This is a genomic window from Trinickia sp. HAY1-2D (genome assembly GCF_056754935.1).
Genome location: NZ_JBPGWX010000001.1, coordinates 456,604 through 685,081 on the forward strand (window position 1 = coordinate 456,604; position 228,478 = coordinate 685,081).

205 protein-coding genes and 3 pseudogenes (2 of these 208 running past the window's edge) are annotated in these 228,478 nt (G+C 63.0%); 112 read left to right on the forward strand and 96 right to left on the reverse strand.

What is annotated here, in order from left to right:
- A protein-coding gene (locus tag ACR9ZC_RS02000) for a dihydrodipicolinate synthase family protein (RefSeq protein ID WP_481578908.1) crosses the window boundary here: on the reverse strand, positions 1–345 show its start. The gene continues 561 nt to the left of window position 1, outside the view; 345 of the gene's 906 nt are visible here — the first part of the coding sequence; it begins with the start codon at positions 343–345; its stop codon lies beyond the left edge, outside the window.
- Positions 346–548: 203 nt separating this feature from the next.
- Between ACR9ZC_RS02000 and ACR9ZC_RS02005 the strand changes: the two genes are divergently transcribed.
- From ACR9ZC_RS02005 to ACR9ZC_RS02030, 6 genes are all read left to right on the forward strand, one after another.
- On the forward strand, positions 549–1,541 hold the full coding sequence (locus ACR9ZC_RS02005; protein ID WP_481578909.1) for a 4-hydroxyproline epimerase: 993 nt from the start codon (positions 549–551) through the stop codon (positions 1,539–1,541).
- On the forward strand, positions 1,538–2,668 hold the full coding sequence (locus ACR9ZC_RS02010; protein WP_481578910.1) for an NAD(P)/FAD-dependent oxidoreductase: 1,131 nt from the start codon (positions 1,538–1,540) through the stop codon (positions 2,666–2,668). Before ACR9ZC_RS02005 ends, ACR9ZC_RS02010 begins: the two co-directional genes overlap by 4 nt.
- Entirely contained in the window at positions 2,655–2,963 is a 309-nt protein-coding gene (locus tag ACR9ZC_RS02015; protein ID WP_481578911.1) for a (2Fe-2S)-binding protein, read from the forward strand. The genes ACR9ZC_RS02010 and ACR9ZC_RS02015 overlap by 14 nt, the downstream gene beginning before the upstream one ends.
- A complete protein-coding gene (locus tag ACR9ZC_RS02020) occupies positions 2,960–4,237 on the forward strand; it encodes an FAD-dependent oxidoreductase (protein WP_481578912.1) in 1,278 nt (425 codons plus the stop codon). The genes ACR9ZC_RS02015 and ACR9ZC_RS02020 overlap by 4 nt, the downstream gene beginning before the upstream one ends.
- 65 nt (positions 4,238–4,302) lie before the next feature.
- Complete coding sequence (locus ACR9ZC_RS02025) at positions 4,303–5,064, forward strand: helix-turn-helix domain-containing protein (protein ID WP_481578913.1); 762 nt, start codon at positions 4,303–4,305, stop codon at positions 5,062–5,064.
- A 304-nt stretch (positions 5,065–5,368) separates the two neighbouring features.
- Positions 5,369–6,766, forward strand: a complete 1,398-nt coding sequence (locus tag ACR9ZC_RS02030; protein ID WP_481578914.1) for a zinc ribbon domain-containing protein — start codon at positions 5,369–5,371, stop codon at positions 6,764–6,766.
- A gap of 30 nt (positions 6,767–6,796) precedes the next feature.
- Here the strand turns inward: ACR9ZC_RS02030 and ACR9ZC_RS02035 are convergent, their stop codons facing one another.
- Together ACR9ZC_RS02035 and bla are read right to left on the reverse strand one after the other, a co-directional pair.
- Positions 6,797–8,125, reverse strand: a complete 1,329-nt coding sequence (locus ACR9ZC_RS02035) for an NAD(P)/FAD-dependent oxidoreductase (RefSeq protein WP_481579692.1) — start codon at positions 8,123–8,125, stop codon at positions 6,797–6,799.
- A 40-nt stretch (positions 8,126–8,165) separates the two neighbouring features.
- Positions 8,166–9,092, reverse strand: coding sequence for a class A beta-lactamase (bla, locus tag ACR9ZC_RS02040; protein ID WP_481578915.1), 927 nt, complete (start codon positions 9,090–9,092; stop codon positions 8,166–8,168).
- Between the two features lie 106 nt (positions 9,093–9,198).
- Here bla and ACR9ZC_RS02045 point away from each other — a divergent pair, with 106 nt between their 5' ends.
- A complete protein-coding gene (locus ACR9ZC_RS02045; protein ID WP_481578916.1) occupies positions 9,199–10,065 on the forward strand; it encodes a LysR family transcriptional regulator in 867 nt (288 codons plus the stop codon).
- Between the two features lie 41 nt (positions 10,066–10,106).
- Here ACR9ZC_RS02045 and ACR9ZC_RS02050 read toward each other — a convergent pair whose 3' ends face one another.
- Together ACR9ZC_RS02050 and ACR9ZC_RS02055 are read right to left on the reverse strand one after the other, a co-directional pair.
- Positions 10,107–10,961, reverse strand: a complete 855-nt coding sequence (locus tag ACR9ZC_RS02050; protein WP_481578917.1) for a helix-turn-helix domain-containing protein — start codon at positions 10,959–10,961, stop codon at positions 10,107–10,109.
- A 373-nt stretch (positions 10,962–11,334) separates the two neighbouring features.
- On the reverse strand, positions 11,335–12,423 hold the full coding sequence (locus ACR9ZC_RS02055; RefSeq protein WP_481578918.1) for a calcium:cation antiporter: 1,089 nt from the start codon (positions 12,421–12,423) through the stop codon (positions 11,335–11,337).
- An 87-nt stretch (positions 12,424–12,510) separates the two neighbouring features.
- Between ACR9ZC_RS02055 and ACR9ZC_RS02060 the strand changes: the two genes are divergently transcribed.
- Positions 12,511–13,200 (forward strand): DNA-3-methyladenine glycosylase, encoded by a 690-nt coding sequence (locus ACR9ZC_RS02060; RefSeq protein ID WP_481578919.1) that lies wholly within the window; start codon positions 12,511–12,513, stop codon positions 13,198–13,200.
- 27 nt (positions 13,201–13,227) lie between these two features.
- On the opposite strand, the gene ACR9ZC_RS02065 is transcribed toward ACR9ZC_RS02060, so the two are convergent.
- Positions 13,228–13,818, reverse strand: coding sequence for an acyl-homoserine-lactone synthase (locus ACR9ZC_RS02065; RefSeq protein WP_331566191.1), 591 nt, complete (start codon positions 13,816–13,818; stop codon positions 13,228–13,230).
- A 144-nt stretch (positions 13,819–13,962) separates the two neighbouring features.
- On the opposite strand from ACR9ZC_RS02065, the gene ACR9ZC_RS02070 reads away from it, so the two are divergent.
- Positions 13,963–14,292, forward strand: a complete 330-nt coding sequence (locus tag ACR9ZC_RS02070) for a helix-turn-helix domain-containing protein (protein WP_414720140.1) — start codon at positions 13,963–13,965, stop codon at positions 14,290–14,292.
- On the opposite strand, the gene ACR9ZC_RS02075 is transcribed toward ACR9ZC_RS02070, so the two are convergent.
- The gene (locus ACR9ZC_RS02075; protein WP_481579693.1) at positions 14,255–14,959 is read right to left on the reverse strand and encodes an autoinducer binding domain-containing protein; all 705 of its coding nucleotides are present in this window, start codon (positions 14,957–14,959) and stop codon (positions 14,255–14,257) included. The genes ACR9ZC_RS02070 and ACR9ZC_RS02075 overlap by 38 nt on opposite strands.
- 502 nt (positions 14,960–15,461) lie before the next feature.
- Positions 15,462–15,920, reverse strand: coding sequence for a CBS domain-containing protein (locus tag ACR9ZC_RS02080; RefSeq protein ID WP_481578920.1), 459 nt, complete (start codon positions 15,918–15,920; stop codon positions 15,462–15,464).
- Between the two features lie 219 nt (positions 15,921–16,139).
- On the opposite strand from ACR9ZC_RS02080, the gene ribA reads away from it, so the two are divergent.
- Positions 16,140–16,787 (forward strand): GTP cyclohydrolase II, encoded by a 648-nt coding sequence (gene ribA, locus ACR9ZC_RS02085; RefSeq protein WP_331566187.1) that lies wholly within the window; start codon positions 16,140–16,142, stop codon positions 16,785–16,787.
- Between the two features lie 247 nt (positions 16,788–17,034).
- Here the strand turns inward: ribA and ACR9ZC_RS02090 are convergent, their stop codons facing one another.
- Positions 17,035–17,517: a LysR family transcriptional regulator gene (locus tag ACR9ZC_RS02090; RefSeq protein WP_481578921.1), complete on the reverse strand. Its 483-nt coding sequence runs from the start codon at positions 17,515–17,517 to the stop codon at positions 17,035–17,037.
- A gap of 26 nt (positions 17,518–17,543) precedes the next feature.
- The gene (locus ACR9ZC_RS02095; protein ID WP_481578922.1) at positions 17,544–19,226 is read right to left on the reverse strand and encodes an ABC transporter substrate-binding protein; all 1,683 of its coding nucleotides are present in this window, start codon (positions 19,224–19,226) and stop codon (positions 17,544–17,546) included.
- A gap of 197 nt (positions 19,227–19,423) precedes the next feature.
- Between ACR9ZC_RS02095 and ACR9ZC_RS02100 the strand changes: the two genes are divergently transcribed.
- The 3 genes from ACR9ZC_RS02100 to iolG all read left to right on the forward strand — a co-directional run bounded on the left by ACR9ZC_RS02100 (position 19,424) and on the right by iolG (position 22,415).
- Positions 19,424–20,443: a sugar ABC transporter substrate-binding protein gene (locus ACR9ZC_RS02100; RefSeq protein WP_481578923.1), complete on the forward strand. Its 1,020-nt coding sequence runs from the start codon at positions 19,424–19,426 to the stop codon at positions 20,441–20,443.
- A gap of 77 nt (positions 20,444–20,520) precedes the next feature.
- Positions 20,521–21,294: a TIM barrel protein gene (locus ACR9ZC_RS02105; protein WP_481578924.1), complete on the forward strand. Its 774-nt coding sequence runs from the start codon at positions 20,521–20,523 to the stop codon at positions 21,292–21,294.
- Between the two features lie 113 nt (positions 21,295–21,407).
- Complete coding sequence (iolG, locus tag ACR9ZC_RS02110; RefSeq protein ID WP_481578925.1) at positions 21,408–22,415, forward strand: inositol 2-dehydrogenase; 1,008 nt, start codon at positions 21,408–21,410, stop codon at positions 22,413–22,415.
- A gap of 29 nt (positions 22,416–22,444) precedes the next feature.
- Here iolG and ACR9ZC_RS02115 read toward each other — a convergent pair whose 3' ends face one another.
- The 3 genes from ACR9ZC_RS02115 to ACR9ZC_RS02125 all read right to left on the reverse strand — a co-directional run bounded on the left by ACR9ZC_RS02115 (position 22,445) and on the right by ACR9ZC_RS02125 (position 24,583).
- A complete protein-coding gene (locus tag ACR9ZC_RS02115) occupies positions 22,445–23,164 on the reverse strand; it encodes a hypothetical protein (RefSeq protein ID WP_481578926.1) in 720 nt (239 codons plus the stop codon).
- A gap of 104 nt (positions 23,165–23,268) precedes the next feature.
- A complete protein-coding gene (locus ACR9ZC_RS02120; protein ID WP_481578927.1) occupies positions 23,269–23,889 on the reverse strand; it encodes an acyl-homoserine-lactone synthase in 621 nt (206 codons plus the stop codon).
- Between the two features lie 250 nt (positions 23,890–24,139).
- A complete protein-coding gene (locus tag ACR9ZC_RS02125) occupies positions 24,140–24,583 on the reverse strand; it encodes a DUF4902 domain-containing protein (RefSeq protein ID WP_481578928.1) in 444 nt (147 codons plus the stop codon).
- Positions 24,584–24,671: 88 nt separating this feature from the next.
- On the opposite strand from ACR9ZC_RS02125, the gene ACR9ZC_RS02130 reads away from it, so the two are divergent.
- A complete protein-coding gene (locus ACR9ZC_RS02130; RefSeq protein ID WP_440559195.1) occupies positions 24,672–25,391 on the forward strand; it encodes an autoinducer binding domain-containing protein in 720 nt (239 codons plus the stop codon).
- Between the two features lie 56 nt (positions 25,392–25,447).
- Here the strand turns inward: ACR9ZC_RS02130 and ACR9ZC_RS02135 are convergent, their stop codons facing one another.
- The 5 genes from ACR9ZC_RS02135 to ACR9ZC_RS02155 form a co-directional block, all read right to left on the reverse strand.
- The gene (locus tag ACR9ZC_RS02135; RefSeq protein ID WP_481578929.1) at positions 25,448–27,193 is read right to left on the reverse strand and encodes an AMP-binding protein; all 1,746 of its coding nucleotides are present in this window, start codon (positions 27,191–27,193) and stop codon (positions 25,448–25,450) included.
- A 268-nt stretch (positions 27,194–27,461) separates the two neighbouring features.
- A complete protein-coding gene (locus ACR9ZC_RS02140) occupies positions 27,462–27,689 on the reverse strand; it encodes a hypothetical protein (RefSeq protein WP_481579745.1) in 228 nt (75 codons plus the stop codon).
- 101 nt (positions 27,690–27,790) lie between these two features.
- Positions 27,791–28,036 carry a hypothetical protein gene (locus ACR9ZC_RS02145; protein ID WP_331566559.1) on the reverse strand — a complete coding sequence of 82 codons (246 nt, stop codon included), beginning with the start codon at positions 28,034–28,036 and terminating at the stop codon, positions 27,791–27,793.
- 136 nt (positions 28,037–28,172) lie between these two features.
- Positions 28,173–29,183 (reverse strand): threonine ammonia-lyase, encoded by a 1,011-nt coding sequence (locus ACR9ZC_RS02150; protein ID WP_481578930.1) that lies wholly within the window; start codon positions 29,181–29,183, stop codon positions 28,173–28,175.
- Positions 29,184–29,283: 100 nt separating this feature from the next.
- A complete protein-coding gene (locus ACR9ZC_RS02155) occupies positions 29,284–31,173 on the reverse strand; it encodes a bifunctional sugar phosphate isomerase/epimerase/4-hydroxyphenylpyruvate dioxygenase family protein (RefSeq protein ID WP_481578931.1) in 1,890 nt (629 codons plus the stop codon).
- A gap of 228 nt (positions 31,174–31,401) precedes the next feature.
- On the opposite strand from ACR9ZC_RS02155, the gene ACR9ZC_RS02160 reads away from it, so the two are divergent.
- Both ACR9ZC_RS02160 and ACR9ZC_RS02165 read left to right on the forward strand, forming a co-directional pair.
- A complete protein-coding gene (locus ACR9ZC_RS02160; RefSeq protein WP_481578932.1) occupies positions 31,402–32,274 on the forward strand; it encodes a shikimate dehydrogenase in 873 nt (290 codons plus the stop codon).
- Positions 32,275–32,351: 77 nt separating this feature from the next.
- On the forward strand, positions 32,352–33,704 hold the full coding sequence (locus ACR9ZC_RS02165; protein ID WP_331574585.1) for an MFS transporter: 1,353 nt from the start codon (positions 32,352–32,354) through the stop codon (positions 33,702–33,704).
- 82 nt (positions 33,705–33,786) lie between these two features.
- Here the strand turns inward: ACR9ZC_RS02165 and ACR9ZC_RS02170 are convergent, their stop codons facing one another.
- Together ACR9ZC_RS02170 and ACR9ZC_RS02175 are read right to left on the reverse strand one after the other, a co-directional pair.
- Positions 33,787–34,467 (reverse strand): TetR/AcrR family transcriptional regulator, encoded by a 681-nt coding sequence (locus ACR9ZC_RS02170; RefSeq protein WP_481578933.1) that lies wholly within the window; start codon positions 34,465–34,467, stop codon positions 33,787–33,789.
- A 72-nt stretch (positions 34,468–34,539) separates the two neighbouring features.
- The gene (locus ACR9ZC_RS02175; RefSeq protein ID WP_331574581.1) at positions 34,540–35,655 is read right to left on the reverse strand and encodes a 4-hydroxyphenylpyruvate dioxygenase family protein; all 1,116 of its coding nucleotides are present in this window, start codon (positions 35,653–35,655) and stop codon (positions 34,540–34,542) included.
- Positions 35,656–35,974: 319 nt separating this feature from the next.
- On the opposite strand from ACR9ZC_RS02175, the gene shiA reads away from it, so the two are divergent.
- Both shiA and ACR9ZC_RS02185 read left to right on the forward strand, forming a co-directional pair.
- Positions 35,975–37,279, forward strand: coding sequence for a shikimate transporter (gene shiA, locus ACR9ZC_RS02180; RefSeq protein WP_440559080.1), 1,305 nt, complete (start codon positions 35,975–35,977; stop codon positions 37,277–37,279).
- Between the two features lie 76 nt (positions 37,280–37,355).
- On the forward strand, positions 37,356–38,129 hold the full coding sequence (locus ACR9ZC_RS02185; RefSeq protein WP_481578934.1) for an IclR family transcriptional regulator domain-containing protein: 774 nt from the start codon (positions 37,356–37,358) through the stop codon (positions 38,127–38,129).
- Between the two features lie 70 nt (positions 38,130–38,199).
- On the opposite strand, the gene ehuA is transcribed toward ACR9ZC_RS02185, so the two are convergent.
- The 4 genes from ehuA to ehuB form a co-directional block, all read right to left on the reverse strand.
- The gene (ehuA, locus tag ACR9ZC_RS02190) at positions 38,200–39,045 is read right to left on the reverse strand and encodes an ectoine/hydroxyectoine ABC transporter ATP-binding protein EhuA (protein WP_414720361.1); all 846 of its coding nucleotides are present in this window, start codon (positions 39,043–39,045) and stop codon (positions 38,200–38,202) included.
- A 68-nt stretch (positions 39,046–39,113) separates the two neighbouring features.
- Positions 39,114–39,782: an ectoine/hydroxyectoine ABC transporter permease subunit EhuD gene (gene ehuD, locus ACR9ZC_RS02195; protein WP_481578935.1), complete on the reverse strand. Its 669-nt coding sequence runs from the start codon at positions 39,780–39,782 to the stop codon at positions 39,114–39,116.
- On the reverse strand, positions 39,779–40,444 hold the full coding sequence (ehuC, locus tag ACR9ZC_RS02200; RefSeq protein WP_331574573.1) for an ectoine/hydroxyectoine ABC transporter permease subunit EhuC: 666 nt from the start codon (positions 40,442–40,444) through the stop codon (positions 39,779–39,781). Before ehuC ends, ehuD begins: the two co-directional genes overlap by 4 nt.
- A gap of 74 nt (positions 40,445–40,518) precedes the next feature.
- Complete coding sequence (gene ehuB / locus ACR9ZC_RS02205) at positions 40,519–41,385, reverse strand: ectoine/hydroxyectoine ABC transporter substrate-binding protein EhuB (RefSeq protein WP_481578936.1); 867 nt, start codon at positions 41,383–41,385, stop codon at positions 40,519–40,521.
- A gap of 220 nt (positions 41,386–41,605) precedes the next feature.
- Here ehuB and ehuR point away from each other — a divergent pair, with 220 nt between their 5' ends.
- The 9 genes from ehuR (at position 41,606) to ACR9ZC_RS02250 (ending at position 51,653) form a co-directional block, all read left to right on the forward strand.
- Positions 41,606–43,006, forward strand: a complete 1,401-nt coding sequence (gene ehuR, locus ACR9ZC_RS02210; protein WP_440559075.1) for a MocR-like ectoine utilization transcription factor EhuR — start codon at positions 41,606–41,608, stop codon at positions 43,004–43,006.
- Positions 43,007–43,144: 138 nt separating this feature from the next.
- A complete protein-coding gene (eutB, locus tag ACR9ZC_RS02215) occupies positions 43,145–44,152 on the forward strand; it encodes a hydroxyectoine utilization dehydratase EutB (protein ID WP_481578937.1) in 1,008 nt (335 codons plus the stop codon).
- The gene (locus ACR9ZC_RS02220) at positions 44,149–45,141 is read left to right on the forward strand and encodes a cyclodeaminase (RefSeq protein WP_481578938.1); all 993 of its coding nucleotides are present in this window, start codon (positions 44,149–44,151) and stop codon (positions 45,139–45,141) included. The genes eutB and ACR9ZC_RS02220 overlap by 4 nt, the downstream gene beginning before the upstream one ends.
- A gap of 59 nt (positions 45,142–45,200) precedes the next feature.
- Positions 45,201–46,427: an ectoine hydrolase DoeA gene (gene doeA / locus ACR9ZC_RS02225; RefSeq protein ID WP_331574563.1), complete on the forward strand. Its 1,227-nt coding sequence runs from the start codon at positions 45,201–45,203 to the stop codon at positions 46,425–46,427.
- 6 nt (positions 46,428–46,433) lie between these two features.
- Positions 46,434–47,456 carry a N(2)-acetyl-L-2,4-diaminobutanoate deacetylase DoeB gene (doeB, locus tag ACR9ZC_RS02230; RefSeq protein ID WP_481578939.1) on the forward strand — a complete coding sequence of 341 codons (1,023 nt, stop codon included), beginning with the start codon at positions 46,434–46,436 and terminating at the stop codon, positions 47,454–47,456.
- A gap of 33 nt (positions 47,457–47,489) precedes the next feature.
- A complete protein-coding gene (locus tag ACR9ZC_RS02235; RefSeq protein ID WP_481578940.1) occupies positions 47,490–48,002 on the forward strand; it encodes an Lrp/AsnC family transcriptional regulator in 513 nt (170 codons plus the stop codon).
- Between the two features lie 145 nt (positions 48,003–48,147).
- Positions 48,148–49,632, forward strand: a complete 1,485-nt coding sequence (locus tag ACR9ZC_RS02240) for an NAD-dependent succinate-semialdehyde dehydrogenase (RefSeq protein WP_481578941.1) — start codon at positions 48,148–48,150, stop codon at positions 49,630–49,632.
- A 36-nt stretch (positions 49,633–49,668) separates the two neighbouring features.
- On the forward strand, positions 49,669–51,066 hold the full coding sequence (locus tag ACR9ZC_RS02245; RefSeq protein ID WP_481578942.1) for an aminotransferase: 1,398 nt from the start codon (positions 49,669–49,671) through the stop codon (positions 51,064–51,066).
- A 302-nt stretch (positions 51,067–51,368) separates the two neighbouring features.
- Positions 51,369–51,653 (forward strand): H-NS histone family protein, encoded by a 285-nt coding sequence (locus tag ACR9ZC_RS02250; RefSeq protein ID WP_440561178.1) that lies wholly within the window; start codon positions 51,369–51,371, stop codon positions 51,651–51,653.
- Positions 51,654–51,675: 22 nt separating this feature from the next.
- Here the strand turns inward: ACR9ZC_RS02250 and ACR9ZC_RS02255 are convergent, their stop codons facing one another.
- The 3 genes from ACR9ZC_RS02255 to ACR9ZC_RS02265 all read right to left on the reverse strand — a co-directional run bounded on the left by ACR9ZC_RS02255 (position 51,676) and on the right by ACR9ZC_RS02265 (position 56,658).
- On the reverse strand, positions 51,676–52,752 hold the full coding sequence (locus ACR9ZC_RS02255) for a response regulator (protein WP_481578943.1): 1,077 nt from the start codon (positions 52,750–52,752) through the stop codon (positions 51,676–51,678).
- A 56-nt stretch (positions 52,753–52,808) separates the two neighbouring features.
- Positions 52,809–55,823, reverse strand: a complete 3,015-nt coding sequence (locus ACR9ZC_RS02260) for an ATP-binding protein (protein ID WP_481578944.1) — start codon at positions 55,821–55,823, stop codon at positions 52,809–52,811.
- Positions 55,824–55,941: 118 nt separating this feature from the next.
- Positions 55,942–56,658 carry a response regulator transcription factor gene (locus ACR9ZC_RS02265; protein ID WP_481578945.1) on the reverse strand — a complete coding sequence of 239 codons (717 nt, stop codon included), beginning with the start codon at positions 56,656–56,658 and terminating at the stop codon, positions 55,942–55,944.
- 491 nt (positions 56,659–57,149) lie between these two features.
- Here ACR9ZC_RS02265 and ACR9ZC_RS02270 point away from each other — a divergent pair, with 491 nt between their 5' ends.
- The 4 genes from ACR9ZC_RS02270 (at position 57,150) to ACR9ZC_RS02285 (ending at position 63,185) form a co-directional block, all read left to right on the forward strand.
- A complete protein-coding gene (locus tag ACR9ZC_RS02270) occupies positions 57,150–58,445 on the forward strand; it encodes a FecR family protein (protein ID WP_481578946.1) in 1,296 nt (431 codons plus the stop codon).
- Between the two features lie 12 nt (positions 58,446–58,457).
- Positions 58,458–60,881: a CHASE2 domain-containing protein gene (locus tag ACR9ZC_RS02275; protein WP_481578947.1), complete on the forward strand. Its 2,424-nt coding sequence runs from the start codon at positions 58,458–58,460 to the stop codon at positions 60,879–60,881.
- Between the two features lie 81 nt (positions 60,882–60,962).
- Entirely contained in the window at positions 60,963–61,550 is a 588-nt protein-coding gene (locus ACR9ZC_RS02280) for a DUF4136 domain-containing protein (protein ID WP_481578948.1), read from the forward strand.
- Positions 61,551–61,766: 216 nt separating this feature from the next.
- Positions 61,767–63,185, forward strand: coding sequence for a GGDEF domain-containing protein (locus tag ACR9ZC_RS02285; RefSeq protein WP_481578949.1), 1,419 nt, complete (start codon positions 61,767–61,769; stop codon positions 63,183–63,185).
- 61 nt (positions 63,186–63,246) lie between these two features.
- On the opposite strand, the gene ACR9ZC_RS02290 is transcribed toward ACR9ZC_RS02285, so the two are convergent.
- A complete protein-coding gene (locus ACR9ZC_RS02290; protein ID WP_481578950.1) occupies positions 63,247–64,458 on the reverse strand; it encodes an MFS transporter in 1,212 nt (403 codons plus the stop codon).
- Between the two features lie 261 nt (positions 64,459–64,719).
- Here ACR9ZC_RS02290 and ACR9ZC_RS02295 point away from each other — a divergent pair, with 261 nt between their 5' ends.
- From ACR9ZC_RS02295 to ACR9ZC_RS02315, 5 genes are all read left to right on the forward strand, one after another.
- On the forward strand, positions 64,720–65,124 hold the full coding sequence (locus ACR9ZC_RS02295) for a cupin domain-containing protein (RefSeq protein ID WP_481578951.1): 405 nt from the start codon (positions 64,720–64,722) through the stop codon (positions 65,122–65,124).
- Between the two features lie 174 nt (positions 65,125–65,298).
- Positions 65,299–67,575, forward strand: a complete 2,277-nt coding sequence (locus ACR9ZC_RS02300; protein ID WP_481578952.1) for an ankyrin repeat domain-containing protein — start codon at positions 65,299–65,301, stop codon at positions 67,573–67,575.
- Positions 67,576–68,163: 588 nt separating this feature from the next.
- Positions 68,164–69,540 carry a leucine-rich repeat domain-containing protein gene (locus ACR9ZC_RS02305; protein WP_481578953.1) on the forward strand — a complete coding sequence of 459 codons (1,377 nt, stop codon included), beginning with the start codon at positions 68,164–68,166 and terminating at the stop codon, positions 69,538–69,540.
- Between the two features lie 312 nt (positions 69,541–69,852).
- Positions 69,853–70,236 carry a DUF2917 domain-containing protein gene (locus tag ACR9ZC_RS02310; RefSeq protein ID WP_481578954.1) on the forward strand — a complete coding sequence of 128 codons (384 nt, stop codon included), beginning with the start codon at positions 69,853–69,855 and terminating at the stop codon, positions 70,234–70,236.
- A 152-nt stretch (positions 70,237–70,388) separates the two neighbouring features.
- A complete protein-coding gene (locus ACR9ZC_RS02315; protein WP_331574527.1) occupies positions 70,389–70,673 on the forward strand; it encodes a hypothetical protein in 285 nt (94 codons plus the stop codon).
- 24 nt (positions 70,674–70,697) lie between these two features.
- On the opposite strand, the gene ACR9ZC_RS02320 is transcribed toward ACR9ZC_RS02315, so the two are convergent.
- The gene (locus tag ACR9ZC_RS02320) at positions 70,698–71,243 is read right to left on the reverse strand and encodes a hypothetical protein (RefSeq protein ID WP_481578955.1); all 546 of its coding nucleotides are present in this window, start codon (positions 71,241–71,243) and stop codon (positions 70,698–70,700) included.
- A 348-nt stretch (positions 71,244–71,591) separates the two neighbouring features.
- Between ACR9ZC_RS02320 and ACR9ZC_RS02325 the strand changes: the two genes are divergently transcribed.
- The 9 genes from ACR9ZC_RS02325 (at position 71,592) to ACR9ZC_RS02365 (ending at position 83,392) form a co-directional block, all read left to right on the forward strand.
- Positions 71,592–72,416: an isocitrate lyase/PEP mutase family protein gene (locus tag ACR9ZC_RS02325; RefSeq protein WP_481578956.1), complete on the forward strand. Its 825-nt coding sequence runs from the start codon at positions 71,592–71,594 to the stop codon at positions 72,414–72,416.
- Positions 72,417–72,496: 80 nt separating this feature from the next.
- Positions 72,497–72,922, forward strand: a complete 426-nt coding sequence (locus ACR9ZC_RS02330; RefSeq protein ID WP_481578957.1) for a VOC family protein — start codon at positions 72,497–72,499, stop codon at positions 72,920–72,922.
- A 167-nt stretch (positions 72,923–73,089) separates the two neighbouring features.
- Positions 73,090–76,062, forward strand: a complete 2,973-nt coding sequence (locus tag ACR9ZC_RS02335) for a bifunctional diguanylate cyclase/phosphodiesterase (RefSeq protein ID WP_481578958.1) — start codon at positions 73,090–73,092, stop codon at positions 76,060–76,062.
- Positions 76,063–76,214: 152 nt separating this feature from the next.
- Positions 76,215–76,373 carry a hypothetical protein gene (locus ACR9ZC_RS02340; RefSeq protein WP_331574517.1) on the forward strand — a complete coding sequence of 53 codons (159 nt, stop codon included), beginning with the start codon at positions 76,215–76,217 and terminating at the stop codon, positions 76,371–76,373.
- Between the two features lie 183 nt (positions 76,374–76,556).
- Positions 76,557–77,798, forward strand: a complete 1,242-nt coding sequence (locus ACR9ZC_RS02345; RefSeq protein WP_481578959.1) for an MFS transporter — start codon at positions 76,557–76,559, stop codon at positions 77,796–77,798.
- A 248-nt stretch (positions 77,799–78,046) separates the two neighbouring features.
- Complete coding sequence (locus ACR9ZC_RS02350; RefSeq protein ID WP_481578960.1) at positions 78,047–79,300, forward strand: MFS transporter; 1,254 nt, start codon at positions 78,047–78,049, stop codon at positions 79,298–79,300.
- Between the two features lie 72 nt (positions 79,301–79,372).
- Positions 79,373–80,299 carry a LysR family transcriptional regulator gene (locus tag ACR9ZC_RS02355; protein WP_481578961.1) on the forward strand — a complete coding sequence of 309 codons (927 nt, stop codon included), beginning with the start codon at positions 79,373–79,375 and terminating at the stop codon, positions 80,297–80,299.
- 90 nt (positions 80,300–80,389) lie between these two features.
- Positions 80,390–81,919, forward strand: coding sequence for an amidase (locus tag ACR9ZC_RS02360; protein WP_481578962.1), 1,530 nt, complete (start codon positions 80,390–80,392; stop codon positions 81,917–81,919).
- 789 nt (positions 81,920–82,708) lie between these two features.
- Entirely contained in the window at positions 82,709–83,392 is a 684-nt protein-coding gene (locus ACR9ZC_RS02365; protein WP_481578963.1) for a hypothetical protein, read from the forward strand.
- Positions 83,393–83,551: 159 nt separating this feature from the next.
- Here the strand turns inward: ACR9ZC_RS02365 and ACR9ZC_RS02370 are convergent, their stop codons facing one another.
- Genes ACR9ZC_RS02370 through ACR9ZC_RS02385 form a run of 4 tightly spaced genes read right to left on the reverse strand, consistent with a single transcriptional unit; the run spans position 83,552 to position 87,709 of the window.
- Positions 83,552–84,286: a TonB family protein gene (locus ACR9ZC_RS02370; RefSeq protein ID WP_481578964.1), complete on the reverse strand. Its 735-nt coding sequence runs from the start codon at positions 84,284–84,286 to the stop codon at positions 83,552–83,554.
- Complete coding sequence (locus ACR9ZC_RS02375) at positions 84,279–84,677, reverse strand: ExbD/TolR family protein (RefSeq protein WP_440561211.1); 399 nt, start codon at positions 84,675–84,677, stop codon at positions 84,279–84,281. Before ACR9ZC_RS02375 ends, ACR9ZC_RS02370 begins: the two co-directional genes overlap by 8 nt.
- Positions 84,674–85,321, reverse strand: coding sequence for a MotA/TolQ/ExbB proton channel family protein (locus ACR9ZC_RS02380; protein WP_481578965.1), 648 nt, complete (start codon positions 85,319–85,321; stop codon positions 84,674–84,676). Before ACR9ZC_RS02380 ends, ACR9ZC_RS02375 begins: the two co-directional genes overlap by 4 nt.
- 33 nt (positions 85,322–85,354) lie before the next feature.
- The gene (locus ACR9ZC_RS02385; RefSeq protein ID WP_481578966.1) at positions 85,355–87,709 is read right to left on the reverse strand and encodes a TonB-dependent receptor; all 2,355 of its coding nucleotides are present in this window, start codon (positions 87,707–87,709) and stop codon (positions 85,355–85,357) included.
- A 268-nt stretch (positions 87,710–87,977) separates the two neighbouring features.
- On the opposite strand from ACR9ZC_RS02385, the gene ACR9ZC_RS02390 reads away from it, so the two are divergent.
- The gene (locus ACR9ZC_RS02390) at positions 87,978–88,514 is read left to right on the forward strand and encodes a cytochrome b (RefSeq protein WP_481578967.1); all 537 of its coding nucleotides are present in this window, start codon (positions 87,978–87,980) and stop codon (positions 88,512–88,514) included.
- Between the two features lie 162 nt (positions 88,515–88,676).
- On the opposite strand, the gene ACR9ZC_RS02395 is transcribed toward ACR9ZC_RS02390, so the two are convergent.
- From ACR9ZC_RS02395 to ACR9ZC_RS02405, 3 genes are all read right to left on the reverse strand, one after another.
- Positions 88,677–88,832: a hypothetical protein gene (locus ACR9ZC_RS02395; RefSeq protein ID WP_440561218.1), complete on the reverse strand. Its 156-nt coding sequence runs from the start codon at positions 88,830–88,832 to the stop codon at positions 88,677–88,679.
- Positions 88,833–88,896: 64 nt separating this feature from the next.
- A complete protein-coding gene (locus ACR9ZC_RS02400; RefSeq protein WP_481578968.1) occupies positions 88,897–90,063 on the reverse strand; it encodes a DUF4382 domain-containing protein in 1,167 nt (388 codons plus the stop codon).
- A gap of 94 nt (positions 90,064–90,157) precedes the next feature.
- Entirely contained in the window at positions 90,158–90,916 is a 759-nt protein-coding gene (locus tag ACR9ZC_RS02405) for a helix-turn-helix domain-containing protein (protein WP_481578969.1), read from the reverse strand.
- Here ACR9ZC_RS02405 and ACR9ZC_RS02410 point away from each other — a divergent pair.
- Positions 90,915–91,550, forward strand: coding sequence for a peroxiredoxin-like family protein (locus ACR9ZC_RS02410; RefSeq protein ID WP_481578970.1), 636 nt, complete (start codon positions 90,915–90,917; stop codon positions 91,548–91,550). The genes ACR9ZC_RS02405 and ACR9ZC_RS02410 overlap by 2 nt on opposite strands.
- Before the next feature lie 10 nt (positions 91,551–91,560).
- On the opposite strand, the gene ACR9ZC_RS02415 is transcribed toward ACR9ZC_RS02410, so the two are convergent.
- Entirely contained in the window at positions 91,561–93,636 is a 2,076-nt protein-coding gene (locus ACR9ZC_RS02415; RefSeq protein ID WP_481578971.1) for an NAD(+) synthase, read from the reverse strand.
- A 253-nt stretch (positions 93,637–93,889) separates the two neighbouring features.
- Here ACR9ZC_RS02415 and ACR9ZC_RS02420 point away from each other — a divergent pair, with 253 nt between their 5' ends.
- Complete coding sequence (locus ACR9ZC_RS02420) at positions 93,890–94,477, forward strand: TMEM175 family protein (protein ID WP_440560321.1); 588 nt, start codon at positions 93,890–93,892, stop codon at positions 94,475–94,477.
- Between the two features lie 27 nt (positions 94,478–94,504).
- On the opposite strand, the gene araH is transcribed toward ACR9ZC_RS02420, so the two are convergent.
- The 9 genes from araH to ACR9ZC_RS02465 all read right to left on the reverse strand — a co-directional run bounded on the left by araH (position 94,505) and on the right by ACR9ZC_RS02465 (position 104,879).
- Positions 94,505–95,527 (reverse strand): L-arabinose ABC transporter permease AraH, encoded by a 1,023-nt coding sequence (gene araH, locus ACR9ZC_RS02425; RefSeq protein WP_481578972.1) that lies wholly within the window; start codon positions 95,525–95,527, stop codon positions 94,505–94,507.
- A gap of 84 nt (positions 95,528–95,611) precedes the next feature.
- Positions 95,612–97,159: an L-arabinose ABC transporter ATP-binding protein AraG gene (gene araG, locus ACR9ZC_RS02430; RefSeq protein WP_481578973.1), complete on the reverse strand. Its 1,548-nt coding sequence runs from the start codon at positions 97,157–97,159 to the stop codon at positions 95,612–95,614.
- 4 nt (positions 97,160–97,163) lie between these two features.
- A complete protein-coding gene (locus ACR9ZC_RS02435; protein WP_331569430.1) occupies positions 97,164–98,168 on the reverse strand; it encodes an arabinose ABC transporter substrate-binding protein in 1,005 nt (334 codons plus the stop codon).
- A gap of 123 nt (positions 98,169–98,291) precedes the next feature.
- Complete coding sequence (locus ACR9ZC_RS02440) at positions 98,292–99,221, reverse strand: Gfo/Idh/MocA family protein (RefSeq protein WP_481578974.1); 930 nt, start codon at positions 99,219–99,221, stop codon at positions 98,292–98,294.
- Positions 99,222–99,244: 23 nt separating this feature from the next.
- On the reverse strand, positions 99,245–100,171 hold the full coding sequence (locus ACR9ZC_RS02445) for a dihydrodipicolinate synthase family protein (protein WP_481578975.1): 927 nt from the start codon (positions 100,169–100,171) through the stop codon (positions 99,245–99,247).
- Between the two features lie 21 nt (positions 100,172–100,192).
- The gene (gene yjfF / locus ACR9ZC_RS02450) at positions 100,193–101,293 is read right to left on the reverse strand and encodes a galactofuranose ABC transporter, permease protein YjfF (protein ID WP_481578976.1); all 1,101 of its coding nucleotides are present in this window, start codon (positions 101,291–101,293) and stop codon (positions 100,193–100,195) included.
- Entirely contained in the window at positions 101,290–102,342 is a 1,053-nt protein-coding gene (locus ACR9ZC_RS02455; RefSeq protein ID WP_331569436.1) for an ABC transporter permease, read from the reverse strand. The genes yjfF and ACR9ZC_RS02455 overlap by 4 nt, the downstream gene beginning before the upstream one ends.
- Positions 102,339–103,865, reverse strand: a complete 1,527-nt coding sequence (locus tag ACR9ZC_RS02460) for a sugar ABC transporter ATP-binding protein (protein ID WP_331569438.1) — start codon at positions 103,863–103,865, stop codon at positions 102,339–102,341. The genes ACR9ZC_RS02455 and ACR9ZC_RS02460 overlap by 4 nt, the downstream gene beginning before the upstream one ends.
- A gap of 48 nt (positions 103,866–103,913) precedes the next feature.
- Entirely contained in the window at positions 103,914–104,879 is a 966-nt protein-coding gene (locus ACR9ZC_RS02465; protein WP_173259983.1) for an ABC transporter substrate-binding protein, read from the reverse strand.
- A 322-nt stretch (positions 104,880–105,201) separates the two neighbouring features.
- On the opposite strand from ACR9ZC_RS02465, the gene ACR9ZC_RS02470 reads away from it, so the two are divergent.
- Entirely contained in the window at positions 105,202–106,944 is a 1,743-nt protein-coding gene (locus ACR9ZC_RS02470) for an IlvD/Edd family dehydratase (protein WP_481578977.1), read from the forward strand.
- Positions 106,945–107,040: 96 nt separating this feature from the next.
- Here ACR9ZC_RS02470 and ACR9ZC_RS02475 read toward each other — a convergent pair.
- Positions 107,041–107,768 (reverse strand): annotated as a pseudogene (locus ACR9ZC_RS02475) (FadR/GntR family transcriptional regulator).
- 267 nt (positions 107,769–108,035) lie between these two features.
- On the opposite strand from ACR9ZC_RS02475, the gene ACR9ZC_RS02480 reads away from it, so the two are divergent.
- From ACR9ZC_RS02480 to ACR9ZC_RS02510, 7 genes are all read left to right on the forward strand, one after another.
- Positions 108,036–108,185 (forward strand): hypothetical protein, encoded by a 150-nt coding sequence (locus ACR9ZC_RS02480; protein WP_173259980.1) that lies wholly within the window; start codon positions 108,036–108,038, stop codon positions 108,183–108,185.
- Between the two features lie 47 nt (positions 108,186–108,232).
- The gene (locus tag ACR9ZC_RS02485) at positions 108,233–108,754 is read left to right on the forward strand and encodes a sigma-70 family RNA polymerase sigma factor (RefSeq protein WP_331569460.1); all 522 of its coding nucleotides are present in this window, start codon (positions 108,233–108,235) and stop codon (positions 108,752–108,754) included.
- Complete coding sequence (locus tag ACR9ZC_RS02490; protein ID WP_481578978.1) at positions 108,751–109,566, forward strand: anti-sigma factor family protein; 816 nt, start codon at positions 108,751–108,753, stop codon at positions 109,564–109,566. The genes ACR9ZC_RS02485 and ACR9ZC_RS02490 overlap by 4 nt, the downstream gene beginning before the upstream one ends.
- Before the next feature lie 139 nt (positions 109,567–109,705).
- Positions 109,706–110,077: a COG4315 family predicted lipoprotein gene (locus ACR9ZC_RS02495; protein ID WP_481578979.1), complete on the forward strand. Its 372-nt coding sequence runs from the start codon at positions 109,706–109,708 to the stop codon at positions 110,075–110,077.
- A 142-nt stretch (positions 110,078–110,219) separates the two neighbouring features.
- Positions 110,220–110,762, forward strand: a complete 543-nt coding sequence (locus ACR9ZC_RS02500; protein ID WP_331569466.1) for a DUF4142 domain-containing protein — start codon at positions 110,220–110,222, stop codon at positions 110,760–110,762.
- 34 nt (positions 110,763–110,796) lie between these two features.
- A complete protein-coding gene (locus ACR9ZC_RS02505) occupies positions 110,797–111,123 on the forward strand; it encodes a cupredoxin domain-containing protein (RefSeq protein WP_481579694.1) in 327 nt (108 codons plus the stop codon).
- Complete coding sequence (locus ACR9ZC_RS02510) at positions 111,101–111,808, forward strand: RNA polymerase sigma factor (protein WP_481578980.1); 708 nt, start codon at positions 111,101–111,103, stop codon at positions 111,806–111,808. The genes ACR9ZC_RS02505 and ACR9ZC_RS02510 overlap by 23 nt, the downstream gene beginning before the upstream one ends.
- Positions 111,809–112,237: 429 nt before the next feature.
- On the opposite strand, the gene ACR9ZC_RS02515 is transcribed toward ACR9ZC_RS02510, so the two are convergent.
- Positions 112,238–112,426, reverse strand: a complete 189-nt coding sequence (locus ACR9ZC_RS02515) for a copper chaperone (protein WP_481578981.1) — start codon at positions 112,424–112,426, stop codon at positions 112,238–112,240.
- Positions 112,427–112,843: 417 nt separating this feature from the next.
- On the opposite strand from ACR9ZC_RS02515, the gene ACR9ZC_RS02520 reads away from it, so the two are divergent.
- From ACR9ZC_RS02520 to ACR9ZC_RS02530, 3 genes are all read left to right on the forward strand, one after another.
- Positions 112,844–113,869, forward strand: a complete 1,026-nt coding sequence (locus ACR9ZC_RS02520) for a DnaJ C-terminal domain-containing protein (protein WP_481578982.1) — start codon at positions 112,844–112,846, stop codon at positions 113,867–113,869.
- Positions 113,866–114,183, forward strand: a complete 318-nt coding sequence (locus tag ACR9ZC_RS02525; protein ID WP_481578983.1) for a chaperone modulator CbpM — start codon at positions 113,866–113,868, stop codon at positions 114,181–114,183. The genes ACR9ZC_RS02520 and ACR9ZC_RS02525 overlap by 4 nt, the downstream gene beginning before the upstream one ends.
- A gap of 303 nt (positions 114,184–114,486) precedes the next feature.
- On the forward strand, positions 114,487–116,076 hold the full coding sequence (locus tag ACR9ZC_RS02530) for a molybdopterin-dependent oxidoreductase (RefSeq protein WP_481578984.1): 1,590 nt from the start codon (positions 114,487–114,489) through the stop codon (positions 116,074–116,076).
- 43 nt (positions 116,077–116,119) lie between these two features.
- Here the strand turns inward: ACR9ZC_RS02530 and tkt are convergent, their stop codons facing one another.
- The 5 genes from tkt to gnd form a co-directional block, all read right to left on the reverse strand.
- Entirely contained in the window at positions 116,120–118,171 is a 2,052-nt protein-coding gene (tkt, locus tag ACR9ZC_RS02535; protein WP_481579695.1) for a transketolase, read from the reverse strand.
- A 67-nt stretch (positions 118,172–118,238) separates the two neighbouring features.
- Complete coding sequence (gene pgi, locus ACR9ZC_RS02540) at positions 118,239–119,894, reverse strand: glucose-6-phosphate isomerase (RefSeq protein WP_481578985.1); 1,656 nt, start codon at positions 119,892–119,894, stop codon at positions 118,239–118,241.
- Positions 119,891–120,973 (reverse strand): transaldolase, encoded by a 1,083-nt coding sequence (gene tal / locus ACR9ZC_RS02545; protein ID WP_481578986.1) that lies wholly within the window; start codon positions 120,971–120,973, stop codon positions 119,891–119,893. Before tal ends, pgi begins: the two co-directional genes overlap by 4 nt.
- A gap of 34 nt (positions 120,974–121,007) precedes the next feature.
- Positions 121,008–121,700 carry an HAD family hydrolase gene (locus tag ACR9ZC_RS02550; RefSeq protein WP_481578987.1) on the reverse strand — a complete coding sequence of 231 codons (693 nt, stop codon included), beginning with the start codon at positions 121,698–121,700 and terminating at the stop codon, positions 121,008–121,010.
- On the reverse strand, positions 121,697–122,710 hold the full coding sequence (gene gnd / locus ACR9ZC_RS02555) for a phosphogluconate dehydrogenase (NAD(+)-dependent, decarboxylating) (RefSeq protein WP_481578988.1): 1,014 nt from the start codon (positions 122,708–122,710) through the stop codon (positions 121,697–121,699). Before gnd ends, ACR9ZC_RS02550 begins: the two co-directional genes overlap by 4 nt.
- Positions 122,711–123,078: 368 nt before the next feature.
- Here gnd and ACR9ZC_RS02560 point away from each other — a divergent pair, with 368 nt between their 5' ends.
- On the forward strand, positions 123,079–123,843 hold the full coding sequence (locus ACR9ZC_RS02560) for an HAD-IA family hydrolase (RefSeq protein WP_481578989.1): 765 nt from the start codon (positions 123,079–123,081) through the stop codon (positions 123,841–123,843).
- A 202-nt stretch (positions 123,844–124,045) separates the two neighbouring features.
- Entirely contained in the window at positions 124,046–124,495 is a 450-nt protein-coding gene (locus ACR9ZC_RS02565) for a DUF4148 domain-containing protein (RefSeq protein WP_481578990.1), read from the forward strand.
- Positions 124,496–124,531: 36 nt separating this feature from the next.
- Here ACR9ZC_RS02565 and ACR9ZC_RS02570 read toward each other — a convergent pair whose 3' ends face one another.
- Genes ACR9ZC_RS02570 through ACR9ZC_RS02580 form a run of 3 tightly spaced genes read right to left on the reverse strand, consistent with a single transcriptional unit; the run spans position 124,532 to position 127,748 of the window.
- Positions 124,532–125,590 carry a hypothetical protein gene (locus ACR9ZC_RS02570; RefSeq protein ID WP_481578991.1) on the reverse strand — a complete coding sequence of 353 codons (1,059 nt, stop codon included), beginning with the start codon at positions 125,588–125,590 and terminating at the stop codon, positions 124,532–124,534.
- Positions 125,590–126,774, reverse strand: coding sequence for a chromate transporter (locus ACR9ZC_RS02575; RefSeq protein WP_481578992.1), 1,185 nt, complete (start codon positions 126,772–126,774; stop codon positions 125,590–125,592). The genes ACR9ZC_RS02570 and ACR9ZC_RS02575 overlap by 1 nt, the downstream gene beginning before the upstream one ends.
- A complete protein-coding gene (locus ACR9ZC_RS02580; protein ID WP_481578993.1) occupies positions 126,771–127,748 on the reverse strand; it encodes a chromate resistance protein ChrB domain-containing protein in 978 nt (325 codons plus the stop codon). Before ACR9ZC_RS02580 ends, ACR9ZC_RS02575 begins: the two co-directional genes overlap by 4 nt.
- A 140-nt stretch (positions 127,749–127,888) precedes the next feature.
- On the opposite strand from ACR9ZC_RS02580, the gene ACR9ZC_RS02585 reads away from it, so the two are divergent.
- Both ACR9ZC_RS02585 and chrA read left to right on the forward strand, forming a co-directional pair.
- Positions 127,889–128,950 (forward strand): DMT family transporter, encoded by a 1,062-nt coding sequence (locus ACR9ZC_RS02585; RefSeq protein ID WP_481578994.1) that lies wholly within the window; start codon positions 127,889–127,891, stop codon positions 128,948–128,950.
- Positions 128,951–129,010: 60 nt separating this feature from the next.
- Complete coding sequence (chrA, locus tag ACR9ZC_RS02590; protein WP_481578995.1) at positions 129,011–130,246, forward strand: chromate efflux transporter; 1,236 nt, start codon at positions 129,011–129,013, stop codon at positions 130,244–130,246.
- Here the strand turns inward: chrA and ACR9ZC_RS02595 are convergent.
- Positions 130,224–131,138, reverse strand: a complete 915-nt coding sequence (locus tag ACR9ZC_RS02595; protein WP_481578996.1) for a LysR family transcriptional regulator — start codon at positions 131,136–131,138, stop codon at positions 130,224–130,226. The two genes, chrA and ACR9ZC_RS02595, sit on opposite strands and share 23 nt — an antisense overlap.
- Positions 131,139–131,343: 205 nt before the next feature.
- Here ACR9ZC_RS02595 and ACR9ZC_RS02600 point away from each other — a divergent pair, with 205 nt between their 5' ends.
- From ACR9ZC_RS02600 to ACR9ZC_RS02610, 3 genes are all read left to right on the forward strand, one after another.
- On the forward strand, positions 131,344–132,561 hold the full coding sequence (locus ACR9ZC_RS02600) for a CaiB/BaiF CoA transferase family protein (protein ID WP_481578997.1): 1,218 nt from the start codon (positions 131,344–131,346) through the stop codon (positions 132,559–132,561).
- Positions 132,558–133,541 (forward strand): hydroxymethylglutaryl-CoA lyase, encoded by a 984-nt coding sequence (locus ACR9ZC_RS02605; RefSeq protein ID WP_481578998.1) that lies wholly within the window; start codon positions 132,558–132,560, stop codon positions 133,539–133,541. Before ACR9ZC_RS02600 ends, ACR9ZC_RS02605 begins: the two co-directional genes overlap by 4 nt.
- 182 nt (positions 133,542–133,723) lie before the next feature.
- On the forward strand, positions 133,724–135,049 hold the full coding sequence (locus ACR9ZC_RS02610) for an MFS transporter (protein ID WP_481579696.1): 1,326 nt from the start codon (positions 133,724–133,726) through the stop codon (positions 135,047–135,049).
- A 63-nt stretch (positions 135,050–135,112) separates the two neighbouring features.
- Here the strand turns inward: ACR9ZC_RS02610 and ACR9ZC_RS02615 are convergent, their stop codons facing one another.
- The 6 genes from ACR9ZC_RS02615 to kdpF form a co-directional block, all read right to left on the reverse strand.
- Positions 135,113–135,817, reverse strand: coding sequence for a response regulator (locus ACR9ZC_RS02615; protein ID WP_440558944.1), 705 nt, complete (start codon positions 135,815–135,817; stop codon positions 135,113–135,115).
- A 3-nt stretch (positions 135,818–135,820) separates the two neighbouring features.
- Positions 135,821–138,604, reverse strand: a complete 2,784-nt coding sequence (locus ACR9ZC_RS02620; RefSeq protein WP_481578999.1) for a DUF4118 domain-containing protein — start codon at positions 138,602–138,604, stop codon at positions 135,821–135,823.
- Positions 138,605–138,647: 43 nt separating this feature from the next.
- A complete protein-coding gene (kdpC, locus tag ACR9ZC_RS02625) occupies positions 138,648–139,229 on the reverse strand; it encodes a potassium-transporting ATPase subunit KdpC (protein WP_481579000.1) in 582 nt (193 codons plus the stop codon).
- A gap of 28 nt (positions 139,230–139,257) precedes the next feature.
- A complete protein-coding gene (gene kdpB / locus ACR9ZC_RS02630; protein ID WP_481579697.1) occupies positions 139,258–141,384 on the reverse strand; it encodes a potassium-transporting ATPase subunit KdpB in 2,127 nt (708 codons plus the stop codon).
- An 86-nt stretch (positions 141,385–141,470) separates the two neighbouring features.
- A complete protein-coding gene (gene kdpA, locus ACR9ZC_RS02635) occupies positions 141,471–143,279 on the reverse strand; it encodes a potassium-transporting ATPase subunit KdpA (protein ID WP_481579001.1) in 1,809 nt (602 codons plus the stop codon).
- Positions 143,276–143,368, reverse strand: coding sequence for a K(+)-transporting ATPase subunit F (gene kdpF, locus ACR9ZC_RS02640; RefSeq protein ID WP_481579698.1), 93 nt, complete (start codon positions 143,366–143,368; stop codon positions 143,276–143,278). Before kdpF ends, kdpA begins: the two co-directional genes overlap by 4 nt.
- A 291-nt stretch (positions 143,369–143,659) precedes the next feature.
- Between kdpF and ACR9ZC_RS02645 the strand changes: the two genes are divergently transcribed.
- A complete protein-coding gene (locus ACR9ZC_RS02645) occupies positions 143,660–143,905 on the forward strand; it encodes an FAD-dependent oxidoreductase (protein ID WP_481579002.1) in 246 nt (81 codons plus the stop codon).
- Positions 143,906–144,001: 96 nt separating this feature from the next.
- Here ACR9ZC_RS02645 and ACR9ZC_RS02650 read toward each other — a convergent pair whose 3' ends face one another.
- Together ACR9ZC_RS02650 and ACR9ZC_RS02655 are read right to left on the reverse strand one after the other, a co-directional pair.
- Positions 144,002–145,474: an NAD-dependent succinate-semialdehyde dehydrogenase gene (locus ACR9ZC_RS02650; RefSeq protein ID WP_481579003.1), complete on the reverse strand. Its 1,473-nt coding sequence runs from the start codon at positions 145,472–145,474 to the stop codon at positions 144,002–144,004.
- A 13-nt stretch (positions 145,475–145,487) separates the two neighbouring features.
- Complete coding sequence (locus tag ACR9ZC_RS02655) at positions 145,488–146,576, reverse strand: tartrate dehydrogenase (RefSeq protein ID WP_481579004.1); 1,089 nt, start codon at positions 146,574–146,576, stop codon at positions 145,488–145,490.
- A 115-nt stretch (positions 146,577–146,691) separates the two neighbouring features.
- Between ACR9ZC_RS02655 and ACR9ZC_RS02660 the strand changes: the two genes are divergently transcribed.
- Complete coding sequence (locus tag ACR9ZC_RS02660) at positions 146,692–147,645, forward strand: LysR substrate-binding domain-containing protein (protein WP_481579005.1); 954 nt, start codon at positions 146,692–146,694, stop codon at positions 147,643–147,645.
- Here ACR9ZC_RS02660 and ACR9ZC_RS02665 read toward each other — a convergent pair.
- From ACR9ZC_RS02665 to ACR9ZC_RS02675, 3 genes are all read right to left on the reverse strand, one after another.
- A complete protein-coding gene (locus tag ACR9ZC_RS02665) occupies positions 147,642–148,133 on the reverse strand; it encodes an Lrp/AsnC family transcriptional regulator (protein WP_481579006.1) in 492 nt (163 codons plus the stop codon). The genes ACR9ZC_RS02660 and ACR9ZC_RS02665 overlap by 4 nt on opposite strands.
- 110 nt (positions 148,134–148,243) lie before the next feature.
- On the reverse strand, positions 148,244–149,170 hold the full coding sequence (locus ACR9ZC_RS02670) for a 2-hydroxyacid dehydrogenase (RefSeq protein WP_481579007.1): 927 nt from the start codon (positions 149,168–149,170) through the stop codon (positions 148,244–148,246).
- A gap of 8 nt (positions 149,171–149,178) precedes the next feature.
- Positions 149,179–150,006 (reverse strand): GNAT family N-acetyltransferase, encoded by an 828-nt coding sequence (locus tag ACR9ZC_RS02675; RefSeq protein ID WP_481579699.1) that lies wholly within the window; start codon positions 150,004–150,006, stop codon positions 149,179–149,181.
- Positions 150,007–150,276: 270 nt separating this feature from the next.
- On the opposite strand from ACR9ZC_RS02675, the gene ACR9ZC_RS02680 reads away from it, so the two are divergent.
- The 7 genes from ACR9ZC_RS02680 (at position 150,277) to ACR9ZC_RS02710 (ending at position 158,098) form a co-directional block, all read left to right on the forward strand.
- Entirely contained in the window at positions 150,277–151,137 is an 861-nt protein-coding gene (locus ACR9ZC_RS02680; RefSeq protein WP_481579008.1) for an SDR family oxidoreductase, read from the forward strand.
- A gap of 16 nt (positions 151,138–151,153) precedes the next feature.
- Positions 151,154–153,373: a VTT domain-containing protein gene (locus ACR9ZC_RS02685; protein ID WP_481579700.1), complete on the forward strand. Its 2,220-nt coding sequence runs from the start codon at positions 151,154–151,156 to the stop codon at positions 153,371–153,373.
- A 26-nt stretch (positions 153,374–153,399) separates the two neighbouring features.
- Complete coding sequence (locus ACR9ZC_RS02690; RefSeq protein WP_481579701.1) at positions 153,400–154,203, forward strand: endonuclease/exonuclease/phosphatase family protein; 804 nt, start codon at positions 153,400–153,402, stop codon at positions 154,201–154,203.
- Positions 154,181–154,678, forward strand: a complete 498-nt coding sequence (locus ACR9ZC_RS02695; RefSeq protein ID WP_481579009.1) for a phage protein NinX family protein — start codon at positions 154,181–154,183, stop codon at positions 154,676–154,678. Before ACR9ZC_RS02690 ends, ACR9ZC_RS02695 begins: the two co-directional genes overlap by 23 nt.
- A gap of 164 nt (positions 154,679–154,842) precedes the next feature.
- Positions 154,843–156,144: a hypothetical protein gene (locus ACR9ZC_RS02700; RefSeq protein WP_481579010.1), complete on the forward strand. Its 1,302-nt coding sequence runs from the start codon at positions 154,843–154,845 to the stop codon at positions 156,142–156,144.
- A gap of 12 nt (positions 156,145–156,156) precedes the next feature.
- Positions 156,157–157,098 (forward strand): hypothetical protein, encoded by a 942-nt coding sequence (locus ACR9ZC_RS02705; RefSeq protein ID WP_481579011.1) that lies wholly within the window; start codon positions 156,157–156,159, stop codon positions 157,096–157,098.
- A gap of 478 nt (positions 157,099–157,576) precedes the next feature.
- Positions 157,577–158,098 (forward strand): hypothetical protein, encoded by a 522-nt coding sequence (locus ACR9ZC_RS02710; RefSeq protein WP_481579012.1) that lies wholly within the window; start codon positions 157,577–157,579, stop codon positions 158,096–158,098.
- Positions 158,099–158,110: 12 nt separating this feature from the next.
- Here the strand turns inward: ACR9ZC_RS02710 and ACR9ZC_RS02715 are convergent, their stop codons facing one another.
- Entirely contained in the window at positions 158,111–159,211 is a 1,101-nt protein-coding gene (locus ACR9ZC_RS02715; RefSeq protein WP_481579013.1) for a LacI family DNA-binding transcriptional regulator, read from the reverse strand.
- A gap of 292 nt (positions 159,212–159,503) precedes the next feature.
- On the opposite strand from ACR9ZC_RS02715, the gene ACR9ZC_RS02720 reads away from it, so the two are divergent.
- Together ACR9ZC_RS02720 and ACR9ZC_RS02725 are read left to right on the forward strand one after the other, a co-directional pair.
- A complete protein-coding gene (locus ACR9ZC_RS02720; protein ID WP_481579014.1) occupies positions 159,504–160,823 on the forward strand; it encodes an MFS transporter in 1,320 nt (439 codons plus the stop codon).
- Between the two features lie 39 nt (positions 160,824–160,862).
- Positions 160,863–161,813 carry a dihydrodipicolinate synthase family protein gene (locus tag ACR9ZC_RS02725; RefSeq protein WP_481579015.1) on the forward strand — a complete coding sequence of 317 codons (951 nt, stop codon included), beginning with the start codon at positions 160,863–160,865 and terminating at the stop codon, positions 161,811–161,813.
- A 119-nt stretch (positions 161,814–161,932) separates the two neighbouring features.
- On the opposite strand, the gene ACR9ZC_RS02730 is transcribed toward ACR9ZC_RS02725, so the two are convergent.
- The 3 genes from ACR9ZC_RS02730 to ACR9ZC_RS02740 all read right to left on the reverse strand — a co-directional run bounded on the left by ACR9ZC_RS02730 (position 161,933) and on the right by ACR9ZC_RS02740 (position 164,006).
- Positions 161,933–162,259 (reverse strand): hypothetical protein, encoded by a 327-nt coding sequence (locus ACR9ZC_RS02730; RefSeq protein ID WP_481579016.1) that lies wholly within the window; start codon positions 162,257–162,259, stop codon positions 161,933–161,935.
- Between the two features lie 89 nt (positions 162,260–162,348).
- On the reverse strand, positions 162,349–162,987 hold the full coding sequence (locus tag ACR9ZC_RS02735; RefSeq protein ID WP_481579017.1) for a hypothetical protein: 639 nt from the start codon (positions 162,985–162,987) through the stop codon (positions 162,349–162,351).
- 299 nt (positions 162,988–163,286) lie between these two features.
- Complete coding sequence (locus tag ACR9ZC_RS02740; RefSeq protein ID WP_481579018.1) at positions 163,287–164,006, reverse strand: N-acetylmuramoyl-L-alanine amidase family protein; 720 nt, start codon at positions 164,004–164,006, stop codon at positions 163,287–163,289.
- 186 nt (positions 164,007–164,192) lie between these two features.
- On the opposite strand from ACR9ZC_RS02740, the gene ACR9ZC_RS02745 reads away from it, so the two are divergent.
- Positions 164,193–169,076: a hypothetical protein gene (locus tag ACR9ZC_RS02745; protein ID WP_481579019.1), complete on the forward strand. Its 4,884-nt coding sequence runs from the start codon at positions 164,193–164,195 to the stop codon at positions 169,074–169,076.
- Here the strand turns inward: ACR9ZC_RS02745 and ACR9ZC_RS02750 are convergent.
- Positions 169,019–169,990, reverse strand: a complete 972-nt coding sequence (locus ACR9ZC_RS02750) for a LysR family transcriptional regulator (RefSeq protein WP_331568148.1) — start codon at positions 169,988–169,990, stop codon at positions 169,019–169,021. The genes ACR9ZC_RS02745 and ACR9ZC_RS02750 overlap by 58 nt on opposite strands.
- Positions 169,991–170,090: 100 nt before the next feature.
- Between ACR9ZC_RS02750 and ACR9ZC_RS02755 the strand changes: the two genes are divergently transcribed.
- The 6 genes from ACR9ZC_RS02755 (at position 170,091) to ACR9ZC_RS02780 (ending at position 176,487) form a co-directional block, all read left to right on the forward strand.
- The gene (locus ACR9ZC_RS02755) at positions 170,091–171,167 is read left to right on the forward strand and encodes an ABC transporter ATP-binding protein (protein ID WP_481579020.1); all 1,077 of its coding nucleotides are present in this window, start codon (positions 170,091–170,093) and stop codon (positions 171,165–171,167) included.
- 82 nt (positions 171,168–171,249) lie between these two features.
- Complete coding sequence (locus ACR9ZC_RS02760; protein WP_481579021.1) at positions 171,250–171,960, forward strand: HAD-IA family hydrolase; 711 nt, start codon at positions 171,250–171,252, stop codon at positions 171,958–171,960.
- A gap of 2 nt (positions 171,961–171,962) precedes the next feature.
- Complete coding sequence (locus ACR9ZC_RS02765) at positions 171,963–173,297, forward strand: NAD(P)/FAD-dependent oxidoreductase (protein ID WP_481579022.1); 1,335 nt, start codon at positions 171,963–171,965, stop codon at positions 173,295–173,297.
- Positions 173,294–174,205 carry an ABC transporter permease gene (locus tag ACR9ZC_RS02770; protein ID WP_481579023.1) on the forward strand — a complete coding sequence of 304 codons (912 nt, stop codon included), beginning with the start codon at positions 173,294–173,296 and terminating at the stop codon, positions 174,203–174,205. Before ACR9ZC_RS02765 ends, ACR9ZC_RS02770 begins: the two co-directional genes overlap by 4 nt.
- A complete protein-coding gene (locus tag ACR9ZC_RS02775; RefSeq protein WP_481579024.1) occupies positions 174,202–175,005 on the forward strand; it encodes an ABC transporter permease in 804 nt (267 codons plus the stop codon). Before ACR9ZC_RS02770 ends, ACR9ZC_RS02775 begins: the two co-directional genes overlap by 4 nt.
- Positions 175,006–175,041: 36 nt before the next feature.
- The gene (locus ACR9ZC_RS02780; RefSeq protein ID WP_481579025.1) at positions 175,042–176,487 is read left to right on the forward strand and encodes an aldehyde dehydrogenase family protein; all 1,446 of its coding nucleotides are present in this window, start codon (positions 175,042–175,044) and stop codon (positions 176,485–176,487) included.
- Here ACR9ZC_RS02780 and ACR9ZC_RS02785 read toward each other — a convergent pair.
- The 3 genes from ACR9ZC_RS02785 to ACR9ZC_RS02795 all read right to left on the reverse strand — a co-directional run bounded on the left by ACR9ZC_RS02785 (position 176,484) and on the right by ACR9ZC_RS02795 (position 180,589).
- Positions 176,484–178,163, reverse strand: coding sequence for a GMC family oxidoreductase (locus tag ACR9ZC_RS02785; protein WP_481579026.1), 1,680 nt, complete (start codon positions 178,161–178,163; stop codon positions 176,484–176,486). The two genes, ACR9ZC_RS02780 and ACR9ZC_RS02785, sit on opposite strands and share 4 nt — an antisense overlap.
- A 100-nt stretch (positions 178,164–178,263) precedes the next feature.
- Complete coding sequence (locus ACR9ZC_RS02790; RefSeq protein ID WP_481579027.1) at positions 178,264–179,310, reverse strand: ABC transporter substrate-binding protein; 1,047 nt, start codon at positions 179,308–179,310, stop codon at positions 178,264–178,266.
- A gap of 235 nt (positions 179,311–179,545) precedes the next feature.
- A complete protein-coding gene (locus ACR9ZC_RS02795; RefSeq protein WP_481579028.1) occupies positions 179,546–180,589 on the reverse strand; it encodes a LacI family DNA-binding transcriptional regulator in 1,044 nt (347 codons plus the stop codon).
- A 217-nt stretch (positions 180,590–180,806) separates the two neighbouring features.
- Between ACR9ZC_RS02795 and ACR9ZC_RS02800 the strand changes: the two genes are divergently transcribed.
- The 7 genes from ACR9ZC_RS02800 to ACR9ZC_RS02830 all read left to right on the forward strand — a co-directional run bounded on the left by ACR9ZC_RS02800 (position 180,807) and on the right by ACR9ZC_RS02830 (position 188,082).
- Positions 180,807–181,964 carry an ABC transporter ATP-binding protein gene (locus ACR9ZC_RS02800; protein ID WP_481579029.1) on the forward strand — a complete coding sequence of 386 codons (1,158 nt, stop codon included), beginning with the start codon at positions 180,807–180,809 and terminating at the stop codon, positions 181,962–181,964.
- 20 nt (positions 181,965–181,984) lie between these two features.
- Positions 181,985–183,220 (forward strand): ABC transporter substrate-binding protein, encoded by a 1,236-nt coding sequence (locus tag ACR9ZC_RS02805; RefSeq protein ID WP_481579030.1) that lies wholly within the window; start codon positions 181,985–181,987, stop codon positions 183,218–183,220.
- A 16-nt stretch (positions 183,221–183,236) separates the two neighbouring features.
- Complete coding sequence (locus ACR9ZC_RS02810; RefSeq protein WP_481579031.1) at positions 183,237–184,184, forward strand: carbohydrate ABC transporter permease; 948 nt, start codon at positions 183,237–183,239, stop codon at positions 184,182–184,184.
- 14 nt (positions 184,185–184,198) lie between these two features.
- Positions 184,199–185,050, forward strand: a complete 852-nt coding sequence (locus tag ACR9ZC_RS02815; RefSeq protein ID WP_481579032.1) for a carbohydrate ABC transporter permease — start codon at positions 184,199–184,201, stop codon at positions 185,048–185,050.
- An 87-nt stretch (positions 185,051–185,137) separates the two neighbouring features.
- Positions 185,138–187,132 (forward strand): beta-galactosidase, encoded by a 1,995-nt coding sequence (locus tag ACR9ZC_RS02820; protein WP_481579033.1) that lies wholly within the window; start codon positions 185,138–185,140, stop codon positions 187,130–187,132.
- A 286-nt stretch (positions 187,133–187,418) separates the two neighbouring features.
- Positions 187,419–187,619 carry a copper chaperone gene (locus ACR9ZC_RS02825; protein ID WP_481579034.1) on the forward strand — a complete coding sequence of 67 codons (201 nt, stop codon included), beginning with the start codon at positions 187,419–187,421 and terminating at the stop codon, positions 187,617–187,619.
- A 199-nt stretch (positions 187,620–187,818) separates the two neighbouring features.
- Positions 187,819–188,082, forward strand: a complete 264-nt coding sequence (locus tag ACR9ZC_RS02830; RefSeq protein ID WP_481579035.1) for a DUF2249 domain-containing protein — start codon at positions 187,819–187,821, stop codon at positions 188,080–188,082.
- A gap of 82 nt (positions 188,083–188,164) precedes the next feature.
- On the opposite strand, the gene ACR9ZC_RS02835 is transcribed toward ACR9ZC_RS02830, so the two are convergent.
- The 6 genes from ACR9ZC_RS02835 to phnF all read right to left on the reverse strand — a co-directional run bounded on the left by ACR9ZC_RS02835 (position 188,165) and on the right by phnF (position 193,094).
- Positions 188,165–188,821 carry a DapH/DapD/GlmU-related protein gene (locus tag ACR9ZC_RS02835; RefSeq protein WP_481579036.1) on the reverse strand — a complete coding sequence of 219 codons (657 nt, stop codon included), beginning with the start codon at positions 188,819–188,821 and terminating at the stop codon, positions 188,165–188,167.
- A 35-nt stretch (positions 188,822–188,856) separates the two neighbouring features.
- The gene (phnE, locus tag ACR9ZC_RS02840; protein WP_331568131.1) at positions 188,857–189,660 is read right to left on the reverse strand and encodes a phosphonate ABC transporter, permease protein PhnE; all 804 of its coding nucleotides are present in this window, start codon (positions 189,658–189,660) and stop codon (positions 188,857–188,859) included.
- Positions 189,657–190,499, reverse strand: coding sequence for a phosphonate ABC transporter ATP-binding protein (gene phnC, locus ACR9ZC_RS02845; RefSeq protein WP_481579037.1), 843 nt, complete (start codon positions 190,497–190,499; stop codon positions 189,657–189,659). The genes phnE and phnC overlap by 4 nt, the downstream gene beginning before the upstream one ends.
- Positions 190,496–191,395, reverse strand: coding sequence for a phosphate/phosphite/phosphonate ABC transporter substrate-binding protein (locus ACR9ZC_RS02850; RefSeq protein WP_331568129.1), 900 nt, complete (start codon positions 191,393–191,395; stop codon positions 190,496–190,498). The genes phnC and ACR9ZC_RS02850 overlap by 4 nt, the downstream gene beginning before the upstream one ends.
- Before the next feature lie 218 nt (positions 191,396–191,613).
- Positions 191,614–192,351 (reverse strand): DUF1045 domain-containing protein, encoded by a 738-nt coding sequence (locus tag ACR9ZC_RS02855; protein ID WP_481579038.1) that lies wholly within the window; start codon positions 192,349–192,351, stop codon positions 191,614–191,616.
- On the reverse strand, positions 192,348–193,094 hold the full coding sequence (gene phnF / locus ACR9ZC_RS02860; protein ID WP_481579702.1) for a phosphonate metabolism transcriptional regulator PhnF: 747 nt from the start codon (positions 193,092–193,094) through the stop codon (positions 192,348–192,350). Before phnF ends, ACR9ZC_RS02855 begins: the two co-directional genes overlap by 4 nt.
- A 154-nt stretch (positions 193,095–193,248) precedes the next feature.
- Here phnF and phnG point away from each other — a divergent pair, with 154 nt between their 5' ends.
- The 8 genes and pseudogenes from phnG to ACR9ZC_RS02900 all read left to right on the forward strand — a co-directional run bounded on the left by phnG (position 193,249) and on the right by ACR9ZC_RS02900 (position 200,264).
- A complete protein-coding gene (gene phnG, locus ACR9ZC_RS02865; protein ID WP_481579039.1) occupies positions 193,249–193,722 on the forward strand; it encodes a phosphonate C-P lyase system protein PhnG in 474 nt (157 codons plus the stop codon).
- Entirely contained in the window at positions 193,719–194,333 is a 615-nt protein-coding gene (gene phnH, locus ACR9ZC_RS02870; RefSeq protein WP_481579040.1) for a phosphonate C-P lyase system protein PhnH, read from the forward strand. The genes phnG and phnH overlap by 4 nt, the downstream gene beginning before the upstream one ends.
- A complete protein-coding gene (locus ACR9ZC_RS02875) occupies positions 194,333–195,499 on the forward strand; it encodes a carbon-phosphorus lyase complex subunit (protein WP_481579041.1) in 1,167 nt (388 codons plus the stop codon). Before phnH ends, ACR9ZC_RS02875 begins: the two co-directional genes overlap by 1 nt.
- Complete coding sequence (locus tag ACR9ZC_RS02880) at positions 195,496–196,428, forward strand: alpha-D-ribose 1-methylphosphonate 5-phosphate C-P-lyase PhnJ (protein ID WP_481579042.1); 933 nt, start codon at positions 195,496–195,498, stop codon at positions 196,426–196,428. Before ACR9ZC_RS02875 ends, ACR9ZC_RS02880 begins: the two co-directional genes overlap by 4 nt.
- Positions 196,425–197,195, forward strand: a complete 771-nt coding sequence (phnK, locus tag ACR9ZC_RS02885; protein WP_331568124.1) for a phosphonate C-P lyase system protein PhnK — start codon at positions 196,425–196,427, stop codon at positions 197,193–197,195. Before ACR9ZC_RS02880 ends, phnK begins: the two co-directional genes overlap by 4 nt.
- Positions 197,196–197,259: 64 nt before the next feature.
- Positions 197,260–198,012, forward strand: a complete 753-nt coding sequence (phnL, locus tag ACR9ZC_RS02890) for a phosphonate C-P lyase system protein PhnL (protein ID WP_481579043.1) — start codon at positions 197,260–197,262, stop codon at positions 198,010–198,012.
- A gap of 74 nt (positions 198,013–198,086) precedes the next feature.
- Positions 198,087–199,219 (forward strand): annotated as a pseudogene (locus tag ACR9ZC_RS02895) (alpha-D-ribose 1-methylphosphonate 5-triphosphate diphosphatase).
- Between the two features lie 67 nt (positions 199,220–199,286).
- Positions 199,287–200,264 (forward strand): magnesium and cobalt transport protein CorA, encoded by a 978-nt coding sequence (locus ACR9ZC_RS02900; RefSeq protein WP_481579044.1) that lies wholly within the window; start codon positions 199,287–199,289, stop codon positions 200,262–200,264.
- 432 nt (positions 200,265–200,696) lie between these two features.
- Here ACR9ZC_RS02900 and ACR9ZC_RS02905 read toward each other — a convergent pair whose 3' ends face one another.
- Positions 200,697–201,329 carry a helix-turn-helix transcriptional regulator gene (locus tag ACR9ZC_RS02905; protein WP_481579703.1) on the reverse strand — a complete coding sequence of 211 codons (633 nt, stop codon included), beginning with the start codon at positions 201,327–201,329 and terminating at the stop codon, positions 200,697–200,699.
- Positions 201,330–201,577: 248 nt separating this feature from the next.
- Here ACR9ZC_RS02905 and ACR9ZC_RS02910 point away from each other — a divergent pair, with 248 nt between their 5' ends.
- From ACR9ZC_RS02910 to ACR9ZC_RS02930, 5 genes and pseudogenes are all read left to right on the forward strand, one after another.
- Positions 201,578–202,549 carry an ornithine cyclodeaminase family protein gene (locus ACR9ZC_RS02910; RefSeq protein WP_481579045.1) on the forward strand — a complete coding sequence of 324 codons (972 nt, stop codon included), beginning with the start codon at positions 201,578–201,580 and terminating at the stop codon, positions 202,547–202,549.
- A 24-nt stretch (positions 202,550–202,573) separates the two neighbouring features.
- Positions 202,574–203,542 carry a threo-3-hydroxy-L-aspartate ammonia-lyase gene (locus ACR9ZC_RS02915; protein ID WP_481579046.1) on the forward strand — a complete coding sequence of 323 codons (969 nt, stop codon included), beginning with the start codon at positions 202,574–202,576 and terminating at the stop codon, positions 203,540–203,542.
- A gap of 5 nt (positions 203,543–203,547) precedes the next feature.
- Positions 203,548–204,024, forward strand: coding sequence for a YbaK/prolyl-tRNA synthetase associated domain-containing protein (locus tag ACR9ZC_RS02920; protein WP_481579047.1), 477 nt, complete (start codon positions 203,548–203,550; stop codon positions 204,022–204,024).
- Entirely contained in the window at positions 204,015–204,752 is a 738-nt protein-coding gene (locus ACR9ZC_RS02925; RefSeq protein ID WP_481579048.1) for an HAD family hydrolase, read from the forward strand. Before ACR9ZC_RS02920 ends, ACR9ZC_RS02925 begins: the two co-directional genes overlap by 10 nt.
- 204 nt (positions 204,753–204,956) lie before the next feature.
- Positions 204,957–205,385 (forward strand): annotated as a pseudogene (locus ACR9ZC_RS02930) (IS110 family RNA-guided transposase); the annotation flags it as partial.
- 182 nt (positions 205,386–205,567) lie between these two features.
- Here the strand turns inward: ACR9ZC_RS02930 and ACR9ZC_RS02935 are convergent.
- On the reverse strand, positions 205,568–207,823 hold the full coding sequence (locus ACR9ZC_RS02935; RefSeq protein WP_481579049.1) for a hypothetical protein: 2,256 nt from the start codon (positions 207,821–207,823) through the stop codon (positions 205,568–205,570).
- Positions 207,824–208,102: 279 nt separating this feature from the next.
- Here ACR9ZC_RS02935 and ACR9ZC_RS02940 point away from each other — a divergent pair, with 279 nt between their 5' ends.
- Complete coding sequence (locus ACR9ZC_RS02940; RefSeq protein WP_481579746.1) at positions 208,103–208,384, forward strand: hypothetical protein; 282 nt, start codon at positions 208,103–208,105, stop codon at positions 208,382–208,384.
- Positions 208,385–208,594: 210 nt separating this feature from the next.
- On the opposite strand, the gene ACR9ZC_RS02945 is transcribed toward ACR9ZC_RS02940, so the two are convergent.
- From ACR9ZC_RS02945 to ACR9ZC_RS02955, 3 genes are all read right to left on the reverse strand, one after another.
- The gene (locus ACR9ZC_RS02945) at positions 208,595–209,464 is read right to left on the reverse strand and encodes a fatty acid desaturase (protein WP_481579050.1); all 870 of its coding nucleotides are present in this window, start codon (positions 209,462–209,464) and stop codon (positions 208,595–208,597) included.
- A 474-nt stretch (positions 209,465–209,938) separates the two neighbouring features.
- Positions 209,939–211,015 carry a TIGR03118 family protein gene (locus ACR9ZC_RS02950; protein ID WP_481579051.1) on the reverse strand — a complete coding sequence of 359 codons (1,077 nt, stop codon included), beginning with the start codon at positions 211,013–211,015 and terminating at the stop codon, positions 209,939–209,941.
- Positions 211,016–211,262: 247 nt separating this feature from the next.
- A complete protein-coding gene (locus ACR9ZC_RS02955) occupies positions 211,263–211,556 on the reverse strand; it encodes a hypothetical protein (RefSeq protein ID WP_481579052.1) in 294 nt (97 codons plus the stop codon).
- 15 nt (positions 211,557–211,571) lie between these two features.
- Here ACR9ZC_RS02955 and ACR9ZC_RS02960 point away from each other — a divergent pair, with 15 nt between their 5' ends.
- The 6 genes from ACR9ZC_RS02960 (at position 211,572) to pdxR (ending at position 217,333) form a co-directional block, all read left to right on the forward strand.
- Positions 211,572–211,745 carry a hypothetical protein gene (locus ACR9ZC_RS02960; RefSeq protein ID WP_481579053.1) on the forward strand — a complete coding sequence of 58 codons (174 nt, stop codon included), beginning with the start codon at positions 211,572–211,574 and terminating at the stop codon, positions 211,743–211,745.
- A 94-nt stretch (positions 211,746–211,839) separates the two neighbouring features.
- On the forward strand, positions 211,840–212,097 hold the full coding sequence (locus ACR9ZC_RS02965; RefSeq protein WP_481579054.1) for a hypothetical protein: 258 nt from the start codon (positions 211,840–211,842) through the stop codon (positions 212,095–212,097).
- Positions 212,082–213,026 (forward strand): CgnE/CgnB domain-containing protein, encoded by a 945-nt coding sequence (locus tag ACR9ZC_RS02970; RefSeq protein ID WP_481579055.1) that lies wholly within the window; start codon positions 212,082–212,084, stop codon positions 213,024–213,026. The genes ACR9ZC_RS02965 and ACR9ZC_RS02970 overlap by 16 nt, the downstream gene beginning before the upstream one ends.
- Positions 213,016–213,357 (forward strand): hypothetical protein, encoded by a 342-nt coding sequence (locus ACR9ZC_RS02975; protein ID WP_481579056.1) that lies wholly within the window; start codon positions 213,016–213,018, stop codon positions 213,355–213,357. The genes ACR9ZC_RS02970 and ACR9ZC_RS02975 overlap by 11 nt, the downstream gene beginning before the upstream one ends.
- A gap of 385 nt (positions 213,358–213,742) precedes the next feature.
- Positions 213,743–215,410, forward strand: a complete 1,668-nt coding sequence (locus ACR9ZC_RS02980; protein ID WP_481579057.1) for a glycoside hydrolase family 28 protein — start codon at positions 213,743–213,745, stop codon at positions 215,408–215,410.
- 390 nt (positions 215,411–215,800) lie between these two features.
- Positions 215,801–217,333, forward strand: coding sequence for a MocR-like pyridoxine biosynthesis transcription factor PdxR (gene pdxR, locus ACR9ZC_RS02985; RefSeq protein WP_481579058.1), 1,533 nt, complete (start codon positions 215,801–215,803; stop codon positions 217,331–217,333).
- A gap of 12 nt (positions 217,334–217,345) precedes the next feature.
- Here pdxR and ACR9ZC_RS02990 read toward each other — a convergent pair whose 3' ends face one another.
- From ACR9ZC_RS02990 to ACR9ZC_RS03015, 6 genes are all read right to left on the reverse strand, one after another.
- Positions 217,346–218,296 (reverse strand): dimethyl sulfoxide reductase anchor subunit family protein, encoded by a 951-nt coding sequence (locus ACR9ZC_RS02990; protein ID WP_481579059.1) that lies wholly within the window; start codon positions 218,294–218,296, stop codon positions 217,346–217,348.
- A gap of 45 nt (positions 218,297–218,341) precedes the next feature.
- On the reverse strand, positions 218,342–219,085 hold the full coding sequence (locus ACR9ZC_RS02995) for a 4Fe-4S dicluster domain-containing protein (protein WP_481579060.1): 744 nt from the start codon (positions 219,083–219,085) through the stop codon (positions 218,342–218,344).
- Entirely contained in the window at positions 219,082–222,042 is a 2,961-nt protein-coding gene (locus tag ACR9ZC_RS03000) for a molybdopterin oxidoreductase family protein (RefSeq protein WP_481579061.1), read from the reverse strand. The genes ACR9ZC_RS02995 and ACR9ZC_RS03000 overlap by 4 nt, the downstream gene beginning before the upstream one ends.
- A gap of 137 nt (positions 222,043–222,179) precedes the next feature.
- The gene (locus tag ACR9ZC_RS03005) at positions 222,180–223,607 is read right to left on the reverse strand and encodes an amino acid permease (protein ID WP_331570016.1); all 1,428 of its coding nucleotides are present in this window, start codon (positions 223,605–223,607) and stop codon (positions 222,180–222,182) included.
- A 217-nt stretch (positions 223,608–223,824) separates the two neighbouring features.
- Complete coding sequence (locus ACR9ZC_RS03010; protein ID WP_481579062.1) at positions 223,825–225,240, reverse strand: NAD(P)/FAD-dependent oxidoreductase; 1,416 nt, start codon at positions 225,238–225,240, stop codon at positions 223,825–223,827.
- Positions 225,241–225,251: 11 nt separating this feature from the next.
- Complete coding sequence (locus tag ACR9ZC_RS03015) at positions 225,252–225,386, reverse strand: hypothetical protein (RefSeq protein WP_440563237.1); 135 nt, start codon at positions 225,384–225,386, stop codon at positions 225,252–225,254.
- Positions 225,387–225,694: 308 nt separating this feature from the next.
- On the opposite strand from ACR9ZC_RS03015, the gene ACR9ZC_RS03020 reads away from it, so the two are divergent.
- Positions 225,695–226,507, forward strand: coding sequence for an IclR family transcriptional regulator (locus ACR9ZC_RS03020; protein ID WP_481579063.1), 813 nt, complete (start codon positions 225,695–225,697; stop codon positions 226,505–226,507).
- A gap of 98 nt (positions 226,508–226,605) precedes the next feature.
- Here the strand turns inward: ACR9ZC_RS03020 and ACR9ZC_RS03025 are convergent, their stop codons facing one another.
- The 3 genes in view from ACR9ZC_RS03025 to ACR9ZC_RS03035 are tightly spaced (at most 28 nt apart) and all read right to left on the reverse strand, a layout consistent with a single transcriptional unit that may run on beyond the window.
- Complete coding sequence (locus ACR9ZC_RS03025) at positions 226,606–227,343, reverse strand: ABC transporter ATP-binding protein (RefSeq protein WP_481579064.1); 738 nt, start codon at positions 227,341–227,343, stop codon at positions 226,606–226,608.
- 28 nt (positions 227,344–227,371) lie between these two features.
- On the reverse strand, positions 227,372–228,391 hold the full coding sequence (locus ACR9ZC_RS03030; RefSeq protein ID WP_481579065.1) for a taurine ABC transporter substrate-binding protein: 1,020 nt from the start codon (positions 228,389–228,391) through the stop codon (positions 227,372–227,374).
- Between the two features lie 24 nt (positions 228,392–228,415).
- Positions 228,416–228,478: the 3' end of an ABC transporter permease gene (locus tag ACR9ZC_RS03035; protein WP_481579066.1), read on the reverse strand. 798 nt of this gene lie beyond the right edge of the window; the window shows 63 of its 861 coding nt (coding positions 799–861); its start codon lies beyond the right edge, outside the window; its stop codon occupies positions 228,416–228,418.

Here is a 228,478-nt window from a genome sequence, read left to right on the forward strand (position 1 = left end):
CCGGTCGGAGAGGTAACGCAGGCCGGGCAAGACCATATAGCCGGCAGCGCCGTGCGCGGCGGCCCGCTCGACCTGACGGCAGCCGTCGAGCGTGCTGTTTTCGGCGATCGTCAGCAAGACGGGCACGCGGCCGCGTGCGGCCTGAACCGCGATATCGAGCACTTCGAGCTTCTCGTCAAGCGAGAGCGTCGAGGCTTCGCCGAGCGAGCCGCAGACGATGATGCCGTCGACACCGGCGTCGATCTGCGCCTCGATATTCTTCGCCGTCCACGCGCGGTCTATGCTGAAATCCTCGTGAAACTTGGTCGTCACCGCGGGTAATACACCCTTCCATCCTTGTGCCATCTTTTCTCTCCAGAGCGAGGCCGATACAGGGAAACCATTTCGGCAGTGTAAGCAGCGCTCGCCGCCGAGTCTTGCGCGGATCGCGCATTCGCGATGCCGATTTCGGCACAAGGTCCCCAGAGCGCAGGGTATGCCGAAATCGGCATCCGGCACGCGCAACGGTACCAAGACGGACTGCCGCGCAGGTTCCTACCATTTGCCACATGAAGACACTACATATCATCGATTCGCATACCGGTGGCGAGCCCACGCGCCTCGTCGTATCGGACGGCCCGGATCTCGGCAACGGCCCGCTTCACGAGCGGCTCGAGCGGCTGCGCACCCACCACGACGGCTGGCGCGCGAGCATCGTGACGGAACCGCGCGGGTCCGACGTCGTCGTCGGCGCACTGCTATGCGAGCCCCACGACCCGAGTTGTACGGCTGGCGTCATCTTTTTCGACAACGTCGGCTATCTCGGCATGTGCGGCCACGGCACGATCGGGCTCGTTGCATCGCTCGCCTATATGAAGCGGATCGCACCGGGCGCGCATCGCATCGAGACGCCGGTCGGAATCGTGGAGGCGACGCTCAACGCCGATCGCAGCGTCTCGGTGCGCAATGTGCCCGCATACCGGTACCGCCATGCGGTAAGCGTGGACGTGCCCGGCTACGGCCAGTTGACCGGGGATATCGCGTGGGGCGGCAATTGGTTTTTCCTCGTGTCGGATCACGGCCATGAACTTGAACCGGCACGTATCGCGGAGCTGACGGCATTCACGCACGAGGTTCGCGAAGCGCTCGCCGCCGCGGGCATCACCGGCGCGAACGGCGCGTATATCGACCACATCGAGCTTTTCGGACCGGGCTCGCGCGAAGGTATCGATAGCCGGAACTTCGTGCTCTGTCCGGGCGACGCCTATGACCGTTCGCCCTGCGGCACGGGTACGAGTGCCAAACTCGCGTGCCTTGCAGCGGACGGCAAGCTCGCGCCCGGTGCGCGCTGGCGACAGGAAAGCATTATCGGCAGCGTGTTCGAGGGGTCCTATGCGCTCGACGCGAATGACGAAAGTCAGGGCGAAAGCGGCAGCCGCGAGGCGCCCGGCTCGATCGTGCCGACGATCACCGGACGCGCGCACATCATGGCGGACGGCAAACTCTGTTTCGAAGACGACGATCCCTTCGCGGCCGGCATTGCGTTGACTCGGGGCGTATGAGCGCCGATGCGATCGTCATCGGCGCGGGGATCGTCGGCGCCGCGTGTGCCGCGGAGCTGGCGGCGCGAGGAATGACCGTACAGGTGCTCGACGCGGCCGGCATCGGTGGCGGCGCGACCGCAGCCGGCATGGGGCATATCGTCGTCATGAACGATTCCGCGGAGGAGCTTGCGCTTTCGCGCTATTCGCGGGATTTGTGGCTCGAGCTCGCACCGCAGCTGCGCGAGCTCGACGCGTTTCGCCGCTGCGGCACCCTCTGGGTCGCGGCCGACGAGCACGAGTGGCAAGCCGCATGCGCGCTGCAGGCGACGTTCGCGCAGCGCGGCGTGAGCGCCGAACTGCTCGATCGCCATGCGTTGCGCAAGTGCGAGCCCGCCTTATCGCCGGAAATGGCGGGTGGCTTGCTCGTAGCGGACGACAGCATCGTCTATGCGCCACGCGCGGCTCAGTGGTTGCTGACGCAATCGTCAGGAGCACGAACTATCGGCGTGCGCACGGGCGCGGAAGCGATCGGCGTCAGCGCCCAAACGGTCACGCTCGCGAATGGCGAGCGCTTGAGCGCGGCCTGCGTTGTCGTGGCCAATGGCATGCAGGCGCGGCGCCTCGTCCCGTCGTTGCCGATGGAACCGAAGAAAGGGCACTTGCTTGTCACGGATCGCTATCCGGGATTCATCGCACATCAGTTACTCGAGCTCGGCTATATCGACAGTGCGCATCAGGCCAGCGGTACCTCGGTCGCATTCAACGCGCAGCCTCGGCCCACCGGGCAATTGCTGCTGGGCTCGTCGCGTCAGTTTTCGACAACGAGTCCCGAGGTCGAGTTGGACGTGCTCGCGCAGATGCTTGCCCGATGCGCGCGCTATCTGCCCGGGCTGACGCAATTGAACGGGTTACGCGCGTGGACCGGTTTTCGGGCAGCCACGCCCGACGGACTGCCGCTCATTGGAAACGCGGGCCCGGGTGCACCCGGTGTGTGGATCGCGGCGGGGCACGAAGGGTTGGGTGTGACGACTTCGCTTGCCACGGCCAAACTCCTGGCTGCGCAAATACTCGGTACGGAGCCCGCGATCGATTCGTACCCGTACCGCCCCGAACGCTTTAGGGGGAGTGCACATGTTCACGCGTGACAAGCTATCCCCTGCCGCGCATGCACGCGACGACGCGATGGCCGAGTTGAACGTCACGATCGATGGCGTGAACGTCGGCGTCGCACGCTACACGACGGTCGCGGCGGCGCTCGCCATGGCGCAAGGCATCGGAGCCACGCGTGTGTCGGTCGGCGGGATGGCGCGTGCACCGTTTTGCGGGATGGGCGTGTGTCAGGAGTGCCGCGTCACGGTCGATGGGCGCGCCTACGTGCTGGCATGCCAGACGGTTTGCCGCGACGGCATGCGGGTCGAGACGGAGCACGCGCCTCGATGAAATTGGACTTCGATATCGTCGTGGTTGGCGCGGGACCCGCGGGGCTCGCGGCGGCCTGCGAAGCGCTCCGGCTGGGCAAGCGGGTAGCCATCGTCGACGACAACCCCCGCCCAGGCGGCCAGATTTGGCGTCAGGGACCGCACACGCAAGCTTCGCCGCCCATGCGTCGAATGTCGGGCGCGTTGGAGACGGCCCAGAACGCGACGATACTCGCGGCGACGCGTGTCGTTGCGGCGCCGGTACCCCAGGCGCTGCTATTGGAGTCCGACGACGGTACCGCGCGGTATGTTTCATACTCCGACCTGATATTGGCCACGGGCGCACGCGAGCGGTTGCTGCCTTGCGCGGGCTGGACGCTGCCGGGCGTCACGGGGGCGGGTGGCCTGCAGGCGCTCGTCAAAGGTGGGATGCCGGTGCGGGGAGAACGCGTCGTGATCGCCGGCACGGGGCCGCTTCTCATGGCTGCCCTCGCAACGGCGCGCGCGGCCGGTGCGAACGTCGTCGCCGTGGTCGAACAGGCACCGCTCGCTTCGGTTCTGCGCTTTGGGCTGTCGCTCGCCGCAACGCCTTCCAAACTTTGGCAGGCCGTGCGATTGACGCGCGGCTTTGCGGGCCTCGCCTATTGGCCGGGTAGTGTGGTCCGCGAAGTACGCGGAGAAGGCCGCGTCGAAAGCGTCGTCGTGCGCCGGGGCATGCGCGATGTCGTGCTCGAGTGCGATCGGCTTGCTTATGGCTATGGGCTCGTGCCGAATCTGACTTTGGCATTGGCGCTCGAGTGCGATATTCGAGCCGGCGCGATCGCCGTCGACGAGCGTCAGCGCACCAGCATGGCGCACATCTGGGCTGCCGGCGAATGCACGGGTATCGGCGGCGCCGAGCTTGCCTGCGTGGAAGGGCGCATCGCGGGCCTGGCCGCGAGCGGCGTGCCCATACCGCCCGCACTCGTTCGGACGCGCGAGCGATGGCGCCGCTTCGCGGCACGTCTCGACGAAGCATTCGCACTCGGCGAAGCGGCGCGCGAGCAGCCCGCGAACGATACGCTCTTGTGCCGTTGCGAGGATGTGCCGATCGGCGCCGTTGCCGGGTATGCGAATTGGCGCGATGCCAAGTTGCATACCCGGTGCGGGATGGGGCCATGCCAAGGACGCATTTGCGGCACGGCGGCTCAAGTCTATTTCGGCTGGGACAGCGCGCCGCCGAGACCGCCGTTCATACCGGCGCGCATCGGCACGCTGCTCCAGGCCGCGCCGGCGGATCGCGCGCGCACCCTATAATCGGGCGATCTTCGATTGCCGCACGCGACGCGTAAGCGATTCGCCCGAAATGGACGTTGCCGCCGATGCTTTCCCTTCCCGAGATGCCCGCCGCCGCGACGCTAGCGGACATGTTGCCGTTCTTCGCGCAATTGGAGCCTGTCTTCGATGCACTTCCCGATGTCGTGTTCTTCGTCAAGGACGAGCGAACCCGCTATGCGCTCGTGAATCGGACCCTGGCCTCCCGTTGCGGCTGCAAGGAAAAGGGCTCGCTGATCGGAAAGACGACGGAAGAGGTGTTCCCGAGCCGCTTCGCCAGCACTTATATGGCTCAGGATCGTGCGGTCCTCGAAGGTGGGCCGCCAATGATGGATCAGCTCGAACTGCATCTCTATCCGGGCCGTCAACCGGGTTGGTGTCTGAGTTCGAAGGTTCCATTGCGCAACAGCGCCGGCGCGATCGTCGGCCTGGCCGGCATATCGCGGGACCTGAAGGCAAACGAGAAAACGCATCCGGCTTATTCGCGCCTGGCGGCGGTCGTTCAACATATTCAGGAGAACTACGTTCGGCCGTTGAACCTGACGTATCTTGCCGAAATGGCCGGCATGTCGGTGGCGCAACTGGAGCGCTACTTTCACAAGGTGTTTCATCTCACGCCGCGGCAGGTGCTGCTGAAGACCCGGCTCGACGCGGCTACCGCGTTGCTGGTGTCCAACGACAAAGTGACCGACGTGGCCGCGCTGTGCGGCTATACGGACCACAGTGCGTTCACGCGACAGTTCAAGGCTACCGTGGGCGTCACGCCCAGCGAATATCGGACATTGCTCATCAGCGGTGGCGCACGTTGACCGATACAGCCGGCGCGGCTGCCCTTTCATGCAATATTTGCACCGTAATGTGGAAAAACAAAAGGAGTCTGATCCGAATTGCGGCGAGCCGCTAACTTCTGACGGATTCGCGCTGATGCTATTCGGCACCGTCTCTTGACGCTGGCCCGGCCGCTGCCCGATAGTGGGCTATTCCCAGCTTCACGAACTCGGAAAAGATGCCCCTGGTAGCCACCTCGAATTGTTGTCCGGCGCTGATTCAAGAGCGCGTCTTCGAGCCTGAACGTTCGTTGCTCGTTGTAAGGAGTAGGAGTTGACGATGTTGATGAGCGAGACTGCCGCTGAGATTCAATTTCCCGCGACCTGCGCGCGGTGCGGAGTCCGCGTCGCGGAGCGCGTATCGTTCTGCCCGCATTGCGGAACGCACGCTCGACTCGCGTTCGGCAAGAGCGCGCGCGCGCCGCAAAGCTCGCGTGCGCCAGCCCAAGGCGTGCCAGCCCAAGGCGCGCCCGCCCAAGGCGCGCCCGCCCAAGAACGGAAAGAGCCTACGGCGGCGCGGGAAGGCGGCGTTCCACCGTGGACCGCGCGTCCGCAACCGCTGTTCGCAGCAGCCGGGGAGGCCGAGCCGTTTGCAGGCATCGCGGCACCCATTCGAGACTTCGGCGCCGCAGGCGGCCGTCAATGGGGCGTGAAAGCGAGCACGGCAATCACGCTGGCCGCGTTTGTCGCGCTCTTCGGGTCCATCGTGTTGTTGCATCGTCACGACGATGCTTCGCCACACGACGAGCAAGCGCCTGTGCGGACGGTCGAAGGCAGCGTGCAGCCCGGGGCGTCGGTGGCCGGCAAACCTTCGGGTCATGCCAATGACGCGCCGGCCGCGGTGGCAACGCCGCCCGCGGTAGCCGCCGCGCGCGTGCCGCCCAAGCCGGTGCCCGCTGCGCCGCCCCCTGCACCTGCGCGGGCGCCTGCGCAGGAGCAATCCGTGGCGGCCGTGAACGTTCGTCCCGATCCGGCTCAAGCCCCCGTCGCCCCCGCGCCGCCCGCCAAGGGCAATGCGCAGAGCGCTTCGTCGAAAGTCGATGCGGCACCCGAGCGCGGACAATCGAAAGAGGCGCCTGCCGTTGCGCGACGCCAGGAGCGCAACCGCTATGCGTCGAGTGCGCCGAAGGAGGAGGCGGCGCGCCGCAGCGCGAACGCGTATACCGATGCTGCGATACCTCCGCAGCCCGCGGTACCGATGCTGCCCGGTACCGCCCCGCCCAGCGATACGCCTCGGCCCAGCATAGGCAGCTCGTCGTATTCTCTCAACGACACCCCCGCGATCCGAAGCGCAAACGCACAGCGCGAGCCGCACCAGGCCTCGGTCGAGCGCTCGATCGCGCTCGCACAGGCGAGTCTTGCAAAGGCCAATCTCGCGGCGGCGCGCCGCGCGCTCGACGCGGCACGGGCTGCCCAGCCGGGCAACAGCGAGGCGTTCATCCTTCAGCAAGACCTCGTTTCACGCGAAAGGGCGCGCGACTCCGCTTTGAATTCGGCGCGCGTCTGCGCGGTGCAGCAGCAATGGAACTGCGCGTGGCACCAAGCCGGCAGCGCGTTGTCGATCGATGCGGGCAGTGTCGAAGCGAAGGCGCTCGTGCAACGCGCAATGATCGAATCGGGTGCGGCGTTCCGCCCGCCGGGTCCGGGGGCCGATGGCCCCGACGTTCCGCTACTGGCGCAATGACGCGAGCACCGCGCGCTCGACGGCGCGGACTCAGCGTGCGTGCCTGCCCATGCGCAAGCGCGCGACGTGCTCGGCCGCCACGTCGATGCCGATCTTCGCGAGATAGTGGAGTTCCGCGGCGGCCAGGCCGAGCCGGCCGTACGTAGGAACGAGTCCGAACCGCGCGAACGCCGGTGCAATGGCCTCGCGGTTGGCGATAGCGGCCGCGAGTAGTTCGCCGGCGACCGTAGTCGGCGCGACACCGTGGCCGCCGAACCCTATCGCATGCCAGATTCCGTCGGGCGTCCGCCCGATCTGCGGCATCTTGTGCCGCGCATAACTCATCAAGCCGCTCCAGGCGTATTCGATCTCGACTCCACTCAATTGCGGATAGACGCGCAGCATATCGCGTTGCAGTAGCTGCGCGATCCTTCTGGGCGAACGCTCCAAGACGGAGATGCGGCCGCCCCAGAGGAGTCTCGTGTCGGGCAGCGGGCGGTAATAGTCGAAAGCGAAACGCGTGTCGTAGACCGCAGACGCACATTCGATCGCCGTTTTGAGTCGTTCGCCGAGCGGCTCCGTGGCAACGACATAGGTAGCGATCGGTAACATGGCGCGCTCGACCGCGCGGGAGATGCCGCTCGAATAGCCGCCTGCCGCGATGACGACCTCGCGTGCCTCGATCGACCCTACGGGCGTGTCGACGCGCAGGCCCTCCTTTCGATGCTGGATCGAGACGGCGGGGCTGCCTTCATAAATCCGGACACCGGCGGCGGTGAGCGCGCGAACGAGACCCAGCAAATATTTGAGCGGATGAAAATGAAATCCGTGCGGTTCGAGCAGCCCTCCGTGATAGCGCTCCGACTTGAGCCGCTGCCGCAGTTCGATCGCACCGATCGGTAGCCAGTCGACCCCGAAATGCTCGCGCATCGTTTCGCGCAACGCCGCGAGCCGCGCGGGCCGGCCGAACCAGTCGGCCAGGATGACACCCGCATGCACGGCGTCGCAATCGATGTCGTATCGGGTAATGCGTCTTCGAATCAGATCGACGGCGGCCGTCGTCAGTGCGTAGAGCGCATTCGCATCGCGCTCGCCGAGGAGCCGCAACAGTTCGGCGTTCTCGAGGCTGTAGCCGCCGAAGACGAAACCACCGTTGCGGCCCGACGCGCCGAAACCGACTCGTTCGGCTTCGAGGACGACGATATCGCGAAGGCCTCTTTCGACGAGGCCGAGCGCCGTGGCAAGGCCGGCAAAGCCGCCGCCGACGATACATACCTCGGCTTGCTCGGTTCGCGCACCGAGCCGCGGCAACGCGGGGCGCGTGACCGTCGCTTCGTAATAGCTCGATGGGAGCGGGTGTGCGGTATCGGTCCGTTGCATCAGGGTCTGTTTTCGGCGGTCATCCATACGGCCGCAGTCCTTATCCGACGATCGACGCCGCGAGCCGGCCTACCTCGGCGAGCGCCGCGTTGCGTTGTGCCGCCGCGGCCGTCGTCGCCGTCAAATAGGCGGTCACGATGATCGGTCCGCGCCCGGGCGGCCAAACGATGGCGATGTCGTTCGCCGTACCGCGCTCGCCCGTACCGGTTTTATCGCCCACGCGCCAACCTTTCGGCAATCCTGCGCGAATGCGCTCGCCGCCCGTTTGGTTCGCTTCCAGCCACGCGAGCCATCGATCGCGCGAGCTCGGCGAAAGGCGGTTGCCGAGCAACAAAGTCCGTAATGTCGCCCGCATGGCCGCGGGCGAGGTCGTATCGCGCGGATCTCCAGGTAGCGCTTCATTGAGCGTCGGTTCGTTGCGATCGAGACGCGTGACAGTATCGCCCAGGCGCCGCGCGAATGCAGTGAGCCCGGCAGGTCCCCCGATGCTGGCCAGCAGCAAATTGCCGGCGGTGTTGTCGCTGAGCGTGACGGCCGCTTCGCAGAGCTCGGATAGTGTCATGCCTTTGCCGCCCGTGTGCTTGCCGGTTTCGGGCGAATAAGGCACGAGGTCCTCACGGCTGAACACGATGCGCCGCGACAGGTCGTCGAGCTGCTGATCGACGCGTTCCAGCACCGCTGCCGCAGCCAGCGCCTTGAAAGTGCTGCACATGGGGAAGCGCTCGTTTTCGCGATGGCCTGCCGCGAATCCGGAATTCGTATCGAGGATCGATACGCCGAGCCGGCCGGCTACGCGCGTCTCGATTGCCGCGAGCTGCGCTTCGATCGATCGCGCGAGTTCGTTCGGCGAATGCTCTCCGCCTCGAGCCGTCGATTTCGCGTCTGACGCGCGCGCCCCTCCGGGTACAGTCACAAGCCCAGCTATCAGGCCGCTCGCCACCGTGCCGATAAACTGTCGTCTTTGCATTGCCTTGCCTCCTTGGGTTGGAGACGAGAATATCGCCGATGAGGCAGGCTGCCACAATCGACGTTATTTTTTTCCAGACGATAGAAATACTTGTGGGTCGATCCAAATGGGACGTTATTTGCCGTTGAATGCGCTGCGTGCTTTCGAGTCGTCGGCGCGTCATCAGAGCTTCACGCGCGCGGCGCGCGAGCTCAATGTCACGCAGGCTGCCGTGAGCCAGCAAGTCCGTATGCTCGAGGCGCGGCTCGGCACCGCATTGTTCAAGCGGCTGCCGCGCGGCCTCGGGATGACCGATGAGGGCCTGGCGCTGCTGCCCGTGCTCAGCGATGCATTCGATCGCATCGATGCCGTGCTCAGGCAGTTCGAGGGGGGGCATTTCCACGAGGTGCTGACCGTGGGGGTGGTCGGCACATTCGCGGTCGGTTGGCTCATGCCGCGTCTGACGCACTTTCGCGCGGCGCATCCGTTCGTCGAGTTGCGGTTATTGACGCACAACAATCTGGTCGACGTGGCCGCGGAGGGCTTCGATTGCGCGATTCGTTTCGGCGATGGCACCTGGCCGGGCATGCAGACCACCGAGCTGGTGCCGGCGCCGCTGGGTGTGCTTTGCACGCCGGAACTCGCGGCCCGGCTGCGCTCGCCGGAAGACCTCGCCAACGAGACGTTGCTGCGCTCGTACCGGGCCGACGAGTGGGCACGGTGGTTCGAAGCAGCGGGTATGGAGACGCGGGCGCTCCGCGGTCCGGTATTCGACTCCTCGCGGCTGATGGTCGAAGCCGCGATGCAGGGTGCGGGCGTCGCGCTCGCACCCGTGCGGATGTTCGAGCACGAGTTGCACTCCGGCCGCCTCGTGCGCGCGTTCGATATCGAGGTCGACACCGGCAGCTATTGGCTCACCTGGCTGAAATCCAAACGCGTGACGCCGGCCATGCAGGCCTTCACGAATTGGATCGTCGAACGATCGGCGTCTTGATGGTGAGCGCAATGGGGGGCGTGGGCAGCCCTGAAGCACCCTTAATCGCGGCCGAGCCGCTTCGACAAATCGGCGACGAGAATGGCCAGCCGAGCGGGCTTCTCGTAGCAGGCTACGTCGAAACGGCGAATGACCTCGCTGATCTCGCTTTCGCTGGCTTTCCCCGTCAGCAAGTCCCCGGTAAGCAGGAAGATGGGCACGTCGGGTTTTGGCGAGCGGCGGATCGCTTCGATCGTCAGCGCGGCCGACTGATGCCCGAAGCGCCAATCGGTGATGACGGCGTCAAACGTTTGCGCGCGCAGGGCGATTTCGAGCATTTCCAGCCGATCGAGCACAGCCACTGCGAAGCCGTTCTGCTCGAGATAGCCGCGCAGCGCTTCGGCCGCCGCATTATCGCTGTCGACGACGGCGACGGTGGGTCGGATGAGCTCGGCACGCTGCGGGCGAATCTCGATCTTGACGACTTCGCAAGCGTGCGGCTCCGGGGTGCCCTCGCAGTGCACTACGCGCCAGCGGTTGCCTTCGGGATACGCGACGAATTCGCTGCGCCGATGAGCATTGAGCGGGCCGGCGATCCAGGCGGTGCAAGGCCATTGGGCCGCACCGACGCTGAAGACCGCTTCGCGGGGGTGGGCGTCGCCAAGCCCGCTGCCGTCCGCCGCCACGCCGACGAGCTGGGCGGCCGGCTCGTCGAACGCATCGGCGACCTTTCGAATCTGCGCAAGCGTCCAGGGGCTGCTGCCGCGCAACTTGCGGTGCCCTTGGGAAAAGCTCAGCGCAAGGATGCGGCACAGCTCCGTCGTCTGCTGCCGTTTCGCGATGCCGTGCCGGCTCATCAATGCGCGTACGCGCTCAGCGACGGCCAGGGAGTCCGTTGAAGTTGCGTCGTTCGTCATGCTGCTGGGGCGCTGGGTCGTCCGATGGCGATAACGGGGCCAATGGGCCAATGGGTGCCACCGCAGACGAAGGCTGCGTGGCGGCGAAGATGCACTAGGCGGGCCGTATTTTAACGGGCAACGCGCCCCGTTTTTTCGTCAAATGTGTTTCTACAGGTTACGTCTGCAACCATCGGCTGCAAAGCACTTATGTAGTAATCCGAAGTTTTTCCGTTCGATCCGCGCCAGGCGCGTTTCCAGCTTGCCCTGCAGGCTGCAACGCGGCGGGCCGCACCGGTCCTCGCACTGCAATTCGATACATTTGCGGGATTTTTCTTGCGCAATGCGGCGTGACTTTGTGCGCCGCATCGCGGTAGGCGCGCGGGCGCGAAGGTCAGTGCGTGACCGAGAGAAAGAGATATGCGGCGAACAGCACGAGATGGACCGCGCCCTGAAGGATCGTCGTTCGCCCGGTCGCGAGCGTCAACGTACTCACCAGGAGCGTGAGGCTCAGCAGCACCGTCTCCATACCGCCGATGCCAAGCGCCAGCGGCATGCCGTTCAAGACGAACACCGCGGCCACGGTCGGAATGGTCAGGCCAATGCTCGCCAGCGCGGAGCCCAGGGCGAGGTTGAGACTCGTTTGCAATCGATTGGCGTGCGCCGCTCGCGTGGCAGCCACGCCCTCGGGCAGCAGTACGAGGGCGGCGATCACGATCCCGACGACGGCTTCCGGCGCACCTGCCGCCTCGACGGCACGTTCCACAGCGGGAGACAGCCGCTTCGCGAGCAGCACCACAGCAACGAGACAGACGACGAGCGCGATCGCGCTCGTGAGCGTCGTGCGCGTGCTGGGCACCTCCGCATGGACCGATTCGTCTTGCGGCCCCTGGCCGCTCAGAAAGTAATCACGATGCCGGACGGTCTGTATAAAGACGAACACCCCATAGAGCGCCAGCGATGCGACCCCTGCAAAGGCGAGTTGCGATGTCGACAGGACAGGCCCCGGCGCGGCGCTGAGATAGTTCGGCATGACGAGCGTGAGAATGGCGAGCGCGGCGAGTACCGTCAGCGCGGTATTCGCACCGCTCACGCGGAAATCCTGCTCCCCATGGCGCAGGCCGCCAACGAGCAGACAGGTTCCGACGATACCGTTGCAGACGATCATGACGGCCGCGAAGACCGTGTCGCGGGCGAGCCCCGATTTTTCGGCGCCGGCTGAAAGCATGACCGAAACGATCAGGGCGACCTCGATGATCGTGACGGCGATGGCCAGCACGAGCGTGCCGAACGGTTCGCCGATCCGGTGAGCGACCACCTCGGCGTGATGCACCGCGGCGAACACGGCACCGGCGAGCGACAGCGCGACGATGGCGAGCACGAGCGGGTGTCCGCCGGTGAAGGCCGAGACGCCGAGTACGAGCCATGCGAGTGGCGGCAGAATCAAGGTCCAATACGGCAAGGCGTTAGGCGAACGCGACATCGTCATTCCTTTCTTGTCGAGGGCTGGGCACGGTGCACGTCCGTTTATACATGAACTAACATGCCTCATCCGCAGATACCCCCGAATATGCCAACGAACGATCGTTTCCTGGACGCCCCACAGCGCTCACATGATGTATGCGGCCCGTCAGCGGCGGTTGCAGCGCTCACACGGCTCGCGCGCGAGGAACTGCCCGTCGATACGGTGACGCTGGCCCGCTTCATGGTCGGCAAGTATCTCGTGCACGATTCGCCGGAGGGGCGCGTGAGCGGCCGGATCGTCGAAACCGAGGCCTATCCCGTCGGCGACTCCACGAGCCACGCCTACCGGGGGCTGCGGCCCTACAACGGCGCGCTCTTTCGCGCGCCTGGGCACGCGTATGTGCGGCTCGTTTATGGTGCGTCGTACATGATCAATATGTCGAGCGAAGTCGAGGGGGTGGGCGCAGCAGTGCTCCTTCGCGCGGTCGAACCCATCGAGGGCATCGCGCTCATGCAGGCGCGTCGCGCCGGTGCCCGGCATGTGGACCTTGCACGCGGGCCGGGGCGGCTTACCGCTGCGTTCGCGATCGGGCCGGAATGGGATGGAGCCGATCTTTGCGGTGGCGCCGCGCTATGGATTGGCCGCGATGCCGGGGCGGCGGTTGACGACGCCGGCGGCGCGCGCCTCGCCGCGACGAAACGAATCGGACTTTCTCGGGAGATGCACGCGCTGCTGCGGTTTTACGAGTGCGGCAGTCCGTTCGTCAGCGGACCGAAACGATTGCTGGCAACGTGAAGTGATTCCAGCGTTGCCAGCAATCTTTCAGGCGGCTTCGGCGCAGTGCTCGAAGAGCGCATGATGCGTTTGCTCTCCGAGCTCGATCGTGAGCCCGACTGCGTTTTCGACACCGATTCTCATCGGCGGTCCGAAGCGACGCGTCTCGACGCCGGTTTTCCGCAGCAACCGTTCGATCGCCGTCGTCGTGACCGTGACATAGCTGGAAATACCCATCCGATCTGCGAACTTCACGACTTCGCGCATGGCATCCAGGGCGAGGCCCGCGAAGCCGAACCCGGGTGTTTCCGGTGCGACGATCGCAAAGCGGCTCAACTCCCAGACGTCATGCGAGGACGGTGCGGGCTGACCGTGAAGCAACTGCCCGAACGTGTCGCGCAGCATGTAAGGTCCGACAGTCGGCATGATCCGCCAGCAACCGCATAACGTATCGTTCTCGTCCTGCACGAACATGTAATGTGGCGAGAGCGCATCGTAGCCGTCGATCTCCATGCCCGAGAGGATGGCGACTTCCCATCCCATTCGTTCGCCGAACACCTTGGCGCGTAGGCGGTACATCTGCGCGAGCGCATCGAGACCAAAGCTCTGTTGCGACCCAATCGTGATTTTTGCGTTCATGTCGTCTCCATGGGTTGGCCCTACCTAATGCGCATAGACGATATGCACTTTGCGTGCGGTGCGTAACTGTCAAGCAAGATAGGTACAAATGCGCGCCGATAATTGGGATGATTCGCGCACCACGTACGGACCCAGGTGAAACCCATGACGACGATTGGCAGCTATCCAATGGAATCGGACGAATTTGCGCGACCCGTTCGCACCGAAATCGACAGCAACTTTATTCAGGCATATCGACGAAAAATCCGCGAGAGCCAGAAGGTTTTCTGGTCTCGTTTCGGTGTAACGCAATCGAGAGGCAGTCGCTTCGAGCTCGGTGCGAATATTCCGAAGCCCGTCATGATGTTATTGAGGCTTTACTTCGAGGGGCGCATCACGGACGACGATATCGCGAGCGTCAACCTTCGTCGCCCAGCGGCGCATCGTCCGCCGATGTTCAATCGGGATCTATCAAACCCATTCGGGTCGCTTTGACTGCGGCTGCGCTTCGCGAACTCACACCGAACTTCGTTCGGATGTTCGCCATGTGGAAGTTGACGGTGGCTTCCGAGCAGCCGAAGATCTTCGCGATCTCCCAGGTCGATTTGCCTTGCGCGGTCCATTGCAGGCATTCGTATTCACGCGGCGTCAGTTTCGGTATCAAGGACGCCGTGTGGCTTGCGACGAACCGTTGAGCGGTATCGAACGCCACATCGCGCAGCAACGTGAGCATCGGCAGATACCGCCGCACTTGGTTGTCGAGCTCGCGGGCCGACTGGTCGCCGCATACGAAGCACAGCATGCCGACTTCCTGCTTGGGCCCGTGAATCGGCAACGAGATGCCGGTGCATAGCCCGTGGCGTCGCGCTTCTTCGTACATTTCCTGTTGCCCGCGGTCAGTGAAGAGCGACGACGACCAGATCAGCGGCGCCGTCTGAGTCATGCAGTGCGAAACCGTGGGATCGATCCGCACGAAGGCTCGTTCGTCGTAGGTGTCACGCCAGGCGGAGGCGTAATCGCTGCGTAGGTAAACATCGCTGAAGCGCATGCCGGGCCGCGGTATGACGGCGAACAACGTCTGGTCGAAGCCGCATCGCTTGCCCAGGACCGCGAGCGCATCAAACCAGGATTGCTCGTTGGTTGCCCGCCATAACGGCGCCATGGGCTCGATAAATTGACGCGGCATATGTCCTCGATGACGAAAATGTTACTGCTGTTTCACCCGCATAGGTCGGCATTTTATTCTCCGTCCGTCAAGTATTTTCGCTTGCCGGGAAATCAGGATGGCTATCGCCTTATTGATGAGATGCAAGGGTATATCAAAAATAGCGTGTTTGAGTAGGGGCTCGACGCAGGGATACGCGGTATCGATTTCAAATTGAATCACTTCATTTCCGGTGTTTCGTAGTAATTAATTTTATGTAGTCTGTGAATTAGATTTTCGACTAAAGAGCGAATCGCAAATGCGGCAATTGGAATTGCGGCCGGGAGAGCACGGGCGCGGGGTCGCAAAGCGGGTTGGAATCGGTCATGGATGGCTGGTGGCGGCGAGCGGAAAGAGTCGCGCTGCGCTGTCCGCATTGGCGTAGCGCAGCCGTCGGCACGACCTGCCGGTCGGGTTTGCCGCGGTTCGCGAGCGCGTGACGGCGCGTCGCGTTCGGCGCTCAGGTATGGACGCCGGTGATGTAGTGTTCGAGTTGCTGAATGGTGAATTGCTGATCCGAGATAATTGTTTTCACGAGGTCTCCGATCGAAATCATGCCGATCAGTTGCTCGTCGTCGAGCACGGGCAGGTGACGCATGCGATGCGTCGTCATCAGCGCCATGCACTGCTCCGCGGAATCGGCTGGCGTGACGTAGCGGACCTGGCGGGTCATGATGTCGCGCACCGGCGTGGTCTTCGACGAACGGTCCATCAGGACGATTTTCCGGGCGTAATCGCGTTCGGTGACGATGCCTGCGATCTCGTTGCCGTCGAGGACGACGAGCGCACCGATGTGATGCGCGGCCATCATCTTGACCGCTTCGTAGACCGAAGCATCGGCGGTGATCGTGACGACGGACCGATTTTCGCCGGGTTGGGGCTCGGTTTTCGATTTGAGGATTTGCGCAACGCTCGTCATGGCCGGGGTCTCCGCTCTCGTTCAATGGCAGCCGGGCCCCGTTGGCGGATCGAGCGCCCACGGACGCGGCTGACAGAGTGCAGTATAGGCGGTGGAGGCGGCGACCGCCCGAATCGGCCGCCCGCCGGGCCGCGGCGGGCGAATAGCGGTACACTCGCGTTTTGTGCGCGCCATTGTCGGCGCCGGACGTTTTGTCGCATTCCACCCGATTCGAAAGTCATGCCCACGCATTCTGAGCCGCTGCCCGAGGGCGACGGCAGTGAACAACGATGTGTCACGCTCGCCGCCACGGCGACGCTTCCGACCCGCTATGGGACCTTCACGTCATACGCATTCCGTGCGGACGCGGAAAATGCCGAACACCTGGCCCTGGTCATGGGCGATGTGGCGAACCGGCAATCCGTGCTGACGCGGCTTCATTCCGAGTGCCTGACGGGCGACGTGCTCGGCTCCTACCGCTGCGATTGCGGCGAGCAGCTCGACCTGGCGCTACGCTACATCGCGGCGGAGGGGCATGGTGTCCTGCTTTATCTCCGAGGGCACGAAGGGCGGGGTATAGGCTTGTCGAACAAGATTCGGGCGTATGCGCTGCAGGAGCAGGGCCTCGATACCGTCGAAGCCAATCTGGAGCTCGGATTGCCCGACGATGCGCGCGAGTACGATTCAGCCGCTGCGATTTTGCGGATGCTCAAAGTCACTTCCGTGAGGCTCATGAGCAACAACCCGAAGAAGTTCGATACGCTCGCGAAGCACGGCATTCCGGTTTGCGAGCGCGTCGCGCTCGCGATCCCGGCGCGCGACGAAAACGAGCGCTATATCCGGACGAAGCAGGTCAAGTTCGGGCATTACTTCGAAGAGAACGAGTAGCGCGGGATTGGGGCATGTAGAACGTGCCCTGAAGGTAGTTCGTCTTACTGTGTTGACTCTTCACGCTCGCCGGAACCGTATATAACCGTACGACCGAAGAGGAATGGGAAGTCAGTCAAGTTTTCGATCATGCCTGCGCTGATCTCGTCAAAGTCAGTATCGCCGCCGAGGTCGACCCGAAGCGAGCCGGATTCCCGCAAGCGTAAATACGGTGGCGCCGGATTGCGCCGCACGTGCAAGCAACCATTTACGTGATCGGGTTGCGCCATCCCGGTCTGCGCAGAACGTCGAACTCCAGTTCGGGCGGTACGCCTGAATCGGGTGGTGCCAGATGTCGCCGGTAAACAGCGCGCGCTCGCCTGCCGACTCGATTTCGATCGACATGTGCCCAACGCAGTGGCCAGGTGTCGGATGGAATTTGGTTCTCGACAAAACCAATCCGTAGGCTGCCTTCAAGGCCTTCGGAAACACGCCTTGCGGCGCGAGTCGCGGCCGCGAGCGTCGCGAGCACCGCTCGGACCTCCCGTAGAAACAGTTCTCCGGCCGGCGTCAGCGTCACGCCACTCGTTGTGCGCTGAAAAAGTGCGACCCCGGCTTCGGCCTCCAGGTCCTGGATCTGGCGCGTGATAGCCGGTTGCGTCACGTGAATCCGTTCCGCAGCCACGCGGAAACTGCGCCCCTCGGCGACAGCGACGAAATAGCGCAGGTGACGCAATTCCCTTTTTTGCATCCGCTGATGAAGTGAGTGGAATGACGTTACATACTACCGCTGCGCCCTGGCCGCCCTCGCGCGTCGCCCGCTCCGGCAAGGTCATCCTGCAATCGGGCAATGCCCGTTCGCACATCGCCATTGCCATTGCCATCGAACAGCAGCCGTTCGAGATGGCTGCCGAGCACCTCGATCAGATCGTGATAGCGCGGACCCCGCGCGGAGGGAAACGACGCAACCTGTCTTGTCCTTGCGAGTTCATCCATCACTGCGATTACGCGGTTGCGCTGAAGAACGTAACGGTCTTCTGCAACGGAATGGCGTGCGTTTCCGGCTGCGCCGTGCAGCACGAAGTACTTCATGAGTTCGGGCGAGGTCAGCGTCTCGATCGCCCGCCAGGCACGGGTGGTAGCGCGCGCTCCGTTGCGCGAAGGGATCGCGAGCAGCGCTCCGCCAAGCGGCGATATCGGCGTCATGTTCGGCGTTATCGTCGGATGGAACTGCAGTCCGATACGGCCGCCTTTGTGCAACAGCATATGGCTGTCGAGCAGGCCGTAGCGATTCGACCAGTGATAACACATCGCCGCCTTGCCGCCGCCGAACATCTGCGCATTGCGCGTCCAGTCCATGCTGCGCAGATTGGGCGGTGACCAGGGAATCAGCGCGCGCAGATACTCGATCACATTTCGCCCGCTTTCATTGTCGACGAGCAGCACGCCTCGTTCGTCGTAAGTCATCTGTCCTTGCGCGCCGAGAATCTGCAGGAACGATTCGGCAAGCGGTAGGCCCGGCGCTGCATTCCATGTGATGCCCGCGCGTTCGAGGCTTGGGCGGTGCAAACGGCTCGCACAGCGGATCACGTCGTCGAAAGTGCTCGGCGGGTCGAGGCCTTCCGCTTCAAAAAGATCGCGGCGATACCAGAGAAAGTCGAGCGTTGGCTGCAGGGGGATCGCGTACAGCTCCCCGCCGACCCATCCTGCCTGCCAGACGGCATCGTAGAAATCGGCACCTGAGAAGCTTCCTTCCGCCTGTAACGCCTGCAGCTCGCACAGACGGTCGTCTCTGCAAAGCTCCGCTAGCCACGGAAACGGAACCGCGACGAGCATCGGCGCGTTGGCGTCCAACCGGCTAGGGTCGTCGAGCGTGAGATCGAGTGTCCTGCGATAGGCGTGCTGCGGCCAGGTGAGCACCCGAAGGCGATGGCCGAGAAAACGCTCGATATCAGGCCGGTTGCGCTTGATGATCTCGAACACCGGGTCTTCATAAGCGACGAGCGTCAGGTCTATCGCGTCGTTGAAACCCTCCGCGGCGGCACGCGGCCATGCGATTTCCGATGCAGGGGCGAGTGCCGCGGCATCGAAGCGATCGAATGATGAAGAGTCGCTGGCGTCGATGATGAGCCGCACAGTCTGCTCGGTGATTCTATCGAGACATTCGAGAAGCATCGCCGACGGTGTGATGCACGCGCGATTGCCGCTTCCCGGTAGCGCGCGGAATTGCAGCCAGCCTTTGGCCTTCAGCGCGAATACGATCCGGCGCGCGCTCGTGCGTGGCAACCCCGACCGATCGGCGAGCGCCGTGATCGCCGTGTCCTTGCCGTCCAGGTGGTTCTGAAGCAAGGTCGCAAGAACCGGCCACAGCGTTGGGGCGTCCGTCCCGAACTCGGCGCGCAGGATGTCAGCCAGCGTGTTCACGACTGCGAGAGTCGCACGACGGTCACGTGCATGCATGAGAGCCCCTTTCTATCGGCGTCAGTGTAGCAGTGACGGCCGCCGGCACGCGTGCCAATCAAGATGCAAATAATTGATTGAATTGAAAATAACCAGAATGGACATTGAGCGCTGCGGGCGTTTTCCCGGTGCCGGCATACGATGCAGGCACGCTATGCCGTGACGGCGGGCGACGACACCAAAGACAGGAGACATCAATGAAACGACTGTTTCGCCGGATGGCCGCGGCGGCATGGCTGCTGTGCAGTTTCCACGCGCTGGCCGCCGGCCCAAGGTTTGTGGTGGTGACCCATGCCCCCGACGCCGATCCGTTCTGGAACGTCGTGAAGAATGGCATCGCCGACGCGCAGCAGGATTTCGGCGTGACGGTCGATTACCGCAACCCGTCCAACGGCGATCTCGCCGACATGACACGTTTGCTCGAGCAGGCCGGAGCACGTCACTATGACGGCGTCGCGACCACGATCGCCGACTTCGACGTAATCCAGCGGCCAGTAAAAACGATCGTGGAGAAAGGCGATCCCGTCATCACGTTCAATTCCGGAACAGGCGAGCAGAGCCGCCGGCTCGGTGCGCTGCTGCATGTCGGGCAGCCCGAATATGAAGCCGGCAAGGAGGCTGGCGAGCGCGCCAAGGCCGCGGGTGTGAAGACCTTCCTTTGCGTCAACAACAACGCGACCAATCCGGTTTCCTTCGAACGGTGTCGCGGCTTCGCCGACGCAATCGGTGTGGACTTCAAAAAAGCCACGCTCGATTCCGGCAACGATCCGACCGAGGTCGAAAACAAGGTGTTCGCTGCGCTTCATGCGCACCCGGAAACGCAGGCCGTGCTCGCGCTCGGCCCGACGTCGGCGGTGCCTTCGCTGCGCGCGATCCGCAAGCTCGGCCTCGCGGGCAAGGTCTACTTCGCGACGTTCGACCTGACGCCGGAAGTCGATAAAGCGATCGAAGCGGGCACCGCCGCCTTCGCGATCGACCAGCAGCCCTATCTGCAGGGCTATATCCCGGTAGCGCTTCTCGCAATCATGACGCGCGAGCACACGCGCGATGTCGCCAAAGCATGCGCCGCTCTCAAGGCCGACCCGAAATTCGTGCAACGCGTGCGTATGTATGGACTCGCGCCGCATTTTGTCAGCAACGGCGTGGACACGGGCCCGGGATTCGTGACCCGCACGAACGTTGCGCTCGTTGAAAAATACGCCGGCAAGTATCGTTGATCGAATTGCCACCGCGGCCCTCAGCAGGGGACCCGCGCAGTCCTCGCCCTCCATACCGTTTTTCCAAAGGACGTTTTATGTTCCAACTAGCCGTATGCGCCGAAATGGTGTTTCGCGACCTCCCATTTGTCGAGCGCGTTCGCGCAATTGCCGGCCTGGGTTTTCACGTCGAGATTTGGGACTGGACGAAGCACGACATCGACGCGCTCGTCGCGACGGGCGCTGCGTTCTCGTCGATGACAGGCTATGTCAGCGGCGACCTGGTCACGAAGCAGGGCGCGGCGGCATTGCTCGAGACCGCACGGCAGTCGATCGAGGTCGCGAAGCGCTTGCGCTGCCCGCGCCTGAATCTGCATGGCACCGGCCTCGGGCCGCAAGGATTGCCCGTTACGCCGGCCGCGGCAACAACTGGCGAAATGTGGATGGCGGCATACCGCACACTGACTGACGTTGCGCAGCTCGGCCGGCATGCTGGCGTCACGTTTTGCTTTGAGAATCTGAATACGGACCTCGATCATCCGGGGGTGCCGTTCGCCCGCGCCGCGGATACGCTCGCGCTCGTCGCAGCGGTGAACGACCCGCATTTGCGCCTGAACCTCGATCTGTATCACGCGCAGATCGGGGAGGGCAATCTGATCGAACTGGTACGGCGCGCGTTGCCGTATGTCGGCGAAATCCAAGTCGCGGACGTGCCCGGACGCTGCGAGCCCGGGACGGGCGAAATCCATTATCCGGCGATCGCGCGCGCGCTCGACGAAGCCGGCTATCGAGGCACCGTCGCGCTCGAGGCCTGGGCAAGCGGTAGCGACGAGGTTGCGCTACGGCGGTTCAGGGATGCGTTCGCCGTGTGAGGCGCAAGGCGCCGCGCGCGCATGTCGTTCGATGCTGACATTTAGCGCTACTAATCAATCATTCCGGGGCATCGCGACGCCGGTATTTCACAATCATCACCGAGGTTACTCATATGCTGAACACTGCGCTGTTGGGCGCGGGCCGGATCGGCCAGGTTCACGCCCGATCGATCGCTGCCCATCGGGACAGCCAACTCGTTGCCGTAGCCGATGTCGTTGCCGACGCGGCGCTAAAACTTGCCGCCGAATACGGCGCCCAGGCTCGCTCGGTCGACGATATCCTTGCGGATCCCACGATCGACGCCGTGCTGATCGCAACGTCGACGGACACCCATGCCGGTCTAATCGAGCGCGCGTCGGCAGCCGGAAAGGCCGTGCTGTGCGAGAAACCCGTCGACTTGTCGCTCGAGCGCGCGCGCGCGTGCGAGGCGAGCGTGAACCGCACCGGCGCAACAGTCATGATCGGTTTCAATCGACGTTTCGATTCCAACTTCAGTGCGTTGAAAGCCGCGCTCGATGCCGGGGAGATAGGCAAGGCCGAGCTGTTGACGATTACGTCCTTCGATCCGGCGCCGCCACCGCTGTCGTACATCGAGGTATCGGGGGGCCTGTATCGGGACATGATGATCCACGATTTCGACACTGCCTGTTGGCTGATGGGCGGTGCACCCGCGCGAATTTTTGCCAGCGGGGCATCGCTCGTCGATCCGCGGATCGGTTCGGCGGGTGATGTAGATACCGCGGTTGCGACGTTGTTCTGGGCGGACGGGCGGCTCGCCGTGATCAAGAATTCGCGCCGAGCGGGCTACGGCTACGACCAGCGCGTCGAACTGCTCGGCTCGGGCGGGTTACTCGCAGCGCAGAACGTGCTTGAAAATACCGTCGAAAGGATCAGCGACGCGGGGACGTTCTCGGCCAAGCCGGTCTACTTCTTCCTCGAGCGTTATCGGCGTGCATATGAAGCGGAGTGGAATGCTTTCGTCGACGCGGTGCGGGAGGGATCGCGCGCCGCCGTGACTCTGGCGGATGGCGTACTGGCTCTCGCTTGCGCGGAAGCTGCCGCGCGATCGGCGCGGAGCGGCAAAACTGAGCCGATTGCACCGGACTTGCGTGGCGGGTGACATCGCGCGCGTCATTGCCCTCGATCGAACTACGACGCAAGCGTCGTGCGCCGCTGACGGTAGCTCATGGCACTGGCCTGCTGGCGCGTATCCGCGACTTCATAGCGAATGGCGAGGCCGAACAGGCGCTCGAGTTCGGCCGCGACCCATGCGCACGTCTCGCGCGTGGCCGCGTGTGCGGCTTTTCCGTTGAAACGATATTCGAAGCAGACGATCACGTCGGCATTCTCGGTTCGACATGCCATATCGCGGAGTTCCGCGGGCGTCGACGCTGCCCGGGTGCGCGCGACGGCTTCGGCGAAGTGATATTCGAGCCACGCCGCAAAAAAAGCCGCGTCGCCTGCATCGGACAGCACGAATATCGCCTCTCCATCGGCCAGCGCCCGACTCGAGGCAGCCTGCAGCGCGTCGTAGCGCTCATTGCCGAGCGAGTCTCGGCGGGCAATCGGCCCGCCTGCAGCGCTGCGCTGCCGCAGTCGATGAGCATAAAGCGCTTGCCAGAATGCAATGTCGTCATCGCTTCGCGAAGGTTGCAGGACCGTTTCGCGCACGGGGGTTTTCCCTTGCACGGGACAGCGCGCCACGAGACGCGCTTCGCAAAGGGTCTCGCCGCCATACGTGACGCGGGCCTGGCGCGGCAGTCCCTGCGGCGGCAATTGCGCGTCGTCCGTCACGCCGACGGTGAAGCCGCGCCGGTCGATTGCGGCGAGCCGCATACGCTCGTCGGAACCCGCGAATTCGATGGACAACCCGGCTCTCGCGACGAAGGCCTGTATGGAGGATGAACTGGGCGAGGTGCACTGGGGTTGCAAGATGACTCTCCTTCAGGCGGCATGGCTATGAGAGGCGCGACTCAAACCGCGGCCTGCTGCGGCAGCAACGCCGGATCGAGACCGAGGGCCGCGAGCGTTTGCGAATCGATGTCGATCCAGCACGCCACGACCATGCGACCGTCGATGCGTTGAGCGGGCCCGGCCCGGTGAGCATGTACGCCGATGCGGCGGAAAAGCCGCTCCATACTCAGGAAGGTGACGCCGATCAGTTGGCGGGCCCCCAGCTTGGCGGCGCACTCGACGACGGAAGCCAGCATCGGCCGCACGGCCCACGACGTGTTTTCGTCACCCAGCGCGGCGGGATCGACATTTGCCGCACTGGCCGCGAAACGGGATAATTCCCAGACGTCGTCGGATACGGGCGCGGGCATGTCCGTGGCCAGCAGGAATGGGAAGAGATCGCGAAGCAGGTAGGGGCGGGTGGTGGGCAAGAGCCGCGCACAGCCGCAAATCGATCCGGATTCGTCGTGCGCGACGATGTAGATGGTGTCCTGCCGGTCGTACTGGTCACGCTCGAAGCGGTCTTCAACGCACGGCAGCTTCCAGCCGAGCTGCTCGACGAAGACCTGGTGGCGATACCGCGCGAGTGCGTTGTCGAGGTCTTCGGGGAGGCGCCCTTCGCCGTGAACGGAAGTCCGCATGGAGTCCTCGCATATGCTTTTTTGATGGACGCATTACAGCGCGCACCCCGAGGACCGGTAACTGTCAACGTTGACAGGGTTTTTCAGGCAATACGTCTCCCGCGCGGGGGTGGCGGATTCCCCACGCTGGCTGGTGAAAATTCATATCGAGATTGAAAAGAGGGCGTAATTTCCTTATAAATGAGTCCTGTAGAGGAATGATGAGATGATTGCGGGCGGGCTCACGGGCCGCTCGCGTTCCTTTTGTCGCTTATTGCAGTGCGGGCCCGGGTGCGTCGACGCCGGGAGGCGGTGACAGCGCGATGCGTGCAACGGCGTTCGGCCAATTGAGCTGGGCGAGACGGCGCATCAGCAGTTGCGCGGTTCGGGCCATACCGATATCGGTGCCGCGGGTGTCGACGCACATCACGTTGCTGCGCACATCGCCCCAGGCGATGACGAGCGCGCCGGAAGCGCGGTCGACATACCAGTCCCAGCCGACCGTCACATGGGCGCGCCCGGGGGCGCGCGCACGCTGCCATTCGGTGTAGCCGGCGCTCACGGCATCGACGGCGTCGGCACGCAATTCCTGCAACAGGCCTTCGTCGAGGCCGGAATCGACATGGACGAGCTGCAGGTGATCCAGCGCCTGTTCGGGAAGGCGCACGTAGCCGTCACGGGATGGGCCGGCGAGCAGGGTATTAGTTTGTCTCATGGGCCGGACTGTAGCAGTCCGACCCGGCCATGAGACCTGCTAACTATGACAGCATCGGGTGGGTATCGTAGGAACCGCGAGGTACAGGATGGAGTTGCTGCGCTGGCATGATGGCTACGAGAAGCTGAACGAAGCCAAGGACGAACGTCAGCTGTTCGAGCGGATGTCCGCGGTCGCCAAGGAACTGGGGTTCGAGTACTGCTGTTATGGCATCCGGGTCCCGTTGCCGGTATCGAACCCATCGGTCGCGATTTTCGACACCTACCCCGCGGGCTGGATGAAGCACTATCAGGAAAACAACTTCATCGCGATCGATCCCACCGTGCGCGAGGGCATGACGAAGAGCAGCCTGATCGTCTGGCCCGAGGCCACGGTCAGTGCCCCGCGCCTTTGGCAAGACGCGCACGATTTCGGCCTGAAGGTCGGCGTGGCGCATTCGAGCTGGGCGGCGCACGGCGTCTATGGGCTGTTGACGATGGCGCGGCCCGCCGAGATACTCACCCCTGCCGAAACCGATCGGCTGACGCTGCAGGCGAGCTGGTTCGCCAATCTTTCGCACGCTTTGATGAGCGAGTTTCTCGTGCCGAAGCTCGCCCCCGAGGCGAGCGTCGAGCTGACTCCGCGCGAATGCGAGGTGCTCTGCTGGACAGGGGAAGGCAAGACGGCGAACGAGATCGGACAAATCCTCAATATTTCCGAGCGCACGGTCAATTTCCACGTCAATAACGTGCTGTTGAAATTGAACGCGACGAACAAGATTCAGGCGGTCGTCAAGGCAATCGCAATCGGTTTGATCTCGACCGGATAGAGCCGCCCGCCCACCTCGGGCTCGCGCCGGCCGAGCGATGCGATTGCCGCAAGCGCTCAGTTCAGCTCGGGGAAATCCTCTTCCCGATACTCGTTAGGCAGTCGATCGGCCGCGTCGCCTCGCGCCTCTTCCCGGCGGCGCAATTCGACGCGGCGGATCTTGCCGGAAATCGTCTTCGGCAGCTCGAAGAGCTCGAGGCGGCGAATGCGCTTGTAGGGCGACAGCCGCTCGCGCGAGAAGCGAAAGACGCTTTGAGCCAGTTCGGGGCCATACGTGAAGCCGTGACGCAGCGTGACGTAGGCCTTCGGCACGGACAGGCGCAAAGGATCGGGGCTCGGCACGACGGCGGCTTCGGCGATGGCTTCGTGCTCGATCAGCGCGCTCTCGAGTTCGAACGGGCTCAGGCGGTAATCGGCCGATTTGAAGACATCGTCGGCGCGTCCGATATAGATGTAATAGCCATCGGGCCGCCGCAGCGCGATGTCGGACGTGTGGTAGAGCCCCTCGCGCATCACGTGGCGCGTAGCATCGGGGTTGTTCGCATAGCCGGTCATGAGCCCGAGCGGCCCGGCAGGTGCGCGGGCGCCGCCTGGGTCCGCCGCGGCGCCAAGTTCGAGCGCGACCTCGCCTTCGTCACAAACGATGCCGTCGGCATCGACGAGCGTGATCCGGTAGCCCGGCATCGGCCGGCCCATCGATCCGGGAACCACGGACTGGCCCGGCGAGTTGCCGATCACGCAGGTGGTCTCGGTCTGACCGTAGCCGTCGCGTATCGTTATGCCCCAGGCCTGTTTTACCCGTTCGATGATCTCGGGGTTCAGCGGCTCGCCGGCGCCGACGATCTCTCGCAACGAAACGGCGTAGGAGGTCAGCGGTTCTTGAACGAGCATGCGCCAGACCGTCGGCGGTGCGCATAAGGTCGTTACGCGATGCTTGACCACTGCTTCGAGCACCGCGCGGGGATCGAAGCGGGTGTACTGCATTGCGAAGATGCACGCGCCCGCATTCCATGGCGCAAACAAACAGCTCCACGCATGTTTGGCCCAGCCCGGCGAGCTGATGTTCCAGTGCATATCGCCGGGTTGTAGGCCGATCCAGTACATCGTCGACAGGCTGCCGACGGGATAGCTCTCGTGGGTGTGCTCGACGAGCTTCGGTTTCGACGTCGTGCCGGACGTGAAGTAGAGCAGCAGCGGATCGGCGGCCCGCGTCACCCCGTCGGCCGTGAACTCGGCGCTGGAGGTATAGCCTTGCGAGAAATCGAGCCATCCTTCCCCAGCGCTCGTATGAGAAGCCGGCCCGACTGAGATCTTCACGAGCGGTCTGCCGCCGTTTTCGAGCCCGTCGAATTTCGCGCGCTCGGCGGCGTCGACGATGGCGAACGTCGGCTGCGCGATCTGTATGCGCTCGCGCACGTCGGCCGGTGAGAGTTGTGTCGTCGCCGGCAGCAGTACGGCGCCGAGTTTCATGACCGCCAGCATGGCGTCCCAGAGCTCGACGCAATTGGGGAGCATCAGCAGCACGCGATCGCCGCGCGCTACCCCGGCGGCCCGCAGGAAGTTGGCGATGCGCGAGGATCGCTCCGACATTTCGGCGAAGGAGAGCCGGATGTCGAGTTGGGCGCCGTCGACGATCCGCAACGCTGCGGCGCTGTTGCCGCGTGCCATGACGTCGAAGTAATCGAGCGCCCAATTGAATTCATTGAGCACGGGCCACGCAAACTCATCGTAGGCGCGCTGATAGTCGGTTCGATGGCGCAGCAGAAAATCGCGCGCGGCCAAAAAGCGTTGCGATGCTGTCATTGCTGTCTCCTGCGGAGCGCGGGCTCCGATCGGTGCAAAGCGGCGGTTGCCGTCCGGGTCTCTTCGTTTATGGGCGAGCCCGGCGCGCTGCGAGTATCTCGTGCATGGAGACATCGCTGTACGACGGGGCGGCCGAAGCTCGACTGGCTATGATTGGCTTTCCTATTTTGTTCGTTCGAGCCTCCCAACGCCATCTCGGAACATCCCTGCGGCCACCGCAATGCCGGCACTGGGAGAGGATCGCCGCTATGAAAAAAGCTGTCTACGGTTAACTGACGGCGCACAATCCTGGCGTCGTTGCTTGCAAGGATAGGCGCAACGGATCGTGGCTCGGCACGACAGCAGCTTCGGCGATGGCTTCGTGCTCGATCAGCACGCTCTCGAGCACGAACGGACTGAGGTGGTAATCGGACGATTTGAGGACGTCGTCGGCGCGTCGGATGTAGGTGTAATGGCGCCCCGACGCTTCGCGTGTGGCGCGAATGCCTCGCGTCACGATGTGGTGGCCAGCACTCGAGTGGCTATTCTTTTCTTGCCGATTTTGTCGGCTCGGCACCATCTTGCTTCGTCGTCGGTAACGGCCATAGACGCGTCGCCTCAGGAGACACCGAGCCCCCGCAAGACAGCGTTACCATCCTCCGTCAATTGAAAGCGCGTGTCGCCTTGCTCGGTATTGACTTGCTCGATCAGCCCTGCTTCCCTGAGTAACGGGATCTCCGGCTTTGCCGCGAGGTCGACCGGCGCATGCAGCAACAACAGGAGCGTTGCGATCTCATGGTGGCTCAGGATGCGCCGCAGCATGGTGCGTGGCTTTGGCATGGCGCGCTCGGTCGTGTCGTGCATGGCAGGGCCCTTATCCCAAAATTCAGCCGAATCGATGGTGCTCAACTCGGCTTAAGTGACGCTTAAAATCGCGGCCCTGGTTTTGCAACAAGGCATTACGTCGTAATAATCCCGGGCGGCCCGACGAACCGTTCCATTACTCTTGCATCCACGCGTTGAATGAATCGACCAGCACGTTCGCTCCGCAGAGGACCACGGCCACCCGTTTACCTCGATATCGCGAGGGGTCTTCGAGGATTGCCGCGATGCCGAGAGCGGCAGAGGGTTCGACAACGAGGCGAGCGTGCCGGTAGAGCATGCGCATCGCCGTTACGATGCTCGTCTCTTCGACCAGCGGGACGTGGTCGGCAACGGCCAGCAGGTCATGGAGAACCGCTGGAATGGGAAACCTGCCCGCGACGCCGTCTGCGATGGTATCGGTGCGCTCGGTGGTGACGATCGATCCTGCGCGCCATGACATGGCCATCGCGGGGGCGCCTTTGGGCTGGATGCAGACGACGTCCGTCGCCGGCGACAAGGTTTTGAAGACATGGCCCACGCCTGTCGCCAGTGCGCCTCCGCCGAGCGCTAGCGCAATGACATCGATGCGATCGAATCCTTCCACCAGCTCCAGACCGATGGTGCCGGCACCTTCACAGGTATCGAGGTTCTCGCTGTCCTCAACGAGAAATGCATCGCCGTTGGCGGCGATTTCCCGGGCCCGCTCGCGCGCATTCTCGATATCTCCGTCCACGAGTTCGACAGCGGCGCCCAGCCGACGGATTCGATCGATCTTTGCGGCATTGGCACTTGTGCCTGCGATCACCGTAACCGGAATACCGCGCGCCCGGCCGCTATAGGCGAGTGCTTGCCCCAGATTGCCAGCACTGGCGCACACCGCGGCATTCGGCCCTTGGCTCGATGCGAGGCGTGACATGACGACCTCGCTCCCGCGCCCCTTGAAGCACCCTATCGGGTTGGCGGTCTCCAGCTTGACGATCAGCTCGCAGTCCAACAGCTCGCCGAGAGCGGGACATTCGAAGTGGGGCGTGTCGCGAAACACCTTTGAAATTTGGTGTCTGGCGTGCACGATGCGTCGGAAATCCAGCCGCGTGTCTGGCTCCGCGCCTTCGTAGCGTTCTGTGGGCTTTCCACTGATGACCTGCATAGACGACCTCCGAAACGATGGGAAATCATACCAGCGTGTCGGAGTGCCCCCCGTCCTCGTGCGCAATCACGAACCGCTCTGGAGGGCGCCATCTGCCTGGCTAACGCCGCGTCCGCGCTTGCGCGGCAAACCTGACAGCGGCATTGGCCGCGCCATAGCCATCGTACCCGCCGCGCCGCTCGGCGATTTCGATCGAGAAGCGCCCACCGATCTGTTCCGTGTATGCGTGCAAGAACTCGCCGCCGCGCTCGTCGCGGTCGTACAGAATGTGTTGCTCGCGCAGCGTTTCGATGAATTCGTCGGCTAGCGCATAGCGGGCCGAAAGGTCGTCGTAATAGTTGCCCGGTATCCGCAGCATGGGCACGCCGCTCGCGCGGAAGGCGGCCAGCGCGCCGAAGATGTCCGGCGTTTTGAACGCAACGTGGTCCAGCCCGGAGCCGCGATAGGTTTCCAATGCTCTAGCCGCTGCCGTATGCCGGTCGAGCGACGCATTCAGCGCGATGCGCACCGATCCGTCGCGGCTGCGCATCGCCTTGCTGCGCACGAGGCCATAGGGATCGGGAACGAGCCACGCCGGTTCCGCTTCAAAACCGAACGCGGTCCTGAAAAATAAAATCCAGGTATCGAGCGAATCGCCCGGTAGCGAGAGGCTGACGTGATCGATGCCGGTGATCTTCGATTCGTGCGGCGTCGGGCTCGGCGTGAGGACGAAATCGGATTCGAACAGCGTGGGTGCACCCGGCGTCTCGTCGACGAAATATTGAAGGCTGCCATCCGGCGCGAGCACGCTCGGCAGGACGCGCTCGTTCGGGCCCACTCGTCCCGAGAACGGCTTGTAACCGAAGCTTGCCGCGTGCTCGAACGCAGCGCCGGCATCGTCCACGCGAAACGCCGACGCGCAAAGCGACAGGCCATGCCGCGCGTGAAATGCACCGGCGAACGAATCGCGCTCGGCATTGAGCACGAGTGCGGCCGAGCCCTGCTGAAACAGCGTGACGTCCTTCGAGCGGTGCTGGCCGGTACGCGCAAAGCCAAGCTTGCCTAACCAGTCCGTTAATTGTGCAACCGCCGCATCGTCGACGGCGAATTCGAGGAACTGGAACCCGACGTGCGCAGGCGCTGCCGGCGGCGCGAACAGGGCAACACCGGGCGCAGCAGGCGTGTGCGTTTTTTCGAGCAGCGTGCGTGCGCAGTCTTCGAGATAAAGCAGCGAGCGATAGCCGTCCATCGCCGTACTGGCCGGCGGTGCAGCGCGAAATCCATCGTTGAATATCTCGAGCGAAAGCGGCCCCGCATAGCCCGATTCGACGACGCGCGCGGTAAAGCCTGCCACATCGAAGTCCCCCTGGCCGGGAAAGCAGCGGTAATGGCGGCTCCATTCGAGCACGTCCATCGCGAGCTTCGGCGCATCGGCAATTTGCACGAAGGCTATCCGGTGCCCCGGGATCGAGGCGATGCCGTCGATCGGATCGCCGAGCGACAACGTGTGGAAGCTGTCGAGGGCGAGCCCCAGATTCGGATGATCGACCGCATCGACCATCGTCCAGGCTTGTCCGTAGGTCTTGACGTGGCGGCCCCAGGCGAGCGCTTCGTATGCCACCACGATGCCAGCGCTTTGCGCGGCGCATGCCAGCGCGCCCAACTGATCGACGATGAGCGCTTCGTCGCCGATCGCATCGGGCGACACGTTGCTGCAAACGAGCAGACGATCCGAACCGAGCGCATGCATCAGTTCGAACTTGCGCCGCGCACGTTCGAGATTGCGTGCGAAGCGCTCTTCGCTCACGCCCTCGAAGTCGCGAAACGGCTGAAACAGCACGATTTCGAGCCCCAGGTCATTCGCCACGCGTCGGACATCGCCGGGCGTTCCGTCGAAATAGAGCAGATCGTTCTCGAAGATCTCGACGCCGTCGAAACCTGCCTGGCGAATGGCTTGCAGTTTTTCGAGCAGCGTTCCGCTGACGGAGACGGTTGCAATGGAGCGTTTCATGAATGACTCCCGAGCGCGCGGTTTGCGTGCCTGCCGCAGCGGTCGATCAAGGAAAAATGTACGAGTTGATCACAGATTGATGCGCAGGAATGCCCATGCCGCACGTGTTCGATCGATTGTATTCTAGGAACTAACTAGATGGTACAAATTCGTACAAACCCCAACCGACAAGCGCGGGAAAAAGCGCGACACTTGCGTCCGACAGGAATCAGGATCCAGGAGTCAGTCGTGACAAGGACAATCGAACGCTCGTTTCTGGTTGGTTTGATCGGCTCGGGCATAGGCGGATCGCTATCCCCGGCAATGCACGAGGAGGAGGGCCGCCGCCTCGGGCTTACGTACGTGTATCGCCGTATCGACCTCGAAATGCTGCGCCGCGATGTATCCGCATTGCCGAATCTGCTCGAAGCTGCCGAATCGATGGGATTCGATGGCGTGAACGTGACGTATCCGTGCAAGCAGGCCGTCATCGAGCTACTCGATGAGCTTTCCGACGACGCACGCGCGCTCGGGGCCGTCAACACCGTGCAGTTCAAAGACGGGCGCCGCATCGGCCACAACACGGACTGGTCCGGATTTCGCCGCGCCTTCGAGCGCGGCCTACCCGGCGCATCGTGCGAGCGCGTCGTTCAGCTCGGGGCGGGCGGAGCGGGTGCGGCGGTGGCGCACGCTGCGATGACGATGGGCGCGCGCGAGCTCGCGCTCGTCGATGTCGACCCTTCTCGGGCGCGGGCGCTTGCGGCCGAGCTGCAAGTGCGTTTTCCGCAAGCGCGGGTTCATGCGATCGACGGCTCGCCGGCGATGCTGGGGGATGCGCTTGCGGCGGCCGACGGCCTCGTCCACGCGACACCTACCGGAATGGCGAAGCATCCCGGGCTCCCGCTTCCATCGGAATTGCTGCACCCGCGCCTGTGGGTGGCCGATGTCGTCTATTTCCCGATCAAGACCGAGTTGCTGAACGCGGCAGAAGCGCTGGGGTGCCGCACGTTGACCGGCGGCGGCATGGCTGTCTATCAGGCTGTCGAGGCATTCGAGATTTTTACGGGCATCGCGCCGAATGCCGAACGGATGTTCGAGCACTTCCAAACCTTGCTGCGCTGAACATCGGATCCTGGCGCCGCCGCTTTACCGCACTCCCACCACACTTATTCGATCGATACTGACAGGAGACATCAACCATGCGACAGCAGATTCCTTCCGGCGTGCCGGGGCAGCCGCCAGCCGCCGAACGTACGGCCTCGAGCACCATGCGCCGTTCGTCCGCGCGCTACGAGATCCTCGCGCTGCTCGCAATCGGTACGATGATCAACTATCTCGATCGGACGGTGCTGGGCATTGCGGCGCCGCAGCTCACCAAGGAGCTCGGCATCGGCGCCGCGGTGATGGGCATCATGTTTTCCGCTTTTTCGTGGACCTATGCCGCCTCGCAGATCCCGGGCGGGATCTTTCTCGACCGGTTCGGCAGCAAGCTCACGTATTACATCGCGATGACGTTCTGGTCGGTCTTCACCCTTGCGCAAGGTCTTGTACACGGCGTGGGATCGCTGCTCGCGTGCCGGCTCGGACTCGGCGTTTCGGAATCGCCTTGCTTTCCGACCAACAGCCGCGTCGTGGCAACCTGGTTTCCCCAGCGCGAGCGGGCATTGGCCACCGGGACTTATACGGTCGGCGAATACATCGGTCTTGCCTGCTTCAGTCCGTTGCTGTTCGCGTTGATGGGCGCTTACGGATGGCGCTCGTTGTTCTTCGTGGTGGGCGCGGCCGGTATCGTCTTCGGTCTCGTCTGGTGGCTCTTTTATCGCGAACCGCACGAACACCCGCGTGCCAATGCGGCCGAGATCGAATACATCGAGGCGGGCGGTGGTCTCACGCGCGACGAGCGCAACCGTGCACGCGCATCGAGCAGCTTTTCGTGGAGCACGATCGGTGAGTTGCTCAAGCATCGCCAGCTCACGGGGATTTGCCTTGGCCAGTTCGCCGGCAATTCGACGCTGGTCTTCTTCCTGACCTGGTTCCCCACCTATCTGGCCACTGAACGGCATATGGGTTGGCTCAAGATCGGCTTCTTCGCCATTTTGCCGTTCATTGCGGCTTCGATCGGCGTGATGTTCGGAGGGTGGTTGTCCGACTCGCTGCTGCGGCGCGGGAAGTCGGCGAACGTCGCGCGCAAGCTGCCGATCATCACCGGGCTCCTGCTCGCGTCCACGATCGTGCTGGCCAACTATGTGAAGAGCGACACGGTCGTCATTGCGATCATGTCGGTTGCGTTCTTTGCGCAGGGCATGGCCGCGCTGGGCTGGACGCTCGTTTCCGACATCGCGCCCGAGGGCTTGCTCGGTTTGACCGGCGGCATCTTCAACTTCGCGGCGAACCTCGCGGGCATCGTCACGCCACTCGTGATCGGCTTCATCGTCGCGGCAACGGGATCGTTCGTCGGCGCGCTCGTTTTCATCGGCGTAGTCGCGCTGATCGGGGCGCTCTCGTACGTATTCGTCGTCGGCGATATCAAGCGGATTTCGCTGGCGTCATAACCGCCCCCGCTCACCGCGGGACCGGGCCATCTTACGGCGGCGCAATGCCGCCGTAGTCGCTGGTGCGTCTACGCTGATTGCATCACGGTTCGCGAACGAAGCGCAGCACGGCATCGACGATCATGTCCCGATGCCGTGTCCGCAACCGCGGATGCGAGGGGTCGCGGCCGAACGCCGCGCCGAACGTATAACGGTTCGAGATGCGGTGAAAGCAGAACGAACTGATGAGCAGGTGCAGATCGATCGGATCGATATCGGGCCGAAAGCGTCCTTCGGCGGCCCCGCGCGCGAGCAAATCTTCGATCGTATTGACGATGCTGACGTTGCGGCTTTTGAATGCCTTCAGCTGCGTGATGTATTTCGCGCTATGGACGTTCTCGATTGCGATGAGCCGAACGAAATCGCGGTGCTTGTCGTGATAGTCGAACGTGAATTCGACCAGGCGGCGCATGCCTTCCTCGGGCTCCAGTTCTTCGACGTTGAGCGCTTGCTCCAGCGTGCGAATATCGCCGTAGACTTTCTCGAGCACGGCTTCGTAAAGCCCTTCCTTGCTCTCGAAGTAGTAATAGAGCATGCGCTTCGTCGTATTGGTTCGCTCCGCAATCGCGTCGACGCGCGCACCCGAAAGCCCCATCGCGGAGAACTCCTGCGTGGCGACTTCGAGGATATTGCGCTTCGTTTCTTCGGGATCGTATTTGCGGCGGGCTTCGGCGGGTAGCTCATTACCGTTGGACACGGTTGCCTTGACGGGGGCCTTTTTCATTTTGCGCGGGTGCGGCTATGACGGCGCATTCTAGCATGCGCCCGATCACCGGCCGCGCCGCGTCGGCAGGCCTTAGCCCGCCGCGCGGGCATGTTCGAGCGCTTGCAGATTGCCTTCGCCGAAACCATGATGACCGCGCCGCTCGACGACCTCGAAGAAGATTTCGGTGGGCCCGCGCCTGACGAACGTTTGCAGGAAAAGCCGTGGCGCGCCATTTTCCTCGATCGCGCCGTCGACCAGAACGTTACGGCTGCGCAGCGCCTCGATATCGAGGCCATGCCCCGGCAATCGGGCGTCGATTTCCGCGTAGTAGCGCGGCGGCGGTTCGAGAAACTCGAGTCCGTTCGCACGTAGCTTATCCACGCAGCTCAGGATGTCGTTCGTCGCAAGGGCGATGTGCTGCACGCCTTCGCCGGGATGATCGGGCAGATACTCGTGCAAGAGCCGCGTGCGCTGCGTGCCTTCTTCGTAAAGCGGGATCGTGATGCCACCGCAAGGCGACTGCATGACGCGCGAATCTGACGAAACATGCCAGTCGGCGTGCAACTCGTGAATCTCGCGAAAGTCGAGCATCTCCCGATAAAAGTCCAGCCACTCGGAGATTCGCCCCGCACCGACCATCTGCGTGAAGTGATCGACCTGCGACAGGCCGGCGTCGCTGCCGGTTGTTGCGCTGCCGGTCGCAGCGGGGAGCGGGCGAAAGTCGATATCGAAGATGGTCTGGTCGCCGGTCGCGCCGCCGCGGCCGTGCCACCGATCCACGAAGTAGATGTGCGAATTGCCGATGCCTTGAATCGCGGGAATCACGAGTTCCGACTGACCGACGCTTTCGCCTTCGAAGGCCCATGCGCCACGCTCCGTTGCGCGCTCGAACGCGCGTTGCGCATCGTTCACGCGCACCCCGATCGCGCAAATGCCCGCTCCATACTCCTCGGCGTAGCGGGCCGCGAACGAGTCCGGCTCGGCATTGATCAGGAAGTTCATCGTGCCCTGGCGGTAGAGCGTGACGGCCTTGCTGACATGTCGCGCGCGCGCCGTAAAGCCTAGCTGCTCGAAACGCCGCGCAAGCGCGTCGGGCGCGGGCGCCGCGAACTCCACGAATTCGAGTCCGGCGATGCCAAGCGGATTGGATGGCGCGCTGTCACCGACGAGCGGCTTTGCGGACGAATCGGGAAAGTCGGTGATCATTGGGACAGCCTCCTCGGGCTCATGCAGCGCTTGCCGCGACGTGTAATTTTAACCATTCAGTACATCTATCTGCGAGCCTGCCCGCGCGCACAGCGTTTTTCGATCGGTCGGCCGGTCGGTGCAAACCCCGAAAGCGTGCGATCATCGCACGGAACATTGCGATCATCGCACGCCGCCCGCCGGAAATCCGTTGTCTGCGCAAGCTCGCCCGCTTATGCTCCGAGCAACTGTCGCACAGCGCGGTGCTTTGCGGTACCGCAGCCTCGCACGAACAGGCCAGGCGCGTTCGCGTCGATTCGAACAATCCGGAGACATCGTCATGATTCCAGCAGCTCACGCACTCGACAAGGCCGCGATCGATCCGTCGCGAAGCCGCGCGCGAAAAGCCGCGCTCGGCAGCTTCGTCGGCGCCGTCGTCGATTGGTACGATTTTTTGCTTTACGGCATCGTCGCGGCCCTCGTGTTCAATTCGGCGTTTTTCCCGAGCGTGGGACCTGCGATGGGCATGATCGCCGCGTTCGCGACGTTCGGCGTGGGTTTTCTGTTCCGGCCATTGGGCGGTGTCGTTTTCGGACATTTCGGAGACCGTCTCGGCCGCAAGCGCATGCTCGTGTTGACCGTCATGCTGATGGGGCTGTCCACCGCATCGATCGGGCTGTTGCCGACATTTGCCAGCATCGGCTGGTGGGCGCCCGTGCTGCTCGTCGCGCTGCGGGCCATCCAGGGCTTTGCCGTGGGCGGGGAGTGGGGCGGCGCCGCGTTGATGGCCGTTGAAAGCGCGCCGGAAGGCAAGAAAGCGTTCTATAGCAGCGGTGTGCAAGTGGGTTATGGCGTCGGCCTGATTCTTTCGACGGGGATCGTTTCGATCATCAGCCAATCGATCGACAATGCGGCGTTCAAATCCTGGGGATGGCGCCTGCCGTTTCTGTTCAGCGTCGTGCTTGTCGGTGTGGCGCTTTGGATTCGCTCGAGCATGGAAGAGTCGCAGGAGTTCGTCAAGGAAGTCGAGATCGGGCACCACAAGGCGCGCCTGCCGGTGCTCGAAGCGCTGCGCAACCATCCCGGCGGCTTCGCGCTCATCATTGCACTGCGGCTGGCCGAGTTGTTCACGATGTACATCGTGACGACATTCGCGCTCAGTTACTCGACGGCAAACCTCGGTATGTCGCGCGATCTTTTCCTGCATATCGGCTTGATCGTGGGCTCGGTCAGCTGCGTCACGATCCCGTGCTTCGCGTGGCTGGCCGACCGTTTCGGACGGCGGCGCGTTTATTTGACCGGCGCCTTGATCGGCGCGTTGGCGGCCGTGCCGTTTTTCCTCGCGCTCGAATCGCGTGCAACGCTGCCGATCGTCGTCTTCGCGGTGTTGCTTGCCAACATCTCGCACGATATGGTCGTGAGCGTGCAACAGCCGATGTTCACCGAGTTTTTTGGCGCGTCCTATCGCTATAGCGGTGCCGGAGTGGGCTATCAGGTCGCGAGCGTCGTAGGTGGGGGCTTTACGCCATTCATCGCGGCGGCACTCGTTGCCTTTGCCGGCGGTTCGTGGCATCCGGTTGCCGCCTATCTCGTCATCGGCTGTCTGCTTTCGTTCGTCGTGGCATGGCTCATGGGCAAGCGCTGAGCGCGGTGTTGGGCAAAGCCGGGATCGCGGTCGTGCCGAGGGCCCGCTCGTATTCATACTGTCTGCGAGCCGCTCGATGAAGCGGCCGCCGGCCCTCGACAAGCGCGACTGGATCGCCGGGCTCGAGAAGGGGCTCGCCATTCTCGAAGCGTTCGACGACAAACACGCGCGCATGACGGCGACCGAAGCCGGGGTGCGTACCGGCCTCTCCCGTACCGCCGCGCGCCGCTATCTGCTGACGCTCGAGCATCTCGGCTATGTCTATACCGACGGCAAGCTCTACGGCCTGACACCGCGCGTGCTGCGAGTCGGCTGGTCGTATTTCGATTCGGCCCGTCTGCCTCGTCTCGTGCAGCCGTATTTGCAGCAGTTGAGCGCGACGCTGAAGGAATCGGTCTACGTGAGCGTGCTGGACGAATGGGAACTGGTGTTCATCGCGCGTAACGGCGCGTCGCGCGTCATGACCACGGGTTTCGTGCTGGGCGCGCGCGTGCCGGCGCCGCTTGCTTCGCCTGGCGTGGTGCTGCTCGCGCATGAGCCGAATCAGGACGCCATGAACGAATGGCTCGATACGACGGAGCTCGCGCCGTTCACCCCGTTCACGATAACGGACAAGGCGCAGTTGCGCGAGGCGATCCGGCGCTCGCGCGCGGAAGGCTTTGCCGTCGTCGAACAGCAATTGCAGGTCGGCGTGCGAGGTATCGCCGTTGCGCTCAAGAACCGGCAGGGCGTTGCGGTTGCCGCGCTCAGTACCAACATGCCGATCGGCAAGGAAACGACTGAAGCGGCGCTGCAGCGCGTGCTGCCTTATTTGCAGGAAACCGCGCTGGCGATGATGAACGTGCTTTAGGGCGTTTGCGCGCCTGCCGCCTATTGGGCCGGGAGGTGGCGGGGCGCGGCATGGATTGGCTGCGGCGCTCTCAAAGCGCTTCGCGCACCGCGCGCAAAAACTGCTGCGTCCGTTCGTGCTTCGGTGCGGAGAAGAATTCCCTCGGCGGCCCTTGTTCGACGATCTTTCCCTGCGAAAAGAAACAGACGCGGTCCGCGAAGTCCTTCGCGAATCCCATCTGATGCGTGACCATCAGCATCGTCAGGTTGTGCTCCTCGCCGAGCCGGCGAATCACATTGAGTACCTCGCCGCAAAGCTCGGGATCGAGCGCGGACGTGACCTCGTCGAACAGCATGACTTTCGGCCGCATTGCCAGTGCGCGCGCGATCGCGACGCGCTGCTGCTGTCCGCCCGAGAGTTGCGACGGATAGTGATTGCATTTGTCGGCCAGACCGACGAGCGATAGCAGCTCGCGCGCACGTTCGACGGCTTCGTTGCGGGCGAGCCCCAGCGAGTGGATCGGCGCTTCGATCGTGTTTTGCAGCGCGGTCATGTGCGGAAACAGATTGAAGCTCTGAAAGACCATGCCGATCTTGCTGCGTACAGCGCGCAGGTGGCGCGGCGAGGCCGGCACGAGCTTGCCGCCGCTGCGCATGTGTGTGAGGGGTTCTCCGTCGACTTCGATCATGCCGCTCGTCAGCGGATCCAGCGTCATGAGCACACGCAGCAGAGTCGATTTGCCCGAGCCGCTGGGCCCGATGATCGCAACTTTTTCGTTCGGTGCGACATCGAGATCGAGTTCGTCGAGCACCGTCAGGGCGCCATAGCGTTTGGTGACACCGAGAAAGCGCACCATGGGTGCGGCTTGCGCTCGTTGCGGTGTTTGCGCGGCATCCTCGCCGCGCTGGGCGAGGGTGCGTTCGTCGTCTCGCTTCATCGGTTGCTCCATGACGGGCGTTGCGGGAGAGGCGGTTGGATTGGTCGGCGCGTCGGACGAGGTCTTCATCATGGCAGCCTTACCGCGCGTTCGACGCGACGCACGAGTGCGGCGAAGCTCACGCTGATGATCAGAAAGAAAACGCCGGCGAGCGTGATGGGCTCGAGATAGCGGAACGTTTCGGAACCGATATTCTTCGCCTGCTGCATCAACTCGACAACGGTAATCGCCGACAACACAGGCGTGTCCTTGAACATGGCCACGAGATAGTTGCCGAGCGCCGGGATGACGGGACGAATGGCCTGCGGCAGCACGATGCTGCGGTATGTGCGCCAAGGCGATAGCGAAAGCGCGCACGCGGCTTCCCATTGCCCGCGCGCGACGCAGTTCAATCCCGCGCGATAGACCTCGGACGTGTAGCACGCATAGTGCAGCGCAATTCCGATCGTACCGGCCGTCAATGCGGACATCGTGATGCCGTAGACGGGCAGCACGTAGAAGATGACATAAACCTGAATCAGCAACGGTGTGCTGCGGATGAATTCGACGATGAACGTCACCGTATAGGAAACAGGCTTGATGGTGCTGCGTCGCAGTACGGCGAAAACGAGCCCCAGCGCCAGCGCAATGGCGAAACCGACGAGCGTGATGAGGATCGTATAGACCGACGCGTGAAGCAAGGCCGGCAGAATGCGCTCGGCATAGCCGAGATCGAAAAGGCGGTCCGTGCCGTTCATTTGGCGCCTCCCCGCGCGACACCGTAGCCATGGCTGACGCGGCGCTCGAAATAACGCATGACGGTGGCGAGCAATTGAGCGAGCACGAAGTAGATCACGAGTGTCAGCGTGAAGATCTCGGCGGTTTCGAACGTCGCCTGGTCCAGCTGGCGTGCTCTGAACGAGAGATCCGAGAGCGTGATGAGCGAAACGAGCGAGGTGCCTTTGAGCAACTCGATCATCAGGTTGGTGGCGGGCGGCAGCGCGTTGATCATCGCTTGGGGGGCAATGATGCGCCGCAGCCGGGTCAGTGCGGGCAGGTTGAGGGCAAGAGCCGCTTCGTATTGTCCGCCGGGCACGGAGCGCAGCGCGCCGCGCAGGATCTCGGATCCATAAGCACCATAGTGCAGCCCGAGGCCGATGATTGCCACCTGGAACGGCGTCATGCTGATGGAGATCGGCGGCAACGGCAGGACGAAAAAGAACCAGAAAAGTTGCACGAGCAACGAGGTGCCGCGAAACACCTCGACGTACACGTTGCCGATCCAGCGCAGCGGCGCGAACGGCGAGAGTTTCGCCGCAGTCGCGACGCAGGCCATGACGATCGCGAGGAGTGTGCCGAGCGCGGCGATCTGCACCGTGACGAGTGTGCCGCGCAACAGCAAGGGAAGCAATTCCGACATTGGACGTTTCCTCGTGTCCGGATGTTTCGGGAGCGGGCGGCGTTAGCTCGCGGGAATCGGCGGCACGCCGCCGCTCAGCTACCGCTGCAGACCTCGGCCGCGGTTTTGGTCGTCAGATTCGACTTGTCGAAGCCGAACGGTCCAACCGTTTGCAGATGATCGGGGGTGCCGAGCCAGCTGTGCAGCACCTTGTCGACGGCGTCGCGCAAGTCCGTATCCTCCTGGCGAAACGCCAGCGCGCCGTAACCGGTGTGTTTCGGGTCGTCGGTAAAGCTGGTGACGACTTCGACCTGCCCCGGGTCCTTCTTCGCAAGCGCCTTCATCGTGAGACCGGTGCCGACGGCGGCATCGACGCGGCGGGCGCGCACGGCCTGCAGTTGAGCGGTCGTATCGGGTACCTGCAGGAGTTGGTCCGTTTTCACGCCTTCTTGCTGCGAGTAGCCGACCTCGACGGTACCGGACATGACCGCAAGCTTCGCGTCGGGCAGTTTCGCGATGTCCTTGTAGCTTTGCAGCTTCTTCGGGTTGCCTTTTTGCACGAGCAGCGTGTCCTGGATCTGGTATTGCGGATCGGCGAACGCAACCTGCTTGCACCGTTCCGGGGTGATGTACATACCCGCGGCGATGACGTCGAAGCGGCCCGCCTTGAGGCCCGGAATCAGCGAGCCCCATTCCGTCAGCACGGCATCGACTTTCTTGACGCCAAGCTTGGCAAAGACCTTCTTGGCAATCTCAGGAGATTCGCCGGTGACGGTACCGTCGGGGGCAGTGTAGGCGAACGGGGCTTCGTTCGCATAGCCGATGCGGACTTCGCCGGTACGCTGAATGCGTTGCAACGTCGTTTCCGCGAACGCGCTCGGTACGAGCATGACGAAGCCGGCTGCGACAAGGCAACCGGCGATGAGCAATCCTGACAACTGGCTGAATCGATTGGCTTTCATGACATTCCCGAGCGTAGTGGGTGAGTCCGTTCGGCGACGAGCGCGCCGGCCTGATCAGACAAGGCCCGCGATCGGGCCGGCGAGATCGATGCCAAAGCCGTGAAACCTTGTCCTGAGCGCAGGATACAAAGCCATTTTTTTGTTCTCGATTGCTCTAGGACAATAATTCTCCCTGTGGGTTTTGTCACACCATGCGAAATGGGACGAGCGGAGGCAGATAGTGATCCAAGATTGGCGCGATGCGGTACGGGCGGTCCACGGCGTGGAATCGAAGTACAAACGGCTCGTCAAGGCCATCGCGGCGGACATCGAAGCCTCGGTGCTGACGGCCGGCACGCGGCTGCCGCCGCAGCGAGACGTGGCCGGCGAACTGCAAATCAGCGTGCAGACCGTCACCAACGCGTACAAGGAGCTCGAGCGCCAGGGGCTCATTCGCTGCGAGGTCGGGCGGGGCAGCTTCGTCGCCCCGCGCGTCACGGAAAAGATGGCCAACTACATGCTCGATACGGCCGAGCGCTCCGTCATCGATTTTTCGATCGCACGCATCATCCACACGCCGGAGCACGATGCGATGTGGCGCAAGATCTGCGCCAAACTCGCAAAAATCGAAGATCAGCCCTGGATTCGCGCGTTTCGGCCGATCGCCGGTTTCGAGCATCATCGACGCGCGGGTGTGGCCTGGCTCGACGCGCTTCGCATGCCGGCGTCGACCGATACGCTGCTCGTCACGAATGGCGCTGCGCACGGCATTTTTCTCGCGCTCGCATCGCTCGTGCGGCCCGGCGATACCGTTGTCTGCGAGAGCCTGACCGATCACGGCGTGATCGGATCGGCCAACGTACTTGGGTTTACCCTCAAAGGTCTCGAGATCGACGAGTTCGGCATCCACCCCGAGCATTTCGAGGAGCTTTGCGACAGCGAACGCGTGACGGCATTGGTCTGTACGCCCAATCTGAACAATCCGACCGTGGCGCTCATGCCTGAATCCCGGCGGCGCGCGATCGCGAGGATCGCGGAGCGCTATGGTGTTTATGTCATCGAAGACGATGTTTACGGTCCGCTGCTCACGAAGCCCCTGCCGCCGATTTCGAGCCTGATTCCCGAGCTCTCGTTCTATTGCACGAGCATGACGAAATCGGTGCTTGCGGGGCTGCGCATCGGTTATCTGAGCACGCCGCGCCGGCTCGCGTTGCGCACCGAGAGTACGCTGCGCGTTTCGAGCTGGATGGCGACTTCGCCGATGGCGGAGATCGCCACGCGCTGGATCGACGACGGTACGGCTACCCGCCTCGTGCAGATACAGCGCGAGCGCCTCGCGCGCAGGCAGGCGCTCGTCGCGCAGATGCTCGGCAGCTACGTGCAGGGCAGCCATCCCCACGCACTCTCTGTCTGGCTGCGCGTGCCGGAGCACTGGCAGGCCGATCATCTCGTGCGGGCACTGCGCAAGCGCCATATCGCCGTGACATCGCCCGATCCGTTTCTCGTGCGCGGTGTCGAAAGCCGGCCGAATGCGGTGCGGCTGTGCGTGGGGGCGGAAGTGAGCGACGACGTCTTCGCCGAGGCGCTGCAGACCGTACGCGAGGTGTTCGAACAATATCCGCAGGTCCACGCGGTCGATTGACGGTATCGATCGAACGCGTGCGCCGAATCCGAAATGAACTAGGACAATCGAATTCGTTTTTCAGGACATTAGACTGGGCAACACTGATGAGCCGCATGCCCTTGGGGCCGCGCTCGACTTTTATCGGTGTACCCGTCTATGTCAGTCATTTCGCTTGCCGATGTCTACCGTGCGCGGCGTCGCCTTATGGGCCGTGTCGTCCCTACGCCGCTCGTCGAATCCGCGAGCCTTTCCGAGCTCGCCGGTACCCGCGTCTACCTGAAGCTCGAAACCGTGCAGCCGACGGGCAGCTTCAAGATCCGCGGCGCGACGAACGCGCTCGCGCAATTGGCCGAGCGCGGTGTGACGCGCGTCGTTACCGCATCGACGGGCAATCACGGCCGGGCGGTCGCGCATGCCGCGCACGCGCTGGGTCTCGAGGCCACGGTCTGCCTTTCGTCGCGGGTTCCTCAGAACAAGGTGCAAGCCGTGCGGGCGCTCGGCGCGAAGGTATGTCTGGCCGGCAACAGCCAGGACGACGCCGAACGGGAAGCGGCGCGGCTCGCGGTGCAAGAAGGGCTCGCGTATGTGCCGCCCTTCGACGACCTCGATGTCATCGCCGGGCAGGCGACGATCGGGCTCGAAATCATCGAAGCGCTGCCCGCCGCCGCGCAGATCGTGGTGCCGCTGTCAGGCGGCGGCCTTTTTTCCGGTGTTGCATTCGCGGCCCGGCAGTGCTGTCCCGACGTCAAGCTCACGGGCGTCACGATGCGCAGCGGCGCGGCCATGCACGCCAGCCTTGCAGCCGGCAAACCCGTATGCGTCGACGAAATCGCGACATTGGCCGATTCGCTGGGCGGCGGCATCGGTCTTGCGAATCGATACACCTTTTCGATGACGCGATCGTTGATCGACGATGCGCTTTTGGTCGATGAGGAAGCGATCGCACGTGCCATCGTCCATGCGTATCGGCACGAGCGGCTGATCCTGGAGGGCGCCGCCGCGGTCGGCATAGCCGCCGTGCTCGGCGGTGCGGTGTCGGCTTCGACGCGGGCGCGCCGCGGTCCGATCGTTCTCATCGCAAGCGGCGCGAACATCGATATGGATCTGCATCGACGCTTGCTGCTCGAAGCGCCAGACGTCGAACCGGAGCACGTCTTCTCATGAGCGACATTCTCATTGCCGGCGAAGCAACGCTTCGCGAACTCGTGCCGCTCGACCGCGCGGCCATCGATCAAGTGGAGGCGGCGTTCGTCTCTCTGGCGACGGAAGCGATCGCCATGCCGCCGGTTCTTCGATTGGATGTGCCCGCGCATCGCGGCGAGGTCGACGTGAAGACAGCCTATCTGCCGCGTTTCGAGAGCTTCGCGATCAAGGTGAGTCCCGGCTTTTTCGACAATCCGGCGCTCGGGCTACCGAGTCTGAATGGGCTCATGCTCGTGCTGTCGGCGAAGACGGGCCTCACGCAGGCGGTGCTGCTCGACAACGGCTATCTGACCGCGGTGCGAACGGCCGCAGCCGGCGCCGTTGCGGCGCGCTGGCTCGCGCGACCGGATGCGAAGCGGGCAGCGGTCATCGGCGCGGGAGAGCAGGCACGCCTGCAACTCCAGGCACTGATGCTCATTCGCGATATCGAGGCCGTGACCGTCTGGGCGCGCAAGCGGGCCTCGGCCGAGCGGTTGGCGGCCGATGTGCGCGGGACGCTCGGCTTGCCTTGCGAGGTGATGTCGGACGTCGGTGCGGCATTGCGTTGCGCCGATATTGCCATCACGACGACGCCCAGCCGCGAGCCGCTCGTCGGTCCGGGCGATTTGCACCCCGGGCTCCATATCACGGCGATGGGATCGGACGCCGAGCACAAGAACGAGATCGCGCCCGCTGTGTTGGCGCAGGCGCGCTATATCTGCGACCGCCTCAGTCAGACGCGCGTGTTGGGTGAGCTTCGCCACGCGATCGAATCCGGGGTGTGCGAACGGGATGCGGTATTCCCCGAGCTCGGGGCAATCGTTGCGGGCCGTGCCGCGGGACGCACGAGCGCCGACGACGTGACGATATGCGATCTGACAGGCACCGGTGCGCAGGACACGGCGATCGCGGCACTCGCGCTCGAGCGCGTGCGCGCGGCCGGGGCGGGTACCGCGTTTCGTAACGTATGAGAGTTGGAATGCGGTCTGTCGCGGTGCGGAGCAGACCGGGATCGATGCGAGAGGAGCATATGGCGGAAGACATCCGGCAACAATTGAAGGGCGAACCTGTGGCGGCGGCCGTACGTCTGCCGTTCGAGCGGAGCGAATACGACGCGCGTATAGCCAAGGCGCGCCGCGCGATGGCGAACTCGGGAATCGATTTGCTGATCGTCACGGACCCGAGCAATATGGCCTGGCTCACGGGGTACGACGGCTGGTCGTTCTACGTGCATCAATGCGTCGTGCTGGCCCACGACGGAGAGCCGATCTGGTTCGGGCGCGGACAGGACGCGAACGGTGCCAAGCGCACGGTCTTCATGGACCATGCGCAGATCGTCGGCTATCCCGACCACTACGTCCAGTCGCGCGAGCGCCATCCGATGGACTACCTCTCGCGCGAGGTGATCGAGGCGCGCGGGTGGGGTGGGTTGCGCATCGGCGTCGAGCTCGACAACTACTACTTCAGCGCGGCGGCCTTCGCGTCGCTCGCGCGCAACCTGCCCAACGCGAAGTGGGTCGATGCGACAGGGCTCGTCAATTGGCAACGGGCCGTCAAGTCGCCGCGCGAAATCGAATACATGCGGATCGCGGCGCGCATTGTCGAGAAGATGCACGCGCACATCGTCGAGCGTATCGAACCCGGTATGCGCAAAAACGATCTCGTGGCCGAAATTTTTGCAGCGGGCGTGACCGGTGTGGGAGAACACGGCGGCGACTATCCGGCCATCGTGCCGCTTTTGCCGACGGGCGCCGATGCGGCCGCACCGCATCTGACATGGGACGACACCCCGTTCGCCCGCGATGCGGGGACGTTCTTCGAGATTGCCGGATGCTACCGGCGCTACCACTGCCCGCAATCGCGCACCGTCTATCTCGGCAAGCCGCCGAAGCATTTCGTGGAGGGCGAGCGTGCTGTCGTCGAAGGCATCGAAGCGGGCCTGCAGGCCGCGAAACCGGGCAATACCTGCGAGGACATCGCCAACGCATTCTTCGCCGTACTCAGGAAATTCGGCATCGAGAAGAACAGCCGCTGCGGTTATCCGATCGGTGCAAGCTACCCGCCCGATTGGGGCGAGCGCACGATGAGCTTGCGCCCTGGCGACAAGACTGTACTGGAGCCCGGTATGACGTTCCACTTCATGCCGGGGCTGTGGCTCGACGATTGGGGGCTGGAGATCACGGAGAGCATTCTCATCACGGCGAACGGGGTCGAGACGTTTTGCAACACGCCGCGACGGCTCTTCGTGAAGGAGTGAGGGACGATGCGCGCTTCCCCGATTCAACCGACGATCGACTTCGAAGCCGAAGGCGAACAGCACGGTTTTTTGAAGCTGCCCCACTCGCACGATGCCTCCGCGTGGGGGGCGGTCATGATCCCGATCACGGTGATCAAGCGCGGCGCGGGGCCGACGGCGCTCATTACCGGCGGCAATCATGGCGACGAGTATGAAGGACCGATTGCACTGTCGAAGCTGGCTTCGACACTCAAGGCGAGCGAGATCGCCGGGCGCGTGATCGTCGTGCCGTTCATGAACTACCCTGCGTTTCGCGCGGGCACCCGTACCTCGCCGATCGACAAGGGCAACCTCAATCGCAGCTTTCCGGGGCGTCCCGACGGTACGGTGACCGAGAAAATCGCCGACTTTTTTCAGCGCCATCTGCTGCCGCTCGCCGATTACGTGCTCGATATTCACGCGGGCGGCAAGACACTCGACTTCGTACCGTTTGCGGCGGTTCACGTATTGCCGGATGCGCAACAGCAGGCCCGTGCCGACGCCGCGATGCGCGCATTCGGTGCGCCCTATTCGATGCGTATGCTCGAACTCGACAGCGTGGGACTCTTCGATACGGCGGCGGAAGAGGCGGGCAAAGTCTTCGTGACGACCGAACTCGGCGGCGGTGGAAGCGCAAGCGCGTCGAGCGTTCGCATTGCCGAGCGCGGCGTGCGTGGATTTCTGGCTCACGCCGGCATCTGCGATGCCGATGCCGGCACTCGCGCGGCACCGCGCACGACGACGTTGCTCGATATGCCTGATGGGGATTGCTACACGACGAGCGAGCACGATGGCTTGATCGAGATGTGCAAAGACCTCGGCGATACCGTCGAAGCAGGGGAGGTGCTGGCGCGCGTGCACGACATCACACGTACGGGCGCGCGGCCCCGCGAGTACCGCGCGCGCCGCGGCGGCATCTTCGCGGCGCGTCACTTTCCAGGTCTGGTCCGGGTGGGCGATACCGTCGCGGTGGTGGCCGAGGTCGTCGAACGCGGCATCGCGACGCACTGAGCGGCCGGTCGAATTCACGACGAAGAGCACGCGATGAACGGGAACGGATACAAGCTCGACCGCTACGATCTCGCCATCCTGCGCGTGCTGGCGCGCGACGGCCGGATCACCAAGTCGCGTCTCGCGGAGGAAGTGAATCTCTCGATCTCGCCGGTGTGGGAGCGCGTGCGCCGATTGGAGGACATCGGACTCATCCGCGGCTATCGTGCCGAGATCGATTGGGTGGGAGCGTTCAAGGGAAGCCGCATCGTCGTCGAAGTCACGCTCGCGCGCCACACGGCTCACGATATGCGGCGCTTCGAGGAGCGCATCGCGGCGGCGTCCGAGGTCGAGCAGTGCTATGCGACCGGAGGCGGGGTCGACTATGTCATGCATGTCGCTTCGCGCGATATCGATCATTACCAGCGTTTCATCGATTCGCTGCTCACTGACGAGCTCGGAATCGAGCGCTATTTCACCTACATCGTGACCAAGGTCGTCAAGGCTTCGCCAAGCGACGCGCCGCGGTGGGTCGTGGCGGCGGGCGCCGAGTCCCCCGGCAATTGATCCGGTTTTGCTGCGCTCGGAAAAATTCGTGCAACCGGCCGTTCAAACGAAAAAAAGTGCTTGTGCAGCGGCACAAAACCAAAAATGTCGCGGAGCGTCGGCCGATACAGTGAGAGACATGGATCGATCGACGAAGGAGTCTTCCATGTTGCTGGGTCATCCCGTACTAATGAAGTCGCTTTGCTACATCGACGGACGTTGGGTGCATAGTGACGATGCCAAAACGGTCGCCGTGCTGAATCCGGCGGATCAAAGCCTGCTCGGTCATGTGCCGATGCTGACGCACTCGCAGATCGAAAGCGCGATCGCGGCGGCGCAACGCGCATTCGAGCGTTGGCGCTGGACGCCAGTCAACGAACGCGCGGCGGCGCTTTCGCGTTGGCATGAGCTCGTTGCGCGGCATCGCGACGATCTGGCAGCGATCGTTTCTCTCGAGCAGGGCAAGCCGCTCAAAGAGGCGCGTGGCGAAATCGCCTACGCGGCGAGTTTCATCGACTGGTTCGCTCACGAGGCCAAACGCCTGGCCGGACGCAATATCGCCGCACACATCGACGATGCGCACCCCGGCACGGTCATCGAGCCGGTTGGCGTGGCTGCGCTCATCACGCCCTGGAACTTTCCGGTCGCCATGATCACGCGCAAGGCCGCCGCTGCCCTTGGCGCCGGGTGCACCGTCGTGATCAAGCCGGCCCACGAGACACCGTTCTCGGCCCTGGCGCTTGCGCAGCTCGCGGAAGAGGCCGGATTTGCTCCGGGCGTATTCAACGTGGTGCTCGGCGATCCTCAAATGGCAATGGAGACGCTCGTTCGCGACGCGCGCGTGCGAGCCGTGAGCTTCACGGGATCGACACGCGTCGGTGCGCTCGTGACCCGCGCCGCCGCGCGGGCCGGCATCAAAAAGATCGCGCTCGAGCTGGGCGGCAATGCTCCATTCGTCGTCGCGGCAGATGCGAATCTCGAGCAAGCCGTCACGGTCGCCGTTGCGGCGAAGTTTCAGACCTCGGGCCAGGATTGCTGCGCGGCGAACCGGATCCTCGTCGCGCGCGAGCTCTACGACGCATTCGTCGAACGTTATACGCAGGCGGTTCGCGCATTGAAAGTCGGTCCGTCATTCGAAGCCGATGTCGATATCGGTCCGCTCATGCATCAGGCGGCATTTGATGCGACGCTGGCACGCGTGGCCGACGCACGCCACCGCGGCGCGCGCATTACGACGGGCGGCGCGCCGCATCCGTTGGGCGGCTGGTTCTTCGAGCCGACGGTGATCGCCGATGCGGCGCCCGGCATGCGTGTCTACGACGAGGAAAACTTCGCGCCGATCTCGGCCGTCTCTTCGTTCGATTCGCTCGACGAAGCGATACGACGGGCGAACGACACCGACTATGGCCTCGCCGCCTATGTCTGTTCGACGAATGTGAACACCATTTTTCAGCTCATTCGCCGGCTCGACTTCGCCATGGTGTCGGTCAACGGCGCGCGATTCACGGGGGCGCCGATTCCGTTCGGCGGCATGAAGGCTTCGGGCCTCGGCCGGGAAGGCGGGAGCGAGGGCTTCGAACCGTTCGTCGAGACCAAATATTTCTGCCTGGGCCAGCTCGGCCTCCCGGCGAGCGAAGCCGCCGCATTCTGAAAACCTGATGCAGCCCGAACTTTTTTGGAGAATCCCATGACTGAATTCGAACGTCTCTTTGCGGCGGACCGCGCCCACTTCATGCACCCGTCGACGCATGCCCACGATCACGCCGCCGGCGTGCTGCCGGGGCGCATCGTCACCGGGGCAAAGGGAATACGTATCGAGGACCACGAGGGGCGCTCGTATATCGACGCCTTCGCGGGCCTGTATTGCGTCAACATCGGCTACGGGCGCACGGAGGTGGCCGAGGCGATTTACGAACAGGCTAAAAAGCTTGCTTATTACCATACGTACGTCGGCCACTCGACCGACACGGTGATCGAACTGTCCGCACGCATCATCGACTGGGCGCCCCAGGGCATGAAGAAGGTCTATTACGGCATGTCCGGCTCGGACGCGAACGAAACACAGATCAAGCTCGTCTGGTACTACAACAATGTGCTCGGACGCCCCAACAAGAAGAAGATCATTTCTCGCGATCGCGGGTACCACGGTTCCGGCATCGTGACAGGTAGCCTGACCGGTCTGGCGAGCTTTCATCAATGCTTCGATCTGCCGATCGACCGCGTCAAGCATACCGTTTGCCCGCATTGGTACCGCAAGGCGCCGGCCGGCATGAACGAAGCTCAATTCGTCGCCTACTGTGTGGACGAACTCGAAAAACTCATCGCCCGCGAAGGTGCCGATACCATCGCCGCATTCATCGGCGAACCCGTAATGGGTACGGGCGGCATCGTGCCGCCGCCGGCCGGCTATTGGCCCGCCATCCAGCAAGTCTTGAAAAAGCATGACATTTTGCTGATTGCCGACGAGGTGGTATGCGGTTTCGGGCGACTCGGCTCGAAAATGGGCTCCCAGCATTACGGCATTCAGCCCGATCTGATCACGGTCGCGAAAGGACTGACGAGTGCCTATGCACCGCTTTCCGGCGTGATCGTCGGCGAACGTGTCTGGGACGTCATCGACAAAGCCTCTAGCGAGTTCGGCGCGATGGGGCACGGGTGGACCTACTCGGGTCACCCGATTTGCGCGGCGGCGGCGCTCGCCAATCTAGATATTCTCGAGCGCGAGCGCATTGCCGAAAATGCGGCATCGAGCGGAGCCTACCTGCTCGAACGGCTGCATGCGGCGTTCGACGCTCATCCTCTCGTCGGCGAGGTGCGTGGTGCGGGCATGTTGGCCGCGCTCGAGTTCATGGCCGACAAGGACGAGCGGCGTGCGTTCGATGCGGGGCTCAAAGTCGGCCCGCGAGTATCGGCCGCGGCGCTGCGGCGCGGACTCATCGCCCGCGCCATGCCGCACGGCGACATTCTCGGCTTCGCACCGCCGCTCATTACGACGCGTGCCGACGTCGACGAGATCGTGCGCCTCGCGCGTGAAGCGGTTGACGAGGTGGCGTCGGAAGTCGCCGCTGCCGCGGCATCGGCGTAAGGCTGCGCGAGCGCCGTATCCCCGATCTGCCGAGCCCCCTTTTTTGCGCGCCTTTGCGGTCGCGAAGAGGGGGTTTGTCTTTTCTTTTGCTTTTTTTTCCTATATCGACGAACGATTCGCAATAATCGCCGCGGCAATGTGCGAATGAGCGGGCGCGAGCATTGCTAGTGCGCGTGTCGAGCGCAATAACGCATATTCGAACCTGGCCGAATGGATGAATATTTCACCGCGCCATTCCACAATTGCCGCAAGCACCGCTAGAATGCGTTCCGTTTGGCTTCTGATATTGGAGGAAAGAGTCCGTGTCGACCTACAAAGAACTACTTGCGAAAAAGCAGGAATTGGATGCGCAAATCGAAGATGCGCGCCGCGCCGAAGCACAGCATGCGCTGCAACAGATTCGCGAAACGATTGCCGCATTCGGCTTTACGCCCGAAGACGTTTTCGGTACGCGCCGTAAGGCCAAACCAACCAATCGCGTGCCGCAATTTCGCGATCCGGAAACCGGCGAGACCTGGGGCGGCCGGGGACCGCGGCCCCGCTGGCTGAAAGGGAAGGACCCCGAGCAATTCCGCGTCGCGCGCTAAAGCCCGCTCTCGCCGGGGCCGCTCAGACGATGGCGCCGGGCAGGAATGCCTCGAGTTTGTCGATCAGCGTCGAGCGGCAAAACGGCTTCACCATGAAATCGGCTGCGCCTGCTCGAACGCTTTCCAGGACCACGGTGCGCCGGCTTTCGCCGGTCACCATGATGATCGGAATCTGCGCCAGAGGCTCGACGGATTTGAGGCGGCGGGTCAGCTCCATTCCGCTCAGGTCGGGCAAGTCCACGTCCATGAGCACGAGATCCGGGCGGCGAGCCCGGATCGCGCGAAAGGCCTGTGCGCCGCTCGCGGCGCAAGTCAGATCGACGCGCGTACCGGCGAGCAACCGTTCGAGCGTGCAGCGCTGCAGGCCATCGTCGTCGACGGCGAGCACATGCGGGCGCAGGTGGCCCGTGATGGCGTTCATCGCGTGCGCCGCGCGCAATTGCGGCCCGAGCGCACTCGCCAACGCCTGGGCCGCGCGGCAAAGCGCGTCCACCGATTCCCCCAGCCGATCGAAGTGGCTGCGCAACGCGTCGCCGTTGCCCTCGAGGCAAGGCGTTGCCGCGGCCACCGTGTGCGTCACGTCGACTTGCGCGGCGAACGAGCGGGCGTAGCGTTCCAACGCGGGCTCGAGGCTTGCCAGGTGACGCGCATACGCAGCCAGCCGGCCTGCGGCCGGCGCGTCCGATTGGCCGTTCGACAGCAGGTGCAGCGCATGGTCGATGGCCAGCGCGAGGCGCGGGCCGTCATGGGTCGCGGGCCAGAAGACGACGTAGTCGTCGAATGTGCCTTCCTTGCACGCGTCGTAGACCCGCCGAACATCGTCGGGGCCGCACAGCACGATCGTTTTGTGAGCGGTCTCGTGAACGAGCGTGCTTTCGCCGTAAAGCCGATCGCAGCAACGCTTCGCGCCATCGAGCGTATCGAAGGCCAGCACGAGCACGTTCGGGCCATAGGCTTCGAAGTCCGAAGCGATGTCGGCGGGGTTCGTCGAGACGCGCACTGCGGCGAATGTGTCGGCCAGCCTCCGGGCGACGGGCACGGCGTGGTGCACGGTATCGGCTGCAACGAGAATACGCGGATCGTCTCTCAACGGGCTCACCCCTCGGCGCGTCGAGCGCGGGTGCGGCCCCAATGCCTGCCAGCCAACCCTCGTGGCTACGACGGCAAGGCTTGCGAGAGCGCGCGTGCGGCTTCGACGACCTTACTGTAGGCCGCGCCGAATCGAGTGCTCAGTTCGGTAAAAGACATATCCACCGCTTCCCTTGCATCGCTTTCGATGCGCGCGCAGAGCTCGCCGAGGGCGAGCGCGCCGATCGAACGCGATGAAGATTTCAGCTTATGAGCGACGGCAGCAGCCTCAGGGGCGCGTCGCGCGCTCAGATGCTCGAGCAGTTGCTGCGCGAGCCCGGCGGAGCATTCGACGTACTCCGAGAGCAACGCCTGCACCGTTTCGTTGTCGTCGCCGACGATTCCACGCAGGATGCTCAAATCGACGACGGACGAGAAATCGCAGGCTTGCGCCGATTCGACGACGGCGGTCTCTTGCGGCGCGCCGGCTGGCTCGGCGGTGAGGTTATCGGGCGGCGCAGTGTGTTGCGAGGGTGCAAGCCATTGTTCGATAGCCTGCTGCAGGAGTACGAGCTTGAGCGGCTTCGTCAGATAGTCGTCTATGCCGAGCGCTTTTGCGCGGCTCGCCTCCCCATGAATCGCATTGGCCGTCAGTGCCACGATCGGCACGCGCTTGCGTGCAACGCTTGCCTCCTGGGCGCGGATGGTCTGCGCCAGTTCATAGCCGTCGCGATTCGGCATGTGCAAGTCGGTGAGAATGAGGCCATACGGTGCCGCAAGCCACATTTGCAGCGCTTCTTCTCCATCGGTTGCCATATCGGCCGTGTAGCCGAGCAATTCGAGCTGTCGCCCGATGACCTTGCGATTGATCTGGTCGTCTTCCGCGACGAGTATCTTGGGCGCGTTCGGCGCCGCCCTCGCGTGCTGACCTTCGGCAACCGCGGCGTCGCCGCTGGCGCTGCAGTGCGGTGCGCCGCGCCCGGCTGCCAGCGCCAGCGCATCCACGAGTGCGCGTCGGCGCAACGCCTGCGCGCCCGCCACCACGGTGCCGTCGGGTTCCGACTGCAGCACGAGGCTGCGTCCGGAGGAGATCAGGACGCGGCCCTTCGCCGAGATGGCTGCGCTCGGCCGCATCGCTTCGCCGCAGACGAGGAGTGCGGCGCCGCCGGCGATGGCGAGGCGGTGCTGAGCGTCCTCGACATCCTCGGCGAGTTGCACGTTGGCCCCGGCGCTGCGCAGGTAGGCGGCAATATCGTCGGCATTGAATTCGGTTGAGGGCGCAACGATGCAGGCGAGTCCGGACAGATCCTGCTGTACGCGCGCCGGTGCATCGGGAACGCGTTCGAGCGGCAGTCTGACGATGAACGTCGATCCCGCGCCGAGTTCGCTCGTCACCGTGATGTCGCCGCCCATCAGTGCGGCGAGCCGGCGACAGATCGCGAGTCCAAGTCCTGTTCCGCCAAAGCGGCGCGTCGTCGAAGTCTCGGCCTGACTGAAGGGGCGGAACAGTTGGGCTTGCATGTCCTGCGACATGCCGATGCCGTTGTCCGAGATCGCAAAGCGAACCGTCGCGCCATCCGGAGCCTCGGGCTCCACCCGCAGCGATACATGCCCAGCGATACCTTCCCGGCCGCCGGAGAATTTGATTGCGTTGCCAACCAGGTTGTAGAGGATTTCCCGCAGGCGGGTATCGTCGGAGAGCACGAGCGCGGGCAGCGCGGGCGACACATAGGTGCGCAGCGCAACGCCGCGCGCATCGGCCACTGTGGCAAGCGAGGCAGCCAGCCCATCGACGACATCCTCGATCGCAACGGGCACCGACTCGATCTGGAGCTTGCCGGCTTCGATCTTCGAAAAGTCGAGAATGTCGTCGATGATCTGCAAAAGCGCGGACGCGCAATCGCGGATCGTGAATACCATTTCCTTTTGATCGGCTGTCAGCGGCGAGCGCGCGAGCACTTCGGTCATGCCGATGACACCGTTCATCGGCGTGCGAATCTCATGACTCATCGTTGCAAGGAACGCGCTTTTCGCGCGCGAGGCGGCTTCCGCGTCCGAGCGGGCCTGGTCGAGCTGTTCGGCTTTGGCTATCTCGCGCTGATGTGCGGCGGCGAGACTGCGCACGAGACCGCGAGTGCGACGATCGGCGAGAACGATCAAGAGCGACAACAACACTGCCGCGATCAGCAGGAACATGCTGCGCAAACGCCATGGCGCGAGAAATTCCTGGGTGGAGTAGCCGACTGCCACGGCAAGCGGGTAGTCGGCAAGCTTCCGATAGCTGACGATGCGGTCCTGGTCGTCCATGTACGACGGCATGCGCAAGTCGCCGGAACGGTGTTGTTCGAGCGCGCGCCGTAGCAGATTGCCGGGCGGCAAGGTTGCGCCGATCGACTTGGACTGGCCCGTCCGGAGCGCGCGGATCACGTAGTCGCGCGTTCCCACGACCGTCACGATGCCGTCCTTGCCGATGCGCAGACCGTTGTAGAGCTCCGTGAAGTACGAGGGATCCACCGATACGACGACGACACCGAGAAAATGCCCGTCGTGGCTGTTGATTCGCTGCGACAACTGCAATGAAGGTTTGCCGCTTGCACGCCCGACGATGGGCTTGCCGATCACCAGTTCGGTGCTCGCGTTGTGCAGATGGACCTTGAAATGCTCTCGATCGGAAAGATCGATTGGCTTGAAGCCGGGAATCGTCGACGCACGCAGGAAGCCCTGCGAATCGATGACGGCCACTTGCACGAATACGTCGAGCTTCAGCAAGCCCGAATCCACGTAATAGGCAAGGGGGATCGAAACGCCGTCATTTTGAACTTGCCACGAAACGAGCGCGGCGACCTGTTCGGCTTCCCGCATGACGCGCACGGTGTGAGCGGCAAGCGCGTCGGAAAGCGCGGTCGCGCCTGCGCGAGCGTTGCTCATTTCGACATGCTCGTCCCATGCGGTCAAGATGCCGAGCGCAAGCCAGAGCGCTGCAATAAGCAGGTAACTTTGCAGCCGCAGGCTGCGGGTGCGCAAACCGCCCCTGGCATTTGCGCGGCGACGCGGTCGTGCCTGCGGCGTTTCGATATGCGGACCGGTTGTGGCATCCACCATTTGATCGACAATCCCCCGGAAAACCGTCGGCCCGGTGCCAAACGGGCGCGACTATCTCCAATAACGGCGCGACGCCGCAAAAGTTGATACGGGATTGCCGCGGGGGTTGAAGACGGCCCTACACGGCGGGCTTGTCGCCTGTCAGCGGTGCCACGATGTCGAGCCGATAGCCATGCCCATAAACGGGGGTGAGTCGGAACCCATTTTCGGGGCGGAGCTGAAGTTTCGAACGAACTCTGGACATGTGAGTGTCCAGCGTGCGCGAGATGGCATCGGGGGGCTGCCCCCAGACTACGCCGCCGATATGTTCCCGCGACAGGATGCGTCCGATGTACTGAAACATGAGCAGTGCGAGGTCGAACTCACGGCTCGTCAGTTCGATCGGCACGCCTGCGAGAAAACACGTCCGGGTTGCCGCATCGATCCGATAACGACCGACTTCGATGGGTGCGGGCGTCGATGCGGTATGAGGGCGCGCGCGGCGCGCAAGCGCGTCGATGCGCGCGATGAATTCGCCCTCGCGGATGGGCTTGATGATGTAATCGTCGGCGCCGGCACCCAGTGCCGACACGATGTCGCGTTCCTCCGAGCGGCTCGTCATGAATATCACCGGCACGCGCTCTGTCAGGTTTGAGCGTGCCCATTGCAAAACCTGATGTCCCGTTACTCCCGGCACCTGCCAATCGAGCAGCAGCATGTCGAAGGTTTCGCGCTTCAGTTGGCGAATCAGCTGGCTTCCATCGACGAATATCCGGCATTCATGGCCTTTGTCAGACAAAATCTCGCTAACACGTTCAATCTGGCTTTCATCGTCTTCCAGATACGCAATCTTCACTGTCCACTCCCGGTGATCGGGCCAACGGGTTCTCGTCGAAATGTCTTTTTGCAGGGCTCGCGCATTTTAGCGCCGGATGCCGCGACGAGCACTACGCTTCGCCGCGCTCGAGCGAAAAATGGATCGCAGTTAACATTTGTTAAGAGTTCGTGGCATGGGAGGCAAACGTTTGTAGTCGATGCGAGCAGTTACGATCGTCGGAAATCGGCGATGAACGGGATTACCCGTGCCGCAAATGGGGCTAATGGATTGGCTTGTAACACGCAAATCGTTGAAAAAATGAATAGGTCTGCGTAATATCTGGAGACTCCTACTTTTTCCGTCTGATGCCACCGCAACCTCGTCAATATCTGCGTCGCGTAAAATACAGGCCGGCGGCCCATTCAATCGAGCCGTTTGCAGCTCGCATGATGGCGTTGACGGTCTTATTCGCGTGCCTTTCATGTGGGCCGCCCGACGTTTTCGCGCAAGCGCCGGCAAATCAATCGGCGATGATTTCTTATGCGGCGCAGCGCGGCGATACGCTATATACCGTTGCGCAAAGGTACCTGCAAGAAATCGATGATTGGCGCGTAATTGCGCGCATCAATCGGGTGCCGGCTCCCCGGCAACTGAAGCCCGGCACCACGCTGCGCCTTCCCGTCGCGTTGTTGCGGCGCGAGCCGCTCGCTGCGCGTGTCGTTGCCACGAGCGGGAATGCGACTTACGCAATCGGCAACGCCCCGCCGTTGCCGCTCGTGCCGGGCGTCTCGCTGAGCGAGGGCGATTCGATCGCGACGGGTAAAAACGGGTTTGCGACGATCGAGTTCGACGACGGCTCGCATGTCAGTCTCGCCCACGAAACGGTGGTGACGCTCGCGACAATGACTCGCACGCTGCTCGGCGAGGCGAGCGAACGCCGGCTCGAGTTGCGGCGCGGCGAAGTCGAAAGCGAAGTGACGCACGCGAAGAAGCCGCGCGACCGGTTCGAGATACGCGCGGCGCCGATTGTGGCGGGCGTGCGCGGAACCCATTTTCGCGTGAACGGCGGTGAGCAGACGTCGGCGGTCGAAGTGCTCGATGGCGCAGTTGCGGTCGCCCCGGCTGCGGCTGCAGCACCCGCTACCTCGTCGCAAGGCGACGGCACGCTGGGCGTGCCGTCCGCGGGCGCCCAACTGGTGCCGGCCGGCTTCGGCAGCCTGACCCGCGCGGGGCGCGCGGTAGGGACACCGGTCGCGCTGTTGCCTGCACCTGAACTCATGCATCCGGGGCGCATACAGGACGGCGCGGAAGTGGACTTCGAACTCGTGGCGCTCGAGGGGGCGCGCCAATACCGGGTCGAGATCGCACGGGACGCCGGCATGTTGGACCGGTTGAAGGAGGCACGGATCGAAGCAAGCGGCGAAGCACCGCATGCGAGTCTGGGCGAGCTACCGGACGGCAACTATTTCGTTCGCGTTTCCGCCATCGATGACGCCGGCTTGGAGGGAATCGCGCGCGTATACGCACTCGAGCGCCGCCGTATGCAGCTCGCTGCTTCGGCGATGCGTTCGCCGGGCTCGCGCGAATACACTTTTCGCTGGTTCGCGAGCCGCACTGGCGTGCCAACGCGATATCGTTTCATCTTGTCGCGCGACGAAGATCTGCGCGAGCCGCTGGTCGACGAAGTCGACATATCGACGGACCACATCGTCGTTGCGGGGCTGCGCGCGGGCGTTTATTACTGGACCGTCGTAGCTGAACAATTCGAGAACGGCCAATTCTACGAGACGGCATCGCGCGTGCGTTCATTTACGCTCGCCAAGTAAACGAGTTCTCAAATGAGCCATGACTCGGTGCGCGGATCCCCGGCGAGCTCGAGCAATGATGAATCCTCTCGCCGATGGGGCCCGGAGGCGAAACGTTATCTGATCGAGTGGTTGACGATAGGCTTTTTCACGATCCTGATCGTCGTGCTGGCCGTCATGAGGCAGGCGACGGCCGGGCTCGATCGCATGGTGTACGACCACATGCTGTCGTTTTCTTCACGGCCGGTGGTGCCCGACATCGCGATCGTGGAAATGGACGACGAAAGCATTGCCAAATTCGGGCGCTGGCCGTGGCCGCGCGACCTGCAAGCGCGCGTTCTCGACGCCGTGGGAAAAAGCGGCGCGGCGGCTGTGGTCTACGATGTGCTGCTCACGGAGCCGACGCCGAACGACCGGGTCCTGGCCGATGCCATCCGTGCCGTACCGACGTATCTTCCGGTGTTGCTCGCCCATGCGGAAGACCGCGCGTCGGACATCGCCGTCGTGCCCGTCGGGCCGATCGCGAGGGCAGCGGCGGGAATGGGGCATATCGACCTGGACGCCGATCCGGACAGCGTTGTGCGCTCGATCGATCCGGACGAGGGCGGGGATGCGTCGCGCTGGCCATATATCGATATGCTCGTCTACGACGCCATTCGAAGCGGCAAACTTCCGCTGGCGCACGGGCGCTACATTGCGCGCGACGCTGCCGTGGGCATGCTGCCGACGCACCCCGTATTGATCCCGTTCGGTTCGAACGCGTCCGCACGTCTGCGCATCTCGGCAGCCAGACTGTTGAGCGGTGCCGTGGCCCCCGGGGCCTTGCGCGGCAAGGTCGTTTTTGTCGGCGTGACCGCGGAGGGCCTGTCGGGCAACTACGCGACGCCCGTTTCGGGGAGGATCGGCACGTTGTCCGATGTCGAAGTCCACGCTGAAGTGCTGGACGCATTGCTGTCGGACCGCATCATCTCGCCCGTGACGGCCGGCTGGGTCGTGGCGGCCTCGCTGATTCCTTTGGTGGTGCTGCTCGCGGGCGTGTTCGTGCTTTCGCCATGGCGCTCGCTCGTACTGACCCTCGCGCTGGGTGCAGCATCGCTCGCGATGAGCGCGCTGCTGCTGCATGGGGCGCGCGCGTGGATTTCGCCCGTGCCCGCCTTGCTCGGATTGAGCGTGCTCTACCCGTTGTGGAGCTGGCGCCGGCTCGAAATGACGATGTCCCGCTTGCGCCGCGAGCTCAGGCAGCTCGACGCCGAACCACACCTGTTACCGGAGCCGCCGGCGCCGTCGCAACGCTTCGGCGGCGATGTGCTCGAGCGCCAGATCGCGCTCGTCGAACGTGCCGCCCACCGCCTGCAAGATATGAAGCGTTTCGTGTGGGACAGTCTGAACAGCGTGCCCGAACCCGTGATCGTAGCGGATAGACAGGGCATCGTCGTACTTTCCAACAAGGCCGCGCGCTCGCATTTCGTACGTATTGCCAGCCCTGACCCGCGAGGCCGTCCGCTTACCGATGTGCTCGGCAAGTTCACGCTGATCAAGGCGATCGGAACGGGGCTCGAAGAAGAGGCCGAACTGCGCGCGCGTTGGCCGGCGGTGCTTGATCCGAGAGGGCCTCGCGTCGGTATCGTGAAGCGTGGACTCGAGGTGCGCGATCCGTCCGGGCACGACTATCTGCTGCGTTACGCCCGTTGCAGAAGCGAGCAAGGCGAAGAGTCGGGCAGCTGGGTGGCCGGGCTCGTCGAAGTGACGGCGCTTCACGCGGCAGAGCGGGGGCGCGAAGATGCGCTGCGCCTGTTGTCGCACGATATGCGCTCGCGGCATGCATCGATCCTCGCGCTCGTCGAGCTCGAGCGCACGAGCAGCGACTCGGAGCGTACACGCATGTTGCTGGAACGCATCGAACGCCACGCGCACCGCGCACTGAAACTCGCGGACGATTTCGTTCAGCTCGCGCGTGCCGAATCGCAGACCTATTCGCTCGAGCCGACGAATCTCGCCGATATCGTCGCCGACGCCGGCGACGAGTTGTGGCCGCAGGCGCGCACCAAGAGCATAGGCGTCGATATGAATCTCGGTGACAGGGAATACTGGGTAGCGGCCGATCGATCGCTCATGACGCGTGCTATCGCAAACGTCATCGACAACGCGATCAAGTACAGCCCGAACGATACAGTGGTCAAGGTATCCGTGGCCGCCGCGCCGCCGCACCGCGTCCAATGCACGGTTGCCGATGAGGGCTATGGCATCCCGTTGGCGATGCAGCGTCATTTGTTCGAACCGTTTCGGCGGTTCCAGGCACCGGGGCAGCCGGCCTCCGGTGGAGCGGGGCTCGGCATGGCATTCATCAAGACGGTGGTGATGCGGCATGGCGGCGAGGTACGCGTCGAAAGCGAGCCGGGACGCGGCACGACCGTCACGATATGGCTGCCGGCAGCGGACGAGCCGGCTGCCGAATAGCGGTCGGCGGATGGCCAGGGACGCTGACTGCAGCGCCAACAGAAAAGAGGAGATTGAATTTTGAAAGCGGGATGGTTCGCAATGGGGTTTGCCGTGGCGATGCTGGCGGGATGTGCCGGCATCGAATCGGATGTGAGGGCGACGTTACCTGATGCGTCGGCCCTGGACGCGGGGCCGCGCACTTATGTGTTTGCCGATTCGCCCGTGACGCCGGCCAGCGCGGATACCGCTCGGTACGAGTCGGCCATTGCCGATGCGCTTGCGGCGCACGGCTTCGACGCGGCGCCGGCGGCTCGCGCGCGTTTGCGTGTTTCGTTTGCCTATGACACGCATGCTCAGTCGGTGTCGATAGTCGATGACGCCTGCGCGGCGCAAGCGCCATGCGAGCCGCGGCCGCCCGCATGGTCGTTTCGATGGCCTGGCCGCGAACGCTTCGTCCACTCGCTGACGTTGCGCTTTTTCGATCGTGCGTCCGGCCGGGAAGTCTATAAGGTCAGCGCATCGAGCCGCGATGGCGAGGCCGAATCGCCTTCGACCATCACGTACCTCGTGCAAAGCGCATTCGCTCGGATGCCTTATAACGGCAGTTCCCGTTGGCATGTTCGATTGCGCCCCGGCGAGAGCGGAAATATGCCGTCGATCGTATCTATCGCACCCGATTCACGCTGACGCGCATTCGAGGCGGATTCAGACAGAAGGGTTCGAATATCGCGGAACCGGTTTTCAAACGTTTGCGAAATGTCGATTGAAAGAATGCGGCGACGCGAAACCGAATAATCGGCCAAAGGGACCGCAATCTTCCGTAGAATGCAAAAGCGCCGCTGCGAGGCCGTCGTGGTGGCGTCCATTGCCGACTGAGAGACAACGAGAGAGCGGGCCAATACTATGAGCGAAACGACAGGGCTCACGAACGAACGCGACGCACCCGAGCAGCTCGTCCGTGGCGTCACGCGTTGGTACGCCGGTTTCCTGGTGATTGCATTCGCCTTGTTACCGGCTTATTTGATTGCCTACCTGCATTTTTTTCAGGATCCCCGGCTTTTATTCGAAGACCACACGTTCCACGAGATTGCGATTGCACTCGCCACGTTGGAAGGGGTTTTCGTCTGCTACGTGACATGGCAGTGTTACCGGCGCTCGGGCGATCCGATCTTGCGCTGGTTGACACTGGGTTTTGCGGGGTTTGCCATCGTCTATGCGCCGCATGGCGCATTCACTCCGCTCGCACACCACGACATGTGGCTGTTCCTGTTGTATGGCCCGGTTTCACGGCTCGTGATGGCGGTTCTGTTGTTTATCGGCTTGCTTTCGTACCGTGCGGACTCCGAGCCCGATCCGGCCGCGCGACGGCATGACCGCATGTTCTGGGCCGCATGGCTCGTGGGCTTCGTCGTCGTCGATTTGCTCGTTGCGGTGCTCGCCAATACGCCGTTCGCCGGTACGCTTGCGACCCGGCTCATCCTCGAAGGCGGCGCGATGCTCGTATCGCTCGTGAACGTCGGCTGTCTTCTTGCCCGGAGGATCCGCTCGCCGCTGATGCAGATATTTGGAATCTCGGTGATGGCTTTCGCGTTGTCGTCGCTGGCATTCCTGCTTGGCAAGCCCTGGAATCACATGTGGTGGCTTGCCCATGCAATCTTCGCCGGCGGTTTCTTTCTGCTCAGTTATGGAATCGTTCAGGCATTCCATGCGGCCGGCTCGTTTTCCGCCATCTACAGTCGCGAGGAATTGATGGCGCGTTTGCAAGAGTCGATGGCGCGAACGGAAATCGCGCTGCGCGAGCTGCAGCGCAGCAACGTGAAGCTGGAGCAACTCGCCGTGGCGGATCCGCTCACCGGTGCCGTCAACCGCAAGGCGTTCATCAATCGGATCGAACGGGAAATAGAACGGGCCAAGCTGGGCAGCGCGCCGTTTTCGATGCTGGCGCTCGACCTCGACAATTTTCGACGCATCAACGATCGGTTCGGCCGGGATATGGGCGATCAGGTGCTGCGTAACGTGGTCGACATCTGTCTCGATGCGATCCGTCCATTCGAAGGCGTCGCCCGTGTCGCCGGCGAGGAGTTCATGGTGCTGATTCCGCGCGGCGCGCTCGATACCGCGCTGATGGCCGGCGAGCGAATTCGCGCGGCGGTGCAGGCAACGCCGTTCGCGAGCGGTAACGATCGCTTTTCCGTCACGGTCAGCATTGGCATTGCCCAGTTCCCGCACGACGGCACGACGAGCGAGGCGCTCATGCGTGCAGCGGATGAACGGTTGAGTCGCGCAAAGGATCACGGCCGCAATTGCGTGATCGCGGTCTAGCACGGCGGACGCGGCCGCCTCGATGGATCCTCTCGAACCGCTGCGCGCTCGTTGAGCTGTCTCAACGGCGAGGTTCCCCGGCGCGCGCGGCGGGTGCGAAAGCGCACATCGCGAGAGGCGCCGCGGCAAGCGCGGCGCTTGCCCAAAACGTAGCGGGCGCGCCGTATCGTTCCCAAAGCCAGCCGGCCAGTATGCTCGAGAGCAGCATCGATGCGCCGCTGACCAGATTGAAGATGCCGAATGCCGTGCCCCGTAGCGCGGCCGGCGATGCGTCGGCTACCATCGCGGCGAAAATACCTTGGGTAAAACCCATATGCAGCCCCCATAGCGCCACACCGGCAAAGACGAACGGTGCGGACGCTGCGTGGCCCAGCGTCAGGTCCGCGACCATCAGCAACGCAAGGCCGGCAGCCAGGAGGACGCGGCGGTCGAGCCGGTCCGAAAGCTTACCCACAGGGTAGGCCGACAGTGCATAGGTCAGGCTCATGATCGCCATCACAGCAGGCACCCAGGCGAGATCGAAGCCTGCCTGTTGCGCACGCAATACGAGAAATGCCTCGCTGAACCTCGCAAGCGTGAATGCCGCGCCAACGACGACGACGAACCAATAGCGGCCCGGGAACTCCCGCACAGCGCGCCACTCGAGCGGCGAGCGAAACGTCCGGGCGCCGGCCGGGAGCTCGGGTTCTTCGACGCCGAAGAACAGCAGTCCCACGCAAATGAAGGCGGGAGCAACGGCGAACCACAGCACGGTGCGAATACGGTCATCGAAGGCGAACATCAATGCCATGGCCAGCAGCGGGCCCGCAACCGCGCCAACCGTGTCCATCGATTGGCGCAGCCCGAAGCAGGCGCCGCGAATATCGGGTGGCGCCACGTCGGCCACCAGCGCGTCGCGAGGGGCGCCGCGTATGCCTTTGCCCAGCCGATCGACGAGACGCGCAACGGCGACGACGAATGGCGTGGTTGCCAGCGGGAAAAGCGGCTTGGTCAACGCGGCGAGCCCATACCCCACCAGCAGCAAGCCTTTGCGTTTTCCCAGCCAGTCGCTCAATGGCCCGGAAAACACCTTGACGATCATCGTCGTTGCTTCCGCGGCGCCCTCGAGCGCACCGAGGGCAACCACGCTCATGCCCATCGTCGATACCAGAAAGATCGGCAACAAGGCGTGGATCAATTCCGATGACAGGTCCATGAACAGGCTGACGAATCCGAGCGCCCAGACGGTGCGGGGTATGCGGGGGCGGCTCAGTGAAGATCGCGGTGCATTCATCGGCAAGTGTGCTTTCGGTGGGTGGCGTAGGCGCTCGGCCACGGGCAGGTGGACGAGGAACCGATTGTGTCATGAACCCTTCATTCGATAGATGCGAGGCCTGTCATCGCGTGGCTGACGTCGCTTCGCTTTGCTTCGCGTCGCGTTGCGTTTCTTCGCTTCATTGCTTCGGTGTCCCAAACAACCGGGTAGCGTTTCGGAGCGAAGCTGCCGGCGAAAGCTGTTGCGGCAACACCGACGAAGCCAGAATGGAGCACCCGGATGGACGACGACGATATCGTGCTGCTATCGACTGGGGCAGGCGAAAGTGCGGGAGGCCCGCAAGCGGCGTTCTCGTACCATGCGGCCGCGGGACACATGAAGCGCCCGGGTGCATTGTTCATGTACATGGCGGTCATTCAGCCTGGCGAGAACATTCCGGCTCACGCGCACCCCGAAGGAACCGAGACGATCCTCTATGTGCTGGGCGGCAACGTCGAGCATCGGTATGGCCGCCGTATGAACAAATCGATGCTGAATCGGCCGGGCGATTTTGTCTATATACCCGGTGGCGTGCCGCACCAACCCGTCAATCTCAGTTCGTCCGAGCCGGTGAGGGCAATCGTGGCTTGCAATTTCGACCTGGGTATAGAGGGCAATTCGATTCCCTATTCGAACGAAGAATAAACGAAGGGATAAACACGGATTTTTCGGCGGCTGACATGGAAGGGGCGCGCGGATCGATTCGCCCACGGGCGAGTGTTTTCGCCGCGCCATGCGATGTGAATCGCGCAGGCACCGACACAATGCGACGAAGCGCTCACGCTGCGTCCATGTGTCAAGTAGTCAGGTGTCTTGCCGATGAAGAATCCGATTTCCAGCTTTCGCGCCTGGCTCGGCACGTCGACCGTGCCCTCCCATGCGGGCGAGTCCCAACACGCACAGCAGGAACGCGCGGGCTCGAGCCGCAAAATGACTGTCGCGCCGGCACTCGGCGCACTGAAGCGGCAGAACGCGCGGCGGGTGATGCCGGATGCGACTCCGTCTTCATCGCATCGCCCCCCGCCGAGTTCGTCGTCCGACGACGAAGAACTCCGGGAGGCGGTCGCGGCAATCCGCGCGGCGGCGGTCTGGACACCACCGTCCAGCAGAGCCGAGTCGCCGCGTGTCTCGCTGAGCGATCGGTCGCGCTCGTCATCGGCTCGAATCGATGCGTCGCCGGGCCGCGACACGCACAGCCTGCGCACGGAAGGCAGTAGCGGCCATCACCGGGCCGGTTCCCAACCAATCGACGAGGATCGCGAAGCACTGCTCGACATGGCGTGGGACGTCGACTTCCCTTCCGCGCGGATGAACGAGATCCTCGCGCGCTCGCCCGAGCTCGTGGATGCACCTGATCACAGCGGTGCCACGCTGTTGATGAATGCACTGACGGGCGGCAACGTCGAATTTGCGAAAACGTTGATCGACCACGGCGCGGACCCGAATGTGCGCGACGAGCTGGGTAACACGCCACTGCATCTGGCCGCCGGGCGCGGCACGGAAATCATGTCGCAGTTGCTTGCCGCTGGCGCGGATCCGAGTGCAACGAATAATCGTGGTGCGACGGCGTTGTTCGATGCGCGCTCGCCCGACGTCGTCCACCTGCTGCTGCGTGCCGGCACGCCTATCGACGCCCGCGACGAGAGCGGCAATACGGCCATCATGCGGCTTGCGCAGTCGGGTACGCGCCCGACAGTGCTCGCTCTACTCGAACACGATCCGGACATCAGTCTTCGCAACAGGTCGAATCGCACGTTCGCGCAGCTTCTGACAGCGCGCCTGGGCGGCACGGCGGAAGTCATCCCGAAAACGGCGGCTGGGGCCAAGGCGGTTCTCGAGCTGGGCGCACGCGAAACGCCGTTTCTGGGCGATCTGCGCGACCGCAAGCCGGCGTTAGCCGGTACGTTGCGCCCAAGCGCACGGGTGGCTCCGGAGGAAGAGCTTCGTATCCAGCCCGAGCTCAAGATGGCGGCTTCGCCAAACGCGAAGGGGCCAGCGATCAACTCTCTGAAGTCCGGTCCGAAGCTCAGTTTCGTCAACGATCCGAAGCGAGCGTTCGATGAGCTCAGCCATGGTGATGTCGAGGCCTTATCGGAGGCACTCGGCTTCGGCAAGCTGTCGTCGGACCCTGACAAGTACATGCAGAAAAAGGCGGCGGTCCGCGCGACATTCGCGCGATTCAGGGCGGACATCGAACGATTTCTCGCCGACTACGATAACGCCGCACTCGATCATGAAGCGCTGAACGCCCCCCTATCGCGGGAAGAGCGCACCGAGCTCAGGAGCGTAATGGACATCGCCCATTTGCGCGTCGCCGCGGAGCGCGGACCGGGTGGGGGACTTCTGGAGCCGTTGCGTCTGCGCGTTTTCTTCGGCGGTACCCAAAACATGCGGGACTTCAAGCAGGACATCGGTAGTGCGTTCGGCCGGATCGGGGAAGTCGACCGCGCGGCCAAGCGAGCGGGCGAACTGTTCGCGAAGATCCTGTCGCACCCGGACCATGTGCAGCTCGACTTCGTTGGCGGGCATTCGATGGGCGGTGCGATGGCACAAACGTTTCTCGCGACCGTTGAAAGCCGGGTTCTGCTGCCGAAGCAGCCTTCGATGATCCTGATGGACCCGCAACTGCTGAACAATAACCAGGCTCGCCGTGCAACGAAGGGCGGCACGCTCGAAGTCGACTATGCGCAGCCGCGCGGCGTGGCGATCACGCTCGATTACGCGAACGATCCCCGGCGCGGGCTGATGGGAATCATGAAGGGGCCGGGCGGCTATCGTTACCCGGGGCTCGTCCAGCTCAAGCTCGGTCTCACCGATACGGACGGCTACCGCGGTAGCCGTCCCGAGACGAGCGGCCCGCCTGGAATGGGCTATCACGTCGATCCGCAACAGTTTGCGAATGCGCTCTCGCGTTTTTGCGCGGATCGGGAACACGAGATTCTCGACGACCCCGCCCTCGACCATCTGCGCGCACCGAACTGGACGCGGCCTGCGGGACCGGTGCGGACCTCCGATACGCTGCCTGCGATTGCGCGACGCGCACGCAGACCGATGGAGCCGATCGTCGAAGACGAGGAATCGGCACGGGAGACTTAGGGCCGGTGAACGGGCCCTTAGGCAGTGCGCGAATTCGGCGGCATGCGTTTGCATCAATTCGCTGAATTCCTCGCAGTTTCGTTACTCGAACCGAGCCATACCGCGAGGCTCGTTCATTGTTCCGCGATTAGGAAATGGAGCTTGTGAATGGTAACGAGAACTTCGCGGCAGGACATTTCTCAGGCGCCCGCCGAACGCGCTACCGATGGCGCGCAAGGAGATCCGCTGACCGCCCCTCGTGACAGTAATGCCGCTTCTTCGTCGCGCTCGTTGAGCGCGACGGCGTCCGCGGTACTGCGCCATTTTGCTTTGAGAAACAGCGCGGGGTTGTCGAGCGCGGCGCCTGCGCCGCGAGCGCCGGTGCCGCCTCGGGAGACGAGTGCCGCCGAGGCTGGCGATCGAGCCGAACCCGAACCGGTGCCGCGCGAATCGAGCGAAGCCGCCGGAGCGTTTGGAAGCCGCCGCTGGTTCTCCCGCAGGCGCGGCCCCCGGATGCTCACCCCAGGCTGGGTACCGCCCGGGGCAGCCGCGCCCGAACGCGCATCGCCCGAGCTCGTTCGAACCCGAGCGGCTCATCATCGACGAAGCATGTCGGAGGCCGACACGTTGCCGCTGGCCGGAGCCCAAGTCCCGCACTTTCCCGCCGCCGCCTGGGAGGAGGCGTTGCTTCACAACGGGCAAACGGCTCGTTGGGCCATGCGCTCAGTCAACGCACACCTGCGCCGCGCCGCCGAGGCACCGTTGGAAATCCGCTGCAGCGAGGACCTCGCGAGGCTGAAGCGCACGGAGCTGCGGCCGCAAAGCGTGCGCCTGAGCGGCATGTTTTCGGTCGACGATTTGGAGGGGCTACCGCCGTCATTGCGCCATGTCGATCTGAGAGAGTGTCGGGGCAGCGCGATATCGAAGGCCGGACTGGAACATTTGGCCGAGCTGCCGCTGTCATCGCTCAACGCGGCTGGTGCGGGAATCGACGACGAGGGTGCACGAATCCTTGCGAATATGCCGACACTCATCGCGCTCGACTTGAGCGGGAACCGGATCGGCGACAGGGGTGCTCGCGCATTGGCGGCCAACCGCTCGCTCGTCTCGCTCGACGTGAGTCGCAACCGGCTGGGCAGCGAAGGGACGCGTGCGCTGGCGGCGAGTCGAACGCTGAGCGCATTGAACGTCAGCCGTAACGAAATCGGCAGGGACGGTGTGCGGGCGCTCGCGGCGAACCGCTTGCTGAGATCGCTCGATGTGAGCGGCAACCTGATTGGAGATGACGGCGCACATCTGCTGGCAGACAGTTCGTCGCTCACTTCTCTCAACGTGAGCGAGAACGGGCTGAGCGACGCGGCGGCACAGTCGCTTTCGCGAAGCCGCTTGCTGAAGTCCCTCAACGTCAGCCACAACCAGATTGGCGAGCCCGGCGCTCGAGCGCTCGCGCAGAGCGCCTCGCTGATTTCGCTCGATATAGGCTCGAATGCGATGGGTGACGAGGGCGCGCGTGCATTGGCGCACAGTACGTCGCTGGTGTCCGTGGACGCAAGTCATAACGACATCGGTGCGCCCGGTGCGCGTGCATTGGCGGCCGTCGGTTCGCTCGCCACGCTGAGCGTGAGCGGCAACCGAATCGGCGACGAAGGCGCCGAAGCGCTCGCGGCGAGCCGCTCGCTCGCCGCGCTCGACGCGAGCTTGAACGGCATCGGCAGCTCGGGTGCACAGGCACTCGCACTGTGCCGCTCGCTCAGATCGCTCGACGTGAGCGGCAACCGGATCGGCGAGGGTGGCGCCCGCGCATTGGCAGGCAGCGGCACGCTGAGTTCGCTCAGCGCCAGCGGCAACGAACTCGACGACGCGGCCGCGCGCGCATTCGCGGCAAGCGGTTCGCTCACTGCACTCGACGTGCGACTCAACGAATTCGGCGGGCCGGGTGTGCACGCGCTACGAGCCAATGCGCGTCTGACGACGCTTTTGATCTGATTCACGGATGCTCACTACGAATTACCGTAAAACCCAAACTAAGAGCGCACTTGCGTACCGGAATGCCTTTCTCTCGCATATCAAAATTCCGTTGACAGGCGTTGCGCGTCCATGGAAACTCACTGACATGCTTACGCCGACCCATTTCGCCATTTTCATTAACCACCCGATGAACGCCCGCTGGGGCGCATCATCGGGGGCGTACGCGCATTAGCTTTATATCGAATGCACGACAAGGCCCCCCGGAAACGGATGGGGCCTTTTTCTTTTGGTGGCTTCCTCCGTCTGCCGGCTTAATCGACGGAGAGAAAGATGACCGAAAGTACCCCGCAGTTCGATTGCCGCGTTTTACCCGTTGGGCGCTCGCTCGACGCCGCCTGCGAATGGATGGTCGTCGTCCATGCCGCGCTCGCACCCGCCAGCGCCGTATCGTGGCGCATGACGGTCGACACCGAGCTGCGGGCGCAAGGCGCACCGGTCTGGCTCACGCGAGCGGGCCATCTCGACGACTATTGGCTGCGCCCCGGAGACGTCATCCGTCTGTTGCGCGGCGAGCGGGTCTGGCTCAGCGTGGAAGGCGATTCGGCTGCACATGTCACGCTGACGAGCGAATGGCGCGAACGGCGCCCGTTGTTGCAGCGCTGGCTAAGGCGGCTTCAGCTCTTACTGGCGGGTGGGATGCCTCAACGTGCCTGAGTCATGATGGATGGGGGTGGACGAGCTCCGGGCATGAATGGTGGATCGTGAATGAGCGCGAATGGCAGGTGACATCGAGGCTCGCGGCTGAATGCGCTCGTTCGCCGCGTACAATGCCGCTTCGACAACCCTGATTCGCGGAATTCAAAAGCATGGCCATGAAGAAAACCGACCTTGAGAAAAACAAGGCACTGAAGCTCACGCACTCGATGAAACAAGCCCATTCCGAGCGTTTCGGCAAAGCCGCGGCCGATGCGCCGCTCAATCGGCGCGAGCAGCGCAAACTGGATCAAGCCAAAGGGCTCGTCCCGTTTGCATGCAAGCTCGATGGCGAATTGGTCGGCCGTCTCAAGGAGATGGCCGCCACGCATCCGGAAGGAATATCGGGTGTCGTCGACGAGCTGTTGCGGCGTGCGTTGAACGAAAGCCGCGCTTGACGAACGTCGCAGTGAGCGCCGGACCTACCGTACCGGCGCACCATCGCGCGTGACCTCGAGCGCAGTGCCTTCGATGTAATCGACACGGATGTTTTCGCCGACTTGTAGCCCGTCGAGAAAACGATCCGTTGCTGCCTGCAGTGTCATGGGGCCGCTCGGACCGCGCAGCGTCAACAGCCGCCGGCCCCGATCGATGGCGAGCACGGTCGCCACGGCCTGTACGCGATGAACCGTTTTCGTCATGCCCCCCGAGGCGGGAGTGACGGTCTGCGTGTCGAGGCGTTCGCGTATTGCTCCTTCGGCCGCGCGCTCGGCGCTCAGAATCAGGGCACGCGTATAGGTGATCGCAACGTGATCGCCGATGTGCAGTCTGCTGACGTTGCCGACCGTCTTATCGACCACGACGTCGACTAGCGAGCCGTCCTGTTTGCGGAGCGTCAGCGTATTGGTGTCCATGTCGATCTTTTCTATCACAGCGTCCGTGTGGGTTGCGGTGGTGCCAGAAAAGAGGCCGGGCTGCCCCGGCACGCTGGTTTCCTGCGCGCATGCCGTGCCCGCGGAAAACGTCATGGCGGCCGGCAGGATAACGAGGCCAATTAAACCGATACACCGCACTTGCCTTGACACTTCAACCCTCCCATCACTCGAATGCGCTCGACCGCGCTCGACGATCCGTTTGATCGATGCGAGCCGGACGCGTCAGTCTACTCGCGACAAAACTGGCGAAACCGCCATTGATCCGGCACGCAGGCGACACCTCGTTTTATTCATACGAAAGCGCGCGGCGGTGCGGATGCGTTGACGGACAACGCGATGGACATCGATTGCAACAAGTCGTTCCGCGCTGGTCCGGTATCATTTGGCGAAGCCCGTTGCATGGGTATATCGACACTTCCACTGTCCATCGAGGAGTCCTCCATGGTTCCTACCGTCGCGCAAAAGCGCGCTGCGTTTCGTGCCTTACATGCTTCGGGTTGCTTCGTGCTGCCGAATGCCTGGGATATCGGCAGTACGCGATATCTGCAGAGCCTCGGTTTCAAAGCCATTGCAACGACGAGTTCGGGATTCGCCTGGTCCGTCGGTCACGCGGACAATACATTGGCGCTCGAGCGCGTACTCGAGCATCTTCGTAACGTCGTGGCGGCCACCACTCTGCCCGTCAATGCCGATTTCGAAAACGGTTTTGCCGAGGATGCCGCCGGCGTCGCGCGAAACGTCAGGCTCGCACTGGATACAGGCGTGGCGGGCCTGTCGATCGAAGACTCGACGCGAGACCCCAACGCGCCGCTGTTGCCGTTGCCGGTGGCGGTCGAGCGCATGCAAGCTGCACGCCGCGCAATCGACGAGGCGGGTGGCGATGCCCTGCTGATCGGCCGTGCCGAAAACTTCATTGCAGGCGTGCCGAACCTCGATGATGCGATCGCGCGGCTGCGCGCCTATGCCGAGGCCGGCGCGGACTGTCTTTATGCGCCCGGTATCAAGACCCGGGAGCAGATTGCAGCGGTCGTGGCGGCCGTCGCACCGAAACCGGTGAATGTGCTGATTGGTTCAACGTCCGAATTCACGCTCGACGATCTCGCGGCGCTCGGTGTGCGGCGCGTCAGCGTGGGCGGCGCGCTGGCGCGCGCGGCGTGGGGAGGGTTCATGCGGGCGGCGAACTCGTTGGCCGAGGGACGCTTCGATGGGTTCGCCGATGCGGCGTCCGGTGCGCAGCTCGATAGCTTGTTTCGCGATGGTGTTTGAACGCTGTGCACGGTCTATCTTCAACGAGATGTACAGTGCGGCATTCGACGCTGGCTTTAAACCGATATTAGGCGCAAACGATGACTCTTTCCCCGTTTCATTTGGCAATTCCCGTCTACGATCTGCCCGCCGCGCGCGCGTTCTACGGCAAAGTCTTCGGACTCGAGGAGGGGCGCTCGAGCGAGCGATGGGTGGACTTCAACTTCTTCGGCCATCAGTTGGTCATTCACGAACATCCGAAGACGCCGTCGCAGCAGCACGCCCATACCAACCCGGTCGATGGCCACGAGGTGCCGGTCCCTCACTTTGGCGTCGTGCTCGGTTGGGAGGACTGGGAAGCGCTTGCCGAGCGGCTGAAGTCGTTCGGCACCCGTTTCGTGATCGAGCCGTATGTTCGTTTCGAGGGGCAGGTCGGCGAACAGGCAACGATGTTCCTGCTCGATCCCTGCGGCAATGCGTTGGAATTCAAGGCGTTCAAGGACATCGGGCAACTGTTTGCGAAGTAGGCGGGTTGTTTCGCCTTCCGTGTCATACGGGCTTGCGCAGCGGCGAGTGACCGGCCCAAGGCTTCCCTGACGCGGCACCGCCGGCTCGCGAGGGTTTACCTGCATTCATTGTCCGGCGAAGGTGCCCGATAGACGAATAGGGCAACGCCAGCCGCAGGCGATGAAAAATGATGCGCAACAACGGGTCGTGGAAGGCAATATCCGAGAGAAGGCACTGGGTGGCGGTCGGCGTGGGCGTGCCGGCGCTGGCGGCCATGGTCGTCTTCGTTTGCGGGCGCGGCGGCTGGCTGCAGGGGCGAGCGGTCGGCGTCGTGCTGGCCGTATTGCCGGTGGCCTGCGCGGCTCTCGGCGGCTGGTTGCTCGCACGCATCGACATGAAGCGTCATTTGGACCGGCTCGCGGATGCAACCACGAGGCTGCGTACGCGGCAATTCGGTACGTCCGTCTCGGCTCAGGTGCGCGAGGCGCCTTTTGGCCGGATTGCCATCGAATTGGACGAGCTCGGCTCCGAGCTCGCGCGCCATGAACGGCAGTGGCAGGCCTCGTTCCGGCGTGAAGCGGGCCAGATCGAGGTATTGCGGCGAATTGCGCAGAACGATCCTCTCGATGACGCCCTCGTGCTGCTGACTCGCTTTGCCGAACATCAGATAGAGGGGGCGCTCGCCTCCGTCGTCATCGTCGATCCGGCGACACTGCGCGTCACATCGTGCATCGCGCCGAGCTTGCCCGCGTCGTACACCGACGCGCTCGTCGGCTTGCAATGCGCATCGGGCGTGGGGTCATGCGGGACGGCCATTGCGGAGCGGCGCATCGTGGTGGTCGACGACATTGCCGCGGATCCGCTCTGGAAGGACTATCGGGCGCTCGCTTGCGCACACGGATTGGGTGCATGCTGGTCTTATCCGATTATCTCGACAGGCCACCGCGTGCTCGGCTCGTTCGCGCTGTATGCACGCACGGCGCGCGCGCCCTCGACGGAGGATATTCAAATCGGGCAACTGAGCGCGGAGATCGCCGCCCTCAGCATGGAGCGCAACCGCACTGCCCAGGCGCTGATGCAATCGGAAGCCGAGTACCGCTCGCTTTTCGAGCGCAACCCGAATCCTATGTGGGTTTGCGATGCCCGCACGCGCAGATTCCTGGCGGTCAACGACCGTGCAATTGCACACTACGGCTTCACGCGCGAACGTTTCCTTGGAATGTGCGAAGCGGATCTCGAGCTGCACCCGCATGGCCCGTCGCGCGTGCGCGAGCAGGGGGGCGAGCTACCCGATGGCGCCGCACGGCTGCATCGAAATTCGAGCGGCCAGGAGCTCCTGGTCGAAATCGCCTACTTCCCATTGAGCTTTTCGGGCAACGATGCGTCCCTCGCCCTCATCACGGATGTGACGTATCGCCGTTCTCTCTCTCGCACGATCCGCGAACAAAACGAGCTCTTTGCTTCGCTGATGGATTCGACGGTGGAGGCCATCTACGGCCTCGATAGCGAAGGGCGATGCACGTTCGCCAACGGCGCCTGCGAACGTTTGCTCGGGTATCGCGCGGACGAGCTCGTCGGTATGCACATGCATACGCTGATTCATCGTTCGCAGTACGAAGCAAGCGTTCACGGCGCGCGGGAATGCAAGCTGCACGCGCTACAGCAGCCCGGCACACACACCCATCTCGACGACCAGGTCTTCATGACGAAGGCCGGCGCGGTACTGCCGGTCGAATGCTGGGCGTACCCGATGATGAAAGGAGGCGCGGTATGCGGCACCATCGTGACGTTCCTCGATACCACCGAAAGGCGCTTGCAGCAGGATGCGCTGCGTTGTCAGGCCACGCTCGATATGCTCACGGGGCTGCTCAATCGAACGAGTTTCGTCGATTTGCTCGAGCAGCGTGTGCAGAGTTGTTTGCTGAGCGGCGCGCGCCTGTTCGTCGGACTGGTCGATCTCGACGGTTTCAAGGAGATCAACGATTCGCTCGGCCACGAGGCGGGCGACCAATTATTGCGTGAGGTCGGAAGCCGGCTGCTGCTCGAATTGCCCGACGGCGCGGCGCTCGGCAGGCTGGGCGGCGACGAATTCGCGTTCGTGGTCGATACGGGCGACCATGCGGAGTTCGGCGAACTGTTGAAACGCCTCGTGCAGGTCATGCGCGAACCCTTTACGATCGTCGGCATGGACGTGCAGATCAGCGGCAGCATCGGAGCGGCCGCGTTGCCCGACACCGGTAGAGACGTCAAGTCGCTGATGCACAACGCCGATGCGGCCATGTACAGGGCTAAGCGCGAAAGCAGCGGATTCGTCGTCGGCACCGAAATCGAATCGGGCAACGAGCGCAGGCTGCTGATGAGCCGGCTTCGCCATGCGTTGCACAAGCAGGAGTTCGTGCTGTACTTCCAGCCGAAGGTCTCGCTGCGCGGTGCGGCACATTGCGAGATCGAGGCACTGATTCGCTGGATGACGCCCGATCGCGGCATGGTCGCGCCATCCGAATTCATGCCCATCCTGGAGCTGAGCGACCTGATTCATCCGCTCACCCAGTGGGTCATCGAAACCGCTATCGAGGAAGTCCTCGCACTCAGCCGGCACGCGCCCGATCTCACCGTGGCCATCAACATTTCGACTCGAAATTTGCTCGATGTCCGGTTCCCGGAGAAGGTCAAGGATCTGCTCGACAAGCACGGTTTCCCGCCGGAAAAGTTGAAGCTCGAGGTGACGGAGAGCGCGGTGATGGCCGATCCGAACCGATCGCTGAAGGCGCTCACGGAGATTCATGAGCTTGGCGTCGGCCTCGCGATCGACGATTTCGGAACAGGTTATTCGTCGCTGTCGTATCTGCAGCGTTTGCCGGTGGACGAACTGAAGATCGATAGATCGTTCGTGGTGGAAATGGCTGGCAACGATGCGGCTCGAACGATCGTGCAATCGATCGTCGGGCTCGCCCACAGTCTCGGCATTCAGGTGACGGCGGAGGGCATGGAGACAGGCAGCGTGCTCGACCAGCTGCGCAGCCTGGAGTGCGATTACGCGCAGGGTTATTTCATTGCGCGTCCCATGCCGCGCGCCGCGCTGAGCGAATGGCTCGGCCATTCGCCCTGGGCGGCCCCGGCGCGGGCGGCCAGGACGCCGCTCGGCGCGTCGATCCCCTGACGGCACCGATGTTGTAATGCTGCAACGCGGAAAGCGCTTCAACCGCTTCCGGCAAGGGCACCCGAAAAATATTTGTGCGGCGCACTAGACGAAGCTAGGGAAAATACCTAGAATTCTGTCTAGGGAAAACCCTTATTCGATCGGGAGTCGCCATGAGCTTCATTTTTGCCCTGTTCCAAAAGGTCAGCGATTTGTTCGCGTCGCCGCACCTGCCGCTCGACGCCGATTATTCGTTCCAGGCCCGCCACCGCGAGGCCGAGCGCGTGCGTCGTTCCCGCGCGACGTTCCTCGGCGTTCGCCTCGTCGACTGACCCGCGCCTCGCACCGGGCGCGCAAGACGCTGCCCGGTTCGGCCCGTTCCAAGTGATTCGTTCGCACCCGCTGCGCTAGCGGGTGCCGGCGTTGGTTCGACAGCACCGCTCCCGGGGAATACGCGATCGCACCGTAATCGGTACAATCGCCGACTTCCCGCCGACGTATCCCCGAACGATGTCATGCAAATCCAGACCCACATCGAGTCTCGACCTCACGCAGTAAAACATGTCGGGCTGGTGTTGCTCGCGCTCGCGGTAGGTGGATTCGCCATCGGCACGACCGAATTCGCGACGATGAGCCTCTTGCCGCTTTTCGCCGACGGCCTTGGCATCGACGCCCCGACGGCCGGCCATGTGATCAGCGCCTATGCGCTCGGTGTCGTCGTCGGCGCACCCGCGCTGGCCGTACTCGGCGCGCGACTCGACCGACGCCTGCTGCTCATCGTGCTGATGGGAATGTTCGCCCTCGGAAACGGCTTGTCCGCCATCGCACCGAACTACCACTGGATGCTCGTATTCCGCTTCCTGAGCGGCTTGCCCCACGGCGCCTATTTCGGTGCCGCGGCCCTGGTTGCCACGTCGCTCGTGCCCGAAGATCGTCGCACCGTGGCGGTCGGCCGCATGTTTCTTGGGCTGACGTCGGCCACGATCGTCGGTGTTCCGCTATCGAATTGGCTGGGCCATGCAATCGGCTGGCGATGGAGCTTTGCGTTCGCGGGCCTGCTCGGCGTGCTCACGATGACGTGCGTGCGCTTGTTGGCGCCCAAGGCGCCGCCTGCGCCTGGCGCGGGTCCGCTGCGCGAACTGGGCGCGCTCGGGCGTTCGCAGGTATGGCTCACGCTCGGTATCGGGGCGATCGGGTTCGGCGGGCTCTTCGCGGTCTACACCTATCTGGCCGATGTGCTCCATCGCGTGACGCACGTGTCGGTGGCAAGCGCCTCGCTCGTGCTGAGCGTGTTCGGCGTCGGTCTGACCGTCGGTAATCTGGTCATTCCCGTCTTCGCGGATCGCGCATTGATGCGCACGGTGGGGTGGTTGCTCGCCTGGAGCGCGGCGATGCTGCTGTTGTTTCCGTTTGCCGCGTCGAACGTCTGGCTGCTGACCCTCGACGTATTCCTGATCGGCATCGGCGGCGCACTCGGCACGGTACTGCAGACCCGGCTCATGGATGTCGCCGAAGACGCGCAAGGTCTCGCTGCCGCGCTCAATCACTCAGCGTTCAATACCGCGAATGCGCTGGGCCCGTTTCTCGGCGGGCTCGCGATCGCGGCCGGCTTTGGCTGGACCTCTCCGGGGCCGGTAGGCGCGCTGCTCGCCCTGGGCGGCCTCGGCGTTTGGGCGCTGTCCGGTTTCATCGAGCGGCGCACCCTCGCTCGCGCGGTCCCGACGTCGTGCCGTGTATGCGTCGAGTCGGACGCCTGATCGCTCGAAACATTCCGCAGCGCCAGCGGGCAATGACTTCAGCAGTCCGAAGTTCCGTTCGCTCGCGCGCTTGCCGTTACCCGACTCGACCGCGTGCCGCATCGGTTTTCGAGAACGAAGCGTTCGGAATTTGTCACTTGTCCACGGTTTAATGGCTTTTTAGGATCGGCTAGACCCATCGCGAAGCGGGTCACCGGCACCGCCGGTCCGCGCGCGTCGGCCTTTCACGTATTCTTCGGGCTAACACCATGCATGACGTGAACGCGCAGCGGCAGGCGCGCATCTGGGTTTTTGCGCTCCTCTATATCGGCTTTTGCATTTCCTATATCGACCGGGTCGCGATCTCGCTCTCGCTCGTTCATATCGGCAAGGAATTTCATCTGAGCCCGGCCGCGCTCGGCATAGTGCTCAGCGTGTTTTATCTCAGCTACGCGGCGATGCAAATCCCCGGCGGCTGGATCGCCGATCGGTGGGGCAGCAAATTGGTGGTGGTCACATCGATTGCCTTTTGGTCCTTGTTCACGTTGTTGACCGGACTGGCCTGGTCGCTCGCCTCGCTGATCGCCATCCGGCTTCTGTTCGGCTTGTGCGAGGGCGGTTATCCGTCCGCTTCGATCAAAGGCATCGCGGAGATCTACCCGCGCGTGGAACGGCCCAAAATGTCGGCGATGCTAGTCTCGTCGAACTATGTCGGCAGTTTCGTTGCACCGCTCGTCGTAGCGCCCCTGATTCTGACGCTCGGCTGGCGGCACGCGTTCTCGGCGATCGGCATCGCGGGCATTGTCTTCGCGCTGATTTACCTTTTCTTTGTGAAGGCCGTGAAGCCGTCGCGCGAGACGCCGTCCGGCCAACCGCCCACGCAGGCGCTCGCCGCCCGCGACGCGGCCGGCTCCCGTGCATTGCTCAGAATGCCGTTGATGTGGAAGGTACTGACGGTGTGGTTCGGTATGGGTATCGTCAACAAAGGGCTCGATGCGTGGATGCCCGCCTACTTGTTGACGGCTCGACATCTCGATCTCAAAGCCGTCGGCTTGCTGACGCCGTTGCCGTTCATCGCGGCAAGCATTTCGACCGCAATGGGCGGCTGGGTCATGACGCGTTTTTTCGATGGCAAGGAAAAGCGGCTCATGACGGCCTGCTGTGCGGTTACGGGCTTTTTCCTCTACCAAATGTATACGGCACAGACCATCGCCGGCGTTATCGCTTTTCAGGCGATCGTCTATTTTTTCAAATCGTTCGTGTTGGCGGTGGTCATTGCGTTGCCGACCAAGATCCTGCCTCAGCGGCTCGTCGGAACCGGCATCGGCATGGTGAATTTCGGTGGACAGATAGCCGGGTTCGTCGCGCCGGCCGTCATCGGCTTTCTCGTTTCCTACTACGGCACCTATGACGCGGCCTTCGGCTTTCTCATCGCTTCCACCGCGGTCGCGACGCTCGTCAGCCTGACGATCAGCGCAGCCAAAATACGCGGTGTACAGGCGGCCAACGCGCAGGAAGCGTAAGCGCCGCGGAAAATTGGACCGTGGTGTATGGCGCTATGATGTCGCGACTTACTCCGTCGCGCGCTTCGCACCATGAATGCCAGAATTCTGCAGGAGGCGGCCGTCCGCTATTTCCTCGAAGTCGTCAACACGGGTTCGATCAGCGACGCCGCAAGCCGGCTTCACGTTGTGCCGTCGGCAATCAGCCGGCAGATTGGCCGGCTGGAGAGCGAACTCAACGTGACGCTGTTCGAGCGGTGCTCGCGCGGCATGGTGCCGAGCAAGGCGGGTGCGGTGCTCGCCGCGTACGCGCGCCGCTCGCTGCTCGACGCCGAACAGGTCAGCGCGGAGATCGAGGCGTTGCGCTGCGATGCGGCCTTCACGATCCGCATTGCCTGCACGGAGGGTTTCGTAGCCGACTTCCTGCCGCAAGCCATGGCCGATTTCAGATGCCATGAGCCGCGAGTCCAATTCGAGTTGAGCGTCGATTCCGCCGCTGGCGTGACACAACGCGTGCGCCAGGCCGATGCCGACATCGGTTTCACGTTCAGCCTGGGCCCCAGCGCCGATATCGAGGCGGTGTATTCGATGCCCTCGCCGGTGCTCGCGGTGGTTGGTTCGGCGCATCCGCTGGCGAGCGCCGAGCGCGTCTCGTTTCGCGAATTGCTCGCCTATCCGCTTGCCATTCCAGCCGCGAATTCGACGTTGCGCAAGCTCATCGATATCTATTGCTCCCGCGAGGGTGTCGCTTGTAAAAGCGTGCTCATGAGCGAGACGCTCGAAGCGCTGTTGCGCTTCACGGCAGCAAGCGACGCCATCACCTTTTGCGGCGAACTCGTCATTCGCACGCGGCTCGCCGAGGGCAGACTCATCGCGCTGCCGGTGCCGGAACTCAACGTCAGCGATCGATCGATCGAGGTGCAAACACTCGCGCGTCGTCAGATCCCGCCACTGATGCGCGGCTTTCTGGATTTGATCTGCCGCGCGTTGCCGCCGTCGGGCGCGCTTGTCCAAAAGTGACGGGTGCGTTCGATATTCGTCACTGGCCCGGGTTCGGCGCTTGCGCTACATTCGCAACGAATGCCGAAATTTGTCAGGACGTCAGTGCTCATGTCGAATCGAAACGAATGGACCCGTTATAGCGCAGTGGCGCTTGCCGCGTTATTGGACGCGCGCGAGGTATCCGCTCTCGAGTTGCTCGAGGCATGTCTCGAGCGCATCGAGATGTTCAATCCCAAGGTGAACGCTTTTACCGCGACTTCGTTCGATCGTGCGCGGCGTGAAGCGCGCGAGGCCGACGCCGCTTTCGCCAGGGGAGAGCGCAAGGGCATCCTCCAGGGCTTGCCGATCGGCATCAAGGATCTGGAAGAAACCGAGGGGCTTCTGACGACCTATGGCTCGCCGCGTTTTCGCAACTACATTCCCGATGCCGATAATGTGCTCGTGAGACGGTTGAGGCAGGCCGGCGCGATTGTAGTGGGCAAGACCAATGTGCCGGAGCTCGGTGCCGGTGCCAACACGTTCAATCCGGTATGGGGCGCGACCGGCAACCCGTTCAACCCGTTGCTGAACGCGGGGGGCTCGTCGGGCGGGTCGGCGGCCGCGCTGGCGCTCGACATGGTGCCGCTCGCGAGCGGCTCGGATACGGGCGGCTCGCTGCGTATACCCGCGGCCAAGTGCGGCGTGGTCGGTTTGCGTACCTCGCCTGGACTCGTGCCGAGCGATCGAAAGCCGCTTGGATGGACGCCGCTTTCGGTGGTCGGACCGATGGGGCGAACAGTCGAAGATGCTCGTCTGCAATTGCTGGCCACATTGGGCGCCTCCGATACGGATCCGCTCAGCTACGCGATGCCGGCCGCGGCGGGAGCTCGGCAGTGGGCCGATCTGTCCCGGCTGCGAGTGGGTTACACCGAGGACTTCGGCGCGTGCGAGGTGGACCCCGGAATTCGCGCGGTGTTTCGCGAGCGCGTTGCGGCGCTGAAGCACAATTTTGCCTTGTGCGAGCCGCTCGATTTCGATTTTGCGGACGCGCACCGGTGCTTCGATGTATTGCGGGCTGAAGCCTTCGTCGCCGGACTTCAAGAGGCCTACGAAAGCGACCCCGATTCGCTCGGTCCCAACCCGCGCGCCAATTACGAAATGGGCATGCGCCTCTCGCTCACGGATTGTGTCTGGGCGCATGCCGTTCAAACGCGGCTGTTTCGGGCTTTCCAGCGTCTTTTCGATCGATACGATGTGATTCTCGCGCCGACTACCCCCGTGTCGCCATTCCCTTGGCGCGAGCCTTATGCGGCATCGATCAACGGCGTTGCGCTGGACCATTACTATCGTTGGCTGGCGCTGACTTACGTCGTCACGCTGGTCACGAATCCGGCGCTCGCTTTGCCGTGCGGCGTCGATCACGCAGGCATGCCGTTCGGCCTTCAGGTAATCGGGCCGTTCCGCGGCGACTTCGAATTGCTGGACATGGCTCGCGCGTTGGAAGCGGTCTGTCAATCGTCCCCATTGACGCGCCGGCCGGTGCCCGATGTCGCGCGGCTTTGCGAGACCAGCGTCGATCTCAAAGCGATCGTGACGCATCCCCCTTTGATCGATTCCGATCCCGTTCCGAATTCGGCGGTCGCGCGTCCAGCGGTCTGATATTCCCCCGGAAACAGGGCGGCGCGACAACGTTCCATCGCGCTCGAGGCGGCAGACATCGTGAACGGCTTGAAAACAATTACATGCCTAAAATCAGCGCCGGTTACCGCTTAAAACGCCTGTTTATGGCAAATCGGGAATTCTTAAAAATTGTTAAATTAGAAGCCGCCGGATTTTATCCGCTTTAAACGGGGTGGGACCGAGCGATCAGTCGCAAACGGCGTGCACTGGTTGGATTTTAGAAATATTTTGGAATTTACGAGCCATCGGCTTTTCTATCTCCGCATTTATTACATGTTCATCGCTTGACACGGATTGACCTGTTCATTAGATTATGCGTGACGCTCGATTAAACACTCACTCCCTGACTTGCGTCAGGGATGCGTCTCGATTTAATTTTGCGTTCAACATAAAAAAATCCGAGGGCCATTGCCGTGACGACCGTTTGGGACGTCAAAGGGCGGGCCGGTTTTAGAGGTACCCGTGACAGCACACCGCTATCGGACGCACTCGATGCGGCGCGAAGCTGTCCATCCGCTTGGAGACTTCTCATGCACACGCCGCTCCGTCATATCCGACATCACGATCCGTAAGCCGTTCGGCTCCTTGTCCATCGATAGATTGCACACGAACCATTCGCTTGCCGAAGTCGTCGCAGGACTGTCCTGTGCGACGTGTCGGTCAAGGCGGCGGAGCGCTCGTGCATGCGGTCGGAAACGTCCGGCGTCGAGCAGTCACGCCGGAGGCGCAAACTCGCTGCGTTGAAACCATCGGTTTGCCGAAATTAAAATGCTTCAGGCACTAAATGGAGCTGAAATGGATATCGTTTTTTCGCGCGGGGACGCGACGCGGATAATCGAAACAGAAAAAGACGAGACGGTCCGCTATGGCGACCCTGTCGTGTTCCGGAGTTGCGCGAGCCCTACGCCGGTATTTTTAGCGGTCATTCGTCAACCGGACAGCAAGCGCCGTCCGGCTATCCTGCACACGGAGATAGCAGCACCCGGAAAACACGAGGACGCCGACTATATTTGGAGCTTCGTACCTACAGCCGGATCGAAAAAACGATGTGGGGATCCGGTGTCGTTTGCCGACCGCGTCCGAATTCAACTATTCGATTATGTCGGCCAGTATCGTGTTCTTGCAACGAGCGATGCCGCGGAACAGTTCGTGAGAGCGGAAAGGACGCCGGTTGGGCACGACGTGTCGACCTGGTCGGTCGCCTGTGCGGCGCGCTTGAGGCTCGAACCGGGTGGACGGGCGCTGCCGGACGGCGAGTTCCAACCTGTCATGGCGTACGGGACCAACGCCTACACGTCGTTTCTCAACGCAGGTCATTACCTGTGCGGCAGGCACGATCCACGGGGCGGAACGGGAATCGTGACGGGAGTGGCTCCCGATCTTCCTGCTACCGGCATGAGCGTGTGGTGGCGCGTTTATCGGAGCGTGTCCGATGTTCCCATCGTAACTTGATGTCGCATGGGAGAACGGAACTTCCTTGCATCGTCGCGGCGAAGCGCCGGTTGCCGCGAAACGTCTTATTGGGCCGTCGACCGGCGGCACCCGAGAAGGTGCCGGTCGGTCCGTTTCCTCGAGACGCCTCTAGCTGATCGTTAGATGGTGTAGGTCGTGTCAGCTTACGTTGAAATGCACTCGCACGTCGCGCTGACTATCGACTGGATGGCCGTTTTCCATCGCTGGAAAGAAGCGCCATTCGTGAAGCGCTTCGAGCAGGATTTGATTGAGGCGCGGATTCGACGTCGGCTTCACCAGCTGGACTTCCGTGGTGCCGTCCGCGTGAATGGCGAAGCGCGCTACCGCTTCGGCGCGGTAAGCGTCCGCGCGCAGATCGTCAGGCAGCAACGGCAGCGGCTGGGAAAGCAGCCGCGCCTGCGCGGCGCCAACCGATGAGGAAGCCGGCGAGGCGTTCGCGGCACTCGGTCGCACGGATTCAGGCCGAACGGCGCCCCCATCGGCGGAGGGTGCCTCGCGGGCCGGCTCGGCGGACGGCTCGACGCGGGGCGGCGGTGCGCTTCGTTGCTGCTCGCTCTGTCGCTGCGTGGGCTTGGCCGCTTCATGGCGGATAAGCGGCTGCGCTGCACGGCTTCGCCGTTCCGATACTGCATGCCGCATCGGCTCCGGTTGAGTTCGTGCGGCAATCTGAGCTGCAGGCACGCGCGGCGTAATCTCGACCAGCTTCATATCGATCGTTTCCGGCACGGGCCGCGGCCGGTCGTCCTGGGCGAAAAGCCGTGCGAAATGCGCGAGAACCCCTGCCCATGCCATCGTTGCGACCACGCACGCGAACGCGAGGCGAACTTTCGGAGCATCCGCCGCAGTCAACAGGCGCTGCCAACCGCTACTCACGATGTACAGCCACCAGGAAGTGCGCGGCACCCGCGCGCCGAGCCGCGAGCATCGCCTGCACGACGACGCCGTGTGCGGCGCCGTCATCGGCGGCTACGAGGATGTTCCCGTCGCGCGGCAAGTGACGCGCTACCGCTTGCGTCACTTGATCGAGCCGCACGGACTGCCGGTCGATGAAAATCTGATTCGTGCGCGTGACGCTGAGCGTCAACGGTTCGTCGCGGTCCACGCGTTCGGCCATGCCTTGGGGCAGACTCACACGCACCGCGTCGAGCCGCTGCATCGCAAGCGACGTCAGCATGAATGTCGCGAGCAGGAAGAACATCACGTCGATCATGGGGATGATTTCGATGCGGCCACGCCGGGCCGGGCGAGCACGGCGAAGCTTCATGATGCGGTGCCGTCCCGCTCGATGCGTAGGTCTGCCAGCCACCCGTTCGCGAACGATTCGAGTTCGTCCATCAGCGCATCGATACGACGCGAGAAGAAGTTGAACGCGAACAACGCGACGAGGGCGATCACGATTCCGATCGCCGTCGCGATGAGCGCTTGCGCGACGCCACCGGTGATGCCGGCCGGATTCACGAGCCCGGTGCCGATCAGCTTGAACGACTGCATCATTCCGACGATCGTGCCGAGGAGTCCGACGAGCGGAGCCGCCGTTACGATCGTTTCGAGGAGCCACAGTCCGCGGCCGATGTCGCGCTGGATTTGCACGGCCACGGCATCGATCTTCGTTTCGATCCGCCACAGCGGCGCGCTGCGCTCGTCGAATAGGCGCCCCACGCGGTGGAACGCGTGTTGCGACGGCAATCGCTCGAGCGCCGCAAAGCGTTCCTGCGCCGCGACTTCACCGGCGTCATACCCGGCTTGCCCGATCGCATCGGCCAATCCCACCGGCACGCGAGCGAAGCGCCAGAAGGCGTATGCGCGATCGAGCACGATTGCCAGCGCCGCAACGGCCAACACCGTCAGCGGATACACGGCCCAGCCGCACAGCCGTACGGCCTCGGCCAAGTTGATCCATTCGCTCAAGCTGTTCTCCTTTCCATCGATGTGCGCGGAGCGTCAAAACATCTTCGACAGGCCTGCGTAGATCGCGCGCTGCGGGCCGAACTGCGGCGCCTGCACTCCGATGCCCGAGCCGCTGCGCAATTGATAGACACGATTGAACGCATTGACGAGTACAAGACGCGCCGAGAATTTGCCGATGTACGGCTCGTTGAAGCGCTCGATCGCGCCGAGATCGAGCTGTGCGTAAAACGGCTCTTTGTCCGTGTTCGCGAAGCCGCTGCGCAAGCCGCTGCCGACGATCCCGTCGGCGCTCAGCGTTGTGTTGCCGAACGTGTAAGCGCCGCCGAACGAGGCCGTCAAGCGCTGATCGTGGTCGAGAAACACCCAGTTGCCGGCGATATAACCGAGCTCGTCGGGCCCGAAATTGAACTGCGCCGATTGAACATTCTTGCCCTGCGCGCGGCTGTAGGCGATGTTCAGATAGGCCGAGACGTTGTCCTTCTTGTAGCTCGCCGTGACTTCGGCGCCGTACACGCGGCCGTACCGATAATTGAACGGCGTGAAGATCAGTGCGGTACCGAACTGACCCTCGTCGAGCAAGTCATGTGCGATCTTGTAGTACGCATCGAGACCGATCGTCAGGTTTTGGGTGAGCTTCTGCTCGATACCGGCGTCGAAATAGTGAGCGCGCTCGGGTTTCACCGGATCGTTTTGCGTCCCGGCGCTCTGATTGGTCGTGCCGTTGAAGAGGTCGATCGTCGATGGCGACACCAGCTCGAACGACGGCGGCGTGAAGTAGCGTGCGTAGCCGGCGTGCAGCGTCGTCGCGTTGGTGGGTTGATAGACCAGGCCGATGCGCGGGCTCAATTGGCTCGCGTCAACGTACTGGTTCAGCTTGTCGTAGCGCATGCCGTAATTCAGCGTCAGCTTGTCGGTGAGCTTCCACTCGTCTTGCAGATAAGCGCTATACAGGTATCCGCTTTTGCTGCTCGAATCGTTGATGCCGAACGGTACATCCGAGGTCTGGTTGCCGTTCGCGTCGACCGGAAAGACCGATACGCTGTGGTTGAAGTCCGCATGCTCCTGCTGGACCATCACGCCCGCGCGCACAGTATGTTTGTCGTTGAGCCGATAGACGAAATCGGTCTGCAGGCCGTTCGTCTGATCGCTATGGAAGTCCGATGACGCCACGCCGTTGAACGACAGGTCGCCGATCGGATCGGGGTTGAACTGCGTGCGCGAATAGCGCGTGGATAGGGCGATCTGATAGTCGAGCTTGCCGCCATTCGTGCCCTGCAACGCTATTACCGCGAAGTTGTTGAGCTCCGACTGCGTCTCGTTCAGGTTCGTGGAGTCAAACGACGAGACACCTTGCAGCGAGTACTGAATCGGCAGGCCAGCCGTGTTCGGCAGTTGGAACCAGTTGGTCGACGTGCCGAACATCACGCTCACGCGTGTGAGCGGATTGACGATGTAAGACATGTACCCGAAACCGTTGCTTCGTTGCGTGTGATCGAGTGGCGGACTGCCGCTCGCGGTCGGCGACTCGATGCCGAGGTTATTCACGCCGTGCGAGCCGGAAAAGTAGTAGGTGAGCGGTCCCTGCGAGCCGAACACGTCGGCGCTTTGCTGGAGCGTCTGGTGGCTGCCGCCATAGACGTCGATCGATCCCCCTTGCCCGAGGTCGCCCGCCTTCGTCTTGATGTCGACGATACCCGCCGTTCGATAGCCGTACTCCGCGGGCAACGCGCCCGTCACCAGATTGAGTTGGCCGACGATGCGCGAATCGAACGACTGGCCGAAGCCGCTGATCGGCTCCGGAATGAGGATGCCGTTGATACGGTACTGCAGATCCGCGTGATCGCCGCGCACGTGAAGCTGCCCGTAGGAATCGTTGGCGACACCGGGCATTTGCAGCAGAACCTCATTGAGTGGCGTGTTCTGGCCTTGCGGCATGGCGTCGATGTCTGCCTGCGTCACGCGGTAGACGCTCGCGCCGATATCGGGCTGAAAGCCGTTGCGCGCGCGATCGAGCCGCTGCGCATCGATATTCACGTCGAGCGCGCCGCCCTTTTCGAGCGCGATATCGATCTCGAGCGGCTTGCCCGCTTCGATCGTTTCGATGCGCGTGTTGCTGCTGAAATTTTTCGCATCGATGCTCAGCGCGTACGTACCGGACGCGAGGCGACCCACTTCGAACCCCCCGTCAGGACCTGTTTGAGCGTGAGCGATGGTGTTGCCGGCGGCGTCCTGAACAAGCACGTCGGCATGTTCCAGCGCGTGGCCGTGCCGGTCTGTGACGACGCCGTGCAAAGCCGGAGCATTGGGGACGGCAAGTGCGGAGAGCGGAATGCTCAAGGCAATGTGCAGACAGCCCGCACGCCCGATCAGTTTTCTGTGTTTCGTCATTTTTTTCGTTCGAAAGCGGAATCCGCTTGCCGGAAGCGTCTTCACACGGATCAGCACGGAACAGCGGCGAATTGACGGTGTTCCTCGTAAGCTGCCAGCGCCCATCGTTAAGTGGTGAAACGATATAACGTATCACCACGGAATGAGATGATATAACGTATCACACTCGGTTCGCAAGATGCGATCCAGTTGGCGATACGCACCTCTAAGCCCCGGCTAAGGTCCGCTTGGCAAGATGCATTCGTTCCAGGCCTTTCAAGGGGTAACGATGTCCGCCATCGAGCAACATGCCGACGAGACTTACGGGTTCGTCGCGCGCCTTCTTCACTGGCTGGTGGTCGCTCTGGTCGCCGCGCAATTCGTTCTTGGCTGGACGATGCCCGAAGTGCACCGGGATACGCAACCGGTCGGCCTCATTGCGTGGCATCTCGCGCTCGGTGCGGCATTGATCGCAGCCATGGCGGTGCGCATTCTCTGGCGGCTGACGCACCGGCCGCCCCCGAGCGACCTGCCACCGCTGCTCAGTACCGTTTCGCGCGTCACACACTTCGTGCTTTACGCGGCGCTGATCGCAGTTCCCGTGCTTGGCTGGGCCAACGCGTCGTCGCGAGGCTGGTCCGTGAAGCTCCTCGGGGCGCTGCCATTGCCGGCGCTCGCAGCTTCGGGTTCGACCGTGGGGCATGCGATGGGCGACATCCACAGCGCGCTCGCCTGGGTGTTGCTCGTGCTTATCGGCATGCACGTCGGCGCCGCGCTCTTGCATCGCTTCGTGTTCAAGGACAACGTATTGCGACGGATGATGTGATGCTCGGCCAGCCGGCCGGAGCACCAGCTTCGTTCGACCAGGGCGCCGAACCTATCCGGGGCAGAAACAGGAATTACAGATCATTACAAAGCGGCGGAGTTTCGGATCGCGCGGTAAAAAAACGGGCGTTTGCCGCGCCCGTTTTCGTCCGATCGTTGCCGATCAGCAATTGCCTTTCTTCGCCTGGCCCGGTGGGCAGAAACCATTGCCGGGGCCGCCTTGCGGGCGCACTACGACGCCGGGCTGATCGGGTACATAGACAGCGCATCCGCTGAGTACGCCGGCAGCAATAGTCAGGACCACCATCATTTTTTTCATCCGAGAATCCCCGCTATGAGCATAGGGAGGGGCATTCGCCCCTCCGGTGTTTGAATGCAATGTGTCAGAAGCTGAAATTGACGGTCTGGCTGCCGCTCGAGACATTGACGGCGCTCGACTGCGTCGCACCCGAGGCAGCATCCGCCTCGATCGTATATTGACCGGCCGACGTAGTCGCGGCAGTCAGGGAGATCGGCAACGTATTGCTGTAAGCGCCGACCAACGGCGGATTGACCGGCAACGTCATGGTGTACGCTCCCGTCGTCAGATTGGCGTTGGCCGAGGCGATTTCGTAAGTGCCGGAGGTCGTCGTTTGCAGCGCGCGCAGGCTCGCGTCCGCGGACGCGGTGACCGTGCCGCTGACCGTGTTCATCGTGGACGCCGGCAACGAGATGGGCTGAGCGGCAGTCGATACGTGCGTCGTCGCGCCAACGACGACCGGCACCGACGTAATGACGCCGCTCGACACGCCGCTTTGCGCGATCACGACGTCGTAGCTGCCGTTGCTTGCGCTCGCGACGAGCGGGGCGAAAGTGAAATGCCCGGTGCTGTCGGCAACGGTACCGCTGATGACTTTGCCGTTTTGCTCCGCATAGACAGTCGCGCCGGCTTCGGCCGGTGCGACGAAGCCGTCGATCGTACCGCTTACCGTCGTGGGGGTGGCTGTAATGACCGGCTTGAGCGCATAGCCGCCGTTGCCCTGCTGGACCACGGACTTGCACGCGTTGAAGTCGAGCACGAGGTCCACCGTGCTGTTGGGGTCAACGGTAAACGGGCGAATGATTTTCAACCCGCTTTGCGTCGCGCTCGGTGTGGCGAGCGCGACTTCGGTCGTCGTGCCCGAAACGACAACCGAGTTGGCCAATGCGTTGCCCTGGTTCGAAGCGAGCACGAGGCGCACCTGCTGATATTGGCCAGCCGGCAACGTGGTTTGGCCTAGCGTCGTCAACACGCCGTTCGTGAGCGTCAGCAGATCGATCTTCTGCGGCGTCGCAAGCGTGATGTCGCTCCAGCCCCCGTCGTTATCGCCCGCCGCCGAACTCATGTTGACGCGGACCTGATTCACGGTCACATAGACATGATCGAAGCCGCATGCCGGTGCATCGGTCATGTGAACGGCCAAGGTACCCGTTGGCGTGCCGCCGCCTCCTCCGCCGCCGCAGGCGCCAAGTAGGATCGCCGTGCAGGCAAGCGCCGCACCTGAGAGCAGTTTTTGTAGATTAGGGCTCATGGTCACCACCTCTTCTTCGTCACTGGTGCGCGAAGCATATGCGTGAGGTGGTGCAAACTCTTTCTCTATTTGCAACAAACGGTAACTTCTCTCCTCAATTCAGGCGTGCCTGGACAGGCGGGTGTCCGAATCGGCGCGTGTACGCGCGGGAAAACGCGGCTGCGCTGCCAAACCCCACATGCGCGGCAATCGATTTGACACGGTCGCCACGGACGAGCGCCCGGCGCGCAAGCGCAAGGCGCCATTCCGTCAAGTAACTGCTAGGTGTGGTTCCCACGACTTCGCGGAACAGCTCCATGAACCGACTGCGCGAAACGCCGGCAATCGCGGCGAGATCCTCGATTCGCCATGCGTGCGAAGGTTGGTCGTGCATCGCAGCGAGCGCGCGATGCAGGGCGGGGTGGGACAGGCCGGCGAGCAGCCCCGGCTGCGTCGCACCAGCGTCGATCGTGCGCCGCAGCACCATGAGGACGATGACCTCGGCAAGCCGCTCCAGCGCCGTCTGCTTTCCGCACCGCACATCGAGCGCCTCGGCGGTGAATACGCTAGCGAGCGCGCGCAGATCGAGCGCGTCTTCGAGACCGATCTCGATACGCTCGGGCAGCGCGCTCAAAAGCGGGTTCAGCGGACCGCCGAAGCATAACGAAACAGCGGCGAGTACCTCGCTATCGGCCGCGGCGACGGGCGGACCGATCGTCAGAACGAGGCTGCGCGCCGCTTTCGCGGATCCTTTGACCATCAGCGTCGCGTCGCTTGCGCGGTCGTCGGGCGAGAACGCCCTCGCGGTGAAGTCGAAGGCGCGAAAAAACGCGGAAAGTCGGTCTGGCTTCGGGGATATCGGATTTTTAATCATGCAATTCGGACTCCTCATGATCGAGAGTATGGGAATCTTCACGCGTGCCGTCAATCACGGGTTGCCCGGCACATCGATGACCACGGAGGAAAGACAGATGTTGATACCCAGACAGGCCGCACCGGAACTCAGTGTCGCCACGCTCGGCGGCGGCAGATTCGATCTCGCGCACCAAACGCCCGATTATCTGACCTTGATTTGCTTTTATCGGGGCTTGCATTGCCCGATTTGCGCGATGTATCTCCGGGAGCTCGAGCGGCTGACACCCGAATTCGCTCAGCGCGGGGTGACGACTATCGCCATCAGCTCGGACGACGAAGCACGGGCACGAGAGATGGCGGTGAAGATCGGCGCCGATCGATTGACCGTGGGATATGGCTTGCCGCTCGAAAAAGCGCGCGAATGGGGCCTCTACATTTCCTCATCGCGCGGAAAGACGTCGATCGGCATCGAAGAGCCTGCGCTCTTTTCCGAGCCGGGCGTGTTTCTGATCAAGCCCAACAGGACGATTTACTACGCGTCGGTTCAATCGATGCCGTTCGTCCGGCCAAGCTTCGCCGAATTGCTGAAAGCCGTCGATTTCACGATCGAGCATGCATATCCGGCGCGCGGCGAGTACACGGGAGAGGTTTGACGAGCTTGTGTCAGGCGCGCTTGCCGTCCTCGGTGTCCGGTACGGTATCGAGGTCGGTCAGCCATGCGTTTGCGCTCGCGTCGCTCGGCGCGCGGTAGTCGCCGCGCGGCGAAAGCGAACCGCCCGAACCGACCTTCGGTCCGTTCGGCAGGCAACTGCGCTTGAACTGCTGTTGCTCGAAAAAGCGCCGCAGGAATACGGCCAGCCAGCGCTTGATGTCCGCGATGCCGTACTCGTGCCGCTTTTCGTCCGGCAGGTCCGGCCATGCCCCTTGCGTACGGTCGCGCCATGCGGTCCAGGCGAGAAACGCCACTTTCGAAGGGCGGTAGCCGAAACGCAGCAGATAGTAGAGGTTGAAGTCCTGCAACTCGTACGGGCCGACCGCTGCTTCGGTGAGCTGAATCGTCCCGTCCTCGCCCGGCGGAATCAGTTCGGGGCTGATATCGGTCTCGAGCACATCGCGCAAGACCGCGGCGGCGGGCGCATCGAGTCCGCTTTCATCTGCAGTCCACCGAATCAGATATTGGATCAGCGTTTTCGGCACGCTCGCGTTGACGCCATAGTGCGACATGTGATCGCCGACACCGTAGGTGCACCAGCCCAGCGCGAGTTCGCTGAGATCGCCCGTGCCGACTACGAGACCGCCATGCATGTTGGCGATGCGAAAGAGGTGACTCGTCCGCTCGCCCGCCTGCACGTTCTCGAACGTAATGTCATGAACCGCTTCGCCGCGAGCGAATGGGTGCCCCAGGTCTTGAAGCATCTGCATGCAGCTCGGGCGAATATCGATTTCGTTCGTTCGGCAGCCGAACGCGGCGACGAGGCGACGAGCCTGGCCGAGCGTACGTTCGCCGGTGCCGAAGCCGGGAAGAATACAGGCGATGATCGCGCTGCGCGGCAACTGCAGCCGATCGACGGCACGCACGCACACGAGCAACGCGAGTGTCGAATCGAGGCCTCCCGATATGCCGATGACGAGTGTCTTCGTTTTGGCGGCACGCATGCGCGTGACGAGACCTTGCACCTGGATATCGTAGATCTCGCGGCACCGTTCGCCGCGTCGTGCCGGATCCGCCGGCACATACGGGAAACGTTCGTAGCGGCGAGCGAGCGGCAGATGGATGCCGGTCGGCACGGCAGCCGGTACGTCGACAGTGCGGAACCGTGCTGTGGTGTCGCGGTGCAGACGGACCGAATCGCCGAACGTCGTTTGCCGCATCCGTTCCTCGACGAGTCGATCGAGGTCGATATCGGCGCAGATCAGTTGTGCCTTGTCGGCGAAGCGCTCGGTTTCGGCCAGTGCGTTGCCGTTTTCGTAGATCATTCCGTGGCCGTCCCACGCAAGATCCGTCGTGGATTCGCCGACGCCCGCGGCGCTATAGGCGTACGCTGCCAGGCAGCGAGCCGATTGACCGCTCGCGAGCAAGCGCCGGTAATCGGCCTTGCCGACCGTCACGTTCGACGCCGAAAGATTGAGCAGTACCGTTGCACCTGCCAGCGCGGCGAACGAGGAGGGCGGGATCGGTACCCAGAGGTCCTCGCAGATTTCGATGTGAAACGTGAAAAGCGGCTGCCCTTCGATCCGGAAGAGCAGATCGGGCGAGCAAGGAATACCGGTTTGTCCGACGAGATCGATCGACTCGCGGTGCAGGCAGGAGGCCTCGGCGAACTGCCGTCCTTCGTAGAATTCGCGGTAATTCGGCAGGTAGTTTTTCGGTACGATGCCGAGCAGACGGCCCCGATGCACGACGGCGCCGCAGTTGAACAGAAGGCCATCGATCACGAGCGGCAGACCGACGATCGCCGTCGTCGATAATTGACGCGACGCGGCGACGATATCGCTCAGCGCGCTCAGGCAGGCTTCGAGCAGCGCCTGTTGGTGAAACAGGTCGTCGCAGGCGTAACCGGACAAGCCGAGTTCGGGGAACAGCGTGACGAGCGCATGGCGGGCATCGGCCTCTTGCATCAGTGCGATCGTCTCGCGCGCGTTGACGGCAGGGTCCGCGACGCGCACGGGCGGAACGGCGACCGCGAGCCGCGCGAAGTTGTGTCGATAGAGGTTGAAAAAGGCCGGTACTTCGGTCATGGCGAATTCGTTCCTTACGGCGGCGGTATCGGCTGCTTGGCGGGTTCGCCGATATCGGATCGGGAATGGGGCTTCATCGAGCTCAATGTGCAATGTTACGCGATTCTGTCTGCTTGGCTCGGGCACTGCCGAAGCGGGAATCGCCCGCGGTAGGGGTTTGCGCGACGGCGGAGGGCATTTCAGGCCTGCGCCGTATTCGCGTAATATCGCATCGGCGTGAGAGGCCCGTCAGGACAAAGATATCGTCGAATCTATGGAAAAGAACCGGCTCGAAGCATTCAGCGATGGCGTGCTCGCCATCATCATCACGATCATGGTGCTCGAGCTCAAGGTACCGCATAGCGCCGAGCTTGCCGCGCTGGCTCCGCTATGGCCGACGGTGGCAAGCTACGTCCTCAGCTTCATCTACGTCGGCATTTACTGGAATAACCACCACCATATGTTTCAGGCCAGCCGCAGCGTCGATGCCAGCGTGCTCTGGTCGAATCTGCATCTGCTGTTCTGGCTGTCGCTGCTGCCCTTCGCAACCGGCTGGATGGGAGAGAACCACTTCGCCCGTTGGCCGACCGTCTGCTACGGGGTCGACCTTTTTGCCTGCGCGTCGGCGTATCACATCCTGCAAACGCGGCTCGTGCGGCACCACGGCGCCGAGAGCCGATTGGCGCAGGTGATCGGGCGGGACATGAAGGGCAAGGCGTCGGTTGTGCTCTACGCGCTCGGAATCGCGTTGGCGGCGGCCGATTTTCCGCGCGTGGGGGCACTTCTCTATGTCGCGGTCGCGCTCATGTGGTTCATTCCCGACCGACGCATGGAGCGGGCGATTCGGGCGCGCGAGAGCTGACGACTCGCCGCGCGCCGCACCGTGCGCTTAACGCACGCGCCGCGTACGGCGGTAGTGGTCGAACAGCACGGCAAGCAGCAGGATACCGCCGCGAATCAGATACTGGTAGAACGTCGGCACGTTCATGAGGCTCATCGCGTTTTGCACCGAGCCCATGATCAATACGCCGACCAGCACACCGGAGATCGTCGCCACGCCGCCCGTCAGCGAAACGCCGCCGAGCACGCAAGCGGAGATGACACCGAGTTCGAGACCCACCGAAGTCTTCGGATCGCCAAGACTCATCCGGGAGGCCAGCATGACACCGGCAAAGCCCGTGACGAGTCCTTGCAGCACGAACACCGCGACCTTGATGCGCGTGACGGGCAGGCCCGCGAGCGCCGCCGCCTCTGAGTTGCCGCCCACGGCCAGCACGTTCTTGCCGAATACCGTCTTTCTCAGCAAAAAGCCGAACACGATGAAGCCGACGATATTGCTCCAGATCGGATAGGAAATGCCCAGAAACGAGCCGCCGCCAAGATCGAAGAAGCTTTCTTCGGAAATCATGACCGCATCGCCGTTCGAAACGATATAAGCCAACCCGCGCACGACTTCCATCATGGCCAGCGTGACGATGAGCGAATTGATCTTGTAGCGCGCCACGAGCACGCCGTTGACGAGACCGACCGCGCCGCCCGCCAGCACGCCGACCGTGACGCCGAATACGACACTATGCGTGGCCGTGATCAGCATCGAGGCGACGACCCCGGAGAACGCGACGATCGAGGCGACTGAAAGGTCCACTTCGCCGAGCGCCAGTACGAACATCATCGTGACGGCGATGGAGCCGATGAGGGTGACCGAAAGCAGCAGCCCCTGCATGTTGCGGCTCGTCAGGAAGTCCGGTACCGCCAACGCCAGTACCGCGAACAGGATGACGAAGACCATGACGATGCCGGACTTGTTGGCCAGACGCCAGGCTCTCGTCCCGAAAGAAGGCGACTCGTGCGGGGCGGCTTGCGACGACAGGCCCGGCTCGGCGGCGGGGCGGATGCTCGGTGGTTGTTGCATGATGTCTCTCATTCGTGGGTGCCGCCCGGGCTGGATGCTCGGGCGCACGCCGGTTCGAAGCGATTGCTGTACGGTTATTGCGGGTTATTGCGGCAAAGCGAGCTTGATCAACTGATCGGGGGTAGCGTCCGCCTTAGGCAGATCGCCGACCACGCGGCCTTCCTTCATTACGATCACGCGATCGGCCACACCGATGACCTCGGCCAGGTCGCTCGAAACCATGAGCACCGTGCGGCCGGTCTCGGCCAGTTCATAGAGCAACTCGTAGATCTGCGCGCGGGCACCGACGTCGATACCGCGCGTCGGCTCGTCCATGACGAACACGTCGATCTTCTCGGCCAGCCAGCGCGACAGGATGACCTTTTGCTGATTGCCGCCCGAGAGCTTGCCGATCGGGGTATCGCCGTTACGTGTCTTGATCGACAGTTTGGCGATGTAATCGTCGGTGAGCTCGCGCTCGCGCCGCTCGTTCAGCATGAACCGGGCGATGTTGAAGTGCCGGCGCGCGCTGATGTTCAGGTTGTCCGCCACGGAGGCGATCGCCACGATCCCTTCTTGCTTGCGATCCTCGGGGCACAGCGCAATGCCCGCGCGCACCGCATCGCGCGGCGTCGAAAACGAAACGGGCTTGCCATTCAATTCGACATGACCGCCGCTCGGCTTGACGGCCCCGCACACGAGCTTCATGAGTTCGGAGCGTCCGGCGCCGACGAGACCGAAAAAGCCGACGATCTCGCCGCGGCGCGCCGAGAACGAAGCCGGCTCGGAAAGACCTGGCCCCATCAACCCCTTGGCCTCGATCATCACGTCGCCGCTCGGGCGCGGCCGGTAGCCGTAGACGTCGCGAATCGAGCGGCCGATCATGCAGCTGATCAGCCGATCGCGGTCGAGGCCTTCGACGGCATCGAATGTCTCGATCGAATGGCCGTCGCGGAAAACGGTGACGCGATCGCACAGCTCGTAGACTTCGTCCATGCGATGCGTCACATAGATGATGGCGCGACCCTCCGCGCGCAGCCCGTCGATGATCTGAAAGAGCTGTTTGGTTTCGCGCGAAGAAAGCGAGCTCGTCGGTTCGTCGAACGCGATCACGCGAGCGTCGCGCATCAGCGCCTTGCCGATCTCGATCATCTGACGCTGACCGATCGACAGATGCTTGACCTGCGTGTTCGGATCGATCCGTTCGCCGAGCCGCGCGAGCGTGTCGGTGGCGCGTGCCATGAGCGCACGCTCGTCGAGCACGCCCAGCCGGCTCGGCAACTGCCCGAGCATCAGGTTTTCCGCCACCGTCAATTCGGGCACCAGATGCAGTTCCTGGTAGATGATGGCGATGCCGGCATCGATGGCCGCCTTCGTGCCCGAGAAACGCTGCTCGACACCGCCCAAGCGTAACGTCCCGGCCTGCGGATCGTTCACACCCGAAAGAACCTTGAGCAGAGTCGATTTGCCCGCGCCGTTTTCCCCCATGAGCCCGTGAACTTCGCCCGAGCGCACGTTCAACGAAACGCGGTCGAGCGCGAGTACGCCAGGGAAGCTGACCGTGATGCCGTCGAGCTCCAGATAAGGGGAGGCGGCGTCGCCGGGCGCCCTTGCGGGCGCCGCGGCTTCGGCGATGTCGTTCGCGTTATGCATGCCTTTAGATCCCGAGTTCCTTGCGCACGTCTTGCCAGTTATCGCGCGTCATCAGCTTGCCCGTCGTCTGGGTGTCGGCCGGCGGCTGCTTGCCGTTCTTGATCCAGTTCACGAGGTTTTCGGTGCTGTCCTTGCCGTGGTTCGTCGAGCTGACGGCAATCGTGCCGTAAAAGCCCGTCGGTTCCTTCTTCTGGAACTCGGCGAACGCTTCGCCCGCACCGTTGATGCCCACGCCGATCACGTCCTTCGACGGAATATGCACCTGCTCGGTGGCGCGCACGCCGCCCAGCACCGTCTCTTCGTTCAGCGCGTAGATGACCCACTTCTTGATATTCGGATGCTTGGACAGCACCGGCGATGCCGCGTTGAAGCCGCCTTCGTCGTCGGTCGTCTTTTGCGGGGCGTCGAAGATGTTTTCCTTCTTGAAGCCGTTGTCGAGCAGCGTCTTCGTCGCGCCATCCGTGCGCAGCTTAGCCGTCGGCAGTTCATAGTCGGTGATGCGAATCGCGCCGACTTCCTCGGGTTTCCAGCCGCGCTTTTTCATCTCGTCCGAAATCGCCTGGCCGACCTGATTGCCGATCTTGAACGCCGACATGCCGAGGTGGGGCACATCCGCGAGCGGCTTGCCGGCCGAGTCGACGAGCTGATCGTCGACGGTCACGAACTTCATGCCGTACTTCTTGGCGCGGGCCTTGATGGCCGTGCCGAGGCGAACGTCCGGCGCGCAGATCACGAAACCCTTCGCGCCTTGTGCGCCGAGGTTGTCGATGGCGGCCAGTACTTTTTCACCATCGGGCGTGCCGATGTTCACCACCGAAAAGCCGTCTTGCTTGCCGAGCGCCGTGGCAGCCTTTTGTTCGTTGATGAACCATGCCTGCTCGGGCATCTTCACGAGAAAACCGATCTTGAGCGGCTCTTCCGCCTTGACTGCGCTTTGCATGGCGAACGGTGCGGCGAACGTCATCGCCACGGCGGCGCACAACGTGAAGCGGCGAAGCTTGCTGGTCATACTTGTCTCCTTGGTGTCGGTCTCGATAGACCGGTGGTGTGGTAATACGTCGATCAACGCCGCTTGTTGCGGCTTTCCTCAACTCGGTTCGTTGGTTTGGGATTCGGGTTGGCGTTCGTTTATTCAGTCGACGAACGGTTCGACCTCGCGACGCGTGCCGAGCAAGAACGCGTCGGCGACATGGCGTAGCGGACGCACATCGACATCCTCTTCGCCACGCTCGATCAATTGCCGCCAATGTGCGTAAAGCGACGGGTATTCGCGTTCGGGTCCGACGTCGACAGGCTTGCCGTCGATCTCGAGCGTTTTGCCGCCCGCGTCGATGCGCAATCGGCTGACGTTCGTGGTCACCGCAATCTGCCATTGCTCGGTCGCGCCATAGCGCCAGTCGAACTCAGCACGCACGGGCGCACCGTGCTCGTCGGCGAAGAGAAGGCTCGCCGCGATGGGCGTTTGCGTGTTTGACGGAAAGTGCAGCGTCGCGGCGTTGAGCACGATTTCGCGCGGCAAGATGCGCGTTACGATCGACAACGCGTTGATGCCCGGGTCGAATACGCCGAGGCCGCCGGGTTGCCAGATCCATTTTTGTCCAGGGTGCCATTTGCGTACGTCCTCTTTCCAGTTCACAACGACAGCCTGGATCTCGCGCGAGGCGAGCCACGCGCGCGCAGGCTCCACGGCCGGCGCGTGGCGCGAATGCCAGCTCGCGAACAGCGTGCGGCGGGCCTTGCGCGCCAGCTGGCGCAGCACCTCGATCTCGTGCAGGCTCGCGCCGGGCGGCTTTTCGAGCATGACGTGCTTGCCGGCTTCGAGCGCCGCGCGTGCCTGCGCAAAGCGCACCTGCGGCGGCGCGCACAGTGAAACCGCATCGAGATGCGGCTCGTGGGCCAGCATGTCCTCGATGGTCGAATAGTTGTGTACGCCTTCGACTTCGGCATGGCGGCTCGCGCAGGCCACGAGCTCGAAGCCGGCATCCGCGGCAATCGCCGGCAGATGCTGGTCGCGCGCGATCTTTCCGATGCCGACGAGGCCCAACTTCAGTGTGTGACTCATGAATCGTCTCGCCTGTTTGCTTCTTACCGGCCCCAGCGCAGCGCAAGCGGGTTCGCTTCGCGCGCCAGCTCGAGCAGCTCGGCGCGTGTCGCGCCCGCCAACGCTTCGAGCGGATGGCGCACGGCGTCGCTCTTGATCACGCCGCCTTCCATCATCACGGTTTTGGTGGCGCGCAAGCCGCACTGGCGGTTTTCGTAATTGATGAGCGGCAGGATGCGCGCATAGCCTTGACGCGCTTCTTCGCGTCGCCCGGCCCGGAAATCGTCGAAGACTTGCCGGATCAGGTCGGGCAGCAACGCGCTCGACATCGTGCCGGTTGCGCCGGCATCGAGGTCGGGCATCAGCGTGATGGCCTCTTCGCCGTCGAACGGCCCTTCGATGGTATTGCCGCCCGCGGCGATCAATGCGCGCAGCTTGGCCGCCGCTTGCGGCACTTCGATCTTGAAGTAGCGCACGAGCGGCAGCTCGCGTGCGATACGCGCGAGGAACGGCACGCTGAGCGCCACGCCCGAGAGCGGCGCGTCCTGAATCATGACCGGCACGCCTGCCGCTTCGGCGACACGCGCGAAATGCTCAAACATCGCCGCTTCGTCCACGCGCATCGTCGCGCCATGGTAGGGCGGCATGACCATGATGAGGCTCGCGCCCGCCGCTGCGGCACGTCGCGCACGGTCGGCCGCGATGCGCGTCGTGAAGTGGCTGCAGGTGACCATCACGGGCACGCGGTCAGCCGTCTGCTCGAGACAGACGTCGATCAACGTATCGCGCTCGGCGTCGGTCAGCGCATATTGCTCGGAGTAGTTGGCCAGAATGCAGATGCCGTCGACACGCTGGTCGACCATGCAGTCGATCACACGGCGCTGGCCGTCGAGATCGAGGTCGCCCGATTCGGTGAACGGCGTCGGTGCGACAGGAAAGAGACCCGAGAACGGTCGGGAAAAGGTCACCACAATTCGACTCCTGGTTGAAAGCTATCGGATGTTCGCCTGAGCGGGTAGCGCGCGCTCGTTCAGACTCAAGGGCAGGGCGCCTTCGTCCGAGGGGCGTGTTTCGTCGACGGCGGCCGCGTGGCCGCCCAATCCCGAGCCGTTTGCCTTGCGGCGCGCGGCCTGCCGCTCGATGACGCGCTGCAGCAGGCAGAACACGCAAAGCAGCGCGCCGATGACGATGCGGGTCCACCACGAACTGAGCGTACCGTCGAACGTGATCAGCGTTTGAATGGTGCCGAGCACGCCGACACCGAACACCGAACCGATGACATAGCCGACGCCGCCGGTAAGCAGCGTGCCGCCGATGACGGCCGCGGCAATGGCGTCGAGTTCCATGCCTTGCGCCTGCAGGCCGTAGCCCGACAGCACGTAAAGCGTGAAGACGAGACCGCCGAGCGCGGAACACAGTCCGCCGAAAGCGTAGACGCCGATCTTCGTGCGCGCGACGGGCAAACCCATCAGCAGTGCGGACTTTTCGTTGCCGCCGATCGCATAGACGTTGCGGCCGAAGCGAGTGAAGTGCGCCACGTAGATCGCCACTGCCAGCATGGCGAGCGCGATCAACGCACCCGCGTTGAGATCGCCGCTGCCGACCGGTACATGAAAGCTCGCCAACGCATGAAACGATGCTTCATGGATTTCGATCGACTGTGTGGTGATCAGAAAGCACGCGCCGCGGGCGAGGAACATGCCCGCCAGCGTAACGATGAACGCTTGCAGCTTGAAAAAATGGATCAACGCGCCCATCGCGGCACCGTATGCGGCACCGAGCAGGAGCACGAGCGGCGCAATGGCCCAGACGGGCCAATGCAGCCGTTCGGAGAGGATCGCGCAAAGAATCGTCGTGAAGGCCACCACGGCCCCGACGGACAAGTCGATGCCGCCCGAGACGATGACGAACGTCGTGCCGATCGCCACGATCAGCAGGAACGCGTTGTCGACGAGCAGTCCGACGAGGACCTGTAGCGAACCGAAGCCGGTGTACATCGCCGAGCCAAAGCCGAACAGCGCGGCAAAGAGGATGACGGTAACGGCGATCGGCAGCGTGCGCGGATCGATGAGTCGCTGCAATACGGCTCTCATTTGGCCGCCTCGTTGACAGGTTTGACGCGCGCCAGCACGACCGCACGTCCGATGAGCCGGACGATCGTTTCGCGCGCGCTTGCCGATTGAATGATGCTCACGAGCAGCACGACGATCGCCTTGACGACGAGCGTCGCTTCGGGCGGCACGCCGATGGAATAGGTCGTGTAGGTGAGCGTTTGAATGATGAGCGCGCCGAGCACGGTGCCGGCAAGCGAGAATCGGCCGCCGAGCAGCGAGGTTCCGCCCAGCGTGACGGCGAGGATCGCATCGAGTTCGAGCAACAGGCCCGCGTTGTTGCCGTCAGCGCTGCGCACGTTCGAACTCGTGATGACGCCGGCGAGCGCGGCGGCCAGTCCGCAAAACACATAGACGCCGAAGACGATCGCGCTCGCGCGCAATCCGACGAGGCGCGTTGCCACCGGATTGATGCCGATCGCACGAATGAAGAGCCCCAACGCCGTGCGATTGATGAGCAGTGCGGTGGCCGCCGTCGCGCCGGCCGCGATCCACACGGAGCAGGGCACCGCGGCGAGATAGCCGCCGCCGAGCGTCAGATAGCTGTGCGCCGAGATCGGAATGATCTGCCCGCCGGTCAACAACTGGGCGATGCCGCGGCCCGCGACCATGAGGATCAGCGTCGCGATGATCGGCTGCATGCCGACGAACGCGACGAGCAAGCCGTTCCATGCGCCGGCCACGAGCCCGACGCCCAGGGCGGCCGCCACGGCACGGCCGACATGCGTCGGATCGTCGGCCAGCAACATGGCCGCTGTGGCGCCGGCGATGGCGACGACGGTCCCCACGGAAATGTCGACGCCGCGTGTGGCGATGACGAGTGTCATCCCGAGCGACACGATGGCCAACGGGGCCGCACGGTTGAGAATGTCGATGGGTGCGCCGAACAGATGTCCGTCGAGCATCGTGATCGCGAGGAAATCGGCGCGATGCGCGACGTCGAGTGCGAACAGCAGCACGAGCGTGAGCACGGGCCACAGTAGCGGGTGCCGCAAAGCGGCCCGAAGGGCAGTACCGATGCGTGCTGTCATGACGCGTTGCCTCCGGCGATGAGCCGATAGACTTCGTCTTCGTCGAGCTTTTCGCCCGCGAGCTCGGCGACCTTGCGCCGGTCGCGCAGCACGGCGACGCTATGGCTTACGCGCAACACTTCGCTGAGTTCGGATGAGATCAGCAGGATGCCGAGGCCTTTCGCGCACAGGGCAAGAACACGGTCCATGATGTCGAATTTGGCGGCGACGTCGATGCCGCGCGTGGGTTCGTCGAGAATCAGCATGCGCGGCTCGATGGCGAGCCACCGGGCCAGCAGCGCTTTTTGCTGGTTGCCGCCCGAGAGCAATTCGATCGGTTGTTCGGCATCGCGCGCACGGATCCCGAGCGACGCGATGTATTCATTGGCGATGCGCCGCTCTTTCGCGCGCCCGAGCGGGCGCCACCAGCCGCGCCGCGCCTGCAGCGCCAGCACGATGTTTTCGCGGATCGAGAGCGCGGCGACGATGCCTTCCTTCTTGCGATCCTCGGGGCAGTAGCCGATGCCGTGGCGCACCGCATGCCGCGGCGAACCCAGCTTGACGGGTTTGCCGTCGACAGTCACGGTGCCCGTATCGGCGCGCTCGGCGCCGAACAGCAATTGAGCCGTTTCGGTGCGACCCGAGCCGAGCAGGCCCGCGAGACCGACGATCCGTCCCGGCTCGATCGACAGATCGACGGGATGCAGCAGCCCGCGGCGTCCTACGCCCTTCATCTGGAAGCGCGCCACGTCGGCGCTGTCGGCGGGCGCCTGCGTTGCCTGGCGGGCGGCGGCGTTGGCCTGCCGCTCAGCCATGCGCGTGTCGCCGACCATCTTTTCGACGAGCGTATCGACGGGCAGATCCTTCGCCAGATATTCCCCTTCGCGCTCGCCGTTGCGCATGACGGTGATACGGTCCGACACGGCGTAGGTCTGTTCGAGAAAATGCGTGACGAACAGAATGGCCATGCCGGAACGCTTGAGCTTGCGTAGCACGTCGAACAGCCGTGCGACTTCGCTGTCGTCGAGGCTCGACGTCGGCTCGTCGAGAATCAGCACGCGCGCATCGACCGATACTGCGCGTGCGATCGCCACCATCTGTTGCACGGCGATCGGGTACGTGTCGAGCGACTTGGTGACGTCGAGCGACACGTTCAGCTGTGCCAGCGCCGCTTCGGCTCCTTTGCGAATCGCTTTCCAGTCGATGGCGCCGCGGCGCATCGGCTGGCGGCCCGCGAAGATGTTTTCCGCGACCGACAGATTCGGACAAAGGTTGACCTCCTGGTAGAGCGTCCGGATGCCGGCGGCCTCCGCTTCGAGCGGCGCCGCGAAGTCCACGGGACGCCCCTCGATGCGAATTTCACCGGCATCGTGCGGATGCACGCCCGTGAGCACGTTGATCAGCGTCGATTTGCCGGCGCCGTTCTGGCCCATCAGCGTATGAATCTCGCCTGCGTACAGATGCAGATCGACATTGCGCAACGCCTGTACGCCAGGAAACGACTTGGAAAGGCCGACGGTTTCGAGCACGAGAGGGCCGGTCATGGGCATTCGCTTGGGGCTTGGGTTCTCAGGGCCTTGCGGCGCGCCGGATCAGTATTTACGCTGCGGCAGGACCTGCGCCGCGACGTTCATCGGGAACACCGTTTCGTTCGTCACGATGCGCTTGGGCAGTTGCTTGCCCGCAACGATGTCTTTGACGGCCGACATCAACTGGGGTCCGAGCAGCGGGCTGCACTCCACGTCGACGTTGATCTTGCCGGCGATCATCGCCTGGAAGCCGCCCTTGGTGGCATCGAACGACACGACCTTCACGTCGCTGCCGGGTTTGATGCCGGCTTCCTCCATGGCCTGGATCGCGCCGAGCGCCATATCGTCGTTATGCGCATAGACGACGTTGATCTTCTTGCCGTAGGTCTTGGCGAACGCTTCCATCACCTGCTTGCCGCCCGCGAGCGTGAAGTCGCCGCTTTGCGATGCGATGATCTTGAACTTCGGATCCTTCTGGATGATTTCCATCAGGCCGGCGTGGCGATCGTTCGCGGGTGCGGAGCCCACCGTGCCTTGCAGCTCGGCGATGTTGATCGGGCCCGGGTTGTCCTTGTACGTTTCCTCGAGCCAACGGCCGGCGCGACGGCCTTCTTCGAGGAAGTCCGAACCGATCATCGTCACGTACAGATCCTTGTCCTTCACGTCGATGTTGCGGTCCGTGAGCACGACCGGGATATGGGCGCGCTTCGCTTCTTGCAGCACGGGCTCCCAGCCCGATTCGACGACCGGCGAAAACGCGATCACATCGACTTTCTGCGCAATATAGGAACGGATCGCCTTGATCTGGTTCTCCTGCTTTTGCTGCGCATCGGAGAACTTCAGATTGATGCCGGCATCCTTCGCGGCCTGCTTGACCGAGACGGTGTTCGCTGTGCGCCAGGCGCTTTCCGCGCCGACCTGCGCAAAGCCCAGCGTGATTTTCTTGTCTTCCGCATGGCCCGCAACGGCGGCCGTGAGAAGCGTGACGGTAAACAAGGCCTTAAGCGTCTGGCGTACGGTGCGTCTCATCTGTGTCTCCGGTTTCTCTTCGTTTGTCTTTGTTGCTTGCGCCTATCCCCGGCTCGCTTGCGCAGACCCGGAAATAGCCAAACTATAGGCATCGAGTCATGCGGGCGCGATTAGCGTTTTCCCCAGATCACGAAACCCAATAGTCATGCTATTTCTGTGTGGTTGTTGCGAGAGGTTGGCGCGCCAAACGGTGCATTCTCGCGTAAATCGCAGACCGAGGGGCATTGACGGCTCGACCAAAAGTTTGGGTTTCTCAAATAGTGGTCAGCGCTCGGCAGTCCCGATATAGTATTACTACTTACCGAATTTTATCGAACAAGCTATGACCGACAAACGCGCTAAGCTCCGTTCCGCCCAGTGGTTCGGCACGGCCGACAAGAACGGCTTCATGTACCGCAGCTGGATGAAGAACCAGGGCATTCCCGATCATGAATTCCAGGGCAAGCCGATCATCGGCATCTGCAACACGTGGTCGGAGCTGACGCCCTGCAACGCGCACTTTCGCAAGCTGGCGGAGCATGTGAAGCGCGGCGTCTTCGAGGCGGGCGGATTTCCGGTGGAATTTCCCGTCTTCTCGAACGGCGAGTCCAACCTTCGGCCCACGGCGATGTTCACGCGCAACCTGGCGAGCATGGATGTCGAAGAATCGATCCGCGGCAATCCGATCGACGCCGTCGTATTGCTTGCCGGCTGCGACAAGACTACACCGGCGCTGTTGATGGGGGCGGCGAGTTGCGATGTGCCCGCCATTCTCGTGAGCGGCGGCCCGATGCTCAACGGCAAGCACGAAGGGCGGGACATCGGTTCCGGTACGGTCGTTTGGCAATTGAGCGAGCAGGTCAAGGCCGGAAAGATCTCGCTTCACGAATTCATGTCGGCCGAGGCCGGCATGTCGCGTTCGGCCGGTACCTGCAACACGATGGGTACCGCCTCGACGATGGCCTGTATGGCCGAAGCGCTCGGAGTGACGTTGCCGCACAACGCAGCGATCCCGGCTGTCGACTCGCGCCGCTATGTCCTGGCCCATCTATCGGGCATGCGGATCGTCGAAATGGCGCTCGAAGATCTGCGCCTGTCCAAGCTGCTCACACGCGAGGCATTCGAAAACGCCGTGCGCGCGAACGCCGCGATCGGGGGCTCGACCAATGCCGCCATCCATCTGAAGGCCATTGCGGGGCGCATCGGCGTGCCGTTCGAGCTCGATGACTGGACGCGCATCGGGCGTGGCACGCCGACGATCGTCGATCTGCAACCGTCGGGGCGCTTTCTGATGGAGGAGTTCTATTACGCGGGCGGCTTGCCTGCCGTGCTGCGCCGGCTCGGCGATGCGGGCCTGCTGCCGCACCCGGATGCGCTGACGGCCAATGGCCGCTCGATCTGGGAGAACTGTCAGGAAGCGCCGCTCTACAACGCCGAGGTGATCCGGCCGCTCGACAATCCGCTCGTCGCGGACGGCGGTCTTTGTGTGCTGCGCGGCAACCTCGCTCCGCGCGGCGCGGTACTCAAGCCGTCCGCCGCCACGCCTTCACTGTTGAACCATCGCGGCCGCGCCGTCGTATTCGAGAACTTCGACGATTACAAGGCGCGCATCGCCGACCCCGATCTCGATGTCACGGCCGATTCGATTCTGGTGATGAAGAACTGCGGACCGAAGGGTTATCCCGGTATGGCGGAAGTCGGCAATATGGGGCTGCCGCCGAAGATCCTCGCGCAGGGTGTGACCGATATGGTGCGGATATCCGATGCGCGCATGAGCGGCACCGCCTATGGCACCGTAGTTTTGCACGTGGCGCCCGAGGCACGCGCGGGCGGCCCGCTCGCCATCGTACGCAACGGCGACTGGATCGAACTCGATTGCGACGCCGGCCGACTGCACCTCGATATCTCGGCGGCAGAGATGACGGCGCGTCTCGCCGAATGGAGCGAAACGCTTCGCGCGGCGCCTGCCGATGCGAGCGGTTATCGCAACCTCTATGTCGACCACGTATTGCAGGCGGATGAAGGATGCGACTTCGATTTCCTGGTTGGCTGCCGGGGTGCTGAAGTGCCGCCGCATTCGCATTGAAGTGCGGACGGTACGAGGGCAGGGTGTATGACTAAGACGCGGCTTTAAGAAGGCCGGCACGAACGACTGACGTTGTTCGTGCCGGCCTTTTTATCGTCACCGCGAGTTGCGAGCCGCCACTTCGAGAATCGTCTCGGCGTCAGCGCGAGCGTTCTCGAGTTGCACGAGGCTTGCCTGACGTGCGCCGAGCGGATCGCGGTTTTCTATTGCCGTCAAAATGGCCTTGTGACGCGGCAGCGACAGTGCATGCGTGTCCGGGTGGCGGCTCGTCAGCTTGATCGATTCGGAGAGCGCCAGCGACATCATGTTGCCGATGAAGGCAAGCATGTCGTTGTGCGTAGCCGCCATGATCGCGCGATGGAACTCCAGATCGGGATCGAGCAATGCCGACGCCGTTTCCGCGTTCGCCATTTGTTCGAAGGCCCGGCGAATGCGCGTCAGATCGGCTTCCGTGCTTTCGGAGGCCGCCAGCGCGGCCGCGGCCGGCTCGATGATGCGGCGCACTGTCAGCAGCGAGCGAAAGAAATCGCCCTCGGGCGTACTGCTGATGGTCCAGAACAGCACGTCGGGATCGAGCATGTGCCATTCTTCCCGTGGGCGCACGACGCTCCCCACGCGCGGCTTCGATACCACGAGCCCCTTGGCGACCAGCACACGGGTGGCTTCGCGCAGAACCGGCCGGCTCACGCCGTAGGCTTCGCAAAGGCTCGGCTCGGGGGCAGGCGTTCGCCGGGCGCAAATTTGCCGCTGACGATCTCGATGCCGAGTTCCTGCACGATCCGAGCGTGCATGCTCTTGCGATTCTTGAGATGCCGATAGTCCATGGTCTGTTCAATGCGGTGCGCTGACCGCGCGAAGCGAACTCACGCGGGCTGCGTAGCCGCGGAGGGTGTTCGCAGCATAGCATGGGCCAACGCACGAATTATCGAAAAAATGACGCCATCAGGGAATAATCGAGTACCCCAGCCCGTTAAGGAAAGGTGATCGAGTCGCATGGGTGCGGTGAACGCCGTCTCGGTCGCTTGCCGTTCGATGGCCGGGGCGCCGGTATCAGCCAGGCGCGGCCATTACTACCTCAACTGGAGCCCAAGATGAAAATCCGTCAATTTCTCCCCGCAGTCTTCACGATGCTCGTTCTGGCGCTGGCATCCTTGTCGGCCACCGCGTGCTCGACCACCGACGGTTCGATGGGCTCGACCGGCGCGTCGAGCTCGGGCGGCAGCGGTAGCGGCGGTTATTGATCGCCGGTGCACGCCATGAAGACCGCGCGAGACGCGGTGACGCACGCGTGAGCTTCGAAGCCGACGTCATCGGCAAGCTGCCGCAACTGCGCCGCTACGCGCGCGCGTTGACGGGCGATGCCGCATGGGCCGACGATCTGGTGCAAGACGCGGCCGAACGCGCGCTCCTTCGCCGCAAGGCGTTCGAGCCGGGCAGCAACTTGCGCGCGTGGCTCTTCACGATCCTTCGAAACCTGTACATCGACCAGTTGCGTGCGCGGCGCGAGATCGCGGTGGACGACGAAAGCGCGCCCTGGCGCAACCTCGAGGCGCCGCGCGGCGAGGTCGACGGTCTGGTCCTGCGCGATGTCCAGCAGGCGCTCTATCACCTGTCGATGGAGCAAAGAGAAGTGATCCTGCTCGTCGGTGTCGAAGAACTGACGTATCAGGAAGCGTCGAACGTATTGGATATACCGATCGGCACCGTCATGTCCCGGCTTTCGCGTGCGCGGGAGCACATGCGGATGCTGCTCGACGTGGGGCCGGCGCATAAGCCGGCGCCCCTCAAAGTTGTGAGAAACAAGCCATGAACGACGACCATCGCGACTCCGGGCCGGAAGCGGGCAAAGCGGACAAAGCAGGTGAAGCGGGCATCGATTCGCAGATGCTCGGCGCGTTCGTCGACGGGGAGCTGAACGAAACGCATCGTGCAGCGGTGCTGTCGGCACTCGAGCGCGATCCCGAAGCAAAGGCACGCGTGGCCGCATGGCGAGCCCAAAAAGCGGCGCTGCGCGCCCTGTGCAACGCGCCGGAAGAGGGCGCCGCTCCGGTAATCGTGCTGCGCGCGCGCACCGCGTGGCCGCGGCGCATGGCACTTGCCGCGGGCTGGCTGGCCGCAGGGATCGCCATCGGTGTCATGGCCAGTACATTGATGCCCGAGTTGCGACGGCATCAGGAGCCGGCGACGTTCGCGCGTCGTGCCGATATCGCGTATGCCGTCTATGCGCCGGAAGTCCGTCATCCGGTCGAAGTCGGGGCGGGCGACGAGGCGCATCTGATGAGCTGGCTGTCGAAACGGCTCGGCAAGCCGCTGTCCGTGCCGTCGCTCCGGGAGTACGGCTACTCGCTCGTCGGCGGACGTCTGTTGCCGGGCGAAGCGGGGCCGGCCGCACAGTTCATGTACGAGAGCACCTCGGGTGCGCGCCTCACGCTTTACGTCACGCGTATTCCCACTGACGAAACGGCGTTCCGGCTGCTGCGCGACGGCGATCGCCGCACGTTCTATTGGGTCAGCGATCACCTCGGGTACGCATTGTCCGGCCCGATATCCGAGGCGAAGCTGCGCGCGATCGCGATCGAAGTTTGCAGCGCGCTCGGCGGCAAGCCCGAATCGTGGCAATGACCAGGTAAATTGACGGCGCATGGAATAGCGGCGCTATCGAATCCGTTTATCGCATGGATTGCGAACATCGGATGCAGATGATATGCGGCCGGCATTCGCCGATTCCACTCATGAGCTTTGCAATCGAACGGAGAACAACATGATCAAATCCCTCGCCTGCGTTGCCGCCGTGGCATGCGCCATTCCCGTTGCAGCACTTGCCGAACAACCGAAAACAGCCAACGGCATGCTCGTGGACGAAGACGGCATGACGCTTTATACCTTCGACGCGGACGCGAAGGCGGCGGACGGTGCTAGCGCATGCAAAGACCAATGCGCGACCATCTGGCCCGTAGCGAAAGCGGACGACTACGACAAAGCGAGCGGCAACTGGACGCTCGTGAAGACTGCGGACGGCAAGCAACAATGGGCCTACAACGGGCACCGGCTGTATCGCTTCACGAAAGACGCCAAGCCCGGCGACAAGAACGGCGACGGCGTCAAAGGCGTCTGGCATATCGCCAAACCCTGACGCGCGCGTGCCGCCGGCACGCGGGACGGGTCGTCCTCAAAAAAATGGGAACGCGCCGATCGGATAGGACATCTATCGGCGCATGGACGGCGAATCGGCTCATCGAGCCGAATGTCGCTGCCCGCTCACCCGGAGACCCAAGATGAAGCACATCCCATGCGCCGTGGCACTCGCTGTTTTCTCGCTGCTGGCAATCGACGCGCACGCCCAGCAAGCCGCTGCCGCTCCGACGGATCCGCAAATCGCCGCGATCGTCGTGACGGCAAACCAGGTCGATATCGATGCCGGAAAGCTCGCCGGCGCACGAAGCCATAACAAGGACGTCAAAAGCTTTGCGCATCTGATGGTGACCGACCACAGCAGCGTCAATAAATCGGCGGTCGATCTCGTCCACCGGCTCAACGTGACGCCGGAGGACAATTCCACCAGCCGCGCGTTGAAGCAAGGCGGCGACGAAAACCTCACGAAGCTGAAGAAGCTCAAGGGCGCCGCATTCGACAAAGCTTATGTCGATCACGAGGTGGCCTATCACGAGGCGGTGCTCGACGCCATCGACAAGACACTGATTCCCGACGCGCAAAATGCCGACCTGAAGGCGTTGCTCGTCAAGGTTCGGCCAGCCTTCGTCGCTCATCTCGAGCACGCGCGGCAGCTTCAGACCGAGCTGGCGAACAACGGGGAATGACATGTCCTCGAATGCACGGCTCGCTCGCGCCGCAATGTGTGCCGCTGTTTCGGCGTGGGTGTTGCTCGGCGCGCACTCAGCCCTGGCAGCGGAACATATCGTGACGATCGAGGGGATGCAATTTTCGCCTGCGTCGGTCACCGCCGAGGCGGGCGACGAAATCGTATGGGTCAACAAGGATCTCGTCGCGCATACCGCCACCGCCACGGGCCGTTTCGATTCCCGAACGATCGAACCGGGCCATCGGTGGCGCTATGTCGCGCGGGCTCCTGGCACCTATTCTTACAGGTGCACACTTCATCCGACAATGAAAGCGACCCTCATCGTGGAGAAAGGACATGAACGGCGCAACACGAAGTGACGCCGAAACGGTATTGATGTCGGCGCTCGGGAGGCAGCACGATGCCGCGCTCGCGCGGCTGATCGCCGCCGGCGATCGCGCAGCGTTCGTTCAGATGATGCGACACCACAACCGGCGGCTCTACCGTCTCGCGCGAGCCGTCTTGCGCGACGACGCCGAGGCCGAGGATGCGTTGCAGGATGCCTATCTGGCTGCCTACAAGGCAATCGGCGGATATCGCGCGCAGGCGTCGCTTGCAACCTGGCTGTCGCGCCTCGTGCTCAACGAGTGCATGGGACGGCAACGGCGCCAGGCACGCCGGAACAACGTGGCGCCGATGTTCAGCATGACGGACAGCGACGGAACGGAGCATGACATGGCCGACACGGAGGGCGCGGATGCCCCTGACGAAGCATTGCAACGCAGTGAAATCCGCGCACTGCTCGAACGCAAGCTCGACGCGTTGCCACAGGCATATCGCGTCGTTTTCGTGCTGCGCTGCGTGGAGGAACTCAGCGTCGAGGAGACGGCCCAGTACCTGGATCTTCCCGAAGCGACGGTACGTTCGCGCCATTTCCGCGCACGCAGCATGCTGCGCGAATCGCTGGCGAGAGCGCTCGATCTTGCAGAGGGGGAGGTGTTTTCGTTCGGAGGGGCGCACTGCGACCGCGTCGTCGAAGCGGTGCTCGTGAAGATCGATCGCTAATGGGGCCACCAATCGCCGGTATCTCGAGCTCTCACGCGTGCCGCATACGAGACGCGTAGCGCCTTTGGGCCGTGAAGGCGCGACGGTCGCCGGCTTGAGCGATCCCGCCTTCAGACATGATCTATGACGCTGTTCCCGTCGTCTCGATACCGGTTGCCGCGCTCGTCGCGACCGGTGCATGTTCGGGATGAACGGCGGGAGGATCGCTTGCCGGAAAACTCTCCGCCCCTGCCTCATCGATCAGGGCTTCAATGTGATCTGCGCGCTGACGGGCCGCACGCTCAACTTCACGAGAGGTTTGCATGATGGAGCCTCAATGATGGTCTCGACTGCGATTAGGGTCTGAGGATGCGTCTTTCGATGCCCGACGCGTCGTCCTACTTAAGTCGGACAACTCAGCTCATCCGACACTACCCGCCCGGCCCCGGATCAACCTTTGCTGATCCTTGCCTTGTAGCCGGCGTCCTCGAACGCAACCAGGAATTCCTCGGCCATCATCCACGAGTCGATCTTTACGATTCTGGCATCAACGTCGACATCGACCTTCGCGTCAGGATCGACCGCTCCGATGGCCCGGGCGAGCGTCTGTGCGTCGCCATCCCCGGTCATCTTTTCCATTTCGAATTCCATACGTTCGAATTGCATGCGCTGCTCCCTCGGTTCTGATTATCGGCCTGCCCGCGGCTATTCAACCTTCTCTTTTGCATCATGAACTTCGGCAACTCAATTGAATTTAAACTATGTCACAACATGACCTATAGTGAAGCGCACAGGAGCATCAGGAAAATGTGCAGTTGAATGCACGGTAGCGCCGGGCGTCCTCAGGAGTGACAAGACCCAGCATATCGCCATGCACAAAGGTGGCGCGCTAAAAAAGATCGATTCCTGATCGACGTTGACTCCTACCGTACAGACGGGCTCCCGACGAATGTGCAACGTTGTTGCTGCACGCTGGCACGCTGCGCGCATCGACCCTCCAGGGATCGCTTCCAGCGTGGCCCAACGTTACGCCTTACAGCATGATTGGCGGCTTGAATGAAATACAGGGACTACTACGAGGTTCTCGGACTGCCACGCACCGCGACGCAGGACGAGGTCCGGCGCGCGTATCGCAAGCTCGCGCGCAAATATCATCCGGACGTCACCCAGCAGGCTGACGGCGAGGACCGTTTCAAGGAACTGGGCGAGGCCTATCAGGTCCTCAAGGATACGGAGAAGCGCGCAGCCTATGACCGTTTGGGCCGCCAGTGGCAGAACGGCCAGGATTTTCAGCCGCCGCCAGACTGGGACGAGGGCTTCGAGTTCAGCGGCGCAGGCAATGGGGCCAGCGCGAATGCGGATTTCAGCGAATTCTTCGAGGCGATGTTCGGCGGTGCGCGGGCAAGCGGCGAGTCGCGGCAAACGAAAAGGCATGGCGCAGCCCCCGATCGCGGCGCCGCCACCGCGGACGATCTGGAGGATGCCTATCGTGGCACGCAGCGCCCGATCCCCGGACAGGATCATCACGCCAAAGTCGCGATCGATCTGGTGGACACCTATCACGGCGCGCAGCGCTCCATTTCGCTGCAAATGCCTGTCCTCGATGCACAGGGTCATGTCATCCTGCAACAGCGTACGCTGCATGTCAGCATTCCCAAGGGCGTGCGGCCTGGGCAGCACCTGCGCCTTGCCGGTCAGGGCGGCGCCGGCCTGGGACATGGAGCAGCCGGTGACCTGTATCTGGAAATCGCCTTCCGCGAGGATCCGCGTTTTCGTGTCGACGGACGCGATGTTTCGCTCGATGTACCAGTGGCGCCCTGGGAGGCGGCACTCGGCGCCCAGGTAACCGTTCCTACTCCCGATGGCTCGGTCGAACTGACCGTGCCAGCGGGATCGGCCAGCGGCCGGCGGCTGCGGCTCAAGGGGAAGGGCATTCCGGCGAGGACGCCGGGCGACCTGTACGTGATATTGACGATCGTTCTGCCACCGGCCGACAGCGACAGCGCGCGGGCGGCCTACGAAGCGATGCGGCAGGCGTTCCACTTCGATCCGCGCGCGCATTTTACGGGTGGTCGACCATGAAAGAATCGGTGACGGTCTTCGTGGAAGGTGAAATTGTTGAGGAAGACGTCGAGTTCACGCTCGTTGAATTGTGCCGGGCGAGCGGCGCGTCCGAAGAACAGCTGACGTTATGGATCGCAGAAGGCGCCGTCGAGCCGCAAGGCACCGCGCCGCGCGAATGGCGCTTCAGTGGTGCCGCACTGCGCCGCGTGCGAACCGCACGACGGCTCGCACAGGATCTCGAGATCAACGCACCCGGCATTGCGCTCGCGCTCGACCTGCTCGATGAAATCAACGCGTTGCGGGCGCGTTCCAGGCGCTCGTCCGCTCGCTGAGCGTGTTTTTCGCGTTTCTCATCGGCTCAAAGGCGAGCCGGACATCGAGGCCCAGGTTATGCGGCCAAGCCATGGTTGGGCTGGCCGGCTAATCTGAATCACGGCGGTTGAGGCGCGACTGACGGAGCACGGGTTGCGGGACTGCAAGAAGGAGAGGGGATGTCACACATTCACCCGGCACCGCCACATGATCCGGTGGAGGTAAGTCTGAGTCCCGCGGACGACCGGGTTCGCCTGAATCACTGGCTACCGCCGCAAACGGGCGTGGTTCCCCGGATCCGAATCGGTCAGCGCTGGGTCAACGTGCTGTGGGCATTGCCGATTGCTTTCGTACTATCGGTTATCGGCGTGGCTATCGCACAGGCACTGCGGCAAGTCCCGGCGGTGCAGGAATTCCTCGTGCGCTACCCGGGTATCCCGCCATCCGCAGTGGCGGTCGTCACGGGATTCCCCGCCTGGCTCAGGCTGCAGCATTTCCTGAACCTGTTCTTCATGGCGTTCATTATTCGCGCCGGACTCCAGATTCTCGCCGATCATCCACGCTTGTACTGGAAACGCGACTGCACGCCCGGCACGGAATGGTTTCGCTTTCAGAAGGCCGTGCCCGCCGGCCGGGTGTGGACTGCGAAGGACGATTCGGTCACGCTTCCCGCGTGGCTCGGTATTCCTGGAATCCGTCACTCCATCGGCCTCGCCCGATGGTGGCATTTTTCGATCACGCTGTTGTGGATGATCAACGGCATCGTCTTCTACGCGCTGCTGTTCACGACCGGCCAGTGGCAGCGGCTGGTGCCGACAACATGGGAAGTGATTCCCAACGCAGCCTCGACCGCCCTTCAGTACCTGTCGCTCACGTTCCCCGCCGATCACAGCTGGCTGCGCTACAACAGCCTGCAACAAATCACCTATTTCATCACGGTATTCATCGCCGCGCCCACCTCCATCGTGACCGGCTTCATGCAGAGCCCGGCGATCTCCAACCGGCTCGGCTGGGTCGGCCGGGCGTTAAATCGGCAGCGGGCCCGTTCGATCCATTTCATCGCGCTGTGCTGGTTCCTGTTCTACATCCTCGCGCATGTGACGCTGGTGTTCATCACCGATGCCCGGGTTAATCTGAACATGATGTTCGCGGGCGTGAACGGCGACTCCTGGAGCGGCGTGCTGGTCTTCGTCCCGGCCATGGCGCTTGTCGCCGTCACCTGGTGGCTGGCGTCTCCGTTCACGCTCCGTCATGCGCGCCTCGTTCAGCGGATCGGAGCGTTCCTGGCCCGGCCGTTCAATAGCGTGACGCAGTGGTGGGATCCGACGAGCCAGCTTACCGAGCAGGACATTTCGGCGTACTTCTGGCCCAACGGGACGATGCCGGCGTCGTCCGAGTTCGACGAGCTCGTGAAGGACAGTTTTGCGCATTACCGGCTGAGAATCGATGGGCTGGTCGAACAGCCGGCAGAGTTCTCATACGCCGAGCTGAAGGCCATGCCGAAGCAGGAACAGATCACCACGCATTTCTGCATTCAGGGATGGTCCGGGGTCGCCAAGTGGGGCGGGGTTCCGATGCGTCATCTCCTCGATCTGGTGAAACCGACCACCGATGCCTGCTACGCGGTGTTTTATTCATTGGCCGATGGCGGCGACGGTGGACGCTACTACGACGTGCACAGCATCGCCAACATGCGGCACGAGTTGAGCATCCTCGCCTACGAGATGAACGGCGCGCCCCTTAGCGTGCTGCATGGCGCGCCGTTGCGGCTGCGCTGCGAGAACGAACTCGGCTTCAAGATGGTCAAGTGGATTGCAGCGATCGAGTTCGTGCATGATTTCGCCGACCTCGGTGCGGGTGAAGGCGGCTACAACGAGGATCACGAATTCTACGGCTACCGAGTACCGATCTGAGAAATCTGCGTGAACAAATCACATGCGCCGTCGCTTTCCATCGCTAACGGGGCAGCGCCAGCGCGCGTGCACAGACGTTGTCGGCGGTGAAACCATACTCGCGCAACAGGACATCGGCCGGAGCCGACGCGCCGAAACGCTCCATGCCGAGCACCTCGCCGCGTTCGCCGACATAGCGATGCCAACCTTGCGGCACGCCGGCCTCCACCGCCAGCCGCGCGCTTACCGAGGGCGGCAGCACTGCGTCCCGGTACGCTTGTGGCTGGGTATCGAACAGCGTCCAGCAGGGCAGCGAGACCACGCGCACCGCAATGTTCTGCGCCAACAAACGCTCGCGCGCGGCCATTGCAAGCGCGACTTCCGAGCCGGTGGCGATCAGGATCAACGCCGGCTTGCGGTCGGGCGCGTCGGCGAGGATGTAGCCGCCGCGTCGCAGGCCCTCAGCGGCCGTGAACTGGGCGCGGTCGAAAGTCGGCACGTTCTGGCGCGTCAAGACGAGCGCAGTCGGCCGATCTCGCGTTTCCAATGCTACGCGCCAGGCTACGGCCGTTTCGTTGGCGTCGGCGGGGCGAATCACGTTGAGATTCGGCACCGCCCGCAGGCTGGCGAGTTGCTCGACGGGCTGGTGCGTCGAGCCGTCTTCGCCGAGCGCCAGACTGTCGTGCGTGAACACATAGATCACGCGCAGATGCATGAGCGCGGCAAGCCGGATCGGCGGGCGCATGTAGTCCGAAAAAATCAGGAACGTCGCGCCGAACGGTATGGTCCCGCCGTGAGCCGCCAGACCGTTCAGGATCGCACCCATGCCGTGCTCGCGCACGCCGAAGTGCAGATTGCGGCCGGCACGACTCCAGCCGCCTCCCTCCGAACCTTGCCGGTCGCGGGCGCAGGCGCCGGGGGCTTCGAAGTCGCCGAGGCCGGACAGTGCGGTAAACGTGGACGGATCGAGATCCGCGGAGCCACCGATCAGCGACGGCAAATGCGACGCGATCGCGTTCATCACCTTGCCCGATGCGACCCGCGTGGAGATGCCTTTGGCGTCGGCGGGAAAGAGCGGAATGTCCCGGTCCCAGCCGGCCGGCAATTCACCGCGCGTCGCGTTCAGCAATTCTTCCGCGAGTTCGGGAAACGCTTGCGTGTAGGCGGAGAAACGGGTGTTCCACTCAGTCTCTTTGTGCAGTCCCTCTTCCAGCGCGCGACGAAAATGTGCCCGTGCGGGCTCGGGAATATAAAACGCCGGCTCGGTCGGCCAGCCAAGGTTCTGTTTGGTCAGCCGCACCTCTTCGTCGCCGAGAGGCGAGCCGTGTGCCTTGTAGGTGTCCTGCCGGTTCGGCGAACCGTAGCCGAGATGCGTGCGCACCAGGATCAGCGACGGGCGGCGCGTTTGTGCGCGTGCACTATCCAGCGCCTGCTCGATCGCGGCAAGATCGTTGCCGTCGTCGATGGCCTGGATATGCCAGCCATAAGCTTCGAAACGTCGCGCGCGGTCTTCGGAAAACGTGATATCCGTGCCCGCAGAAAGCGTGACCTGATTGTCGTCGTAGAGATAGATCAGCTTGCCGAGCTGCAAATGCCCGGCGAGCGAAGCCGCTTCGGATGCGACGCCTTCCATCAGATCGCCGTCGCTGACGATGCCGTAAGTGTAGTGGTCGACGATGTCGAAGCCCGGGCGATTGTAGCGTGCGGCGAGATGTGTCTCTGCCATCGCCATGCCGACTCCGTTGGCGAAGCCCTGACCGAGCGGCCCGGTGGTTGTTTCGACACCGGGTGTGAGGCCGCGCTCCGGGTGGCCGGGCGTGAGACTTCCCCATTGGCGAAACTGTTTGATCTGTTCGAGCGATAGATCGTAGCCGGTCATGTGCAGCAGGCTATATAGCAGCATCGAGCCGTGGCCAGCGGACAGCACAAAGCGATCGCGGTCGAGCCACGCCGGATTCGCCGGGTTGTGTTTGAGAAAGCGGGTCCATAGCACGTGGGCCATCGGCGCGGCGCCGAGCGGCAGACCGGGATGTCCGCTATCGGCATTCTGCACAGCATCGACGGACAGAAAACGCAGCGTGTCGACACACAGAGCGTCCAGCTTCGCAGCCGTGATTGGGGCGGAAACCGAGGGTCTCGTGCATGCTCTCCTGGTTGCTGGCGAAATGAGGCGCGGTCGGGGCTCATGACGGCTCCTCGCGCAAAGAGCGGTAGCGCCGGATCAGCGCGTTGGTCGAGCTGTCGTGCGCAAACCCGGACTCGTCCGGGCTCTGGAGCTCGGGAGCGATGCGTTGCGCCAGCGCCTTGCCCAGCTCCACACCCCACTGATCGAAAGAGTCGATATTCCATATTGTCCCTTGGGTGAAGACGCTGTGTTCATAAAGCGCGATGAGCTGCCCGAGCGATTCCGGGCTCAGGCGTTCGGCGAGAATAGTGCTGGTCGGGTGATTGCCCTCGAAGACGCGATGCGGCACCAGCCAGCGCGGCGTCCCTTCGGCTTCGACTTCGGCTTGCGTCTTGCCGAACGCCAATGCTTCGGTCTGCGCGAACAGATTCGCCATCAGCAGGTCATGCGTATCGCCGAGCGGGTTCAGGCTCTGGCAGAAGCCGATGAAGTCGCAGGGAATGAAGCGGGTCCCCTGGTGAATGAGCTGGTAGAACGAATGCTGGCCGTTGGTGCCCGGCTCCCCCCAGTAGATGGGGCCTGTCTGATACCTGGTGCGCGCGCCATCGAGCGTGACGTGCTTGCCGTTGCTCTCCATCGTCAACTGCTGCAGATAGGCGGGAAAGCGCTTCAGATATTGCTCGTAGGGCAACACCGCGACCGTCTGTGCGCCGAAGAAATTGATGTGCCAGATCGCAAGCAGCCCCATCAACACCGGCAGGTTGCGCTCGAACGGCGCGGTCCGGAAATGCTGGTCCATCGCATGAAAGCCAGCTAGCATGGCGCGAAAGTGCTGCGGTCCGATCGCGAGCATCGTCGACAGCCCCACCGCGGAATCCATCGAGTAGCGACCGCCCACCCAGTCCCAGAAGCCGAACATGTTGGCGGTGTCGATGCCGAAACTGGCGACGCCCTCGGCGTTCGTGGACACGGCGACGAAGTGCCGGCGTATCGCGCGCTCGTCACCCAGAGTGCGCAGGCTCCAGGCGCGGGCGAGGCGGGCATTGGTCAGCGTCTCCTGCGTCGTGAAGGTTTTCGAACAGACGACAAACAGTGTCTCCTCGGGATCGAGATCGCGCGTGGCTTCGACAAAGTCCGTGCCGTCGACGTTCGAGATGAAGCGCAATGTCATGTCGCGCTGGCTGTAATGACGCAGCGCTTCGTAAGCCATCGCCGGACCGAGGTCGGAGCCTCCGATGCCGATATTGACGACGTTGCGAATGGGCCGATCCGTGTGACCGCGCCAGCGGCCGCTCCTGACGTTTTCGCAGAAAGCGGCCATGCGGCCGAGAACCGCGTGTACGTCGGGCACCACATCGACGCCACCGACCAGAATATGCTCGTTTTCCGGCGCCCGTAGCGCGACATGGAGCGCAGCCCGTCGCTCGGTCACGTTGATCGGTGCGCCGCTGAACATGGCATCGATCCGCTGGGCAAGACCGCATTCGCCGGCCAACTGCACGAGGAGCGCGATCGTCTCGTCGGTCACCCGATTCTTCGAGTAGTCGAGGTAGAGACCGGCGGCTTCGACTTTCAGGCGCTCGCCCCGCAGGGGATCGCCCGCGAAGAGCTGCCGCAGATGGAGATGACGCACCTTCCGGTAATGCTCCGCCAGCGCCTTCCACGCTGGCCGCTCAGTCAACGGCTGAGGCACAGCGGCGCGTTTCGTGATCACGATCGTCCTGCACGCGTTGGATCGCCCTTTCCCAGCATGGTGCTCTTCGCGGCGATTCGGCCAATGAGATCTTTCCACGACTTATCGAACGCTTGCGCTCCTTCACACTGGAGTTGGGCGGCGAGCGCGGCATCGTCGACACCGGCCCGCGCGAATTCTGCGAGCACGTCCTCGGCGTCGCCGCCATCGATCGGCAATACGCTCTTCAGTTCGCCATGATCGGCGAAGGCGTGCAGGGTCTTGTCGGGCATGGTGTTGATCGTATCAGGAGCCGCGAGCGACTCGATATAGAGGGTGTCGACGGCGTCCGGATCCTTGGTGCCGGTACTGGCCCAGAGCAGGCGCTGCGGCCGGGCGCCGGCATTTTCGAGTCGCCGCCAGCGGGGCGAAGCCAGCAACTCGCGGTACGCTTGGTACGCGCGTTTGGCGATGGCAATCCCGAGGCGGTTGCGAAGTAGCGAAGGAATCTTGTCCTGCACCGCGACATCCCAGCGGCTGACGAAAATCGACGCGACGGAAGCGACGCGCGGATCGAGTCCCGCGGCGATCCGCCGCTCGATGCCGCGCATGTACGCATGCGCTGCGGCGACGTATTGTTCGCGCGAAAACAGCAGCGTGACATTCACCGGCACGCCGGCGAAGATCGACGCTTCGATCGCGGGAACGCCTTCGGGCGTGCCCGGAATCTTGATGAACAGATTGGGACGCTGCGCGGCTCGATGCAGTTGCGCTGCCGCGTCGATGGTGCCGGCCGTATCGTGTGCGAGCAAAGGAGACACCTCCAGCGACACCCAGCCGTCCACTCCATCGGTGCTGTCGTGAATGGGACGGAACAGGTCGGCGGCCTCGGTCAAATCCTCGAGCGCCAGTTCAAAAAACAGCGCCTCTCCTGATTTCCCTTCAGCCGTCCGTTGCCGGATGGCAGCGTCATAAAAATCCGCCTCCGTGATGGCTTTATCAAAAATCGTGGGGTTGGACGTCAACCCGGTCACTGAGAGCTCGCTGATATAGCGCTGCAGCGTGCCGTCCGTCAGCAGAGCGCGCGTGATGTTATCGAGCAAGGCTTTGGCCGAGGTCATGCAGTTGTCGGGTCGGCTTCATCGATGCCTCCGGTTATGCGTTGCCCGCAGTGCCGCTGCCGAACAGCGCGGCCAGATCAGCATCGGCCAGCTCGCCGATGCGCTCGATCGTGATGTCGGCCGGCGGATATGCGGCGAGATTCGCCGGGTCCAGCGCGTAACGTCCCTGGCGTGGGAAGACCGTTGTCAGGCGGTCTTTCCATGTCTTTTTCATCGCCGCCAGAATGCGCAATTTGTCGTCGATCATCACGTAGCGCCGGGCCGGATAACGCCGCTCAACCGCATCCAGTTGCATTTCTTTGTGGATATAAATCGACACGCGGCCATCGACAGCCGCCCATAGGCCGGAGCGCTCGATCTTGCGCGGCTGGAATACCACATCGCCGTCGGAAAGAATCACCGTCAACCCCCGGCTCCGAAGATGGCGGATGGCGTCAAGCGCGCCAGGGTAGAGCACACCTGCAAACGGGTAATCGATCAGGAACGAGGACATGAATAGCAGCCGCGTGTCGCTCAGATTTTCCAGCCGAAAGCGTTGCAGCGCGCCCAGGTAGTCCGCGTAACCCAACTCGGCGCGCAGGGTTTCGAAGATCTCCCAGTAACGGTTGCAGTTCACGGAACCAAATTCGTGCGTGAGATGCGCGCGGAGATCCTCCTGTACTCGATCGTTGTCGAGCAGGGTATTGTCACAATCAAATAGAAACACCACTTCATCCGGCGCGCTCATGGAGTCTTTTCCACGTGCCCGCCGAAATCATGCCGCATGGCAGACAACACCTTGTTGGCAAAAACCGCTGCGCCATGCGAACTGAAGCGCTGATAGAGCGCAGCGCTGAGGACCGGTGCCGGCACGCCTTCGTCAAGGGCAGCCGAGAGCGTCCAACGCCCCTCTCCGGAATCCGACACGCGCCCCTCGTAGTTCTTCAGTGCCGGGTCGTTTAGAAGTGTCGTGGCGATAAGATCCAGCAACCATGAGCCGATGACGCTGCCACGGCGCCAGACTTCCGTAATTTCGGACAGGTCCAGTTCGTACTGGTAGTGCTCGGGGCTGCGCAACGGCGTCGTCTCGGCGTCCGCGTCGCGCGCCCGCTTGCCAGCATCGGCATGGCCCAGGATGTTGAGTCCTTCGGCATACGCCGCCATCACGCCGTATTCGATGCCGTTGTGGACCATCTTCACGAAGTGGCCTGCGCCTTGCGGACCACAATGCAGATAGCCCTGCTCGGCAGTGCTGACGCCCTTCTGGCGTCCGGGCGTGGGCGGCGCCGCGTCGACGCCCGGAGCCAGCGTGGCAAAGATAGGCGCAAGATGCCGCACGACATCTACTTCGCCGCCGATCATCAGGCAATAGCCACGATCGAGCCCAGCGACACCGCCGCTCGTCCCGGCATCCACATAGTGAATCCGTTGCGGCGCCAATGCCGCTGCGCGCCGGATGTCGTCCTGGTACCACGAATTGCCGCCATCGATGATCACGTCCCCGGATTCGAGAAGCGGCGTCAATCCCGCTAGCGTCGAATCGACCACCGCCGCCGGCACCATCAACCAGACTGCGCGCGGCTTTGCCAGTCGCGCGGTCAGGTCTTCGAGTGAAGACGCACCGATGACCCCATGCTGCAGAAGCTTCTGGATGGCTGCCGGCTGGGCATCGTAGACGACGCATTCGTGGCCGCCCTTGATCAGGCGCCGCACCATAGCGGATCCCATGCGTCCCAATCCAATCATGCCGAGCTGCATGTTGCCCTCCTGAATGCGATACCTTCGTGAGACGGCGAACCGGGAAACGCCACGTGAAAAAGGCAGTTCGCGCACTCCATCTCGCTTAAATATAGACGACTATGAGCAATGATCATGCACTCTCGCAGATCAGCGTGGCGGTTGTTTCTTCGTTGAAATTTGCCCGTTGACGGCGCACGTCACACGGCTTCGCGGTGAAAGCTTGCGTTTTCCTTATTTAGCCCGCTAGTACGGTCGGCGCCGGCCGGTTTCGCCGATACATTCGGGATTGCTTAACAATGGCCAAAGAAATCGTGAATTCCCTATGAGCGCGTGGCTGTCTATGCTTGGTGGCGTTTATTCGGGCCGGGCCACGACAGGAGACGCACATGGACGCCTTGATTTTCGATGTCGACGGGACGCTTGCCGACACGGAGAACGCTCACCGGGATGCGTTCAATGCCGCGTTTGCCGAGGCTGGGCTCGATTGGTACTGGGACGACGCGCTTTATACGCGGCTGCTCGATGTGGCGGGCGGCAAGGAGCGCATCCTTCGTTATTGGCGCTGCATCGAGCCTGAAGAGGCGAACGGAGCCAAAGCAGCGGAAACCGTAGCAGCCTTGCATGCGCTCAAGACGAAGTACTACGCCGAGCGCGTCGGCCGGGGAGCATTGCCGCTGCGCCCTGGTATCGCGCGGCTGGTCGCTGAGGCGAATGTGGCGGGTGTGCCTGTCGCCATTGCTACGACCACGACGCCTGTGAATATCGATGCATTGCTCGTCGCGCCGTTCGGGGCGAATTGGCGCGAACGGTTTGCTGTCATTTGCGATGGGTCGACTACGCCGGTGAAAAAGCCCGCTCCCGATGTCTATCTCGGGGTGCTCGATGCGCTCGGATTCGATGGGGGCCGGTGTGTCGCGTTCGAGGATTCCGAAAACGGTGCCCGAGCGGCCGCCGCGGCTGGCATACCCACGGTGATCACACCGACAACCTACACTCGCCATCATCGTTTCGTAGACGCATTGGCGGTGGTTTCGCATCTCGGCGAACCAGACGACCCCGTGCCCGAGCCGCTGGCCGATGCGACGCAGCGATATGTCGACTTGGCTCTACTACGGCGATGGCACGAATGCCGGGCGCGGGTTGCGCTTTGAGACTTATTTCACGGCGCGACTGTAACCGCGGCGCATAGGCCGGCGAATTAACAAGCAAGCAGCGCAGTCAAGCCCATAACGCTAGCCGATCGTGGCTGGCGTGCATCTCCCAGAGCCCGAACGCTGCGGGTCGCAGTCCGATCGAAGGACCGCGATGATCCAAACATCATGTCGTCGTTACCACGACGACCGGAGTCCCACCATGAAACCTTCATTTCGCACTGCGTCGCTGCGTTCTGCGCTCGTCGCGCCTATGTTCGCGCTCGGTGCAGCCGTCTTCGCACTACCTGCCGTCGCCCAGAGTAACGACGCGTCGCACGCGCAGATTACCCGCGCGAACGTCAGAGCACAGCTCGAGGAGCTTGTCGGCGCGGGCTACAACCCGCGCGACTGGTACCACTATCCCGACAATTTGCAGGCGGCGCAGCGCGTCGTCGATCAGCGGCATACGACCCTCGCGCAGTCGGATGCTCCGATGAAAGCAATGAGCGGGGATACGCCGACAAACGCGGCAACGTCTGATCAGAGCAGCGACTCCATGGGCGGCGTTGCTGTCGGGAAATCGGAAGCGGGCGCGCCAGCGGATGCCGGCATGACCGCGCGGCGGGCTTGCGCCGTCGGACCGGAGTGCTCGGCCTTTTACGGGCGTTGAATTTCGAGTCGGGCGGATACGATCCGCCCCGGTCGCTTACCGCGCCTCCATGACCCGCAACACGGGGTGTCCGTCGACATTCTTGAGCGGGAAATAGGCGCGGTGGGTCGCCGGATCCACCGCGACGACATGTGCATTCGGTCCGACCCGGCCTTCGCCGATCTTTTTCACTTCGGCGCCTTTCACGCTGAACATCGAGACGACGCCTGCCTCTCCCGCGACGTACAACGTCCTCGATGCCGTGTCGAACGCCAGCACGTCTGGGGCGCTGCCGACGTCGAACGATTGGAGAACGCGCCTTAAACCCATGTCGAAGACCAAAAGCTTGTCGTTTCCCTCGCAAGCGATGAACGCGATGCGATCCTGGGCGTCGATCAATAATCCGTGGTTGCCTTTTGCGCCCGTCAGAGGGAAGCGGGAAATCACGCGATCGATCGCTGGATCGATTTCGACGAGCTCATTGCGTGTCTGTACATTGACGAAGATATGACGCGATATCGGGTCATATTGGCTGTTGCCGACTTCGCCACCGAGCGGGATCGTCGCCACACGCCGTTCGGTCTGAGTGTCGATCACCGTCTCCGTTTCGCCAGTCTCGTCCGACACGTAAAGCTTGTGCGCGTCAGTGGCATAGGCCATGCCGTCGGGGTAGCGACCGCCCGGTATACGCGCGACGATCTTTAGCGCGGCTTCGTCGATTGCGACGATTTCGTTCGTTCCGGTGGCCGAAGCGTACACGCGAGACTGCTCGGGAACGACAAGCACACCGTGTACCGACGAGACGTCGCCAACGCGTCCTTGTACTCGCGATGAAGCGACGTCGAAGACGATCACCTCTCCATCGCCGAGGTGCGCGATAAAAAGCAGGTGCCGGGTGGGATCGTAACTTTCATAATCGAGACGGGTCGTCCGGCCGGGTAGTCGAATGTCAACGACGTGCTCGAGCGGCAGATCGCCCATCGACGGTTTGTCTGCCGCGGCCGAGGTGCTCCCTGCGGGCAGGCCTGCGCCGACCAGCGTCACGCATAGGCCAAAAAGCAGTACGAGGCACCGACGCGCGCCAGCCAGCCAGTTCGTTCGCGCAAGGGGCGGCATCAGAAAGCGTGGGAATGAACGAGCGGATAAACCACAAGACCCAGGAGGGCGGCCGCACCGACCACGACCGGTTCCTGAAGTTTCTTGAAGCGCCATAGCAGGGCGATCGTCGCGAGGCCAATGAGGAGGGTAGGCACATCGACGATCGAACGTTTGGCAATCACGATCACGGAGCCCGTGATGGCGCCGACCGCCGCTGCCGTAATACCGTCCACGAACGCTTTCACGCCGGGCAGGTGGCCGTACTTCTTGAAGTACGGTGCCGGGATCACCGTGAACAGATAGCACGGCAGGAACGTGCCGAATGCCGCGACGAAAGCGCCGGGCAGGCCGGCGACGAGATAACCGATAAAGCCGACCGTGATGACGACCGGCCCCGGTGTGATCATCGCGACGGCGACTGCATCGACGAACTGCTTGTCGTTGAGCCAATGGTGCTCGGTCACGACACCACCGTAAAGGAACGGCACGATCGCAAGGCCCGATCCGAAGACGAACGCGCCGGCCTTCGTGAAAAAGCCCCCGAGCTGCGCAAGCAGTGGCCAATCGAAGCCGGAAACGGCGCTGGCCCCCGCAGGTAGATTCGCCGCTGCGATCGCATGGATACCGCCCTTATGCAACCATTTCGGCGGAGCGCGCCAGAGCCAACCAATCAGTCCGCCGGCGATGAACAGCCACGCGATCTCGGATTCCGTGACGAACGTGACGATGGCGAGCGTCAGAAAGATCGCCCACAGGAGCTTGTCTTTGCCGACCGTCTTCATCGTGAGCTTATAGGCGCTCATGGCGATGATGCCGACGACGGCGGCACCCACGCCATAGAACACCGCCTGCATCCACGATAGGCCGCCAAAGTGCGCGTAGGCCCAGCCCAGCGCCACCACCATCAAAAACGAGGGTAGGACGAATGCACACCCCACGAGCGTTGCGCCGAGAATTCGGTAATGCACATAACCGAGATAAATGGCCAGTTGCGCGGCGAGCGGCCCAGGCGCGAGCTGCGCGAGTGCCAGGCCCTCCTTGTAGTCCGATTCGGTGATCCAGCCGAACCGTTCGACGAGGTCGCGGCGCATGTAACCGGCCAGCGCCACCGGGCCGCCGAAGCCGAGCGTGCCGAGCCGCAACATGTATCTGACGAGTTGGACCAATGTATAGGTCGGTGCTGCAGTGGCCACCGTGCTCACGAACCTCTCCCAATGTCTTTGTCGGCGCTCGCCGCAAAATGCGTATAGAGCGCGTCCAATACCGCCCCCATCTGCTCGAGCAATTGATTGTCGTCGTCCACGCGCTGGCGGGTGCCCGACATCACCGCCTCGAATCCGACTGCTTCCGGGGCGGCCGGCCCGCCCACGTCGAGCGCATGCACGATTTCGCCCAGTCGCAGCAGGGCCGGGTCCTGGTCCAAGCCGAAACTCGCGAGCAGGACCTCGAAGGTGACCCGCTCGCCCACATGCGTGAACGCGGCGCCGTCGAAGTCGAAACCGAGTGCATCGGCCGGGCATTCGTCCGGCGATGTCAGCCATACGAAGCGCGCATCGGAATCGATGAAGCGCCGAATGAGCCAGGCACTGGCTACGCGATCCACCCACATTCGGCGGCGCGTGGCCCAGATGCGGCCCCGGTACTGATCGTGTGACAGGAGACGGATGGGGTGTTCGGCAGGATGCGGCTCACCGGGCGAGAGCACGGTATCGACGAGCGCGACGAGGTCCTGCCACGCCACTTCGGCGCGGGTGGCGGCATCGTCCGGGAAGTAATCGATTGCCCGAATGGTCTCGTAATCTTTGCGCATGCGTCGCAGCAAACGCGTCAATTCAGTAGCCGACTGACCCTCGATGGTTCTGCGCGCCTCCGCCAGCGACTGGATGAACGCGTCGTAGTCGCTTTCGCGGTCGAACAACGCGCGGAACGCCTGTTCCTGAGATGCATCGAGGCCCGGCGCGCGCAGCAGGTGGGCGGTGCCGCCACTCTCGGCGATGGCGTCGGCCAGCTCGCGCAACATGTCTTCGTGGGCATCGCTATAGGGTAAGAGATAGACGCCGTCCCGCAGGACGGCGCAGCCTTTTGCCTTGAGCGCGCGGTAAAAACGCATGCGCGCTGTCGCGTTCTCGGTGGGCAGCGTCAGTATGAGCAGAGACCACATCAGAGGTGTATCCATGTAGAGTATCCTACACAGACGTTAATATTGATACAAGTTAACTCGTGCCCCGGTCCGTAACCCTTGTCGATCCAGCGATCCCGATTCGTTAAACTGCGTGCATAGGCGCCGCGCGCGCCGATTCCAACCACCTCATTCCGATGAATTCAAGACTCAGCGCAGTGTTCGTCGCGCTCGCTGCCGCGGCGCTGTTCGGCGCCGCCACCCCGATCGCCAAAGCGCTTCTTGGTTCGATGTCACCCTTCATGGTGGCGGGTCTCTTTTACCTCGGCAGCGGCGTCGGGCTCGGCATGGGCATCGTCGCCCGCAGTGTCCGACGGTCCGATGCCCAGGCGCGCGCCAGCCATCGAATCCAGAAAGCCGAACTGCCCTGGCTCATGGGCGCGATCGTGACCGGCGGTGTCGCGGGACCCGCGCTGCTCATGCTCGGGCTCGCGAGCACGTCGGCAGCGACCAGTTCGTTGCTACTGAATCTCGAAAGCGTGCTCACCGCCGTCATCGCATGGGTCGTCTTTCGCGAGAACGTCGACATCCAAGTATTCCTCGGGATGGTGGCTATCGTCGCGGGAGGCGTGCTGCTGTCGTGGCACCCGGGTCAGGTAGCGGTTCCCGTCGGGGCGCTGCTCATCGTCGGTGCCTGTTTGTGCTGGGCGATCGACAACAACCTGACACGCAAGGTGTCCGCGAACGATGCGATGGTGATCGCCTGTCTGAAGGGCTTGATCGCGGGCTCCGTGAATCTCGCCATCGCCTTTGCGACGGGAGCGGCACTGCCGGCCGTGGGCATCGTCGGCGCTGCGATGCTCACGGGACTGGCCGGCTACGGCGTGAGCCTCGTCCTGTTCGTCGTTGCGCTCCGCCACCTCGGGACTGCGAGGACAGGAGCGTATTTCTCGGTTGCTCCGCTCTTCGGGGTTGCGCTTTCGCTCGTGCTATGGCCTGAGCTACCTTCCGTATCGTTCTGGCTAGCGGCAGCGCTAATGGCGCTTGGCGTTTGGCTGCACGTGCGCGAGCGCCATGAGCATGAGCATAGCCACGACTTCCTCGAGCACAGTCATCGGCACCGCCACGACGAACACCATCGGCACGAGCACGACTTCCCGTATGCGGGCGACGAACCGCATACCCATCCGCATGTTCATTTGCCCATTACGCACTCGCACGCGCATTTCCCGGACATTCATCACCGCCATCAGCACTAGGCGCTCTCGCGCGGCAGAAAAATCGTCGTCCGTGCGCACGCTCATCACGTCAAAGGGTTTATGGAAGCAGGCATATCGAAGTCGCACGCGAGCCGCGCGGGCTCCGCACTCGAGGTTCTGTCGGTTTTTCTGAGGCTGGGGCTGACCTCGTTCGGCGGCCCTGTCGCCCACATCGGATATTTCCGTCGGGAGTTCGTCGAGCGGCGCCGTTGGCTCGACGATGCGACGTTCGCCGACCTCGTCGGCCTTTGCCAATTTCTTCCGGGGCCCGCGAGCTCTCAGGTGGGATTCTCGATCGGTTTGCTCCGTGCGGGATGGCGCGGCGCCCTTGCCGCATGGTGCGGCTTCACGCTGCCCTCGATCGCGTTGTCGATCGCTTTCGCCCTCGTTGCCCCCTCACTGGGCGGCCCGCTCGGCAGCGGCCTGATCCATGGGCTCAAGCTCGTTGCGGTAGCCGTTGTGGCGCAAGCGGTATGGGACATGGCGCGCCGCCTATGCCCCGACCATCGCCGCGCTGCTGTCGCGTTGATCGCCATGGCGATTCTTGCTGTCCTGAGCACCGCCTATGCGCAGTTGATTGTGATCGTGCTCGGGGCGTGCCTTGGCATGGTGTTGTGCAGAGCTTCCGCCTCGCAGAGCATGGCGGGCATGGGTCGACACGCGCGCGAGTTCCACGTGTCGCGCACCGTAGGGGCGATCGCGCTGATACTGTTTTGTGCGCTTCTTTTCGGGATGCCGGCATGGGCGGCGGCCGATTCGACGCATACCATCCGCATATTCGACGCCTTTTACCGCTCCGGCGCGCTGGTCTTCGGTGGCGGCCACGTGGTGCTTCCGCTACTGCAACACGAAACAGTCGCGACGGGCTGGGTATCGTCGAACGACTTTCTGGCGGGCTATGGCGCCGCTCAGGCCGTCCCGGGCCCGCTCTTCACGTTCGCCGCCTTTCTCGGCTGGATCATGGCCGGCACGCCCGGTCATGGCTGGGGCGCGTTGTTGGCAACGGCCGGCATCTTCTTGCCGGGCTTGCTGCTGGTCCTTTCAGCGTTGCCCTACTGGCAAGCGCTTCGCGCGCATCCGTCGATGGCCGCAGCGCTCGCGGGTGTCAATGCCGCGGTCGTCGGGCTGCTGGCGACCGCGTTGTACTCGCCCGTCTGGACGAGTGCCGTTCATTCGGGGGCCGATTTCGCGATCGCCACGGTTGGCTTCTTTTTGCTGACACGCTGGAAAGTGCCGCCGCTCGTTGTCGTACTACTTTGCGCGGTAGCGGGCGTTATCGAAGTACTCCCGCATTGACGGACCCCGTGAGGTGCGTCACGAGCAACCGAGCTGGCTTGGGCAAGACAGCGAGGTCCCGCGCACAGATGAGCAGTGCACGGTGCGCCCAGTCTTCGGCAAGCTCGATTTTGCGTAACCCCATCGAGCGCAAATACGGCCGCACGGCCGCCGCGGGCAGCACGGCGACGCCGAGCCCGGCCGCGACCATCATGCACATGGCGTCGAAGCTGCGCACGCGAATGCGCAGCTTCAGCCGCCGGCCGATCGATTCGGTGGCGTGTTCGAGCCGTTTGGCCAACGAGGTACCCCGTGAAAGGCTGACGAAGTCGTACTCGAGTGCCTCGTCGAACGAGATCGATCGGTGGGCGGCAAGCGCATGGCCGTTCGGCACGACGAGCACCAACTGATCGCGCCGATAAGGGACGGTCTGCAGGCCCAGCATGGGCGTCGATTCCGCAAGAATGCCAAAGTCCGCTTCACCGTCGAAGACGGCCGTCGCCACGCGGTCGCTGTTCTGCTCTTCGAGTTCGATGCGGATTTGCGGATTGGCCGCCGTGAAAGCGGCGATCTCGGCCGGCAGGAACTGCGTGACCGCCGAGGTATTGGCCCAAAGCCGCACCACGCCGACGACGCCCGCGGCGTAGTCCGAGAGATCCGCGCTCAACACGTCCACATCGTTGAGAATGCGTTGCGCGTGCCGCTGTAACGCGGTGCCCGCCGCCGTCAGTACGATCCCGCGGGAATGACGCTCGAAGAGGGCGACACCCAGCGCGGCTTCGAGGTCCGCGATCCGCTTGCTTGCAGCGCCCACCGCGAGATGCGCCAGTGCCGCGCCCTTGCTGATGCTACCGCTGCGCACCACCAGGCTGAACAGCGAGAGCGAGACGAGATCCAGGCGGTGCAGATTCATGATCGGGCGTAAGTCGGTAACGATTTACCGTGCCGAGCATTATGCAATATCGCTCTTCATCCCCCGATAGCGGTTAGGGAAGACCCTGAATCGGCTTTCGCGTTTCGCGAAAGCTGGATGCGCGACTGTGACATTCCGCCGAGTTGGGCGGGCTCGCATAATCGCCTCCAATCGAAATAGCCAGGACTTCAGGGGAGATAGGCCAATGAGCGGTCAACCATCGACTTCCATTTCACCGGCAGCACTCGATGGCATCCGGGTCATCGAAATGGGACAGTTGATTGCGGGGCCATTCGCCGGCAAAACACTCGGTGAATTCGGCGCAGATGTCATCAAGATCGAACCGCCCGGCGCGGGCGATCCGTTGCGCAACTGGCGCCTCATGAAAGACGGTACGTCGGTCTGGTGGCAGGTGCAATCGCGTAACAAGCGCTCCATTGCACTCGATCTGCGCAGCGCGCAAGGGCAGGAAGTGGCACGCGCGCTGATCGCACAGGCCGACGTGCTCATCGAAAACTTCCGGCCCGGTACGCTCGAGGCCTGGGGCATGGGCTATGAAACGCTTTGCGAGATCAACCCGGGTCTCATCATGCTGCGCATCTCGGGGTACGGCCAAAGCGGACCCTACCGGGACTTGCCGGGCTTCGGCTCGATAGGCGAGGCGATGGGCGGACTGCGGCACCTCACCGGTGAGCCCGGGCGCGTGCCGGTGCGTTGCGGAATCTCGATCGGCGACACGCTGGCGGCATTGCACGGCGTGATCGGCGTTTTGATGGCGCTTTACCATCGCGACGCTCGCGGCGGAAAAGGGCAGGTGATCGACGTAGCGCTGCACGAAGCCGTATTCAACGTCATGGAGAGTCTGATTCCGGAATACAGCGCGTTCGGCGCCGTGCGCGAAGCGGCGGGTAGCGCGTTGCCCGGTATTGCACCATCGAACGCCTATCGGTGCACGGATGGTTATGTGCTCGTCGCCGGTAACGGCGACAGCATTTTTCGGCGCCTGATGAGCGTCATCGGCCGCGACGATCTGGCCGCCGATCCGTCGCTCGCCGACAACGCGGGGCGCGTTGCGCGTGTCGACGAACTCGACGAGGCGATCGGCGCATGGACAGCGTCGCGCACGTCGCAGGAGGTGCTCGATACGCTATCGGCCGCGCGCGTACCGGCCGGCAAAATCTATACGGCCAAGGACATCGCGGAGGATCCCCACTATCGGGCGCGGGAGATGATCCTGCGGCAAACGACGCGGGAAGGCTACGAACTCGCCGTGCCCGGCATCGTGCCGAAACTGACCGGCACGCCGGGCGTAATTCGTTCGGCCGCGCCGCGGCTCGGAGACGACACCGAGACTGTGTTGAGAGAGGCCGGCCTGACCGACGACATGATCCGCACGCTGCGTGAACAAGGGGCGATCGCATGAAGAGCTGGCAAGGGAATCATCGACGCATTCATCTGCACGAGGTCGCGCCGCGCGACGGCTTGCAGTCGGAACGCGCGTTCGTGACAACCGATCGGAAGATCGCGTTGGTCGACGCGCTCTCGCTCACGGGCGTCGCCAAGATCGAAGTCACGGCATTCGTCTCGCCTCGGGCGATTCCCTCGCTTCGCGACGCCGATGCCGTACTGCGGGGCATCGAGCGGCGTCCGGGCGTCGTGTACGTGGCGTTGGTGCCGAACGTGTACGGTGCCGAACGCGCCATCGAGGCGCGGGCCGACGAACTCAACCTCGTCATGTCGGCGAGCGAAAGCCACAACCTCTCGAATCTGCGGATGGCACGCGAGCAATCCTGGCAAGGATTGCTCCAGGTCGCGCGTCTCGCGCACGAGGCTGGGGTGGCCGTCAACGTTTCGCTGTCGTGCGCCTTTGGCTGCCCGATGGAGGGCGATGTGCCCGCGGATACGGTGCTCGAGTGGTCTGGACGCTTCGTCGAGGAAGCCCATGCGCGCAGTGTCACGCTGTGCGACACCACGGGCATGGCCTACCCGAGCCAGGTCGCGGCCTTGACGCAGACGTTCTGTACGCGCTGGCCGGCCACCGAGCTCACGCTGCATTTTCATAACACGCGCGGCATGGGGCTGGCCAACGTTCTTGCCGCCATCGATGCCGGGGCGACACGCTTCGACGCATCGTTGGGCGGAATCGGCGGCTGCCCCTACGCACCGGGCGCGAGCGGCAACGTGTGCAGCGAAGAGATCGTGCATGCGCTCGAACTGATGGGATACGACACCGGCGTCGATCTGGATGCGTTGCTCGCGATTTCGCGTCAACTGCCCGGAATGCTCGGGCATGACACGCCGAGCCAGCTCGTCAAGTCGGGGCAGCGGCTCGATCTGCATCCGCGACCCGCCGATTACGACGCGATCGTTCAGCGCGCGCTCGAACGCGGCACCGGCAGTTGACAGCGCGCTCTCATCGGCGCATCGCGAATGCAGGCGAAACCCTACCGGCGATCCGATCGAGGTCGCCGATGCCCATCCAAATCGGAGGAGACATGAAAAGAGAAGCCACGTTACCTGAGCAGAAGTCCGCGGAAATAGCCGCGCGCTTCGACCGCCTGCCACCTTCGCGTACCGTCTGGACGATGGTGATCCTGATCTCGCTTGGCGGGTTTTTCGAGTTCTACGACTTGTTCTTCACCGGCTATGTCGCGCCGGGGATGGCCCGCTCGGGACTCTTCACGCCCGAATCGCTCGGATTCTTCTCGGCGCTCGGCCCACTGAAGGTTGCCGGGTTCGGGACCTTCGTGTTTTCGACGTTCATGGGGCTCTGGGTCGGCGCGCTCGCGTTCGGACAAGTTGCCGACCGGTGCGGGCGACGGATGATCTTCACGTGGTCCCTCATCTGGTACGTCGTCTGCACGACGATCATGGCGTTCCAGACGACAGGGCTCTGGCTCAACGTCTGGCGCTTTGCCGCGGGTGTCGGACTCGGCATCGAGCTCGTCACCATCGACACCTACATCTCCGAGTTGATCCCGAGCCGGGAGCGCGGCCGCGCCTATGCCGTGAACCAGGTCGTTACGTTTTCCGCCGTGCCGGTGGTCGCGTTTCTCGCGTTCGCGTTGAAGGACATGCGGCCGTTCGGACTCGATTACTGGCGCGTGGTCGTGTTGATCGGCTCGCTCGGTGCGGTGGCGGTCTGGTTCTTGCGGCGCAACATCCCGGAAAGCCCGCGCTGGCTCGCGCGTCATCAGCGCGTCGAAGAAGCGGAGCGGATCGTCGCCGACATCGAACGTCGCGTGGCGGCTGAACGTGGCATCGCGCTAAGCGCCCCGCAACCGGCGCAGCCCGAGAAAGAAGGGCGCGGATCGCTCATGGAAGCGCTGCGGCCTCCCTATCGGAAACGCACGGTGATCATGTCGGTGTTCAACATGGCGCAGGTGATCGGTTTCTATGGATTCGCCGCCTGGGTGCCGACGCTGCTCGTGAGCCGCGGCGTGCACGTGACGTCGAGTCTTGCCTACGCGTTCGTGATCGCGATCGCCAATCCGTTTGGTCCCCTGCTAGGGGTATGGTTTGCAGACAAGTTCGAGCGCAAGACGCAAATCGTGGCGAGCCTTGCAGCGATGGGCGTCGTGATCGTGCTGTTCTCGCAGGCGTCGTCTCCGGCGCTGCTGATCGCGCTCGGCGTGCTGTTCACGCTGGCATCGAACGTCATGTCGTTTGCCTACCATGGCTACCAGGCAGAACTGTATCCGACGCGGATACGCGCGCGTGCGGTCGGCTTCGTCTACTCGTGGAGCCGTCTCGCCGCGGCATTCGCGGGGCTCGCGATCGGAATCCTGCTGCACGGCTACGGCGTGCCCGGCGTCGCGGCGTTCATCGGGACGTCGATGCTCGTCGGGATTGCCGCGATTTTGCTGGGACCTGCGACGCGCGGGCTCGCGCTCGAAAAGATCAGCCATTGACGATATGTCGGCGACGAGCCGCATACGATCTGTCGGTTCGTCGAACGCGAGGCCGAGAAGACGTCAGTTCATTCCCGTGAGCCGGTAGCCGACTCCTGTCTCCGTGATGATGTGCTGAGGTTGCGTCGGATCGCGCTCGAGCTTGTGCCGGAGGTTGCGCATATAAATACGCAAGTAGTGTGCGTTGTCGGTGCGCGCGGGCCCCCAGACTTCCCTCAGCAATTGCTGGTGCGTCAACACACGGCCTGCGTGCCGTATCAGCAAGAGCAGCAAGCGATACTCGATCGGCGTGAGATGCACGGCGGCGCCGTCGCGCTCGACGGTCCGCAACTCCAGATCGACCGTTACGTCGCCGAAGCGCGCTTTGGATGTTTCAGATGCACCATTGGCATTGCGATTATGCCGCCGCAGATGCGCGCGAATGCGCGCCAACAGCTCGGCGGCACCGAACGGCTTCGTCAGAAAATCGTCCGCGCCCGCATCGAGCGCGGCGACTTTCTCCTCCTCGCGCGTACGCGCCGATAACACGATGACCGGCATCGAGGACCATTCCCGCAGCCGCCGGATCACATCGACACCATCGATGTCCGGCAACCCCAGATCGACGATGGCAAGATCCGGCCGCGCGTTCGCCGCGAGCGACAACCCTCGGCGCCCGGACTCGGCGTCGAGCATGCGCATCGCCTCGCTTTCGAGGCACGCCTGTACGAAGCGACGGATGCGGCTGTCGTCTTCGATCAGCAGTACGGTGATGGCGGGTTCCGACATGAGTTATCCGTTCCTATCGCCGGGCGTAGCATCGAAACCTTCGATGGGCAAACTCGCCAGCGGCGTTTCGTTCGCAGGCAACATGAACCAGAACGTCGCACCGAGCACCGCACCGTCCGCCGCGATGCGATTCATGGCGCCGATCTTGCCTGCGTGGGCTTCCACGATCGCGCGGCAGATTGCAAGACCGAGGCCGATGCCCGGCTTCGCGGATTCCTTTTCGCCGCGCGTAAACTTCTCGAATATGCGCGACGCCATGGCCACAGGCAAGCCCGGACCCTCATCCTGGACTTCGACCTTGACGTAACGCCCGTCGCCTTCATGCAGCACCGACGCCACCACGCAGATCGGCGAGCCGGCCGGCGTGTACTTCGAGGCATTCTCGAAGAGGTTGGCGAAGAGCCGCTCCACGAGCACCGCATCGAGCTCGATGAGCGGCAGGTCCGCAGGCACACGCGTGCGGATCGGCCGGCCCGCGAGTATACGCCGGCACGTGGCGAGCGCGGAGCCGATGACTTCCTCGATCGACGACCACTGACGATTGATTTTCATGCTGCCTTCCTGCAGGCGAGCCATGTCGAGCAAATTGGTGACGACGCCCGTCATGCGCAGCGCCTCGTCGTGAATGGCCTCGGCAAGCTCGAACGAACGTGCCTCGCCGATCTTCGCTCTACCGGGCTCTGCGGCCAACATGGACGCAAAGCCGACGATGGACGTCAACGGCGTACGCAGGTCGTGCGAAATGGCCGACAAGAGGGAATTTCGCAATCTTTCGGACTCCATATTGACCAGCGCGTCCTGGGCGATTTCGACGTAGTGCACACGTTCGAGCGCAAGCGCAATTTGAGCGGCGAACGTCTCGATCATCCGCCGCTGCTCGGGGACCTGGAGATCCTCCATGCGCGGCGAAACCAGCGCCATGACGCCCCGCGTGCGCATCGGCGCCTTGAGCGGCAAGTAAAGCGCACTCGTGGCCGGAAGCGTGTCCGTGCCGTGCCCGGCTGGCTTTTGTTGATCGTAGACCCACTGCGCGATGTCCTTGTCGATCTCGGCCTCGGCGAGCGTGACGGCCGGGTCCGGGTTTTCGATCTTGGGCCGCACGCTCTCGTTGCTGTCCGGCAAAAGAATCGCGACGCGTGCCTGGAAGACTTCGGCCACGTGCCGGGAGCCGGTTTCGATGATCTGGACCGTAGCGAGCGCGGCACCGAGTTCCCGCGTCATGGCGAACATCGCGCCCGTGCGGCGCTCGCGCAGGTTCGCGATACGCGCCTGCCCGCGCAAGCTCGCCGTGAGATGACTGATCGTCAGCGAAGTGGCCAGCATGACCGCAAACGTCAGCAGGTATTGTGTATCCGATACGGTGAACGAAAGGCGCGGCGGCACGAAGAAGAAGTCGAACGAGGCGACGCCGAGAAACGAAATCAGCACGCCCGGTCCGCGCCCGAGCCGGGCCGCCGTGAAAATCGTGCCGAGCAGGTAAAGCATGACGAGGTTGGCGAGCGAGACCCGCCCGAGCGCCTGGCTGGCGATGACGGTGATGGCCGCACACAGACCGATCGCGTACAGATACGACGAGGGCTTCGAACGCTTTACCTCGGCATCCGGGCCCGCGAAACGTGCAGCCGACTCGCGACGCTCGGCTTGTTCGCGTACGGCGCCCGAGTTCACGAGTGTCACGTCGATGTCGCGTGCGGCACCGATCAGCCGCTCGCCGGTCGAGCGATGCAGCCATGCGGACCAGCCGGAAGCAGGCGATGCACCCACCACGAGCTTCGACACATTACGCATGCGCGCATAGGCGATCAGCGTTTTCGGCGGGTCTTCTCCCTGCAGCGTTACGGTTTCGGCGCCGAGCTCGGAAGCGAGCTTCAACGCATCGAGCGTTCGCTTGCGAATCGCATTGGGCAGACGCTGCAGTCTTGGCGTTTCGACATAGACGGCAAGCCAGTCCGCCTTGAGACTTGCTGCGAGCCGCGCGGCGGCGCGCACGAGCGTCGCGCTCTCGGGGCCCGCGCCGACACACACGATGATGCGCTCGCGCGCTTGCCAGATACGCTCGATCGATTGATCGGCGCGATATTCGCGCATCTGTGCGTCCACGCGGTCAGCCGTGCGCCGCAAGGCCAGTTCGCGCAGCGCGATCAGGTTGCCCTTGCGGAAGAAATTCCGGACCGCGTGCTCCGCCTGACGGGGCAGGTAGACCTTGCCCTCTTGCAGGCGTTCGAGCAATTCATCCGCCGGCAGATCGACGAGCGTCACGTCGTCGGCGAGATCGAACACGCGGTCCGGCACGGTTTCCCATACACGGATACCGGTGATCTGTCCGACGATATCGTTCAGGCTCTCGAGATGCTGAACATTGACGGTCGTATAGACGTCGATGCCGGCGTCCAGCAGCTCGTACACGTCCTGCCAGCGCTTCATGTGCCGCGAGCCCTGCACGTTGGAATGCGCGAGCTCGTCGACGAGAATCAGCCCGGGCTTGCGCGCGAGCGCCGCATCGAGATCGAACTCGGACAACTGGTGCCCGCGATACTCGATCGTTGCGGGAGGGATGACCTGGAGCCCTTCGATGAGGCCTACCGTTTCCTTGCGGCCGTGCGTCTCCACGACGCCGACGACCACGTCGACACCTTCGTCGCGGCGCCGCCTCGCCGCCTGCAGCATCGCATACGTTTTGCCGACGCCGGCGGAGGCGCCGAAGAATATCTTCAACCGGCCGCGACTGCGCTTTTCTTCGTCCCGCTGAATTTTTTCGAGCAGCGCGTCGGGATCGGGACGTTCCATAGTGCCTCGTTGCAGGAATGGGCCATATGCGAGCTTAGCCTAATCAATGCACGCGTTGAATTCGATCGAGTGCAAGATTCAGCCGTAGTACGTTCACGCGCGGCTCGCCCAGCACGAGGAACTGCCGGCCAGACGTATTCTGCTCGATCGTGCGATACACCTGATCGAGCGTCAGGCCGCGCGCCTTTGCCACCCGGGACGCCTGATATGCCGCGGCTGCCGGCGAGATATCGGGATCGAGACCACTGCCCGACGAGGTGACGAGATCGACGGGAATCGGTGCCGTATTCGTCGGATCGGCTGCATGCAACGCCAGGATCCGTCCCTCCACTTCGTCGGCGAGCGCGGGATTCGTCGGTCCCAGGTTCGAGCCGCCGGAGTTCTGAGCGTTGTAGGGGTTCGGCGTGGTGGCCGATAACCGTCCCCAGAAATAACCGGGTGCATCGAACTGCTGGCCGATCAATTCGGAGCCGACCGGCTTGCCGTTTATCTCGAGGATGCTGCCATTCGCCTGACGAGGAAATACCGCCTGGCCTATCGCCGTGACGATGACCGGATAGGCGATACCCGTGATCAGTGTCATCGCTGCAAATAGCACGAGCGTCGGTCGCAATAGGTTTTTCATGATCGATCGAATAAGAAAGGGATTCGGTTCAGGCCCAGCCCATCGCGGCCAGGAACATGTCGATCAGCTTGATGAACGGGAACGGCAGCATGATGCCGCCGAGCCCGTAGATCAGCAGATTGCGGCGCAGCAGTGCGGCTGCGCCAAGCGCGCGATACGTCACGCCTTTCAGCGCGAGCGGAATCAGGAAAACGATGATGAGCGCATTGAAGATGACGGCGGAGAGAATGGCCGACGCGGGCGACGTCAGATGCATCACGTCGAGCACGCGCAGCTGGGGGTAGGTCGTCGCAAACGCAGCCGGAATGATCGCAAAGTACTTCGCGATGTCGTTCGCGATCGAGAACGTCGTCAGCGAACCGCGGGTCATCAGCATTTGCTTGCCGATTTCGACGATCTCGATCAGCTTCGTCGGATTCGAATCGAGATCGACCATGTTGCCGGCTTCCTTGGCCGCTTGCGTGCCGGTGTTCATCGCCACTGCCACGTCGGCCTGGGCGAGCGCCGGAGCGTCGTTGGTCCCGTCGCCCGTCATCGCGACGAGCCGGCCTTCGGTCTGGTGCGCGCGGATCGTCGCGAGCTTCGTCTCGGGCGTCGCCTCGGCGAGAAAATCGTCGACTCCGGCTTCGGCCGCGATCGCCGCGGCAGTCAACCGGTTGTCGCCGGTCACCATCACGGTCTTGATGCCCATTTTGCGCAATTCGGCAAAACGCTCCTTGATACCGCCTTTGACGATGTCCTTCAACTCGATGACACCGAGCACGCGGGCGGCTCCGCTGGCATCCTCGCCGCCGGTCTTTTCGGCGACCACGAGCGGCGTGCTGCCGCGCCGTGCAATATCGTCGACTGCCTTGCTCACTTCCTGGGCAAACCGGCCGCCGCTTTCCTCCACGTACTTGCGCACCGCATCTGCCGCGCCTTTGCGAATTTCGCGACTGGGCGCCCCGAAGGAAGTCCCATCGGGGGACGCCCCGGCGCGCGTTGTCTTCGGATGCAGATCGACGCCGCTCATCCGCGTTTGCGCCGTGAAGCCGAGAAAGGTCGCCTGCAGTTGGGCCATGTCGCGCTCGCGGATATTGAACCGCTGCTTCGCGAGCACGACGATGCTGCGGCCTTCCGGCGTTTCATCGGCGAGCGATGCAAGCTGTGCCGCATCGGCGAGCTCGTGCTCGGTGATACCCGGCGCCGGCACGAATGCCGATGCTTGCCGGTTGCCGAGTGTGATCGTGCCTGTCTTGTCGAGCAAGAGCACATCGACGTCGCCCGCGGCTTCGACCGCCCGGCCTGACGTCGCGATGACGTTGGCCTGCATCATGCGGCTCATGCCGGCCACGCCAATGGCGGAGAGCAACCCGCCGATCGTCGTCGGAATCAGGCAGACGAGGAGGGCAACGAGCGCAGTGATCGTCACGACGCTGCCCGAGTTCATCGTCGCGACCGAAAAGAGCGAGAACGGCAGGAGCGTCGCCGTGGCAAGCAGCAGCACGAGCGTCAACGCGACGAGCAGAATCGCGAGCGCGATCTCGTTCGGCGTTTTTTGCCGCTTCGCGCCTTCGACCATGGCGATCATCCGGTCGAGGAACGCCTCGCCGGGATTGACGCTGACCCGCACGACGATCCAGTCGGACAGCACGCGCGTGCCGCCCGTCACGGACGAGAAATCGCCACCCGACTCGCGGATGACAGGGGCGGACTCGCCCGTGATCGCGGATTCGTCGACGGAAGCCACGCCGTCGAGGACTTCGCCGTCGGCCGGAATCGTATCGCCGGCCTCGACGAGCACGACGTCGCCCTTACGAAGATCGGTCGACGTCACGATGCGAATGGGCGACTTCGGATGCGGCTCGTTGAGCTTCTTCGCCGTGACGTTGTGCTTCGCGCTACGCAATGACGCGGCTTGCGCCTTCGAGCGTCCCTCCGCGAGCGCTTCGGCGAAGTTGGCGAACAGCACCGTGAACCAGAGCCAGAGTGCGACGGCCAGTATGAAGCCGGCGGGCGCTTCGGCCTGCCCGCCCAGAGCCGCGATCCACAGCACGGTCGTCAGAATGCTACCGACATAGACGCAGAACATCACGGGGTTGCGCAACTGCGTGTGCGGCCCGAGTTTCCTGAACGAATCGACGATGGCCGGCTTGAGTAGCGCGGGATCGAACATCGCGCGCGCGGCCGTGCGCGTTTGCCCCTGATTATCCGGGCGATGCGCAGGCGTTGGATTGATTGTTGTCATGCTTTTCCTCGAGATCAATGGCCCGAAATCATCATCAGATGTTCGACGATAGGGCCCAGCGCCAGCGCGGGCACATAGGTCAGCGCACCGACGAGGACGAGCGTGCCGAGCAACAACACGACGAAGAGCGGCCCATGCGTCGGCAGCGTGCCGGGCGTGACGGCGATGCGTTTCTTGTTGGCGAGGGATCCTGCGATGGCGAGCACGGGCACGATGGTGCCGAAGCGGCCAAACCACATCGAGATCCCGAGCAGCACGTTGTAGAACGGGGTATTGACCGTCAAACCGGCAAACGCGCTGCCATTGTTATTTGCGGCGGAGCTGAACGCGTAGAGCACTTCCGAGAAGCCGTGGGGGCCCGGATTGGCAATCCCGGCCGTACCGAGCGGCGAGAGTATGCCGATGGAAGTGCCGACGAGCACGAGCAACGGGGTGAGCAGGATCGCGATCGCGACCATCTTCATCTCGTACGATTCGATTTTTTTGCCGACGTATTCGGGGGTACGGCCGATCATCAGGCCCGCGACGAATACCGCGAGCAAGGCGAAGACGAGCATGCCGTAGAGCCCGGAGCCGACGCCGCCGTAGACCACTTCGCCAAGGTCGATCAACAGCAGCGGCACGAAGCCGCCGATCGGCGTCAACGAATCGTGGGTGTTGTCGACGGCGCCGCACGACGCGGCGGTCGTCGCCACCGTGAAAATGCCGGATTGAGCGATGCCGAATCGCACCTCCTTGCCTTCCCCGTTGCCGCCTGCCTGGCCATCCGAAGCACGTTGGTCGACCGATAACGTCGAGAAAAGCGGATTGCCGGCCTGCTCCGCACTGATCTCACCCCAGCAGGCGAGCGCGAACGCAATCGTCATGGCCGCGAGCACCGCGACGCCCTGACGGCGATCGCCGATCATCCGGCCGAACACGATAGGCAGTGCGGCGGGAATCACGAGCATTGCGATCAGCTGCACGAAGTTCGATAACGGCGTCGGGTTCTCGTACGGGTGCGCGGAGTTGGCGTTGAAGAATCCACCGCCGTTCGTGCCCAGCATCTTGATCGCTTCTTGCGACGCGGCCGGGCCCATGGCGAGAGTCTGCTTGTCCGCCTGCCGGTCCTGCATGATCGGGTTGCCCTTCGCATCCTTCAGGGCGTTGCCTTGCGCGTCGGTCTTCGGCGCCTGGTAGGTCGTCACCTGCAGGGTCGACACCTCCTCATAGGGCTTGAAGTTCTGTATCGCGCCCTGGCTCACGAATACCAGCGAGACGACGATCGCAAGCGGCGCAAGGATGAAGAGCGTGACGCGCGTGAGGTCGACCCAGAAGTTACCGATGGTCTGCGCCGTGTGCCGTGCAAAACCGCGGATCAGCGCGACCACGACAGCGATGCCGGTTGCCGCCGACAGGAAGTTCTGGACCGTGAGCGCCGCCATCTGGGTCAAGTAACTGGCTGTGGCCTCCGGCGTGTAGTTCTGCCAGTTCGTGTTCGTCACGAAGCTCACGGCCGTATTGAATGCCGCATCGGGCGTCATCGGGCCAAAACCCTGCGGATTTGCGGGCAGCCATGACTGCAACCGCAGGAACGCGTAGACGGCGAGCGCGCCCAGCGCGTTGAAAAGCAGCACGGCCAGCGCATAGCGCTTCCATGACATTTCGGCATCGGCATCGACGCCGGCGAGCTTGAACAACAGGCGTTCGATGGGACGACCGATACGGCGAACGACGATGGACGAACCGTCGAGCACGCCTGTCATGTACCGGCCAAGTGGAAAGGCCAGGGCGATCAGCGTGACGATGAAGAGCGCGGTCTGCAACAGGTCGTTCGCATTCATTCGAGTTCCTCCGCCCTGAGGAGCGCGTACACGAGGTAGGCGAACAACAACGCTGTCGCGGCTGCCGCGAGCCAGATCATCCAGGTCATCATGGCCGGCCTCCCGGTGCGCGGTTACCGAGGCTCTCGCATCCGGCCACGAATCCAACGGTCATTGCCAGAAAAAGGGCAATCCCCGCGATATAGATCAAGTCCATTCTTCTCGTCTCGCTTACGAACCATGACAGCCTTGAAGCGTAGAGGAGGGGGCGTAAAGGCAGGGACAAGACTGGGGGCGGGGACGTAAAAAACGCGTAAAGACGATTCTCCCCTCGCCGAAGAGACCGGCCGGACGTTCGGGCATTTCCGTAGCGAAACCTCGCGGCCTGTTCGAGGGCGTCGATGCATAGCCCGACATCACCGGTTCTGATCGTCGGCGCAGGTCCTGTCGGGCTGACCACCGCATTGCTGCTGGCAAGACAAGGGATCCGTTCGACGGTCCTGCAACGTGGCTCCGACATCCTGCGAACCGCGGGGCACGCGGCATTTCGCATTCTGCCGTCGATACGTCGACTCCGGCCCGTACGCGGTGTCCCAACGTCCGACCACGCAAATCGAATGAAAGGTCGGCCGATGCATATCGCCTAGGCGCTTAGGCGCTTACGCAAGCCCCACGCCAAACGAACAAAAACGGGCGGCTTCTGTATAGCCGCCTCGGTGGAGAGACGATCGGCAGCGATGCCGTTATTGAAGATTGCCCTGGCAGAGGTACTTGATCGACAGATAGTCGTCGAGGCCGTACTTCGAGCCCTCCCGGCCGTATCCCGACTCCTTGATCCCGCCGAACGGCGCCGCTTCGCTCGATAGGGCGCCCTCGTTGATGCCGACGATGCCGGCTTCGAGCGCCCCCGACACGCGCTCGATCCGCTTGATGTCGTTGCTGTAGAAGTAGGCCGCCAGGCCGTAGGGCGTCGCATTGGCGGCTTGCACCGCCTCGCTTTCCGTCTCGAAGCGGAAGAGCGGCACGACCGGCCCGAACGTTTCTTCGCAATAGAGCTGCATACTCGGATCGGCGTCAGCGAGCACCGTCGGCGCGTAGTAGTGGGACCCGAGGCCAGTCAGACGTTTGCCGCCCGTGACGATGCGCGCGCCGCGCGTCAGTGCATCGTCGACATGACGCGCAATCTTGTCGACCGCGCGCGCATTGATCATCGGGCCGATCTGCGAATGCTCGTCGCTTGCCGGGCCAATCTTCAATGCACCGACGCGCTCGCCCAGCAGCGCCGCGAACCGCTCGAACACGCCCGACTGAACATAAACGCGGTTCGGGCATACGCACGTCTGCCCGCCGTTGCGGAACTTGGAGACCATGAGGCCTGCCACCGCAGCTTCGAGATCGGCATCGTCGAACACGATGAACGGTGCGTTGCCGCCGAGTTCGAGCGAAAGCTTCTTGAGCGTATCGGCCGATTCGCGGGCCAGATACTTGCCGACTGCCGTCGAGCCCGTAAACGTGATCTTGCGGACACGCGCATCGTGCAACCAGTCGGCAACGGCCGGCACCGCGCGCTCGCGCGAGGTCGTAATCAGATTGAGCACGCCGGCAGGCACGCCAGCCTCGTGCGCGAGCATGACGAGCGCGCTGGCGGTCAGCGGTGTGTCCTCGGCCGGCTTGCCGACCACGGTACAACCTGCTGCCAGCGCGGGCGCGATCTTGCGCGCGATCATCGCAAGTGGAAAATTCCATGGCGTGATCGCGGCGACGATGCCGATCGGCTCTTTGACGGCGCTCATGCGTTTGCCGCGTTGCTGCTGCGGAATCAGATCGCCGTAGATGCGCGTCGCCTCTTCGGCGAACCAGGCAACATAGGAAGCGCCATAGGCGACCTCGCCACGTCCTTCGGCAAGCGGCTTGCCCTGTTCGCGCGAAATCAATGCGCCGAGCGCATCCTGATTCGCGACGATCAGCGCGTGCCAGCGTCGCAGAATTTCCGCGCGGGTCTTCGGCAACGTCTCGCGCCAGGCGGGTAGGGCGGCCGCGGCGGCATCGGTGGCCGCACGCGCATCGGCGGCCCCGCTATCGGCCACCTGGGCGATGAGTTCGTCCGTGGCAGGATCGGTGACAGCGAAACGCGCGCCGTCCGACGCCGGGACCCAGCGTCCGCCGATGAAGTTGTCCGTGCGAATCAGCTCGGACGGTTCGAATATGCGTGTCATCCGTTGCTCCTTGTCAAACCTGTTCGATGCGCGCGGCAATGGCCGCACCCACGTCGCGCGTGGTGGCGTTGCCGCCGAGGTCGCCCGTGCGCGGCCCTTCCTTGAGCGTCGCTTCGATGGCGGCGAGCATTGCGTCGTGAGCCTGCCTTTCCTTGCCGGCATGCCCGCCGACGAAATCGATCATCATGGCCGCCGACCAGATCATGGCGATCGGATTGGCAATGCCCTTGCCCGCGATGTCGGGCGCGGAACCATGCACCGGCTCGAACAGCGACGGGAACGCACGCTCGGGATTGAGGTTGGCGGACGGCGCAAGGCCGATGGTGCCCGTGCATGCGGGGCCGAGGTCGGAGAGGATGTCGCCGAAGAGATTCGTCGCGACGACAACGTCGAAGCGATCGGGGTTCAGTACGAAGCGGGCACAGAGAATATCGATGTGCTGCTTGTCCCACGCGACGCTCGGGTACTGCGCGGCAACTTCCTCGGCACGCTTGTCCCACCAGGGCATGCTGATCGCGATGCCATTGCTCTTCGTCGCGACGGTGAGCTTCTTGCGCGCGCGCCGCGCGGCCAGATCGAATGCGAACTTGAGCACACGCTCGCTGCCATGCCGCGTGAACACGGCTTGCTGCACGACGAATTCGCGCTCGGTCCCTTCGAACATCACGCCGCCAACCGACGAATACTCGCCTTCGGTATTCTCGCGCACGATCCAGCAATCGATGTCGCCGGCCCGGCGACCCGCGAGCGGAGAGGGGACGCCCTCGAAAAGACGTGCCGGACGCAGGTTGATGTATTGGTCGAATTCACGGCGGAACTTGAGCAGCGAGCCCCACAACGAGATGTGGTCGGGGACTTTCTCAGGCCAGCCGACCGCACCGAACAGAATGGCATCGCAGTGCGACAACTGCGCTTTCCAGTCGTCCGGCATCATCTGGCCGTGCTTTTGGTAGTAGTCGCAGCTCGCCCAGTCGATGTGCTCGTACTCGATCGCTATGTCGAAGCGGCGGCATGCCGCGTCGAGCGCGCGCAGCCCCTCGGGCATGACTTCGGTGCCGATGCCGTCGCCGGGAATGACGGCGATCCGATATGTACGGGCCATGGCGGAGTTCTTCCATGAAAGTTGAATTACAGTCATTTTATTTCGCTCCGTTCGATTTAGAATCGGGGTTTTGGTTAATCGACTGTTCACGAATCGTGTATAAATCAGGCCCCCTATGGATTCCGCCCGTGCGCCGGAGCTGAGCGACCTGCGTGTCTTTTGCACCGTCGCGCGCTGCTCGAGCTTCAGCGCCGCGGCCGACGCGCTCTCCGTTTCCGCGGCCTATGTCAGCAAACGTGTGAGCATTCTCGAGGCGACCCTCGGCACGCGGCTCCTGCATCGTTCGACACGGCGCGTGACGATCACCGAGGCTGGCGAACGGGTCTATGCCTGGGCGGAAAAGATTCTCGACAACGTGGAGCAACTGGTCGAAGACGTCTCCACGACGCGGCGCATCCCGCGCGGCACGCTGCGCATTTCGAGCAGCTTCGGCTTCGGCCGCCACATCCTCGCACCGGCGCTGGCTCGGTTTTCCGAGCGCTATCCCCAGTTGAGCGTACGTCTCGATCTATTTGACCGGCTCGTCGATGTCACGGGCGAAGGATTCGATCTCGACATCCGCATCGGCGACGAGATCGCGCCGCATATGATCGCGAAGCGGTTGGCTTCGAATCATCGCGTGTTGTGCGCATCGCCCGCCTACCTGGAGCGCTATGGCGCGCCGAAGCAACTGAGCGAACTGGCGTCCCACGCTTGCCTGGCGATCAAGGAGCGCGACCATCCATTCGGGGTGTGGCGGCTCGACGTTCGGGGCGAGCGCGTTTCAGTGAAAGTGACCGGGCCGTTGTCGACGAACCATGGCGAAGTGGCTGTGCAATGGGCGTTGGCCGGACGCGGCATCGTGCTGCGCTCCATGTGGGACGTGGGACGTCTCATCGAAGCGGGTTTGCTGCGGCGGGTGCTTCCCGAGGTGACGCAGCCGGCCGACATATGGGCCGTGTATCCCGCACGTCTGACGCAGTCCGCCAAGGTGCGCGCATGTGTCGATTACCTTGCCCAGACCCTTGCGCAGCCGGGTGCCGAGGTGGCCGGGGACGAGGTACGGGGCGGACCCGAATCGCCGGTTTAGCTGTGCGGAAACAAGACTTCGAGCGGATAACTGTTCTTCACGAACGGCGACTTGATGATCACGTAGCTGAAATACTTTTCGATGCCGATATTGCGTTCGAGTAAACCCTCGATCACGCTTTGATAATGGCTGACGCTGCGCGTGACGAACTTGAGCAGGTAGTCATAGCCGCCGCTTGCCAGGTGGCATTCGATGATTTCGTCGACATTGCGAATCGCGGCGACGAAGCGGTCGAAATCTTCACGGCGATGATCGGCGAGCGTCACTTCCGTGAAGACGATCTGCACGTCGCCCAGTTTTTCGAGCTGGATCTGCGCTCCGTAGCCGGCGATGTAGCCGGCTTTTTCGAGGCGCTTGACGCGGATGAGACACGGACTTGGCGAAAGCCCAACCGCATCGGCGAGTTCGACGTTCGTAATGCGCCCTCGCTTCTGGAGTTGAGACAGAATACGCAGATCGATTCGATCCAGCTTGCAATCCCCGGTCATCGTCAGTGGTCGCCTGAAAGCCCGTCGAAAACGTGACGGCTACTTTAGCATGCGCGCGCGCCGAATCCGCAATCGGAAATCGGCAAACGCCGTTTCATGAGGATCGAAGCTCAATAACCACGTTCCCGATCGATCTCACCGATCATGGGCAGACCGGCGCGATAGCGAGCGAGATTCTCGAGGACGGCTTCGACCGCTGTCTCCGGACGCGTCGCGCTCGCGATATGCGGCGTGATGCGCACACGCGGGTGAGCCCAAAGCGGATGACCCGCCGGCAACGGTTCGGGCTCCGTTACATCGAGGAGCGCATAACGCAGGTGGCCTTCGTCGAGCAGCCGCAGCAAATCGTCTTGCCGCAGGTGCGCGCCGCGCCCGGTCTGAATCAGCGACGCCCCGCGCGGCAGTTTGCGAAGCAGATCGGCGTCGAGCAAGCCGTGCGTGGCCGCCGTCAACGGCAGCAGGCATACGAGAATGTCAGTGCGTGCCAGAAAGGCGTCGAGCTGTGCCGCGCCGGCGTAGCAGGCGACGCCCTCCATCGTGTGCTGCGAGCGGCTCCAGCCCGCGCAGTCATAGCCGAACAAGCGCAGACGCTCGAGCACCGAGGTGCCGAGCATGCCGAGCCCGAGCACACCGACGCGGCAGGTCGAGGCGGGCCGCAAAGGGATTTCGCGCCAGACCTGCTGTTGCTGCTGCCGCGCATAGTCGAAAAGATCGCGATGCAGGCTCAACACGCCCTGGCAAACATACTCGATCATTCCCTCGACGATACCGGGCTCCACCATGCGGACGACAGGAACGTGCCGCGGAATGCCGCCCAGATCGAACTGGTCGACTCCCGCGCCCACGGAAAAGACGATTTCGAGGTTCGGCAGGGTACGGGCGGGGTCCTCGGGAGGCTGCCACGCAGCGAGGTAGCGAATCGAGGCCGGGTCCCCGACATCGGGCCATAGACGAAAAGCGAGTTCGGGCGCGCGCTGCGCGAACAGTCGCGCCCAGATTTGGCCTCGAGCCGGATCGGCTTTATAGAGAAATGTCACTGCCGCCCTCAGCCGATTGCCTGATTGATGATGCCGTACTGTGCAAAGCGCTCGTCGCGTGGCCATGCCGAGCCGGCGCCGCGCGCCATCTTGACGACCGTGTCGACACGCGCGAGGCCGAGCGCTTCGAGCCAATCGGTCAGCCCGCTATCGGCAGGGACGTCGATCCGCACGAAGGCACCCGGGCTCGATGCGAGCCAATGACCGATCAGCGCTTGTGCGCGCAACGGATCCGCCGCGTAGGGTGTCACCACAGGGCCGATCGCCTGCCCGCGCCCGAAGCGGCGAAAGAGCGCGAAGCCGATCAACTCCCCGTCGCGCTCGAGCCCGATGCCGTCGGCAGACTCGAGCAGCGCGGGCAGTACGGCCGTCCGATCGAGACCGCTCGCACGCGAAGCAAGCTCGACGAGACGCGGGGTATCGCGCTCGCCGATGGGCCGCAGCCGCTCGTTCGGGGGCAAGCTCGGCAGCGCGGGCACACCGGCATTGCCCTGGTGCTGATCGAGCGCGCCGATCGCCACGAAGCCCAGTTTTTCGTACAACGGACGGCCTGCGGGTGTCGCATGCAGCATAGCTCGCCGCGAGCCGAGCTCCTCGAGCGCGAGCTCGGTCAGGCCCCGGCCGATCCCCATGCCCTGATGCGCGGGCGACACGATGATCATGCCGACGGAGCCTGCCTGAGCACCATACTTCCAACTGAACGCGGTGCCCACCACGCGTCCGTCGCACTCGGCCACGAAGCCGTTGCCGAGTCCGGCGACGAACCGCCAGTCGTCCTCGCGGTGCGGCCATTTGAGTTCTGTCGTCAGAGCGTGAGCGGCGCCGATGTCCGCCATAGCAAAGGGCCGGTAATGGATCCGAGTCGACACGCTTTCCCCTTCGTTGCCTGTAATGATCCGCCCACTTTGGCATGCGCTCGCGCGGGTGACTAGGACGATCTTTTCATGCGCGAAACGCGCTGCTCCGGTCAGTCTGCTCCGGTCAGTTCGCCTGGTTGCGTTCGGACCCTCGGCCCCGGCGCGTCCCCACAAGGCACGCGCATTGCTCGCCTACCTAATAAGCGTCTGGCAACACCGTCTCTGACACCGAATCGAGAGGGAGCGAACATGACTGATCGACCACAGCCGCCACTGCCCGAGCAGCAGCAAAACGAGGTTCCGGGCAGGACAGCGCCGATGCACCCCCAACCCGACCATGGTGAGCAAAGCTACCGCGGACATGGGCGTCTTGCCGGGAAAGCCACACTCGTGACGGGCGGCGACAGCGGGATTGGCCGGGCGGTCGCCATCGCCTTCGCCCGGGAAGGCGCCGACGTTGCGATCGCCTATTTCGACGAACACGACGACGCGCGCGAGACCGCCCGCTGGGTCGAGCAGGCGGGGCGCAAAGCCGTGCTGATCGACGGCGATCTCGCGAACCCCGCCCATTGCCGCGAGGTCGTTTCGCGCACCATTGCGGCGTTCGGGCGCATCGACGTACTCGTGAACAACGCGGCCTATCAGATGGACTACGACTCGATCGAGGAGATCACCGACGACGAGTGGGACCGTACCTTCGATGTGAACATCGGCGCGATGTTTCGCCTCGTGAAGGCCGCGCTGCCGCATATGAAGCGCGGCAGCGCGATCGTCAATACGACGTCCGTGAATGCCGACAAGCCGCGGCCCACGCTGCTGCCGTATGCCACGACGAAGGGCGCGATCCAGAATTTCACGGGCGGCTTGGCCCAATGGCTGGCCGAGCGGGGGATTCGCGCGAACTGCGTCGCCCCGGGCCCGATCTGGACGCCGTTGATTCCCGCGACGATGCCGCCCGAGAACGTCGAATCGTTCGGCAAGCAAACGCCGATGAAGCGTCCCGGGCAGCCGGCGGAGCTGGCGCCGGTTTACGTGATGTTGGCGAGCGACGAGGCGAGCTACGTGTCCGGCGCGACCGTCGCGGTGACGGGCGGCGTGCCGATCATTTGACGAGCCGGTCATGCCGATGACGAGCGATATCGCCGGCAGCAGTGCTCCGGCAATCGATGCGCGCGCACGCGAAATGGACGCGCAGGTGCATGCTGCCACGGCGCCGCACTGCGCGCGGCATGGCCTGCTCGAAGCGGGCCGCAACTGCGCCACGATCCGCCGGGCCGATCGTTTCGCAGTCCTGATCGATGGCGAAGCCTACTTTTCCGTCCTGCGCGAGGCTTTGAAGCGTGCGCGGCATACGATCTTCATCGTGGGCTGGGACATCAACAGCCGCATCAGACTCGTGCCGGACGGGGCCAACGACGGATTTCCAGAGCCGCTTGCGGAATTTCTGCAAACCCTCGGGGCACTCAGGCGCCATTTGCGCATCTACATCCTCGCCTGGGACTTTGCCATGATCTACGCGTTCGAGCGCGAATGGCTGCCCGTCTATCAAACCAGTTGGCGCTCGCATCATGCGCTGTCGTTCAGGCTCGACGGCACGCATCCGCGCGGCGCATCCCATCACCAGAAATACGTCGTGATCGACGACCGTCTGGCATTCGTCGGTGGCATGGATCTGACGCGTTCCCGCTGGGATACGCGGGCTCATGCGGTCGACGATCCCCGCCGGCGCGATCCGAACGGCAAGACGTATGGGCCGTTCCACGACGTCCAGACCATGTTCGACGGCGATGCCGCACGCGCGATCGGCGAGCTTGCGCGGCAGCGATGGCAGCGCGCTTGCGGACGTTCGATCCCGGTCCAGGCCGAGTCTGTGCACGGCGAGGAACCCGACCCTTGGCCGCCGGATGCAACCGTCGAGTTGCGCGACGTCATGCTCGGCATCTCGCTGACCGAGCCCCCGCATCTCGGCCGCGAGCCGCTGCAGCACGTGCGCAACCTGACCGCCGATCTCATCGCGGCGGCACGCGAGCATATCTATATCGAGAACCAGTACTTCACGGCAGCCGTGGTTCGCGAGTCGCTTGCATCGCGCCTTGCGGAACCGGACGGTCCGGACGTTGCGGTCGTCGTGCCGCGGATGCAAAGCGGCTGGCTCCAAGAGGCGACGATGGGCGTATTGCGCGCAAGGCTGCATCGCGCGCTCGTCGAAGCCGATGTTCACGGTCGCTATCGAATGTACTGCCCGCATATCGAGGGGCTCGGCACGCGCTGCCTGAACGTGCACAGCAAAGTCATGATCGTCGACGATCGCGCGATCACCATTGGCAGTGCCAACTTGAACAATCGCTCGATGGTGCTCGATACGGAATGCAACATCGCGATCGATGCCAACGGCGACCCGGCGGTGCGCGCGGCGATCGCGCGCTGGCGCAACCGTCTGCTCGGCGAGCATCTGGACGTTCCGGAAGCCGAATGCCAAAAGGCGCTCGAACGCACGGCGCGGCTTCATGACGCGATCGCGTCGCTCTCGCGCGACGAGGCGCGGACCCTGCAACCTTTCACGCCCGTCATCACGAGCGATCTCGATGCCGTCGTCCCGATCAACGCCTGGCTCGATCCGGAGCAGCCGATCGAGCCGGAAGCGCTGGTACGCGAGTTCGTTCCCGAAGAGCACGGCCGATCGCTGACCGCGCGCCTGTTACTGCTCGGCACACTCGTGCTGGCCATTGTCGCGCTGACGGTGATCTGGCGGTTTACGCCGCTCGGGCACGATATCAACCTCGCGTCGATCGTGCATTGGGGCCGGCGCATCGGGACACTGCCGCTCGCGCCATTGATCGTGCTGGGCGGATATATCGTCGCGGCGGTACTGTCGGTGCCGATCACCGTCCTGATCGCCGCAACCGGCCTCGCCTTCGGAGCTTGGCCGGGCTTGGGCTATGCGCTCGGCGGAACGCTGCTGGCGGCGGCCGCGACTTACGGGATCGGCGTCACGTTGGGGCGCGATGCGGTGCGCCGGCTGGCCGGGGCGCGTGCGAATCGGCTCAGCGAGCGTATCGGGCGCCGCGGAATAGTGACGATGATGATACTGCGTCTCTTACCGATCGCGCCGTTCACCGTCGTGAACCTCGTCGCCGGGGCATCGCATATCAGTCTGCGCGACTACTTGCTCGGGACGATGCTCGGAATGCTGCCCGGCACAGTGTTGACGGTCACGTTCGCTCACCAACTGGTGGCCACGATTCGCCATCCTGGCGGGGGAGCGTGGGCGACGCTCGTGGCGATCGGCGCAGCGCTCGTCGGCGCGTCCGTTCTGTTGCAACGGTGGTTGAGCCCGCGCCGATGATTGCACAAGCCAGCCCAGTCGAGGCGATGGAGCCCGACACGCTGCCCGAGCCAGCCGAAACGCCGGTCCGCGCGGATGTTGCATGCGCGCTGCGCATCGCCACCTACAACATTCACGGCGGCCTCGGTGCGTGGACGACGCATTCGGCGCACCGAATGGAGCAACGGGTCGCGCAAGTCATCGCGGAATTGGATGCGGACGTCGTCGCGTTGCAAGAAGTGCCGCTGGGCGGCAGCGATGCGCCCGATGTGCTGGCGCATCTGCGCGACACAACGGGGATGTACGCGGCAGCAGGGCCGACGCTGGACACGCCGCGGCGGCGCTACGGCAATGCCGTGCTCTCGCGTTTGCCGATCCGCGCGGCGCGCACGCTCGATCTGTCGTTTCACGGCCGCGAGCCGCGCGGCGCACTCGATGCGGATATCGCGTGCGGTTCGATGCTGCTGCGCATCGTCGCGACCCACCTCGGGTTGTCCGCGGGCGAACGCAGTACGCAGGTGCGAACGCTGCTGAACGCTTTCGACACGACCGAGTTGCCGGTGATCCTGCTCGGCGACATCAACGAATGGTTCGTACGCGGCAAGGCCTTGCGGACGCTCGTCACGCATTTCCGGCGGGCGCCGGCTCCGCGTACGTTCCCGACGTTTTGCCCGATCTTCGCGCTCGATCGCATCTGGGTCCACCCGGGCGAATGGCTGACGGGCGTCAGCGTGCATCGCAGTGCGCTCGCTCGCACAGCGTCGGATCACTTCCCGTTGATTGCCCAGATCGAAGTGCCGCCCCCTTCGCCCAAACCGGGAGCAACTTATGAAAACCGACGACTTGACTGACCGCGCGCTGGATTACTGGTGCGCCCGTGCGCTCGTCGACGACGACGAGGAAATCCGCTTCGTGGCGATCGAGCCCGAGCTCGTCGTCACGCTCGCGCACGGCGAACTGCGCCTGCTCGATCGGCGCTTTGCGCCGAGCGCGGACTGGGCCGATGCGGGCATCGTGCTGGAGTTGGCCCGCGAGCTGACACTCACGACACGGGACGACGGATCGGCGCGTTGCCGGGCGCGCTTCGCAGACTGCGAAGAAACGGGGGAGGCCGCCGGGACAACGCTTCGTACCGCGCTGCTGCGTGCATTCGTGCAGGCGCGCTGCGGCAGGGAAGTCGACGATCGACTCCCCGACGCGCCCCATGCGGTGCGCCGCGGCGCCATTGTGCCGATCGACGCCGGCGGGACGGCGCCCACCTATGCCGAAGACGGCCCACGCGAGAGCGACCCGACCGGCGATATCCGCTCGATACCGCGCACCTGATCGCCGCAGCGCGCCGCTTCGCGCGCGCCTGCACGGTCCGCATTCTTCGCAGCAATTGTCATCGATCGCTACGGGTTCGAGTAGCGAGCGGCCGGGGCCGCTTGCCTACGATGAAGCGACGGCGCACTGACGCTCGCGTGCGCGACCTGCGAAGGAGTTCATGGATGGGTGCGATTCAAGCGAAGAACATCGTGATCGTCGACGGATACTCGATGGGCCGGGAACTGGCGCATGATCTGAAGACGATGGGTGCCGAGCTCTTTCATTTATGCTCGACGCCCGAGCCGCCTTCCGTCTTTCGGGCGGGAATCGATGCCACGCCTTACCGCGCCGATCTCGGCTATCTCGGTGCCGAGGATGAAGCGGCCCGCATGCTGCTGGCGATGGACGTCGATCATGTACTCGCCGGCTCGGAGATGGGTGTGAGCTACGCTGAGCGGCTCGCCCATCTCGTCGGCGCACCTACGAATCTCTATCCGCTCGTTGCCGAGCGGCGCAACAAGTTCCGCATGATCGCGGCACTGCACCGCCGCGGCTTGCTGGCGGCCGAGCAGGCGCTCGTCGACAGCGAGAACGAGGCCGTTGCCTGGGCACAGCGCCAGGGCAATTGGCCGCTCGTGGTCAAGCCGCTCGACAGCGCCGGTTCGGACAACGTCACGATCTGCCGCAGCCTCGACGAGGTGCGCACGGCCTGTCGAAAGGCATTCGCGGCGCATACCGTGTTCGCGCAGCCCAATCGGCAGTTGATCGTTCAATCGTGGCTCGACGGCACGCAGTACATTGTCAATACCGTCAGCCGCGACGGGCGCCATTTCATGACGGACGCATGGCGCGTCAACATTCGCCTGCTTCCCGGCTATGCCATGGTCATGGAGGACTTCGAACTGCTGGCACCGGAATCGCGTACCGCCTCTTCGTTGTTGCGCTATACATTCGACGCGCTCGACGCGCTAGGCATCGTGAACGGCACAGCACACAGCGAGTTGAAATGGACGGCTCGCGGTCCAGCGATGATCGAAACGGGCGCGCGCCTGATGGGGGCGGCGATGGATCGCGACTCGTATGCCGCCGCCGGGCTGAAGACCCAGTCGATCTACCACGCCCTGGATTTGATGCAGCCGGAATGGATGAACGAGATGCGCCGGCGCAGCGACCGATATTTGCCCGGACGCCATCTGACGAAGGTGTTCTTCGCGTTCGCCGGCGATGGCGTCATCACGGGGGTCGACGGCCTCGAGCGGCTGCTCGAACTGCCGACGTTCCATGCCATCTACCGGACACTGCCTGTCGGTACGCGCGTTCATCTCACGACGGATTCGACAGGGTGGGGCGGCGCCATCTATCTCGTGCACGAGGATGCGGCGCTGATCAGGCGCGACCGCGAGCAGATTCGGGAATGGGACGCCGAGGGGCTGCTCTACGAGATCGACTACGAGACGGTCGAAGCCTCGGCTGCGGCCTGCTGAACGGAGTGTCCCATGAGCTTTTACGGACCTTTTCAGGCAATGGCCGCGATATGCCTGCAAGCGCTTGGGCAGGTGCTTTATACCTATTTTCTTTCCGGCATTCCCGAACCCGTATTCGTCTTCGGCAGTTTCTTGCTCACGACGCTCATATTGAATTTGAAAAACGGATTCAGCATGCCGCGGCGCGATTACGACCTGCTGATCCGCAACAACGTCTACACCGCCATCACCTATCTCTGCTTTTTCTTCGCCTTGCGCGAGCTCGATCCTTCGGTCGTCGTGGCGATCGACACCGGCGTTGCGCTGATCGTCGGAGCGCTGTCCGACAGCATCAAAAGGCGTGCGTGGCCCACACCTCGGAGATTGGTTATATGCACGGGCGTTCTCGTCGCCTGCCTGCTGCTCGGGGCGAGGCAGTTCGATGGCGCGGGGCATGCCGGGCTGAGTCGGCTGTCGATCTGGATCGCCATGGCGGCGACCGCAGTCACGGGGGCCTCGTCGGCGCTGACGATGTCGGTTTGCGCTGAGCTTGCCGAGCGCGGCTGGTCGCGTTCGCGAATCGTTTCCCAGCGTTTTTATTTGACCGTTTGCGCGACGCTCGTATGGTGTCTGGCGCTCCCTGATTCGCTACATATCGCGGTGGACGGCAGTACCGTCGGCATCGCGGTTGTCGTCACCTTGGCGGGAGTCATGCTCCCGACGCTGCTGCTGCAATCCGCCGTGCAACTGAGCGGACCGTTCGCCGTCCTCGTTTGCATGTCCGTTCAACCGTTCATCTCGCTTTTGTTGGCGACTTCCGCAAACCTGCAGACATTCGATTGGCGCACGGCCGTGGGCATTGCCATCGTTTCGTTGCTCGTCGTCTTCGACGTGGCGGCCGACCGGTCTGCACCGCGCCGCAAACGCGCGATCGCAAGCGCCCCGACGCAGCTCGCCTCGGGAACGACGACCTGATCGTAACCGTCCCGCCGCAACAGTGTGACGATTCGTTTTGGCGGCGCCCAATTCGCATCCGCAACGCTGCGCAGCATCGCCGCCGCTACATTGCGAGGAGGTATTGGAACGTCTTTGGGAGAGTCGAATGCAGATTCGTCGCGGTAATGCAGCAACGGACGCGGGACGGGCCGAAACGCAGGAGCGCCGCGCGGCTGGCACACCCGGACCTACGGCGATGCCGACCCGCTCGGCCAGGCTCTCGATATTCCCGACTTCGCGCGGCGAAGCTGGCTCGCGTGACTCAGAAGCGTCGTCGGCCGGGCGCCCTCGAATCCGAACATTGGCCAAGCTCGGGCTCGTCGCCGCCGGAGCGGGCGTCGGCGTCGCCATGATGGCAGGCTGCAGCAGCAGCGGCGTATCCGGACAGCCGACGGGCGCATCCTCGCCGTCCTCATCGGGGCAATCGACCGACCCGACGCCGACCGATTCGCCTACGGTGTCGAGCACCGTGCAGGATCCGAGCACGAGCGCCGCATCGCCCACGAGCGTGCCGTCACTGCCGCAACCCTCGACCTTGAGCGTTCCCGCAGCACAATTCGCGCTGGATCAGGCTTGTGAGAAAGAGGCATTGCTCGTTGCGGCTCAGGTGCCGCCCTCGAACCCTGATCTAGCCCGAGCCCAGCAATCCTTTGTGCAAAAGTACGAGACTCTGATTGGACAAGGGCGCGCGCTGAAGCCGGCCTTGGACGCATACATGATTGAGGAGGAGAGCGCCACAGGACCGGATGGCAAGGTGGTGCCGGAGCCGCCCGAAATTCGCTCGGCGCGCGATGCGCAAATGAACGCGGACATCGAGTTACTTCGCGCTGAAGTCCAGCAGGACCCAACTAATGGCGAGTTGCAAGACGAGCTGGAGCAAGAACAACTCTCGCTCCAGAGGGCGGACTCGACGATCCCGGCCGCGTCCCCCGATCAATCGGGCAGCGACCAACTTCCTTCGTGGCTTTCCCCCGGTTGAGCAGCGCGTGAGTCAAACCGTTCGAGGGGACTGAAAAGGCCCCGTGGAACCGCGGATCTCGAGTTTGGCCGCGATCTCGGTGCCGGGCCCCGGAGCGCAGCCCTTGAGCATATCGAGCAACGATTGCGCTGCTGCGCGCCCGATCTCGTTCGTGTCGACCCACATCGTCGTCAACGCGGGATCGAGTTCGCGGGCAAGCGCGATATCGTCGAAACCCGTGATCGACAATTGATCAGGCACGGCGATCCCCAGCGCTTGCGCTTCCAGCAACGCACCGATGGCCAGGTTGTCGTTACCGCATAAGATCGCACTGGGGCGCACATCCGGCGTAGCCCATATCTTGCGCAAGCTCGCGCGGCCGAATGCAATCGTCGAGGGCCCTTCACAAAAATGCACCGGCCGCACCGCAAGCCCATGCGCCGCCAGCGTTTCATGCACACCACGCAGGCGCGCTTGAACGCGGTCATTATCGACTGACGGTTGCATGATGACGGCGATATCGCGATGTCCGAGTTCGAGCAAATGCGCGGTCAGCCTCGCGAAGGCTGCGCGATTGTCGAAGCCGACGCAGCAATGCGGACTTCCCTCGCGATAAGCATAGGTGACGACATACGGCACACGGCGATCGATGAGGAGTTCGAACAATTCGGCAGGATAGGATTCGCCCACCACCGAAACCGCTTCGACGCCCCGTGCGAGCATCGCGCGCACTTGCGTGAGCGCCTGCGCCGGATCGTAATTCGAGCACCCGAGAAAGAGCGTGATGCCCTGCTCAGCCATCACGGACTGCATCCCGGAAACTTGCGACGCGAAAACGTGATTGTCGAGTGTCGGGATGATCGCGCCGGCGATATGCGAACGTGTCGAGGCAAGGGCGCGTCCGGCGGCGTTCGGAATCCAGTTCAAAGCCCGCGCAGCATCATGTACGCGCTGCTGCACTTCAGCCGATACCTTACCGGGCTCGTTATAGACGCGCGACACCGTTGCCGTCGATACGCCGGCGAGCTTGGCGACGTCGCCCAGCACGGAGCGTCCCGTCCCGCGCCGCGCGCGCGGGGCAGGGGATGCCGCGGCGGCGGGCGCTGCACGCGAGCGCGAAGGCGTTGTGCTCATGCACGGTTCACCAAAAAGGCCGGCGTGCGGCAACACTGAAACGAGCCACGTAAGCCGCGAATCGATTCATCGATCATCGTCGTTTACCCTCGAATTGCCGGGATGGGGTTGCATCTCATAGGTCGTCCATGCGAATGTAAGCGCTGACAGCCTATCTGTCCACCAATTATGCCAGCTGCCACGCCTGCCTAGCGCAATTTGTTCCATTCGTTTGCCGGCCAGCGGGTATAAATCGGATGAAAGTGTAAGCGGTTACACGACACGGCACCGAAAAGACATGGAGACATCCGCAATGAGCGAAACCTCGGCAGTCCCCGTCGCTCCGCCGCGCATCAAGCGTGCGCAGCAGATCGCACTCACGCTTCTGATGATCAGCGGCGTCGTCAATTACCTCGATCGCGGCACGCTCGCCGTAGCCAACGCCTCGATCCGGGCGGACCTCGGGTTGTCGCTGAGCCAGATGGGCGTGCTTCTTTCGGCGTTTTCGTGGAGTTACGCGCTGTGTCAGTTGCCGATCGGTGCGTTGGCCGACAGGATCGGACCGAGGCGTCTGCTCGGCCTGGGACTCATCGTCTGGTCGCTCGCGCAGGCGGCGGGGGGACTCGTGTCGACGTTCGGCTGGTTCATCCTCGCCCGCATCGCACTGGGCATCGGGGAAGCGCCCCAATTTCCCTCGGCGGCCAGAGTCGTCGGCAACTGGTTCCCGCTGCGAGCACGCGGCACGCCCACCGGAATCTTCAACTCCGCATCGCCGCTGGGCACGGCACTGGCACCGCTCCTGCTGTCGATTCTCGTCGTCTCCTTTCACTGGCGCTGGGCATTCATCGCGACGGGCGCTGTTGGACTCGCTGTCGCCGTGGTCTGGTTCATCCTCTATCGCGACCCGGTGCGTGCGCAACTTTCGCCCGACGAATGCCGCTACCTCGATGCCGACGCTCAGGAAGTCGTCACGCAATCGAACGTGACGTTTGCCGACTGGCGCAGCCTGTTCCAGCATGGCACCACCTGGGGCATGTTGATCGGCTTCTTCGGTTCCGTTTATCTGAACTGGGTCTACCTGACCTGGCTGCCCGGTTATCTGACGGCCGAGCGACACATGACTCTCATGCGTACGGGCGTTGCCGCATCCGTTCCGTTCTTTTGCGGCTTCCTGGGCGCATTGTCGGCCGGTTGGCTCTCCGATCTCGTCGCGCGCAAAAGCCGCTCGACCGTGATCGCACGCCGCAATGCGGTCGTCATCTGTATGCTCGGCATGGTGGTGTTCACGATTCCGGGTGCGCTCGCACAAAGCAATATCGTCGCGCTCGCCTGCATTTCGGTCGTGATTTTTCTGGCGAACGCCGCCTCGGCCTGTTCCTGGGCGCTCGCCACGGCGGCGGCGCCGCAAAGCCGCATTGCCTCGCTCGGCGCGATCCAGAACTTCGGCGGCTTCATTGGCGGCGCGCTGGCGCCGGTCCTCACGGGCGTCATCGCACAGAAGTGGTCGTTCGTTCCGGCGCTGCTGACCGCCGCGGTCATCGCCTTCGTCGGCGCGATGGCGTACCTGCTGCTCGTCAATAAGCCGATCCCCGAACACGAGTCCGGCGCCGCCAATGTGCCGCTGCCGGCCTGATCGGGCGACAAGCCCGCACTCAACCTCAAGGAGAATCACATGCAGAACGCTCGACGCGCCGACACGACGATAGAAGGGATCGTGCCGGTCATGTTGACTCCGTTCGACGAGTCCGGCGAAATCGACTACGGCGGACTCGAGCGGCTCATCGAGTGGTATTTGCAACATGGCGCCGATGCTTTTTTCGCGGTGGCGCAATCGAGCGAGATGCAGTTTCTGAGCCTCGCCGAGCGCGCGGATCTGGCGCGCTTCGTGGTCGATCGCGTTGCGGGGCGCGTGCCCGTCGCCGTCTCGGGGCACATCAGCCATGCACCGCAGGCGCAGTACGAAGAATTGAAGGCGGCAGCCGAATCGGGCGCGGACGCAGTGGTGCTCGTCACCAACCGGCTCGATCCCCATCGCCAAGGCGCACAGGCTTTCCGGGAGAACCTCGAGCGGCTACTGTCGCGTCTGCCGTCCGATTTGCCACTGGGGCTTTACGAATGCCCGGCGCCGTACCGCCGGCTACTGACCGACGAGGAACTGTCCGTTTGCATCGATTCGGGGCGGTTCGTGATGCTGAAAGATGTCAGTTGCGATCTGGGCGTCTTGAAGCGGCGCATTGCGCTGGCGAGCGGCTCGCCGCTCAAGATATTGAACGCCAATGCGGCCATTGCATGGGACGCAATGAAAGCGGGATCGGCCGGTTTTAACGGCGTTTTTACGAACTTTCATCCGGATCTTTACCGGTGGCTCAGAATGTCGGCGCACACGGCGCCCGAGCTGGCGCAGGAGTTGTCCACGTTCCTCGTCGTCTCCGCCGTATCGGAATCGCTCGGCTATCCTGCGCTCGCGAAGATTTATCACCAGCGCATCGGCACGTTCGGCTCGATTCGCTGCCGCGCGATCGACTACGACGTCCGCGAACGCTTCTGGGCGCTCGATGCCGTGCTCGACAGTATCGTTTCGGGCACGGAGCATTTTCGAGCGCGCATCGCTGCTCTGAAATAAGCAGCGAGGCCTGCACGCGCAGCGTTCAACGGCTGGGCGTAGCGCTCATACGCTGCGATAGGGCGACAAAAAGCCGGACTGAAGAGTCCGGCTTTTTGCTGTTCCCCCGCAACCGGTGGTCAGCCGGCCTCCGCCATGCACTTCTTGACCGACGACGTCTTGGCGGCGCCATGCAGCGGTTTGCCGTCCTTTCCGACTGCCTTGCTTTCACACTGGGCGCTCATGGACTTCTTGGCATCGCGCTCGCATTTCTTCATGAACGAGGCTTTGGCGGCGCCGCTGAGGGGCTTGCCGTCCTTGCTTACTGCCTTCGACTCGCAATCTCCGCCTTTCATCGTACTTGCGGCGGCAGCAGGGGCGGCCGGCGCCGAAGCAGCGGTTTGAGCCAGTGCGACACCTGTGGCGAATATGCTGACGATAGCTGCCGCGACAAACTTTTTGAACATGACCGTCTCCTCATCGAATAGCGCGAAGCCGATTGCTTCAATCCGTAAACGGCGCCGAAGCCAACCGGTTGACCGGAAAGCGCGACAAGTTAGCGTGGTGGAGTGGCGTCGCCTGCTTTCCTGCGCATCTCATCGAGCATCTGGTCGGTGACTTCCTCGTCGAGGCCCAATGCGTCCACAGCAAGATAGAAGTCGAAGGGAGAGACGAGCCCGGAATCTTTGGCCAATGAAAATATCGCCAAATCCAGTTTCTCCGCGCGGCCAGGTCCCGGGAAAAGCGTGCATGCGCCCTTCCACAGCAGCGTGCGCCCCATCGGATCGTGATCGTAGGCGACCTCGACGAGCGGGACGAGAGCACTGTTGAAATAGCGCGAATCCGGCACGGTCTGACCGGTCGAATCCAATTCCAGCTCCGGCAATTGCATACGTTCGAACGTGATGTCGGCCATCACCTGAGGCAGCCGGCGTGTATCGGCTCGTTGGGTCAACGCCGAAACGACTTGACGCAGGAGATCCGCGTCCTCGCGCGAATGGGCAGATTGTCCGATTGCGTCCAGCAGCCGCTCTCTCAGTGCGTCGATTTGAACGGTGCGCAGCCCCCCGCACATCGATTCGAGGGCTACGAGCTTGTCCCAAATCCCGCTCACTGGAGATTGCGGTTGCCCCGGTTTGGTCCCCACGAGCGAATCGACGGTCAGCTCATGCACGACCTCGTCAATTTCGCGCATTTGATCAGCGGAAAATACGGCATCGCTTGCGGCCGATCCGCCCCCCGAGGCTCGGCGTGGCGGCGCGCTGGCTCGAGACGTGGACCCGGACGAAGATATCTGTTGAAGGTCGCTCAAGCCGCCCGTCGCGGCGGGGCGCCGTGCCGCGACAGGCGGCGTCTCGGGCTGCGTTGAGCCGGAACCCGGTTGGTTCGGAGCGCGTTCGGGCCAACCCGAGCCGCTTGCATTCGTTCTGGGCAACCCATTCATGTTCACTTCCTTTTGGCTTCGGAGAGGCGGGAATGTGGACGCGGAAGTGGTTACCGCGAAACAACGCAGGCCTGAATGCCGCTCGCAATCGCCCCCGATAAGCGATCGATCGTCTCCGGGCGCGCGAGGCGCGCTTCCTCGTCGGGGTTGACGATGACCCCGGCTTCCACGAGGACCGCCGCAATGGGCGCCGTGCGCAGCACGACGAGGTCGTCGAACCGATGAATGCCGAGATGGGCGTCGATGAGGGGCCGGTTCTCCCCGCGTATTGGCTGCGCGTGATAAAGCGAGGGCATTTCGCCCGCGGCCAGCAATTGGCCAGCGATAGCCCGCGCGCAGTTCAAGCTTTTCGCATAGGCGGGATTGCGCTCGGAGACAAAAATCGCAAAGCCGCGGAATTCCCGTTGCCGTCCCGCGTCGATGAACGGCTGCTGAATCGAATCGTGATGGATCGAGACGAACAGGTCTGCGTCGGGGGCCTGCGTCGAACGTGCGCTTAGCGCGATCTCGCGGCCGTCGGCCGCCGTGCGCATGACGCGGTCGCCATCGGCGTGTAAGCGCTCCGCTACGGCCGCCGACAGATCGAGGTTGTAGCGGTATTCGACGCGCCCGCTCGCACCGGTTGCGCCGGGGCGGGCAGGCGTATGGCCGGTATCGATCACCACATAGGGCATCCGCGAAGCGCATAGCGCAACGGAACCGTGGAAGAACGCAAGGCAAACGAAGATCGTCTGCGCGGCTCGTAGGCGCGCACTGTTTTTGAAGTTCATGTGAATCGACACGGCAAGGCTAGGCCGAACGCATTGAGTCAAGGGTGACGTGGATTATCACATTCATATCGGACACCGTTCGAAACCCGCTTCGCCAAGGTCCCTCTAATTTCGCCCCGCGCGTAGCGTGCACGACTCGCCCGTTGGTTCAATGAACACGACGTTCATGAATTACACGAGGCATCGATGTCGAGATTGAGGCTGTCGCTACCCGTACTGCGCAGAACAAGCGCGCCCGCCGACGAAGCTGCTTCGAACGGGCGCACCTCAGCGCAGCAAAGTTCCCCGCCATTGGCGAACCCCGGGCAGCCGAATGCCGGTCGCAGCCGCGAGCGCAATCCCATGCTCGGCAGGATGTCTACGGCTGTGCGCGGTGCGCGGGTAGCGGCCGCACCGGCGCCGCGCAATGCACCGCCGTCTCAGCCGCTCGTCATTCGGGAACCCTCTTCGGAACCGGTTCCCTTACCGCGCGCGGTCTCGGGCAAGGGCAAGGCACCCATGTTCGATGAACATGGGCCGGAGCTCGCGGGCATCGAGCCAAACGTCGTCGACCGAGAGGGCGTTGCCAGCACATCGGCATCGGTCACCCCGGCCAAGCGCTATCAAGCCCATCCGGGCGGGGGATGGGGCATGTCGATACTGCTGGGCATCGAGCCGCTGGCTTCGCCGCGGATCGGCTCCGACGGTTTGCGGCTCGCGCTGACCCGATCCTCTCAGGCAGGCAGCGCAAAAGCCGATGCATTGTTGACGCAGCTTGCAGGCGTCGCATCCCACCCTGACGTGGGACCGGCGCAAGCGCCCAGCGCCAGCCCCGCCGAACTCGGTATGCGACTGGCACGCGGCGACATGGCCGCGCTCGCGCCACTCCTGACGCTGACCGCGCGCGTGCACAGCAGTGCGAGAGCCGCAACCGAGACATCGGCCGCCGGCGCGATGGCAGCTCTGGCTTTGAGTGGCAATGACGGCACTCGGACGCTGGGCGCCCGACTGCAAGAGGCCGTCGATCACCTCGATGAACTCGAGCTCGCGCTCGACTTCGCGCCCGACGACGGTGACGGGGTGGCCCGCGCACGCGCGCAACTGGAGGCCGCTCGCGCGGCCCTCGACGCCATTCAGGCGGACTCGGTCCATTGCACATTGCAGCGCGCCATCGACACGCACGAGCTCATGCCCGAAGCGTCGGTGATCGGCGAACTTGCGATGCTGGGCACGCTGCGCCCCGCGCTGCTGGACTCGAGCGACAGCGGCCGTGACCGCCTGGGGCAGGAGGCATCGCGACTCGCCGACGGTCTGCGTGCGATGATGGCCGCATCGGTCGACGGTGAGCATGCGCTGATCCGCGAAGCTGGCGGTGCGGCCCTCAGTGTGTCGTCCGTGTTGACGGGCGCCGCTGAGCGCGTGGCCGAACTCCGTGACGATATGCCGGTCGGCCCCGCTCGGCATGCGCTTGCCGGTTTGTCCGCGGAGCTTGCTTCGGCGCAGACATGGCTTGCCGATGGTCCCGCTCGGGAGCCCGTGCCGCGTCGCGCTGCGCAACTCGTACCTACGCTTGCTTCGCCGTTTCGGGCGACCGTCGCAACCGATGCTGCGGCAGTGGCCGAGCACAGGAGCGAACTGACACGACAAAGGACCGCGCTCGCTCAGTTGCCGAAGCTGGCCGCACGGCTGTCCGCACAGTTGCCTTCCGGCACTTCGCCTGCCGAGCGCGATCGGGCGCTCAACGATGCAATCGCGAATGAGATACGCCGCTCGCTCGGACCGCATACGCCGCTCGATACGCGCATTGAACTCGCTCGCGTCGCCATGCACTTTGCCGCGGGCGGCACCGTCGAGCAGCAGCGGCTCGCACGCATGCTCACGAGTGCCGCGTTGGACACGGAGCGGCCAAGCGTCGACCAGATCCAGCAAACAGTCGGCACATGGGGCCGCGCCGCGCGCGTTCACGCGCTGCACGATCGTCTAGGCGACATCGCGGCCGAGCTCACGCCTGCGGAAGGAGCGGCTTTCGTTGGGACGCTCGAGCGCACCTGGGTTCTCGATACCGCGCCTCGCCAGATGGTTTCCTTGCGAGATGTGGCGCGCGCCGTCATATCGCGGCAACGGCCCGCGGCATTCGCGCAAGACCGGGCGATCAATTGGCCCGCCGACCCGAAATGGCTGGCGAGCACCCGGCAGCGCTCGCGCATCGTCGATGACTACTTGAACCAATGCAGCGGGCCGCGCGGTGCCGACGCCCGCTCGGCGATCGAGGGGATCGTCGACAATCGCACGGCGTTCAAGCAAATCCTGGCCCTGGCGTCGGACATGGACGCATTGCGGGGACATCGTCATCATTTCGTCAGCTTTGCCAAGGCCCTCTTAGCGGGGGATGACGACCGCATCGAAAGCGGCAACCGGCCTGCCGTCGAGTCAGCGCAGCGCTACGAGATGCTGCATGCGTTGATTGCCCAGCTGCCGGCGTTCGGGACGGCATCGGGCGATCGCCAAACGGTGGCCGACGTCATGATGCTGGTGCTCCAGCAACTCGAAAAGCGCCATCTCCTACCACATCACAAAGCGCGGCTCGCGAAAGAACTGATCGAGGTCACCGGACATTTGGCCACGAGCCGCTACAGTGGGAGCGATGCCCATCAATCGCACGCGCTCGATGCGATCAAGGCAGGCCTGGCTCATTTGCGCGGCGGCGCACTCGCGTCGCTGCTGCAGGAGCTGCTCCTGTCCAGGGAAGGTTGGAGTGCCGAGCGCGGCGCACACAGTTTATTGCCGCGATCCCGCGGCCAAAAGCGCAGCATGGGATGGTCGGCCGTCTTGCCGCCGATCACCGTCGCCGCGGGCGCCACTGTTGCATGGCGAACCGCCGTCGGACGCAGCAGCCCCAAAAGCAAAGCGCTCGACGTGGCACTCGACGCACTCGAACGCGATGTCGCCTGGAACCTCCGAGAGCGTACGACGCAAAGCGCTGCATTCCTGCCCCTCTATCGCGAATTGCTGCGTTCGCTGTCGACTACGGCCGAGCAAGGCGATGCGAAATCGAAGACCCACCTTGCACGCGTGCTGGGCTGCATCGTACAAGGCACGTTGCCCACGGAAATCGACGTGCGGCAGCGCGATCAGCTCTTTTCGCAGGTGATGGGCGACGATCCCACATGGCGCGCGACGCTCGTGAAAACGCTGACCGCGGCTGTCAAGGAACGAAAAGGTGCGGCCAGTACACCGCTGGCGCGGATCCATGCGGCGCGCTATCTGCAAAATCTCCTGGCCTGCGGCACCGGGGGGCTCGGCGACGCCGAACGCAAAGCGGCGCAGGCCGCGATCGATCGGGCGGTGGCAAGCAAATCGGCCAACTGGACCGACGCCACACAACGCTCGGTCCTGTTGGCGATGATCCGCGAAGCACAACGCGACGGTATGCCGGTACGGCCCGAAGCCGCGAGTGTGGCCGCGGCCAATCTATTGCTCGGATTGCGCCCGCAAACGTTCATCGAAGACGCACGTGAAGCGGCGTCGACGGTGCCGCCGCTGTTGCAGCTCTACCCGCTGCTCGACGAGCGGTCGCGGGCCGGGTTCAGAACCGCGCTGCACAATATTGCGCCCGAGGTGCCGGCGCCGAGGGGGCCGGCTGCACGCAATCAACTGCCGCTGCTGAGTTTCGCCACGAGCCTTGCGCGCTTCAAGGGCAGCGCCCAGGCTGCCGAGGAACTCACCGGATTGCTTAAAGCGGTGTGGCCGCGCTTGAACGACACTAATCAGCAAGCCGCATTGCACGACATGTTCGAGGCGTACGACGAGGCGACGCCCGAGGCGCGCGACGCTTTGCTGTCGGTCGTCGCCCAGCTCGAGGACGAACGCCACTTCGTCAGCGGAGCAATTGCGCTCCTTGCGAACGCTCTGCCGTCGACCGCCTCCGAGACCACGTCACACGAGACACAAGCCCGCCGCGTCGTCGATACGGTGTTGAGCCGGATTCCTGATTTGTCGGACGAAGCGCTATCGGACCTCGCGAGTCATATCGTGCGCGACAGCGGCCCTGCGCGGCAACCGCTGATCGATGGTTTCCTCGCTACGGCGGGCCGCCTCGAACCTCGATCGCTTGCCGAAGTGCTAAGCGCGGAACTCGATCGTCTTGGCACGCTGTCGGCTACGGAAATTGCAGCCGCCGCAAACGGATGGCGCGCGATGGCCGACGCAATGGACGACAGCAAGGCCACTCAGCGCGATACGCTGCGGCTCTTTGCGAACGTTGCGACCGGGGCGCGCAGCGATGCCGAGGCGGATCGAGTGGTGGAGGGCGCCGCTATGGTCGTAGCGGTCCCGGCCGCGGCCGCGAGCCAACTGCTGGCCGTACTGCCCACGCTGCCGAGCCGGATGCAGGCCACTGCACTGCGCTACATCTCGGGCGAAGGCGCACCGGCCGACATCCGCGATTCGGTCGTCGATAATCTGTTCCGCGATTTTGCGACGGCCGATGCTGCACGCCGCACGCTCGCCATCGAACTCGGCGGCCCGACCGCCGTCGGCCGTGCGCTCGAGGCGTTGGCGACGGCATTCGGCGCGCCGCAGTTGCACAATGGCACCGCGGTGACGCGCCCCGATCTCGACCAGCCTTTCCTCGCCTCCGGCGGGCCCGACGGCTCGTTGCGGACGCTCCGCTCGGCGCTGATGGCCCCGCAACGCCGTCCGCAGGAGATCGCCGTTGCGCTCGAGGCGATGGCGGACCGGTTCCAGGCGCTGCCGCTCGCCTATCAGCGGCAATTCCGGGAGCTGTTCGAGGAGCGCGGCCGGCAACTGCCCGATGCGTTACGCGGGCGCGTGATCACCACGCTCGCGCTGGCGAATCCCTCGCTTGCTGAAAAAGACGAATTCTCCGCGATTGGCCGCGAGCTGCTCGACCGTCATCGTGCCGACGGCGTGCCCGGGGTTGCTGCCGTGCGTCTGGTCGGCGGCAGGATAAACAATGCCGATGCCGCACTCGCCGCTCTGCGGCGCACGCGCCTATCGTCGTTGAAGCCTGCTCAAGTCCAGTCGCGCAACCCCGATTCCACCGCTGCCGCGAGCCCGAGCGCCGGATAGACAGTATCGACGGCCGCGAGATCCGCTCGCATTTCGGCGATCAACCACTCGCGGACTTCGGCGACGATCGGCCGCAGCGGCTTGCCAGGGGCCCACGACAAACAGCACATTCGATTCGTCACGAGCAGTTCGTCCTCGGCGGGCACGAGGGCGTGCTGCGCGAGCCAGTGCATGACCACGCTGACCCACCCTAGCGCGATTCCCTGGCCGAGCAGTGCGGCCTGGAGGACGATGGCGTAGTCGTTGAAGCTCAACACGCCGCTCGCATGACGCGTCTCGTTCCTGAACGCTGCGAAACGCGTGTGCCAGCCGCGCTCTTCGTCGTCCATCACGATGACTGTATCGCCATGCGCATGCCATTCGTCGGTGCGCGCCATGTCGCGATAGCGCGGATTGCAAACGGGCAGCAATATCTCCGGCATGACCGGCACGCTGTTTTCGCGCATTTCACCCTGCTGCACGAAGCGCATGCCAAGGTCGACATCGCCGAGCGGCCCGCCGATGCGGCCCGAGATCAGCTGAAAACGCAGATCGACCGAGGGAAACGCCTGATTGAGCCGGCTCATCCGCGGCATCAGCCAGTGTGTCGTGAAGGCGGTGGAGACCGACAGCGTCACGGGCTCGACGCCGGTTGCACGCGCTTCGATCTCCCGAATGGCATCCTCGATTCCGTTCAATCCCTCCGAAATCTTCCGATACAGGATGCGGCCGTTTTCGGTCAGCTCAATTCCGCCATGCACGCGCTCGAACAGGCGCACGCCGATGTGGTCCTCCATGCGCGACAGCATACGGCTGACGGCCGGTTGGCTCACATACAGCTCTTGCGCCGCGCGCGTGAAATTCCCGCAGCGCGCGGCGGCTTCGAAGACGAATAGCGCATTCGCGCTGGGCAGTTTTCTGCGTAAGCTTGGCATGACCTGATGTTATGCCCAATCCAACAATTTGGGAATTGCCGCCAAAAAGACCGGCGCCTATATTTCCCACATCGCAGGCTGACATGAGCGGGAGACAACGATGGATGCACGAGCGAAAGCGGGCGTATCGATTCGATCCGCGGCGAAGCGTTATGGCCCTGTGGTAGCACTCGACGACGTCTCGCTCGATGTCTCTCAGGGTGAGTTCGTGTCGCTGTTGGGCCCGTCCGGCTCCGGCAAGACGACGCTGCTCGGCATACTCGGCGGGTTCGTGCAGCCCAGTTCCGGCAGTGTGTGGGTGGGCGAACGCGATATTACATTTGCGCCGCCGCACAAACGCAACATCGGGATGGTCTTCCAAAGCTACGCGCTCTTTCCTCATATGAGCGTCGGCGAAAACGTGGCGTTTCCGCTGCGTGCCCGCCGCGAGGCGAAGTCCGGCTGGGCGGCCAAGGTGGCCGAAGCGCTCGCGATGGTCGAGTTGCGCGGCTACGAGAACCGGCGCATCAGCGAACTTTCGGGCGGCCAGCGGCAGCGCGTCGCGCTCGCCCGCGCGATGGTGTTCGAGCCGCAATTGATTCTCATGGACGAACCGCTCTCGGCGCTCGACAAGCAATTGCGCGAGACCATGCAGCTCGAGCTGCGGCGGCTTCATCGCCGGCTCGGTGCGACGATCGTCTATGTCACGCACGACCAGCGCGAGGCGCTGACGATGAGCGACCGTGTCGCCGTATTGAAGGACGGCAGGCTCGTGCAAGTCGATACGCCCGAACGCCTCTACGACCGGCCTTGCAATGCCTTCGTCGCGAGCTTCATCGGCGAGGCGACGCTGTTGCCCGTCGCGCGTGCGGGCGCCGACGCGGTGACGCTCGGCGATACGGTGCTCCGTACCGCTTATCCGTTGCCGAGTGCGGGCGCGCTGCTGCTCGCCGTCCAGACGGAAAAACTCGTAATCGACACAGGCGATGCACCGCCCGACGCCAATCGACTCACCGCGCGCGTGACGGAGGTGCTGTACCAGGGCGAAAGCCTGCGCGTATTCGCGGCGCTCGCGGATGGCACGACGGTCAGCCTGCGCCAGCCGGGTAATCATGCCGCGCGGCAGCGTGTGCCGCCGCCGGGCGCATCGGTATCGGTGGTGCTGTCGCCGCGCGACACCATCGTCGTAGCTGCGTAAGCAGCCAGCGCGTACTCGCGTACGCCTTTTCATCTTCGATTTTGTCTTTCACCCAACCGCAACGCCATCAAGGGATGAACTCATGAAGCTCACTGATTTCAAGGTGCTGACATTCGATGTGGTCGGCACACTCATCGACTTCGAACGGGGTGTACTCACGTCGGTGCGTCGCCTCGGCGGTCCTGCCGCGAAAGATCTGACCGACGACCAGATCTTCGAGCCGTACATGCGCGGCCGCGCAGCGTTCCCCGGGCGCTCGAGCCATGCGATGGCGAATGTCTATCTGGGTCTCGCCAAGGAGTTGGGCCTGCCCGACGACGCACAATCCGCCGCGGCATTCCAGCGCGACGTGCTCGATTGGCCGGCATTCCCCGATTCCGTCGAGGCGCTCAAGCGGCTGCGCAAGCACTTCCGGCTCGTCGCGATGACGAATGCGGACCGCGTCGCGTTGTCGGCGTATGCGCATACGCTGGGCGATCCGTTCGACGATTCCGTCTGTTGCGACGAAACCGGCGTCGCGAAACCCGATCCGCAATTCTTCGCGTACAACCGGGGCCGCCAGGCGGCATTCGGGTATAAGTTCCGCGACATCCTGCATACCGCGCAAAGCCAGTACCACGATATCGGCATCGCGACGGAACTGGGCTACGCCACCTGCTGGATCGAACGCCGCCGCGATCAGAAGGGATTCGGCGCGACGCCCGTGCCGCGCAAGGTCACCACGCCGACGTTCTGCTTCCCGACGCTCGCCGCGCTGGCGGACGCGGTCGAATCCGAACTCGCCACGGCTTGATCATGCTCGCGCCGCTCGCTTCGACGTCGCCGCAGCCGGATTCGTTGTGGCGCCACCTCGCCGCACGCACCGGCACGCTCGATCTGCCGGTCGGAGCGGGGCAGCTCGCCAGCGACCTGCAGACCGAGGTCGCGATTGTCGGTGCCGGCTATTCCGGTCTCGCGGCCGCGTATGCCTTGAGCCGGCGCGGCGTACCGTGCGTCGTGCTCGACGCAAACCCCGTCGGCTGGGGAGCGAGCGGCCGTAACGGCGGTGTCGTGTCTTCGAAGTTCCGGTTGTCGTTCCCGTTCATCGCTACGCACTACGGGCTCGATGTCGCCAAGCGCATGCACCGGCTCGCACATGAGGGAGTGCGCGTCGTCGAGTCGTTCGTCGACGAGTTCGCCATCGCGGGTGCCGAATTCGAGCATACGGGCAGTCTGCGCTGCGCGCATACCGAGCGCGCGCTCGCGGCCTGCATTGCCGAGGCCGATTGGGTGCGCACGTCGCTCGGGGATCGGACGATGAAGCCGCTCACGCGCGCGCAGACCGAGGAGGAAACGGGTTCGAAGGGCTTCGTCGGCGGCGTATTGAGCGAGGACGCCGGTACGATCTTGCCGCTCGAGTATGTACTCGGCATCGCGCGCGGCCTGGCGGCCCGCGGGGTGGCGATCCACGAATCGACGCCCGTGGTCGCGATGGAGCGCACCCGGGGCGTGCCGGGTGTCGTATTGCGCACGCCGGCAGCGACGGTGCGCGCGAAGCAGATGATCGTCGCGACGAACGCCTATTCAGGCATCACGCAGGCGACGAGCGCGTATCAGCGCGAACTCGTGCCGTTTCGCAGCGCGATGATCGCCACGGAGCGGCTGCCGGCAGCGCTCGACGCGAAGCTGATGACGGCGCGGCGCAGTTATACCGAGACGCGCCGGATGATGAAGTGGTTTCGACGCGCCGACGGCCGCATGCTGTTCGGAGGCCGCGACGCATTCGGCAAGGAAGGGCAGAACACGGGCTTCGAGGCATTGCGGCGCGCCATGATCGCGCTCTTCCCGGATCTGGCGGGCGTGCCCATCTCGTTTCGTTGGTCGGGCTACGTCGGCATGACGTTCAATGCGCTGCCGCACGTCGGCCGCAGCGACGACGCGACTGTCTTCTGCCTCGGCTACAACGGCGCCGGCATCGCGATGGCGAGCCTCGTCGGCCAGCATGCGGCCGCGCTCGCGCTCGGCGAAACACCCGATCTCGCGCTCCTGGCGCAAGACGGGCTGCGGCCGGTCCCGCTCCATTCGCTGCGCGCGCCGGGTGTCAGGCTCGTCGCCGCGTGGTACCAGTTTCTCGATGCGGTGGGGGTATGATGACGACTGTCAGGGGAATCGTTTCGGAGGGCGAATTGATACGGCCGTCCGACGCCGATACAGCACAGCGCTATCAGCGGCGCGAAGACCGCGCAATGCTGTTCTTGATGGCACCCGCGCTGGCCATCGTCACGGTATTGCTCGTCGTGCCGCTCGCGTGGCTGTCGTGGCAGTCCATTCGTCAAGACGGCGGGTTCACGCTCGCGAACTACCGGCGCATTTTCAGCGGCACTTATCTCGACACTTTTGCGCTGACGTTCAAGCTGAGCATCATCGTGACGGGCGTGACGCTGCTGCTGGGCTATCCCGTGGCCTATCTGGCCGCATCGGTTCGACCGAGGCTGGCGGCGCTCATTCTAGGGATGGTGATCCTGCCGTTCTGGACGAGCGTGCTCGTGCGCACCTACGCATGGCTCGTGCTATTGCAACGCACCGGTCTCGTCAACAAGGCGTTGCTCGCATCCGGCCTCATCGATCATCCGGCCCGGCTCGCCTACAACCAGTTCGGCACGATCATCGCGATGGTCCATATTCTGTTGCCGTTCATGGTGCTGCCGCTTTACTCGGCGATGCAGAAAATCCCGACGAGCCTGTCTCAAGCGGCGTCGAGCCTGGGCGCTTCGCCCACCCATGCGTTCGTCCGCGTATTCCTGCCGCTATCGATGGGAGGCGTCGTTGCCGGTGTCACGCTCGTATTCGTGCTCTGTCTCGGCTTTTACATCACGCCGGAGCTGATGGGCGGCGGCAAGTCGATCATGGTGTCGATGGTCGTGAGCCGTAATGTCGAGATCTACAACAGTTGGGGGGCCGCAAGCTCGGTGAGCGTCGTGCTGCTGCTTTGCGTGTTCGCGATCTTCTATGCGGCGAGCCGTGTCATTCCGCTCGACAAGACCCTGGGGGCAAAATGAAACCCAATCCGCTCGCGCGCGGGATGCTGATCGCATCGGTTGTGCTGATCCTCGCGTTTCTGATGATTCCGGTGCTGATCGTCGTGCCGCTGTCTTTCTCCGATACACGGTTCATGACGTTTCCGCCGCCCGCGCTGTCCCTGCGGTGGTACGAGGCGTTTTTCGGCAATCCCGACTGGCTTGCGGCCGCACGCACCACGCTCGCGGCGTCGTTCTTCGCGACGGCCATCGCGACGCCGGTCGGCGTGGCGGCGGCGTACGCGATCGAGCACGGCACGCATGCCTGGATCCGGCGGCTGCGGACCGTGTTGATGTTGCCGCTGATGGTGCCGATCATCATCGTTGCCGTCGGCGTGTTCTTCGTTTATTCGAAGCTCGATTACGTCAATACGCTGGGCGGGTTGATCGTCGCCGACGCGATGCTCGGCTTGCCGTACGTGGTGATTTCGGTGGGTGCGGATCTGCGCTCCTTCGACCATGCGCAGGAAATGGCCGCGCGCAGTCTCGGCATGAACCGGCTGCGCAGTTTCCTGGCCGTCACGCTTCCGCAAATTCGCTCCAGCGTTGTGTCCGGTGCGGTTTTCGTCTTCATTCAGGCACTCGATGAAACGGTCGTCGCGTTGTTCGTCTCGGGCGGCCCGAACCAGACGCTCACCCGCCGGATGTTCGTGACGCTGCGCGACGAGATCGATCCGACGATTGCCGCGATCAGCACCATGCTGACCGCGCTTACGCTGACGCTCGTGCTGATCGTCGTCATCAGCCGCCGCGGCGGCGTCGCGCAAGCTGCCCGCGCCTGAGCATTCCCGACATAGCGAGATCCGACCGGAACCCTTATGAACAATGCATTGAAGTTCTATATCGACGGCGAGTGGGTGGCGCCGGCGGGCAACGCACGACTCCCCGTCATCGATCCGTGCACCGAGACACCATTCTCCGAGATCGCGCTTGGCGACGCGCGCGACGTCGATCGCGCTGTTGCCGCGGCCCGCCGGGCATTCACGACGTTCTCATTGACCGACCCGGCCGAACGGATCGCGCTCGTGCGCCGGATTCTCGATGCCTACCTCGCACGCTACGACGAGATCGCCGACACCATTTCCCGTGAGATCGGCGCGCCGCGACCGTTCGCGCACGAATGGCAGGCAGGGCTCGGCCGTCGTCATCTCGAGGAGTTGCTGCGCACCTGCGAGACATTCGCATGGCAGCGCAGCAAGGGAACGACGCTCGTGCGCTACGAGCCCGTCGGGGTCGCGGCGCTGATCACGCCATGGAACTGGCCGATGAATCAGATCGCCAGCAAGGTGGCACCCGCGCTCGTTGCCGGCTGCACGATGGTGCTCAAGCCAAGCGAGGTTTCTCCGCTGAATGCCGTGCTGTTTGCCGAGGTGCTCGATGCGGCCGGCGTGCCGCCCGGGGTGTTCAACCTCGTACAAGGCGACGGCCCGACGGTCGGTGCGGCGTTGTGTTCGCATCCGGGGATCGACATGGTCTCGTTTACCGGTTCGACGCGCGCCGGCGTGCAGATCGCGACGCTCGCGGCGCCGAGCGTCAAGCGCGTGCACCAGGAGCTTGGCGGCAAGTCGGCGAACCTCCTGCTCGACGACGTCGATTTCGAGACTGCCGTGACGAAGGGTGTGAACAGCTGCTTCAGCAACAGCGGGCAATCGTGCAACGCGCCGACGCGGATGCTCGTCCCCGCAGCGCGTCACGAAGAGGTGCTCGAGATCGCCTCGCGCGCGGCCGCCGCACATTGGGTCGGACCGGCCGACGCCGCCGGTACGACGATGGGCCCCGTCGTCAGCAATGTGCAGTTCGAACGCATCCAGCGCTTGATTGCGGCCGGCATCGAAGAAGGTGCAAAGCTGGTGACGGGTGGGCTGGGCCGCCCCACCGGCCTCGAGCGCGGCTATTACGTGCGGCCGACCCTGTTCGCCGATGTGCGGCCCGATATGACGATTGCCCGCGAAGAGATCTTCGGCCCCGTGCTGGCGATACTGCCGTACCGCGACGAAGAAGAGGCGATCTCGATCGCGAACGATACCCCGTACGGTCTTGCCGCCTACGTGCAGTCGCGCGACATCGAGCGTGCGCGTCGCGTCGCGTTCCGCATGCGTGCCGGCAGCGTCTATCTGAACTACCCCGCATGGGACCCAGGATCGCCGTTCGGCGGCTACAAGCAATCCGGCAATGGGCGCGAGTATGGGGAATGGGGGATTGAATCGTTCCTCGAGGTCAAGGGTATCGTCGGGTACGGCAGCCGAGACGCGGTGCTCGGCTAACGCACTGCCCGCAGCATATCCGCGATGCGCTCGGCAATCATGATCGTCGGCACGTTCGTGTTCGCGCATGGAATCGACGGCATCAACGACGCGTCGCAGACATAGAGCGCCTCGACGCCGTGCACTGCGCCGTCCGGGCCTGTCACCGAGAGCGGATCGTCGGCTGCGCCCATCCGGCAAGTGCCCGCCGGATGCCATGTGCCGCCGACCGACTGTTTGACGAAGGCGGTCAGCGCCGCATCGTCGGCAAGCAGCGCATCGAGCGCGATCCCTTGCGTAATGACTTGCTCGATCAACGTTGCCCGCAGCGGCCCCGCGATGTCGAGCAGCGCGCTCAGTGCGCCGCGCTGCACGGCATTCCATCCGCTGGGTCGCGCGAGCGCTGCGACGCGCGGCGAATAGCTCGTGGCAAAGCGCGGGCCGAGCCGTGCGGCGAGCAGGGCGTCTGCAAGCGTTGCCGCTCCGAACCGCATAGCGTCTTTGAGCCGCTCCAGATCGCGGGGATCCGACAGCATTGAAAAATCGACCGTTGGCTCGTCATCAGCCCGCGCGGACGCGAGCGTCACGCGGCCGCGCGAATACGACTTGTTGACCCAGAAGAACATCGTGCCGAGCCGATAGCCGACCGAGTGCCAGCCCGAGCGCGACAGGATCGCGCCGTGCATATCGCCCGCAGGCGTGCCGGACAGTCCCGACGAGTAGCGGACGATGGCCTGCTCGTGATGCTCGTCCGGAAAGGGCGTGCGCATCGTGCGCGGCAGGAAGGCCGATACCGCGATGGACGGATGTTCCATCAGATTGCCGCCCACGCCGGCACGCGCCGCAATGACCTCGATGCCCAGCCGCGCCAGATCGTCGGCCGGACCGATCCCGCTGCGCATCAGCAGCGCCGGGCTATGGATCGCGCCCGCGCAGACGATGACATGCCGTGCGCGTGGTGCCATGAGCGTGCCGTCGGCAAGGCGTATCTCGGCGCCGGTTGCGCGGCGCCCGTCGAATCGCACGCGCTCGACGAGCGCGTCGGTGTGCACTGTGAGGTTCGGCCGCGGGCGGGCGGCTGCATCAAGGTAGCAAATCGAAGTGGGGATCCGCTCGCCCGTCTCGCTGACGGCGATCACGCCGGCAAATACGCCGTCCTCCCATGGCCCGTTCTGATCGTCACGCAGGGGATAACCGCGGCGCGCGAGTGCGGCGACGACACCGTGCACGAACGGCGATAGCCGATCCGCGGTTGCGCGTCGGACTCGCAGCGGCCCGTTCGTACCGTGCAGCGGACCGGTGAAATCGCAGTCGGTTTCCAGCGCCCGAAAATACGGCAGGCAGTGTGCCCAATCCCAGCCCGATGCCCCCAATTCCGCCCATTCGTCGTAGTCGGCGGGCGCGCCGCGGTTGGCCATCAGCGCATTGATCGCGGAGCCTCCGCCCAGCAGCCGCGCCTGTTCGTAGCGGCGCCGGGCGGCCGGCGCGCTCATGCGAGCCTGTAACCGCCGCCAGATGTTGCGCGTGTCCAGATACGCCCGGCCCGGATACCGGCTGCGAATGTCGGCGGGCATCGACGCGTACGTGAGATCGCGGCCCGCCTCGACCAGGCATACCGTTTGGTTCGCGTTCTCGCTGAGCCGCGCGGCAAGCACGCAGCCGGCGGAGCCGCCTCCGAGTATCAGGTAGTCGAACACAATCGAAGAGCAGAAAAAAAGCGCCGCAAGCGGCGCAGTTGGAAAGGGAAAGCACTCGGCATCGGCGGTGCGCAGCCCGCACTGACGAGCGTTTCGGGTATTACTGCTGCATGAACTTGAGCCAGCGTGCCTTCGCCTGGACGCCGGCATCGGACGCCCACCATTCCTCCGACATCAGCGCCTGTTTGCTTGCGTTCTCGGGCGAACTGGGCAACTCGCTCGCGCGTTTCGCCGAAATCTTGCCCGTCTTGTATGCGGCGGGATTGCCTGGGCCGTAGTCGATATAGGTGGGCAGATTGGCCTGCAGCTCGGGAGACTCCGCGGCGTCGATAAAGCGTATCGCATTGGCCAGATTCGGCGCATTTTTGAGCACGCAGAGCTGTGTATTTTGGAGAATCCCGTCGTTGTAGGTGAAGGCGATATCGGGATTGTCCTTCGCGACGGTGCTCGCCCGGCCATTCCAGATCATTTCCATGTCGACCTCGCCGTCATGCAACAACTGCGCGGACTGGCCGCCCGAAGTCCACCAGACGGCGATGTCGGGCTTGATTTGCGCGAGTTTCTTGAATGCGCGATCGACATCGAGCGGATAGAGCTTATTCCGGGGCACACCGTCCGCCATGAGCGCCGCTTCGAGCACCGTCTGCGGATCGTTGCGCAGCGCGCGCGTGCCGGGGAAACCCTTGACGTTCCAGAAGTCGGCCCAGCTTTGCGGGACCTTCTTCACGGTCTTCTTGTTATAGCCGATCACGGTGGAATAGAACTCGTACGCGACCGAGTAGGGCGTCCGGTATTTCTCGGGAACCGCCGCCGCGTTCGGCATTTTCGAAAAGTCGAGCTTTTCGAGCAGCCCCTCGCGACCGCCGCGCAGGCAGTTGGATGTAGGCGTGTCCACGACATCCCAGATCGGCTTGCCCGTTGCGCCTTGCGCCTTGATTTGCGGCCATGCGTCGGGAATGCTGTCCTGCTTGATCGTGATGCCGAGCTCCTTCGCGGCCGGATCGAGGATCGCCTTGGTCTGGGCTTCCTGATAAGCGCCGCCTTGCGAGACGAAGGTTATCTGTCCCGCGGCGAACGCAGGTGCGGTGCCCGCGCACCCGATCGAGAGTGTTATGGCAACCGGGCACAAGGTCTTCAATTTGATCACGGCTCTTCCTCGACGCAGTAAGGGAAAACACTGTCCGTGGCGGGTTCGTCAACGTTTCCGCACGGCGGCCCGGAGCAGGTCCAACATCCGGTTGCTTCGAATATAGTGAGCCAATTTCGTGGCCACAACGCCGAAATTGTTTGAGTCGGTATGACTTGATGTAATGCCCGCTTGCGGGTCATGCAAATCGACGCGGGGCAGGCGACTCGTCGAATACGGCAGATGCGTCGGGACATCACTGTCGGCGAGGTTCTGCCGTAGACCCACGAATGACGAGCTGGGGTGCCGAAGTATGAACGACAGTCGAGTCCGTCGCGCGTCCGCTCATTAGATCGATGAGCAGACCGATTCCCTTTTCCGCAAGTTCGGCCGTGGGAATAGCCACGGTAGTCAGCCCGGGCCGCGATTGTCTGGCCGGAACGATGTCCGTAATACTGACGATCGAAAGATCGTCGGGTACCGAGTATCCCAAGTCCGCGGCCGCGTTCAACACACCCAACGCAGGAAGATCATTCGATACGAACAACGCCGTCAGGTCGGGGCGAGAAGACAGCAGTTCCGTGGCAACGCGATATCCGTCCTCGAAGGAGTCCTCCGTGAAACGTTCATCAGCCGCCACGCGACGAATCTTCGCTTCACGCATGACCTCTCGATAACCCGCATAGCGAGCCCGGTGAATGCCATTTTTACGGCTGCCGATGATGGCGCCAATGCGCCGGTGTCCCAGTTCGACGAGGTGGCTCGCCGCAAGCTTCGCGGCAGCTTTGGCGTCGAATGTCACGCACGGAATGCCGGGCGGCTCGTCAGGCAGTTCCCACACCGATATGGCAACCGGAATGCCGCGCCGCTGGAGCTTGCGCAGCTCCTCTATCGGCAGCTCCCCGAAGTTCGCGACGAGCACCCCGTCGGATAGAGAACCCGCGACCTGCTGCAGAAAGCTCATCCCGCGATCCGGCTCGTGATCGGTGTTGCACACGAGTAGATGGCGCTCATGCTTGAGCGCGGACAAATTCGCGGCAAGCGTGAATTCCGGATAGAACGGGTTCGTAATGCAACTCAGCATCAATGCGAGCGTCGGAGCTTTGCGCTCTACGAGCGCGCGCGCCGTCAAGTTGGGGCGGTAGCCTTGTCGTTCCACGGCCTCGAGTACGCGCTGTCGTGTCTCTTTCCCGACGCGCCCCCGTCCACGCAGCACATTCGATACCGTCATGACCGAGACGCCGGCGTCCTCCGCTACCTCTCTGATTGTGACGGCCGGGGTGAAATGTCTGCTGCTCATGGCGGGTGGTTTCGTAGCGGGCGCCGAAAATTGCGCGACGCCACATTCAATAGGCGCGGAGAAAGGTTGTCAACTCGCGCTGGGTAGAAAACCTATTGCGTCGAAAAAAAATCCCGCGTAGAGTCCGGTCGGACAACAGGTAAGGTTACATCCGGACGGCCTCGCGGCCTTTTTTAAACGCCCGATGATGTAACGTTAAATCATATTGGACGGAGACATGGCGGCCATCTCACTGAAAGGCGTGGCGAAGGCATACGGCGACCACGCGCCCGTACTGCGCGGAATCGATCTCGATATCGGCGAGAACGAGTTCTGCGTTTTCCTCGGTCCATCCGGCTGCGGCAAGTCGACACTGCTTCGCATCATTGCCGGCCTCGAAGATGCCACATCGGGCGACGTACAAATTGGCGGGCGCCTCGTCAACGCGATACCGCCGGCCAAGCGAGGCGTGGCGATGGTCTTCCAGAGCTACGCCCTGTTTCCTCATATGACGGTCGAAGAGAACATGGGGTTTGGTTTGAAGCTGTCCGGACTGCCCGCCGGCGAGATCGCAAGCAAGGTTCAAACGGCGGCCAAAACCCTGCAACTCGACGCGTTGCTGAAACGAAAGCCGGCCGCGCTCTCCGGCGGGCAGCGTCAGCGTGTTGCAATCGGTCGTGCCATCGTACGGGAGCCCGGTGTGTTCTTGTTCGACGAACCGCTTTCGAACCTCGACGCCATGCTCCGCAGCCAGACGCGCGTCGAAATCGCCAAACTTCATCGTCAGTTCGCACAAGCGAGCACAGTCTATGTGACACACGACCAGGTCGAGGCGATGACTCTCGGAGACAAGATCGTTCTACTGCGTGCCGGAAAAGATGCCGAGCGATTCGGGAGCATTGCCCAGGTCGGCTCCCCCCTCGACCTTTATCACCGTCCGAACAGTCGTTTCGTTGCCGAATTCATCGGCAGCCCCAAGATGAACTTCCTTGGCGCAACCGTCCATTCGTTGAGCAGCGACGGGATTGTCGCAAGGCTGGACAAGTCCGACGACGATGTGCTGGCCAAAGTGGACGCCTCTTTCCTGCGCGTCGGGCAACCGGTGCAACTCGGCATCCGCCCCGAGCACTTCGACTATGTGATCGATAGCGGCGACGAGAGTGAGGAAGGCTCGAACGGCACGATGCAAACACTTCGGCGCAAAGTCACACTGGTCGAGCGCCTGGGTGAACACAGCTATCTACATCTCGAGGACCCGGCCGCCGGGACCACCGTTGTCGTGAAGCAACCCGGCGACGCGAGCTATCAGCCCGGCACGCGTGTCGCGGCTCGCTTCGACTCGAGCGCTTGCCACGTATTTGCCGCCGACGGCAGTGCAGTACCGAAGCTTCAATAAAACAACCTCCGGAGACATCCATGAACCGAATCATTGCACTTTCAGTGCTGAGTGCCGCGCTGTCCATCGCTACCTCCGCCAGCGCTGGCACGCTCCAATTGAACATCGCTTTCAAGGGAGCGGAGACGCGTGCGGTCTGGGAAAACCTGATCAAGCAGTTCGAGCAGGCCAACCCAGGGGTGACGACCAAAGTCGCTTTCGTCGAAGAGGAAACATACAAGGTTCAACTTCCGGCATGGCTGACGTCGGTGTCTCCGGACGTGATCAATTGGCATGAGGGCGAGCGCATGGCCTACTACGCGAAACGCGGCCTGCTCGACGATCTGTCGGCCGACTGGCAAAAGAACGATTGGAATACACAGTTCGCGTCACTGAAGACTCCATCCTCGTACAACGGCAAGCAGTATGCGATGCCCACCCAGTACTTCGCGTGGGGCGTCTACTATCGAAAAGACCTGTTCGAGAAGGCCGGAATCAAAGGCGAACCCACGACCTGGCAAGCCTTTCTCGACGATTGCAAGAAGCTCAAAGCCGCCGGTATTGCGCCGATCGCGGTGGGCGGCCGCGATTCGTGGACGCTTGCTGCGTGGTTCGATTATCTCGACCTGCGCATGAACGGCTACGACTTCCACATGAAGTTGATGAACGGCGAGATTCCCTATACCGATGCGCGCGTAAAGAATGTGTATCTGGCCTGGAAGACCCTGATCGACAACAAGTACTTCATCGACAATCCGCTTTCCTATAGCCTCGACTCCGTCCAGCCGCTCTACAGCCAGGGCCAGGCGGCCATGATGCTCATGGGAACGTTCCTGTCCCCGGGGCTGCCTCCGGCTACGAAAGCCCAAACCGGCTTCTTCAGGTTCCCAACCGTAGATCCGAAAGTCACACCGGCGGAGGATGGGTCGGCCGAATGCCTGAACATTCCGATGCGGGCAGCCAACAAGGCCGATGCACGCAAGTTCCTTGCGTTCATCGGTCAACCGGATAACGATGCGGCGCTTGCCAAAGGAGTCGGTACGTTGCCCGCCAATAACAAGGCGGCGATGCCCGACGATCCCATCGCCAAGATCGGTTTTCAAATCCTGTCAGGAACGACAGGCGGTGTGGCTCAGTTTTACGACCGGGATATGACCAAGGAGATGGCCGACGAAGGAATGAAGGGGATGCAGCGATTCGTCAGCGATCCCTCGAAGCTCGACGAGATTCTCAGCCACCTCGAACAGACGCGCAAGCGCGTCTACAGCAAGTCCTGATCACGCGAGGGTTCAGATGGCCACAGCTGAAACGAGGAAGTCGGTGAATCGAAGTTCATCTGCGCAGCAACCCCGGGGCTTGCGCCGCACGTCAGTAGATCGAGTGCACGCACCACTCGCAACCCGACGCAAGCGAGCTGCGTTGTTGTTTCTGCTGCCCGCTTGCGCGATGTTCTGCCTCTATGTGATCTACCCGATCATCAGCAGCATCGTACTCAGTCTCTACAACTGGGACGGGATGAGTGACAAGGTCTTTGTCGGGCTTGCGAACTACCGTGAGCTGCTTCACACCGACACGTTCTATGTTGCATTGAAGAACAACGTCCTTTGGCTCGTGCTGTTTCTGCTGGCTCCTCCCATCGGACTCGTTTTTGCGCTCTATCTCAATCAGAGCGTGAAGGGTATGCGACTGATCAAGTCGCTGTTCTTTTCGCCGTTCGTGCTATCGGGGGTCGTGGTCGGACTGATCTTCAGCTGGTTCTACGATCCCGCGTTTGGATTGTTGAAGCTCATCGTGGGACATGGCATCCCGGTGCTGGGAGACGAGCGTTACGCCACGTTCGGTGTGATCGCGGCAGCGCTGTGGCCGCAAATCCCGTTCTGCATGCTGCTGTATCTCACCAACCTCACGAGCATTAATCCGGAAATCGTCGAGGCTGGCCGTATGGAGGGCGCAACGGGCTGGTCGCTTCTCTGGCATGTCGTACTGCCTCAACTGCGTCCCGCGACGTTCCTGTCCGTCGTGCTCACCCTTATCGGCGCGCTTCGAAGCTTCGACTTGATTGCGGTGATGACGGGAGGAGGGCCGTTCGACAGCTCGACTGTGCTGGCCTATTTCATGTACGACCAAGCCATCAAGTACTTCAGATTTGGCTATTCGGCGGCGATTGCGGTTGTGTTGTTCTTGATCATGCTGGTGTTCATCGTATACCAGCTGCGCCGGCTTCTTCACACCGACCGATAACAGAGGAAAAGGTTATGTATCCCACTCCGGTGAGCCGTTGGAGTCCGATGGGCCGCAGGGTTTATAAAACCTCGCTGCCCATCGCTCTCGTCATCTGGTTGCTTCCGTTGATTGCAGTCTTCATCACGTCGGTGCGCTCGACGGACGATCTGGTTCAAGGCAACTATTGGGGATGGCCCGAGCGGTTCGCGCTCGTAGAGAACTACCGGGCGGTACTGTTCAATTCGCCCATGCTGCATTACTTCATGAACAGTTGCCTGATCACCGTGCCTTCAGTTGTCGGATCCATTGCGCTTGCCGCAATGGCAGGTTTTGCGCTGGCGACGTATCTCTTCAAGGGTAACAGCAGCATCTTGGGAATCTTCGTGGCCGGCAACTTCGTTCCGATCCAGATTCTGATGATCCCCGTTCGTCAACTGACGCTTCACCTCGGATTATTCAACACGCTCGAAGGACTCGTGTTGTTTCACATTTCATTCCAGACGGGGTTTTGCACGTTGTTTCTACGAAACTTCATCAAGGAGCTTCCGTATGAGCTCGTCGAAGCAGCGCGCGTCGAAGGTGCCAACGAGTGGCAATTGTTTTACCGCATCATCCTGCCTCTGATCGCACCGGCTCTGGCGGCGCTTGCCATTCTCGTGTTCACGTTCGTATGGAACGACTACTTCTGGGCACTGTCCTTGACGCAAGGGGATGACGCAGCGCCGATCACGGTCGGGGTGGCCGCCCTCAAGGGGCAGTGGACCACCGCCTGGAATCTCGTCTCGGCGGGTTCGCTCCTCGCAGCTTTTCCGTCCATCGTTATTTTCTTCGCAATGCAGAAGCATTTCGTCGCCGGTCTGACATTCGGCGCCACGAAGGGCTGAGCGATCACACATTGACCATCGATGTGGGCATCGGGCCCGCAGGGCGCTGTGCGTCCCTAACGTTTACTCAATCAAAGGAATCTCTCCATGAAGGTGGGTGTCGATTATTACCCGGAGCATTGGGACGTTTCGCTGTGGGAGCAAGACGCGCGACAGATGCAGGAAGCCGGCATCACGATCGTTCGCCTGGCTGAGTTCGCATGGTCACGTCTCGAGCCCACGGAGGGCAAGTTCGATTTCGAATGGCTCGACCAGGCCATTGCCTTGCTGGCACGGCATGAAATAGACGTGGTGATCGGGACACCGACCGCGACGCCGCCGGTCTGGTTGACGCACAATTATCCCGACGTCCTTCCCGTGGATAACAAAGGAAATGCGGTTTTCGCAGGCGTACGCCTGCATCGCTGCTACAACAGCCCGTCGCTGCGCAAGTTTGGCGAGCGGATCATCGAGCAAATCACGCGGCGCTACGCATCGCATCCGGCCGTCATCGGTTGGCAAACCGACAACGAACTCGCGGCGAACGATTGCCATTGCGCGAACTGCACACGCTTGTTCCGTGGCTGGCTGCAGCGAAAATACGGCTCGTTGGATTCCCTGAATCGCGAGTGGGGAACCGTCGTCTGGAGCGGGGAATATAGCGACTGGGATCAGGTAACGACGCCGCTGGGTGGTTCGCCGTATCTCAACCCCTCGTTCCTGCTCGACTTTCGGCGGTTTTCTTCCGATGCGGTTGCCGAGTTCAACCGCTTTCAGGCAGCGCTGATCAGGAAGAACAGTCCTGGAAAGTTCGTGACGCACAATTTGTGGGGCTACCCGGTCACCGCCGACTACTACGATATGTTCGACAGCATGGACTTTGCGTCCGTCGACTACTATCCGGCGACAGACCTCCAGGACGACTCGAAGTCGAAGATGTATCACGGCGCACTGACGCTCGATCTGACGCGCGGCGTGAAACGCCAGAACTTCTGGGTCATGGAGCAGCTCAGCGGAACACCGGGATGCTGGTACCCGATGTCGCGTACGCCGTTTCCCGGCATGATCCGCGCTTACGCGTGGCAGAGCGTTTCCCGCGGTGCGGACACCATCGTCCAGTTTCGTTGGCGCTCGGCGCGTATTGGAGCAGAGCAATTCTGGCACGGGCTTCTGGATCACCACGGGCAGCCCGGGCGTCGCTTCGAAGAGTTCGTTCAATTCAGCACCGAGGCTGCAAAACTTGCCCCGCTGCTCGAGGGAACCGCGCTCAAGCACGATGTAGCCATGCTCTTTTCGCACGAGCAACTGAATGCCTTCCAGATACAACCGCAGGCCGATGGGTTCGACTACCTGGGAAATATCAAACGGCTTCATTCCGCATTGCTTCGAATGGGCGTTGGAACGGACGTCATCAACTGGCGAGAAGACTTCCAGGGTTACAAGTTCGTGATCGCGCCGATGCTGTATTTGATCGACGAGGAAATGGCCGGCAAGCTCAAGCGCTATGTCGAGAATGGAGGCACGCTCTTGCTGACCACGAGATCCGGGGTCAAGAACATGAACAACGTCTGCTTGCCGGACCGGCTGCCGAATCTGCTGACAGCACTCGCCGGCGCGTATGTCGACGAATACGATCCCGTGGGGAAGGACGCGCAGACGCTGAGTCTGGAGAGCGGCGAACGTCTCTCATGCGGTCAATGGTGCGACATCCTGACACCTGTCACAGCGGAAACAACGGCAACGTACTCGGGTGAATACTTTGCGGGGAAGGCGGCCGTGACGCGAAACGCGCACGGTAAGGGCGTGGTTTATTACATCGGTACGGTGCTGGACGAAAAAGCAAGCCAGGTCTTGATGCGTCGCATCGCGCGTGACGCAGGCATCGACTGCAGCCTCGAACTCCCTGATGGTGTGGAAGTCGCGATAAGACAGTCCGACGAGCGACGGTTGATCTTTGTACTGAATCTCTCGAAGGAGCCCAAGGAAGTGTCGATTCCGGTCCGCAATTGCGTAAGCGCGCTGTCGGGCGGCAGCTTTTCGAACGGCAACATGAAGCTCGCTCCGGGCGGCGTGGAAATACTCGTTCAAGTCCCCTCTTTGTGAGGGCCCTCGGCTCGCAACAGGGCTCGCATCGATGTCAATATCGAGCCGTGACGGTCAACGGCAATAAATATCACATTACGACATATATCGGGCATCTTGATCTAACGCAATGTTCCCCAACTCCGTCAAGGTAAGGTAAGGACACTCCCGCGGTTCAAATGCACGCGGTGACTCGGGACTCCGGGACGGAACGGGGAATCCGCATCGATACCTTTCCCGTTCGCCGCATCGCCATACGCGACGCGACACTGACATACCCATGTCATCGAACGAGAAAGGCGAGACCATGAAATTCAGAACATTGGAAAAACTCAGCGACGACGACATACCGAAAATTGCGCACGCAATCATTTCGGTCGATCCCGAGGCGAAGGTGGCGACAAATGTGCCGGGAAACACAGTGGACGTCGACTCGTGGCTGTTCGCCGAGGAATTCCTCGTTGCGTTCTACGATGCCGGGTATGACGTCCGAATAGCTCAACGCTAGCCAATGGTCCCGCTTCAACGAACCTTGCCGTCGGCTCTTCGATGCATAAGGTCGAGTCGAAGTCAGCATTAGCGCCCGCATAGCAGCGCCTTCATCCGTGATGCGACCAATTGACCCAGTTCGGTTCGGATATCGACCTCTGTGCTAAAACATACATATTTGATGAATGTTATCTTCCATTCCATTCTGGAGTATGAACATGTCTGCCTTCACAGCCCCTGCTGCCGTAATCGTCCTCGACGTCGGCACCGTTGATCCGAGCGAGCGCCATTCGATGGTGTTCGACACGTTTGCAAGACTGTCGCCCGGTCAGGCGCTCGAACTCGTATCGGACCACAATCCCGAACCGTTGCTCGAGGAGTTTGCTGCCGAGTTGCCGGACGGGTTCTGGTGGCAATGCGGAAAGGGACGCCCAGACCTGTGGCGCGTACTGATTGGCAAGCCGGCGACGGGGCTCGATTGATCGTGCCTATTCGCACGCCATGATGAACTCGATTAAAGCGCGCAGCGGACCTGGTCTCGATGCTCTTTGACGGGCGCTCACATCAGCCGTCGTACTTCTCCGCGAACGCGGCGGCATCGAGCGTGCGGAAGTCGGCCAATGCGGCATCGAGGCGCTCCCGGGGCCAGTCCCACCAGGCGATCCGCTGAAGGCGCTCCGCCGTGCGTTCGTCGACGCGCAGGCGCAACACGCGCGCCGGTACGCCAACGACGATCGCAAAGGGTGGAACGTCCTTTGTCACCACGGCACCGGAGCCGACGGCCGCTCCGTTGCCGATGCTCACTCCCGGCATGACGATCGCGCCGTGACCGAGCCACACATCATGGCCGATCTCGACGCGGTGCTGCGCGCGCCATTCGAAGATTTCGTCGTCGTCATCGAGCGAGAGTCCATACGATCGCGACCGATAGGTGAAATGATGAAGCGTGGCCCGCCACGTCGGGTGATTGGGCGGATTGATGCGCGCGCACGTGGCGATATTCACGAATTTGCCGATACGTGCATGCGCGATCTGGTTGTCTCCCATCGCGTAGCTGTAGTCGCCGAAGACCGCATCCGCCATTTGCGTGCGCGGGCCGAGATACGTATAGCAGCCGAACTCGCTCTTTCGAACGACTGCGGTCGGATCGATCCTGGGTTCATCGGACAATACCTCGCCGAGCGTCCAGGGGTCGACACCGCCCATTTTTTCGATGTACATGGCCTTGCCTCAGCAATGTTTCGAAGCGCGCCCTCTCAAGCGACCAGCGTTCGGAGATAGGCGGAAATCCGCTCGGCGCACGCGACGAGCACGAAAGTCACGATCAGCAGTAACGCGACCGTTTGATATTGAAACAGATTCATCGCCGTCAGCAACAGGAAACCGATACCACCGGCGCCGACAAAGCCCAATACGAGCGAGGATCGCAGGTTTTCATCGAAGCGGTACAGCGCGATGCCCAACAGCGAAGGAAGCACGCCCGGCACGACGGCGTGCGTGAACACCTGTATACGGCTCGCTCCCGTCAACGTCAGTGCTTCGACGGGACCCATATCCATATCCTCGATTACTTCCGCGAAGAGCCGTCCGAGCATGCCGACGGAATGGACCGCAAGCGCCAGCGCGCCCGGAAATGGCCCGAGGCCGACAGCGGTCACGAACAGCAACGCCCATACGAGGTCGGGCACGGCCCGCGCCACGCCAATGACCGCCCGCGCCGCGTAATAGAGCGGCTTGGCGGGCGTCAGATTCCGTGCTGCGAGAATAGCGAGCGGGAAGGCGAGCACGACGCCGAATACGGTGCCGAAAATCGCCAGATCGATCGTTTCCAGCACCGGAAGTAACGTCGGCTTGAACTGATCGAAGGCCGGGGGAAGGGCGCGCGAGATGATATCGGCCATCCCATGAGCACCCGTCACGAGGTCCTGGGGCCGCGCCTGCACGACGATCCACGCTTGAACGAAAAGCGCGGCGATCAGCACCACCGCGGCGATCGCACCGATCTGACGCGCCGGCGAGGGGCCGCCCGGCATCGGACCTTTGTATGTGGTGCTCATCATGCGTCCGCCTGGTAGAGCTCGGCAATCTCGCGCTGCGAGACCTCCGCCGCGGGCCGGTCGAACACCGTACGGCCACGACGCAGCCCGACGAGCCGGTCCGCGTAGCGCGTCGCAAGTTCGGGCTGATGCAGCACGCAGACCACGGCGAGGCCATCGTGGCTGGCTAGGCGACGCAGCAGCCGCATGACCTCGTCGGCGGCTTCAGGATCGAGACTCGCAACAGGCTCGTCCGCGAGCAGCACCTGCGGCGCCTGCGCAAGCGCCCGAGCAACGGCGACACGCTGAGCCTGACCGCCCGACAGCGTTCCAGCGCGCTGACCCGCAAGCTCGGCCAACCCCACCTCGGCGAGGTGACCCAGCGCCGGACCGACTTCTTCGCGGGGCACGCATCCAAGCGTCGTCGCAAGCGTGCGATGCCGGCCGAGCGTCCCGCAACAGACGTTGGCGAGCACGCTGCGGCGCCGCACCAGATTCGCATGCTGCGAGATCAGGGCAAGCGGCAGCCGCGCCTCGCGCAACGCCTTGCCCGAGAGCGACGTGAGATCGCGGCCCGCCACTTCGACGCTGCCGGCGCTAGGTCGGTTCATGCCAACCACGCACTTCATCAACGTCGACTTCCCGCTGCCGTTGCTGCCGAGCACGACGACCATCTCTCCCGCCTCGACCGACAGAGTCACGTCTCGAAGGACGACGTGCCCGTTCGGATACCGCATCGTCAGGTTGCGCACGGCCAGCGTCGCACCGCGGGCGCGTGCGCCCCCTCGCGGCGCCGTGCGATCGTGTGGCCGGCTGTGCGGCCCGAATGCCTCAGCGCCGGGCGCTCCGAGAATGGAGTTCACAGTTTTGCCAGGTCGACGTGCAGCGTCTTGACCAGATCGCGGATCTGATCGTAGGCGGCATCGTTTTGTACCGTGGTCCTGAGCGCCGGATTCTCGTTCGCCGCAAGGAACTTCTGATCGGCTTCCGGCAGTTCATGAAAATCGAGCGAACTCAGAATCTTCGCCAGACGCTGCTTGAACTCGGCGGGCAGGTTGCCGCGCACGGCGATGGGATCGAGCGGAATCGGCTCCGATTGCCAAAGCGTCACGTAGGCATTCTGGTCGAACTCGTTATGCAGCTTCGCGCTTGCGATTTCTTCGCTGTTGAGCTCGCCTGCCTGCACTTTGTGGTTGCGCAGCGCCTCGAACGACGCCGTATGGCTGCCCGCGTAAATCGCCTTGACGCCATGGTCCGGATCGATGCCGTTCTTGCTCAAGCCGTAGGCGGGGAAGAGGTGGCCCGACGTCGAGCTGGGATCCGAGTAGGCAAACGAGCGGCTCTTGATGTCAGCGAGGGACTTGATGCCCGAGCCCGGCCACGTCACGATCGACGCCGTATAGGTAGCCGGCTTGTTGTCCTCGCCCGCGAACGTTGCGACGGCTTCCGCGTGGGCGACCTGATGCGCGAGCACGTAACCGAGGGGGCCGAATTGACCGATTTCGAGCTTGTCGTTGCGCATCGCCTCGATTTCGGCGTTGTAGCTGGTCGCGACGAAAAGCTCTACTTTGCAGCCCAGTTTGTCGCCGATCAGCTTGGCAACGTCCTGATACACAGGCAGCAGGCGCTGCGAGGATTCGTACGGTTCGACGCCGAAACGCACGACGCCATTGTTGGGGCACGTTCCTTCGGCATGCGCATTGGCGGCAGCGAAGCTCGCGACGAGCGCGGCGGCAGCGGCAACTTTCAACAGCTTCATATCGTCCCTTTCCCCGAGTGGTGGTGTGTCGGTTGCGAATCGGTTAAACGCGGGCGGCACATCCATGCGTCGCGTCTGGCGCATTGTGGGATGGATAGATGATGAATTTGTGAAAAAGGTGTGCGCCGCTGCTGACCTGTCATCTTACGAATGGATATCCAGACGTCTAGACGTGTTTCAGGCGAGCGTGCCGCGCCGCACGCGAGCCGCAGGCCCTCTCATCGCGCCCCCTCGAAAGGAAAACGAGCGACGAGCACAAACGGCTGGGTAGGGCCGCACTCGGCGAAAACTGCCGCACCGTCGATCCGCAGGGGGCCTAGTTGCGGAATCTGTGCGTTCCACCAGTCAATCAGCATCTGCTGCTCGTTGGCATCTATCGGATCGCTGAGCGTCATATGAAAGCGAAATTCGTCGAGCACGAACGGATAGCCCCAGCGATCCAATAATTCGCGCTGCCGCTCCGTCAATCGACCGTTGAGCCGGCGTCGCCGCTCATTTTCGTTCGGCATCGCGCGTAAAGGCGCGAACTCGTGCAAGGCGTCAGCCGCAAGCGCCCGCATGGCGGCGCTGCCGTCAGCCGTTGCCGGACGGATGGCGACGAATCGTTCGAGCGCCGCCGCCTCCACGTGCAAATCAAACGGTTCCTGGCGGCGTGCCCACCCGTGCGCCACCCGAAAGACGTCCTCGAGCGCCGCACCGGCCACACACCGGGCCGGCGCCACCCACGTCCCATGCCAACCGTAGCGCTGCGGCGCCCGCGCGAGGCCGGGCACATCGCGCGAACGCGCGGCGAGCGCCGGCAGCACCGGTGGAACGAGCCTTTGTCCTGATTCGGGATCGCGTCCAAGCCAGCTGCAACCGATATCCCACCATGCCGAGCCGCGCGCTGGCGCGTAGTAAATCGCGAATCGGCTTTGCTCGGTCCACTCGCAAACCGTCTTCGAGCCATCGCTCATACGTTTTGCTCCACCAGAAGCTGTACCCGGTCCGCGGCGAAATAGGTAAAGCCGTACTTGATCGGCGTACCGTCTGCGTCGACATCGACGTTCTCGACCCACAGCACGGGCTGCTGCCTGTTGATATTGAGGCGGCGCGCCACTTCCGCGTCGGGCAGCGTACTGCCGATCCTGCTCCAGCGCCGAGCGTAGTCGATGACGTCGTATTCGGCGAGCGCGGCCGAGAAGCCGCCATTCGTTCGCTCCAGCGCCTGCGGCAATCCCGCGAAGCGCGCGGCCGGATACCAGGCAAGCGCGTACGTCAGCGGTACGCCATCCGCCGCATGCAGCGATTCGATCCGATACACGAGCGTTCCCGTGCGCAACCCCAGCGCCTTGGCAATCCTCGGCTCGGCTTTCACGGACGCGGACGAAAGCACCGTACCGCATGCCGAATGGCCCTGCTCGCGCAGATTTTCAGTGAACCGCGTGCGGCGCCCGATCGTATAGTCGATTGCGCCCGGTTGGACGAACGTACCGCGGCCCTGTTCGACGCTGACCAGCCCTTGCGCCGCCAACCCGAGCATTGCGCGCCGCACAGTATGGCGATTGACGCCGAAGCGCTTCGCGAGCTCGCCCTCGCTCGGCAAGCGCCCGTCTTCACCGAATCCGCTCGCGGCGATTTCCGAGGCCAGCGTCTGTTCGATCTGCCGCCATACCGCCACGCCGGCGCCGCGTTCCACCGCGCTTGCTGCAAAGGGCATGCCGCCCGGCTCGGTGACGCGTCCGTTGTTGCTGCGTTTCATCGTTGTGTCATTCCGATCGGTTCGAATGCTTTCGTGGCGATATGCTAGCATGCAGTTTATTGATCTAGTCGTCTAGACGACTAGATGTCATGAAGGCACGGGAATCGAGGATATGAAGGCATTATCTGCGGAAATCGCGCCGGAGCGTCGGTGCTGGCTGGCCGAGCTTGCCCGGGCACCGCGCGCCACGCTCGAATCGGCGCTCGTTGGGGTCTGCGGCGGGACTGGGCTACCGGCCTTCGATTGGCTGCGTGCTCCGCAAACGGGGCTTGCGATGGTGCGTGGGCGCATCGGCGGAACAGGCGATCCGTTCAACGTCGGCGAGACCACCGTCACGCGCGCCGTGCTGCGGCTGAAATCGCCCGATGGCGCCGTCGGCATTGCTTATCAATTGGGACGCGACAAACGTCGGGCGGAGCTCGCCGCGCTCGCCGATGCCATGCTGCAAACGCCGCACTGGCACGACGCGCTGCATTTGCGGCTGATCGAGCCGCTCGCTCGATCGCGTGACGACGCACGGCGTGAACGTGCCGCGAGCACGGCGTCGACCCGGGTCGACTTCTATACGATGGTGCGAGGGGAATGATGGCCGATAATCTTGCGTCGCTAGATACGCTCGTGCGTGGTTTTTCCGATCCCGTCCATCATGCGCAGGTTTCGTTTCGCATACTGCTCGACGTACTTGCGCGACCGGGCACGACTCGCTCGATCGACGTGGTGCTCGACGACGACGTGGATCGCCGGTGGCCGGCCGCAGCCTTCGCAGCTGTGCTGACGCTGGCGGACTTCTCGACACCCGTCTGGCTGCAACAGCCCGATGAAGCGCTCGCACAGGCCATTCGTTTTCACACGGGGGCGCCGCTCGTCGATGAATCGCGCGAAGCCGCATTTGCTTACATCTCGGACCCTGCAAAGATGCCGCCGCTCGACGGGTTCTCGCATGGCACACCGGAGGCGCCGCAGCATTCCGCGACGTTGCTGATTCGCGTCGCTGCGCTGGAAGGCGGGCGGCCACTGACGCTCACCGGGCCGGGAATCCAATCGGACATTCGCATTGCGCCCGTCGGCGTGGCCGACTCGTTCTGGCACGAACGCACGGCGCTGAGCGCACAAGCACCGTGCGGCATTGATTGCTATTTCTTTTGCGGACGGTCCGTCATCGGCGTACCCCGCACCACCCGAGTGGAGCTCAACTGATGTACGTTGCAGTCAAAGGTGGCGAACGCGCGATCGAGGCTTCGTGGCGTTTGCTCGACAAAGCACGGAGGGGCGATCCCGCCGAGCCGGAGTTGACGATCGCGCAGATTCGTCAGCAGATGCGGCTGGCCGTTGCGCGCGTCATGACGGAAGGCTCCGTCTACGACGAGGAACTCGCGGCGCTCGCGATCAAGCAAGCCGCTGGCGACCTCGTCGAAGCGATCTTTCTGCTACGTGCCTATCGCACTACATTGCAGCGTTTCGGCTACACGGTGCCGATCGAAACCGGGCGCATGGAGGTACAGCGCCGGATTTCGGCCACGTTCAAGGACGTTCCCGGCGGACAACTGTTGGGGCCGACCTACGACTACACACAGCGATTGCTCGACTTTTCGTTGTTGGCCGATGAGCCGGCACTTGAATCGGGCGATGAGTGCGCATCGCCTCGGGCATCGCTGCAAGCGGCGGCGAACGCATCGGACGAGCAGCCAACCGTGGACGAGGCATCGGCGGCTGCGATGCCGCGCGTCGTGGCGTTGCTCGATGCAGAGGGGCTCATCGAGCAGGAACAGCCTTCGGAGAACGCGGAGGCTCCTGTCGACCTGGCAGTCGAACCGCTGCTGATGCCGGCCGAACGTGCGGTGCGACTGCAGAACCTCGCCCGTGCCGACGAAGGCTTCCTGCTATCGATGGGGTACTCGACGCAACGCGGATACGCACGCAACCACCCGTTCGCGGGAGAAATCCGCAACGGCCTCGTGGCCGTCGAGATGGAGATTCCAGAGCTCGGCGTCGCCGTCGAACTCGGGGACATCGAAGTGACCGAATGCCAGATGATCAATCAGTTCTCGGGTACGCAAAAGGCCCCGCCGAGCTTTACCCAGGGGTACGGCATGGCTTTCGGGCACTCGGAGCGCAAAGCAATGGCAATGTCGCTCGTCGACCGCGCACTGCGCGCCGAGGAGTTGGGCGAAGCGGTGACGGCACCCGCGCAAGACCCCGAGTTCGTGCTTTATCACAGCGATAACGTGGAGGCCTCGGGCTTCGTGCAACATCTGAAGTTGCCGCACTATGTCGATTTCCAAGCCGAACTCGAATTGGTGCGGCGCCTGCGGGCCGCGCATCGAACGGCACAGCAGGCCGGGGCAGGGGAGGACACCGTATGAACGCGCCGCACGAAGCCTATCCGGCGAACGCCGCGAACGCAGTGAACGAGGCGGCCGAAGGCTACAACTTCGCCTATCTCGACGAGCAGACAAAGCGGATGATACGCCGGGCGCTGCTGAAGGCGATCGCGATTCCGGGCCATCAGATACCGTTCGGCTCGCGGGAAATGCCGCTTCCGTACGGGTGGGGTACAGGTGGAATTCAGGTGACGGCGGCGATCATCGGCCGCGACGACACGCTCAAAGTCATCGATCAGGGTTCGGACGATACGACCAACGCCGTCAATATCCGACGATTTTTCGCCCGTACGGCCGGGATCCGGACCACGACGCGCACCGTCGAAGCCACGATCGTTCAAACGCGTCACCGCATTCCGGAAACACCGCTGAGCGATCGGCAGATTCTCGTATATCAAGTGCCGATGCCCGAGCCGCTTTACCGGCTCGAGCCGCGGCTCGCGGAGTGCAGCAAGCTGCATGCACTCTCCGAGTATGGGCTCATGAACGTCAAGCTCTATGAGGATATCGTGCGCCACGGGAGTATTGCCACGACGTATGACTACCCTGTTATCGTCAACGATCGCTATTTGGCGGCGCCATCGCCCATTCCCAAGTTCGACAATCCGAAGATGCACATGAACCCCGCGCTGCAGCTATTCGGTGCAGGCCGGGAGCGCAGGATCTACGCCATCCCCCCCTATACCCGCGTGCGCAGCCTCGACTTCGAAGACTATCCGTTCGAGGTGCAACGATGGGAGCACGCCTGTGAAATATGCGGCTCGCGCGAAAGCTTTCTCGACGAGATGATCGTCGATGACAAAGGCAAGCGAATGTTCATCTGTTCCGATAGCGACTACTGCCAGCAGCAGGTCGCCAAACGCGAAACGGACAGCGCACCCGTGGCCGAGCCCGAGGGAGCGCGCTCATGACACCGCTATTGAGCGCGCGAGGTCTGACGACGTACTACGGCGAACGGCCGGGCTGCGAAGACGTGAGCTTCGATCTCTATCCCGGCGAAGTACTGTGCGTGGTGGGCGAGTCGGGCTCTGGCAAGACGACCTTGTTGAATACGATTGCGTTGCGCCTGCGCGCGGCGTCGGGCCGCGTGACGTACACGTCGGCCCAGGGCGAGTCGCTGGAACTGTTCACGCTCAGCGAGGCGCGCCAACGCCATCTGATGCGTACCGAATGGGGGTTCGTCGAACAGAATCCGCGCGACGGCTTGCGCATGACCGTATCGGCCGGAGCGAACATCGGCGAACCGATGATGGCCGTCGGTGCGCGTCATTTCGGGAAAATCCGTGAGACATCGTCGAACTGGATGCGGCGCGTGGAACTCGATGCCGGACGCATCGACGATCTGCCGACCTCGTTTTCGGGTGGCATGCAGCAGCGTCTGCAGATCGCGCGCAATCTGGTGACCGGTCCGCGGCTGGTGTTGATGGACGAGCCCACTGCGGGCCTCGATGTCTCGGTGCAGGCGCGCCTGCTCGATCTGCTGCGCACGCTGACGGCACAGCTGCATCTGGCCTGTGTGATCGTGACACACGACATCGGCGTCGCGCGCTTGCTCGCGCATCGGCTGATGGTGATGCAAGCAGGCCGCGTCGTTGAGACGGGGCTGACCGATCAAGTGCTCGACGACCCGCAGCACCCTTATACGCAATTGCTCGTGTCGTCGGTGCTGCCTGCCTAGGGGCCTGTTCACGCGACGAATCGCGCGCCGCATGGCGCGCCTTGAAAGAAGAGGGGACGTTCGAATGAGCGATGAACGAATCGATAGGCGCTTTGTCGACGATGAAGCGTTGATGCTGCGTGCACGCGGTTTGGCCAAGACGTTCGTGCTGCACACACAAGGCGGCCAGGTCATTGCGGCGCTGCGCGGCGTCGATCTCGATCTGCGGCGCGGCGAGTGCGTCGCACTCGTCGGTCCGTCGGGCGCCGGAAAAAGCACGCTGCTGCGTTGCCTCTATGGAAACTATTTGGCAAGCGCCGGATCCATTGAGTTACGCGACGAAACCCGCGAGCACCGGTACATCGTCCTGACTGGTGCGAGCCCTCACGAACTGCTGCGGGTTCGCCGCGACGTGATCGGCTACGTGAGCCAGTTTCTTCGCGCGATTCCTCGCGTGCCGGCGCTCGAACTCGTCGCCGAGCCGCTGATCGCGCGCGGCGTCGACGGTGATGAGGCTAGGCAGCGTGCGAAACTATGGCTCGCCCGCCTGGGCATCCCGGCGCGGCTCTGGAACTTGGCTCCGGCGACATTCTCAGGAGGCGAGCAGCAGCGTGTGAACATTGCGCGCGGCCTGATTGCCGAGCACCCTGTGTTGCTGCTCGATGAGCCCACCGCATCGCTCGACGCGTCGAACCGCGCAGTCGTTGCCGAGGTCGTCGCCGAAGCACGCCGGCGCGGCGCCGCGATTGTCGGTATCTTCCACGACGAGGCCACGCGCGCGCAGGTCTGCACGCGGCAGCACGAGTTGGAGCCTCGGTCGGTGCTCGCGGCCGCCTGACGCACATCGGGGGGGCGCCGACAGTCGATCAGCGGTGCGAATGAACGCCGCGTATAGCGGATACGGAGCAACCTATGTTGATCAGGAATGCGCGGATCGTTACGCGCGACGAGGAATTCATCGGCGTGGTGCGGGTCGAGAATGGCCTCGTGGTGGATGTTGCAGCCGGTACGACGAGCGTGCCGGAGGCGGACGATTGGCGGGGGACTATCTGCTGCCTGGCTTCGTCGAACTGCACACCGACAATCTCGAGAAGCATCTCGCGCCGCGTCCGGGCGTCACATGGAACGTCGATGCGGCGTTCGTCATCCACGACGCACAGATCGCTGCGGCCGGCATCACGACGGTGTTCGATTCGCTCGCGATCGGTTCGCGCACCGATGCGGGGCTACGCGGCAGCCAGGTCCATCGCGATGCGGTATCCGCGCTCGATCGCCTTGCGGCGCACGATTTCCTGCGTGCGCAGCACTACCTGCATTTGCGCTGCGAGGTCGGCACGGAAGACGTCGTCGATCTTTTCGAGGAATTCGGCAGTCATCGGCTCGTCGAACTCGCTTCGGTGATGGACCACACACCGGGTCAGCGGCAGTGGAGCGATCCGGCAAAGTGGCGTCAGTACCAGGAGCGCAACGGGAAGTGGAGCGATGAAAAGGCTCAAGCCGCGTTGATCGAACTGTCCGATCTGCAGGCGCGCTACGCGCAAACGCATCGGCGTCGCATCGTCGATCGCTGCAAGGCGCTCGGCATCTCGATGGCAAGCCATGACGATACGCTCGTCGAGCACGTGGAAGAGGCCGTGCGCGACGGCATTGCGATCGCGGAGTTTCCGACGACGATGGCGGCCGCCCGGACGGCGCGGCGGCACGGTCAGGTCACGGTGATGGGAGCGCCCAACATCGTGCGCGGCGGATCGCACTCGGGCAACGTGTCGGCGCTCGAGCTTGCGAAGGAGGGCCTGCTCGATATCCTGTCGTCCGATTACGTTCCGTCGAGCCTCATGATGGCGGCGTTTCAACTGGTGCGGGAGGCGGGGTGGTCGCTACCGCGTGCGATCGCTACCGTATCGAGCGCACCCGCCCAGGCCGTTGGGCTTGACGATAGGGGAGCGATTGAAATCGGACTGCGGGCCGATATGGTGCGCGTGGGCCTAAGCGATGCCTTTCCCGTACCGCGGGCGACCTATGTGCGTGGGGTGCGAGTAGCGTAGGATGGACACAGCGGGCCACCGATGAGGTACGCTTGCGAAAGTTCGAATCAGCCCGCCGGTGCTTCCCATGTTGATCAATTGCGTCGTCTATCAAGACGGCAAAAAGCTCGCCGACATTCACGTCGATGACATCAGCGTCTATCTCGCCAAACCTGAGTGCTTCGTTTGGGTGGCGCTGAAGGATCCGGACGCCGTCGAACTCGAAATCATGAAACACGAGTTCGGTTTGCACGAGCTCGCGCTCGAGGACGTGCGCCATGGGCATCAGCGTCCGAAGATCGAAGAGTATGGAGACTCGCTGTTCGCCGTGCTGCATACGATCGAAACAGGTGACGACGACGAACTGCTGGTCGGCGAGGTCGATGTATTCGTCGGGCCCAACTATGTGCTTTCCGTGCGCAACCGGACGCGTCTCGGCTTCCAGGATGTCCGTACGCGTTGCGAGCACGAGCCGCATTTGCTGAAGGAGGGCTCGGCCTTCGTGCTGTATGCGCTCATCGACAATATCGTCGATCGTTATTTTCCGGTGCTCGAGGCATTGGGTGCGAAGCTCGAGGAGATCGAAGACCGGATCTTCGAAAAGCACAGTCTCGCGGCATCGCGCGCGATCATCGAAGACCTGTATTTGCTCAAGCGCAAGCTCGTCACCTTACAGCATCACATCGCTCCATTGCTGGAGGGCGTCAGCAAGCTGTCGGGCGGCCGCATTCCGCGCATCTGCCTCGGAATGAGCACGTATTTTCGCGATGTCTCCGATCACCTGGAGCGCATCGTCAGGACGATTGAAGGCCGCCGGGAAATGATCGTGACTGCGATCCAGGTCAACCTCGGCATAATCTCGCTGGCCGAGAACGAGGTCACGAAACGGCTCGGGGCGTTTGCGGCGCTATTTGCCGTGCCGACGATGATCGCGGGTATCTATGGGATGAATTTTCAGAGCATTCCCGAGCTGCATTATGCGTACGGGTATCCGGTTTGTCTCGCGGCGATGCTCGGAATCGACATTTTTCTTTGGTGGCGGTTCAAGGCCGCGGGGTGGCTGTGACTTACCAGCCGTAAAAACGCGGCCACGTTTGAACAGTGCCGTCGGAACGGATGGCCTGATAAGCGGGATGCTGCGCACCTGTGGATGCAACCGCCTAGTTAGAGAATTCGCTTCGGTAAGCAAAAAGCCCAGGAACACCACCGGTCATCACGAACAGAATATCTTGTCCTGCAAGATAGCTTCCGCTGGTGGCGTTTTCCACAAGCCCCGCGAAGGCCTTTCCCCATAGACGGGGTCGAGCAGGAGGCCTTCCGTCGATGCCAGCAGGCGAACCCGCTGTGCGCATACTGTCGGGCGGGCCGACCTCGAGCGTCATCTTCACGGCGTCATCGATCGCAGCGTCCCGAAATCCTCGAAGAATCGAGGCTCTCTCGCGCAAATCTCGGGCGACCAGGATCTGAACTAAATCGCCGTCACACGCAGCATTTCCTCTCACTTGGCGTCGTTGTACACGGTCGCGCGCGATACGCCCAGATGTTGGGCGACCGTCTCCATCGATCGTCGCAAATCGAGGTATCCCTCGTCTCTAAGGGCTTGCATCAGAGTCCTTCGTTGATCAGTGCGCAGCGCCTGCGGCGTCGTCGCGAGAGCGACCGCGAATCGATCGATTCGCTCACGCAGCGACTCTGCGCTCGATGGGTCCAGCGATTCTTTGACCACATCAGTCTTGAGCGTAGAAAACTGTTCCAGCAGGTGGGTGACGCTGCGGAACAGCGTCACATCGACGTTCAGGCAGAGCGCGGCGATGTAATGCCCGTCCGAATCCTTTATGCCAATTGATGTGCTCTTGGCCTGCCGGCCATCCGCGAAACGATTCGCGTAATTCGCGAGGACTTGCGGGTACTTGGCATCGGCAATCCGTGCCAGACCGAGTTCGGTCGCAGGATCGCCCACCTGCCGCCCAGACAGGTTGTTGTGGATCGCAAGGATCGCGTTTTTCGGATGAAGGAGGTCGTGAACCACCACCTCCGTAAATGGCGCAAGCGTTTCGCCCAATCCCGCTGCGATGTGCTTGACCTGATCGAGGATTGTCTGCTGCTCGCGGGTGAGTTTGCTCTTAGCCATTGGATGATTCATCTACATTTTTTCACATTGTATAGGCTCTTGGCGCCCGAAGCGAAACCCGCTGGGACGCACGAACAGCGTCAAGCGTTGCAAAGCGCAAGCGCTGAACCCGTCCCCGATTATGGGAATGTTCATTCGTCGCGATCCGGGGAAGCGCTGTACATTGCTCGGCATGTCTACGTTGATATTTCGTCCATGATTGGACATACTGTATAGTTTTAACCGTCCGATGGGGAAAACGAACGACCATGCCGACAGACGCAAACCTTCTCCTGCTCGACCGTGACGTTGTGGAACCTGCTCTGCAAGCGGAGCAGGTCATGGCAGCGGTTCGCGAAGCATTTATCCTTCACAGCCGGCGAGCCGGACGAGTCTTTCCTGTCGTGCGCGAGAAGTTGCATACGGGTGGGGTGTTCGGCATCAAGTCCGGCGATGTGGCATGCCAGAATCTTCTCGGTTTCAAGGCGGCCGGCTTCTGGCCGGGCAACCGTGGCGTTGGCGGTGAGCCTCATCAAGCGACCGTTGCGCTGTTCGATCCTTCGACGGGGCGACCGCTCTGCATAATGGACGGTAATGCAATCACCACTGCGCGGACCGGCGCCGCCGGTGGTCTGGGGCTGCAACAGCTCGCGCGACGCGAAAGTACGCGGATCTGCATCTTCGGTACCGGGGTTCAGGCGAGCGTCCAGCTTCAGTACGCGCTGAAGCTACTACCTCAGCACTGTACGGTCCAATATGTGACCGTCACCGGCGAGGCCGAGCCCGCTTTCGAAGCGAGATTTCGGGACCGGTGCGCCATCAGCGTGGCAATGGACCGCAACGATGCCGTAGCCAACAGCGATGTGGTCATCACCGCGACGCCTGGAAGTGGCGCGTTGTTCGAAGCAGAAGCGGTTCAACCCGGAACGCACCTGACATGTGTGGGTGCCGACACGGCTGGCAAGCGCGAACTGCCTGATGGTGTGTTGGCGCGTGCGCGCATTTTCGTCGATGATGAGGTTCAGGCACGCAGCATCGGCGAATGCCAGTGGGCACCGTCGTTGCCATGCACGGAAATAGGCGACATCCTTTCTGGCACAAGCTCGTTCCAGCGGTCTCCGAGCGACATCACTGTGTTCGATATGACGGGCCTCGCTCTACAGGATCTCACGGTCGCGCGCTTCCTCTATGAGCACGCCACGGAGCAACAGCTAGGGACGTCCGTTGCATGGCCTTGGTGAATCAAATCTACTTTCGAGTCTGACATGACTACTTTCGAGCTTCCGACCTACGCTGACGTTGAGGCGGCTGCCTCCCGGATCGCCGGCGTCGCACATCGCACCCCGGTTCAAACCTCACGGACGCTAAACGAAATGACCGGCGCGGAAGTGTTCTTCAAGTGTGAGAACTTCCAACGCATGGGCGCTTTCAAGTTTCGCGGGGCGTTCAATGCGCTTTCGAAATTTTCGCCCGAACAGCGCAAAGCCGGCGTGGTCGCGTTCTCCTCGGGCAACCATGCCCAAGGGATTGCACTGTCTGCGAAGATTCTCAACATCCCTGCGACCATTGTGATGCCACATGATGCGCCCGCAGCGAAGGTGGCGGCGACGAAGGGATATGGGGCGAACGTGGTTGTGTACGACCGCTACACCGAGGATCGCGAAGCGATTGGCCGGCGTCTCGCAGACGAACACGGCCTCACGCTGATTCCGCCCTACGATCACCCGGACATCCTTTCGGGGCAGGGTACTGCCGCCAGGGAGCTCTTTGAAGACGTCGGTGCGCTCGACTATCTGTTTGTGCCGTTGGGCGGTGGCGGTCTGCTGTCAGGTAGCGCGCTATCGACCCGTGCTCTGGCGCCGCAATGTGTCTTGTACGGCGTCGAACCGGAAGCAGGTAATGATGGTCAGCAATCGTTCCGGAGTGGCGAAATCGTTCATATCGAGACGCCGAAAACCATTGCGGACGGCGCACAGACCCAGCACCTCGGACACTACACGTTCGGTATCATCAAACGCGATGTGAACGACATTTTGACGGCACCCGACTCCGATCTGGTGAGCGCCATGAAGTTCTTCGCTGCCCGCATGAAGATGGTCGTGGAACCGACCGGATGCCTCGGGCTCGCTGCTGCCTTGAATATGAAGGACTCTCTCAAAGGAAAGCGCGTCGGCGTTCTCATCAGCGGTGGCAACATCGACCTCGAACGTTTCTGTGCGGTGGCGGCGGCGTAAGCACGATGACGCCCATATTTGACAAGCTGGTTGCTTTGCTCGAAGCCGAAGCAGCCCGGTTCCGCGTCTGCGAGCATCCACCCGAGGGACGGTCGGACCTGGTCGCAGCGATTCGCGGGACCGAGCCGGGGCAGGGTGCGAAGGCAATGCTCTGCAAGTGCAAAGACGACGACCGCACGCTGGTCCTCGCGGTTCTTCCGGGCGACAGGAAACTGGACTTCAAGCGGGTAGCGGCGGCAGCAGGGGGCAAGAAAGCAACGCTTGCCTCGCCCGAAGAAGCGCAACGAGAGACGAGGTGCGTCATTGGTGCAATTCCTCCTTTCTCGTTCTCGTCAAACATCAAACTGATCGTTGACCCCGAGCTGGTCGAGCGCTTTGACGAGATCGCGTTCAACGCCGGACGGCTCGATCGCTCGATGGTGTTGGATTCGGTCGATTATGTCCGGATTGCCAAGCCGCTTCTGCGATCCCTATGCGTCTAGGCAAAGTATCAGCCATCTCGTTTGATCTGGACGATACGCTCTGGTCCTTCAGGGCGGCAGTCGAGCGTGCCGAAGCGGTCCTTCACGCCTGGTTGCTCGAAAAAGCGCGAGGAACTGCAGTTACGCTGCCGAGCTGGCGGGCGCTTGGAGCGCTGCGCGACCAGTACGAACGCTCGCGCCCCGACTTGGCGGCCAACTACCGAGCCTTACGCCTCGGCTCCATTCGGCTTGCCTTGGAGTTAGCGAGGGAAGACGTCGCCCTGGCGGAAGCCGCATACACCGTCTTTTATTCCGCCCGGCAGAAAGTCGAGTTCTATGAGGACGTTTGGCCAGCGTTGACCTGGCTTAGCGCAAGGTTTCCGCTCGTGGCAGTGACGAACGGAAACGCTGACCTCCGGCTAACCGGTTGTTCCGGGTTTTTCCGTGCACTCTTGACTGCCGATGCGTTCGGTTATGCGAAACCTGATGGCAGCATCTTTTTAGAGGCTGCCAAAATCGTTGGGGTGCAGCCCGAGGCGCTACTGCATGTCGGGGATGACTTCGATCTCGATGTTCTCGGGTCTCTGAATGCGGGCCTCCAGGCAGCCTGGATTGTTCGGCATGGTTTTTCCGAGGCGAAAGCCGCAACCCACAAGGCTTCGCGTTGGCATCTGAGGATTCGGGATCTGTCGATGCTGTGCCGAGCGTTGGGTGGCCCTCAGTCACTCGCTTCGGCAACGGATCGCTGACATCTTCCAACTGCGACGCGGCCGTTCGAGTGCCAACCCTATCCTATATTTGACATAATCTAAATTATCAACTTTTCGAGTGTTAGAACCAAGCAGATGGAATGGTCGCCTCCCGCCTTAGCGGCACATCTGTCGCGGCAGTCGCGCAAACGGATCGTGCGACAGTGCTGTTTCCGGTACTACGTCGACCAAGGAGCTATCCAAATGGAGCCCACGACCATTGCAATCGATCTGGCCAAGCGCGTCTTCCAGGTCCACTACGTTGATCCTCAGACCGGCGTCATTCATAACAAGGCGTTTAAACGCGCGCAGTTGGTACCGTTCTTTGCGAATCGGCCTGCGACGCGTGTGGTCATGGAGGCCTGCGGTAGCGCCCATCACTGGGCTAGGCAGTTTGTCAGGCTCGGCCACGACGTGCGGCCGTTCGTCAAATCAAACAAGAATGATGCGGCCGATGCCGCAGCGATCTGGGAAGCGTAACAGCGTCCCGGCATGCGCTTCGTGGCCATCAAAACTGCGGATCGGCAAGCCATGCTGGCGCTGCACCGAATGCGGCGGCAACTCGTTCGGATTCGCGTGATGCAGGTCAACCAGCTCCGCGGGCTGCTCTACGAATCCGGTGTTGTGTTGCCACCAGCCTCCACGATCCCCGGGGCTGTTCACGTTGGTTGGCGCCGGTGTCCGGGCCATTTACGGGTTGAATTTTTACTTCGATTGACAAACGCGCGCCGCCACGCTTGGATTTCTGGCCAGTCTCCTTCTGAAGCCTCTTCCGATGCGGGCGTCTACGTCCCTCTGGGTTGAACGAAATTGCATTATCTGGAGCGGCCGGCGTTCTTCCGTTCTTCGAGCGACTTCAAATAGACCTGGGCGTTTCCATAGACACCGGCTATGTTGCGCAAGTCCTCATGGGTCTGCGCCAATCCCGCTTCCTTCAGATCGTCGAACCGTTCGAGAAGTGCGATCAAATCTTTCATCTTGTACTCATTGACTCGAGGGGAATCCGGCACCGAGAACCTCAACAGGGCGTCAGTCGTCAAAAGGTTGCTGTTGCCAACGGCGGCAATAATTCGCTCATGAGAAAAACCGCGTTCGTCGAGGCGGCTATATAGCGGCAGCGCTTGCTGCAACACATGAGCGCCATCGCCGCAACTTGCCATGCGTTCGATGCTCGACATTGGAAAACCGATCGCGCGAAGCGGCTGGCAAAGATTCCATGCTTCGCGCAACGCCTCGTCGCCGCCTCGGCTACGGGCAATGTTCACGATTGCGCTCGGCGAGAATCCGGCGTCTTTCAGCTCGACGTAATTGTTCCGGACTGCCTCCAGTGCTTTCCCGCCGCCGTCTTTCGCAATTGATGCAATGGCGCTTTCGCCGAGATTATAGGGAGGCGCAGTCAACGCGGTAGTCATTTCCTGCAGCAGTTCGTCGGACGGCGCCTCAATCGGCGCGCGTCGCCTACGCACTCCGGGGTCCTTCCAAGCATGCGGGTTCGGTATGGCAAAGCCATACCGTTTCCGATCCTTTGCTTGCACCTTGTCTAGCCAGTCCAGTTCTTTACGCGCCTTTCCGCTCCGGGCCATCTTGATTAATGTCACGCCTGCGATGTTGCGATCTCCGAGCTGGTCGCGGCGCTCGAGCAGCATCACGAGATCCTTCAGCACGTTGTCCCCCGCTGGATCTTCGATCAAGGCAAACAGCTCCTTCATCGCGTGCTCGTCTTGTCGATGGCTATAGTGAATAGCGGTGATCGCGGTGTCGCTTGAAAAGCCTCGCCCCACCAGTGCGTTATAGAGTCTCAGCGCATTGCTCAACGCATAAGCGCCCTCGTCCGTGCGAGCCAACTGCACGACTTCGAACGATGGAAAGCCCACATCCACGAGCGACTGATAGTGCTTGTAAATTTCGCGCAGCGCAGCCACCCCGTCTTTCCCGCTGGCAATGGCGACGATGTCGATTGTCGGCAACCTGAGCATAACGCTGAGTTCAGGGTAATACCGTTTCACGGCCTCGAGCGCCTCTGCTCCGCCGGCCTGAGCGATCCGCGTCACATCTCTTTCTTCGAAGCCGTACGGCGCCTGCATCAGCTCGGCCGATATCTCCTGAATCCGTTCCGCAGAGGTCTCGGAACCGGGCTTGCGGCGGCGCGACGCCTGTTCGCTCTTCCAAGCGTGCGGGTCCCATCTGAACGAACCCATCCGCTTGCTGGACTTGTCCCTCCATGCCAGTTCTTTGGCACCTTTGCCGCTCTTTGCCAACTCGATCAACTTCTGGGAAGTCCACCCGCTACCGTATTGAGTCAATTCGGCGTGGCGTTCGAACAGCGCCACAAGATCTCGAAGAATCGGCTCCTGCGACGGATCTTCCATTGCAGCGACCATCTCGTCCAATGCCGCAGCACCTTGTTTCCCTTCGATAACGCTGTTAACGCTGTAATGGATCGCGGTGACGATGGTGTCATCGGGAATGCCGAGATTCGACAGGTGGCCGCTGAGCAAAAGTGCGTTTTGCAGCGTTTGAGCGCCGTGTCCAAAAGCAGCCAACCGGACTATTTCATGCGGCGGGAAGCCCGCCAGACTCAACGGACGGTAAAGGTCGCAAGTTTCTTGCAACGCCTCGGCGCCGCCCTCCTTGGCTGCGATACGCACGACGTCCTTATTGCCGAGTTCGTTCGCGTAAAGATCGGCGCAGCACCGTCTCACAGCTTCCAAAGCTGCTTGGCCGCCTTTTGCCTGGATTTCGGCCACGTCATCTGCGCTAAAGCCATACGACGCCTCGGTCAATATCGTCGATATCGGCCCAGCCGAACCGGACGGCACCAATGCCTCATTAACGCCAGGCGTCAGCCGGCGAGCGCCCGTTGCCGACACAGGCGGCTGACCAGCAGATGCATCGGCAGTCGATCCGCTCGTCGTCGCTTCGGCATTGCGTCCGCCGTCGGGGCGGCTCTGGGCGAATCGAGACGAGCGCGCCGATGCCGCGTCTGACGATTGGGCAGGGCCTTGGTCGCTGAAGCCGAACCGGTGGCCGCCAGACGGACGATGTTCGCCCTCCGCCCTGCTCGTCGGCATGCCGGACAAAACACCGAGTACCGGACGCGATGTGGCTACAGCACCGGCTCCCGTGGAGCCGGTCGTCGCCGACGGGTTAGACGTCGGCCTCGTTGAATCAGTGCCATTAGGACTCGTGGGCCGAGACAGCGATCGAAATTCGGTAGGCAAGAGACACGCACCTTCGAGTTCATTACGAAAGACTATGCCGGCAGCCGTATGCTGAATCGGATTGGCTATGCGAAGCGCTGACCGGCTACGCGAAGTCTTAGCGCGTGGAACGGCACTTCAACGTCCGCCATGCAGCAGCGCCAACGTAAACGTCGTATGCGGCAACATGAGGGCGAATCGGTGCCGGGTGGTCTTATACGGAAAGAGGAGCTTGTCCAGCAGGATCCGCCGGCATCGCAGGGCGGTTTGGGCGCATTCTGGCGGGGTTTTGACCTGCTGGAGATCGTCAGGACTGACACCATGAGCATGCGCGAGCTGGACCGGTTCAAGGTGATTCAAAGCCTCGCGGACGGCGTGCTCCAGCTGTGGCGTGCGGCTGAGCACCTTGCGCATCAGTCGACACTAGAATGATTGTCAGTTACCCGTGGAATTTTGAACCTCACCGAGTCTAGACGCCCCGCTATCCATAATTCGACGAGCGAGCGCTCTGGCGAGATCTGCTTGAGGCGCAGGGCGAGCCGCTTAAATCTGCGACCATCGGATTCGCGAAACAGGGACATGGCCAGTTGCTGACCATGTTGCGAGACAGCCGCCAGGATCAGTTCGCGCAATTTCACACTGTCACGCCGCTTGGGTCGAAAGCCTTTCTACCTCAGTTTGACGTTCGCCATGAGGTAGCGGAGCGGTGGCTGATTCGCATCGTGCCGACGGGTGAATCAAGGGGCTTCGACGCTTGAACGCAAACTTCCAGAGCCATTGCCGATAGCCGTACACCACATATCCGCCGGTGTGTCGCTGATAGTCTTCCGAACACCTGAGATAGACGATGCCCAGTCCGTACCACGGGACCCCTGGAACGTGGTGATGAACCGCATGAAAATTGTTGTTGAGGAACAGCAATCGCCACGGCAACGCCGCGAGATTGATGACGGTTCTACAAGCCGGATCGGGATGATAGCGATGCTCCCGGAACGAACGGATCGATGCAATGCACAAGGCGGGGTAGCCGACGCCCCCGATAAACTGTAGCGCGGGAATGCCACAAGCCGTTTTGAGCCAAGCAACGAGCTTGGCGAGCATGAGCAGATGGACGATCCATATCGATGCCTCGCCAAAATCGCCGTTGGCGATTCTGTGCCAGCTGTCTCGCGCACTCGATACGATGCCAAAAGCCGGCCCGATCAGAACGTGACCCACGAAGGTCGTGCGAAAGGCAAGCAGCATCCGCAGGAGCTTATTGGCCTGCTGCCAATCGCTTGCGGTTACGAAAAGGGTTTCCGGGTCGCGTTTCGGATCGGTTAATTCCGACGCTGCGTGATGTGCGAGATGCGAGCGTCGATACGTGGCATAGGGAAACCAAACTGCGAGCGGCGCAAAGCCAAGTAGCCCGTTGATCCAGGCAATGCGGGTGGGATGCCCATGAATCAACTCGTGCTGCAGGGACAGGTACCACGCGCTGATGACCGAAAGCAGCGAAACGGTGGCAGGCAAACCCAATCTGCGTGCATGGAGCGCGGTGCCGAACCATGCGCTATAGATAACTCCGATAAGGAGCCAAGTTGGCCACTCGGTTCGCCATGTCCATGATCTACGGAGCGCGTGAAGCATGTTGCGCTGGATGTCATCGAAGTAGATGGGCGTATTGCCGGTTGAGCGACGTTCAGCGGAACCACGGCCGGCGAGCTCGTCGCTCCGCCCATCGTCTTGTGTCATCGCATCCTCCGGCGCCGTTCATTCTCGTGAGTCGCAGAATATCGTTCGTGGCTATGGAACGAGGCTGGGAGCCGAAGCGACTACCGTCAAGACGAACTCGGATATGCAATGAAATCCATGTCTTTCCTACAAAGGGTGAACCCACGTCGAAAACGCTCACCTCTCCATCACCCGAGGTGAGCGATAAAAAGCAGACGCCGGTTTTGGTCGTAGCGATCGTAATCAAGGCGCCTGGGTCGCGGATTTTTGACCCTATCTGCCAATATCGATGCGGCCATACACCCCATCCGCTTCGTCATTCGGGCCGGCAGCGAAAAATAAAGTGTTGGTCGGCTGATCGTTGAGCCCGTTGCCGAATGCCATACCCCACAGCCCCGGTTCGACAATCGCTGTACCGTCTGCATGCCGCAAGGTCCCGATCAACATACCTGTGTTGGGGTCGAAGGCGTGGATCGTTCCATCGCCGAAGTTTCCGATCAAAAGAGCATTATTGAACGGGCCGAAGTCGCGGGGCGAGAGCGCCATGCCCCACGGCGCATTCAGCGGACCACCGGTCGCGAAACGCTGAATGAACTGTCCGGAAGTACTAAATACGTCGATCACGCCCAGGCCAGCTCCAGGCACATCGTCATGCTTGGCCCCATCCTGCATCGCATAGGCGACGAATATTTTCGAGTCGATAGCCTGAATGCCGAAAGGCGCGAAACCGGCGGGTAGCGTCGAGTCCTGAAACGCGCCCGGAAGCGCAACTTTCGTGAACGTATCGTCGAATACATCGATCTTGTTGTTGTGGAAATCGGCCGCGAAGAGGAAGGTGGCGCCGTTGCTGCTCGCCATCGCAAGTCCCTTGTAGACCGCGCTGCCGCCGCTATCGAATACCGTCACGGCCGCCGTCGGGTTGACGGTGGGCGACCATGCGGTAAGGGTGCCGCCCTCTCCCGCGAAGATGAAAACTGCTGGCCCGGTTTTTCCATTCTGGCTCACCACGAATCCCGCCGTGCCGTTGAACACGATGCCAGTCGGATTGGCATCGCCGCTCGACCCCGCTGGGATCGACACGACAAGCGATTGCGGCACGCCGTTACCGTCATAGAGTGTCGCCTTCTGCGTGCCGTTATCCGCTACCCAGACAAAACCTTTTGGATTGAAGGCGATACCCCATGGATTTTTCAGATTGGCGTCGATGTGGGCAGCCGGAATGTTTCCGTCGGAGACGAGCGCGGTCACGTGGAAATGATGAACGTGCGATGAACCGCCTCCGCATGCTACGAGGCCAGCTACTATCGCCGCCCCGAATGCGACGATCCCCGCCGTATGGACGTGTTTCATGATGGCGCTCCTGCTGATCGCGCGTGTGTCCGAGATGTCTTTAAACGAATCCGCCCTCGCGTTTATTCCTTCGGTGCGTGGTTGGCGCCGTTGCGCTCGGCATTGGCGGAGCAAGACAGAGCGAAGCTCTGCTCGCCCTCACCTGCCAGGCTCCCTGATTTCCGAGTTGGATTAAAACATTTTTGCGTGCGATTGAAATCGTTTTCTCCCGATTATTTCGATAATAAATATGATCTCGGTATATTGATTACATCAAATTCAGGATTTCCTGACGAATTGGGAAAGGATAAATTCCTTGCATCCCGCACACGGTTTTTGTCATTTTATATTTATTGAATTCGTTATAAATCATCGACTTAGCAAGTCTTGCGCCCGCTATTTGGGATTTTTCTATCCTCGATGGCCCGGGACGGGAGTAATTTTTCTCGAAATTCGGCATGCCAAGCCGACCTTGCCGAAGCTGATCATGCGTGGCATAGTCAAAACGCACGATGTGCGGGACGTAATTTCTCGCCGCCGTGCGATACTCGCCATAATCCATTTAGGAGAACTAAATATGAACGGTTGCATCATGGATCGGCAGGAACTTTCTCAAGAATCGGCAGGTACTTTCGAAGTTCCGTCCATCACCCTGCTCGGCTCGCTTGACGATTCCCAGGGTACGACGGACTTGAGCCTCTCGACTGTCAGCAACAAGCCGATCTTTGCGATCATCTATAACGCGATCTGAATTTTGGACGTCTGAAGGTCGTTTGTTTTCTGGTGCCCTTTTGCAACGGGCACCAGTCTCCTTCATTTTTAAAGTCTTAACAAAAAGGCCCGGAATGTCTAGACGCATATGGATTGCCGAAGGCTACGCGACCGACGGCGAAATGTATGGGCGCGCATTGCAGTTGCCCGATGCCAACTCATCTCGTCTGGCCTCGTCGCCGCAAGCAATCGGGACGGATGTTCAGCGCAAACGTGCGACGATCGTCAAAGCCAACGTGGGCGATGTGGCGTCATGCCCGTGCCTCGATGTGGGCTTGAATGACATCGAGGACGAATCCGGCGAGCGAGGTGGGACATGCGCGATGGGCTGAGCAGAAACCTGAAATCGATCTTTGCAGGCGAGCGGGCGGCTGTTGTGACTGACGATTGGCGCTTGGCTGAGTGGCTGGCGGCCCGCCATGTCCCGGCCGCGACGTTCGATGAGATCGCCGCGGGCGATGCCGACGTGCCGAAGCGGGCACTGGCCGTCCCGCTCGATTGGAACCGCGTGCCGTCACGCCAGGTATTGCGCGACAAGTGGTCGGCGACGAGCGTTTTGTGGTTGCCGCTTGCGTCCTTCACGTCCGATCTGGAAACGGCGAAATACTCGATGGAGATGTTTTCCGAAGTCGACGTTTCGCAGTCGGTGGCCATGAACCGCCGGGTGATCACGCGGCTGCTCATGGCGCGCGAGGAAATTACGATGACGGGGCCGGATACCGCATTGAAAATCAGGTTGCCGGATACGCTGCATTCCGTGGGACGCACGCGTGTGGCACTGCTCCACGATGAGCACTCGACCCTCGGCAACTACTTCGAGGTGGGAATGTCTCCCGCCGACATGGCGGGCGGCATCGACACGTCGATGGCCGTCTCGGGCGTAGTGCGCGTCGATTCGGTACTGGTCGCCAAGCACCGCGAGATGCGGCGCGAAAGTGCATCGTCGTTCGGGGCGGCGGAGGCGCTTGCGGCAAAACTTCGCAGAGCTTGCCCGTTTCAGGTGGTCATTGAAGACAACAGGGTCGTCGATGGCTTTGGCGAATGGGCTGAGGCAATTCACGCGCTGAGCGGGCCACAATACCAGTACGCGTTGACGGAGGTAGCCATTGGCACCGGAGCACTGCCGTTGGGCCGAGTGGAGTGGAGTCTCAACAGCGTGCTCAACGAAGGGGCCACCGGCATCCATATAGGCGTCGGGAACGGCTTGAACGGTGCTCATTTCGACTTCATCGCTACGGAGGCTCGACTCGATGGCATATGACGAGCACGGGGCCGGTCAGATGTCCGGCGCGACGATTCGGAGGGCCAGCTCGATTCATTTGCGGGAGGAGGCCGACGGCGCGGCGCTTCTCGTCGACGATCGGACGCTGACCGCGGCGCATATCAACAAGTCGGCTTGCATCCTTTTCCAGGCGCTGGATCGGCCTCGTACGCTGGGAGACCTGGCCGATATCTTGGCCGGCACGGTCAAGTGTTCAGCAAGCGAAGCATTCCTCCCCGTGGTCAAACTGGTTGAACAAGCAGTTGGGTTGGGCTGGCTGGAGGTTCAAGGTGACTCGCTGAACAACGGGCGGCCGGAATCCGAGCGGTAGCACGAAATACCGAACGTCCAGCAAGTCTGCGATGTGCAGCTTGGGCTCTTTGCACCACGGTGAGCGACGGCGATTTATAGAGCGCACGTTGCAGTGGTTATTTCCAGTGGCCGCGCGACATATAGTTCGCCATCGGCGGCAATTTTTCGTCCCGCTCGAACCATTCGAGGCCACGCAAAACGTAGAGTCGGACGCACAGAGACGATGCTCTTCCTGTGAGCATTCGAGCAAACGTTTGCCTGCCTAGTGAATCGAAGTGCCCGGTCGCCGGACGCTCGCGCAATATCGAGGTATGGACAAACCAATCGCTTCGCGAAGCGCGGTTCAATTCGAGCATTGAGTTTTGCCTTGAACACACAGATCCTCTGACAGCCCAGGAAACAACTTGAACGCCACTCGTGCATCACACGCCGTTATCGGCATTGCGGCGCTCGTTACCGCCTTTTCGTGCTACGCGCACACTTCCAAGAAACACCACAAAACGTCGTCCGATGCGTCGACGCCCGTCACCTACCCGTCGCCGACTGGGTCGGAGCCGGCCGTCGCGACCCAATGGGGCGCCGTCAGCGAACCAGCATTGCCCGCAACGGTCTGCGGAGCGCCGTTGCAGGCAAAACTGACGCCCGTCGGCGGGTCCATCGACACGCTCGACGCCGACCCCGCCAATTCTCAACCGGATGCCGCCCGCATCCAGGCGGCGATCGATGCTTGTCCGGCCGGCCAAGCTGTTAAGTTGACGGCGGGCTACTCCGGCGAGTCGGGCTTTCTCAGCGGCCCGCTCCGGCTCAAGTCCGGTGTGACACTGTGGATCGACCAAGGTGTCACGCTCTTCGCTTCGCGCAACCCGGCCAACTATGACAACGGCGTGGGAACGTGCGGTACGGCAACGGCTTCCAAAACCAAGTCGTGTAATCCGTTGATACTCGCGAGCGACACGGCAGGTAGCGGGATCGTCGGCAAGGGCGTGATCGATGGCCGCGGCGGTAGCCTGCTGACCAGCGGTCCGAACGCGGGCAAGCGCAGTTGGTGGGACGTCGCGTATCAGAACAAGACGATGGGCCTCAATCAGCAGAACCCTCGGCTCGTGCAGGTTTCGAAGGGGTCGGCCTTCACGCTGCACGACATCACGCTCGAAAACTCGCCGAACTTTCACGTGGTACTCGATAGCGTCGCCGGTGTCACTGCTTGGGGCATCAAGATTCTCTCGCCGAGCCTTGAATACACGAAAGCGCGTTACGCGTGCCCGAGCGGCACGACGCCCGATGCGCACACGCCCGCGACTTGCTTTACGCCCGACACCGTCAAGAACACCGACGGTTTCGATCCCGGTCAATCGAGCAATGTCGTGCTCGCCTACTCCTACATCAGTACGGGCGACGATGACGTTGCAGTCAAGGCGAGCAAGGCACCGGCCAGCAATAATCTGACCTTCGCCCACAATCATTTTTATTATGGGCACGGCATGTCGATCGGCAGCGAGACGAACTCGGGCGTCAGTAACGTCGCCGTCACGGACTTGACGATGGACGGCTACGACAGCCCCAACGGAAACGGCCTGCGCATCAAGTCGGATTCCTCGCGCGGCGGCATGGTGAGCAATGTTCGTTATGAGCAGGTATGCATGCGCAATGTTCGCCAACCGCTCGTGTTCGACCCGTACTACAGTTCGGCCAAGGGCTCCCTGTATCCGAGCTTCACCGGCATCGTCATCAAGGGGTTCCGCGATCTGGGCAGCGCTTCGGAGAGCAGCCAGGTGACCTTTTCGGGGTATGCCACCAACGGCGTCGTGAAGCCGCTGGAGATCACGCTCGACAACGTGGTGTTCGATGGTACGCAACCGGCTCTTGCGACAGGACATAACGGCGGCCCGTCCGTATTGCCGGCCTATACCCATTTCACGCTGGGACCGGGCCCGGTCAGCTTTGCCAACTCGATCGTGACATCGACAGCTGCCGACGTTTCCGTATCGGGCTCGCCCGGCGACGCAGCGCCTGTCGATTGCAGCGGTGCATTCGTTCCATTGAAGTCGGTGCTGCCTGATTCGCCGATCTGATTTCACGTTTCGCCCGGCCGGCTACTCGTCGGCCGGTCTCTTCCAATGACCCGGTTACGTCATCAGTCAGCATTGCATCGAGGCCTCACATCCCTACCGGGGGGAGGCGTGAATGAAATGTCTGGTGATTGCATTGCTGAGCGGCCCGAGGCTGCTGGGCTATCCACTCGGGCCGGAACAGATGCAGTGCGCGCTGGGTCAGGTGTTGCACTTGTTGCTCGGCGCCATTTGCCAAGGATGTTTCTCCCGATCGCCGACGCGCACCCGAGTTCAGTATGATTCGAACAATCATCACGATGCGCACACCGCCAATTCGGATGCCCCCGTGAAGCCGCGCCGCTGAGCACGCCTCGCGCGCCGCTCGACATCCGGAACGCCCTAGGAGAGAGCATGCCGAGCCGCACCCCGACCGCGTTATGGGCCCAGCAGTTTCAGCGCTCGTCGGGATCGAAGCAGAGCCTGCAGGATCAAATCCGGCAAATGCTCGTCGCCGCGATCCTCGACGGCCAACTCGCACCCAACGTAGCCCTGCCGTCGAGCCGCGAACTCGCCGATCAGTTGGGCGTCGCACGCAACACCGTCGTGCTCGCATACCAGATGCTCGTCGAAGAAGGCTATTTGATCTCGCGCGAGCGCAGCGGACACTTCGTCAATCCTGAAATGCTGCGCAGCCTGCCGCGCTTCGACGCGAGAGCGCCTGCCGCATCGGGCGCAGCCGACGGCGAAGCGGCCGGCCGTCCCGTTTGGCGGCAACGCATCGCGCATCCACCTTCGGCGCAACGCAATATCGTCAAACCGGCGAATTGGCAGCATTACGAATTTCCGTTCATCTACGGACAATTCGACCAGTCGCTATTTCCGACCAACGATTGGCGCGAGTGCTGCATGAAAGCGCTGTCGATCATGGAGATCCGCAATTGGGCGCCCGATTTGATCGAGCGCGACGACGAATCGCTGATCCAGCAAATCCGCACGCGCGTGCTGCCGCGGCGCGGCGTATTCGCAGCGCCCGAAGAAATCATCATCACGAACGGCTGCCAGCAGGCCTTGTACCTGGTGGCCGATTTGCTCTGCGGCGAAGAGACGACCGTCGGTTTCGAGAACCCCGGTTATCCCGATGCGCGCAACATCTTCGAAAACCGCAACGCGCAGCTCCTGCCACTGCGCGTGGACGGTCACGGCATCGCGCCCGATGCGCTCGCCGCCTCGCTTGCCCGCTGTGACTACCTCTATGTCACGCCCAGCCATCAATGCCCCACGACCGCGACGATGCCGATCGAACGACGGCGCGCCCTGCTCGAGTTGGCGCAGCAGCATGACTTCGTCATCGTCGAAGACGACTACGAGAGCGAGAACACGTTCTCGGGCACGCCGCACCCGGCGCTAAAGAGCCTCGATACCGCCGATCGCGTGATCTACGTCGGCAGCCTTTCCAAGACCTTCGCCCCCGGTTTGCGGCTGGGCTATGTCGTCGGTCCGCGCGAGCTGATTCGCGAGCTGCGTGCGTTGCGGCGTTTGATGGTGCGGCATCCGGTCGGCTATGTTCAACGCGCGTTCGCGACGTTTCTCGCCCTCGGTCATCACGATGCGCTGCTGCGGCGGCTCGCGCATGCGTATCGAGAGCGCTCGCAAGCGCTGATGGCCGCGCTCGATGCGCACATACCGGAAGCGCGCTACGTACCCATTACGGGCGGCGCATCGTCGTGGGTGGAAGGGCCGCAATGGCTCGATGCCGAACGGCTGGCTGCCGATGCGCAAGCCGTCGGCGTGCTGATCGAGCCGGGCAACGTCTTCTTCATGAACGACGATCAGGACGCGCGGCGCTACTTCCGCATGGGATTCTCGGCGATTGCGCTGGATCGGATCGAGCCCGGCGTACGGGCGCTCGCGCAATGCGTGCGCACGCAGCGGCCCACCGTGTAGCCGGGGCCAGTTTTACGACGCGCGCTGATAGTAGATGTTCTGCGGATGCGCCGCATCGGCGAAGAAGAACCAGCGCTCGGCGATGAGCCCCACATACTGAATGACGAACGCGGCGCCTAGCACGAGCGCCGCCGCGCTCGCTCTCGGCGCGAGCGCGCCCACGCCGGTCAGCACGAACGGCGCGGCGAACGCAGCCGTCATGAACCCCGCCTTGATCGCGCGCAGCGTGCCGGCGTTCTGCCCATGAAAGAACTCGCGCGTATTGAATGCGCTCGCAGTGAAGCCGCGCGACTTCTGCTCGACTTTGCCGTGGCGGATACCGGTTGCGCTCTGCACGGTCGATTTCGGCTTCAGGCGCGCGTTACGCATGAGCGAGGCCAAGCGGCTCGCGCAACCAGCGAGCGTCAACACGCATGCGCATGGCGCGAGCATGACGACGAGCGCCGGTGCGAGCCACGCCGCATATGCCGTTGCGAGCGTGCAGCCGGAAGCGCAGCCGAGCAGGGTGAAGTTCACGAGCGTGAGCGGACTCGCCCATTCCTGCAGAAAGCGCAAGCAGGCATAGATCATCGCGGTGCACACGAACAGGACGATCGCCGCCGCGGCGGCGATCAAACCGATTGCAAGCGTATCGTCCCATCCAAGCCAATGCGCGAGTCCATACGCGGTCGTGAGCGACAAAAACGCCGGCAGTGCGATGCATTCGCGCGAGAGCCACGACGTGCGCCACATGGCGATCGCGCGCCAGGCTCGCTCGGGGTGGCCCAGGTGAAAAAACGATGCGAGCAGGCCGAGGGCGCCCAGCACGACCGCGAGCGCAGCGCCAACGACATAGAACGCCGAAGGCACGGCCACGCCTGCTGCAAAGCGTGCGGTGGCTTCGAGCGCGACGAGTGTGAGCAGCAGGCCTTGCGCCGCACCGCAAAGCGTCGTGAGGAAAATGACTGAAAAAGCGGGCCGCATGGGGCTCTCCGTCGGTGCTGTTTGAATTGAACGAATGCGTGAACGTCAACGCCGCACGGCCAGTGCGGCAAGCGCGATTTCACCGCGTTCGAGTTTCGCTTCGAGCGATGCCGGTTGCGCGCCGGACGCCGCGCCGCCGCAAGCGCTATCGCTGCCGCAACCGCAAGAAGATGCGGTGGTGACGCGCGGCAAGTAATGGTTCGAGGGCTTCGTATCCCATTCCGGCATGAGTTGATAGCCGCCGCGCTCGCTGATCGCGCGCGAGACCTCCGACTGCGGATCGTGGATATCCCCGAACAAGCGCGCCGAAGTCGGGCAGGCCAGGACGCACGCAGGCTTGCGATCGCGCTCCGGCAGTGCTTCGTTGTCGATGCGGTCCGCGCACAACGTGCATTTGGTCATCTCCTTGCGACCTTCGTCGAGCTCGCGCGCGCCATACGGGCAAGCCCATGCACAGTACTTGCAGCCGATGCACTTGTCGTAGTCGACCAGCACGATGCCGTCGGACTTGCGCTTGTAGCTCGCACCCGTCGGGCAGACGGGCACACACGGCGGATCCTCGCAATGCAGGCACGATTTCGGGAAGTGGATCGTGTCGGTCATCGGGAACACGCCCGCTTCATACGTCTGCACGCGATTGAAGAAGGTCCCGGACGGATCGTCCTCATACGGGTGAACATCGGCAAGACTGCCCGCCTCGCCAGACGTGTTCCACTCCTCGCAACTCGTCACGCATGCGTGGCAACCCACGCAAACGTTAAGGTCGATGACAAGCGCCATCTGCGTCATGATCGATCTCCTTCTCGCTGCACCGCTTCGCTCGGCGACACGCCGGTTGCCACCTTGCGGCGCAGTCTCGCCGCGAACTCACCCTTGCCGGCGAAATACGCCTGCATGCGCTGCAACACGTTCGTCGAACCGGGCAACGGCTGCATCGGCTCGAATTGCGGCAGTGTCGTCGCGGCATCGGCTTCGGCGCGATAAATGCGCACGCGCACGTCGTACCAACCCGCCTGCCCGGTGATGGGATCGGAATTCGAGATCCGCTCCCCGGCTTGCATATCGCTCGGCAACTCGTCGGTGATCACGTGGTTCAGCAAAAAGCCGCGTTGAGATTCCCCCGCGCCAGGCCCGAGATTCCATGCGCCGGCCGCCTTGCCGATCGCATTCCAGGTCCAGACGGTGCCGGGTTCCACGGCCTCGCTATAGCGCGCGCGGCAACGCACTTTGCCCCACGGCGATTCGACGTAGATCCAACCGTCGTCGTCGATCCCGGCTGCGGCGGCCGTCGCGGGATTGACGAATAAGTGGTTTTCGCCATGAATCTGTCGCAGCCACGCATTCTGCGAATCCCATGAGTGATACATCGCCATCGGCCGCTGCGTGATTGCCGCGAGCGGATACCGGTTCAGATCGGTTACATCCATTTCGAGCGGCGGGTACCAGAACGGCAGCGGATCGAAATGACGGACGATCCGCTCGCGCAGATGATCGGGCGGCTGCCGCCCGCTCGTCTTGCCCTGCGCCGCGAGGCGAAACGTCTGCATCACTTCCGAATAGAGTTGAATGACGATCGGCAAACCGAACTTGCGCATGCCGTTATCGACGGCCCATTGCATATACGGACCGTTGCAATTGCGCATGTACTGCAGCGATTCGGGCAACCTGTGGTGATACACGCAGTTGTTGCTCGCGTACTGTTCCCACTGCTTCGGGTTCGGTTCGCCGACCACCGCCTTGTCGCCATCCTTGCCGCGCCAGCCGATCAGAAAACCCGTGCCGGAATTGGGCGCCGTCTGGAAATTGACGATGAAGTCCGGATAGTCGCGGAACTTGCGCGTGCCTTCCGGCGTCGTGAACGCGGGGAGTTTCAAGCGGCTCGCGACTTCGATCAGCACTTCCTGGAACGGCTTACATTCGCCGGTCGGCGGCACGACCGGCACCCGCACCGAATCGACGGGCCCGTCGAATTCCGAGATCGGACGGTCGAGCATCGACATCACATCGTGCCGCTCGAGATAAGTCGTGTCGGGCAGAATCAAATCGGCAAACGCTGTCATCTCCGACTGAAACGCATCGCACACCACGAGAAACGGGATCTTGTATTGGCCGTCCTCGCGCTTATCGACGAGCATGTTGCGCACTTGGCCGGGATTCATCGACGAATTCCATGCCATGTTCGCCATGAAGATCAGCAGCGTGTCGATCGGATAGGGATCGCCGCGCCAAGCGTTCGTGATCACCGAATGCATGAGGCCGTGCACCGCCAGCGGGTACTCCCATGAAAATGCTTTGTCGATGCGCGCGGGCGAACCGTCCTCATGTATGAACAGATCCGCGGGCGAAGCGGGCCAGCCGAGCGGACCGGCGGCCAGCGGCGTATTGGGCTTGATCGAGGCAGGATCGTTGGGCGGTTTCGCCGAAGGCGGCGCCGCACGCGGATACGGCGACTTGTGCCGAAAGCCGCCCGGCCGGTCGATCGTGCCGAGCAACGACATCAATACGGCCATCGCGCGGATCGTTTGAAATCCGTTCGAATGCGCCGCCAAGCCACGCATGGCATGAAACGCAACCGGTGCGCCCTCCACCGTATCGTGCGTCTTGCCCCACGAATCGGTCCACTGCACCGGCAACACGATGCGCTGCTCGCGCGCGACCGTCGCCATTTCGCGCGCGATACGCGTGATCGTCTCGGCAGCGATGCCCGTGATTCGCTCCGCCCATTGCGGAGTGCAGTGGGCAACCTGCTCTCGCAGCAATGCGAACGACGGCGCGACGGGCGTATCGTCCTCGAGCACATAACGGCCCTCGAGCGCGGGCTGCGCGCCGTCCGTGTGATGCAACACGGCGCGATCGGTGCGCGTATCCCACCATAGATGATTCTGGGGATAGAGCGCATTCACTTCGGGCGCGCTTGGATCGCGCACGAACAGCCCGAAGGTATCGCGGTCCTCGCGCAAATCGACGAGCTCGGCTGCATTCGAAAACCGCTCGACGAACGCACGATCGTAGCCATCGTGTTCGATCAATTCGCGGATCAATGCCATGAACAACGCGCCATCGGTGCCGGGCCGAATTGGGACCCATTCGTCTGCAATCGCCGCGTACCCGGTGCGCACGGGGTTGATGGCAATGAAGCGCCCCCCTGCCCGCTTGAACTTGGACAACGCGATCTTCAATGGATTCGAATGATGATCTTCGGCGGTGCCGATCATGAAGAAGAGCTTGGCGTGATCCAAATCCGGGCCGCCGAACTCCCAGAACGAACCGCCCATCGTGTAGATCATGCCGGCCGCCATGTTGGCCGAACAAAAGCCGCCATGGGCCGCGTAATTGGGCGTGCCGAACTGCTTGGCGAAGAGGCCCGTGAGCGCTTGCATCTGGTCGCGGCCCGTGAAGAGCGCGAACTGCTTCGGGTCGGTCGCGCGCAAATGCGAAAGACGTTTCTCCAGCACGTCGAACGCGACCTCCCACGAGACCGTCTCGAACCGGGCCTCGCCCCGCTCGGCGCCCGCCTTGCGCATCAATGGCTGCGTGAGCCGCGCGGGCGAATACTGCTTCATGATGCCCGAGGCGCCCTTCGCGCAAATCACGCCCTGGTTGAGCGGGTGCTCGGGGTTGCCGTCGATGTAACGCACTTCGCCGTCGCGCAGATGCACGCGAATGCCGCAACGGCAGGCGCACATGTAGCACGTCGTCGTCTTGAACTCGAGCTTCTCGTTTTGCGTACGCGCGTGATGGTCCATCGTGCTCTCTCGTTTGCGCAAGGCAGCGCGCGGCCTCGACGAAGCAGCGCCCGCAGTGGGATAGGGCTATGGTAGGTGCGTCCGCGGCCGGCTAAAAGTTGTATTCGATGATCGAAACTATCGGCCGCAGCGATAATTCAGCGGGGAGGATAGGAAGCCAACTCGTGCTCGTCGACCGCACGCTCGCGGCGCCGCCGCACAAACAGGGCATAGGCGAGCAGCAGCATCCCCAGGCTCGCGACGCCGAGCCAGAGCGGCTTACGCTGATCGGGTATGAACGCCATCGCAACCAGGATGCCGATCATGCCGGCGATCGAGAGCCAGGTGAGATACGGGAAGCCCCACATCTTCACGCGAAGGCGGTCCGCTTGCGCGCGATCGAGCCGGCTGCGCAAGCGCAGTTGGGAAAACGCGATCAACACGTAGACGAAGATTGCAACGGTCCCGTACGAATCGACGAGAAATGCGAACACGGTATCGGGCGAAACGTATGACATGACGACCGAAACGTACCCGAACAGCGTGCCCAGCAAAATCGCGCGCACCGGCACGCCGCGCCGATTGACCTTCGCGAGCGAACTCGGCGCGTCGCCGTTGCGCGTCAAAGCAAACAGCATGCGCGATGCGGCATAGAGCCCCGAGTTGAGCGCCGAGAGCACGGCGGTCAGCACGATCGCATTCATGACGTGCGCCGCGGCGGGCAATCCCATCACCTGCAACGCGCTGACATAAGGCGTTGCCATGCGCGCCGAATTCCACGGCACCAGCGCGACGACGAGCGCGACCGAACCCACGTAGAACACCAGCACGCGCGTGATCACCGAGTTGGTGGCCTTGGCCACCGCCCGCGCCGGCTCGTGCGCCTCAGCCGCAGCGATGGTCACGATCTCCGCACCGAAGTAGAAACCCGTGGCCGCCACCGCGCCGCTCAATACCGGCCCGATGCCGAGCGGCATGAAGCCGCCATGACCGAGCAACGTCGGCAGCACGGCGCTCGTGTGCAACGACGCCGGCCACAAACCCAGCACATAGAGGCCGCCGAGAAACAGGAAAACGATGATCGCCCCGACTTTGATCGACGAGAACCAAAACTCGAACTCACCATAGCTGCCGACCGAAATCAGGTTCGTCGCCGTGAGCACCACGAGCAGGACGAGGCTGATGAGCCATGCGGGCGTGTCGGGCAGCCAGAATTGCACGAGCTTCGCGCCCGCCACCGCCTCGAGCGCAACCACGATGACCCAGAAGTACCAGTACATCCACCCGGTCAAAAAACCGGCGAGCCTGCCCGGCCCCCGCCGGTTCGCGAATGCGAGCCGCGCATATTCGTAGAAGGACCCGACGGCGGGCATGGCGCAAGCCATCTCGCCGAGCATGCGCATCACGAGCACGACGAGCACACCCGTGATCAGAAACGACAGAATGGCGGCGGGGCCCGTTTGCTGAATGACGACCCCGCTGCCCACGAAGAGCCCTGCCCCAATCACGCCGCCAAGCGCAATCATCGTCATGTGACGCTGCTTGAGCCCGCATTTCAGTGTGCTGTTATCCATCGAGGGTTGCATGTCTTCTCCATATCTAGTGATATAACCGCTGTCGAGGCGAAACTGCCAATTAGCAATTGCCTGAGCAATGGCGAGCGACTTCGAACGCGCACGCAAAGGCGTGCGCGCTCCCCGCCGCATGGACGGGCTTTATCGCTGTTGTAACGGGCGATGCGAGGCCCGGCCTGCCACCGGCCGGGCGTGCATGACGGCGATCGCGGCGATCGCCGCGCGTGGCTCACGGCCGCTCGTCGCGCCTGAAGTATTGAAAATAGAGCATGCGTTGGCCGATTCTGCGGAACGGCGCGAACGGGTGGCCCGGCAGCGGGCTCGTGAAAATCGGCAGCGTCTGGTCCGCGCTCTTGCCCGCGATGCGCTCGGCCAGCCTTCGTCCGGCTTGCTGCGAATACGACACGCCGTTGCCGCCGTAGCCCAGCGCATAGTAGACCGACTGCTTCGGATCGGGCTGGCACACGCGCGGCATCATGTCATGGCTCACGTCTACCCAGCCCCACCACGAATAGTCGATATCCACGCCGCTCAATGCCGGAAACTTGCGCGCCATGCCTTCCTTGAGCAGATCCAGATGGCGCGGGTTCGGCGCGTCCTCGCCCGTGATCGCGCTTCGACTGCCGATTTGCAAGCGCCGATCGGGCAGAAAGCGGTAATAGAACCGCAGCGTGCGCGTATCGGTCAGCACCTGCGTCGTGCGAAAGTTGCACGCGGCGATTTCGGCGTCGGTCAGCACGCGCGTGACCATCGAATTCGACAGAATCGGCATCACCTTGCTGCGCAGCGCCGGGTGCAACGTCTGGGCCGTATACGCGCCCGTTGCAATGCCCACCGAGCGGGCGCGCACCACGCCGCCCGGCGTATGCAGATGATGCACGCCGCCAATCGTCTCCCAACCGGTCACGGGGCTGCTCGTATGCACGCGCGCGCCCGCCGCTCGCGCAAGTCGCAGGTACCCGAAGGCGAGCTTGAGCGCGTGAATGCCGATCCCCTCGGGCTCGTGCAGTGCGCCGGCCGCCTCGTGATCGTCGATGAATTCCCGGCGGAAGGTTTGCGCGCTCAGTAATTCAGACGGGTAACCGAACACGTCCTTCCAAACCTTCGCTTCGGCGGCGAGCTTTTCCATCATGCGGGGACGATGCGCGATGAGAAAGTGCCCGCCCGGTTGCGGATCGCAATCGATCTCGGCAACAAACGACTTGAAGTGCTCGAAGCCTTCGAGGATCTCTTCATGCATCTTGAGCGCGACGTCCTTGCCCCAGCGCTCGATCCACTGCGAGCGCGACAGGCGACCCGATGCGTTTTGCGCCTGTCCGCCGTTGCGGCTGCTGCAGCCCCAGCTCGTGCGATTGGCTTCGAGCACGACCGCCTTGATGCCATGCTCGCGCGCCAGGCACAAAGCCGTCGCCAGCCCGGTATAGCCGCCACCGATGATCGCGACATCGACGTCGATGTCCTTGACGATCGGGCCATCGTCGGCCGGCGGCGTGCCGGCGGTCGCGACCCAGTACGTCGGCGCGTAGTCCTTGCCGTGCCCGGGCCCCGGAGAGACGAGCGGATCGTACTTCGGATCGTAGCGCCGGTCGGTCGCCGGGTCCGGCGCAAAGCCGCTCGCCGCCCGCTCGACTGAGCTGTATTCCATAATGAGGACTCCTAATGATTAACCGGTGCGACGCGCGCAGCGGCCTGCTTGGCGTGCGCGGCCGCCGTGCTCGGGCCGCCTTCATGACCGCTCGCGCCGGCCACGCTTGCCGCGCCCTCGAGCCTTGCGCAATGCCTGTTGCCCATCTCTATCTCCTGGTCGTTCTTTCCACTCGTTCGGGCGCAACGCTTTCGATGCGGCGATCCGTCGAGGAAAGTGTAGGTAGGTCAATTTCGCGCAGGTAGAACCAGTGGCGCAGATTCGCTTGGACCAGGGCACCGAGCCCGGACGCTATGCCCTGTCGGCAAGCCGACGCATGCGATCGTCGTCACGTCGAACGAGCCGCGTGCCGTATCGGCATAAACCAGCATAGGCAGCCGCAATTTCATGCCGCACGCTATGAAGTGGTACAAAACGGTTCATTTATCTCGTCGTCCGCGACGAACCGATACGTATGTCCGACACCGCCTCTACATCACCCGACGCCACACCAGCCGACGAAGCGCGCGTGCTGCGCGCGCTTGCCGTGCTCGAAGCGCTAGCGGCCGCGGGACAGCCCTATACGCTGTCGCAGCTGTCCGCGCGGCTGCGCATCCCGAAGGCCACGCTGCTGCGGATGATCGAGGCCTTGGAATCGCGCGGCTACGTCATGCATATGCCCGATTCACGCGGCCACGATCGCGCGATCGCGCTCGGTCCGCGCTCGGCGCAGTTCGCGTTGGCCACCCTATCGAACAACACCTTCACGCGTGGCTGCCGCTCGGTGCTGCGTGCGCTCGTCGAGGTGCTCGGCGAGACCTGCAATCTGACTGCGCTCGATAACGACGCGGTGCTGTACGTCGAGCGCGTCGAGACCACCGAACCGCTACGGCTCGAAATGCGCCCCGGCATGCGCGTGCCGTTGCATTGCACGGCGAGCGGCAAGCTGTTTCTTTCGCAAATGACACTGCTCGAGCGAAACGCCATGCTCGCGCGCATGACGCTCAAGAAGATGACGCACCGCACGCTCACCGACCCGAAAACACTCGCCGCCGAACTCGACCGCCTCGGCCCGCGCGGCGTCGGCATCGACAACGAGGAGTTCGTGCGCGGCATGGTGGCAGTCGCGGTGCCCGTGAAAGACGCGGACGACGGCCATGTGCTGGCGTCGCTGGCCGTTCACGCGCCGACCGCGCGCGCGACGCTCGACGATCTACTCAGAGCCGTGCCGCAGATGAAAGAAGCTGCCAGCGGGCTCGCGCCGCTGCTCCACGCGAGCCGCGTTTAACAGCGCCCATGCCGGCGCGGGCGCACGCGCAGACAGCGCGTGGCTCGCCTCGGCGTGCAGTCCGCGCCCTTCTTCCCCGCGTTGCGGGTCAATGCGGATCAATGCGCCAGGATGTCCATCGCCCGCTTTTTGAGCGCTAGAAAATGCGGCTCGAACGCGGTTTGCGGCGTGCGAGGCCGATCCAACTCGATCGGCACATCGAGCGCGACGCGCCCCGGCCGCGACGACAACACCACGAGGCGCGTGCCGAGAAAGACCGCTTCGTCGATGTCGTGCGTGATGAACACGATCGTGCAATGCAATTGCTCCCATAGCTCGGTCAGGAACCGTTGCATGGCCGTGCGCGTTTGCGCGTCCAACGCGCCGAAGGGCTCATCCATCAGCAAGACCTTGGGCTTCATCACGAGCGCACGCGCGATCGCCACGCGCTGCTGCATACCGCCCGATAGCTCGTAGGTCTTGGCGTGCCCGAACGCTTCGAGGCCGATCGTGCGCAGGATCTCGGCCGACGCCTGCCGCCGTTTCACCTTCGGCACGCCGTGCAGTGAAAGACCGAACTCGATGTTCTCCTCCACGCTCAGCCAGGGCAGCAACCCGGCCTGCTGGAAGACGACGACGCGATCAGCCCCGGGCGCGCTCTTGGCCTCGCCGTCGATATAGATGTTGCCGCGCGAAGGAGACGTGAGCCCGGCGAGCAGGTGCAGCAAGGTGGTCTTGCCGCAGCCCGATGCGCCGAGCACGGTGACGAATTCGCCGCCTTGGAACTGCAGATTGATGTTCTCGAGCGCCGAAGTTGCGCCAAACGTCTTATATAGCGAATCGATGACGATGTTCAAATCCGTCTCCTACGGCGCTGCGACGCGCTCAATGGGCAAGCGATTGCGAATACTGCGGTGCAACGTTCGCATCGAAACTGGCCGGTACCGACTGAATGCGGCCGATCGTGTTGAGCACCTTCGCGGTGTTGACCAAGGTTTGGTAGGTGGCCGATGTCTTCACACCCGGGCCGGAGCCCATCACCTTTGCCGTGGTCTGATCCGCGCCGGAAAAAAGCTCATAGCCGGCCAATTCGCTTTGTGCCACCGGGACCGTCACACCCGTTTGCCGCGCCATCTCCGCCAGCGCGCGATCGCGATGTGCCTGCGTCACTTGATAGCCTTCGTCGAGCGCCGCGACGAAGCCGGCCGTCAACTCGGGATGGGCCTTGGCCCAATCGGCGTTCGCGACGCACACGTTGTAGCTCGACGCCTCGCGCGGTAGATCGCCGTCGGTCTTGATCGCCTTACCGCCCGCCGCGCGCAGCGCGCTGAATACCGGGTCCCAAACAATGGCCGCATCGATCGCCCCCGTCACCCAGGACGTGCGCATTTGCGGCGGCGCCATGTTGATTTGCGTCACGGCCGCATACGGCACGTGCGCTTGGGCGAGAAACGTCGCCAATTCGAACGACGCTTGCGAGCCGGCAACGATCGCGATTTTCTTGCCCTGCAGGCCCGCCACATCGCGAATCCCGCTTTCGGGCTTGACGACGATGCCGGCCGCGTTGGTGTAGCGCTCCTGGTTATAGACGATCGTCATCGGCAAGCCTTGCGCGATCGCCGTCACGAGCGGCGGAACGCCGAGGCCGCACATGAACGTCAAGCTGTTGGACGCCAGCGCGCTCATGGCCGCCGGGCCGGAACTGAAGAGCTTGTACTGCACGTCGGCGTTCATGTGCCGTTCGAACAAATGCTCGGCCATCGACACCATGTACGGATCGGCGCCGTTGTCTTCATAGCCGATGATGACCTCGGGCTTGCTCTGCGCGTACGCCATGCCGCCCGCCGAATTACCGGCGGCCAGCAACACCGCGGCAACCGCTCCCATCCCGTGTTTCGTTTTCATGTTTCGTCTCCTCGATGAGTGGAATCAGTCATGCCCGCGCCAAGGCACGACCCAGTTCTCGGCTTTGCGTATGACCAATTCCATGGC

Excerpts from the sequence above, each read along its gene's own strand:
- ACR9ZC_RS02975 (WP_481579056.1), top strand. The coding sequence starts at position 213,016 with ATGGCATATGACGAGCACGGGGCCGGTCAGATGTCCGGCGCGACGATT.
- ACR9ZC_RS02615 (WP_440558944.1), bottom strand. The coding sequence starts at position 135,817 with ATGTCGGAACCCGCCATCACCGTACTGCTGATCGAAGACGACAGCCGC.
- ACR9ZC_RS02800 (WP_481579029.1), top strand. The coding sequence starts at position 180,807 with ATGGCGGCCATCTCACTGAAAGGCGTGGCGAAGGCATACGGCGACCAC.
- ACR9ZC_RS02825 (WP_481579034.1), top strand. The coding sequence starts at position 187,419 with ATGAAATTCAGAACATTGGAAAAACTCAGCGACGACGACATACCGAAA.
- ACR9ZC_RS02395 (WP_440561218.1), bottom strand. The coding sequence starts at position 88,832 with ATGAAAAAAATGATGGTGGTCCTGACTATTGCTGCCGGCGTACTCAGC.
- ACR9ZC_RS02120 (WP_481578927.1), bottom strand. The coding sequence starts at position 23,889 with ATGCGGACTTCCGTTCACGGCGAAGGGCGCCTCCCCGAAGACCTCGAC.
- ACR9ZC_RS02305 (WP_481578953.1), top strand. The coding sequence starts at position 68,164 with ATGTCGGAGGCCGACACGTTGCCGCTGGCCGGAGCCCAAGTCCCGCAC.
- ACR9ZC_RS02955 (WP_481579052.1), bottom strand. The coding sequence starts at position 211,556 with ATGGATTATGGCGAGTATCGCACGGCGGCGAGAAATTACGTCCCGCAC.
- ACR9ZC_RS02830 (WP_481579035.1), top strand. The coding sequence starts at position 187,819 with ATGTCTGCCTTCACAGCCCCTGCTGCCGTAATCGTCCTCGACGTCGGC.
- ACR9ZC_RS02240 (WP_481578941.1), top strand. The coding sequence starts at position 48,148 with ATGTTGCTGGGTCATCCCGTACTAATGAAGTCGCTTTGCTACATCGAC.
- ACR9ZC_RS02125 (WP_481578928.1), bottom strand. The coding sequence starts at position 24,583 with ATGAGACAAACTAATACCCTGCTCGCCGGCCCATCCCGTGACGGCTAC.
- ACR9ZC_RS03010 (WP_481579062.1), bottom strand. The coding sequence starts at position 225,240 with ATGGAATACAGCTCAGTCGAGCGGGCGGCGAGCGGCTTTGCGCCGGAC.
- ACR9ZC_RS02415 (WP_481578971.1), bottom strand. The coding sequence starts at position 93,636 with ATGACCGAAGTACCGGCCTTTTTCAACCTCTATCGACACAACTTCGCG.
- ACR9ZC_RS02805 (WP_481579030.1), top strand. The coding sequence starts at position 181,985 with ATGAACCGAATCATTGCACTTTCAGTGCTGAGTGCCGCGCTGTCCATC.
- ACR9ZC_RS02070 (WP_414720140.1), top strand. The coding sequence starts at position 13,963 with ATGACGACGATTGGCAGCTATCCAATGGAATCGGACGAATTTGCGCGA.
- ACR9ZC_RS02740 (WP_481579018.1), bottom strand. The coding sequence starts at position 164,006 with ATGAACTTCAAAAACAGTGCGCGCCTACGAGCCGCGCAGACGATCTTC.
- ACR9ZC_RS02385 (WP_481578966.1), bottom strand. The coding sequence starts at position 87,709 with ATGACGAAACACAGAAAACTGATCGGGCGTGCGGGCTGTCTGCACATT.
- ACR9ZC_RS02105 (WP_481578924.1), top strand. The coding sequence starts at position 20,521 with ATGTTCCAACTAGCCGTATGCGCCGAAATGGTGTTTCGCGACCTCCCA.
- ACR9ZC_RS02835 (WP_481579036.1), bottom strand. The coding sequence starts at position 188,821 with ATGTACATCGAAAAAATGGGCGGTGTCGACCCCTGGACGCTCGGCGAG.
- ACR9ZC_RS02285 (WP_481578949.1), top strand. The coding sequence starts at position 61,767 with ATGAGCGAAACGACAGGGCTCACGAACGAACGCGACGCACCCGAGCAG.
- ACR9ZC_RS02375 (WP_440561211.1), bottom strand. The coding sequence starts at position 84,677 with ATGAAGCTTCGCCGTGCTCGCCCGGCCCGGCGTGGCCGCATCGAAATC.
- ACR9ZC_RS02245 (WP_481578942.1), top strand. The coding sequence starts at position 49,669 with ATGACTGAATTCGAACGTCTCTTTGCGGCGGACCGCGCCCACTTCATG.
- ACR9ZC_RS02915 (WP_481579046.1), top strand. The coding sequence starts at position 202,574 with ATGACTACTTTCGAGCTTCCGACCTACGCTGACGTTGAGGCGGCTGCC.
- ACR9ZC_RS02435 (WP_331569430.1), bottom strand. The coding sequence starts at position 98,168 with ATGACCAGCAAGCTTCGCCGCTTCACGTTGTGCGCCGCCGTGGCGATG.
- ACR9ZC_RS02745 (WP_481579019.1), top strand. The coding sequence starts at position 164,193 with ATGTCGAGATTGAGGCTGTCGCTACCCGTACTGCGCAGAACAAGCGCG.
- ACR9ZC_RS02300 (WP_481578952.1), top strand. The coding sequence starts at position 65,299 with ATGAAGAATCCGATTTCCAGCTTTCGCGCCTGGCTCGGCACGTCGACC.
- ACR9ZC_RS02025 (WP_481578913.1), top strand. The coding sequence starts at position 4,303 with ATGCTTTCCCTTCCCGAGATGCCCGCCGCCGCGACGCTAGCGGACATG.
- ACR9ZC_RS03000 (WP_481579061.1), bottom strand. The coding sequence starts at position 222,042 with ATGGACCATCACGCGCGTACGCAAAACGAGAAGCTCGAGTTCAAGACG.
- ACR9ZC_RS02420 (WP_440560321.1), top strand. The coding sequence starts at position 93,890 with ATGGAAAAGAACCGGCTCGAAGCATTCAGCGATGGCGTGCTCGCCATC.
- ACR9ZC_RS02465 (WP_173259983.1), bottom strand. The coding sequence starts at position 104,879 with ATGAGACGCACCGTACGCCAGACGCTTAAGGCCTTGTTTACCGTCACG.
- ACR9ZC_RS02730 (WP_481579016.1), bottom strand. The coding sequence starts at position 162,259 with ATGTTCAAAAAGTTTGTCGCGGCAGCTATCGTCAGCATATTCGCCACA.
- ACR9ZC_RS02810 (WP_481579031.1), top strand. The coding sequence starts at position 183,237 with ATGGCCACAGCTGAAACGAGGAAGTCGGTGAATCGAAGTTCATCTGCG.
- ACR9ZC_RS02050 (WP_481578917.1), bottom strand. The coding sequence starts at position 10,961 with ATGACGAACGACGCAACTTCAACGGACTCCCTGGCCGTCGCTGAGCGC.
- ACR9ZC_RS02960 (WP_481579053.1), top strand. The coding sequence starts at position 211,572 with ATGAACGGTTGCATCATGGATCGGCAGGAACTTTCTCAAGAATCGGCA.
- ACR9ZC_RS02565 (WP_481578990.1), top strand. The coding sequence starts at position 124,046 with ATGAAACCTTCATTTCGCACTGCGTCGCTGCGTTCTGCGCTCGTCGCG.
- ACR9ZC_RS02935 (WP_481579049.1), bottom strand. The coding sequence starts at position 207,823 with ATGCCGACGAGCAGGGCGGAGGGCGAACATCGTCCGTCTGGCGGCCAC.
- ACR9ZC_RS02330 (WP_481578957.1), top strand. The coding sequence starts at position 72,497 with ATGACTCTTTCCCCGTTTCATTTGGCAATTCCCGTCTACGATCTGCCC.
- doeA (WP_331574563.1), top strand. The coding sequence starts at position 45,201 with ATGGCGGAAGACATCCGGCAACAATTGAAGGGCGAACCTGTGGCGGCG.
- ACR9ZC_RS02520 (WP_481578982.1), top strand. The coding sequence starts at position 112,844 with ATGAAATACAGGGACTACTACGAGGTTCTCGGACTGCCACGCACCGCG.
- ACR9ZC_RS02075 (WP_481579693.1), bottom strand. The coding sequence starts at position 14,959 with ATGGCGCCGTTATGGCGGGCAACCAACGAGCAATCCTGGTTTGATGCG.
- ACR9ZC_RS03020 (WP_481579063.1), top strand. The coding sequence starts at position 225,695 with ATGTCCGACACCGCCTCTACATCACCCGACGCCACACCAGCCGACGAA.
- phnK (WP_331568124.1), top strand. The coding sequence starts at position 196,425 with ATGACACCGCTATTGAGCGCGCGAGGTCTGACGACGTACTACGGCGAA.
- ACR9ZC_RS02855 (WP_481579038.1), bottom strand. The coding sequence starts at position 192,351 with ATGAGCGATGGCTCGAAGACGGTTTGCGAGTGGACCGAGCAAAGCCGA.
- ACR9ZC_RS02680 (WP_481579008.1), top strand. The coding sequence starts at position 150,277 with ATGACTGATCGACCACAGCCGCCACTGCCCGAGCAGCAGCAAAACGAG.
- ACR9ZC_RS02995 (WP_481579060.1), bottom strand. The coding sequence starts at position 219,085 with ATGACGCAGATGGCGCTTGTCATCGACCTTAACGTTTGCGTGGGTTGC.
- ehuA (WP_414720361.1), bottom strand. The coding sequence starts at position 39,045 with ATGAAGCGAGACGACGAACGCACCCTCGCCCAGCGCGGCGAGGATGCC.
- araH (WP_481578972.1), bottom strand. The coding sequence starts at position 95,527 with ATGCAACAACCACCGAGCATCCGCCCCGCCGCCGAGCCGGGCCTGTCG.
- ACR9ZC_RS02410 (WP_481578970.1), top strand. The coding sequence starts at position 90,915 with ATGCAATTCGGACTCCTCATGATCGAGAGTATGGGAATCTTCACGCGT.
- yjfF (WP_481578976.1), bottom strand. The coding sequence starts at position 101,293 with ATGAGAGCCGTATTGCAGCGACTCATCGATCCGCGCACGCTGCCGATC.
- ACR9ZC_RS02735 (WP_481579017.1), bottom strand. The coding sequence starts at position 162,987 with ATGCGCGAAATTGACGAGGTCGTGCATGAGCTGACCGTCGATTCGCTC.
- ACR9ZC_RS02030 (WP_481578914.1), top strand. The coding sequence starts at position 5,369 with ATGAGCGAGACTGCCGCTGAGATTCAATTTCCCGCGACCTGCGCGCGG.
- ehuD (WP_481578935.1), bottom strand. The coding sequence starts at position 39,782 with ATGAACGGCACGGACCGCCTTTTCGATCTCGGCTATGCCGAGCGCATT.
- ACR9ZC_RS02515 (WP_481578981.1), bottom strand. The coding sequence starts at position 112,426 with ATGGAAAAGATGACCGGGGATGGCGACGCACAGACGCTCGCCCGGGCC.
- ACR9ZC_RS02695 (WP_481579009.1), top strand. The coding sequence starts at position 154,181 with ATGAAAACCGACGACTTGACTGACCGCGCGCTGGATTACTGGTGCGCC.
- ACR9ZC_RS02290 (WP_481578950.1), bottom strand. The coding sequence starts at position 64,458 with ATGAATGCACCGCGATCTTCACTGAGCCGCCCCCGCATACCCCGCACC.
- ACR9ZC_RS02270 (WP_481578946.1), top strand. The coding sequence starts at position 57,150 with ATGATTTCTTATGCGGCGCAGCGCGGCGATACGCTATATACCGTTGCG.
- ACR9ZC_RS02170 (WP_481578933.1), bottom strand. The coding sequence starts at position 34,467 with ATGAAAAAGGCCCCCGTCAAGGCAACCGTGTCCAACGGTAATGAGCTA.
- ACR9ZC_RS02780 (WP_481579025.1), top strand. The coding sequence starts at position 175,042 with ATGAACAATGCATTGAAGTTCTATATCGACGGCGAGTGGGTGGCGCCG.
- ACR9ZC_RS02495 (WP_481578979.1), top strand. The coding sequence starts at position 109,706 with ATGATCAAATCCCTCGCCTGCGTTGCCGCCGTGGCATGCGCCATTCCC.
- ACR9ZC_RS02820 (WP_481579033.1), top strand. The coding sequence starts at position 185,138 with ATGAAGGTGGGTGTCGATTATTACCCGGAGCATTGGGACGTTTCGCTG.
- ribA (WP_331566187.1), top strand. The coding sequence starts at position 16,140 with ATGCCCACGCATTCTGAGCCGCTGCCCGAGGGCGACGGCAGTGAACAA.
- ACR9ZC_RS02655 (WP_481579004.1), bottom strand. The coding sequence starts at position 146,576 with ATGGCCCGTACATATCGGATCGCCGTCATTCCCGGCGACGGCATCGGC.
- ACR9ZC_RS02130 (WP_440559195.1), top strand. The coding sequence starts at position 24,672 with ATGGAGTTGCTGCGCTGGCATGATGGCTACGAGAAGCTGAACGAAGCC.
- ACR9ZC_RS02455 (WP_331569436.1), bottom strand. The coding sequence starts at position 102,342 with ATGACAGCACGCATCGGTACTGCCCTTCGGGCCGCTTTGCGGCACCCG.
- ACR9ZC_RS02310 (WP_481578954.1), top strand. The coding sequence starts at position 69,853 with ATGACCGAAAGTACCCCGCAGTTCGATTGCCGCGTTTTACCCGTTGGG.
- ACR9ZC_RS02490 (WP_481578978.1), top strand. The coding sequence starts at position 108,751 with ATGAACGACGACCATCGCGACTCCGGGCCGGAAGCGGGCAAAGCGGAC.
- ACR9ZC_RS02440 (WP_481578974.1), bottom strand. The coding sequence starts at position 99,221 with ATGAGTCACACACTGAAGTTGGGCCTCGTCGGCATCGGAAAGATCGCG.
- phnF (WP_481579702.1), bottom strand. The coding sequence starts at position 193,094 with ATGCCCTTTGCAGCAAGCGCGGTGGAACGCGGCGCCGGCGTGGCGGTA.
- ACR9ZC_RS02510 (WP_481578980.1), top strand. The coding sequence starts at position 111,101 with ATGAACGGCGCAACACGAAGTGACGCCGAAACGGTATTGATGTCGGCG.
- phnH (WP_481579040.1), top strand. The coding sequence starts at position 193,719 with ATGATGGCCGATAATCTTGCGTCGCTAGATACGCTCGTGCGTGGTTTT.
- ACR9ZC_RS02100 (WP_481578923.1), top strand. The coding sequence starts at position 19,424 with ATGAAACGACTGTTTCGCCGGATGGCCGCGGCGGCATGGCTGCTGTGC.
- kdpC (WP_481579000.1), bottom strand. The coding sequence starts at position 139,229 with ATGAAAAACCTATTGCGACCGACGCTCGTGCTATTTGCAGCGATGACA.
- ACR9ZC_RS02920 (WP_481579047.1), top strand. The coding sequence starts at position 203,548 with ATGACGCCCATATTTGACAAGCTGGTTGCTTTGCTCGAAGCCGAAGCA.
- ACR9ZC_RS03030 (WP_481579065.1), bottom strand. The coding sequence starts at position 228,391 with ATGAAAACGAAACACGGGATGGGAGCGGTTGCCGCGGTGTTGCTGGCC.
- ACR9ZC_RS02150 (WP_481578930.1), bottom strand. The coding sequence starts at position 29,183 with ATGCAGGTCATCAGTGGAAAGCCCACAGAACGCTACGAAGGCGCGGAG.
- ACR9ZC_RS02715 (WP_481579013.1), bottom strand. The coding sequence starts at position 159,211 with ATGAGCACAACGCCTTCGCGCTCGCGTGCAGCGCCCGCCGCCGCGGCA.
- ACR9ZC_RS02550 (WP_481578987.1), bottom strand. The coding sequence starts at position 121,700 with ATGAGCGCGCCGGATGAAGTGGTGTTTCTATTTGATTGTGACAATACC.
- ACR9ZC_RS02220 (WP_481578938.1), top strand. The coding sequence starts at position 44,149 with ATGAGCGACATTCTCATTGCCGGCGAAGCAACGCTTCGCGAACTCGTG.
- ACR9ZC_RS02325 (WP_481578956.1), top strand. The coding sequence starts at position 71,592 with ATGGTTCCTACCGTCGCGCAAAAGCGCGCTGCGTTTCGTGCCTTACAT.
- ACR9ZC_RS02165 (WP_331574585.1), top strand. The coding sequence starts at position 32,352 with ATGCGACAGCAGATTCCTTCCGGCGTGCCGGGGCAGCCGCCAGCCGCC.
- ACR9ZC_RS02760 (WP_481579021.1), top strand. The coding sequence starts at position 171,250 with ATGAAGCTCACTGATTTCAAGGTGCTGACATTCGATGTGGTCGGCACA.
- ACR9ZC_RS02585 (WP_481578994.1), top strand. The coding sequence starts at position 127,889 with ATGAATTCAAGACTCAGCGCAGTGTTCGTCGCGCTCGCTGCCGCGGCG.
- ACR9ZC_RS02525 (WP_481578983.1), top strand. The coding sequence starts at position 113,866 with ATGAAAGAATCGGTGACGGTCTTCGTGGAAGGTGAAATTGTTGAGGAA.
- ACR9ZC_RS02665 (WP_481579006.1), bottom strand. The coding sequence starts at position 148,133 with ATGACCGGGGATTGCAAGCTGGATCGAATCGATCTGCGTATTCTGTCT.
- ACR9ZC_RS02065 (WP_331566191.1), bottom strand. The coding sequence starts at position 13,818 with ATGAACGCAAAAATCACGATTGGGTCGCAACAGAGCTTTGGTCTCGAT.
- ACR9ZC_RS02275 (WP_481578947.1), top strand. The coding sequence starts at position 58,458 with ATGAGCCATGACTCGGTGCGCGGATCCCCGGCGAGCTCGAGCAATGAT.
- ACR9ZC_RS02335 (WP_481578958.1), top strand. The coding sequence starts at position 73,090 with ATGATGCGCAACAACGGGTCGTGGAAGGCAATATCCGAGAGAAGGCAC.
- ACR9ZC_RS02925 (WP_481579048.1), top strand. The coding sequence starts at position 204,015 with ATGCGTCTAGGCAAAGTATCAGCCATCTCGTTTGATCTGGACGATACG.
- ACR9ZC_RS03005 (WP_331570016.1), bottom strand. The coding sequence starts at position 223,607 with ATGCAACCCTCGATGGATAACAGCACACTGAAATGCGGGCTCAAGCAG.
- ACR9ZC_RS02365 (WP_481578963.1), top strand. The coding sequence starts at position 82,709 with ATGCTTCAGGCACTAAATGGAGCTGAAATGGATATCGTTTTTTCGCGC.
- ACR9ZC_RS02605 (WP_481578998.1), top strand. The coding sequence starts at position 132,558 with ATGAAGAGCTGGCAAGGGAATCATCGACGCATTCATCTGCACGAGGTC.
- ACR9ZC_RS02015 (WP_481578911.1), top strand. The coding sequence starts at position 2,655 with ATGTTCACGCGTGACAAGCTATCCCCTGCCGCGCATGCACGCGACGAC.
- ACR9ZC_RS02570 (WP_481578991.1), bottom strand. The coding sequence starts at position 125,590 with ATGCCGCCCCTTGCGCGAACGAACTGGCTGGCTGGCGCGCGTCGGTGC.
- ACR9ZC_RS02900 (WP_481579044.1), top strand. The coding sequence starts at position 199,287 with ATGTTGATCAATTGCGTCGTCTATCAAGACGGCAAAAAGCTCGCCGAC.
- ACR9ZC_RS02950 (WP_481579051.1), bottom strand. The coding sequence starts at position 211,015 with ATGAAACACGTCCATACGGCGGGGATCGTCGCATTCGGGGCGGCGATA.
- ACR9ZC_RS02595 (WP_481578996.1), bottom strand. The coding sequence starts at position 131,138 with ATGAATCTGCACCGCCTGGATCTCGTCTCGCTCTCGCTGTTCAGCCTG.
- ACR9ZC_RS02185 (WP_481578934.1), top strand. The coding sequence starts at position 37,356 with ATGAAGCGGCCGCCGGCCCTCGACAAGCGCGACTGGATCGCCGGGCTC.
- ACR9ZC_RS02020 (WP_481578912.1), top strand. The coding sequence starts at position 2,960 with ATGAAATTGGACTTCGATATCGTCGTGGTTGGCGCGGGACCCGCGGGG.
- iolG (WP_481578925.1), top strand. The coding sequence starts at position 21,408 with ATGCTGAACACTGCGCTGTTGGGCGCGGGCCGGATCGGCCAGGTTCAC.
- ACR9ZC_RS02775 (WP_481579024.1), top strand. The coding sequence starts at position 174,202 with ATGAAACCCAATCCGCTCGCGCGCGGGATGCTGATCGCATCGGTTGTG.
- ACR9ZC_RS02610 (WP_481579696.1), top strand. The coding sequence starts at position 133,724 with ATGGTGATCCTGATCTCGCTTGGCGGGTTTTTCGAGTTCTACGACTTG.
- ACR9ZC_RS02620 (WP_481578999.1), bottom strand. The coding sequence starts at position 138,604 with ATGGAACGTCCCGATCCCGACGCGCTGCTCGAAAAAATTCAGCGGGAC.
- ACR9ZC_RS02390 (WP_481578967.1), top strand. The coding sequence starts at position 87,978 with ATGTCCGCCATCGAGCAACATGCCGACGAGACTTACGGGTTCGTCGCG.
- ACR9ZC_RS02010 (WP_481578910.1), top strand. The coding sequence starts at position 1,538 with ATGAGCGCCGATGCGATCGTCATCGGCGCGGGGATCGTCGGCGCCGCG.
- ACR9ZC_RS02295 (WP_481578951.1), top strand. The coding sequence starts at position 64,720 with ATGGACGACGACGATATCGTGCTGCTATCGACTGGGGCAGGCGAAAGT.
- ACR9ZC_RS02795 (WP_481579028.1), bottom strand. The coding sequence starts at position 180,589 with ATGAGCAGCAGACATTTCACCCCGGCCGTCACAATCAGAGAGGTAGCG.
- ACR9ZC_RS02905 (WP_481579703.1), bottom strand. The coding sequence starts at position 201,329 with ATGGCTAAGAGCAAACTCACCCGCGAGCAGCAGACAATCCTCGATCAG.
- chrA (WP_481578995.1), top strand. The coding sequence starts at position 129,011 with ATGGAAGCAGGCATATCGAAGTCGCACGCGAGCCGCGCGGGCTCCGCA.
- ACR9ZC_RS02580 (WP_481578993.1), bottom strand. The coding sequence starts at position 127,748 with ATGGATACACCTCTGATGTGGTCTCTGCTCATACTGACGCTGCCCACC.
- doeB (WP_481578939.1), top strand. The coding sequence starts at position 46,434 with ATGCGCGCTTCCCCGATTCAACCGACGATCGACTTCGAAGCCGAAGGC.
- ACR9ZC_RS02145 (WP_331566559.1), bottom strand. The coding sequence starts at position 28,036 with ATGCACGACACGACCGAGCGCGCCATGCCAAAGCCACGCACCATGCTG.
- ACR9ZC_RS02880 (WP_481579042.1), top strand. The coding sequence starts at position 195,496 with ATGAACGCGCCGCACGAAGCCTATCCGGCGAACGCCGCGAACGCAGTG.
- ACR9ZC_RS02750 (WP_331568148.1), bottom strand. The coding sequence starts at position 169,990 with ATGCCAAGCTTACGCAGAAAACTGCCCAGCGCGAATGCGCTATTCGTC.
- ACR9ZC_RS02080 (WP_481578920.1), bottom strand. The coding sequence starts at position 15,920 with ATGACGAGCGTTGCGCAAATCCTCAAATCGAAAACCGAGCCCCAACCC.
- ACR9ZC_RS02260 (WP_481578944.1), bottom strand. The coding sequence starts at position 55,823 with ATGGTGGATGCCACAACCGGTCCGCATATCGAAACGCCGCAGGCACGA.
- ACR9ZC_RS02500 (WP_331569466.1), top strand. The coding sequence starts at position 110,220 with ATGAAGCACATCCCATGCGCCGTGGCACTCGCTGTTTTCTCGCTGCTG.
- ACR9ZC_RS02470 (WP_481578977.1), top strand. The coding sequence starts at position 105,202 with ATGACCGACAAACGCGCTAAGCTCCGTTCCGCCCAGTGGTTCGGCACG.
- ACR9ZC_RS02685 (WP_481579700.1), top strand. The coding sequence starts at position 151,154 with ATGACGAGCGATATCGCCGGCAGCAGTGCTCCGGCAATCGATGCGCGC.
- ACR9ZC_RS02460 (WP_331569438.1), bottom strand. The coding sequence starts at position 103,865 with ATGACCGGCCCTCTCGTGCTCGAAACCGTCGGCCTTTCCAAGTCGTTT.
- tal (WP_481578986.1), bottom strand. The coding sequence starts at position 120,973 with ATGACCTCGGCCAAAGCCTTGCTCGATAACATCACGCGCGCTCTGCTG.
- ACR9ZC_RS02705 (WP_481579011.1), top strand. The coding sequence starts at position 156,157 with ATGAGCTTTTACGGACCTTTTCAGGCAATGGCCGCGATATGCCTGCAA.
- ehuC (WP_331574573.1), bottom strand. The coding sequence starts at position 40,444 with ATGTCGGAATTGCTTCCCTTGCTGTTGCGCGGCACACTCGTCACGGTG.
- ACR9ZC_RS02355 (WP_481578961.1), top strand. The coding sequence starts at position 79,373 with ATGAATGCCAGAATTCTGCAGGAGGCGGCCGTCCGCTATTTCCTCGAA.
- ACR9ZC_RS02505 (WP_481579694.1), top strand. The coding sequence starts at position 110,797 with ATGTGTGCCGCTGTTTCGGCGTGGGTGTTGCTCGGCGCGCACTCAGCC.
- ACR9ZC_RS02035 (WP_481579692.1), bottom strand. The coding sequence starts at position 8,125 with ATGCAACGGACCGATACCGCACACCCGCTCCCATCGAGCTATTACGAA.
- ACR9ZC_RS02990 (WP_481579059.1), bottom strand. The coding sequence starts at position 218,296 with ATGCGGCCCGCTTTTTCAGTCATTTTCCTCACGACGCTTTGCGGTGCG.
- ACR9ZC_RS02320 (WP_481578955.1), bottom strand. The coding sequence starts at position 71,243 with ATGACGTTTTCCGCGGGCACGGCATGCGCGCAGGAAACCAGCGTGCCG.
- ACR9ZC_RS02280 (WP_481578948.1), top strand. The coding sequence starts at position 60,963 with ATGGGGTTTGCCGTGGCGATGCTGGCGGGATGTGCCGGCATCGAATCG.
- ACR9ZC_RS03015 (WP_440563237.1), bottom strand. The coding sequence starts at position 225,386 with ATGGGCAACAGGCATTGCGCAAGGCTCGAGGGCGCGGCAAGCGTGGCC.
- ACR9ZC_RS02235 (WP_481578940.1), top strand. The coding sequence starts at position 47,490 with ATGAACGGGAACGGATACAAGCTCGACCGCTACGATCTCGCCATCCTG.
- ACR9ZC_RS02175 (WP_331574581.1), bottom strand. The coding sequence starts at position 35,655 with ATGATCACCGACTTTCCCGATTCGTCCGCAAAGCCGCTCGTCGGTGAC.
- ACR9ZC_RS02720 (WP_481579014.1), top strand. The coding sequence starts at position 159,504 with ATGAGCGAAACCTCGGCAGTCCCCGTCGCTCCGCCGCGCATCAAGCGT.
- phnL (WP_481579043.1), top strand. The coding sequence starts at position 197,260 with ATGAGCGATGAACGAATCGATAGGCGCTTTGTCGACGATGAAGCGTTG.
- kdpA (WP_481579001.1), bottom strand. The coding sequence starts at position 143,279 with ATGAATGCGAACGACCTGTTGCAGACCGCGCTCTTCATCGTCACGCTG.
- ACR9ZC_RS02400 (WP_481578968.1), bottom strand. The coding sequence starts at position 90,063 with ATGAGCCCTAATCTACAAAAACTGCTCTCAGGTGCGGCGCTTGCCTGC.
- shiA (WP_440559080.1), top strand. The coding sequence starts at position 35,975 with ATGATTCCAGCAGCTCACGCACTCGACAAGGCCGCGATCGATCCGTCG.
- ACR9ZC_RS02350 (WP_481578960.1), top strand. The coding sequence starts at position 78,047 with ATGCATGACGTGAACGCGCAGCGGCAGGCGCGCATCTGGGTTTTTGCG.
- ACR9ZC_RS02815 (WP_481579032.1), top strand. The coding sequence starts at position 184,199 with ATGTATCCCACTCCGGTGAGCCGTTGGAGTCCGATGGGCCGCAGGGTT.
- ehuB (WP_481578936.1), bottom strand. The coding sequence starts at position 41,385 with ATGAAAGCCAATCGATTCAGCCAGTTGTCAGGATTGCTCATCGCCGGT.
- ACR9ZC_RS02675 (WP_481579699.1), bottom strand. The coding sequence starts at position 150,006 with ATGGCGGACATCGGCGCCGCTCACGCTCTGACGACAGAACTCAAATGG.
- eutB (WP_481578937.1), top strand. The coding sequence starts at position 43,145 with ATGTCAGTCATTTCGCTTGCCGATGTCTACCGTGCGCGGCGTCGCCTT.
- ACR9ZC_RS02480 (WP_173259980.1), top strand. The coding sequence starts at position 108,036 with ATGAAAATCCGTCAATTTCTCCCCGCAGTCTTCACGATGCTCGTTCTG.
- ACR9ZC_RS02725 (WP_481579015.1), top strand. The coding sequence starts at position 160,863 with ATGCAGAACGCTCGACGCGCCGACACGACGATAGAAGGGATCGTGCCG.
- ACR9ZC_RS02345 (WP_481578959.1), top strand. The coding sequence starts at position 76,557 with ATGCAAATCCAGACCCACATCGAGTCTCGACCTCACGCAGTAAAACAT.
- ACR9ZC_RS02060 (WP_481578919.1), top strand. The coding sequence starts at position 12,511 with ATGCCAACGAACGATCGTTTCCTGGACGCCCCACAGCGCTCACATGAT.
- ACR9ZC_RS02875 (WP_481579041.1), top strand. The coding sequence starts at position 194,333 with ATGTACGTTGCAGTCAAAGGTGGCGAACGCGCGATCGAGGCTTCGTGG.
- araG (WP_481578973.1), bottom strand. The coding sequence starts at position 97,159 with ATGCATAACGCGAACGACATCGCCGAAGCCGCGGCGCCCGCAAGGGCG.
- ACR9ZC_RS02965 (WP_481579054.1), top strand. The coding sequence starts at position 211,840 with ATGTCTAGACGCATATGGATTGCCGAAGGCTACGCGACCGACGGCGAA.
- phnG (WP_481579039.1), top strand. The coding sequence starts at position 193,249 with ATGAAGGCATTATCTGCGGAAATCGCGCCGGAGCGTCGGTGCTGGCTG.
- ACR9ZC_RS02155 (WP_481578931.1), bottom strand. The coding sequence starts at position 31,173 with ATGAAACGCTCCATTGCAACCGTCTCCGTCAGCGGAACGCTGCTCGAA.
- ACR9ZC_RS02315 (WP_331574527.1), top strand. The coding sequence starts at position 70,389 with ATGGCCATGAAGAAAACCGACCTTGAGAAAAACAAGGCACTGAAGCTC.
- ACR9ZC_RS02660 (WP_481579005.1), top strand. The coding sequence starts at position 146,692 with ATGGATTCCGCCCGTGCGCCGGAGCTGAGCGACCTGCGTGTCTTTTGC.
- ACR9ZC_RS02940 (WP_481579746.1), top strand. The coding sequence starts at position 208,103 with ATGCAGCAGCGCCAACGTAAACGTCGTATGCGGCAACATGAGGGCGAA.
- ACR9ZC_RS02770 (WP_481579023.1), top strand. The coding sequence starts at position 173,294 with ATGATGACGACTGTCAGGGGAATCGTTTCGGAGGGCGAATTGATACGG.
- ACR9ZC_RS02910 (WP_481579045.1), top strand. The coding sequence starts at position 201,578 with ATGCCGACAGACGCAAACCTTCTCCTGCTCGACCGTGACGTTGTGGAA.
- ACR9ZC_RS02690 (WP_481579701.1), top strand. The coding sequence starts at position 153,400 with ATGGAGCCCGACACGCTGCCCGAGCCAGCCGAAACGCCGGTCCGCGCG.
- ACR9ZC_RS02700 (WP_481579010.1), top strand. The coding sequence starts at position 154,843 with ATGGGTGCGATTCAAGCGAAGAACATCGTGATCGTCGACGGATACTCG.
- kdpB (WP_481579697.1), bottom strand. The coding sequence starts at position 141,384 with ATGTTCGATCCCGCGCTACTCAAGCCGGCCATCGTCGATTCGTTCAGG.
- ACR9ZC_RS02405 (WP_481578969.1), bottom strand. The coding sequence starts at position 90,916 with ATGATTAAAAATCCGATATCCCCGAAGCCAGACCGACTTTCCGCGTTT.
- phnE (WP_331568131.1), bottom strand. The coding sequence starts at position 189,660 with ATGATGAGCACCACATACAAAGGTCCGATGCCGGGCGGCCCCTCGCCG.
- ACR9ZC_RS02055 (WP_481578918.1), bottom strand. The coding sequence starts at position 12,423 with ATGTCGCGTTCGCCTAACGCCTTGCCGTATTGGACCTTGATTCTGCCG.
- gnd (WP_481578988.1), bottom strand. The coding sequence starts at position 122,710 with ATGCAGCTCGGCATGATTGGATTGGGACGCATGGGATCCGCTATGGTG.
- ACR9ZC_RS02360 (WP_481578962.1), top strand. The coding sequence starts at position 80,390 with ATGTCGAATCGAAACGAATGGACCCGTTATAGCGCAGTGGCGCTTGCC.
- ACR9ZC_RS02045 (WP_481578916.1), top strand. The coding sequence starts at position 9,199 with ATGGGACGTTATTTGCCGTTGAATGCGCTGCGTGCTTTCGAGTCGTCG.
- ACR9ZC_RS02850 (WP_331568129.1), bottom strand. The coding sequence starts at position 191,395 with ATGAAGCTGTTGAAAGTTGCCGCTGCCGCCGCGCTCGTCGCGAGCTTC.
- ACR9ZC_RS02970 (WP_481579055.1), top strand. The coding sequence starts at position 212,082 with ATGCGCGATGGGCTGAGCAGAAACCTGAAATCGATCTTTGCAGGCGAG.
- ACR9ZC_RS02765 (WP_481579022.1), top strand. The coding sequence starts at position 171,963 with ATGCTCGCGCCGCTCGCTTCGACGTCGCCGCAGCCGGATTCGTTGTGG.
- ACR9ZC_RS02340 (WP_331574517.1), top strand. The coding sequence starts at position 76,215 with ATGAGCTTCATTTTTGCCCTGTTCCAAAAGGTCAGCGATTTGTTCGCG.
- kdpF (WP_481579698.1), bottom strand. The coding sequence starts at position 143,368 with ATGACCTGGATGATCTGGCTCGCGGCAGCCGCGACAGCGTTGTTGTTC.
- ACR9ZC_RS02095 (WP_481578922.1), bottom strand. The coding sequence starts at position 19,226 with ATGCATGCACGTGACCGTCGTGCGACTCTCGCAGTCGTGAACACGCTG.
- ACR9ZC_RS02600 (WP_481578997.1), top strand. The coding sequence starts at position 131,344 with ATGAGCGGTCAACCATCGACTTCCATTTCACCGGCAGCACTCGATGGC.
- ACR9ZC_RS02755 (WP_481579020.1), top strand. The coding sequence starts at position 170,091 with ATGGATGCACGAGCGAAAGCGGGCGTATCGATTCGATCCGCGGCGAAG.
- ACR9ZC_RS02650 (WP_481579003.1), bottom strand. The coding sequence starts at position 145,474 with ATGACACGCATATTCGAACCGTCCGAGCTGATTCGCACGGACAACTTC.
- ACR9ZC_RS02090 (WP_481578921.1), bottom strand. The coding sequence starts at position 17,517 with ATGCAAAAAAGGGAATTGCGTCACCTGCGCTATTTCGTCGCTGTCGCC.
- pdxR (WP_481579058.1), top strand. The coding sequence starts at position 215,801 with ATGCCGAGCCGCACCCCGACCGCGTTATGGGCCCAGCAGTTTCAGCGC.
- ACR9ZC_RS02005 (WP_481578909.1), top strand. The coding sequence starts at position 549 with ATGAAGACACTACATATCATCGATTCGCATACCGGTGGCGAGCCCACG.
- ACR9ZC_RS02645 (WP_481579002.1), top strand. The coding sequence starts at position 143,660 with ATGCATAGCCCGACATCACCGGTTCTGATCGTCGGCGCAGGTCCTGTC.
- ACR9ZC_RS02560 (WP_481578989.1), top strand. The coding sequence starts at position 123,079 with ATGGACGCCTTGATTTTCGATGTCGACGGGACGCTTGCCGACACGGAG.
- bla (WP_481578915.1), bottom strand. The coding sequence starts at position 9,092 with ATGCAAAGACGACAGTTTATCGGCACGGTGGCGAGCGGCCTGATAGCT.
- ACR9ZC_RS02135 (WP_481578929.1), bottom strand. The coding sequence starts at position 27,193 with ATGACAGCATCGCAACGCTTTTTGGCCGCGCGCGATTTTCTGCTGCGC.